Genomic DNA, 227,016 nt, shown 5'->3' with positions numbered 1-227,016 from the left:
CAAAGCCTGGCCGATACCGGAGTTACCGGCACCTATATTGTAGATGCCCGCCAGGTCCGGGTGACGCTTCAACAGTGCAGCGGCTTCCTCGAAGGCGCGCTCGCGGTCATCCCGGATCTCGCGCAACTCGACGATTTCGAGGGCGGGGAACTCGTCAGCGATGATGTGACGAAAGCCCATCTCCCGTTCCTCGTGGCCTCGGTAGGAGAGAGAGCCGGCGAACAGCGCGATCTTACCCTTCGTCTCTCGGCCGAGAAAACGTCCGAGCAGGTATCCTGCGAGCCTTCCGGCCGCGCGATTGTCGATGCCGATATAGCCCGTGCGCGGTACGTGCAGGATGTCGGATACGAGCGTTACGATCGGCACTCCGGACGAGGCGAGTGAACGCATTGCCTCTCTGACCGTCGGATGGTCCAAGGCAATTACGCCCACCCCCATGGTCTCGCCCCTCAATTCCTGAAGGGTGCCGGCGAGCGTATCGGGATTGAACCCTTCGATGGAGTGGACGCGCACGTCGAGATCAGGTCTGGCCGTGCCCTGGCTTTGCAATTGACGGAGAAGGTTGGCGATGAAGGTATTGGTGCCTGCCGGCAGCACGAAGTCGAGGCGCACGCGCCCTTCCGCGGAGGCGTTGTGCGCGGCGGGGCTGAGGTAGCCCAGACGCCGGGCGGCATCCATGACGATTTCGCGCGTCCTGTGCTTGACGCCGCTGCGATTGTTAAGGACGCGATCGACGGTCGCGCTCGAAACGCCAGCCTCCCGGGCGATATCAGTCAGTGTGGATCGCAAAGCCGCCTCTTCGCTAAAAATGATGTATTTTGATGTAATCCTTCCTGGCGAAGAAACAAGAGGGAGTGGGGTCGTCGCGACAATGAGGCAGGAGAAACGCCCGGTTTTCCACTGAAATATCGATCATCCCGCAGGCCGGCAAAATGGAGGGTTGGGGAGGCACATCATAAAGCCTAAAAAAATGATGTAAAAAGATTGATAATGATGTTGACTTTGATGCGTATCGGAATGAGTATCCCGCTCGACTTGGTGCCGGGGAAGAGTGGAACCGGACAAGTCGCCGGCCGCAAGTTTGCCGCTACGAGGGAGTGCGGCGCCGCCGGCGAGGTGAATGGGAGGAGTTTCGTGAGCGCTGCCAATGGCTTCGTGCCTGACCCGCCGGTGCGGGTGAAAGAATACAAGATCGGCTGCATCGGAGCCGGCATGATCATGGCCGAATGTCATCTGGCCGCTTATCGGCAGGCGGGCTTCCCCGTCGCTGCGATCGCCTCACGCACGCAGCAACGGGCAGAGGCCGTCGCCGCCCGTTGGGAAATTCCGGCCGTTCATGCGACGCCTTCCGCTTTGATAGCCGATGCGAACGTCGAGATTCTCGACATTGCCTTTCCGCCCGACCAGCAGCCGGCGCTGATCCGCGAAGCACTTGCGCAGCCGCATATCAAGGCAATCCTCGCGCAGAAGCCATTGGCGCTCACGCTGGACGAAGCGAAGGCCTTGCGGGACGAGGCGGCAAGCGCCGGCAAGATACTCTCGGTCAACCAGAATATGCGCTATGACCAGTCTATGCGGGTTCTGAAGCAGATCCTCGACAGAGGCGAGCTCGGGACGGTCGTCATAGCGACCATCGAGATGCGGGCGATTCCGCACTGGCAAGGTTTCCTCGAGGAATACGACCGGCTGACCCTCGCCAATATGAGCGTGCATCACCTCGACGTGCTGCGTTTCCTGTTCGGCGAACCGGACGCGATCACGACGGTCACCCGGCCGGATCCACGCACCGAATTTGCCCATACGGACGGGATCACGGTCTCGACGCTCACCTTCCCCAACGGCGTTCTAGCCGTCTCCATGGAAGACGTCTGGTCCGGCCCGCGCGAGGAGGGGTTCGACAGCGACATCTACATCAAGTGGCGGGTTGAGGGCACGGAAGGCGTCGCGCAGGGCACGATCGGCTGGCCGGACGGCTCGCCCTCGACGCTTTCATACGCGTCGAAAAAGACGACGGACGGAAAGTGGGTCAGCCCGGAATGGGAGACCATGTGGTTCCCCCATGCCTTCATCGGGGTGATGGAACAGCTGCAATATGCGCTGAAATCCGGCGAAGCCCCGGCGCTCTCCGTGGCCGACAACGTCAAAACCGTCGCCTTGGTGGAGGCGGGCTACCGCTCCATCGCCGAGGCACGCACGGTCAAGCTTTCCGAGATCTCGGTCGACTGATTGCAAGGGAGGAATTTCAATCATGATGCAAACCGGCATTTTTACGGGCTACTTTCCCTACAGCCTGGAAGAGACGGCGAGAAAAATAAGAGCGCTCGACTTCAACACCGTTCAGCTCGACATGCATTTCAAGGATGTCGACCTGTCCGCGGGCCAGATCACGCGGGAAAAATGCATCCGGATCCGCGAGACCTTCCGCGATCATCATCTGCCGATCTCCTGCATTTCCGGCTACACCAACATCATCCATCCGGACAGGGCAGAGCGCCAGCGTCGCGTCGGTTACCTCAAGGAGATCATCCGCCACGCCCAGTATCTCGGCACGCCCTATGTCATCTCGGAAACCGGCACCTACAACACGGAGTCGGACTGGGTGCATCACCCGAGGAACAAGACCGAAGAAGGGTTCGAGGAGTGCCGCAAGGTCATCGCCGATCTTGCCCAGCACGCCTATGATCATGGTGCCGTCTTCCTCCTCGAAACCTACGTGAACAACGTCGTCGGCTCGGTCGAGGAGACCGTGAAGATGTTCGCCCAGGTGGATCACCCCGGTCTCGGTCTGCTGATGGATCCGACGAACTATTTCGAGGCGCACAACATCGGCCGCATGGACGAGATACTGAACCAGGTCTTCGACACCCTGCAGGACAGGATCAAGATCGCCCATGCCAAGGACGTCAAGCGTTCGGGCGACGACAAAACGGAGAAGCATGCCGATATCGGTGATGAGGATGCGCTCGAAAGCCATACCTTCCGCGGCGTGGGCGAGATCGAGCTTCCGGCACCGGGCCTCGGCTCGCTGAACTACGATCTCTATCTCCAGCGGCTTTCGAAGAAGCATCCGAACATACCCGTCATCATCGAGCATCTCGACGAAAGCGATGTGCCGCGCGCCAAGAGGTTCCTCGACGGGAAGCTTCGGGCGCTCGGCCTCTGATCACCGGACCGGCCGGGCACGGGTCCGGCCGCGTTTACCCAAGGCATGAAAGGGCTGCCCGAGCCGGGCATACGACAGGAACATCCACATGGTCGAACTCTACGGGAAGGCGATGTCGCGCCGCGACATCGCCGCCAGGGCCGGGTCTTTTTCGCAATTTGCCGGCGTGCGCCTGATGACGCTCGAAGACGGCGTCGAGCGCGGCATCCGCATGCTGGAATTCCGCAGCGGAACGGGATTGCGCTTCACCGTGCTCGTCGACCGCGCCCTCGATATCGCCGACTGCGAATTTCGCGGCATGGCGATCGGATGGAACTCCCCGGCCGGCTTCAAGCATCCCGGCCTGCATGAATATGAAGGCGAGGGCGGTCTTTCCTGGCTGCGCTCCTTCTCGGGACTCATGGTGACCTGCGGTCTCGACCATATCCTGTTCATGGCGGACGAGCCGGGCGACACCTATGTCTACGGCCCTCGCAAGACCGTCAGCCATTCGCTGCATGGCCGGATCGGAACGATTCCTGCAAGGCTCACGGGCTATGGCGAGGAATGGAGGGGCGACGACTGCATCCTCTGGTGCGAGGGTGTCGTCACCCAGGGTACGGTGTTCGGAGAGCATCTCGACCTCGTGCGCCGCATCGAAATCAAGGCGGGCACCAACGAGATCAGGCTCACCGACCGGGTGGTCAATCGCGGCTTCTACCGCACCCCGCATATGTATTGTTACCACATCAATGTCGGTCATCCGGTCCTGGCGGAAAATTCCCGCTACCTGGCGCCCATCAAGGAGGTCGTCTGGGCCGCTCATGCCGGCGCCGACTACGAGAAGCAGGATGTCGGCTACCATACGCTGCCGGCTCCGCAGCTCAATTTCCACGAGCAGGTCTGGCAGCACGAAATGGCCGCGGACGGCGAAGGCCGGGTTCCGGTTGCCCTCGTCAACGATGCGCTCGGCATCGGCTTCGAAGTCGTCACCCGCAAGGACCAGTTTCCCTGCATGTACGAATGGCAGAACCTGCAAGCCGGGCAGTATGCGCTCGGCATAGAGCCGTCGACCAATCACGTCCTCGGCCATGGTGCTGCGCGCGAGCGCGGCGAACTGATCTGGCTCGAGCATGGTGACGAACGGAGATATGACACCACCTTCCGGATCCTTCCCGATGCGGATGCGATAGCAGCCAGCGAAAGGCGGATCCGCAGCCTCGCCGAACAACCCGTCGACGCGTTTCCCCGGCCGACCGGCAATCACTTGCCCATCGGAGGACGGCGATGATTGCCGGACCTTTGACCACCGGGGAGGTTGTCCCCGGAATGTCGATCGCCGGCAAGGTCATCCTTTATACGGGTGCGGCCGGCGGCCTGGGAGCGGAGACTACACTGAGTTTTCTCCGTGCCGGCGCACGCGTCGTGGCCATCGACAACGACGAGGCAAAGACGCGCGCGCTCGTGGATGCTTCGGAAAGGGAAGGGCTGGGTGGTCTCACGGTGCGGGCGATCGACCTCGCCGACCTGAGCGGCCTGCGCGCCGCGCTCGACCAGGCTGCTGCCAAGGCGGGCGGTTTCGATGTGGTGATCAACAATGCCGCGATCTATCCGTCGAGGCCGTTCGAAGAGTATTCGATCGAGGATTTCCAGCGCGTGCAGCGGATCAATGTCGATGCCGGCATCGTCTGCGTCCAGGCGGCCTTGCCGCACATGCGCGAGCGGGGCTGGGGCCGGATCGTCAATATCGCCAGCGTCACCCTGTCCGGCGGGTGGGCGAATCTTGCCCCTTATGTGCAGTCCAAGGGCGCCCTCGTCGGGCTGACGCGCGCCTGGGCGCGCGAATTCGGTGGCTACGGCATCACCGTCAATGCCATCTCGCCGGGCGCTTTCCCGACGGATGCCGAAAAGATCCATCCGGATCCGGAAGGCTATACGCGTTTCGTGCTCGACCACCAGGCGGTCAAACGCCGTGGTCGCCCAGCCGACATCGCTGCCGCTCTTACCTTCCTGATCTCCGACTCTGCGGGCTTCATCACCGGCCAGACCCTGAACGTCGACGGCGGCTGGGTGATGCATTGACCGCTTGAATACATAAGGAACTGAACGAATGGGAATTCTCAGCGGATTTCGCGTCCTCGATTGCTCGATCGCCATGGCGGGTCCGTTTGCGGCACAGCGTCTCGGCGACCTCGGCGCCGACGTGATCAAGGTCGAGCCCGTGTCGGGCGAGTGGCAGCGCCACGTCGCCGCGGGGGGAGCCGGAGGCAACAGGGTCAACGTCTCCTTCCTGTCGCTCAATCGCAACAAGCGCTCGCTCGCCGTCGACCTGAAGTCGCCGGAGGGCAAGGAGGTTCTTCTCGACCTGGTGAAGACGGCCGACATCTTCCTGCAGAACTACCGTCCGGGCGTCGCGAAACGTCTCGGCGTCGATTACGACACGCTCTCCCGCATCAATCCGCGCCTCGTGTATGTGTCGATGTCGGGATATGGCGAAGATGGACCCTATATTGATCGGCCCGGACAGGATCTCGTTCTCCAGGGCATGTCGGGCGCAATGCTTTCGGCGGGACGCGCAGGCGAGGCGCCGATGGCGGCGGGGCAATATCTGGTCGACGCCATCACCGCCTACAACGCATTCGAAGGCGCCCTTGCAGCTCTCTTTCACCGGGAGCGGACCGGCGAGGGACAGCTCGTGCAGGTCAATATGCTGGATGCGATCACCACGATCCAGATGCAGGAGCTCTCCGTCTTCACGATCGGCCAGAAACCGCAGAAGCGCTCGGCCGAGCCGCACGCCCATGTCTACATCCGCGCACCCTACGGCGCTTTCGCCACCAGCGATGGTTTCATCATCGTCGCGTTTCCCAAGCTCAAGACCTTGGGAGAGGTGATCGGCGAGGAAAGCTTCCTGACAATGGACGACGAAGTCGACACCTGGACCAGGCGGGACGAGATCTTCGCCAAGACACGCGAGAAGCTGAAGACGAAAAGCTCCGAGGAGTGGCTCGCACGGCTTCGTGCGGCAGACATCTGGTGCGGCCCGGTCTATGGCTATGCGGACCTCGTCGAGGACGCGCAGATCAGGCACAACGGTACCTTCGTCGAATATGACCATCCGACCGAAGGCCGCGTCAAGACGCCCGGGTTTCCGATCAGGTTCTCCAAGACCCCCTCGACCGTCGACCGCGGGGCGCCGGTCGTCGGTCAGCATACACGCGAGATATTGAAGGACGCGGGCTATGACGAGGCTCGCATCGCCGCACTCGAAGCCGCCGGTGCCATTGCCGCCGAGGACGTCTGACGATGCAACGGCTGCAGGCTCTGACATGGGATCATCCACGCGGCTACAACGCGCTTGCGGCTGCCGCCGCGTGCCCTGAACTCGCAGAATGGGGGCTTGCCATAGATTGGGAGAAGCAGCCGCTCGAAGGCTTCGAATCCCATCCGATCGCCGATCTTTGCGCGCGCTATGATCTCGTGGTTCTCGATCATCCTCATGTCGGGGAAGCTCTGGCCGGAAATTGCCTGCGGTCTCTCGAGGACGTGTTCGGCGATGCGACCGTCCAGGCGCTCGAGGCGGAGAGCATCGGTCCCTCCTTGCGGAGCTACCGCTTCGGCGGCGCTCATTGGGCGCTGCCGCTCGATGCGGCCACGCAGGTGATGGCGGCGCGGGCCGATCTTCTCGAGGCACCGGTGCCCGAGCTTTGGGACGAGGTCGTGGCGCTCTCCCGGAGCACCGGCAAGGTGGCGCTGTCGCTCGCCGGTCCGCACGCGGCGCTCTCGTTCCTGTCGATAGCCGCGGCCTTCGGCGACCCTCCGGCGGAGACGGATCCGGAGGTCCTCGTCTCCCGGCACGTCGGGCGCCCGGTTTACGAACTGATGCGCGATCTCGCAAACCGCAGTCCGCGGTCTGTGCGCGACCGGAACCCGATCGGGATCCTCGATCACATGGCGTCGAACGACGACGTCGTGCTCTGCCCGCTGGTCTACGGTTACGTGAACTACGCCGCGCCGCAGACGGGGCATCAGGTCGCCTTCCACGACGCGCCGCGCCGCATCCCCGGCGGGCGGCCGGGTTCGACGCTCGGCGGTACGGGAATCGGCATCTCGCGGCGCTGCGAAATCACGCCGGCTCTGAAGGAACACCTGCTCTGGCTGATGAGCCGCGAGGCCCAGGTCGATTTCATCCCCGCCCATGACGGCCAGCCGTCTCGGCGCGAGGCCTGGCATGATCCACGCGTCAACGCCCTCTGGGGCGGATTCTACGAAAACACGGCCGATACGCTGGAGCAGGCCTATGTGCGCCCGCGCCACGACGGCTACATCGCCTTCCAGGGCAAGGCATCGGCGCTTCTGCGGCAGGCCTTCGAGGATGGTGCGCCGGCCGACGGCGTGCTCGAAAGCTTGCAGGCCCTCTATGCAAGCCATCGCAAAGCCGGTGGCGAAAGGTAGGTAAATGACCGACGACGTTCTCTATGCCGCGGACGGTGCAATCGCCACGATCACCCTCAACCGGCCCCAAAAGCTCAATGCCGTGACGCCGGAAATGGCCGATGCGATCGTCGCGGCCGTGAAGGAAAGCAACGACAGCGACCGCATTCGCTGCGTCATCCTTACCGGCGCCGGTGATCGCGCCTTCTGCGCCGGCTCCGATATCCGCGAGCTCGACACCTACCGTACGCCCTGGCAGTTCCGCAATCGGCCGGACTATTGCGATGCGTTCCGCGCCCTGCTCAAGCCGACGATTTGCGCGGTGAACGGCTATGCCTTCGGTGGCGGCCTGGAGACGGCCATGTCCTGCGACATCCGGATCGCTTCGGAAAACGCGCAGTTCGCGGCACCGGAGATCAAGCTCGGATGGATCGGCGGCGGCGGCATGGCGGCACATCTGATGCATTCCATCGGCGCCTCGAATGCCGCGCTCATGCTGATGACGGGCGACCCGATACCGGCGGACAAGGCGCTGGCCTGGGGGCTGGTCAGCGAGGTCGTTGCCCAGACCGACCTGTTGGAACGTGCCCGCGCGATCGCCGAAATCATCGCCTCGCGGGCACCGATCGCGGCGGAAACGGCGAAGGCCAACCTCAAGGCGGCGGTTTCGATGCCGCTCGACAAGGCTATCGAATACGAACGCGATCTGCAGACGATCTGCTTTGCGACCGCGGACGCGGCCGAGGGCCGGGCGGCCTTCAAGGAGAAGCGCGCCCCCAATTTCGAAAGGCGGTGATGACCATGCAGTCAGCATTGACCTTCGCACGAGGACTGGGCCGGCATCGCGAAGCATCGGTGCTTGCCATGCTCGCCGTCGTGGCGCTCTATCTGACATTCGCCAGCGATTATTTCCTGGAGCCGCGCAACCTGCTGAACGTCGGCCGCCAGGCCTCGGTCGTGGCGATCGTCGCCTTGGGGCAGGCCCTGGTCATCATCGCCCGCGGCATCGATCTTTCCGTGGGTTCGGTCATCGGTCTGTCCGCTGTCATCGCAGCCGTGCTGATGCGCGACACCGGCAGCGAGACCGTCGGCCTCCTCGGCGGCCTTCTGACGGGACTCGCCTGCGGCCTTGCCAACGGACTTCTCTACACGCGGCTGAAAATCAATCCTTTTATCGCCACGCTCGGCACGCTCTCGATCGCGCGCGGGATCGCGCTCCTCATGACCGGCGGCATCCCTGTATCGTTTGGCGGCTTTGCCGAGTTCGTCGGTGCGGGGCGCATCTTCGACATACCCGTGTCCTTCCTGCTGATGATCGTGCTCGCCGCGATCGTCCATGTATTCGCGAGCCGGACCGTCACAGGCCGGGAGATCTATGCGATCGGCGACAATCCCAAGGCCTCCCGTCTTGCCGGCGTGAACCTGCGCTCGACCCGGCTGTTCGTCTTCGCGCTGTGCGGCCTGCTGGCAGGGCTCGGCGGGCTCATCCTCGCGGGCAACCTGGCAAGCGCCGACCCGAATCTCGGCATGGGATACGAGCTGGACGTCATCGCCGCCGTGATCCTCGGCGGCACCGCATTGAGCGGCGGCCGCGGCTCGATCCTCGGCGTCGTGATCGGCGCCTTGCTCATGGCGCTGCTCAACAACGCTTTTGTGCTCCTCGGCATCTCTGCCTACTGGCAGGTCGTCACCAAGGGGCTCGTCATCATCTTCGCCGTCGGGCTGGACGGGCTGCAGCGCGGCGGCGACGACGACTGATCATTTATCGGAGGAGACAAGCATGTTGCTCAAGAGACTTAAAACCATGGCCTTTGCTGCTGCGGCCGTTGCGGCGGTCACATTGCCTTCGCTGGCGGGCGAAGCACCGCAGGGCGGCACCGTCGCCGCGGTGGAAAACACCAAGGGGCCGGTGAGGATCGCTTTCCTGTCGTTTCAGAACAATCCGTTCTGGACCCCGGTCACGGAAGGGGCGAGGGCGGCGAACGACTATCTGTCGAAATACGACGCCAAGGTCGATTTCGTCGATCTCGGGGACGAGCTCTCCGCCGAGGCGGTTGTCGCCGGCATCGAGGGCGCACTCGCCAAGAAATATGACGGCATCGTCGTGGTGCCGATCTTCGACGGCACGGCGCGCATTATCAACGAAGCCACGAAAGAGGGCGTGCCGGTCTTCAACATCATTGCGGAAGGTGCGACGGAATCGCAGCGCCTTGCCTTCATCGGCCAGGATGCGACCTCGGCCGGCAAGCAGATCGGCGAATTCATCGCCAAGAAGATGAACGGAAAGGGCAAGCTCGGCGTCATCACCGGCTATTTCGGCGCCACCCAGCACACGCAGCGCATGAACGGCGCGCTGGAATATCTGAAGGAGAACTCCCCGGACATTCAGATCGTCGGTCCTTTCGAGAACAAGGACAAGGCGGAGTCGGCCTATTCGCTCGTCCAGGACATGATGACCGCCAATCCGGATCTCTCGATGGTCTACGTGACCGCCGGCGGGCCGTTCGGTGCGGCAAAGGCCGTCAAGGATCTCAACCTGACCGGCAAGGTCGGCGTCGTCGGCTTCGACCATACGCCCGACAATATCCAGTACCTGAAAACCGGTGAGATGGTCGGCCTGCTCGACCAGGCGCCCTACCAGCAGGCGCTCGATTCGAGCGTTATGCTCTACAACTATATCGTCGCCGGCCAGGAGCCGCCCGCAAAGGTCATCCCGGTGACCGGAAAGCTGCTGACGCCCGATGACGCCAAGTAACAGCCCGCGCGCGGCGGCTGCGCCTGGCGCAGAAGCAGCGCGCGTCGTCTCCGTGCCGCTCCTTCGCGCGCGCCGGATTGCCAAGAGTTTCTCGGGCAATTCCGTACTTCACTCGGTCGACCTCGACTTGAAGGCGGGTGAGATCGTGGGCCTGCTCGGTGAAAACGGCGCCGGCAAATCGACGCTGATGCATATTCTGTCCGGCGGCCTTCAGGCCGACGGCGGCACGATCGAAATGGACGGCCTGTCGGTCCGCTTCGGCTCAGTGTCGGAAGGCATCGAAGCGGGCGTCAGCTTCGTTCATCAGGAACTGTCTGTCGTCGGCGCGCTGAGCGTCGCCGAGAACCTGCATCTCGGTCGGATGCCGCGGACCGGTATGGGCCTCGTCGATATCGACTTGATGCAGCACGCCTCCCGTGCCCTGCTTCAAAGGGTCGGCGCCGGTCACATCCCGCCGGACCGGGAAGCAGGGACCCTGCGGGCGGGTGAACAACAGCTGGTCGAGATCGCCAAGGCGGCGGCAAGAAAGCCACGGCTGCTGATCCTCGACGAGCCGACGTCATCCCTGACGCCGCACGAGGTCGCCGGGTTCTTCTCCTATGTCCGCGAGGCGCGGGAGGCAGGAGCGGCCATCATCTTCATCACGCATCGCCTCGAGGAGGCGATGGCCCTTTGCGACCGTGTCGTCGTGCTGCGGAACGGGGCGATCGTCAGCGAGCGACGCCCCGGCGAAACGAGCCGCGAGCAGCTGATCAAGGACATGACCGGGAAGCCCGCCATCTACCAGTACAGGCAGCGTTCCCTTGCAAGCGGGACGCCTGCGCTGTCGGTCGCGGGATTGTCGGACGATCGTCTGCTGGACGACATCAGCCTCGACATTCGCAAAGGCGAAATCTTCGGCCTGTTCGGTCTCGTCGGTGCCGGCCGCACCGAGCTGCTGGAGCTTATACACGGGGTGCACCGGCCAAAGGCCGGCGACATCTCGCTGTTCGGAGAAAAGGTGGCCTTCGCCGACCCGAGCGAGGCGGTGAAGGCGGGGGTTGCGCTCGTGCCGGAAGGCCGCAAGACGGCAGGCATCCTGCCGCAGCATTCGGTGCGCGACAATGCCGCGATCAGCAGCCTGCGCCGTTTTTCGAAGGGCCTGTTCTCCGATCGGTCAGGAGAGGCCGGGCGTATGGCGTTCTATCGCGAAACGCTCGGCATTCGCATGGTTCGCGACACGCAACCGATCTCGACGCTCTCGGGCGGCAATCAGCAGAAGGCGATTTTCGCCCGCGCCCTCATGGCCGAACCGCGATTGTTGCTCCTGGACGAACCCACGCACGGAGTGGATGTCGGCGCGAAGTCCGAGCTCTACGACATCGTCGCCCGGGAAGCGGAAAAGGGGCTGACCGTCCTCATCGCTTCGTCGGAGGTGCCGGAGATCCTGGCGCTGTGTGATCGCGTCGCCGTTCTCTCCAAGGGACGGCTCGCCGGCGTCGTGGACCGAGCCGACATGACGGAAGACCGAATTTTGACCATGGCATTCATGGAGCACTGAACGGTGAGTATCGGCTTTTTCGTTGCCCCAGGCCGATATCCGGCTGCTCTCGCAGATAAGCCACCCTTCAAAGTTGGAACAGTTTCGAGCTCCAAGCGGCCGGCCGTCAGGTCTCGGCAGGGTGGGTTCCATTTCGGTGAGGTTGCGAATAGGTCCCAGGTGCAGCCTCAGTAATCGACGGCGCGATCGTCGTTGGGATCCGCCCATCGGGTGTTCGGGACGACGGAAAACCAGCCGGGGCGGGAGGGATCGCGGTCGTAGGGATAGCCGCCGAGCGTCTTATGGAGGTCGGCGTACTGCCCGAGCTTGTCGCGATCGAGCTCGACTCCGAGACCGGGCGCCGTCGGTACCTTGATGGCACCGTTCTCGTAGCGCATCGGACCGCCGACGATGATATCGTCGGTCAGCTGGTGATAATGCGCATCCGCGTGGAAGACGAGGTTCGGGAGAACCGCGCCGAGATGCAGCATCGTGGCGAGCTGAATGCCGAGTTCGCCCGATGAATGCACCGCGATGCCAAGCTGGAAGGTCTCGCAGACACCCGCCGCCTTCACGCAGGGGCGGATGCCGCCCCAGAAGGTGGTGTCGAGCAGGATCACGTCCACGGCGGGATTAAGGATATTGGCGGCGAGCTGCTCGAAATTCACCACGACGGTATTGGTGGCGAGCGGCATGGTCGTATTCTCGCGGACGCGCCGCATGCCGTTCAACCCCCAGGTGGGGTCCTCGTAGTAATCGTTGTTGAGATCCTCGATGCCCTTTGCGAAGCGGATAGCCTCCTCGACGCTGAACGCAGCGTTCGGGTCGTAGCGGACGCTGTCGGGACCGAGGGCCCTCGCCCATGCGCGAAAGACCTCCAGCTCGTACTCCGGCGCGAAGACGCCGCTCTTCAGCTTGTGCGAGGTGAATCCGCATTTCTTTTTCAGCGCCAGCGTCTGCTCGATGAGCTGATCGGCCGTGCGCGTCTCGCCTTCGCCGGTGTCCTTGTTGGGAAGGCGGAAAAACATGTAGCTGGCAAAAGGAACCGCATCGCGCATCTTGCCGCCGAGGAGATCGCAGACCGGCACGCCGAGAAATTTGCCCATGATGTCGAGACAGGCGAACTCGATGGCGGCATGCATCTGGGTGCGGTTGTTGTAGAGGCTGGCGGTCGGATTGCAGATCATGAAGCGGAGATTTTCCAGCTCGAAGGGATCGTGGCCGACGAGATAGGGCTTCAACGCCCGGAACGCCGCCTCGGCGCTCTCCCCGCCTCCGCCCATTTCGCCGAGACCGACGATGCCAACATCGGTTTCCACCTCGACGATCGTACGGACGAACCGCCCCCAATGTGCGCCATTGGAATGACGCAGCGGCGCCTCCAGCGGAACGGTGACGGTGGTCGCGCGGATATCGGTGATCCTGGGTCGCTTCATGGGAGGCTCCAATGCAGGCTGTCGGGTGCGGAGGTTAGGGGTGCGGGGCGCCGGCCGTGTCCGTCGGCGCTGGCCGGAAACGGTCGCCCTGCTATTGCGCCTCCCCCAGCACGCGCAGGATTTCGTAGCAGGCACCGAATGGATGGTAGTCGGTCTTGCCTGGAGGGCTCTTGATGTCGCTCTGCTTCACGCCGTCGGGCGAGAGAATGCGGAACCAGCAGCCATATTCGTGATCGATCAGGTGCCGCCAGCTGTAGCGCCAGAGCCTGTCGTAATCCTGCCAGTAGCGCTCCCGTCCGGTGCGGGCGGCGAGCGCGGCCGCGGCCGCAATCGTTTCGCAATGGACCCAATGATATTTGTCGAGGTCATGGAGCTTGCCGTCGGGGCCATAGCTGTAGTGCATGCCGCCGAATTCGAGATCGGCGCTCTTTGCCAAGGCCGTCTCGTAGAGAAGGATGGCTTTCGGCAGGATCCAGTCCTGCGGGCGATAGCGCTCGAGGATCAGGAGCAGCTTGGTCCATTCCGTCATGTGGCCCGGCTGGTAGCCGTAGGGCCGGAAGAGGTGCTTCGGATCGTCCTTGTTGTAATCCCAGTCGATCGACCAGTCCTCGCGATAGTGCTCCCAGACCACGTCCTGAGCGTTGGCGGCAAGCTCGACGCAGATGCGCCGGGCGAGGGTTTCGGCGCGGTCCAGGTAACGGACCTCGCCGGTCGCCTCATAGGCGGCCAGCATCGCCTCGGTCATGTGCATGTTGGCGTTCTGTCCCCGATAGGGCGAAGTCGCCCCCCAGTCGCGGCTGATTTCGTCCTTGTAGAGTTCGCGGTCCGGCTCCCAGAAGCGGCTTTCGAGAAGTTCCCAGGTCTGCGAAACCCGGGCGTCCATACCGGGAATTCCGGCCTTCATGGCTGTCGCATAAGCGAGCAAGACGAAGGCGTGGCCGTAGCAATGCTTCGTCGCATCCACCGCATCGCGGCCGCGCATCAGCCAGAAATAGCCGCCATGCTTCGGATCGCGGTGAACCTCGTCGAGATATCTTACGCCATGGGCGGCCGCTTCCGCGAAGTCCGGGCGTTCGAAGATCACCGCGGCGGTGGCATAGTTGAAGATGAAGCGCGTGGTGGAGACGAGATGCTGGGTCTTCCGGTCGGTGATGAAACCGTCGTCGCGGTATTCGTTGTAGTAGCCTCCGTCTTCCTCGTTGAGGCAGATCGGATGGTAGAAATCCATGATCTCGCGCATATGGGCGCGCAGGAAGTCTTTCGAGCGGAAATCGGGAAGCGGTTTCATGACGGGCCTCCGGTCAATCTGGAATGACGATGCCGAGCTTGGAAAGAACGCCGCCGTCGATCTTGATGTCGGCGCCCGTGATGAAGCGGGCCTTATCGCCGGCAAGAAAGGCAACCAGTTCGGCGATTTCGGAAGGCTTGCCGACGCGGCCCAGCGGATGTCCTCTTCCCCAAGCTTCCAGCGTCGCCTCGGCGGTGCCTTCGCCTTTCCACAGATCGGCGGCCCAGCGCAGCATCGGGGTGTCGACGGAGGCGGGGCAGACGGCATTGACGGTAATATTGTCCCCGGCATGGTCCAGCGCCATGGCGCGCACGAGTGCGTTGATCGCGCCTTTGCTCGCCGTATAGGCGGCGACGCCCGCCTGCGAAGCATAGGCCTGCACGGAAGAGATGGCGACGATCGCGCCGCCGCCGCGCTTGCGCATTTCGGGAATGGCGAATTTGGAGGCGAGGAAGATGCCCTTCAGATTGATGTCGAGAACGTCGTCCCAGACCTCATCCGGTGTGTCGACCACGGTGCCGTAGCGCTGGATGCCGGCGCAGCAGGCAAGAATATCGACGCCCCCATGGCGCGATACCGCGGCCTGAACCGCCGCTTCCATGTCGTGCTTGGAGCGGACGTCGCCGACGAACCCGGCGGCATTGTCCCCGATGGAAGCCACGGCCTCGTCGACCGAAGCCTTGTCGTTTGCCACGATCGTCACCTTGCCGCCGCCGGCAGCAAAACGATGGGCACAGGCGAGACCCATGCCGAGGCTTCCGCCGGTGACGACGATGCTCTTGCCGTTGAAATCGCTCATCACGCTGTCTCCGTAACAGAGGGGAACTTGTCGGACGCCTGCCCGAATTTTGGCTCTTCGACGCCGTGCCCCACGCCCTCGACCGCGAAGAGCCCGCCCTCCAGCGGATGCATATCGAGATGATCGTTCGTCATGGTGAAACGCGCCGAGGTCACGTAGAGGGTGGAAAGATCCGTGCCGCCGAATGTGCAGCTCGTCGGCCAGCTTGCCGGCAGCTCGATCAGTTGGATGAGACGGCCGGTTCCGTCGAAGCCCGCGACGGCTGCGCCTCCCGCCACCCGGCAGTTCCAGAGCCGGTCGTCTGCATCGAGGCAGGAGCCGTCCGGCAGGCCGCGGGCGAAGCCGGCCACGACGGTGCGCCGGTTGTCGATCCTCCCGGCGGCAAGATCGCAATCGAACACGTAGATCTCGTTCGCGAGCGTGTCGGCGAAGAAGAAACGGTTGTCCCGCGTCCAGCCCATGGTGTTGGTGATGCCGTACTCGTTGGGCGTGAGCTGCGACACGTGACCGGCGGGATCGATGCGGTAGACCGCGCCCGATTGCCGGTCCATGTCCTTCGGTGAGCCGCCTGCGTCAAGATTGCTCTGCATCGTCGCGACCCAGAAGGAGCCGTCCGGTGCGACGCGACCCTCGTTGAGGCGATTTTCCGGCAGATCCGGCTCCGGCACGGCAAACGCCTCGAAGCGCCCGCCGGGCTTCCACAGGCAGACGTTGCGGCTGAGGCCGACGATGAACCCGCCATCCGCCCGCATGCCGATCGACGTCACGAAGTCCGGGGTCGGCCATGTGTCATGACGGCCGGTTTCGGGTTCGAGCCGATGGATGCGTTTGCCGACGATATCGACCCAGTAAAGCGCCTTCTCGTCCCCGGACCAGAGAATGCTCTCGCCGACGATGTCCTTCGCATCGAGGAGCAGCGAAACCGTGGCACTCATGGCCGCGCCATGAATCCGGTATGCAACGCCGAGGGGCGTCGCCGCTTGCAGTCGGCCATTGGTGTCCTCCCAAACCCGGTTGCATTCTTGTATGCAAGATTTCAGCAAGCGTCAAGGGAGCTTCAATGGCGAGTAGCAAACGAAACGTTGTGCGGGTAATCTGCTCGCGATGAACGATTGCATGCAAAAATACATAGGGCTTTCATTTTATGACGCGTGACATAAAAATCTCGGCCGCGGAGCATTGCTACCGCACCCTTTCGCGCAAGATCATCGGGCTCGAACTGAAGCCGAACGAACCGATCGGCGAGCATGCGCTGGCAGGGCTCCTGGGGGTCAGCCGCACGCCCGTGCGCGAGGCCCTTTCGCGGTTGAGTGCGGAAGGACTTGTCGACCTCCGGTCACGGGCAGGCGTCGTGGTGGCGCCGATCCGCATGGACGCGGTCAGGACCGCCCAGTTCGTTCGCGAACAGCTGGAGCTGGCGATCGTTGCCGAAGCGGCGCAGCAATCGAACCGCCGCGTCCTGCTCGGCATACGGCAGGCCATCGAGGAGCAGGAGCTTGCTGTCCTCGAGGACAACCCCGACCTGTTTTTCGAGTGCGACGAACGCATGCACGCGCTTTACTGCAGCCTCGCGGGCCGCGACGGAGTCTGGGCCTTCATCTCGGATGCCAAGAAGCATATGGACCGGGTCCGCCGTCTGTCGATACAGGCGGGGCAACTCGACCAGCTGGTCGAGGATCACCGGCGCGTTCTCGAGGCTGTGAGCGAAGGGGACGCGACCAGGGCCCAGGAGATCATGCGGCTGCATCTGCGGCGCGCGATGGTCGATCTGGGCGAGCTTGCTCAGCGGTTTTCGGCGTATTTCGCGTCGGATACGGGAGGCGATGCCCGTTAGGCCGCTTCTGTCGAGCGGTTGCTTCCGTGCCTTCCAAACAGATTTTGCAATTCGGCGTTGACAACAGCCGAAGGCGAATCTATTCACAGGTCATCATAAACCTATCTGATAGGTAGGAGGTTAACTTGATAGAGCTCAAGGCGGAGGAAGAGTCCTCATCCGGACGTTCCGGCGCGGATGGACTGCTCGGCGGCGTCATGACTGCCGTGAAGGTTCACATTCGCGAGAACGGTCTTCAGGTCGGCGATTCGTTGCCGAGCGAGGGAGCCTTTGCCGAAAAGCTGGGCGTATCCCGCAGCGTCGTGCGCGAGGCCTATCGTTCGCTCGCCGCGCTGACGCTGATCGACATCGGTAATGGCCGGCGTCCGCGGGTGGCCGCGCCCAAGGCGGACGTGCTGGCCCTGGTGACCGACCATGCCGTGCATACCGATCAGGTGACGATCCAGCAGATTTTCGATGTCCGCCGGACTGTCGAGCGCCGCACCGTCGTGCTGGCAGCCATGCGCCGCACCGACAAGGAGGCCGCCGAAATCGTCGCGCTTGCCGAAGCGATGCAGCGGGATTTCGACCAGCCGGTCAGGGTCATGGAACACGATATCGCCTTTCACGAAGCGATCGGCACGGCGTCCCGCAACCCGATGTTCGCGCTGATCGTCGGCTCCTTCCATGTCGTCACGCGCCATACCTGGCCGATCGGCTGGGCGAGCCGCGCCAGCAATGAGACGCGGCAGGAAAGTATCGACGGCCACATGACCATCGCGCAGGCCATCGCCAACGGCGACCCGGCGAAAGGCGAGGAGGCGATGGTCGAGCATTTCGATCTGACGGTAAAGGCGCTTTTGGCGGCAGGAGTTTATTGAGCATGAAGATCACGGAATTAGAAACGGTCCGCGTCCGCGACTTTCCCAATATTCTCTGGGTCCGCATCCACACGGACGAGGGGCTTGTCGGACTTGGCGAGACCTTCTTCATGGCGCAGACCGTGGAAACCTACATTCACGAGGTGGTGGCTCCGAAGCTCGTCGGGCGCGACCCGCTGGAGATCGACCGCATCTCGAAGGATCTGACAGGCTATCTCGGCTTCCGCTCGACCGGGGCGGAGATGCGCGGCAATTCGGCGGTGGATATCGGGCTCTGGGACCTTTTCGGCAAGGCGACGAACCTGCCGATCGCCCAGCTTCTCGGCGGCTTCTCGCGTCGCGAGATCCGCACCTACAACACCTGCGCCGGCAATACCTATATGCGCGACGCAAAGGGCCAGCAGACGGCAAACTACGGCATCGGCGGCCCGCGGCGCGACTATGACGACCTGAACGGATTTCTGGAACGGGCGGACGAACTCGCCGAGGACCTCCTGTCGGAGGGCATCACTGCCATGAAGATCTGGCCGTTCGATATCGCGGCGGAGAAAAGCGGCGGCCAGTATATTTCCGGGCCGGACCTGCGCAAGGCACTGGAGCCCTTCGAGAAGATCCGCAAGCGCGTCGGCGACCGCATCGACATCATGGTCGAGTTCCACTCCATGTGGCAATTGACGCCCGCCATCCAGATCGCCCGGGCACTCGAGCCCTATGCCACCTTCTGGCATGAAGACCCGATCAAGATGGACTCGCTCTCCAGTCTGAAGCGCTACGCGGCGGCAAGCCGCGCGCCGCTCTGCGCGTCGGAAACGCTCGCGACCCGATGGGCCTTCCGCGATCTCATGGAAACGGATGCGGCCGGGGTCGTCATGCTCGACCTCTCCTGGTGCGGCGGGATTTCCGAGGCAAAGAAGATCGCCACCATGGCGGAAGCCTGGCACCTTCCGGTCGCGCCGCATGATTGCACCGGCCCTGTGGTGCTCGCAGCCTCGACGCATCTGTCGCTGAATGCTCCGAATGCGCTCGTCCAGGAAAGCGTGCGTGCCTATTACAAGACCTGGTACGCCGACCTTACGACGCAGCTGCCCACCGTGACGAACGGGATGATCACGATCCCGCCGGGGGCAGGGCACGGGGTCGACCTCGCTCCCGATCTCGACCGGAAATTCGAAGTGTCGCGGCGCAGTTCGAAGGATTGAAGTTCGACTAACTTGTATGGTAGTAGGCCAATGCTGCCGGGAGCTTGGAGGGGGGCCGGATGCAGAACATCAAACCGCAGCGCGTTCTGTCCGCGATCGAGGCTGTCGGTCCGCAGGTCTATCGCATCCTGCGCGAGCAGATCATCCAGGCGGAGCTGGTGCCCGGCGCGCGCATTTCCGAAGCCGAGATAGCAAGAAGCCTGTCGATCAGCCGCCAACCGGTTCGCGAAGCCTTCATCAAGCTGGCAGAGGAGGGGCTGGTCCAGGTGCTGCCCCAACGCGGCACCTATGTGACGCGGATTTCGACGGCATCGGTCATGGACGTGCGCTTCGTGCGCGAGGCGATCGAGGCCGACATCGTGCGCCAGGTCGCCGGCGAGCATGAGGTGGCGATCGTCGACGAACTGCGCGAACAGATCGCTCGCCAGAAGCAGGTGGCGCATGACGATCGCGCCGCGTTCCTGCGGCTGGACGAACTCTTCCACCACACGCTCGCGGCGGCCGCCGGCCGCGCCTATGCCTGGAGCGTCATCGAAAGCGTCAAGGCGCAGATGGACCGCGTCCGGTTCCTCAGCGTCGACGACCCGCAGATCGGCCGGCTGATCGAACAGCACGAGCAGATCGTCGATGCGATCGCGGCAGGTGATGTCGGCGGGGCAGAGCAGGCGCTGCGCATGCATCTGCGCGAAATTCTGAAATCTTTGCCCGAGATCGCGCGATCGCGGGCGGAGTTCTTCGACGGCACGGGGTGACCGGCCGCCGCAATATGATCGATGTTCAACGGGAGGTAACGCATCATGATCAGGAAATTGATAGCAGGAACGGCCCTGGGGCTGACGCTGATGGCTCCAGCCGCCAGCGCGGAAGGTCTCAGCATCGCCTTCGTCAGCCATTCGTCGGCCTCGAACACGTTCTGGCAGGCGGTCAAGAAGGGCTATGACGACGCCTGCGAAAAGGTCGGCGCCTCGTGCCAGTTGATCCTCACGCAGACGGAAGGCGCAGTCGAGCAGGCCGTCGCCAATCTGCAGGCGGCGATCGCCTCCAGGCCGGACGCGATCTTCGTCGCGATCGTCGACAACAATGCCTATGACAACGTGATCAAGGAAGCCGTCGACGCCGGCATCCTGGTGCTTGCCGTCAATGTCGACGACAGCGAAGGCGCCAAGGGCAACGCCCGCAAGGCCTTCATCGGCCAGGGCTTCACCGCGGCCGGCTACTCGCTCGCCAAGGCCCAGTCGGAAAACTTCCCGAAGGAGGGCCCGCTCAACCTGCTGGTCGGCGTCAACGCGCCGGGCCAGACCTGGTCCGAGCAGCGCGCGGGCGGCGTCACGAAATTTCTGGAGGAGTACAAGGCCGAGCATTCCGACCGCGAGGTGAACATCACCCGCATCGATTCGGCCACCGACCTCGCGCTGACCGCCGACCGCATCGGCGCCTATCTCAATGCCAACCCGGACACGACCGCCTATTTCGATACCGGCTACTGGCATGCCGGCGTCGCCAAGGTCCTGAAGGATCGCGGCATCGAGCCCGGCAAGGTCCTGCTCGGCGGCTTCGACCTCGTGCCCGAGGTGCTGCAGCAGATGGAGGCCGGCTATGTTCAGGTGCAGGTCGACCAGCAACCCTACATGCAGGGCTTCATCCCTGTCATGCAGGCCTATCTCTGGAAAACCGCCGGCCTGACACCCTCCGATGTCGATACGGGGCAGGGCATCGTCACGCCGAAGGACGTGCCAACGATCCTCGAACTGGCGAAGCAGGGTCTGCGCTGATCTGGCGCTCCCGATAAGCAACAGGCGTCTTGCCCGAGCCCGAAACCGGAGCGGGGGGGGAATTCATGCGGCTTTCCGCCCGCATCCGTCCCAGCTCTCGGAATCGATCGCGTCGACGATCTCAGGCACCCGACCTGAGATCGTCGGTCAGGCACGACGCCGAACCATGAGTGGCAGCCCATGAAGCGATTTCTGAAAATCTATCTCGACAAGCCCGAGCTTGCCGGCCTTGCACTGCTGATCGTCCTCGTTCTCGTCTTCCAGGCGAAGTCGAACGGCATTCTTCTTTCCTTCGAGAACATGCGCGGCGTAATGGGCCTTCTGCCGGAAATGGCGCTCGTCGCCATCGGCGTGACGCTCCTGATGATCTGCGGCGAATTCGACCTGTCGGTCGGGTCCGTCTTTGCGCTGATGCCCATGTCGATGGCGGTGATACTGAATTCCGGCGTGCCCTTCACCGTCGCGGTGCTGCTCGGTCTCATGATCTGCGGGGCGATCGGTTTCATCAACGGTTATGTCACGCTGCAATTCTCGATACCGAGCTTCATCACCACGCTGGGGATGCTCTTCATCGCGCGCTCGCTGACCATCGTCATATCAGGCGGTTTCCCCCCGCTTCTGCCGTCCGACCTGCCGACCTGGCTTTTCACGGACTATATCTGGCAGGGCTCGCCCTTCCGCATGTCCTTCCTCTGGTTCGTGGTCATTGCCGCACTCGTGGCGGCGCTGCTGTCGCTCACCAATTTCGGCAACTGGATCCGGGCGACCGGCGGCTTCAACGAGGCCGCCGCCTCCATGGGCATTCCGGTCAAGCGCGTGAAGATCGTCTGCTTTATGCTCTGCTCGGTACTGGCGGGCTTTGCGGGACTGCTTCAGGTGCTGCGTCTCGGTTCGCCGCTGCCGTCGATCGGCGAAGGGCTGGAATTGCAGGCGGTCGCCGCGGCCGTCATCGGCGGTACGGCGCTCGCAGGAGGGATCGGCACGGTCTTCGGCGCCATCATCGGCACCCTTCTGATCCGCACGATCGACAACGGCCTGGTCCTTTCCCGTGTCGATGCCAACTGGTTCAAGTTCGCGATCGGGGTTCTCACCATGTTTGCCGTCATCGCCAATGCCTGGATGGGTAAAATGTCCCGCAAGATCAAGGTGGAGGCGCACAAATGACCACGCCGATCATCGAATGCCGCAACCTTCAGAAATGGTACAGCGGCGTACATGCGCTGAAGAATGTCGACCTCACGATCCACCCCGGCGAGACCGTCGGTCTCGTCGGCGACAATGGCGCCGGCAAGTCGACGCTCATCAAGATTCTCTCGGGCGTTCACCATCAGGATTCCGGCGACGTGCTGATCGAAGGCCGCAAGGTGGCTCTTCGCAGCCCCAAGGATGCGATGCGCCACGGGCTGGAAACGATCTATCAGTACAATTCCATGGTCCCATCCATGTCGATCGCCCGCAATCTCTTCATCGGCCGCGAGCCGATTAAATGGTCGGTCTTCGGCATCGGCATCATGGACCAGAAGCGCATGCGCGCCGAAAGCATCCGTGCCATCGCCGATGTCGATCTGCATCTGCGCTCGCCGGATGCGCTGGTCGGAGAGCTTTCGGGCGGCCAGCGGCAGGGCGTAGCCATCGCACGCGCCATGCACTTCAAGTCGAAGGTGCTGATCCTGGACGAGCCGACGAACCATCTTTCGGTCAAGGAGACCGACAAGGTGATCGGCTTCGTGCGAGGATTGAAGGCGCAGGGCCTGACCGGGATCTTCATCTCGCACAACATGCAGCACGTCTTCCAATCCTGCGACCGCATCGTCGCGATGGCACGCGGCGAGATCGTGTTCGACATGCCGACCGCCGAGACGTCGATAGACGAGGTTCACGCGCTTCTGTGAGGTAACGATGACAGAGCTTTCCGGAAAGACCACCCTCATTACCGGTGCGCTCGGCACCCTCGGCCGCGCCCAGGCCGAGCGGCTGGCGCGCGCCGGCGCCGCCTTGATATTGCTCGACAGGCCCGGGGCCGAAGCCGGGGAGGGGTTCGCGGCGCGTGTCGCCGCGGCTCACGGTGTGAGCGCGATCTATGTCGGCGAGGACCTCAACGACCTGGCTTCGGCGGAAAAGCGCGCAGCTACGCTTTCCCGCGAGCATGGCGGCATCGATATTCTCATCAACAATGCGGCGCTCATCATCAATAAGCCTTTCGAGGAATTTTCGCTGGAGGAATACGAGGACCAGGTCCGCGTCAACTCGTCGGCGGCTTTCGCGCTTGCCCGAGCGGTCGCGCCCGGGATGAAGCAAAAGCGCTACGGCAAGATCGTGAACTTTTGCTCCCTGACGCTGAACGGCCGCTGGGACGGCTATGTGCCCTATGTGGCGTCCAAGGGCGCGATGCTGGGGCTGACGAAGGCGCTTGCGCGCGAACTCGGCCCGCACGGCGTGCGCGTCAACGCGGTGTCGCCGGGCGCGGTGGTTTCGGAGGCGGAAGAGCGGGTCTTTGCCGACCGCCTGCAACAATACAATGACTGGATCGTCGAAAACCAGTCGCTGAAGGCGCGCATCCAGCCCTCCGACGTCGCCGACCTGGTCCACTTCCTCGTCTCGCCGGCCTCCGACATGATTTCCGGCCAGAACATCGCGATCGACGGCGGCTGGTGATGCGGGGGATCGAGCTCTCCAACGGCGATGCACGCATCGTCCTGCGGCCCGATCTCGGCGCCGGGCTGACGGCATTCGACGTGCTGCACGATGGCTCCTGGGAACCGATCTTCCGCAGGGTCGATCCCTCTACCGCGCATCCCTTCGCGCTTTCGAACATTCTGCTCGTTCCTTTTTCCGGGCGGGTTTCCGGCGGCGGGTTCACATTTGACGGAACCTTTCATGCCCTGCCCCGGAACGTGGAGACGGAGCTATACCCGATCCACGGGAACGGCTTTTCGGCCGCGTGGGACGTTGCCTCCGTGAGCGCGGACTCGATCACGCTAACCCTTTCGGCAGAGGGACCGGGGCCTTTCCGCTACGAAGCGCGGATGTCCTACCGCCTGGAGAACGCCGGACTGGTGATGGAGCTGAGCCTCGTCAACCGCGCCAGGATCCGTCTGCCCTATGGCGCCGGTTTTCATCCCTGGTTCGTGCGCGAGCCGGATACGACGCTGCACGCGCCGGCTCGCGGCGTCTGGCTGGAGCAATCCGATCACCTGCCAAAGGCCCATGATGCGATAGCCGCACATCCGGATATGGATTTCAGCAGGCCGCAGCCATTGCCGGCACGATGGATCAACAACTGGTTCGACGGCTGGAACGGCAAGGCCTGCATCCACTGGCCGAGGCGTGGGCTCGTGGCGGACGTGGATGCGAGCGAGGCGCTGCGCCAATACGTCGTCTTCTCACCGGCTGCCGACGCCGGCTTCTTCTGCTTCGAACCGGTGACGCACCCGGTCGATGCGTTCAACCTTCCCGGCAAGGCCGAAGCCCGCGGCTTCAAGATTCTCGAGTCGGGTGAATCGCTAAGCGTCTCCACGCGTGTCGCCGCGAAATCTGGCTGAGCATGTCGTCAGCCGCGGGGTCCCGGGCGCCGCGCCGGGCGGAATCCGTTGCGCAGCTTCGCTCGATTTGCCCTAGTGTTCGCCCGTCGACTATAGTCCTCTCCACGCTTTTTTACCCGATCGGTATCAATGTCTTTCCAAGAACGAAAGAAGCCTCGCGTAACGCTTCTGGATGTCGCGCGGCATGCCAATGTTTCCCGCGCGACCGCCTCTCTCGTTCTTCGCAAGAGCCCGCTGGTCGGCAGTGAGACGCGCGCGCGAGTCGAGCAGGCGATGCGGGATTTGGGCTATGTCTACAACATCGGCGCAGCCCGCCTGCGCGTCGAACGCAGCCAGATCATCGGCGCAATCGTTCCAAATCTCACCAATCCATTCTTCGCGGAACTCCTTTCAGGTATCGAGGAGGCTATCGGGGCCACCGGCAAGGTGGTCATTCTCGCCAATAGCGGGGAGAGAGTGGAGCGGCAGTCGATGCTGCTCCAGCGCATGCGCGAACATGGGGTGGACGGGGTCGTTCTTTGCCCTGCCGCGGGCACCGAACCTGACCTGTCCGAGCAGTTGGCCGCGTGGGGTATGCCCGTCGTCCAGGTATTGCGCCACATATCCGTCGATATGGACTATGTCGGCGTGGATTATGCCGGCGGCATGCGTCAGGCGGTGGATTATCTCGCAACGCTCGGTCATGAGAAAATTGCGTTCGCCGCCCACGGCCCGGTTCATTCTGCCTATCGGGAGCGCGTGGACGGCTTTCGTGCCGCCATGCTGGCAAAGGGGTTCGATCCCGAGATTCTGATCCATTTGCCGGCACAGCTCGGAGAAATCGCCGGCTCGACCCACCTTCTGTTTGCAAAGGCTGCGCAGCCGACTGCCGTGATCTGCTTCAATCATCTTGTCGCTCTTGGCCTTGCCGCAGGACTTCACGATTGCGGACTGACGATCGGACGCGATCTCTCGCTGATCGGCTTCGACGACGTGGCTGACGCAGAGGCCATCCGGCCGAGACTGACCTCGGTCTCGACCGGCCCGACTGCGATCGGCGAAAAGGCGGCGCTGCTCCTCGTCGAGCGCATCGCCAATCCGGATTTGTCGCCGCGGCGCATGGTGAACGATACGACGCTGAACATTCGGCAGTCCTGCGGCCCGCCCGCCTGATCGCGCCCGATCCCGGACGTCATTTGCGGTTGACGCACGTCAGGAAACATTTTAGATCGATCTAACTGACGCATATCGCGGGAAGCGCGGCGTGCGGCGGCGGTAGTGTGGGAGGAGGTCCCGGCATGTACGAGTTCAACTTCGCGCCTGTGCTCGCGTCCTTCGACCAGTTGCTGATCGGCGCCTGGCTCACGGTTCGCCTGTCATGTGCAGCCATGTTGATCGGCCTCGTCGTGTCAGTCTTCTGCGCCTGGGGAAAGACAGCAGGACCGGCGATCCTGCGTACCGTGATCGATGGCTATATCGAGATTATCCGAAACACGCCTTTCCTCGTGCAGATCTTCTTCATTTTCTTCGGCATGCCTTCGCTTGGCCTGAGGCTTTCGCCGAACAGTGCGGCGCTGCTGGCGCTGGTGGTCAACTTCGGCGCCTACGGCACGGAGATCATCCGCGCCGGGATCGAATCCATTCACAGGGGACAGGTGGAGGCCGGTTGGGCGCTTGGGCTGTCGAGGGCCCAGATTTTCCGCTATATCGTCATGAAGCCGGCTTTGCGCACCGTCTATCCCGCGCTCACCAGCCAGTTCATCTATCTGATGCTGAATACCAGCGTCGTGTCGGTGATTTCGGCGGATGACCTGGCTGCGGCCGGCAACGACCTCCAGTCCGCGACCTTTGCGAGCTTCGAGGTCTATATCGCGGTCACTCTGATCTATCTTGCCCTGTCGGTCGGTTTCTCCGCGCTGTTTTACGCGGTCGAGAAAATGGCCTTCAAATATCCTCTCGGCCGTTAGGAGCACTGTTATGATCAGGGCTTTCGGCTGGAACGAGTTTCTCGTCATCGTCGCCGCGGCACAGTGGACGATCGCCCTTTCCGCGATCGCCTTTGCCGGCGGCAGCGTTGGCGGACTACTGGTGGCATTGATGCGCGTCGCCGATACGCGAGTGCTGCGTCTCTCCGCGACGGGCTTCATCCGGGTCTTTCAGGGAACCCCGCTGCTGATGCAGCTCTTTCTGGTCTTCTTCGGCATGAACATCTTCGGCTTTTCGATCAATCCTTGGATTGCCGCGACCATTGCGCTCGCGCTCCACGCCAGCGCCTTCCTGGGCGAGATCTGGCGGGGCTGCATCGAGGCCGTGCCGAAGGGACAGCGCGAGGCGGCCACAGCGCTCGGCCTGCGCTATTTTCGGTCGATGCGTCATGTGATCCTACCTCAGGCGGCCCGTATCGCCGTCGCGCCCACCGTCGGTTTCCTCGTGCAACTCATAAAGGGCACCTCGCTCGCATCGATCATCGGCTTTACCGAGCTGACCCGACAGGGGCAGATCATCAACAATGCGACGTTCAGTCCGTTTCTGGTCTTCGGCACCGTTGCCGCCGTTTATTTTCTGCTTTGCTGGCCGCTGTCGCTGATCGCACGCCGGATGGAAACCCGTTTTTCCCGGGCAACGGCACGTTGACGGGCCCCGCCGGCGGGAGGGCCGGCATATGAGAAGGGAAGGGCTAATGAATATCTCGAGACGCATGGCAATAACTGTCCTAGGAGCTGCGATTGTCGCGGGTTTGGTGGCGCCCGCCGCAGCGCAGACGGTGGAGGCGATCAAATCGGCCGGAACGGTGAAGATCGGCATGCTGGTCGATTTCCCGCCGTTCGGGATCATGGACGCGAACAACCAGCCGGATGGTTACGATGCCGACGTTGCGAAGCTGCTTGCCAAGGAGCTCGGAGTCGAAGTGACGATCGTGCCGGTGACGGGACCCAACCGCATCCCCTACCTGCAGAGCAACCAGGTGGATCTGCTGGTCGCCTCGCTGGGCATCACCGAGGAGCGCGCCAAGAACGTCGACTTCTCGCAACCTTACGCAGGCATTTCGATCGGGGTGTTCGGCGCCGCCGACCTGGACGTCACAAAGCCTGAAGATCTGGCCGGCAAGACGATCGGCGTCGCCCGTGCCAGCACGCAGGACACGGCGACTACAAAGATTGCCCCTGAGGACGCCAACATTCAACGCTTCGACGACGACGCCAGTGCGGTGCAAGCGCTCCTTTCCGGACAGGTCGAGCTGATCGGCGTATCCAATGTCGTCGCCGCCCAGATCGAAGCCGCCGCCCCCGGGCGGTTCAATCAGAAGCTTCAGCTGAGCCAGCAGGTTCAGGGTATCGCCGTTCGCAAGGGATCGAGCGAGATGTTGAACTTCGTCAACGGCTTCCTCGACAAGGTCAAGGCGGACGGACAGCTCAACGCCATCCACGAGAAGTGGCTCGGTTCTCCGCTGCCGGAATTCGTCACTGAAGCGAAATAGAATGGAGTCCTCGCGATGAACACGGAACGCGAAAACGCCTCGCCCCCGGATTCGCGCGAGGCTTCGGGCCCGGCCGTCCGCATGGAGGGCGTCAACAAGTGGTATGACGCCTTTCACGCACTCAAGAACATCGATTTGGCGGTCGGCCGCGGCGAACGGATCGTCATCTGCGGACCATCGGGTTCCGGCAAGTCGACGTTGATCAGGTGCATCAACCAGCTCGAGACCATTCATTCGGGCAGGATCGTCGTGGACGGTCACGACCTGACCGCCGGCGGGCGGAACGTCGATCTGGTCCGGCAGGAGACCGGCATGGTTTTCCAGCAGTTCAACCTTTTCCCGCACATGACGGTGCTGGAGAACTGCACGCTGGCTCCCATGAAGGTTCGGGGTCTCGCCAAGGCAGAGGCCGAAGAGACGGCGATACGATGGTGGATCTCGCCAACGAAGGCATGACCATGCTTTGCGTCACGCACGAGATGGGCTTCGCGCGAAGCGTCGCCGATCGTGTCGTCTTCATGGACCGCGGCGAGATCCTGGAGGTTGCGCCGCCCGATGCCTTCTTCGGGGCCCCGCAACACGAGCGCACGCGCTTCTTCCTCGGCCAGATCTCCTGATGGCCACACCCCGGTAATTGGAGTTTCGAAACGTGAAACCAGATTTATTGCTCGTGGAGCCGATGATGCCGTTCGTCATGGACGAACTGCAGCGGAGTTATACGGTTCACAGGCTTTACCAGGCCGCCGATCGGCCGGCGCTCGAAGCGGCGCTCCCATCGATCCGCGCTGTTGCCACGGGCGGCGGCGCGGGCCTTTCCAATGAATGGATGGAGAAGCTTCCATCACTGGGGATCATCGCAATCAACGGGGTCGGGACGGACAAGGTGGATCTCGCCCGCGCGCGCAGTCGCAACATCGATGTGACGACGACGCCGGGTGTCCTTGCGGACGACGTCGCTGACCTCGGTATCGCGCTCATGCTCGCCGTCCTGCGAAGGGTCGGCGATGGCGACAGGCTGGTGCGCGAAGGCCGCTGGGCCGCGGGCGAACAATTACCGCTCGGCCATAGCCCGAAGGGAAAGCGGATCGGCGTACTCGGCCTTGGTCAGATCGGGCGGGCATTCGCGTCGCGCGCGGAGGCCTTCGGCATGTCGGTGCGATACTGGAACCGGTCCACGCTTTCCGGCGTCGACTGGATCGCGCATCCAAGTCCAGTCGATCTCGCCCGCGACAGCGACGTTCTGGCCGTCTGCGTGGCGGCGAGTGCGGCGACGCAGAACATCGTCGACGCATCCCTTCTTCAGGCGCTCGGTCCCGAGGGTATCGTGGTAAATGTCGCGCGTGGCAACGTCGTCGACGAGGAGGCCCTGATCGAGGCGTTGAGGTCCGGTACGATCGCGGGTGCCGGGCTCGATGTCTTCGTCAACGAACCCGCAATCCGAAGCGAATTCCACACCACGCCGAATACGGTGCTCATGCCGCATCAGGGCAGCGCGACGGTCGAGACGCGCATGGCCATGGGAAAGCTCGTGCTTGCAAATCTCGCCGCCCACTTTGCCGGCGAAAAAGCGCCGAACACCGTCAACTGAAGCGGGAGAAGACATCATGATCGTTCGCCAGGCCCTGTTCGAGGGGATCATCCATCCTGGCCGGGAGCAGGCATTCCGCGACTATGTCGAGGAGAAGCTGCTGCCTCTGTGGCAGGTCTTTCCGGGCGTCAGGGAAGTTCGGGTGCTCCATGCCGTCGACCGGGACGAAGGGGCACCGGTTTTCGCGATGATCCTTTCCACCATTTATGATGATCGCGGTGCTTTGGCGCGAGCATTGGAGTCGCCGGTGCGCTACGAGAGCCGCGAACTGACCAAGGGCCTGCTGGAGATGTTCGAAGGCCACATCCACCACCATGTGTTCGAGCTCGAAGCTCGATCAACGGATTGAGTTATGCGCTGCTCACCGAGTGCCGCCAATCCGTAGCACGTGCCCTTTCAAGGTACGAATAAGGCAAACGCTTGTGTCATTGCGGCGAGTGTCCGGGCAGGTGGCAAGCGGTCGATCGACTATTCCAAGTTCGTCCTAACAATTTCGGCGGCACCCGGCGTTTCACATACGTCGCGTATATTTGAATTGACAGACGCTGCCGACGCTGGTTCCCATACGCCGCGTATGTAGAGCCGGCAACGATGTCACAATCACCCAGTGCCGGAACGTTGAAAAGGAATGAACAGATGACGCGACGCGACGCAATCTTTCCCGCCGATCGGCATGCCCTGTACGAAGCTCACGGATATTCAGCGGCGATTCGCTCCGGTGACCTCCTGTTCGTCTCCGGGCAGGTCGGCAGCCGTTCTGATGGTACTCCGGAACCGGATTTCGGGCGCCAGGTCCAACTGGCTTTCGAAAATCTGCGGGCGACACTGAATGCGGCCGGCTGCACCTTCGACGATATAGTCGATGTGACCACGTTCCACACCGACCCCGAGAACCAGTTCGAAACCATCATGGCCGTCAAGAATCAGATGTTCAGCGCTCCACCCTATCCCAACTGGACCGCGCTGGGCGTGAACTGGCTTGCCGGGTTCGATTTCGAGATCAAAGTCATCGCGCGCATTCCCGAGGCGGCATAGGATTTCGTAGACCGGAGTACCGGCACCGCCGCTCACTATCCCGAAAGCTCAAGCATTCTGAGGCATCGTCGGAACTTGAGACCGAGCCCTTGCATTTCTTCGTGAAGGACGAAGGAGGCTTAAGTGAAAACGGCGTTGGCGGTATTTGGCGGGTTCGTCCTGTCTCTCGCGTTGTTCCTGAGCGGAGCGGTCGTCGCAGTCTTGTTCCTCACCGGCAAGCCTGCGCGCCAGCCACAGCTGGACGTGAACCAGGCGGAAATATGGACCAAGCAGCCGCGAGCAGTCGACAGGGCCGCCCAGCAATTCGAGCGACTGCCCGCCCGCTCCGCCCCGACCGACCTTAACGCTTCGAGAGAGTCCGAGACGCCCGCAATGGGCAACGAGGCCGAGAAGGAAGGCGCCCCGGAGCCTTTGGACAAGACGGCCACCGCTTCAATTCAACCGCCGCCGGTGCAGGAGGAGCCGACGGCGTCTACAGGGCCCACCGCTCATGCCGAATGGTGTGCGAAACGCTATCGCAGTTACCGTCCGTTCGACAACAGCTACAGATCTTTCAGTGGCGGACGGCGGACCTGCAACTCACCCTACATGGATGCGTCGTGGGGGCCGTCGGAGGATATTTCGCCTGTAACGCGCAGTATCGAGGCGGAAGAGGCCGATGACCCCTCGACGCAGATGGAATACTCGGCCGACAATGGGGCCGACAATGGCGAGGCAATCAGACTGACGCAGGAACACGTTGCCTATTGCTTCAGCCGCTACCGCTCCTACCGCCCGGAAGACAATAGTTACCAGCCTTACAGCGGCGGCCCGCGCAAGCAGTGCCGGTAACGAGGCGCCTGGTCGATCAGGAGACCGCTCCAACCGACTGATAATCATCTCAGGCAAATTTTGCATAGGATGCTGCGCGAATTGAATTGGTCAGCCCTGGCCAGTTGCTCCTATGTTCCGTGATGACCGCATGTCTCCTTCCATCGGACCGTTGGGACGAGACATGCCGCAAGTTGACGAGTTTGCAGCGACCTTTGCGCGTCTCAAAGAGGCGCGGCGCTGCAGGGGCAGCAGGCACAGCAAGGGGAACACATGGGCAGGATCGTCTATGTCCACGGTCAATTCCTGCCGGAGGAGGAGGCCCGCATCGGGCTTTTCGATCGCGGCTTCCTGTTCGGTGACGCCGTCTACGAAGTGACGGCGGTTATCGGCGGACGGATGATCGACAACGACCTGCATCTTGGCCGTCTGGAACGTTCGCTGAGGGAACTCGCCATTCCGCTTGCCCTCTCGCGCAAGGAGATTGCCGGCGTCCAGGCAGAATTGATCGCCCGCAACGGCTTGCGGGACGGCACGGTCTATCTGCAGGTCTCGCGCGGCGAGGCGGATCGCGACTTTCTCTATTCCGACGCGCTGGTGCCGCGGTTCGTCGGCTTCACGCAGGCGAAGACGCTGACCGGCACGAAGGCTCAGCAGGACGGCATATCGGTCGATCTGGCCGAGGACCCCCGCTGGAGCCGACGCGACATCAAGACCGCCATGCTGCTCGGTCAGGTCATGGCGAAGCAGGCGGCGCGCGCCCGCGGTTTCGACGACGTCTGGCTGGTGGAGAACGGGCTGGTGACGGAGGGCGCATCCTCCACGGCCCATGTCATCACCGGTGACGGGCGCATTCTCACCCGCGCGGCGTCGCGCGCGACGCTGCCGGGCTGCACGCAGCGTGCCCTCGCACTGCTCTGTGCCACCGAGGGTCTCGCGATCGAGGAGCGCCCCTTCACGCCCCACGAGGCGCAGGGCGCCGCCGAGGCGTTCCAGACCTCCGCCTCCAGCCTCGTCATGCCCGTCGTGCGCATCGGTGACCGGGTCGTCGGCAACGGCAAGCCCGGTCCGACGACCCGAAAACTCCAGGCCCTCTATCTGGAAGCGGCCGGCGTTCCGGTCTAAAGCACTTCCAGGAAAAGTGTGTAACGGTTTTCCGTCCAGAAGTGCGTTGGATCAAATGCTCAAGATCCGTTGGCTGGTTCACTGAAACACAGAAACGTGATGCAGAGAGGGGCGATATGAAGACCGCACGCGAACTGGGGCTGATCCCGCAGGGCAGGCTGGAACCGGGGCCGGGCAATGCCATTACCGACGTCGCGGGCGTTTCGGTCGGCCACCGGACGCTGCGCGGCGAGGGCCTCTTCACCGGGATAACGGCGATCCTCCCGCATGCAGGCGACGTCTTCCGCGTGAAGCCGCGGGCGGCGGTGGAGGTCATCAACGGCTTCGGCAAATCGGCGGGGCTGATGCAGGTGGCCGAACTCGGCACGATCGAGACGCCGATCCTGCTCACCAACACCTTCGGCGTTGCCGCCTGCACCGAAGCGCTGGTCCGCCGCGCCATCGCCGCCAATCCGGAGATCGGGCGAAGGACCTCGACGGTCAATGCGCTGGTCTGCGAGTGCAATGACGGCGGCATCAGCGACATTCAGGCGCTGGCCGTAAGGCCCGCCGACGCGGAGGCGGCGCTGGACGCCGCGCGCACGGGGCCGGTTGAGCAGGGTGCGGTCGGCGCCGGCTCCGGCATGACCGCCTTCGGATTCAAGGCCGGCATTGGCACGGCCTCGCGGCGCATGCGGATCGGCAAGCGCGACTTCACGCTTGGCGCGCTGGTCCTTGCCAATTTCGGCGCGGCCGGAGACCTCGTCCTGCCAGATGGGCGTCGGCCCGATCCGCGGGCGCCGGCCGATCCCGAGCGCGGCTCCGTCATCGTCGTCATGGCGACCGATCTTCCCTTGGCAGATCGCCAATTGCAGCGGGTCGCGCGGCGTGCCGGCGCGGGCATTGCCCGGCTCGGTGCCTTCTGGGGCCATGGCAGCGGCGATGTCGCCCTCTGTTTCACCACCGCCGACCCGGTGGACCATGAACCCGCCGCGCCGTTCGTCACGCAGGAGCGGCTCGCCGACGGCCACATCGACATCGCCTTCCGCGCCGCCGCCGAGACGACGCAGGAGGCGGTCCTGAACGCGCTCTGCATGGCCTCCGCCATGCCGGCGCGCAACGGCCGCATCTGTCCCTGCCTTGCCGACTGGCTGAAGGAGAACCCGTCCCCATGATCTTCGTTAAGGTCTGATCAGGCCGGTGCGGGTTCCAGGAACCGCTGCGCCGTCGCCCATAGTTCCTCGACCTTGCGGTTGCGGCTCGCAGCGTGGCGGTAAAGGCGGATCTCGAGGTCGAGGTTCCAACCCTTGTCGGCAGAGGCAGGCACGAGGCGGCGCGCGTCGATTTCCTCGCGCGCCAGGCTCTCGGGCAGCCAGCATACGCCCGCGCCCGTCACCGCCATGTTCATCAGGCCGGCGCTGATCGTGTTTTCGTGCGTCGTACGGCGGCGGAAAGGCGGGCGGCGCAGCAGCAGGCGCGACAGGGCGACCCCGAAGAAGGAGTTAAAGCCGTAGCTGAGATAGGGGATGGCTAGCCGCGGCTGCGCGATGGCGCGGTCGAGGAGGTTTAGTCCAGGCTGCGCATCGCCGGACAGCACGATCTCCGCCGCGACCAGCGGGATCAGCCGGTCATGGGCGACGGTCAGCGCGGAAAACTGCCCGCTATCGAGATGAAACGGCACTTCCGGATGCGCATAGGTCAGGAAGAAATCCGCCTCATCTCCGACGAGTGCGTCGAGGTTCGCTTCGATTCCGCCGCGGTCCGGAATGAGCGAGGTGCTGAATGATCCACCCGCCGCTTCCAGCGTCTTCAGCCAGCGCGGAAAGAAGGTGACCGTCAGCGTATGCAGCGCGGCAAAGCGGATGAGGCCCGGCTCGTGCGGGAGACGCAGCACTTCGCGCGCCGCGTAGAAGGTGCGGATCGCGTCCTGTGCCACGGGCAGGAAATTGCGCCCCGCGGGCGTGAGTTCGGCCGGCATGGTCGCGCGGCTGATGAGCGTCGCGCCCAGCCAGCTCTCCAACTGCTTGATCCGGCGGCTGAAGGCGGGCTGCGTCACGTTGCGCAGCTCGGCCGCGCGCGAGAAGCTGGACGTGTCGGCAAGCGTCACGAAATCCTCCAGCCACTTGATCTCCATATCCGCTTCCTTCGCTGCACGCGTCCTGTGCGCGATCATAAGTCATTCAATCGAAATAGGTATGTCGATTCTGCATGGGTTGTTGCCAAAAGCGAATTGGCCAAGCCAACTGCAACCTTCCACGTTGCGTCTGGAGGAAATAGGTGCCGGCCCGTCCGGGACCGACAGGGGGAGTTGCGAATGGCGCTCGGAATAGAAGCCGATCTTATCCTCATCAATGGCCGGATCTGGCGCGGCCGGGAGGAGGGCATCAGCGAGGCTCTCGCCGTGTGGCAAGGCAAGGTTCTCGCAACCGGCAGCGATGCGGACATTTCGGGCCTGAAGGGGCCGCACACCGAAGTCATCGATCTCGAAGGCCGCTTCGCCACCCCCGGCCTCATCGACAACCACCTGCATCTCATTGCAACCGGCATGGCCATGGGCTGGGTCGACGCGACGCCCGCCAGCGCGCCGACGCTTGCCGCCCTGTTGGGCCGGATTTCCGACCGCGCAGCCACGACGCCGAAGGGCGGCTGGGTGCGCGCCCGCGGCTATGACCAGGTCAAGCTCGACACCGGGCGGCACCCGACGCGCGACGATCTCGATCGCGTGGCCCCCGATCACCCGGTCCTGCTGACACGGGCCTGCGGCCATGTCTCGGTCGCCAACTCCCGCGCTCTGGAGCTTGCCGGCATCACCGAGGCGACGGCCGTGCCGGAAGGCGGCGTAATCGGCCTCACGGAGGGCCGGCTGAACGGCTTCCTGGCGGAAAACGCCCAGAGCCTCGTCAGGGCCGCCATGCCGGCGGCAACGACCGAGGACCTGATCGACGGAATCGAGCGGGCAGGGCGATATCTGCTCTCCTTCGGCATCACCAGCTGCATGGATGCGGCCGTGGGGCAGGTCTCCGGTTTTGCCGAAATCCAGGCCTATGAGATGGCCAAGCTTTCCGGCCGGCTGCCGGTGCGCGTCTGGTTGACCCTGCTCGGCGATCCCGGCGTTTCCATCGTCGACGATTGCTGGCGCGCGGGCCTTCTTTCCGGCGCCGGTGACGACATGCTGCGCGTCGGCGGCGTCAAGGTCTTCCTCGACGGCTCGGCTGGCGGGCGCACCGCCTGGATGACGAGGCCCTACAGGGGCGAGCCGGACAATATCGGCGTGCAGATGCTGCCGGATGCGGAGGTCGAGGCGGTCGTCAAGGCGTGCCACGACCGCGGCTATCAGATGGTCTGCCACGCCATCGGCGACGGCGCGATCGAGCAGCTCATCACGGCATACGAGAAGGCGCTTGCCGCAAATCCCGATCCCGATCGCCGGCATCGCGTCGAGCATTGCGGCTTTTCCACACCGGATCAGAATGCGCGCATGAAGGCAGCCGGTATTCTGCCTGCGCCGCAGATGGCCTTCATCCACGATTTCGGCGACAGCTACATATCCGTGCTCGGGGAGGAGCGCGGCCGGTCATCCTACCCGATCGGCACCTGGATGCGCATGGGCCTGAAACCGTCGACCGGCTCGGATTCGCCGGTCTGCTCGCCGGATCCGTTCCCGAACCTGCACGCGATGCTCACGCGCCAGACGGGCAGGGGCACGGTGTTGGAGGCATCCGAACGGCTGAGCCGCGAGGAGGCATTGCAGGCCTATACGGAATACGGCGCCTATTCGCAGAAAGCCGAGGGGGTGAAAGGGCGGCTCGTGCGCGGTCAGTGGGCGGACATCGCCGTCTTCGACAACGACCTTCTGGCCGCCGCGCCCGAAACCATCCTTTCGGACACAAGCTGCGTGCTGACCCTGCTTGCGGGCCGCGTCGTGCATGATGCGCGCTGACGGTCTGCCGGACTGAACCGAAACGATGCCGAGAACGGCACGAGAGGGAGAACGAAATGCTGAAGAGATTGACACTGGCCGCAATGCTCAGCCTCGGCGTGGCTGCCGGGGCGCTTGCCGCGGGCGAGCGCCATGGCGGTACGCTCGTCTTCACGGCACCCTATGGCTCGAGCTTCGCCACGCTTGACGTGCAGTCGAGCCCCAACACGCAGGAAGAATTCATCACGCAGGCCATCCACCGTGCGCTCTACAGCTGGGATTCGAACCAGAACAAGCCCGTCCTGGAACTGGCGTCCTCGGAGGAGGTTTCCGAGGACGGCAGGGTCCACACCTACCACCTGCGTAAAAACGCCGTGTTCCACAACGGCAAGCCGCTAACGGCCGACGACATCATCTACAGCTACAAGCGCATCGCCAACCCGGAAAACGCCTTCCCCGGCGCAAGCTTCATCGCCGTCATCAAGGGCGCCGAGGACTATATCGCCGGCAAGGCCGACGAGATTTCGGGTCTGAAGAAGATCGATGACCATACGCTGGAGATCACCTATACCGGGACGATCAATCCCGGCTTCCCGCTGATGCAGAACACGACGGTCATCTATCCCTCGAATGTTGAGGACGAGTCGGCCTTCGGCAAGAATCCGGTCGGCCTCGGCGCCTTCGTCTTCAAGGAGCACGTGCCCGGTTCGCAGGTCGTCGTGGAAAAATTCGACAAGTACTACGAGGAGGGCAGGCCCTATCTGGACCGCATCAACATCGTGCTGATGGCCGAGGACGCCGCGCGCGACGTCGCTTTCCGCAACAAGGAAATCGACGTGTCGATCCTCGGCCCCACCCAGTACCAGGCCTATCAGGGCGAGGAGGGGCTGAAGGATCACCTCCTGGAAGTCGCCGAGGTGTATACCCGCAACATCGGCTTCAACCCCGCCTTCGAGCCCTTCAAGGACAAGCGCGTGCGCCAGGCGATCAACCATGCCATCAATGCACCGCTGATCATCGAGCGCCTCGTCAAGAACAAGGCCTACCCGGCCTCCGGCTGGCTGCCGATTTCCTCGCCCGCCTTCGACAAGGACAAGGCGCCCTACGCCTACGATCCGGAGAAGGCAAAGGCGCTGCTCGCCGAGGCCGGCTATGCCGACGGCTTCGAATTCGAGGTGACGGCGAGCCCGAACGAAAGCTGGGGCGTGCCGATCGTCGAAGCCATCCTGCCGATGCTGAAGAAGGTCGGCATCACCGTGAAGCCGAAGCCGGTCGAAAGCTCCACGCTTGGCGAGGCGGTGACGACCAACAACTTCCAGGCCTTCATCTGGTCGAACCTCTCGGGCCCCGACCCGCTGAACGCGCTGCGTTGCTACTATTCGAAGACGGCACAATCGGCCTGCAACTACACCAGCTATGCAAGCCCGGAATTCGACAAGCTCTACGAGGCGGCACAGCAGGAACGCGACCCGGCCAAGCAGAACGAGCTCCTGCGCCAGGCCAACAACATCGTGCAGGACGACGCTCCGGTCTGGTTCTTCAACTACAACAAGGCGGTGATGGCCTACCAGCCGTGGATCCACGGCCTCGTTCCGAACGCCACGGAACTGGCGATCCAGCCCTATGACGAAATCTGGATCGACGAGACGGCGCCGTCATCGCGCCAGTAAGACCTTGAGGGGGAGGGGGTAGCTGCGGCTGCCCCCTTATCGATTGTCGCCGCCCGTACGGGCTGCCAGAACGGGACCGCTCATGCTTCGTTTTACCCTGCGCCGCGTCCTGCAAATCATACCCACGGTCGTGGTGGTGGCGTTGCTCATCTTCGTCATCTTCAGCGTCGTACCAGGGACCTTCGCCGCAAGCCTCTTCGCCGATGGCAGGCGCGCCGCCGACCCGCAGATGATCGCCCGCCTCAACGAGGAATTCGGGCTGAACAAGCCGTTGATGGAGCGCTTCGTGACCTATGTCACGGACCTTGCGCAATTCGATCTCGGCACCAGTTTCCGCACCCGTCAGCCGGTGATCGACCTCATCAACGACCGTATGTGGGCCTCGCTGCAACTGGCGCTCGCCGCCATGGTCTTCGCCCTCGTCGTCAGTGTGCCGCTCGGCTTCGTTGCTGCGCTGAGGCCCGGCTCCGTGCTCGATACGGTGACCATGATCGGGGCGGTGTCCGGCCTCTCCATGCCGCAGTTCTGGCTGGGTCTCCTGATGATGTATCTCTTCGCTCTGCAGCTGAACTGGTTGCCGAGCTTCGGTTACGGCGACGGGTCCTTCCGGAACCTGATCCTGCCCGCCGTCACGCTCGGGGTCACGCCCCTTGCACTTCTCGCGCGCACCACGCGGGCCGGCGTCCTCGATGTCCTCAACGCCGACTTCATCCGCACCGCCCATTCCAAGGGCATGAGCGAGGCCAAGGTGGTGCGCTGGCATGTGGCGCGCAACGCGCTGGTGCTGATCGTCACGACCGTCGGCCTGCAATTCGGCTCGCTGATAGGCCAGGCTGTCGTGATCGAGAAGCTCTTCGCCTGGCCCGGCATCGGTTCGCTTCTGGTCGATAGCGTGGCGAGCCGCGACATTCCCGTGGTGCAGGGCACGATTTTCGTCATCGTGCTCTGGTTCCTGGTCATCAACACGGCCGTCGATCTGATCTATGCCGCGATCGATCCGCGCATCAAGCAGGAGTGACGGGAATGCGCCTCGGCTTCAACTTCTGGCTCGGTGCCGGACTGACGACGCTGGTGATCCTCGCCGGCATCCTCGCCCCGTGGATTGCGCCCTTCGACCCCGTGCTCGACGCGGACCTGATGAACTCCGAACTGCCGCCGGACGCCACCTTCTGGTTCGGCACGGACGGGCAGGGGCGGGACGTCTACACCCGCATCCTCTACGGCGCGCAGATCTCGCTGACGGTCGGCATCGTCTCGCAGGTGATCAACTCGATCATCGGCGTCACGCTCGGCATGACCGCCGGTTACTGGGGCGGCTGGTGGGACGATCTGGTGAATGGCTTCACGAACGTCATGCTCGCCATTCCCTCGCTGATCTTCGCGCTGGCGGTGATGGCGGTGCTGGGTCCCGGCCTGCCGTCGCTTCTCATCGCGCTCGGTCTCACCAACTGGAGCTGGACCTGCCGCATCGCCCGCTCTTCCACACTTTCCCTGAAGTCGCTGGGCTATGTGCAGGCGGCGCAGACTCTCGGCTACGGAGACCTGCGCATCATGTTCACGCAGATCCTGCCCAACATGATGGGACCGATCCTCGTCATGGCGACGCTCGGCATGGGCTCGGCGGTGCTTTCGGAAGCCGCGCTCTCCTTTCTCGGCCTCGGCATCCAGCCGCCGTTCCCGAGCTGGGGCTCGATGCTGACGGATGCGCGCCAGCTCGTCCAGCTCGCGCCCTGGGTGGCCATCTTCCCCGGTCTTGCCATCTTCCTCTCGGTGCTCGGCTTCAATCTTCTCGGCGACGGCCTGCGCGACAGCCTCGACCCGCATATGAGGACGCGCACCCCATGACCGCGCTTCTGGACATCAAGGAACTCCACTTGGGCGTCGCGGTCGGCCGCTCCGTCAATCGTCCGCTCCTCAAAGGAGTCTCCTTCCAGATCATGCCGGGAGAGGCCTATGGTCTCGTCGGCGAGTCCGGCTCGGGCAAGTCGGTGACTTCGCTCGCCGTCATGGGGCTTCTCAAGAAGCCGCTCGCCGTTTGCGGCGGCGAGATCCTGTTCAAGGGGCAGAATCTGCTGGCGCTGCCTAAGCGCGAGATGCGGCGCCTGCGCGGCAACCGCATCGCCATGATTTTTCAGGAGCCGATGACGGCATTGAACCCGCTCTCGACCATCGGCCGGCAGATCGCCGAGATGTTCGTGCTGCATCAGGGAAAGAGCTGGGACGAGGCACAGAAACTAGCGGTCGACGCGCTCGCCAGCGTGCGCGTGCCCAATCCCGACCGGCGGGCGCGCAACTATCCGCACCAGATGTCGGGGGGCTTGCGCCAGCGCGTGATGATCGCCATGGCGCTCGCCTGCAATCCGGACCTTCTGATCGCCGACGAGCCGACCACGGCGCTCGACGTCACCGTGCAGGCCGAGGTGCTGCGCCTCATCAAGGAACTCTGCGCCGAGCGCGGTACTGCGGTTCTCTTCATCAGCCACGATCTCGGCGTGATCGCCAGCATCTGCCAGCGGGTCGGCGTCATGTATGCCGGCTGCCTCGTCGAGGAGAACGAGACACGCGCGCTTTTCGCGGCACCCCGGCACGATTACACCCGTGGGCTCCTCGGCGCCCTGCCGCGCTTCGGCAGCCGCGGTCTGCACGGCCGCCAACGGCTGGTCGACATCGATAGCATCATTGCCGACCGCTCGAAGCTCACCGAGACCCGTTTCATCGCGCCGCGCAGCGCGGAAGAGGGGGGTCAGCCATGACCGACCCTCTGCTCGAGGTGGACGAGCTGCATGTCCGCTTTTCCGTTGCCGGCGGAGGGCTGCTCGGAACCGGGCGGCGCATGCTGCATGCCGTTAACGGCATCGGCTTCTCGCTCGCCAAGGGCGAATGCCTGTCGATCGTCGGCGAATCCGGTTGCGGCAAATCCACCACGGCGCTCTCGATTCTCGGTCTTCAGGAGCCGACCGAAGGCATGATCCGCTTCCGCGGTCAGCCGCTTACCGGGCCGGGTGCGCCCGGACGCATGCAGCGCGCCAAGGCGGTGCAGATGGTTTTCCAGGACCCCTATGCCTCGCTGAACCCGCGCCAGTCGGTACGCACCTCGCTCGCTGCGCCGCTCAGGCTGCACGGCATCACGGCCGCATCGGAGATCGCCGACCGGATCGAGATCATGCTCGCCAATGTGGGGCTGACGCCCGAGCAGGCGAACCGCTATCCGCACGAGTTCTCCGGCGGTCAACGCCAGCGCATCGGCATTGCCCGCGCCCTCATCCTCGAACCGGAAATCGTCGTGCTGGACGAACCGGTATCCGCCCTCGACGTGTCGATCCGCGCACAGATCATCAACCTGCTGCTGGACCTGCAGGAAAAGCTCGGCCTCGCTTACCTGATGATCAGCCACGACCTGAGCGTGGTGGAGCATATGAGCGACCGGGTGCTGGTGATGTTCTTCGGACAGGTCGTGGAGGAGGGCGGCTGGCGGGAGATCTTCGAAAGGCCCGCCCATCCCTATACGCGCCGGCTCATCGCTGCCATTCCCGATCCGGATGCGGCGCTGAACCCGCGGACGAAAGACCACTTTGCCGATGTGCCGCTTCCTGCCGGTCGCCGCTTCGCACTTGACGGCAGCACGGCACCGGACGTCTTTGCCGCGCCCCCGCCCTCCGAACTCGTCGAAATCGCGCCCGGCCATCGGATGAGATTGGTGCCAGTCGTCTAGAGAAATTCCGGGAAAGCGGAAATTCTCTAGTCCAGCGTAAAGCCCTGTCGCCCAAAATTGCGACGCGACTGCAAAAAAACTAGATTGCTATCATTGAAAGCGAATGCAAGGGTTTGACTATGGCGATCCTGACGGTTCGGAATGTGCCAGATGAAGTGCACCGCGCCCTGCGCGTGAGAGCGGCGATGCACGGCCGCAGCACCGAGGCGGAAGTGCGGGAGATTCTGGAAAGTGCAGTGAAGCCCGAGCAGCGCGTTCGCATGGGCGATGCCCTGGCTGAGCTCGGCCGGCGACTGGGCCTGACCAATGACGATTCCGCAGTGTTCGACGAGGTACGTGACAAGGCGCCGGCGCAGCCGATGAGATTTGAATGATCTCGTCTCCGAGGCGATGAAACCGGCCGCCGATCCGGCCGTGCGCTCCTGGTTAAACGAGCAGGTCGCTGAAACTCTTTATCTGGCCGGTGTGACGGGCCGAACTGCTGTTCGATATCGGTGCGCTGCGGGACGGTCGGCGCAAGAAGGTTCTGGCCGAAATGCTTGACGGCGTGCTCGAACTGTTTGGCGATCGTGCCGTTCGATACCGGAGCTGCTCGCTACTATGCCGGGCTTGCCGTGACCGCTCGAGCCGCCGCCAAGGGATTTCCGACGCCCGACGGATATATTGCCGCCATTGCCGCCTCCAGGGGATTTATCGTCGCAACGCGCGATATCAGCCTGTTCGAAGCGGCTGGACTTACCGTGGTAAATCCTTGGCACCATAGATGAATCAGAAACCTCATCCACTGGTGCTTCGGATCGTTTCAGGCGGCGGATAGAGAGCAGCAGATTGGTGAGCCGCGGGCCGTCGCTTTCAGCGGTGAGCAGAACGTCTGCAGCGCGTGGAAAGTTTGTGCGCGCCCACCGGCTCTAGCCTCCCCGTGTCGATTCCTGCTGCCCGATTGGAAGGCCCTGGAATTGCTCCACCGTTTCATCAAGCTGCACCCACTTATGTTTCGATTGCTCAAATACTGACATGGCAGGCGGGGCGAAGTTCGGGTCGGCAAATGACCCTACCGCTACCCCGATCCAGGACGGCGAAGCATCGGCTTTCCAATAGAGGGTCGAGCCGCAGCTTGGGCAAAAATGCATCCGGACCTTGCGACCGCTCTCGGCAGTACGAATGTACTCTGTAGACACGCCAGATATTTCGACACAGTCAATCGAGTAGAACGCATTCGCGCTGAAAGGTGCACCAGTTCTTCGCTGACAGGCGAAACAGTGACACAGCGCGGTCAGTTGTGGCGGTTCGTTAAGCATCAATCTTAGAGCGCCGCAGGCGCATTGGGCAGTGGCCATGGAAACTCCTCCCGCTTGCACGGTCAGATTGCGTTTATTGAGGGCTGATGCGCGGGCCAGAACCGCAATTCATCGCGGTGGGCGACGCGAAGGGCTGGACCTGATGCAATTTTAGGCTCACAGAAGCTCGACTGTAGATCTCTAAAGCGCCGCGGTCTAGATGTGAGCTTTCGATAGGTTGCCCATTCGTGTGGCGCCGCTGCGTCGAGAGGAAATGGGGACGGTCAATGGTAGTGCCTGGATCAGCCGGTCCGAGAATGTGCGAGTCAAAAATGTCTGGAACAAAACCGCGTCCGGTACGTTGATACGCGTTGTAGCAATTTTGCGCACCTGGGGTCGCGCGTCGAGCAGAGTTGTCCCTCCATGACTCCGGCTGAGATCAATCGATTCCTTGAAGAGCCGCGAGGGACTTGTTTTCATGTCGAATGTCGAAGAATTCCCGCTTACCGGTCGCGTACTGACCGAATACGAAGCGCTGATCACGTCAGCTCCAACTGCGCTCGATGCTATCCCGGGAGCCGTTTATGTCTGCGATCACGAGGGATGGCTCGTGCGATACAACGCGGAGGCAGCCGAGCTTTGGGGTAGACAGCCATCGCTCAGCTCACCGCGAGAGCGGTTTTGTGGGTCCCAGCGTCTTTTCCTTCCGGACGGCGCGCTCTTGGAGCATCAGGACTGCCCTATGGCTAAGGCGGTCAAGAACGGTGTCTCCACGCGCAACGCCGAGGTGATCATCGAAAGACCTGACGGATCTCGCATTTTTGCACTTGTGAACATTCGCCCCCTCAGAGATCATCGGGGAGAAATTCAAGGGGCGATCAATTGCTTCCAGGATATTTCGCAACAGAAGCGGATCGAGGAGGAGGTCAGCCGCAAGAGCAAGGACCTGGAGGACTTCTTCGAGAACAGCGCGATCGGGCTGCACATCGTCAGCGCCGCGGGCATCATCCTGCGGGCGAACAAGGCAGAGCTGGAGCTCCTCGGATATCCGGCGGACGAGTATGTAGGCCGGCACATCGCTGAATTTCACGCAGATCCGCCTGTCATCGGCGACATTCTTGACCGCCTGTCCTGTGGCGAAAAACTCGATCGATATCCCGCCCGCTTGCGCGCACGCGATGGCTCGATCAAGCATGTGCTGATCACATCCAACAGCCGCTTCGATGACGGAAAATTCGTCAACACCCGATGCTTCACGACCGATGTTACCAGCCTGTACGAATCGGAAGACGCACGGCGTGAGAGCGAGGAACGCCTTTCAGCCACCTACCAGGCGGCGACGATCGGGATCGCTGAATCCGATGCGAATGGCCGCCTGCTGCGGGTGAATGACGCATTCTGCACCATGCTGGGCCGCTCGCGCGAACAACTTCTGACTATGACGTTCCTCGACTATACGCATGAGGATGACCGCGGTGAGGAAGCCCGCTGCTATGCGCGGCAGGTCAACGGAGAGATTGATACCTATGCAATTCGCAAACGTGCCGTGAAGCCCGACGGTACGGTCGTTTATCTCGATGTTTACAGTTCGACCGTCCGCGATCAAGCCGGTCGTTTCCGTTATGGCGTGCGGGTTCTGCTTGATGTCACCGAAGCGAAACGCATGGACGACCGGCTTCGCGAAAGCGAACAGCATATGCGTGATTTGCTCGAGGCGCTGCCCGCCGCCGTCTACACCACAGATGCCGAAGGTCGCATCACTTTCTTCAATAAGGCGGCTGTCGAGATGGCCGGCCGCACCCCACAGATCGGAGATAAATGGTGTGTCACCTGGCGTCTCTACAGACCAGACGGCACCTACCTGCCGCACGACCAATGTCCAATGGCCGTGGCGCTGAAAGAAGACCGACCGGTCCGTGGCGAACAAGCCGTGGCGGAAAGGCCGGATGGGACCCGTGTGCCGTTCATACCCTATCCCACTCCGCTGCATGATGTCGCCGGCAAGCTCGTTGGGGCGGTCAACATGCTGGTGGACATCTCCGATCGCGAGAAGGCTGCGGAATATGCAGAACGGCTCGCGGCCATTGTCAGGTTCTCGGACGATGCGATCGTAAGCAAGGACACGCAAGGCATCATCCAGACTTGGAATAGAGGTGCCGAACGCCTGTTCGGCTATTGCGCCGAGGAAGTGATCGGAAAGCCTATAAATATTCTCATTCCGCCCGACCGCCAGGACGAGGAGCCCGGCATTCTTGAGAGGATTCGGCGAGACGAGCACATCGACCATTATGAGACGGTACGGATTCGAAAGGACGGAACCCTGATCGATGTCTCCTTGACGGTTTCCCCTTTGAAAGACGCCCGCGGTCGCGTTGTCGGCGCGTCAAAGATCGCGCGCGATATTACAGAAAGGCGACGCAGCGAAGAACACCGCAAGCTCCTGGTCAACGAACTGAACCACCGCGTGAAGAACACGCTCGCCACGGTGCAATCGCTGGCTGCGCAAACCTTCCGTGGTCTAAACGCAAGCCAGGATTTTGGCCGGTTCCAAAGCCGGCTCGTCGCATTGGCGAGGGCGCATGACGTGCTTACTCGGGAGAGCTGGCAGGGTGCGGATCTTCAAGAGGTCCTGCTCGCGACGATCAATCCAATCTGCGTGGAACCCCAGCAGCGCGTTGAGGCCTCCGGTCCGCCAATCCGGTTGCGGCCGAAAATGGCACTGGCATTGTCGATGGCTTTTCATGAGCTTTGCACGAATGCTGCGAAATACGGGGCGCTCACGAACGACGGCGGTCTCATCAAGGTCAGCTGGCATGTCAGCGATATTGAGAGTGTGTCTCACCTGCATTTACAATGGGAGGAGATTGGTGGTCCATCTGTTATAGTCCCAGCGCGGACGGGTTTTGGCACCCGCCTGCTCCAACGTGCTTTGGCTCGCGAACTCGGCGGCAAGGTCGATCTTGTGTTTGCGCCGAGCGGCGTGCGCTTTCACATCGAGGCGCCACTGGCATGACGTTCAAGCTTCTACAGGCCTGACGCATGACAGAGCGCAGACTTCGGGTACTCGTGGTCGAAGACGAAGCCATGATCGCCATGCTGATTGAAGATAGTCTATGCGAACTCGGGCATGAGGTCGTCGCTATAGCCTCTCGGATGCAGGAGGCGCTCGATATCGCGCGGAAAGGTCAGTTCGACATCGCCATCATCGACGTCAATCTGGACGGGGAGCCCAGTTATCCGGTCGCGGACGTTCTGGCGGAACGCCACGTACCCTTCATTTTTGCCACGGGCTACGGCAGCAAAGGCCTGGATACTAGGTACTCGAACATCCCCTTGCTCACGAAGCCGTTTCTGGACAGCGAACTGGAAACCGCGCTGGTGCAGATTTCAAAGGAAGTCTAGCGAGCAGAGGTCTGAAGATGTTGACGCGCAGCTTGCCGCAGCCACGCAGTCCACGTGCACGTCAAATTGGTGGAGGTGATCGGTGACTGATGATCCCTATCAGATACTCGGCGTTCCGCGTACCGCCGCACCGGATGAGATCCGCAAAGCCTACCGCAAGCGCGCAAAGGAGCTGCATCCAGGCGACAAGGAAGTGGAAGCCAAATTCAAGGCGCTTTCCGCAGCCCACCATTTGCTGAGCGATCCCGAGCAGCGGGCCCGGTTCGACCGGGGCGAGATCGATGCGTCGGGGGCAGAACGGCCGCAGCAGCACTTTTACAGGCACTACGCCGATGCAGACCACGCGCGGCGGTATGGGGCAGCGAGCGGAACCGGTGAATTCGAAGATGTGTCGGACATCTTCGCGGATGTTTTCGGGCGCGGCGGGGCAGGGGCTCGTTTCAGGGCGCGTGGGCAGGACCGTCATTATCACCTCGGAATCGAGTTCCAGGACGCGGCAAACGGCGCCCGACGCCGCATCACCTTTCCCGATGGGAACACGCTCGACTTGGCCATTCCTGCCGGCACACGTGACGGCAGCACGCTCAGGCTGAGGGGCAAGGGGGCACCGGGGATTGCTGGCGGGGAACCCGGAGATGCCTTGATCGAAATAAGCGTCCGTTCTCACGCCGTCTTCCGTCGTGAAGGCAACGACATCGAATTGGATCTGCCAATTACGCTCTATGAAGCCGTACTTGGTGCAAAAATCCAAGTGCCGACGATTTCCGGGCGCGTATCGATGACCATCCCTAAGGGTTCAAATACGGGCGACATCCTGCGTCTCAAGGGCAAAGGAGTGAAGTCTCAAAACGGCCCCGCCGGGGATCAGCGTGTTACGCTGAAGGTCGTTCTGCCGACGGCGACCGATCCCGATCTCGAGCGTTTCATGGAAACGTGGCGGCAGAGCCACGCTTATGACCCGCGCGAAGCTCTACGGAGGGCCACATGAAATTGTCGGAGAGGCAAGTCCTTGAACAGTGCGACGCCGTAACTCTCAAACAGCTGCGCCAGTGGGTGCACAGCGGCTGGATCGTGCCGGCTCAAGGCGAGAGCGGGCTCTCATTTGACGACGTCGACGTCGCTCGAATCCGCCTGGTTTGTGAGCTCCGGCGCGACATGAACGTCAACGATGACGCTGTCCCGATCATCCTTGCGCTGCTGGATCAGCTCTATGGGCTAAGGCGGGAGCTTAGAACAATTGCGACGGCGCTGTCGAAGCAGCCTGATGAGGTACGCCAGCAATTGAAGCAGTCGCTCTTTTCGCATATTGGCCAGCAGCATTAGCCTGCGGCATCGCGATTTGTTGTCGCAAAGGTGCTGCAGGGCGCTGGCCAGGAGCGCGCTCTACCGGCCGCACTTTCCGAGATGGTCGTCGACGAATGGTGCGACCTCCGTCAGGCTGAACCACATAGAGGCTCGGCGATTTCCCGATAATTCAAAATGGCTAATATATAGGGCAACTCCGTTATGATATTCAGTTTGCTTCAGCAGCGAACCTCAAGGAGGCAAGCATGTTTCGGTTGGGCATTGGGTTCGCATGTTTCGCCACCTATGCTTTTGGGCTACAGCCGCTCGGGGCCGCTGCTGCCGACGATCCCGAAATTGCGCGGGGGGAATATCTCGTCACGATGGGCGGCTGCAACGACTGCCACACACCGGGATATTTTTTTGGAAAGCCGGACAGCTCACGCTTTCTGGGCGGGTCGGATGTAGGCTTCGAAATTCCCGGAGAGGGTGTTTTCATCGGCCGCAACATCACGCCCGACCAGGAGACCGGCATCGGCAGCTGGACCAGGGAGCAGATTGTGACTGCCATTCAGACCGGGCAGCGCCCCGACGGCCGCATGCTGGCGCCGATCATGCCGTGGCACGCATTTGCGCAACTCACAAAAGAAGACGCAAGCGCAATTGCAGCATTCCTTCAAAGCCTGAAGCCGGTAAGTCATCAGGTGCCGGGCCCGTTCAAGCCAGGGGAAAAGGTATCAACCTTTATGTTCAGGATCTTGCCGCCGGGCGAAACCGCGGCCGCAGCGCCAAAATAGCCGTTGCACGCGGCTCCGAAGTCTTGCAGCGCCCCCGCCGGTCCCTTGGGCTCAGCCGTTGTGTTTACCACCCTGTGGGCTGCTCTTCTCGGCATTCTTGAGCTGATTGGTGAAGCTCGTCTCTACCTTCACCGGCGCCTTTTCCTTTTTCGGCTTCCGCGCCTCGCGGTTGCCTCTCACTTGTCCTTTAGCCATCGATGCGATCCTTTTGACGTTGAATTTGATAAAGCCGAACCGCCATACGGGCGGGCCCAATGAGAAACAGGCCGTGGCGTCCAATATGCTCTCAAATGAGCCGGTCGTCATCAGCCGCTTGAGGCGCGCGACGCCGCGCTCCCGTTGTGTCCGATTTCTTGTTCTCGTCCTTCGCGGCTTCGCTCATTTGCTTGGTACGATTGGTTTCGGCTTCTTTCAGCGAGGGCTGCGGGTCGGGCTTTCTCTCGAAACGGATCATTTGACGTTCTCCTGATCTGGCAGATTGAAGCGCTCCAAACAAACACGGGAGCGCTTTTCAGATTTTGCGCTCAGATGGCCAGAGCGGTGGCGCAACCTTGAACGCCGCGGCTGTCGGGTGAGGTCTGGCCCGGCATCGTCGCCCAACCGCCGGCCTCTACGAATTGACGCTTCTTGTAACCGTCGGTGATTGCCTTGAACTCGATCAGTTTTGCGGCCGCGTCCGGCGCGGCGTTGAACCGCTCGACGCATATGGCGGATGCCAGTTCACCGCGCGCGATGTCGGCTGCGGCCGCTGCCGCCGTGCGAGACGTGCCGCCTGTTACCCAGCCGCCCCAGTTGAAGCCGACGATCATCGTTGCGGCTGCCGTGGCGGCGCATGCCCATACGAGGATCGCCTTGGATGGCTTGTAGCTGTCGAATTGCTGGGTGATTGATGTCTTGCTGCTGTTCTCGATGGCCATTGGAAGCCTCCCCTCCGTCGTTGTTCGCGTTTTGCCGCCCGGCCATCCGGCCGAACGGTTCAGGCACTGCTCTCAGTATCCCATACTGCCCATGGCGCCGGTTCCGGTGCCTTGGGGAGACTCCCTCTCGGGAATATCGGCGATCATGGCTTCGGCGGTGATCAGAAGAGCCGCGATCGAGCCGGCGTCCCGCAAGGCGGTCCGCACGACCTTGGCGGGATCGACGATGCCCGCCTTGATCATATCGACATAGGTTTCCGTCTGTGCGTCGAAGCCCTGGTTGTGATCCTTGCTGTCGACGAGTTTTCCGACAACGATCGAACCTTCGACACCGGCATTGTCGGCGATCTGGCGGATTGGTGCTTCCAGTGCCCGGCGCACGATCGAGATGCCTGCGGCTACGTCAGCGTTCTCGTCGGCGAGACCGACAAGGGCCGATTTTGCCCGTAGCAGCGCCACTCCTCCGCCGGGAACGATGCCTTCCTCGACCGCCGCGCGCGTCGCGTTCAGGGCATCGTCGATGCGGTCCTTCTTTTCCTTCACTTCAAGCTCGGTCGCGCCGCCGACGCGGATCACCGCGACGCCGCCGGCGAGTTTCGCCAGCCGCTCCTGCAGCTTTTCCTTGTCGTAGTCGGACGCCGTCTCCTCGATCTGCGCCTTGATCTGGCTGATGCGTGCCTGGATGGAGGCTTGGTCGCCGGAGCCGTCAATGATCGTGGTCGTGTCCTTCTCGATCAGCACCCGCCTGGCGCGGCCAAGCATATCGAGTGTGACGTTCTCAAGCTTGATGCCCAGATCCTCGGAGATCGTCTGGCCGGCCGTCAGAACGGCAATGTCTTCCAGCATGGCTTTGCGGCGGTCGCCGAAGCCGGGCGCCTTGACGGCCGCAATCTTCAGGCCGCCTCGCAACCTGTTGACGACGAGCGTTGCCAGCACTTCGCCTTCGACGTCTTCGGAGATGATCAGCAACGGTTTCCCGCTCTGCACCGCGGCCTCCAGGATAGGCAGCATAGCCTGCAGGTTGCCGAGCTTCTTCTCGTGGATGAGGATATAGGGATCCTCCAGTTCCACGCGCATCTTTTCGGCATTGGTCACGAAATACGGCGAGAGATAACCGCGGTCGAACTGCATGCCCTCGACGACGTCGAGTTCGGTATCGGCCGTCCTGGCTTCTTCGACGGTAATCACCCCCTCGTTGCCAACCTTCTCCATTGCCCTTGCGATCATTTCGCCGACGCTGGCGTCGCCATTTGCGGCAATCGTGCCGACCTGCGCGATCTCGCTCGACGAGATGACCTTCGTGGCGCGTACCTTGATCTCCGCGAGGACGGCGGCAACGCCAAGGTCGATACCGCGCTTCAGGTCCATTGGGTTCATGCCCACCGAAACCAGCTTGGCACCTTCGCGAAAGATGGACGCGGCGAGCACGGTAGCCGTCGTGGTGCCGTCGCCGGCAAGGTCATTGGTCTTTGAGGCTACCTCACGCACCATCTGCGCACCCATATTCTCGAACTTGTCTTCAAGCTCGATTTCCTTGGCGACGGAAACGCCGTCCTTGGTGATGCGTGGAGCGCCATGGGACTTGTCGATGACGACATTGCGGCCCTTTGGGCCGAGCGTCACCTTGACGGCATTGTTAAGCAATTCCACGCCGCGGAGCAGGCGATCGCGGGCGTCAGTGGAGAAGATGATTTGTTTGGCGGACATTGTCTTTGGCCAGTTCGGGCTTGAGATAAGGGATCGGAATTCGACGGATTAGGCAGCATTGGCGGCGGTCGGGACGGTGTTCGCGACGATGCCCATGATGTCGGATTCCTTCATGATCAGCAGGTCTTCGCCATCGATCTTGACCTCTGTTCCGGACCATTTACCGAACAGGATCGTGTCGCCGATCTTGACGTCGAGCGGGATCAGCTTTCCGCTATCGTCGCGGGAGCCGGGACCGACGGCGATCACTTCGCCCTCTTGGGGCTTTTCCTTGGCGGTGTCGGGGATGATGATCCCGCCCTTGGATTTAATGTTACCTTCGGCGCGTCGGATGACGACGCGGTCGAGGAGCGGGCGAAATGTCATGGGATTCTTTCTGCGGCCGGCGTATAGGGCGGCTGCAACTCCTAAATAGCATCGACGGCAATGGATTAATAGGAGTGCCAAGAAATATTATTCGAAGCTGAATATGACCTGAAATCGGTGTCTGCAATTTACGCGAATTGTTGTCCGGGAGAAATGGAATTAATATTTCAACGTACCTAAATACCTTTTTCCGCGGCAAGATACTAGTCAGGATGAGTAGGAGACTGTGCGTTCGTTAGTTAAAAACACTTCGAGGCGTACCGGTGTACTCAGCTCATTTGGCCTAGCGGCGGGTGCACCGGTATGGAAAGAAACGCGACCACCTGGAGTTATCTACCAAAGGTTGTCTTCAATTTTTCTGAAAACAAAAGGTTGACGCGGCCGCCGCTCTCGTCTATGAGAGGACATCGATACTTTGTTTGCCGATATTTGTTTTGCTGCGCTGTGCGCGTCTCTTGACGAACTTCCCTCTCTCAAAAGTCGAAACCCCGCTGTGCGTCGCCCAGCGGTGATCTATGTTGCTAAGAAAGGGTTCGTTATGACCACTGGCACAGTTAAATGGTTCAATTCCACCAAGGGCTTCGGCTTCATTCAGCCCGACGACGGCAGCGCCGATGTGTTCGTTCACATCTCTGCTGTTGAACGCGCAGGCATGAATTCGATTGTTGAAGGTCAGAAGCTCGGCTTCGAGCTCGAGCGCGACAACAAGTCGGGCAAGATGTCCGCAGGCCAGCTCCGCGCTGCCTAATGCTTTTTCGCCGCTGATGACCACGGATGTACTGGCATCGCGGCAAGAGGTTCGAAGAGGCCAGGCGAATGTCTGGCCTTTTTCCGTTGAGGCGGTCTTCGCGACCAAACGATATCAAAGGAACAACGATTGAGACACCCGAACGACAACGGCTTTGCCGAACGACGCAATGCCGCGGCAGATGCAAAGCGCCAGCTTCTGACAAAATTTGCATCCGCTCCCAAGCCGACCGACCCTGAAATGCAGGAAAAACTGGCTGCGCGCGAAGCGGCCAACCGTGCCAGGGAGGCCCGTCGCGCCGAGCGCGAAGCGCTGAAGACAGCCGAGAACGAGCGAATTCTGGCAGAAGCCGCTGCGTTGGCCGCGGCTGCCGAGGCCGAGCAAAGGGCTGAAGCCGAAGCCCGCCAGGCAGAAATTGCCGATCGGGTCTCGCGTGTCGTCGCCGACGAGGCGGCCCGCAAGGCCGAACGCGACCGCCGCTATGCGGCCCGCAAAGCCCGCCGGGCGTAACACTTCAACACCTGCACCCGTTCCACGGGCGCAGCCCATTGCCCTGGCAGATGATCACGGGGCGAGCGAAAAACGGACCGGTTATAATGAGCGCACATGTCTATCCACCCGCTTCACTTGTTGAGGACAATGCTGGAGCGTGGTTGAAGACGCTGGCGAAATACCGGCAGCCCCGTCTGGGGCGTAGCGCCTTCGAACTGTTCGTCACTCTCGTTCCTTTCGCCATCTTCTGGGCAGCGGCCTGCTTTTCCCTGGCCAACGGCTTTTGGCCCGGGCTGATCGCGATCCTTCCTGCCAGCGCCTTCCTGCTCAGATTGTTCATGATCCAGCACGATTGCGGCCACGGCTCGTTTTTCGCCCGTCGGGGGCTCGATGACTGGACCGGCCGCGTGCTCGGGGTCCTGACCCTGACCCCTTACGACTATTGGCGGCGTGCACACGCCGCCCATCATGCGACTGCGGGCAATCTCGACCAACGCGGGGTTGGTGACATCACCACGCTGACCATTGCCGAGTACCGAGCCCTTTCGCCGACGAAGCGCCTCGGCTACCGGCTGTACCGGCACCCGCTCGTCATGTTCGGCATCGGGCCAGCCTGGCTCTTCCTGTTCAAGCAACGCCTGCCGTTCGGGATGATGAACTCGGGTGCTCTGCCTTGGATTTCGACCATGGGGACGAATCTTGCGATCGTTACGCTGGCCGGCTTGATGGTGTGGGCCGTCGGGTTGGGACCTTTTCTCCTGATCCATCTTCCGGTCGTGCTGCTCGCAGGTGCAGCCGGCGTTTGGCTCTTCTATGTGCAGCACCAGTTCGAGGAGACCCACTGGTCGGCGGGCGAGGATTGGCGGTTTCCTCAGGCGGCGCTGCATGGTGCCTCGCATTACGATCTTCCGCCGGTGCTGCGGTGGCTCACCGGCAATATCGGCATTCATCACGTGCACCACCTGTCCAGCCGGATCCCCTATTACCGTCTGCCGGAAGTACTGCGTGACAATCCGCAACTTGCCGACATCGGCCGGATCACCTTGTGGGACAGCCTCAAATGCGTCCGGCTCGTGCTCTGGGACGACCGGCGCCGGAGGCTGGTTTCATTCCGCGACGCCGCAGGGTCGCTGCGCCGCTCCCTTACCGAAGATGGACGAAAGACGACGACATGATTGAATTGACGCCAACGCAGATCCGGGGCCTTAAGCTTGCCAAGGACGGTGACGTCCATCCCCAGGGTGGGAAGAGGTGGACGCACCTGAATGCCCAGGTCACCTATGCAAGGAAGGACCGGTTCAAGGAACGGCCGCAGAAGATCAAGTTCCTGACGACCGCGACCCTGAACGAGCTGCGCGAGCACAACCTCGTGAAGGCGCTCGATACGGATGTTCCGCCCGAGGAGTCGGCTCACGGCATTACCATGGCCGGCAAGATGCTACTTCTGAAGATCAAGTGAGCACGCCCCAGAAGAAGCATGGGGCGCGCGTGTGCGCTGCCGATTTTGCTCGACGGCCGCGGAGATAGCTGCGAGGGCCGGCCGCCCTTGCAGCCCCCGCAGCGGCGGACGTCAGCCCTGCCGTTATGGCATCATGCCGCGGTACCGCTCACGCTCCCGTTCGACCTGATCGAGCGTGTACGGATCGGCATTTTCGTCGAAACGTGACCATCCTTCCTGGGCATAGATGCTTCTGCGGGCCGCAGGATCTACGATTTTGCGCTGTTTCAGGATCGCTTCTGCTCGGGGTGCGACACTGTCTTCGACCCTTGCCGTGACCAGAGTGCCCCCTCTGCGAACGCCTTCGGCGTAGACATGGGCGTCTTCTTCATCGACGCCGGATTCCGTCAGCGCACCGATCAGGCCACCGGCTGCGCCCCCGGCGATTGCGCCGGCGGCCGCACCGGCCGCGGTGGAGGCAAGCCAGCCGGCAGCCACCACTGGGCCAACTCCAGGAATGGCCATAAGGCCAAGCCCCGTCAGAAGGCCAACGACGCCGCCTCCGGCAGCGCCGAGGCCAGCTCCGGCACCGGCCCCTTCGGCCGCGTTCGAGCCGTCCGTCGAGTAGCGATCTCCCGTGTTGTTCGCGACGATGCTGATGTTGTCTGAAGGAACGCCTGCCGTTTCCAGATCGCTTACGGCCTCGCGAGCATCTGCATAGTCGTCAAAGAGCCCTGTTACGGTTCTCATATTCGTTCTCCCTTTTCCTTTGGAGTCTGTGGACTACTGCGCCGTTACGTTGCCCTGGTAGTCGAGAGCGACCGAAACGGATTTGCCCTCCTTCATCGCAGTTGCCTGCCACACACCCTTGTCGTCGAGCTTCAATCCGCTGACCTCGGTGTATCCGGCCTCTTCGATCCGTTCCTTCGCTTGCGCTTCAGTAAAGCTGTTCGCGCCTTCGACCGGTGCCGTCGGGTTCTCAGAATCGGGCGTTGCGACAGCAGGCGTTTCTCCTTCCGGTGAAGGTGTCGTCTGCGCGAGTGAAGTCGTGGCCACGGCGCTCATCAGTGCTGCCGCGGCAATGATCATATTTTTCATGTGGTTACCTCTTCAGAAGACCGCGATTGATCCCCCGTCGCAGAAACACGCCGGGCGCAGAATGGTTCCCGGCGCGATGCTTCGGCCGTCATGCTGGTGGGGGCTTGGTTTGGCACGGGGAAATGGCAACCGCCGCGGTTCCTTGCAACGGAGCATCTGCTGGGCGGCGCCAAACACTGCCCTACCTACTTGCGAACAAGTTTTCTTGCCTGCTGGTCGCAACCAGGTCGACCGCCGGGTGAAGTGGTGGAGGGTGTGGTGCTGAAGTTCTCGCGTGGCGTCGACCAGGATCGTGCAGCCGCCGCAGGCGGCCTGCAGCAAATCGCGTTTGCGCGCGGCGCAGCAGCCGCGGCGCAGCCGTCACGTCTCCCGACCCTCATCGCAACCGCTGCCACGGTTGCCGTCCTCTATTTCGCCCGCGACGTCTTCCTGCCGCTGGCTATCGCCATTCTGCTCACCTTTGCGCTCGCGCCGCTGGTTTCGAGGCTGCGTCGGGTCGGTTGTCCCCGTTCGGTGGCCGTCGTCGGGACGGTGACGACGGCTTTTCTGTTCCTGTCCGCATTCGGCGCGGTCATAGCGATGCAAGTGAGCGAGGTGGCTCAGAACCTGCCGACCTATCAGTACAACATCGTCGAGAAGGTCAGGACCCTGAAGGAGACCGGATCGGAAAGCCAGATCCTTGAACGGATTGGCCGTGTCATAGAGAGGATCAGCACGGAGATCAGCCGGCCCGAACCCGAGGTGCGCGCCTCACCCGAACCGGCGCCGGAGACCCAGCCGTTGCTCGTGGAGATTTTCTCTCCGCAGCGGCCGGTCGAAACACTGAAGAATATCATCAATCCTCTGCTCGGGCCCTTGGCGACGACCGGCCTCGTCATCGTCGTGGTCATCTTCATGCTGTTCGAGAGGGAGGAGCTGCGCGACCGTTTCATTCGGCTGGTCGGCTACGGCGACCTGCATCGAACGACCGAAGCACTTCAGGACGCGGGCGCTCGCGTCGGCCGGTACCTGCTCATGCAGTTGGTCGTGAACATCACCTACGGCATTCCGCTGGCCATCGGCCTCTCGCTGCTCGGTATCCCCAATGCGGTCCTCTGGGGGATGCTCGCCATCGTATTGCGCTTCGTCCCCTATATCGGGCCTGTCATCGCTGCGGCTCTGCCGTTGTTCCTGGCGTTTGCCGCGGCACCTGGATGGAGCCTGCTCGTTTGGACGGCGGCCTTGTTCATTGTCCTCGAACTCGTGAGCAACAATGTCGTCGAGCCCTGGCTTTACGGTTCCCGCACCGGTTTGTCGCCGCTTGCGATCATCGTCGCGGCGATCTTCTGGGCATGGCTCTGGGGGCCGGTCGGACTGGTGCTGTCGACGCCGCTCACCGTGTGCCTTGTCGTTCTCGGTCGCCACGTCCCGCAATTCGAGTTTCTGGAGATCCTGCTGGGCAACGAGCCCGTGCTCGATCCGAAGGAGCGCCTCTATCAGCGTCTGCTCGCCGGAGATCCGGATGAGGCGACGGACAATGCGGAAGACATGCTGGAGGAGAAGTATCTCGTCGAGTTCTACGACACGGTTGCTATTCCCGCACTGCTCCTGGCGGAGCGGGACCGCGCACGGGGCGCCCTGACAAACGCCCAGGCGGCTCAGATTGCCCAGAATGCGAATACCCTCATCGCCAATCTCGAGGAGATTGCCGGCGAAGAGGAGGGGGAGGAGGAAACGGGCGCGGAAGCGCAGGAAAATGGTGATGATGATGATGCGGACGAATATGATCTTCCCCTCGGCGACGGGAAGTCCGTCCTGTGCGTCGGAGGGCGCAGTGATCTCGATGACGTTGCCGCATCGATGCTCGCCCAGACCCTATGGATCCAGGGCGCGGAGGCGGCTCACGCCGGTCACGACGTCCTCAAGGCGGGCAATATAAAGGCTTTGAAGCTCGAGGGGCGAAACGCCGTCGTCCTGAGCGTTCTCGACCGGGATTTCATGAGACATGCCAAGTTTACCGTGCGTCGGCTGAAACGCATGGCCCCTGCGGCGCGCATCGGGATCGTTCTGTGGCAAGAGGATGGCCGGCCGGAAACAACCGAAAGAGACCAGCTCGTTGAATCGCTGCAGGCGGATTTCGTGGTATTCGGGATGGGCGACGCCGTCCGCGAAGCGCTTTCAGACGAATTGCCTCGGTCTTTGAAACTCGCCCATCCGAAGATCGCACCCGGATACGCCATGCGGAGAAGCAAGCGCGCGGATAGGGAAAGCACGGTCAAAGCGGACTAGATCGTGAGATGCCGAAGGGCACGTGCGAAGCTTACGCCGTTTTAAGACGTTCAGCTCAATGATGAGCAGCCCTATCAGGAGGAGTGCGGATGAGGTTTGTGGCTGGCAAAGTCGCGGTTTTCAGGTGGATGCTGCCCTTGGCCATCGCAATGGCTTTGATGGGAGGCATATACCTGGCCGTCCGCTGGTCGGCGCAGCAATCGGACGCTGTGGCGGTCAAGCGGCAGCAACACCTCGTCGAGCTTGTCATCTCCAAGATGCAAGGCAGCATCGCCCATGATCAGGAGAGCGTCACCGTCTGGGATGACGCCGTCAGAAAAGTTTCGCAGAAATGGGATTCGCGGTGGGTTGATTCCAACCTGGGCAGCTGGATGAACAGCTATTTCCGACACGACGGCGCATTCGTGATCAGTCCGGACCGTAAGCCGTTATACGCCTTTCTTGCCGGCCGGACTGACGAAGCTTTCAGCAACATAGAACCCGAAGCAATGCCGCTGATCGCCAAGCTGCAAGAGAGGCTCGCAGCAGGCGACGAGGAAGGAACGAGCGAGCAGGTGCTGTCCATCGGCGAGGGCGATCTCGTACGCATCGGGGGCCGCCCGGCGATTATCAGCGTGAAGCCGATCGTGTCGGACACCGGTGATATCGTTCAGGAGCCCGGCAGGGAATTTCTGCACTTGGCCGTCCGCTTTCTCGACGGCGATCTCCTGACCCATCTCGGTGAGGATTATGGTTTCGAGGACCTGCGCTTTTCTGTTTTGCCGGAACTCGGTCGGCAGCGGTCCTATGCTCCGATCGTTTCATCGTCCGGAGAAACGATAGGTTATTTCTCCTGGCTCCCGTTCAGGCCCGGTGCCGATGTGATGAAGGCCACGGCGCCGGTGCTTCTGGTCGCCGGCGCCCTCCTCTTTGCCCTCACCAGCGCGCTCAGTATCGTATTGCGGAGGCGGTCGAGACGTCTGCAGGAAAGCCAGGCGGAGCTCAACCATCTGGCGCGTCACGATCCGTTGACGGGACTCGCCAACCGTGCGTCTTTCAACGGTCTGCTGGCGCGGGTCGTCGCTACGTCGACAATCGATCAAGCCAATGCTCTCCTGTACCTCGATCTCGACCGCTTCAAGCAAGTGAACGACACACTCGGCCATCCTGTTGGCGATCGGCTGATGGTCGAGGTCGCGAAACGGCTTAAGGAAACCGCTGCTGGTGCCGCCATTTCCAGAATTGGTGGCGATGAGTTTACCATCATCGTCGAACGCACCCGCCAGGACCAGGTGGAGAAGCTCTGTGACTCGCTGATCGCTTCGATCCGCCGGCCTTTCGAGATAGACGGACAGCCGATTCTCATCGGACTCTCGATAGGTGTGGCGGTCGCGACCGGGAATGGCGCCGATCCCGTCGAGATCACGCGGAAGGCCGATATCGCGCTTTACCACGCCAAGTCGGCCGGGCGGAACCGATACGCAGTGTTTGGCCCTCACATGGACGAACTGATCAGGACGAAGCGGGATCTGGAACAGGATCTGCGAGCGGCCCTGGATGCCGGCAATCAGCTCGAGGTTTTCTACCAGCCCGTTTATTCGGCGCAGTCCCACGAGATAAGCTCGCTGGAAGCTCTTATTCGCTGGCGGCATCCGAGCAAGGGCAACATAGCACCGGATTCCTTCGTTTCGCTTGCGGAGACTGCCGGCCTCATCGATCGGCTCGGCGCTTTCGTGCTGAAGGAAGCCTGTTCTACGGCGCGCGAATTTCCAGGCCTCGACATTGCAGTGAACGTCTCCGCGGTCGAGCTTGGACAACGGCATTATGCCGCCCAGGTTCTCTCACTGCTGCGGCAGTTCGGGGTCGAGCCGTCGAGACTGGAGCTCGAGATCACCGAAACGGCTCTCCTCGACGAAGCCGGCGTCTGCGAAAAAAACATCACCGCGCTACGCGAGTTCGGCGTCAAGTTCGCACTTGACGATTTCGGTACGGGCTTCTCCTCATTTGGGCGGTTGCAGCGCCTGGAGGTCGACCGGATCAAGATCGATCGCTCTTTCGTCCACGCCTTCGACCGGCCCGGTGGCGGCGTGGCGGTCGTGCAGTCCATCGTCGGTGTCGCACATGCGAAAGGCCTGCGCATCACCGCCGAGGGCGTCGAGACCGAGGAGCAGAGCGAAATCCTGCGCAAGCTTGGCTGTGACGAATTGCAGGGCTTCCATTTGTCCAGGCCGATGCCGAAGAATTCACTTCGTCAGCTTCTTGGCACAGACAAGGCTCAAGGAATCTCCTTCTAGAGCGCTACCAGGAAAAGTGTGTAACGGTTTTCCGTCGTTCAACGTTTCCATGAAACATTGAATGCTCAGCTAACTGGCGGTCCGAGCGTCTGCACAGGGAAATGCAGACACGCTCTTGCCGTAAACCGGGCCGCAGTCCGGTGGAGCATCAACCGCGCCGCGCCGCCTCGATTGCAGCGACGTCTATTTTTTTCATGTCCATCATCGCCTCGAACGCTCGGTTCGCTTCGTCGCCGCCGGCCGCCATCGCGTCGGTCAGTACGCGCGGAGTGATCTGCCAGGAAATCCCCCATTTGTCCTTGCACCAGCCGCAGGCGCTTTCCTTGCCGCCATTGCCGACGATGGCATTCCAGTAGCGATCGGTCTCTTCCTGATCGTCGGTGGCGATCTGGAAGGAGAAAGCCTCGTTGTGCTTGAATGCGGGACCCCCGTTGAGGCCGATACAGGGAATGCCCGCAACGGTGAAGTCCACCGTCAGCACGTCGCCCTTTTTGCCCGCGGGGTAGTCACCGGGTGCGCGGTGCACGGCATGCACCGCGCTGTCAGGAAAGATCTCACAGTAGAAACGAGCGGCAGCCTCGGCGTCCTTATCGTACCATAGGCAAATCGTATTCTTCGCCATTGCGTGGTCCTTTCGCTCGGAAACATTCGGATTTGGGCCGCAAGCGGCCGACATTGGGAAATCACCTGCCCGGCCGCCAGTGAACGTAGAGCTACCTCACGGAAGAAGCTCCCATTATGCGCTTCGAAATTCGCACGGGATCACCAAGTATTCAATGCGCCCGCAAGAAAAGCCAGGCACATCGGCCTCGCAACGCTGCAGCGCCTTCACACAGCGAGGATGGCGTGGCTGTTGCGAGTGGCCGGTCGGTGGGTTTGGCCCTTCCCATGCATGTCTTGCACCGCACGACGCTGCTTAGCTCTTCGTCTTGCAAATCGCTCGCGCGTTCAACAGGCCCCAGCCAAAGACAGGATCCTTTCCCGGTTCTCCGAGATCTTCGGCGTGCCCGGTCAGCCTGTCGCGGAGCAATTCCGGAGCGAGGTCCGCTTCAGATGCTTTCATCATCGCCACCGCCGCGGTCACGAAAGGGGCGGCGAAAGAGGTTCCCGTCTTCGGACGCGCGCCGCTGACCGAAGCTGCTGTCCAGACCGCCACGCCAGGGGCGGCGAAGTCGATATGCTCCCCGCGTCCGGCGCGCCGGTAGGGCCGTTTGCGCCTGTCGGTCGCGGTGACGGCAATGACCTCTTCATAGGCAGCCGGATAGACGGGCTCGGCTCTCGGACCGTCATTGCCCGCGGCGGCGACCATGATGATGCCGCGCTCCCCCGCCTTTTTGACCGCCTGTTCGAGCAGGAGATTGGGCGGGCCGGCAAGGCTGAGATTGATCACCTGAACCTGACGCCCAGCGAGGAGGTCGAGTGCGCGCGCCAGATCGAAGGCGGCGGAGCGGTCGTCTTGCCGCCCCGCCCGGTGAAACGCGTCCACGGCGATGAGCTTGCCACCCGGTATCAGGCCCGGCGTGCGGCTCGTGGCTGAGCCCACGAGCAAGGCCGCGACAGCGGTGCCGTGCTGCCTGCCGGGCTCCGGCAGGTCTTCGTCGACGAGGCGGACGATCTCTACGTTGCGAGCCTCGAATGCGATGTGATCGGGGTTGATCGCCGTATCGACAAGGCCGATACGCACGCCTGCCGCGCAAGTGCCAGGCCAGGTTTGAGCCGAGGGCCAGCCGATCACGTCGCGTGCCAGGCAGTCGCTTGCGGCGCACGGGGCATCGGGATGCTGTTCCGGCCGGAAATAATGGTTGAAGTCGATCACCGCTTGAGGCGCCAGGGCGCGGGCCTGCTGCCGAGCGGCTTCCAGTGTCAGGCCTTGGGGAATGCGAAGCTTGATCACCTCGGCGTTGAAGGAAGCCATCGTGTTCCGTTCGAGGAGCTCGAAGCCTGCGGCCGCCAACCCGCCGAGTTCCGTCGAACTGAAACCCAGCCCGACGATCTCATCGGGCGCTCGTATCGGTGCGGCGGGCGCGGCTGCGCGCGAGCGCCGCGGGGCTGTCCAACGTGGCAGGAACTCTCGGAATGGAAACAGGCTCTTGCCGCCACTCCATCCGGCGCCGGCGCCGTAGGAGCCGGAGCGGCCGGAACCGCGCGAGCCGCGGTTGCCGTCATTCCCACCGTCATCGTCGTCGTCATCGTCGGCCAGGGCAAGCCCCGTTCCGAGCACGTCACGCACGATCATGCTCCCGGGAGCCAGGATGTCGCCGGATAAGAGTGCGATTGCAGCAATGGGCGCGAGCAGGGCCAGTTTCGACGTGGTCAGCATCTGAAAACCTCAATCGGCTAGGTCAGGCTAATAGGAAGATAGCGCATTCCTTTGGACAGTGAGACCGCTACCTGTAGACGGTGAGACCGCTACCTGTAGATTGTGTCAGAACGGCTGAGTCGTCGGTCTATTCCCTCTTCTAGCCAATTACGGAGTTTCGGGACATGAGCAGTGCGGTGAAGGATGTCGGCGAACGCCTCATGGCGTTCCTGCCCAATCTGCGCCGCTTCGCCATCTCGCTTTGCGGCTCGCGTGATGTCGCCGATGATCTTGTGCAGGCGGCCTGCGAGCGGGCACTGGCCAGTGCCGAGCGCTTCGAGCCGGGCACGCGGTTCGACGCTTGGATATTCCGCATCCTGCGCAATCTCTGGATCGACCAGGTACGCCGGCAGAAGACCGCAGGCGTGCAGGACGATATCACCGAGCGTCATGACATCGCCGGTTCATCCGGCGAGCGGGAAGCCGAAGCGCGGCTGACCCTCAAAACCGTCGCGGAGGCGATCGCCGAATTGCCGGACGAGCAGCGGGAGGTGGTTCTTCTTGTCTGCGTTGAGGAGCTATCCTATCGCGAAGCGGCCGATGTGATGGGCATTCCCATAGGCACGGTTATGAGCCGACTGGCGAGGGCACGCAAGAGTTTGGCCGAGGCTGCCGGAATAACACAGACGACCGGACGTTCTCAGTCAATAAAGGGCACAAACGAATGACAGGAACGGACTTCTCCGACGAGACACTGATGCGGTTCGCCGACGGCGAGCTCGACGCCGGGACGATCGCCGAAGTAGAACGAGCGATGGAATCGGATGACGAGCTGGTCGCGCGGGTGGCGCTCTTCATCGAAACGCGCCACGCTGCCAAGACCGCTATGGAGCCGCTGCTCGATGAGCCGGTACCTTCCGGACTCAAGCGTGCGGTCGAAAGAATGGTGACGGAGAAGACGTCGCCACCTCCTGTATCGGGCGCGGGCATCCTGCCTTTCCCACGCCGCGTTGCGAAAGGATCTAACAGAAGTCGATGGCTCGCTCCCGTCGCTGCCTCGCTGGCGGCTGTCGTTGCGGGATTCGGCGGGTATTGGCTGCGGGGAAGTGTCGAGGCACCGATCGAAGGTGGCTTGCGCGTTGCCGCCATAAGCAGTCCTGCGCTTGATGAGGCGCTCGCCACGGTCGCCGCAGGCGAGGAACGGCGGCTGCCGGGTTCCACGCAACGCTTCCGGGCGATTGCGACATTTCGTGACAAGGCGCAGGCGCTGTGCCGCGAGTTCGAGCTGGACTCGGCCGATGGCTCAACAGTGGTTTCGGTTGCCTGCCGCACCGGGGCCGAGTGGCGTGTGACCTTCGCCGTCATCGCACCCGTGGCGAGCGGCGGCTATGCTCCTGCATCTTCCACGGAAACGCTCGACGCCTATCTGACAGCGATCGATGCAGGGGCGCCGCTCGAGGCGGCGGAAGAGGCTAGAGCTCTCGGCGAACTCCGAGGTGCGCAACGGTGAGTGCATCAAAAATCGCGGTCATGGAATAGAGGCGCGCACCGCCCGTTACTCCTGCGGACCGAAGAAGCGGTCCGGTTTTCATAAGGAGTAGATGAGATGACAAAGAACTGGACGAACAAGGCAATCGCCGCCGGCTTGGCGGCACTCGTGGGCTCTGCCGCCGAAGCAAGGGAATATACCTCCTCATTTCCCGGCGTGGATCGCGCTTCGACGCAAACCGCCCAGACGACCGGCCGGACCGACGGCGAGATCATAGTCGCCGGCAACAGCTCATCCAATTCGAGTTCCAACTCCTCGAGCAATTCGAGTTCCAACTCGTCGTCCAACAGTTCCTCGAATTCGAGCTCCAATTCATCCTCGAACAGCTCGTCGAACTCATCCTCCAACCGTTCGTCCAATTCGAGCTCGAACCGGTCCGACCGGGAGTACCGTCCGGGCAAGCTCTGGCACACAGGGCGCTGAGGTTGCGGGAAAGCTGACGGTGCGACAAGAGCGGGGGCCGGATATTCCGGCCCCCGCCTTTTTTACCGGACCTTTCAAAGCGTTTTAGGATCTCGTTGAAAACGGTGAAACGCTCTAACCTTTAAAGCTGCGCACTTCCGGACGGCAAACCGTTACACACGTGTTCTGGAAGTGCCCTAGCGAGCGGCGCGCGCGGACTTGCGATACCAGCCTTCTGCGGCGATGGTGTTTCGGTGGACCGTCTCGCGCTCAACAGCTTCCGCGCGGGTTTCGGCGCGGATTTCCGCTGTGACTGCCGCATCGGCACGGCGGAAGGGTATCACCTGCACAAGCGGCGTTCCCTTTTCGACGACGTGAAGGCCATCCGGTGCCGTCGCGAAGAACGGAAAATGGATGTGAGCGCTATAGCTGTCCGTATCGACAATCCCGGCCACGCATTCAAAAGGCTGTCCCGGGCGGTTTAGCGGCGGCAGAAACAGGCAACTCCATCCGGGCGGTGTGCGGATCGACCAGTAATTGTGAAACTTGCAGGGCGGGGAGGGCTCTTTCGGATTTCCCGCCACCTGATGGGCGCCGTGGTTGCTGACCATTACCCGGTCGAACTCCCAGCCGGCCTCGACGCTGCGGCCGTCATCCTTGATGTCAAGGCGCACCGTCGCGGCGATCGGCAGGATCCAGCCGGTGGTCATGGCATCGAGAAAGGGCATGCAGCGTTTGACGGTCAGACCGTTGTTGATTGCCGACTGGTGCCCTTTGTCGACCGCCGGCAGCCGGCGGAACCAATCAGGCAGAACCGATTTGGCCGGTACCGGCCGCGCGATGACGCCGTCGTCTTCCGGATGGCAGACAAACTGAATGACCAGCGGATCTTTCTTTAGGAAACTTAACATCCCGCTTCTCCCGTTGAATGGCCCGGGAGTAACGGAACGGCGAGGCTTCTATTCCGTCGGCGAGAGAATGAGCAGAAACTCGATGTGTCGATACTGTCGGTTCCTGTCATCGCCCTATATAGTTCCGAGGAAAACAGAGTGCGATCGCTCCTAAGGAGAGAGCGCCACGTCCAAGCGGAGTCCACCGGTGAGCGTAGCCTTCATCAAGGAAGAAAGTGCCGAAACGGCCTCGGAAACACTGCTGCCTGACCGGCCTGTCTCACCCCATCCGAACCTTGTCACGGCAAAGGGATTGAAGGCTCTGGAATTGCACCTCCAACAGGCTCGCGAAGCCTCCGAGGCCGCAAGCACGATCGAGGACGTGAATGAACGGCGGCGGCAGGCGGCGGGCCCCTTGCGTGACCTGCGCTATTTCGCGGAAAGAGTTCGGACGGCTCAACTCGTCTCCGATCCGGCTTCATTCGATGTGGTCGCATTCGGAAGCACGGTCACCTTCAGCCGTGATGACGGGCGGGTACAGAAATATCGGATCGTCGGAGAGGATGAAGCCGATCCCAAGGCCGGTTCGATCTCCTACGTGTCCCCCGTGGCAAGGGTTCTTATGGGCAAATCTGTCGGGGACATCGCGAGTGTCGGCGATCAGGAGCTCGAAGTGCTCGCCATCTCGTAGAGCGGATGAGGAAAGTGTGTAACGGTTTTCCGTCCGGAAGTGCGTTGGATCAAATGGTTAGAGCATTTCAGTGTTTCTATGAAACGTTGAATGCTCTAACCGATTGGAAGCAATCTCTGGGCGTGCGCGCGATGCCTACGCGCGCGCCTCGGCTCCTGCATAAAGACGCGCATATGTTTCGCGAAGGACGTTCTTCTGAACCTTGCCCATCGTATTGCGCGGCAGGTCGTCCACGAAGATCACCCGTTTCGGTTGCTTGTAGCGCGCCAGCCGGCCTTCCAGACCATCGAGAATGGCGCGCTCGTCGATCGTCGCACCCGGCTTCCGGACGACCACGGCCGTGACGCCTTCGCCGAAGTCCGGATGCGGCACGCCGATGACTGCCGCTTCCACGACCCCCGGCATTTGGTCGATCTCGGTTTCGACTTCCTTGGGATAGATGTTGTATCCGCCGGAAATCACGAGATCCTTGCCTCGCCCGACGATATGGACATAGCCCCGCTCGTCGATCTTGCCGAGGTCACCGGTGATGAAGAAGCCGTCGGCGCGGAACTCCGCCTGCGTCTTTTCGGGCATGCGCCAATAGCCCTTGAACACGTTCGGGCCCTTCACCTCGATCATTCCCGTCTCGCCTTTCGGGAGTGGCCTGCCGCTCTCCGGATCGGCGACGCGAAGCGAAACACCCGGCAATGGGAAGCCGACGGTTCCGGCGATGCGCTCGCCGTCATAGGGGTTGGAGGTGTTCATATTGGTTTCGGTCATGCCGTAGCGCTCTAGAATGGCATGTCCGGTCATCTGGGCGAAAATCCTGTGGGTCTCGGCAAGCAGCGGAGCCGAGCCAGACACGAAAAGCCGGATCCCGGCGGTTGCCTCGGGCGTCAGCCCCGGATTCTGAACGAGACGCACATAGAAGGTCGGAACGCCCATCATTGCGGTTGCTTGCGGCATCAGACGCAGGACTTCGTTGGCGTCGAATTTCGGCAGGAAAAACATCGAGGCGCCGGCCAGAAGAACGACGTTCGATGCTACGAAGAGGCCATGCGTGTGGAAGATCGGCAGCGCGTGGATCAGCCTGTCGTCGGCCGTGAAGCGCCAATGGTCGCGAAGCGTGGCGGCGTTCGAGAGGAGGTTGTCATGCGTCAGCATCGCGCCCTTGGACCGCCCGGTCGTGCCCGACGTGTAGAGGATGGCGGCGAGGTCATCCGGACCGCGGTCAGCGTCGCGGAAATCCGGCGCATTGCCCCGGGCAAGGTCGATCAGCGAGCCGCCACCTTTCTCGTCGAGCGTCTCGACCTTGGCGCCGTGATCGGCGGCAAGCTTCGAGATCCCCTCCTTTGCAGCCGGCGCGCAGACGATGAGCCGAGGCTCGGCATCTGCGAAGAAATAGTCGAGTTCGGCAAGCGTATAGGCCGTGTTGAGGGGAAGATAGACCGCGCCCGCGCGCAGGCAGGCGAGATAAAGCATCAGCGCCTCGGGGCTCTTCTCCACCTGCACCGCCACCCGATCGCCCGGCCGCACACCGAGGCTGTCGAGCGCGGAAGCGATGCGGCCCGAATGCTCCAGCATGTCGCCATAGGTCCAGCGGCCGCCGTCGGCCGTCAGGATGAAGGCGGAATCGGGGCGCGCTGCCCGGCGTATGGCGTCGAACAGATGGTTGCTCATGAAGTGAACTCCTTGTTGCCTTTCCTTCCTGGTGCGTCGGCTGATCGGACTTCCGGGGCAAAGGCGTCCGGACCTGGAACGAGGCTGCGTGAACTCCTGTCGGCCGGCACCAGCCGGCGGATGGCGGGTGCGGCGACGACCTCGCCGCGGGTCGCAAAGACCTCGTGGTTGGTCTCGATGTCGTCGAGCTTGTAGAGATAGTTGACCATCAGCCCGTGGGCCTGGCGCATCGCCCGTTCGGACCGGTCGCCCAGGAAATTGATGCGTTCGAGCCGTGCGCCATTGCCGAGATGGAACCGGGCGACGGGATCGACGGTCTTGCCGTTGCGATTGCGAGCCCTGAGGAAATACCAGGCGGCCGCAGCCGTCAGGCTTGGCTGGATGGCCGCCGCGGTCTCCGGCTGATCGGCCCAATCAGGCTCGTCGAGCACCGCGAGCCTGCTGCGGTCGGCAGCGGAGAGGGCGTTGGACGTTTCGGCCCGGCGTTCGCGCGACAACCAATCGGCAAAGCCCGGCACCGGCGACAGCGTCACGAAGGTGTCGAGGCGAGGGAGGTCGCGCCGCAGATCCTCCACCACCTGTTTGATCAGGAAGTTGCCGAAAGAAATGCCCCTAAGACCTTCCTGGCAGTTCGAAATGGAATAGAAGACGGCTGTCGTCGCGTCGGTAGCGCGGATCGGCGCACGGTCCTCCTTCAGCAGCTCCGCGATGTTGGAAGGCATTTCGCGTGTCAGCGCCACTTCGACGAAGATCAGCGGATCGTCGACCAGCTGCGGATGGAAGAAGGCGAAGCAGCGCCGGTCCTCCGGCGCAAGCCGCCGGCGCAACTCGTCCCAGCCGCCGATATGATGGACGGCCTCGTATCGAATGATCTTCTCCAGAATGTCGGCCGGCGTCGACCAGCTGATCGGCCGCAACACGAGGAAGCCCCGATTGAACCAGGATCCGAAGAGATGCGCGAAGTCCGTATCGACCGCCTCCAGATCGGGGTTCTGGGCTTTGAGTTCGAGCAGGTCCGCCCGCATGCGGACGAGGGTCGCGATGCCGTTCGGCGCAAGATTGAGCCTGCGGATCAATTCCTGGCGGCGCGGTTCTGCCGCCATGCTCATCTCGAGCAGCGCCTTCGGCGTCGGATCGGCGCGATAGGCGTCGATCGCCAGCTCCAGCCGCTCGATATCAGGGCCGAAACGAGAGAGCAGCGCCAACATGAAATCGCGCCGTTTGTCCTGATCGAAGCCTTGCCAGCGATCCAGAATGTTCTTGGCCAGCGCCATGCCCGACGCCTCGCCTCGGCTCGACAGCAGCGTGTCGCAGAGCGCTTCCATGGTGCCGACCGGATTGACATCGCCGTTCCGGGCCGGGCCGAGGGACAAGAATCGCCGGCCGCGCTCGGCAATGCTCTGCAGCATGTCGCTGAAAAAGGACGTCGTGCTCATTGGACGGTTCCCAGCATCTGGTTCGGCAGCCACGTCGCGATGCCCGGAAAGACGCAGAGGAGAATGATCGCCAAAAACATGACGAACACGTAAGGCAGGGACCCCCAGAGAATGTCCTTCGTCGGAATCTGCGGCGCAATGGCATTGATAACGAAAAGGTTGAGCCCGATCGGAGGCGTGATCAGGCCGACCTCCATGTTGATCGTCAGCACGATCGCGAACCAGTAGGGGTCGAAACCCGCCTGGGTGACGATCGGGAAGAGCATCGGCGAGGTCATCACGATGACGGCGACGGGGGGCAGGAACATGCCGCAAATCAACAGAAAGACGTTGATGATCAGCATCAGCACCCAGCGGTTGACCTCCACGTCCGCAATCGCAGCCGCGACGGTCTGCGTGATGAACAGCGACGACAGCGCGAAGGCGAAGAGCTCGGCAGCCGCCATGATCATCATGATCATGACGCTTTCCTTCATCGCCGACCCGAAGATGCCGGCGACCGGCCGAAAGCGGAACAGGCGATAGGCGACGATCACGACGGCCAATGTCAGGAAGGCGCCCGCACCGGCTGCTTCGGAAGGCGTGGCGATACCGCCATAGAGTACGTAGAGCGTGCCGGCGATGATCAGCAGGAACGGCAGGATGCGCGGAAGGCCGGCCAGACGTTCCTTAATCGAGTAGCGAACCAGGCGTGCATCGAATTCGTAGCCCTTGCGTTTGCAATCGATGATCGCCCAGATCATGAACATGATCGTCAGCAGAATGCCGGGGACGATGCCCGCCATGAACAGCCGCCCGATGGAGGTCTCGGTCGCTATTCCGTAGACGATCAGCGTAACCGAAGGGGGAATGAGAATACCCAGCGTGCCGCCGGCAGCGATGGAGCCGCTCGCGACCGAAGTGGGATAGCCGCGCCGTATCATCTCCGGAATGCCCATCTTGCCGATCGCGGCGCAGGTCGCCGGCGACGAGCCCGTCATGCCGGAAAAGATGGCGCAAGCTCCGATATTGGACAGAATGAGGCCGCCCGGGATGCGGTTCAGCCACCGGTCGAGCGAGGTGTAGAGATCAGATCCCGCCGGCGAGGAGGCGACCGCCGCGCCCATAAGGACGAACATCGGGATCGACACATAGGCCAGATTGGCGATGCCTGAAAACATCGTATCGCCGAGCACGTAGAAAATGCCGGCGCCGCTTTGCATGTAGAGCGCTGCGAAGGCGGCAAGACCCAGGGCGAAGGCGATGGGCATTCCCGTTGCCAGCAGCACGAAAAGGCACGCAACGATCATCAGTCCAGAGACAGTCGGGCTCACTGAATGATCTCCTGTGAATGGCGGTCGGCGCCGGGGGCCGAACCCGGTTCGGCCGCGCCGTGGCCTATGGCTGCCGGGACTGCCGGGGCGGTGAGGAGCGTCAGAATCTGCGCGACATATTGGAGGCACAGCATGGCGAAGCTGACGGGCAGGGCGGCGAGCGGTACCCAAAGCGGCGGCGCCCAGACGCTGGAGTGTTTCCAGTTCCCCTCCCACGCGTCGTGGAACTGAATCCATGTCGCAATCAGCATGACGACGCAGAACAACAGTCCGAGCAGGCCCGCAAGGATTCGCAGGACGTAGCGCGTGCGGTCGCCGACCACCATTTCGACGACGTCGATGCCCACATGGCCGCCCTTGAGCAGGACGTATGGCGCGCCGAGAAACATGGCTGCGGTGGCGGAAAACACGACGAAGTCCGTCTGCCAGATCGTCGCCTGGCGAAAGACATAGCGCTGCATGATCATCTGGCAGACGACGAGCATCGCTGCAATGAGCAGGGCCGTCGCAATGGCCGCAAGGCCACGCGAAGCATTGCCGACAGCCTGTGAATAGGCCTTGAGCATCAGATCATCCCCGAGTTGCGCTGGAAGGGAACGGCGCGCCGGAGCACGCCGTTCTTCCGGTCCGCCTTATTTCACGGCGAGCGCCTTTTCGATCAGCTTGTCGCCGCCGGGAACGTTGGCGGCGAAGTTCTTGTAGGACGATGCCTTGGCGAGTTCGAGCCAGGCATCGTAATCCTCCTTCGACATCTCGACGACTTCGACGCCTGCCTTCTTGTAGGTGTCGATCATGACCTGATCGCCCTTGCGGACCTCTTCGTTGAAATAGGCTTCCGCTTTTTCCCCGGCAGCAAGGATCGCCTTCTGCTGCTCTTCCGTCAGGCCATCGAAGACGCGCTTCGACACCAGCACCGGTTCGTACATGAACCAGAGGGCGTTTTCTCCCGGCGCCGTGAGGCACTTGGCCTGTTCGAACAGACGATAGGACACGAAACTCGCCGACGAGGTGTTAGCCGCATCCAGGACGCCGGTCTGCATGCCGGTGTAGATTTCCGAAGAAGGCATGGATGAGATCGAAGCACCGGCTTCCACGAGCATCTCCTCAAAGGCCGGCCCGGCGGCGCGGATCACCTGTCCCTTGATCGTGTCGGGGGAGGTGATGCAATTCTTCTTGGAGGCGAAGGCGCCGGAGAGCCACGCATCGGCGATCACCAAGGCGCCGGCATCCTCGATGACCTTCTTGATGTCCCCCATGAACTCGGAATCGTTAAGCCGCATGGCACGATCGAAATTTCCCACGAGGCCGGGCATCAGCGTAGCGGAGAACTCCGGGTGGCGGCCCGAAGCATAGTCCAAGGGGAACGAGGTCATATCGAGCAGGCCCCGTGTGACCGCATTCCACTGATCGTTCGGCTTGTAGAGCGACGACCCCGGGAACACCTGGATTTCGAGGCCGACATTGGCGGCGGCGACCTCGCGGGCTATCAGTTGCACCATCTCGTCGCGAATGTCGCCCTTTCCCCCCGGGAACTGGTGTGACGCCTTCAACACGGTCTGGGCACCCGCTGTGGAAGCGATCAAGCTGCAGATGGCCGCGACAGCGGAAGTCGTCAACTTCCGTCGAAAACTGCTCATTTTTTCCTCCCTGACATGCCGGCCTCCCGCCGGCTTGGTAGTTAAGAGTGGATCCATCTTGCGTACCCTGTCAAGATTTTTGTATACAAGGGAAATGGTTGTTGCATACGGACCGGTCGGATAAGGAATGAGCGAGAACATTTTCTACAAGCTGCGCGACGATATCGAGAACGGCATCGTAACGGGCGAGTTCGAGCCGGGTGAACGCCTGGACGAGACGCAACTCGCCATGCGTTTCGGCGTATCCCGCACCCCGATCCGCGAAGCCTTGATGCAGCTGAGCGCGATCGGGCTCGTCGAGATCAGACCGCGGCGCGGCGCCGTCGTCGTGGATCCGGCACCGCAGCGCGTCTACGAAATGTTCGAGGTGATGGCTGAACTGGAAGGCATGGCCGGCGCTCTTGCCGCGCGACGGCATACCGAGGAAGACAGCGCGGCTCTGTTGGCCGCCCACGAGAAATGCCGGGAAGCGGTCCTCGGCGAGGAGACAGATCGCTACTATTACGAGAACGAGATTTTCCATCGCGCGATATACACGGCGAGCCATAGCGGCTTCCTGGAAGAGCAATGCACGACCCTGCATCGCCGCCTTCGCCCCTATCGCCGCCTGCAGCTCAGAGTTCGCAACCGCATGAAGGTCTCGTTCAGGGAACATGGAGAGATCGTCGAGGCCATTCTTTCCGGCAATGCGGATGGCGCGCGGGAGGGTTTGCGCAGCCATGTGGCTGTCCAAGGCGACCGCTTCGGCGACCTTGTCGCAAACCTCTCGAACCGTGACCGGCGGAGCGGCCGGCTCGGATAGGAACCGACGATGAGGGATTCCGATCCCAATACAGTACTTGAGAATACAGGCTGTGGGGGCCACTAAAAATTGCCGGTTTTATTTAAAATTCCTGGGTGTTTATTGTGGCTTGGGGGGATTCTTGGTTGACCTTGGGGCAGGTTCTCGAAACACTCCCGGCGGTTACGGCCAACACGTAGCGTCACGAAAGTGCGACATTGTGCCGAGTGTCGTGGAGGAACACAGGAACCATGACAAGGTCAAGAGGCTCCCTTTTTACGTTCTTCTGCTTCGTTGTGGCTCTGTGTACGGGCATTGGCGCCAGTCCCCCGGCCTCGGCCAACGGCGATTCCGTCGAAATCTCGTCGAATTTTTCGCGGTCGATCAAGGTTGCGAAGGGCAAGACGGTCACGATCAGGGCCGTGCAGCGATTCGATGAGATCGTCATCGGGGATCCGGAGATTGCGACCGTAACCCCTCTGACCGATCGTTCCTTCTATATTCTCGGCAATGAACTGGGGTCGACGAGCCTCACCATTTTCGACGCGGAAAAGAATCCGGTCGGCATTATCGACATAGAGGTGACGCTCGATACGAAATTGCTGTCCTCGACGATCCGGCAGTCGGTGCCGGGCTCGAGCGTAAAGGTAACCTCGGCGAACGGAAGGATCGTTCTTTCCGGCTCTGCCACGGACGCGGTCGCAGCTTCCCAGGCGGAGCAGATCGCATCGCGCTTTGCCGGCGACGAGGAGGTCATCAATTCCATTAAGATCACGTCGTCCCAACAGGTACAGCTGAATGTCAGATTCGTGGAGATCAACCGCGACGTCGGCAAGGAGCTTGGAACCCAGATCAGTGCCGCCTATGCCTGGTCGAACGGGAGTGTCGAGTTCAACTCCTCCCCGCGCGCGACATCCAATACGCCGGCCGGCTCGCTTATCGGCAGCCTCATCGGGGAGGGCTACTCGGTCGATGTGGCGATCGATGCGCTCGAAGACAGGGGTATGGCCCGGCGCCTCGCCGAGCCGAACCTGATAGCGCGTTCCGGTGAGACTTCGAGCTTTCTGGCCGGCGGCGAATTCCCCATCCCCATCTCGGAGCAGGACGGAACCATCACCGTCAGCTATAAGAAGTTCGGCGTCGGTCTGGATTTCACGCCGACCGTGCTCAGCGATGGCCTTATTTCCCTCGACATCGAGCCGGAGGTATCGGCGATCGACAACACCGCCTCCTATCGGGTGGGAAATATCGCGATCCCGGGTTTCTCCGTCCGCCGTGCCCGGACGTCCGTCGACCTCAAGAGCGGCCAGAGCTTCATGATCGCCGGCCTCCTGCAGAGCGAGAACAATCTCATCACCCAGCGCGTGCCGGGCCTTGGGCAACTTCCCATTCTCGGGGCGTTGTTTTCGTCCAAGGCTTACCAGCGCCGCGAGACCGATCTCGTGATCATCGTCACGCCTCATCTCGTCAAACCGATCGATCCCCTCAAAAAGGTCGCCAGCCCGTCGGATCGAACGAAACGACCAACTGAAGCTGAATTCTTTCTCGGCAATATCGATGAAGTGGAGGTCAACGGCAGGGGCCGGTCTGCGTCGAGGCAGGCGCATGTCGTCCGCGCACCGAGTTCCGGCCATTTTCTGGAGCTCCAATGATCCGCAGAAGCAGCAGGCCCAAAGGCTTTCACGGCTTTCTTTTTCTTGCGTCGATCCTGCTTTCCGGGTGCCAGAGCTACGAATTCGTCCGCAGCGAAACGATAGCGCTGTCCGCAGGCGATGCAATCGCGGCCAATAGCGCGATGCAGATGGTCGATCCGTGGCCGCCAAGGGTCAAGCAGACCAGCTTGGCCACGCCGGCCGACCTGGAACAATATAAGCCGCAGGACGCGGAGCAAAACGGGACGAACGGGGGAAATGGTGAGCCTTATCCGAACGACACCACGACGCAGTAGCAAGAGGGCGGCGATCAGCGAATGGAGATGACAATCGACGAGTCCGGCCGCAGTGTGCTGGGCCGTCCGGGAGGAGAACGCCGGACCACGGAACTGGCCATGGCGATCGTCGCCGCTGTGCTTCTTTCGAGCTGTCAGACGTCGGAGGTGTTGTCGGGTGCCGAATTCGACCCGACATCCGCTCTCATGTCATCCGGAGACGTGAGCAAGTCAGATCTCGATCAGGGCAAGCTTCAATTCATGAACGGCAATTATGGGCTCGCCGAGAAGCACTTTCGAAAGGCGGTAGAGCTGCGGCAGGACAACGCCGAGGCGCTGATGGGATTGGCGGCCTGCTATGACCGCCTCGGCCGGTTCGATCTGGCGGACCGCGCCTATAGTCAATTGCTCAAGGTGGCCGGGCGCCAGCCACGCATCGTGAACAACATGGGCTACTCGCACTATCTCCGAGGCGAGAAGGCAAAAGCCCGCAAATTGCTGCTCGAAGCTCGTGCGGCATTACCGGGGGACGAGACGATCGAGGCCAATCTTGCCTTGTTGGACCGCAGTTGAGGGGATAGCTTCAGGCTCCCGCCGTCGGGCGATGGTGATCGGCTTAACCTTCGCAGCTAGTTTCGACGGTCCGCAACTTGGTGACCGCCATGGCCAGTGACGTCCTTGCCCGTTCCTTCGGCAAAGAGGCATTCGGGCTCGACCCGCAGAATTACCACACGGCCCGGCCGCCCTATCCGGAGCTCGTCTGGGATACGCTACGAAAGCGCGCGGGACTCCGAAGCGGTATTTCCATCCTCGAGATTGGAGCCGGAACCGGGCTGGCCACCGAACGCCTTCTTGACGATCGGCCCCAACGGCTTCTGGCTGTAGAGCCAGACAGGCGGCTAGCAAATTTTCTTCGCGATCGATTGGACGAGGAAGAGCTCGAAGTGGTGGAAACTCCCTTCGAAAAATTGAAAGTTCCGGAAAAGAGTTTCGATCTCGTCGTCAGTGCGACGGCGTTTCACTGGATTGATGCCGTTCCTGCCCTGCGGCGCATACAGCGACTGCTGCGAGACGGCGGTACCGTCGCTCTCATTTGGAACGTGTTCGGGGACGGGGTCAGGCCCGACCCATTTCATCGAGCAACGGCACACCTGTTCTCGGGCCATCGTACGAGCCCGTCCGGTGGCGGAACGACCCAGACGCCATACGGCCTCGATGTCGGCGCGCGACTGGGCGACTTGGCGGAGGCTGGATTCACGACCGACGAGCCAGAGCTCATAGATTGGACCCTGTCGCTGGACCCGTCCGCTGTTCGACGCCTCTACGCGACCTACTCGAATGTCACGGCACTGCCGGAGGACGAGCGGGAAAGATTGCTCGGCGGACTGGAGAAAGTGGCCGAAACCGAGTTCGCAGGCGTTGTCACCAGAAACATGACCACGTCGGTTTACACGGGAAGACGACAGTAACGGGGTGCAGGGGAATCAAACTCCCGTACCAGCCCGAACAAAGAGAGTGAGTGTTATGGCGTTGGATCGTGCCGACTTTTACGACGCAGAATTGGCGCGACACAATCGCCACCTACGGGTTGCTGCCGACTTTGGCGCACATGATCGTGTGCTCGATATCGGCTGCGGTGCAGGACAGACGACGCGCGAGGCCGCCCGCGCCGCGTCGCAAGGGGAAGCGATCGGTGTGGATATTTCCGCGGAGATGCTTGAGGAGGCAAGGCGACGGAGTGCCGCCGAGGGTCTGCGTAATGTGATGTTCGAGCAGGGCGACGCGCAATTCCACGGATTCCCGACCGGCAGTTTCGACCTTTGCATCAGCCGGTTTGGCGTGATGTTCTTTGCCGATCCGGCGGCGGCATTTGCCAATATCGGCCGGGCCATGCGCCCCGGCGCACGCCTTGTGTGGATGGTATGGCAGAGCCGGGAGCGTAACGAGTGGTCACGCGCCATCCGGCAAGCCCTGGCGCCGGCAATTGCGGTTTCCGCAGGTGCTGCCAACCCGTTTTCACTTGGCGATCCTCCGGTTGCCGCGGACCTTCTGAGATCGGCAGGCTTTACTTCGATCGACTTTGCGGACGTGCGAGAGCCGGTCTTCTATGGATCGGATGTTGATGCCGCATTCGATGCACTCACCAGCCTCTATCTTGTGCAGGACGCTCTCGCGGGCGCAAATAAACCGCCGGACAAACCACTGCAGCGGCTGCGCAGCTTGCTTGAGGCGCATATGACCCCGAAGGGCGCATTTTTCGACTCTCGCGCGTGGATCATGACTGCCCGCCGGCCAGGCGGAGGCTGATTACGCCGCGAAAGTCGGCGATCAGCAAGTGGTCCGCCATCTGGCGTGCCAAGATCTCGTCCCCTGCACTACGAAAGGCCAGTGCGGAACGCTTCTTGACCTCTGCACTGTATAAGCTACAACTTGTCCTTGCGGCGTGACCACCTCTCCTCCTGAAGCGGGATGATCGTCATGTGTCAAAAATCCTCTGGATCGCAGCAGTCGACGCAATGTAAGGCTGCCGGGCATGCGGTGTCCTGTCCTGCAGCGTTGTTCCTTCTTGCGCATCCCGTTTTCACCTTGCTGCGCTCTGGCAGAGAAATGCTCGCAGCGGCTCTCGTGCTCGGGCTTTGCGCGACCGCCAGCGCCGATGACGTGCTTTTCGAAAACGTCCACATCTTCGACGGAAAAAGTGCTGCTCTTTCGGCGCCGTCGAATGTTCTGGTCGCGGGCAATGTAATCGCCAAGATTTCGATAAGCCCGATCGAAGCCGAAGGCGCTGAGCGCATTGCCGGCAACGGGCGAACGCTGATGCCGGGCCTGATCGACGCGCACTGGCATGCGATGCTGGCTGCTTCCACCCCGGCAGAGGCAATGGGCGACGTCAGCTTCGCCAGTATCCTGGCCGGCGATGAGGCGACGGATACGCTGATGCGCGGCTTCACCACCGTTCGCGACGTAGGCGGGCCGGCGTTCGGCCTCAAGCGGGCCATAGACCGGGGCATCATCCCCGGACCGCGCATCTATCCGTCCGGTGCCATGATCACGGTGACCAGCGGGCATGGCGATTTCCGCCAGCTCACCGACCTGCCAAGGAGGACGGGCGGCCTGCTCACCCCGATGGAGACGAGCGGGGGTGCTATGGTCGTGGACAGCCCCGACGAGGTGCGTCTGCGCGTCCGCGAGCAGTTTATGCAAGGTGCCGTTCTGATCAAGCTGACGGCGGGCGGCGGGGTGTCTTCACCCTTCAGCCCGCTCGACGTCACCACCTTTACCGAGCCGGAATTGCGGGCCGCCGTGGAAATCGCCGAGAATTGGGGCACCTACGTCGCCGCGCACGCCTTCACCCCTGATGCGATCCGGAAGGCTATCGCTGCTGGTGTGAAGTGCATCGAACACGGCTTCCTCATGGATGAGGCCACCGCCAAGCTGATCGCCGAAAAGGACATTTGGCTGAGCTTGCAGCCACTTCCGGAATTTATGAGGACAGGCCTTCGCGAGGGTTCGGTCGAGCGCGCCAAGGCAGATGAGGTGTGGCCGGGCATCGGCAGAACGTACGAACTGGCAAAGAAATACAAGATCAAGACCGCGTGGGGCACGGATGTTCTGTTCTCCCGTGCACTGGCGAGGCAACAAGGAGCAATTCTTGCCTCACTCGTGCGTTGGTACACGCCTTCCGAAGCGCTCGTCATGGCAACGGGGACCAATGCCGAACTGCTGGCGCTGTCGGGCCAGCGCAACCCTTATCCGGGAAAGCTCGGCGTGATCGAAGAAGGCGCGCTCGCGGACCTCCTGCTCGTCGAAGGCAATCCGCTGGAGAATATCGACCTGGTGGCCGATCCCACCAACAGCTTCAAGATCATCATGAAGGACGGCATGATCTACAAAAACACACTCGCCCAGTGAGCAACGACGGCCTGATGGCCCCACCGAAGATTGCTGTCGTCGCATGCTACTGATGGACTGAGGAGATCGTCTGAGAGGTAGGTGCATGCCCGCCGCAAGAATGAAGATAATTTACATTACCCAAATTCTGATAGCGACTCTGCTCCTCCTCGCAATGCTCTCGATGGCAAGTTCGATATTTGCCCCAGCGGCTTTTGCGCTATTTATCATCGCGCTTGTGTGGCCGACGCAGTGCCGCTTGCAGGCTATGCTCCCTCGCCACTTGGCGCTCATCATCAGCTTCCTCTTGGTCGTGCTCGCCATCGTCGCTTTAGGCTGGCTCATAGCCTGGGCATTCGGGCATGTCGGCCGGTGGTTCATCGCAGATGCAGCGCGTTTTCAGCAGCTCTACGATCAGGTTCGCCTGTGGCTCGAGGAACACGGCGTAGCGGTTGGCATGCTCTGGTCAGAAAACGTCAGCGTTGGCTGGGTCGTGCGTACTGTACAGGCCGTAAGCGGCCGGCTTAACAGCACCTTGAGTTTCTGGCTCATCGCGCTCGTCTATGTCCTGCTCGGGCTGATGGAGGTGGAGGCCTTCGGGCGCAGGCTCGAGGCCATGCGAAACCGGACGGGCAGTACATGGTTTCTTCGTGGCAGCCAACAAACCGCTATGAAAATTCGGCGTTACATGATGATCAGGACCGTGATGAGTGTCGTCACCGGGCTTCTGGTTTGGATTTTCACCCGCGCTGTCGGGCTGTCTCTCGCCGAGGAATGGGGCTTTATCGCGTTCGCTCTCAACTACATCCCCTTTCTTGGGCCGCTTGTGTCCACCCTGTTCCCGACGCTCTTTGCTCTTATCCAGTTCGGGACTGTGGAGACCGTCTTGATTGTCTTTACGGGCTTGAACCTCATTCAGTTCGTTGTGGGCAGTTATATCGAGCCACGAGCTTCAGGCAGCGCGCTGTCAATGTCCCCTGTCATGGTCCTGTTTTCCGTTTTCCTATGGGGTTACCTATGGGGGATCTTCGGCGCCTTCATCGGCGTGCCGATAACGATCGCGTTGCTGACCTTCTGCAACCAGCATCCGTCCAGCAAGTGGCTTTCGGAATTGTTCGGTCTGGAGATCGCAACCGACGCTTCGACGCCCAGCGGATAATTCGGTCGTCATCGTCGGCCATGCTATGTGGGTCAAGCGATTACGATCACGCCGTTGCGGTCCCGGCAGTCAGGTGGTCGGCGATGCCTGATTGTTTCCAGTTTTGTCCGGCCGGGGGAAAAATGCAAATCTCAGCCAAGCCACGCCATGCGCCAGAAAATCGATCCCCAGCAAGAGTGCAAGGAGCCAAAGGCCCGTCTTCGGGAACTCGGCCAGGACGACAAGTCCCGCGCCGGCCCCGAACGCTCCCGACAGCATCATAGGCCATCCTGCCTCACGCCAGTGGCTAATGCTGAGCAAGATCCTGACGGCGCCCGAGAGGATGAACAGCAGGCCGACCGTGTAGGTTTGCAGCAGGTCTTGTGTGCGCCCTGAGCGGGCCACCATGTTCGTGAGGATTTCCATCACCCCCGAGCCGGCGACGTCGGTGAGCATCAAGCCCAGGGCGATATATAAAAATCCGAGCAGCGTTTGCCATGACAGGCCACCCCATCGTTTCGCCCAGAAGGCATATACGATTTCGAACACGCCAACCAAGATGGCGGCGGTTCCGACGAAGGCCGGAGTGACGACTGGTGCAAACGCCACATCCCCCAGGACGACCAGTCCCGCCAGAAGCATTACGCCGCCAAGGACCACCCGAACCGAAGGCGGGGGGCCGCTCGGGTCGCCACCTGCATTGACCGGCATGGTGTCGTAAGATGCCATGGCTTCCTCGTGACTCCGGCTGCTCGTTGCAAACACTATGCTCCGAGAAGCGGTGCGATCGTCGGCAAACCCTCAAACGCGTCGGCGCATCGATCCGCGGGCGGACTGACCGTCTGTACGGACCTTGCGCCTGCAGGCAGTGCCGGGCGGCAGATCGCACTATCGCCGGTCATTTCGGCGAGGGACGTGGCCCGCGATGAAAGCTATTCCGATGAGTAGAAGGACTACTCCTGCAAATCCGATTCCGAACGAGCCGTATCGGTAGCCGGACGCCGCGAGGAGGAAACCAATAATGATACTCGCGAAGCCGATTAGCTTCATTTTCATCAGGCTGAAGTTTTCGCCGTATCCTGCCATGTGAGTATCCAATTTCTGCGCGTCCGGTTCAGTCGTCACCAGCGCGAACGGCGTCTAAGCGGCGCTCGCTTTCTGCAAGGCGTCCCGCAGCAGTTGCTCCTTGCTTTCATCCAGTGAGGTTTTCAGGATGGTGCCGCCAAACGGCGATATATCCTTCAGAACCTTGTCCTCAGTCATCTCCTTCACCAGCACGAACAGCGCCGCATTGCCGGGCTGAAGGCCTCTGGCAAGTTCCTTCATGAAGTCGTCGTTGATGCCCACATCGCTCAGCGCGCCCCCGATTGCTCCGGAGGCCGCACCTACGGCCACCCCGATCAGCGGGTTGAGGAACAGCACACCGACGAGCAGTCCCCAGAAGCTTCCTGAAGCGGCACCAGCCGCAGTGAGGTTCATCAGTTGATTCAACTTGACCTTGCCCGCGTCAGTCTTTGTCGCGATCACGGCGTCGCCCAATGTGAGCAAGTATTCTTTCTGCAGTCCAATCAGGCGCTGTCGGACTTCTTCGGCTTTGTCTTCACTGGGATAAATAATGGCAATCAGGCTGGACATGACTAACTCCCATTTACGTTAGTTGCGAAGCGTAGCGGCAACCTGGCGCGCACCCTGAATGCCCAATTGTGCCGGTCGCGCAGGCGCTCACGGCCTTCCGGGAAAAAGGTTGCAGGGCGCGCCAGGCGGCAGGTTTCATCGGCACCTTGCGATGATGATTGTCCCGTCGGGCTGTCTGTATCTGCAGTTGCCACGGTTGTAGGACGGAGTCGTTGCAGTTCCGACCGCGGCCCCGACCAGAGCTCCGCCAGCCGCACCGGCGACGGTGCTCGTTGTGTTCCCTCCAATCAACTGGCCCGCCACCGCGCCTGTTCCGGCGCCGATCAGAGCTCCGCCCAGGCCGCGTTGGTTCTGTTCGGTGGCGCACCCACCGGCAAGCGCGGCCACAACCGCAAGCGTGAGAGGGAGTACCGTCCTTCGGGCCATGGCATTTCTCCTTTTGCGAGAGCGCCAATCTCGGGAAAATCGGGCTTAGAGATCAGACGATTTTCAGGGCAGGGCTAGAGGCGCTCCGGGCCAGCGACCGCCGATCTTGGTCAGTAATCCACCGCATCACGGATAATTGGGCAGGTCATGCAATGGCCACCGCCGCGTCCGCGACCGAGTTCGGCGCCCGTGATGGTGATCACTTCAATGCCGGCTTTGCGTAGAAGCGTATTGGTGTAGGTGTTCCGGTCGTAGGCCAGCACCACGCCGGGCGAGAGGCAGACGAGATTTGCGCCGCTGTCCCATTGCGTCCGTTCGCGCACATAGGCGTTCCCGCCGGTCTCGACCACGCGCATTTCCTTCAGACCCAGGGCGTCCCGCACCGTTTCGACAAACGAGCCACGATCCCTGTGGAGCTCCAGGGAGCCCGGCTTCTCACCCGGTCTGTAGGAGAATGCCTCGATTTCGTTGACAATGTCGGGGTAGGTAAGCACGCAGTCGCGGTCGGCGAAGGTGAAGACCGTATCCAGGTGCATAGCCGCACGTAACTTTGGCATTGCGGCGACGATCACGCGCTGCGCAGCGCCTTTTTCGAACAGGGTTGCGGCGAGCTGGCTGATCGCCTGCCGCGACGTTCGCTCGCTCATGCCGATCAACACGTTACCTTTGCCGATCGGCATGACGTCGCCGCCTTCGAGTGTGGCAAGCCCCCAGTCCAGGGTCGGGTCGCCCCACCAGACATTGACCTTGCCGGCGAAATCCGGATGGAACTTATAGATCGCAGTGGCGAGAATAGTCTCTTCGTGACGCGCCGGCCAGTAGAGCGGGTTGAGGGTCACTCCGCCGTAGATCCAGCAGGTGGTATCACGCGTATAGAGCGTGTTGGGCAGCGGGGGCAGGAGATACTCTGCGACTCCAGCAGCGTCCCGGATCAAATCCAACATTTCACCGCCAATAGTCTCGGGGAATTCATGGGTCGACAGTCCGCCTATCAGGGTTTCCGCAAGCTCCCGGTCGGGCAGCCCTTCGAGGTAGCTGCGGATCTCGTCAACGAGCTCAAGCCCGACCTGGTTGGGCACGACCTGGTTATCGAGTATCCACTTCCTGGCTTCGGGAAGTGCCACGGTCTGGGCCAGCAGGTTGTGCATCTCGACAACCTCGACGCCACGGTCTCGCATCTTGGTCATGAAGTCGAAATGGTCGCGCCGGGCGTTGTCGACCCAGAGGACGTCGTCAAACAGGAGGGCGTCACAATTGCTCGGCGTGAGCCGTTGATGAGCACGCCCCGGCGCGCAGACCATGACCTTGCGTAACTGGCCGACCTCGGAATGCACGCCGAAAGTATGCTGGGTCGAGCTTTCAGAAGACATGGCAAATCTCCTTTTCAGATCGTCAGGTAGCCGGTGGACAATCCGATGATCGCGGCGATGCAGCCGATGACTGCAGTCGCGAAAATCAGCCAGTCGATGGATGTGTTGAAAACCCGCTTGCCCCGCTCCCGTCTTGCCCAGAAATAAAGGATCGTGCCAGGGGCATACAGAAGAGCCGACAGCAGGACGAACTTGATGCCGCCGGCGACAATCATGAAAAATGTGTAGACGGCGGCGATGCTGGCGATGATCAGGTCGCGGGTGCGTTCACGCGGCCGGACCTCGTAAGTCTCGGCGCGTTGAGCCAGCATGAACCCGAAGGCAGCCACGAACATGTAGGGGATCAGTGACATTGCGCTCGTCAAGTTCAGCATCAGCGCGAACGCATCCCGCGACCAGTAGGTGCTGATCACGAACACTTGGACGATGATGTTGGTAAGCCACAGCGCCGCTGCGGGCACCTTGTTTTGATTCTCGGTGCCGAAAAGACGGGGCATGTCGTCCGTGCGCGCGGCCACGTAGAGCACTTCCGCGCACACCAACGACCAGGCGAGATAGGCGCCAAGCACCGAGACGATCACCCCGATGCTGATGAAAACCGCACCCCAGGGGCCGACGACGGCAGCAAGCACTCCGGCCATCGAAGGCTGGCTCATGGCGGCGATCTCGGGGCGCGTCAGGGCCGCATAGGGCAGCAGCGTGACCAGTACCATCAGCGCGCTGACGCCGATGAAGCCCATAATCGTGGCCGTTCCGATATCGGAGCGCGTCTGAGCATAGCGCGAATAGTTGCTCGCCCCTTCGATGCCGATGAAGACGAAGACCGTCGCCAGCATTGTCGCCTGGATTTGTTGGAGGAGGGTTGCCTCCGGCATCCCCTCGCCACCCCAGAAGTTGAGCCGGAACAGGTCGAGCTTGAAGAAAAAGAACAGGATGATGATGAAGGCAATAATAGGAATGACCTTCGCGACGGTCACGACGGTGTTGATAAACGCCGCCTGCTGGATGCCTCTCAAGATCATGAAGTGGAAGAGCCAGATACCGATCGAAGCGACCAGAATTGCGACGACAGTATTGCCGTCACCGAAGACCGGGAAAAAATTGCCAAGCGTGGACTTGATCAGCACCCAGTACGACACGTTGCCGATGCAACTGCCGATCCAGTAGCCGAAGGCGGATAGGAAGCCGGGATAGTCGCCAAAACCTTCTTTGGCATAGGCGAAAACGCCGGCGTCAAGATCGGGCTTGCGTTCCGCCAGCGACTGGAAGACGCGCGCCAGCATGTACATGCCGCCCCCTGCAATGCACCAGGCGATGATTGCGCCGAACGGCCCTGTTGCGACGCCGAATGTTCGCGGGAGCGAGAAGATGCCTGCGCCGACCATGGAACCGACGACCATGCCAGTCAGAGCAAACAGGGAAAGCTTCTGCGCCATCGCATTACTCCCGGATTCGCCGGTGAAGAGGCGTCTGCGGAGGTGCGGACGCGCGAACAACTCTGGAGATCGCTTGTCTGACAGGTGAAATTACGGATATTGCATGCGGCGTGGATTTTTGGAGATGCTATCTGCTTCTGGCGCCGCTTTATAGCGTATTTGAATTAATCACAATGTTAACGTGTAATACTCAAAATTGCAAGAGCGAACCGCTTTGCTGATGAAATCCTTACGCAAGGACGTGAGATCTACATCGCCGCGCGTGACTTTCATACGGGTAAAGAACACTTCAACGTTTTGCATTACTTCATCTTTCTCAATCTATATAGTGATGCGGCCGGTCAGCAGACCGTAGATGCCGACAAGGCATCCGGCCACTGCAGCTATGAAGACGAGCCATTCCCGAGGGCCGAACACCGGCTTCTTCTGTTCTCGCCTTGTGTAGACGAACAGGATCGTTCCAAGCGCGTAGAGAATGGCGGAAAGCAGCAGGAACTTCAGGCCGCCGGCATAGATCATAAATGCCGTGTAGACGGTGGCGGCACCCGCGAAGATCAGATCGCGGAGCCGCTCTTTAGGTCTGATGTCATAGGTCTCGCCGCGCTTGGCGACAAGGAAGCCATAGGCTGCCACCAGCAGGTATGGAACCAGAACCATTGCGCTCGTCAGATCTACCATCAATCGAAACGCATCTTCCGAAAACAGGGTGCTAATGAGGAAGAGCTGGATCACTCCATTGCTCAGCCAAAGAGCCGCCGCCGGAACCTTGTTGCTGTTCTCCCTGGCGAGTACGCTCGGCATGTCTCCGTTTTTGGCGGCGCAGAAGAGCACTTCGACGCAGATCAGCGACCATGCGAGATACGCTCCGAGCACGGAAACGATCAAACCGGCACTGACAAAGACGGAGCCCCATGGCCCGACGACGGATTCCAGAACGGAAGCCATCGAGGGTTGGCGCATTCCCGCGATTTCGGGTCGTTCCAGGACTCCGTAGGGCAGCAGCGTTACGAGCACCATCAGTCCCAACACGACTACGAACCCAAGTGTCGTGGCCACGCCCACATCGGAGCGCTCGCGCGCGTAGCGCGAATAGACGCTGGCGCCCTCTACGCCGATGAACACAAATACGGTGACCAGCATGGTCGCACGAATCTGCTCGAAAAGGCTCGCCTCGGGCATGTCCGCGCCGCCCCAAAAGTTGGTGCGAAAGAGGTCGGTCTCGAACGCACCGAGCAGGATGACTATGAAGATCAGAATGGGCCCGATCTTTGCCACGGTGACGACAGTGTTGATGGCCGCGGCCTCTCTGATCCCTTGCAAGATCATGAAGTGGAAGCCCCACAGCGCGACAGAGGAGACAAGCACGGCCGCGATCGTGTTGCCGTCTCCGAAGATGGGGAAGAAGGCGCCGAGGGTGGCCTTGATCAACACCCAGTACGACACATCGGCGATGCAGCCGACCAGCCAATAGCCGAGAGCCGAAAGGAAGCCGGCATAGTCGCCGAAGCCGGCGCTCGCATACGCGTAGACGCCTGCGTCGAGGTCCGACTTGCGTTCCGCGAGCACCCGGAACACGTGAGCCAGAGTGAAGATGCCCGCACCTGCGATGCACCAGGCCACGATCGCTCCGAACGGACCGGTCGCACTGCCGAAGGTGCGCGGCAGTGAAAATATGCCCGCTCCCACCATGGAACCGACGACGAGCGCGGACAGCGAAGCGAGCGAAAGTTTCTGAGCAGTGCTGGTCATGCGGCCTCCGAGTGCGTCACGGTTGCCTGATTAAAAGCACGTACTGATGAGCTGCCCCTACGTGATAGGGCGAAACGTTGTACCTCTTGCTTCAAAACTTCAAGCTGTAAATTCCTAGGGGACCAGGATTTAGTTGTGATAATCTGCGTCTGTCGCCAGCACCCCAATGACCCCAGTGGACTAGCGGCTCGTCAGTTCCGGTCCCTTCGCGGCGGTGGATCGGCGTTGTCTCCTTTTGGCGCCTTCACAAAACGAATGATGTCGTCGACCATGCGGGCGTCCCACAGATCGTTATGGCCGGCGTCGTAGATGAGCATCTGCTTGGGCTCGGGAGCGATTTGATACAGAGCATCGCCCGAAGACAATGGGATGATGGTGTCATGCCGGCCGTGGATAAACAGCTTCGGTTGCCTCACCTCTGCGATTTTCAGATCTGAGCGGAAGGGATCCTTGGTGAGGAGCGCAACCGGAAAGAACGGATAGTAGGTCTGGGCGAGCGAGAGGACCGACAGGTAGGCAGACACGAGGATGACCGCGACTGCCGGCCGTTGCCCAGCCGTATTGACCGCCACACCGCTTCCCAGCGACTGGCCCAGCACGACGATCTCGTTTCCCGAACGTTCCGCAAGCCAGTCGAAGGCGGCAATGCCATCAATCAATAAGCCATGCTCGTTCGGTGTCCCGGTTGATCCCGGATAGCCGCGATAGGAAAGCGCGAGCAGGCCGATGCCGCGTGCGGCAAGAGCCTGGGCGAAGAAGCCATAATTGCTGACCCGGTCAGCATTTCCGAGGAAGAACAACACCGAAGGCTGGCCGGGCTCGCTCTGGCTATAGAGGCCATGAAGCCTTTCTCCATCGCTCGTTTGGATGTACACGTTCTGCCCCCAGCTCGCTCGCTCGGGCGCCAAAGTTGCGCTTGCACCGGGGAAAAGGAGCGCGCGCTGGGACAGATACGTCACGCCGACAAGCGAGATGTATGCGAAAGCCGCCAATAGCGGCAAGATCAGCAGGAGTTTAGTGGCATTCACAGCTCATGCCCGCTGCTCGTCCGCTCCATTGAGATCGTCGGGTTAGTATGCCCAAATGGGACCCGCCATCACAACGTTCTTGTGTCGCCGGTGAGTCTCGACCCTGCCTACGCCGGCGGCATGCGTCCTGGGGAATGTAAAATTTCCTTCACTCCGACATGGAATAAGCCATTCTTGCGATCAACTGCTGGCCTGAACTGCGGAGGCGTGACATGAGTAAGTCGAAAGACGAGGTAGAACGCATCGATTGGCTCGAAGCGGAACTTGCTGACACAATCGACGAGGATTACGAGCTCGAGCTTTCAGAGCCGGCCTTATCCGAGGAAATACGCAAGATTTACCGTAAAGCGCACCCTCCGGCGCTTCCCCGCATGGACTATTTCCGCGCGCTCCTGGCGTTGCAGGCGGAGCTAATCAAGCTGCAGGACTGGGTCGTCTACCACAAGGAGAAGGTCGTCGTGATCTTCGAGGGACGCGACGCGGCTGGAAAGGGCGGCGTCATCAAGCGCATCACCCAGCGACTCAATCCGCGCATCGTGAGAACGGTGGCGCTGCCGGCGCCGTCCGATCGCGAGAAGACTCAATGGTATTTCCAGCGTTATGTGCCACATCTGCCGGCCGGCGGGGAAATCGTCCTCTTCGACCGCTCCTGGTACAACCGCTGCGGCGTCGAACGCGTCATGGGCTTTGCGACCGAGGAGGAGGTCGAGCAGTTCTTCGACGACGTGCCGGAATTCGAACGCATGCTGGTGCGCTCCGGCGTTCGGCTGGTCAAATACTGGTTCTCGATCACCGACGAGGAACAGCAACTGCGCTTTCTGACGCGCATCCACGACCCGCTGAAACAGTGGAAGCTCTCGCCGATGGACCTGCAATCGCGCGTGCGCTGGGAAGCCTATACCAAGGCCAAGGAAGAGACCTTCGCCCGCACCAACATTCGCGAAGCGCCATGGCACATCGTCGAGGCCAACGACAAGAAGCGGGCGCGCCTCAACTGCATCGACCATCTCTTGAAGCAAATCCCTTATGAGGATGTGCCGCACGAGGATATCACCTTGCCGGAGCGCATTTTCAATCCCAACTACGAGCGGAAGGTCCTGCCTCCGGAGCTTTATGTTCCCGCGAAATACTGACATCTCGGATACAAAGGCGCGAAAACATCCGGCGAGTCGGCACGGCGGGGATGGTCGCAAACCCGGCGTGGGGAAATTCACCGCAAATTGCTCTTCGGAAACAGAACGCGATCGGGTTCTGCGTTCATTCGCGCCAGCATTTCCTTGATCAGGCGTGTTTTGGTGCGCCCCGCTTCCTTCGGCGGCACGAGATAACGCACGATGGCCTCGAGCCAGGTGTTTTCGCTGACGCGAAAATGAACGACGGGATGCTCCTTCACCTCGAGTTCGTCCACCGGCGTATTCGAGAGGATGTGCTTATAGATCTTCACCTTCTGGCTCATGATGTCGCCGACCTGCTCTTCCACGACCTCTCTCATGGTCAGCGCCACGAACTCGAGATCGCTTTCATAGGCGAGCTGGAACTTGATTTCGTTCCAGACGTAGGGAAACAGCGGCCAGGAATAGTTGAAGACCGGCGTCTCGAACACGGTGGAGTTCGGAAACTTGATGATGCGTCCGCTCGGATGATCGGTCCAGAGGTACTCGCCGCCGAATTCCCACAGCGTCGTATCGAGATAGCTGACATCGATGACATCGCCATGGGCATCGCCGATGCGAATTCGGTCGCCAACGCGATATGGCGCCCTGGCCAGGATATAAATCCAGGCGATGAAACTGGAGATCGGCATTTGCAGCGCAAAGCCGAGAATGAGTGAAATCAGGCCGAGCGAAACGACCGCGGCGTACCAGTTTACGAATAAGACCGAAATCGCCACGAAGACGATGGCGACCACGACGACCAATCGAAAAATACGTTTCAGGTTGAAACGCGAGACACGGTTGGGAATTCGGCCAATGAGAAAGACTTCAATGAGGTTCGCAACGGTCAGCATAATAAAAATGAGAAGGCCGCCCTTGACGTAGTTCATCAGGCGAAGGCGTAAGGGCGCGTCAAACCAATCCAAGCGCCAATTGATCAGGACTTGGACGCCAAAAAGCAGCAAGGCGGCGGCCGCGAAGCCAACAGTCCACCAGACGTCTTCTTTGCGAAGGCTGAAGCGAAATTTTTCCTCGGGCCTTTTCGCCTTCTGTTGCATGGTTTTTGGATCAGCGGTCTGTTGCGCGACCCGTTCGAGCCGGGAAAGGTTCTCCTGTTCCTTGTCGCGTCGTTCCATGGGTTCACCCCGGCGTCGCCATCCCCGTCCACACGGTCAAAGGCAGCGAGCAACCCATTATATCATCGTTGAACGCCGAAGTGGGCACCATCCATGTTCAGCACTGGCCGAGGTGTTGGCTGCAGTCCGCAATCACACGCAAGCTGCCATCCAAGGCGGCAAGGCTGGAGCTATTCGCAGGCCGATCCCGAACGTTGGAAATGACCCGCGTTCTCTGTGGACCGGGCGTTAACTGAGTTATCGTGACAGAGGGAGGCTGACCATGGCCATGTATCTCACGCGCTTCAGCTACACGCCCGAGACGTGGGCGCGAATGATCGAAAACCCGGAAGATCGCCGTGAGGCGGCACGTTCGTATATCGAATCCGTCGGCGGAAAGCTCCATGGGTTCTGGTACGCCTTTGGCGAGCATGACGGTTGGAATCTGTGGGAGGCGCCCGATAACGTATCGATGGCCGCCGTCGCCCTTGCCATCGGCGCAGGAGGCGCGCTCAGCTCTATCGAAACCACTGTCCTCCTCAGCGTCGAGGATACGATGGAAGCCCTTGGAAAGGCAAAGTCGATTGGTTATCGTCCCCCTGGAGCCTAGGCGTGGTGCACTCTTCCCACCCATATTGAAGGTGAGTGGCGCTTCGTGACTTCTCCGTTCGCCGTCCGAGTTCTCGTTGAAGTGCCGCCAGTTCCACGGCGTTGATGCACGGAAGTGCCTGACAGGAGATGGCATGAAAGAGGCCACGCCCAGCATTGAGAGAACGGATTTCTGAGATGCAGATGATCTTGGGACAGTCACGCCTTGCGCCGTTTGGCCTACCTTACTTGGGTTTTCGCGAACTCATGGAAGGAGAGCAAAGCGTGACTGCACCTTATGATTATCACATTGGCGTAGATTACCACAAAAGCTACAGCCACCTTGTCGTGCAAGATTCCACCGGCAAGACACTACGATCCGGGCGAGTGAAGAACGATCGTCAGTCGCTCGGGTCGTTTCTCGAGCGCTATCGGGAGAACAGCCATGCGGTGGTGGAAGCCACCCGCAACTGGATGGTGATGTACGACTGGCTCGATGACATCTGTGACGATGTCGTGCTGGCGCATCCGCTGAAAGTGAAGGCGATCGCCGATGCGAAGATCAAGACGGACAAGGTCGATGCGACGGTGCTGGCGCATCTTCTTCGGGCCGATCTCGTGCCCGAGGCATGGGCTCCTGGAGACAAGGCGCGAGAGCTTCGCGTCGCCCTTCGCGAACGGATGTTCTACGTGCGGCTACGCACGATGACAAAGAACCGGATCGTTACGGTGTTTGATCGTTATCCGGAGCAGACGGCACAGTTGAAGAAGCTGGGCGACCTGTTCGGCAAGGCCGGGCGTCAGCAACTCGCCGCGCTCAATGTGTCGGAGATCGACCGCATCCAGATCAACCGGGGGCTGGAGTTCATCGGCGACATCGACGGGCGGATCAAACAGTCGGAAGAGACGATCCGCGCGATGACGAAGACCAACAGCAATGTGAAGCTGCTGAAGACAATCCCCGGCATTGGTGAGTTCTTCGCCCGGCTTATCGACGCCGAGATCGACGACATCTCCCGCTTCCGCAACCCGAAGAAGCTGGCCGCCTATGCCGGGCTTGTGCCCTCGACCTATTCCTCCGGCGGCAAGACCTACCACGGCAAGATCATCAAGCAAGGCAACAAGTGGCTGCGCTGGGCCTTTGTCGAGGCAGTCACACCGGCCGTGGTCACGGACCCGCAGCTTCAAGCCCAGTTCGAGCATTTGAAGTTCAGAGGAGCAAACAAAGCGCGCGTTGCCATCGCGCGAAGCTTTTGACGATCGCCTTCCAGATTCTGCGCGACCAGCGCCCCTACGAGCGGCGCGGCGCAAATGGAGAGGAAGGCGCATCGTCGACAATATCCCGGCTGTCCTGATGACGGTCTAGCGAGCCCGGCAGGACTGGGCTGCGCTCTTACAGGAGAATGGGAAGCCGGGAGCCGAACGCCACTCTGTGACCGAAGCCGAAAAGCAGACCGGCGTTAGGGTCACGAATTGGAGAATGGTTCAGCACCACAGGATGGAAAAGCCCGTCCTGCGAACGGAGAAGATTTACCCGGTCGGCAGAAGTGCCGGTCAAAACGCAATCGAACCCAGGGAAAGCCGCGCAGAACAAGCGTTTTGCCCCTTGAGTTCTTTCATTGGAGATCGCCATGTGCTCCATGCTGAAAAGCATCGGCCTAGCTGTTTTGCTTTTGTTGTACACACTGACTGCCAACGCTGCTTCGCTCGTCATTTCTCCGACCTCGGTCGAGCGTGTTGCACCGGATCGAGCGGCGGTTTTGCATCTTAGAAACCAGGTGAGCCGCCCGGTCGACATCGAGGTGCGGGTACTTCGTTGGAGTAAGGAAGGCGGAGTAGAGCAACTGAAGCCGACCAACGATGTCGTTGCAAGCCCGCCATCAGCACGGCTGCCGCCGCACGGCAACCGCATCGTCAGTGTGGTACGCGTCAGCAAGGAGCCGCTACGCTTGGAGGAGAGCTACCGGGTGTTGATTGACGAGTTGCCCGATCCAAAGGGGAGTAGGTCGGGTGTCGAAAGCGTGGCCGTGCAACACGTTCTGCCAGTCCTTTTCCGCACTCCGGAAGCTTCGGCGTCGGAAGTTGATTGGAGTCTGGCACGCTCCCGCGGCTGGCTCATGCTCGTGGTTGAAAATAATGGGGCCAGGAGGCTGAGGCTGTCTGATGTGAAGCTGATGCAGGGCGGGGAAGTCATCGCCCGACGTGACGGGTTTGTCGGATATGTGCTGCCGGGCCTGACGAGGCAATGGCGAGTCGGCACGGAGGACAGTTATTCGGGCGGCCTTGTGACACTTTCAGCGAAAAGCAACGGCAGCGCGATCGATGCACAGCTTGGCGTCAGCGCTCGCTAGGAACTTGATCCGAGCTTGTTCATCTCGATCCGCGGCAGCGGTCAAGGACGAGCCGCGAGGCTCACGGTAACCGGTCTGGGCTGAGGATGAACTGCGGAAAAGCAGTTCTGAAACCACGTCCGAAGTGCTGCTATGTCATTGCGCTGTTCCAGCCCCAGGGCGCAGGCAAAATGATAGGCGTCGCCGGCAAGTGTTTGCGAGAATGGGGCTTCCAGCAAACCAGCAGCAAGTGCATCGGCGACAAGGACCCGACTGGCGATGACCACGCCCTGGCCGGCAATGGCCGCCTGGACGGCCAGCATGCTATCGGGAAATTGGGGGCCGGCACTGGTATCGAGACCGGCGATGCCGGTCTGTTCACACCAGCGATTCCAATCGGGGTTCGGCGTCGGGCGGCGTCGCCCGTCGATGTGGATCAGTGTGACGCGCCGCAGGTCCTCAAGTTGCGACAGACCGAGTCCTGGGCTGCAAACCGGCGTCATCACATCGCTGCAAAGTTGCGTGCTGGCTGCGCCGGCGAATGGACCACGCCCGTAACGTATCGCGGTTTCGATGCCCCCGGCGCGCAAGTCCTCGATCGTGTTCGACGTGTGCAGCCGCAGGTCGATCGTCGGAAGGGCTTGGCGCAGCGCATCCATTCGCGGCACCAGCCAGTGACTAAGAAATGCTGTCGTCGACGTCAGGGTGATTGTTGTCGGCGCCGTCACGGCCAGCAGTCGTGTGACGGCCCGTTCGATTTCGCCAAAACCCGAGGCCGTCGCCTCGTAAAGCGCCTTACCCTGTGGCGTCAGCGTCACGGCTCTGGGCGTCCGGTCCAGTACGCGCAGGCCCATATAAGCTTCGAGCTGTTTGACCTGATGGCTGATTGCCGTAGGCGTGACCAAAAGCTCTTCGGCTGCGGCTTTGAAGCTTGCGCGGCGCGCGGCGGCTTCAAAGGCGCGAAGTGCGGACAAGGGAGGCAGGCGCAAACGTTGCATGCTGAATCCAGTTCATCTTAGAGCTGAGGATTTCGATTTTTATCCTTCAATAAGAAAAAGCTACAGTGATGAACGCTACGTTACACTAAATTTTGCTCATTCAAGTCGGGGTACATAATGGTTGAATTGGTCGCAGGTCTCATCGACGTATTTGCGGATGTGCCGCTGTCGGGCAATCCGCTGGCCGTGGTACAGGACGCCGACGACCTGACCGATGACCAGATGCGACGGATCGCAGGCGAATTCAATCAAGCCGAGGCCACATTCCTCATGCGGAGCACACGGGCGGACTGGAAGTTGCGATCGTTCACTGCGAGCGGTGCAGAGGTGTTCGGTGCGGGTCACAATGCCCTCGGGGCGTGGCTCTGGCTCGGGGAGAATGGCGATCTCGGTTCGCTGACCGCGGCCCGAACCTTTCAGCAGGAGATCGGCAGAGATGTTCTGCCGATCGAGCTCGAGTCGGTCGGCGGTCGCATCCAGGGCCGCATGCGCCAAATGCCTTTGAGCCTGTCGGACCCGCTCGATGACGTCGCACCTCTGGCTGACGCTCTCGGCCTGGATCCCAGAGACATTTTGCCCGACCCGCCTCCACGTCCGGCCGATACCGGAGCCACGCACCTTATGGTGCGCGTCCTGAATGCGGATTCCGTAGACAGAGCGCGGCCGACCGCCGACAAATTGCTCGCCGTTCTCGAGAAGACGCCTGCGGAGGGCTGCTATATCTATGCACTCGATGCCGATGCGCCGGATACGGCTTACGCTCGGTTTTTCAACCCCTCCGTTGGTCTCTGGGAGGATGCTGCGACGGGAACCGCGGCTGGCCCCCTGGCGGCCTATCTTGCCGCGACGGGAAACCTTACGAACGACGAACTGGTCATCGAGCAGGGCACCAAAATGGGCCGCAGGAGCATTCTGCGCATCCGGCTTGCTCCCGTGCCGGAACTCTCCGGCGCTGGGGTCGTCGTGGTCAAAGGAGTGATCCGACTTTAGGGCACTTCCAGGAAAGGTGTGCAGCGGTTTCCCGCACACGGCGTAGCGTCATCGACAGAGCGCCTCCGTGTTTCAATGAAACACGGAGGCGCTCTGAACCTGCCTGAAGTCTGCCGTCAAAGCACGGATACGTTTTCCGCCTTCGACTTTCCGGTCTTGCGATCTTGACCGACCTCGTAGCTGACCTTGTCACCCTCTTTCAGCGAACCGCCGTGCTGCAAGGCAGACACGTGAACGAAGACGTCCGTTCCGCCATCCTCAGGCGTGATGAAGCCAAATCCCTTGTCGTCGTTGAAAAATTTAACAGTACCTGTAGGCATGATAGTCCCTCCTTGCTCGCGCACTTTTGGCTCGCGTGCCGAACCTACAGCGCGAATGCTTTCCGATCAACGTCAGCAGCCGTTCTGATCGTTTTCACGTGTGATTACTTCAGTGACAAAGGACGACGGCCTCGTTCAAACCGAGTTTGAATTTTTGAAAACCTGCTTTGGGATCGAAGCCGGTCGAATTTGATACTTGTCAACGGCTGCGATTCGGGGAAATCTCCGCCGGCTTTCCGGAGGACGACCATGGCCGAGACTAGTCACACGCCTGAGCCGGCAAGCCGCCGTGAGTGGATTGGCCTCTGCGTCCTGTCGATCGCATGTCTGATCTATTCGATGGACCTGTCGGTGCTGTTCCTCGCGGTGCCGGCGATCGTCGCGGACCTCGATCCTTCCGCATCGCAACTGCTCTGGATAAACGACATCTATGGCTTCATGGTCGCGGGCTTTCTCGTGACCATGGGAACGCTGGGAGATCGAATCGGGCGGCGACGGGTATTGCTGATGGGCGCTTTTGCTTTCGGCGTCGCATCGGCCTTCGCGGCTTTTGCAAACACGCCGGAGCAACTCATTCTGGCAAGGGCTCTGCTTGGCATCGCGGGTGCGACGATCGCGCCCTCCACTCTGTCGCTGATCGTCAATCTCTTCAAAAACGAGGCGGAGCGAAACAGGGCGATCAGCATCTGGGGCACGGCCTTTGCGCTGGGCGGCCTCGTTGGCCCCCTCATCGGCGGAATTCTGCTACAGTATTTCCACTGGGGATCGGTTTTTCTGATCAACATACCAGTCATGCTCTTGCTTCTGGCCGTCGCCCCGTTTCTGCTGCCGGAATACAGGAACAATGATGCCGGCCGACTGGATCTTTTGAGTGTCGTGCTTTCGCTCGCGACGGTTCTGCCGATCATCTACGGCTTCAAGCATATGGCTGCCGACGGTTTCCAGCTTGCCCAAGTCGTCTATATCGGACTGGGGCTTCTGGTCGGCATCCTGTTTGTGAGGCGTCAGCGACGCCTCAGCGACCCATTGGTCGACCTCGCGCTCTTCCGGGTGCCAGCCTTTACGGCCTCGCTGATGGTAAACCTCGCCGGTGTCTTCTTCGTTTTCGGCGTCTTCCTGTTTCAGAACCTCTTCCTGCAGCTTGTGCTCGGTCTGTCGCCGTTGAAGGCTGCGCTCTGGTCCGCGCCGTCGGCCTTCGTCTTCGCAGTCATGTCTTTTCAGGCCTACCGTTTCACCAACCGCTTCGGACCCGTCAGAACCGTGCTCGGCGGGCTTTTGATCAACGCGGCGGGAGCTGCCGCTATGGCTGTCGCCGCCTACGCCGAGAGCTTGATCGGGATCCTTGGCTCCAGCATGATCATCGGCTTCGGCTTCGTTCCTGTCGTCCTGACCACGACCGGCCTGATCGTGGGAACTGCACCGCCCGAACGGGCAGGCTCGGCTTCGGCCATATCGGAAACGAGCGCAGAATTTGGAGGCGCGTTGGGAATCGCGGTGCTCGGCAGCTTGGCGACCCTGGTCTATCGTATGGCGATGAACCGCGCCGACCTGAGCAGCCTCGATCCCGTGCAAGCCGAGGCCGTTTCTGCTACCCTTGCCGGCGCAGTCGAGACAGCTCGGTCGATGCCGGGTTCAACGTCAGCCGTCTGGCTCGAGACTGCGAAAAGCGGCTTCTCACTTGGTTTCTCCATATGTTGCGTCGTCGCAACGGTGACGCTCCTTCTTCTCGCGATCGTCGCCCGGCGGGTATATGCCAGCGCACACATCGATGAGAGCACATTGGCCTCTCATTAGGTCACGATGATTTAGGAATGGCGAGGATGCGGTCTCGCCCAAACCTTTTGGCCTCGGCGGCGTTTATCCTCCTCAATCGAAGGAGGCATCAATGAAATCCGAAACCGGGCAGAAACAGCGCGACATCCAGAAGCAGGTTGAAGAGGCCGACAAGAAGGAAAAACCGAAGGCCTCAGGAGCGATGCAGGCGGGCGCTCGCCGTTATCCGGAGCCGCCATTTCCCAAGGTGCATCAGGACAAGCCGGGCTCAGAGGCTGATCTTCCCGTTGCGCCAATGTATGATGCCCCGTTTTACAAGGGTTCAGACAAGCTGAAGGACAAGGTGGCGCTGATCACGGGGGGCGACTCCGGCATCGGTCGGTCGGTGGCGGTCCTCTTTGCCCGTGAAGGGGCGGACGTCGCCATCGTGCATCTCGACGAATCTCAGGACGCAGACGAAACAAAGGCTGCTGTGGAAAAGGAGGGACGAAAGTGCCTTGTGATCAAAGGCGACGTCAAGGATGCGAGCTTCTGCCGAAAGGCAGTGGAAAAAACGGTCATGCAGCTTGGACGCCTCGACATCCTCGTCAACAATGCCGCCTTCCAGGTCCACACGCGTGACATCGAGGACCTGACCGACGAGCACTTCGACGAAACGCTGAAGACGAACCTCTACGGCTACTTCTACATGGCGAAGGCCGCTATTCCGCATTTGAAGAACGGCTCGGCGATCATCAACACCGGGTCCGTCACGGGCCTTACCGGCTCGAAGGAGCTGCTGGACTACTCCATGACCAAGGGTGGAATTCATGCCTTCACCCGTGCTCTTTCGGGACATCTCGTGCCCAAAGGTATCCGCGTGAACGCCGTCGCCCCCGGCCCGGTCTGGACGCCTCTCAATCCATCGGACAAAGAGGCTGAAGATGTGGAGAAGTTCGGCTCCCAAACGCCGATGAAGCGTGCGGCGCAGCCAGAGGAAATTGCTCCGGCCTACGTCTTTCTCGCCTCTCCGCAAATGTCGAGCTACATCACCGGCGAGATTCTTCCGATCGTCGGCGGTTACTGATCTCGTCCTGTAGTTTCAGCGCTGCGGCGGTCACTGCCAAATCGCTTCTATACGCTGCCGTATTGACGTGGCCGCGGCGGCATAGTATACGCCACCGTATACCGAACATGGATCAGCACGATGAGAACGGATGCAGGAGTCAATCGCCCTCAAGATGGGCGCGCCGGCCGTAATGCACTTCTCATGGCATCCGCAGTTAATGCAGTTGCCGCCATTTACCACATCATTGGCGGGACGCCCGAGGTGATGTACCCCGTCTACTCGGCCAATCTGCCACCCGCCTCCGCCGGCGTGCTCGACGTCTTGTGGTACCAGATGGCGGCGCTGATAGCGGGCGGTGCCGTGGCCACATTGGTGGCGGCATTCCGTAGCGACTGGCGCTGGCCGGTAGCCTGGATAATCGGAGGCCATTTCCTGGTGGTCTCGGGTATTTGCCTGTTCTTCACCTTTGTCTGGTTCGGGAACCCATGGGGCCTTATTCAATGGGCGATCTTCGGCCCGGTAGGCCTCATCCTATTTTGGGCGGCCGCCCGGCCGGCGGAAAGCGGAGCCGGGGCTCCAACCCTTTGAAACGACGCACTTCCGGACGGAAAACCGTTACACACTTCCTGGAAGTGCCCTAGCGTCGGCAGACGGGACGAAGCGTGAGGCGCGTCGAATGGCAGATAGACGAGATGGTCCAACAAAGGCCGATTGGGTCGCAGCCGGATTATCTGCTCTGACAGCCGGAGGCATTGAGGCGGTCAGGGTGGAACGTTTGGCCGTGATTCTTGGCGTGAGCAAAGGCCCGTTCTACTGGCGCTTCAAGAATAGAGGTGAGCTTCTCCAGGCGATCATAGAGTTTTGGAAGCGTGACTTCACCGCCAATCTAATCGAACAGACAAGTCACTTCGATACACCGCGTGAACGCTTGGAGGCGTTGGCAGAACTCGCCGTCGTATCGACGTCTGGTGCTTTGGACGTCGCGAAAACAGAGTGCGCGCTTCGGGCGTGGGCGGCACGGGACCCCTTGCCGAGGGCGGCAGTGCGGGAGGTGGACGCGATGCGCACAAAACATCTCACGGAGGAGTTCAAACTTCTTGGTGCGCCGCACCCACTGGCGGAACAACTTGCAAAAGCCATCTACCTGGCACTCTTGGGGCTTTATACGGTTCGCCAATACACGCCAGAGCTCGCCGACGAGCAATCATATCTGACCGGCGTGAGGATCGCGCTCGACGCTGCACAGACACAGTCTCATTCGACCGACGTCAGCGCGGCGGAAAAACAGGCTTGAGCCAAACATCTAAACACAATTTTCCTCCTCTGACCGCCAAGTCGCCTTCTGGTCGTCGACCGAGATAGGTCAGACAGTTGCGGGCCGGCCCGACATGGTGATCCGAGATCAAAGGTCTACGGGCCACGCCCTTGTCTCTTCCAGCGGGTAGCCCGTCTCAAGAAGAGATTTGACGCTGGCGAAGAGATGAGGCCATCCGTTTGACATAGCAGCGATAGCAACGGAGTTTTCCACTTCGGATTCTTGGATGACCGTCAGCTTTACCGACGTGCCGATCTCTTCGAGGACGTAGCTAACCTTGGAATGCCCCTCCTGGCGGAGCTCCTCATGAAGTTCGTCGCGCCAGGAAATCACAAGCTTGTTCGGCCGATCCGCCTCAAGGACCTCTCCCGAATCTGCTGTCCGCCCATCCGGAGCAACCAGCCGCCAAGGAGAGCCCCGCGACCAGTCGCTTTCTTGCCAAGTGCCCGCCCAATACTGACTGGTAACCTCGCTGGCAGTAAGGGCTTGCCAAAGAACGTCGGGGCTGCAGCGGATGTAGGTGGAGTATGTGAAACGTTCCTTCATGGTCCGGTTCCTTTCGGTGGTATTCAGCGAGAGCCGGAAGTCGTCACGCCTCAGAACCGAGCGCCCTTTCCATTTCACGCTGAGCTTCGGCGTGAAGGGCCCAAAAATCAGGGATGCTTATTCCAGCGAGCCGTTTCTCAAGAACTGCAAGATGCGCGTGCCAGCCGCCACCGAAGTCGAGCGCGTCCTCAGAGCCACGAAGGCCGGTGTGGGTCAGGACTAGGCGCGTTGTTCCGCTGTCTATCTCGGTCAGCTCGAACGTGACTTCCCCCGCCTTGCCGTCCTCCCATGTGAAGGCCAGGAGACGAGGTGGTTCATAGCGAATAATGCGCTCCTGCCAACGATGGCCGACATATGGCTTGTACCGGTCCGGCGTAGGAACGACCTCGTCCGAGAGATGGTCGTGATCCATCGTCAGCCCGAAGGCGCCGCCAACCTGCAGGTCCGTTGGACCCGACATGAACCAGCGCGCGCGCAGGTCTGGATCAACGAGGTACTGCCAAACGGTAGCAGCAGGTGCCGCCAGGACTCGTTCAAAGCGAAGCATGTCGGGCGAGATCTTGTCTGCAGTCATTGATTCTTCTCCTCCTTCAGGGCCTGTTCAAGCGCGTCCAAGCGAACGTTCCAGAACCGCTCCCACTGGGCGAGCCAGTCGTTCGCCTCTTTCAGATTTCCGGCGTTTAGTCGGCACATATTCTGGCGACCAACCTTGCGCCGTTCGATGAGGCCGGCCCGCGTCAAGATCGCGACATGTTTTGCGGCGCCGGCGAGCGTCATCTGGTAGGGCCGGGCGAGTTCGCTGATAGGCTTCTCACCAGATGCCAAAGCGGCAAGCATTCCCCTCCGTGTGGGATCCGCAAGGGCAGCGAACGTCAGAGTCAGCTTTTCGTCAACCATATGGTTTAGTATTGCTGAAATGGAATAATGTCAACCGATTGGTTGAGTATCACAGATTCGTATCTTCGCGGAAAACAGTTGCTTCGACATGAAAGACCGTTCGACGGTCTGCCGCAGGCGGCACCGATAGTCGGCCGATAATCTCGAGGAAAACCGTTACCGGGTATCGTTCTAAGGCACCTGGGACCCCGTCACGGCGACGTAAAGGGAATAAAGCGAGCGGGTTGCCGCAATGAACAGGCGGTTGCGCCTTGGACCGCCGAATGTGAGATTGGCGACCGTCTGCGGAACCAGGATCTTGCCGATCAGCTTGCCGGCAGGATCGAAACAGTGCACTCCATCTCCGGCGCTCGACCATACGTTTCCGTTCGCGTCCGTCCGGATGCCGTCCGGGATTCCTTTGTCGATGGCACAGAAGACGCGTCCGTTCGCGAGCCGTCCGCCGTTGGTCACGTCGAAGGCGCGTATGTGCCGAGGGAGGCGGTCATCGTGACTTGCCGATGAATCCGCCACGTAGAGGGTCTTTTCGTCGGGCGAGAAGGCGAGGCCGTTCGGCTGGATGAAGTCCGTCACGACTGCGGAAAGCTCGCCGGTCTCCGGATCGAGCCGGTAGACGTTGCGCGTCGGCTGCTCCGGGTCTGCGCGATAGCCTTCGTAGTCGGACATGATGCCGTAGGTGGGATCGGTGAACCAGATCGTGCCGTCCGACTTCACCACCACATCGTTCGGTGAATTGAGCCGCCTGCCTTCGAAACGATCGGCGAGCACGGTAATCGAGCCGTCCACCTCGGTGCGCGTGACGCGGCGCGTGCCGTGCTCGCAGGAGATGAGCCGTCCCTGCCTGTCGCGTGTATGGCCGTTGGTAAAATTGGACGGCTCACGATAGACGGAAACGCCGCCCTCCGGCGTCCATCGCAGAATGCGCTGATTGGGAATGTCGCTCCACAGGAGTTGGTTCGCATCGTTGAACCAGACGGGACCTTCCGCCCAGCGGCAGCCGGAATAGAGCTCGTCGAGACCGGCACTGGTCACGATCATCTGACGGAAGCGCGGGTCGTGGATTTCGTAGATGGAGGCCTCGGTCATGGCAGTCTTTCCATTTATCGCATGCCCCGGCGACCGCCGGCGAGCATGATGACGCTGATGATGATGAGGCCGGTCATGATGAGGCGAATGCCTGCGCCGAGCCCATAGGTGTTGAGCATGGAGACCACGAGGAACATGAAGAGCGACGCGCCCCATATGCCGGGCACGTTGGAATCGCCGCCGGCGACCGCTGTGCCGCCGATCACGACGACGGCAATCGACATCAGAAGATACTCCGCGCCCATGTTGAGCGCCGCGCCGCCGGAGAAGCAGGCGAGCAGATAGCCGCTGATCGAAGCGAGCACGGCGCAGAACAGGTAGGTGACGAAGCGCGTTCCGTCCACCGGTATGCCTGCCATGCGGGCGGCCGGCATGCTCTGTCCGATCGCCGAGATCCAACGGCCGTAGATCGTCTTCTCAAGCAGGATCCAGGCGAGGACGGAGATCAGGAAAGCGACGATTGCCACGTTCGGCACGCCGAGCGTACTCGTGGTGGTGAATTCCGCAAGCACGCTCGGGGGCTTGATACGAAGACCGCGGTTCGTCCAGATCGCGCCGGACTGGACGATGAAGCTCATGGAGAGCGTTGCGATAATCGGCGGGATGCGCAGCGCCTTGATAAGCGTGTAGTTGCAAAGACCGACGCCAAGACCAATGAAGACGGCGAGGAGAAGGCCGGGCAGGATCATGCCGTTTTCGACATTCATCAACTTCAGTGCCACCGTGCCGGCGAGCGTCATGGTGGCGGGAACCGAGAGATCGATGTTTCCAGGGCCGAGGGTGATGACGAACATCTGCCCGATGCCGACGATCACCGAGAAGGCCGCAAAGGTGAGCGCTGCCTGCGACAGTCCGAGCGTGCCGGCGCCGCCCGTCACCATGATCGTCAGGAACCAGACGACGAAGGCAGCAAGCCACGACCAGACCCAGGGTTTGCCGAACTGGCGGACGAGCGCGTTCATCGGCGTTTCTCCCGCTTCTCGAAGCGGTTCAGCATCACGCGGAGCGCGAGAACGATGATCAGAATCGCGCCCTGGGCGCCAATCTGCCAGTCCGGGGAGATGCGTAGGAAGGAGAGGAACGAGCCGGCAAGCGTCAGCGTCAGCGCCCCGATGACGGCGCCGACGGGAGAGACGCGGCCGCCGATGAATTCGCCGCCCCCGAGAATGACGCCGGCGATCGACAGCAGCGTGTAGCGCAGCGCGATGTTGGCATCGGCCGAGGTGGTCAAGCCGACGAGGGCGATGCCTGCCAGCACCGCAAAGAGGCCAGCGAGGGCATAGGCGGTCGCGCGCGCCGCGACGATCGACCAGCCGGCGCGCTCCACCGAGCACTGGTTGCCGCCGACGCCACGGATCAGAACGCCGAGCGAGGACCGCTTGACGATGAAATGCGCAATGACGGCGATGATGATGCTGGCGACGATCGCCATCGGGGCCAGGGGCGGCTTGACGGTCATCAGCCACCGCACCCAGTCGGGCGCCTGCCCCCCCGGTGCCGGCAGCAACAGCACCGCAAGTCCGCCCCAGACGAAGCTCATGCCGAGGGTGACGACGATGGACGGCAGGTTTCGCAAATGGATGACGACGCCGATCGCCGCATAGGCTGCGACCGCGCCGGCGAGGATCAGGATGCCTATTGCCGGCGCGTCCCGCAGGAAAGTCGCGGTCACGCAGGCGACGAAGCTGACGAAGGCGCCCATCGAGAGATCGAGATCGTTCACCGCCATCACGAGCATCTGCGCGATCGTCGCGAGCGCGATCGGCACGGCCAGGTTGAACAGCAGGTTTAGGCCGATATAGCTCATGGCGCGCGGTTGAAGCCAGAACACAGCAGCCAGCAGCAGCGACAGCGATAGAGCGGGAATGACAAGGCGAATGGCCTCGGAGGACAGGCGAAACGTCATGCGGCTCCCTCGAAGGAGGCGGAGATAATATTCGTCTCGTTGACGGCATCGCCGCCGAGTTCGGCCGTGATGCGGCCCTCGCGAAACACATAGACCCGGTCGCAGAGGCAAACCTCGTCCATTTCCGTCGAATACCAGATGAAGGTGCGGCCGCGCGCCGCCTCCTCGCGGATGATGGCGTAGACTTCCTGCTTGGTACCGACGTCCACGCCGCGCATCGGATCGTCCATCAGGACAATCGATGCTCGCGTGGCGAGTGCGCGGGCGAAGAGCACCTTCTGCTGGTTGCCGCCGGAAAGCGAGAGGATGAGTTTGTCCAAATCGGGCGTACGGATTTCGATGCGTTCTTTCCAGGCCGTTCCCCTCGTCTTTTCGCCGGCTTCGAGGACGAGGCCGCGGCGGGACATGTCGGCGAGTGAGGCGATGGAGAAGTTTCGCAGGATGCTCCACAGTTCGAAAACCCCATTCAGGCGGCGGTCGCCGGCGACGAAGGTGACGAGCGGATTACGCTGCGGCAGCCAGTTGCCGGACCGGGCGGCATGCAGCGCGAGGAGGAGCTCGGTCTGCCCGTGGCCAGCCAGGCCAGCGAGGCCGATGATCTCGCCAGCGCGCGCCGTGAAGGGAATACCCGCTGCCGGATGGGACAGAACGACCGGCGCCGCGGATTGGTCGCGCACCGGACGCCGTCGGGTTTCCGCCTTCGTGACGCTCCCCATTGCCTCCACGAGGCCGTGATGGTCGAAGCGGTGCGCCGGGCGTTCGGCGACGACGCGGCCGTCCTTCATGACCACGATACGGTCGGCGGTTTCGAGGATCTCGTGCAGGATATGCGAGATGAAGATGACGGATCCACCCCCGGCGATGAAGCGGCGGACATGGTCGAGCATCTGACGGGCGAGGCTTGCATCGAGCGACGATGTCGGTTCGTCCAGGATCACCAGCCGCGCGGGGGTGCCGGCATCGGAAAAGGCCAGAGCGATTTCGACCATCTGCCGTTCGGCGATCGAAAGATCTCCCACGGTCCGGCCGCTGTCGATGCCATGGCCGGGAAAGACGGCGTCGAGGCTCTTCTCGATGATCTTCGCAGCCCGCGAACGCCAGCCGAAACCGCCGAGAGCGCGATGTACAAGACGGGTGTTCTCGACGATGGAGAGGTTGGGGCAGAGGGACAGCTCCTGAAAGACGCAACGCACGCCCCGGTCGCGGGCGGCATTGATGCCGTAGCGTTCCTGCCGCTCGCCGTCACTCGTGACGGTTCCCTGGTGTGGCGTAAGGCCGCCATTGATCACGCTGACGATCGTGGACTTGCCGGCCCCGTTATGTCCGACGAGCCCAACGCATTCGCCGGGCATGACACGAAGCGTGACGCCGTCGAGCGCCTTGACTGCGCCGAAGCTTACTTTGGCGCCGTCGACCGCAATGATCGCCTTCGCTACGTCGTCCATACTGCTTGCCATCATCTGCTCAACAAGACTGCCGCGCGGTCATCTACGGCCACGCGGCAGCCACCGGGAGATCTACTTTGCCGACTCGATGACCTTGATCGCGTCTTCCTGCGTGTACTCCACATTGGCGACGCCACCGGCCTGGGTATTGGCGAGGTTCGCTTCGAGATTGTCCTGATCTATGCGCAGGAAGGGAACGACGAGGTCCTTCTTGACCTCCTTGCCGTCGAGGATCTGCTGGGCGACCCAGAAGGCGAGGGTGGAGACGCCAGGCGCGATCGAGACCGACATGGTTTCATAGCCGTTCGCATCCTTCTGCTCCTTCCACCACTTCAGTTCATCCTCGCGATTGCCCATCACGATGATCGGCATCTTCCGGTCGGTCGCGGCGATCGCCTGCGCGGCACCGTAACCATCTCCGCCCTGCGTCACCACGCCGGCAATTTCAGGCAAGCTCGGCAGGATGCCGGCAACGGCTTTCTGCGCGACGTCCTGCGCCCAATCTCCGTGCACGGAGCCGGCGATCTTGAACTGCGGGAACTGCTTGACGCCCTCATGGATGCCGGCGGAGATCTCGTCGTCGACGAATACGCCGGCAAGGCCGCGGATCTCGAGCAGATTGCCGCCGTCCGGAAGTTTGTTCGAAAGATACTCGACCTGACTGCGGCCCATTTCCTTGAAATCGACGGCGATGCGCCAGGCGCAGGGTTCCGTCACGATGCCGTCGAAGGAGACGACGGTAATGCCGGCATCGCAGGCCTCCTTGACCGCGCCGTTCAGCGCCGTCGGTGAGGCGGCGTTCAGCACAATCGCGTCGTAGCCCTGCAGGATCATGTTCTGGATTTGCGCGGCCTGTTCCGTTGCCTGGTTCTCGGCAGTGGTGAAGGCGTCGGCCGAAGCGACGACGCCGGCCTTTACGGCTTCCCCCGTCACCTTTTCCCAGCTCGTCAGCATGGCCTGACGCCACGAATTGCCGGCATAATTGTTCGAAAGGGCGATCTTTTTGGCCGAGGTCTCGGCAAATGCGGAAGCGGGCATCGCGGCGCAAGCGATCGCGGCGGATGCCAGAAGCATCTTACGGATGGTCATGTCTCTCTCCCTCATGATCGCCTGGCAGGCGATCGCTTCACTCGCCCGGCCAATCGGGGTCGAGTGAGATTGTTCTTGCACTGAGCTTCCTCCTCTCAGTAAGGGCAGGATGCGGGAGATCGACGGGCCTGTACAGGCGCAAGGCGGCAAGATGTTTGCGGGTTTTGCGGAACAAGCTGCGGGTTTACGCAAGACGGCGGCGCTCCCGCGGGCGCTTACTGGCGAAGCGACTGCGGCGGGTTGAGGAGCCTGCCGCTTCTGGAGGAAACCACCATGCTGCATTCTGCACCCGCAGCCATGTTCGATCATTATCTCGGAATTTCCCGGTTGCTTGCGGGCCAGCTCGACTTTCGCTCGGCCATTCGCTCGGTCGCGGCGGAGGTCGCGCACATCATCCCGCACGACCATCTCGATGTCTGCGTGCTCCTCGAGGACGGCAACTATCACACCGCCTATGAGACGGGCATCGAGACCGCCTGGGGCGACCTTGCCGGCGCACCTGTCGTCAACAGTCCGATCCGCTCCCTTCTATGGGGCGACGTGGACTTCCTGCTGGCCGACGACGCAATGATCGACCCGCGCTTCCATTTCGAAGGCGCGTTCAAGCGGCCGATCGTCGAACAGTCGCTGAGGAGCCGCCTGCATGTACCGATGAAGGTGCAGGGCGCGATCATCGCGGCGCTTTCATGTTCCTCGCAGGAAGCGGGTGTCTACACGATGGAGGACGTTGAGCGGGCCCGCATTATCGCAGACCTGCTTACACCCTATTTCTTCGCGTTGCGGGCGGCCGAGCAAGCGCAACGGTCGGCGATCGTGGAAGCGGAAGCCCGCGCTCGCGAGGAGGGCCTGCGGCTGGGTGCTTTGAAACTCACCGAAGCATTGGAGCAGGAGCGCCAGCGCATCGGCATGGACCTGCACGACCAGACGCTCGCCGACCTGACGCGTCTCGCCCGCAGGATCGATCGGCTGTCGCGCAACGGCGAGGTGGCGCCGGAGGCGCTGGAGCCCGTCTCCCGCTCCCTGCAGCATTGCATGCAGGACCTGCGGCAGATCATCGAGCAGGCAAAGCCCTCCGTTCTGCAGCTCTTCGGACTTAGCCAGGCGATCGAGCACCACCTGGATCGCTCGACTCGGGACGCGGGCTCCATCATCGAATGGGGCCTTGCCGACGAGACGAATGGTGCGCTGGAACGGCTGGAGCCGACCGTCGTCGTCGCGCTGTTCCGCATCGCTCAGGAGGCGATCAACAATGCGGTGCGCCACGCCGCTCCGCTTGCCGTCAAGGTGCGGCTCGACGCCGACGACGACCGGTTGTCGATCGAGATTGTGGACGATGGAACCGGACTTGCCAAAACGCGGGGACGGATCGGCGAGGGAATCGACAACATGAAGACCCGGGCGCGACTGATTTCCGCGCGTTTCACGATCGGTCCGGGCCACAATAATCGCGGCACCGTGGTCCGCGTGGTGCTGCCGCTCACGCCGCACGACGCGGGCTCAATCGAGGAGAGGGCGGAATGAAGGTTCTGATCGTCGAGGACGACCCGCTGCATCGCTCCTACCTGCATGAGGCGGTCAATGCAGCCCTGCCGGAATGCGATACCGTGATCGAGGCGGAAAATGGAACTGTCGGCGAGAAGCTCGCTCGCGATCATAAGTCGGCGCATATCGTTATGGATCTGCAGATGGCGAGCCGCAACGGCATCGAGGCGGCGCGCACGATCTGGAAGGAGCGGCCGGAGACCCGCATCCTTTTCTGGTCGAACTATTCGGACGAGGCGTATGTACGCGGTGTCTCGCGCATCGTTCCGGATGGAGCTGCCTATGGCTACGTCCTGAAATCCGCGTCCGACGAACGGCTGAAGCTTGCACTGCGCTCGATCTTCGTCGAGAGCCAATGCGTCATCGACCGGGAGGTGCGGGGTCTTCAGCAGAAAAGCCTCGGCCAGACGAATGGCTTCACCGATTCCGAATACGAGATCCTCGTCGATATCGCACTCGGCCTTACCGACAGGGCCATTGCCAGGCGCCGCGGCCTGTCGCTGCGCAGCGTACAGAACCGTCTGCAGCAGCTTTACGACAAGCTCGACGTCTACCAGGCCGCCAGCGACGACAATGACGACGGCCGCTTCAACCTGCGTGCCCGCGCCATCACGATCGCCTTCCTGCGAAAACTCCTGAACTACAGCGCGCTGGAGCGGGCGGAAACGGAACTGCAGGAGTGGTTGGACGGAAAATAGGACTCCACAGGCAATGCGGAAGCTTCGACGATCGCAGCAGTTGAGATCGGCATCCGACATCCCGTGATTTTGTCTCCCTGGAGTCAAATCACAATTCAGAGCCTGCTGACTGGCGATCTTTCGCAGCGCGGCCTTCTAGATGATTGTGATGCTGCTGCCTCAGTGGCGCCCGAGGCCGGAGAACTTTTGGCGCTCGCGAATGTAAGCGATGGCGGCCGCTTCGAGGCTTGTGCATTCCTCTTCGGATTTGAGCAGGGCGGCGTCGTCTTTGGATGCCGCACATCGCAGAACGTCGCGGCGCAGGCAGGCGTGCTCATAAACTTCGCACAGCTTCAAGAAAGTGAGGTCGTGAATCATCCAGGCACTGTCGCGCACATCAGGTACCGCCAACAGCAGCCGAGCCATTCCAGCCTTCTGTACGTCCATTGTTGCGCCCTGTTCCATCAACGAGGTTAATGCGCAATGGCTGCTGCTGAAAAATGGTTCCATGAGTGCATCGTGGCGGCGGTTTCTCGATCATTGCGGGCAGAGCAACCAAAGCCGCATCCACTCGGCGGGGTTGACGGTCATTCCGAGGTTGCTTCAGGCCTATCGCCGGGTTCGATCAATGTTGAATTTTGCTCAATCGGCATTGCAGCCAAGGTCCTGATGTCCTCGGCCAGCGCAGCGAGCTGTGCCGCAATTTCCAAGAGGTCGGAAGCAGAGTTTTCCTCGTCATTGTGTTTCATATCGCGGTCGTCCATGTCCCAATTCCCAGGCAACGGGTGGTTGCATAGCCTCGCGAGACGGGGTGGCCGTGGAAATCACAGGACCTCAGTCTAGCAGGGCACCAAACCGAGTGCGGAATCTAGCATGTCGTCCGCTTACGACGATGGGACATTGGTCCGAGACCAACGCGCCAAAGGTCCTACGCCCAAACCGGCAGGACGGAAAGGGGAATGGCATTTGACCCCGGTTGGACCTTCACGGCATCTGCCTCTTGCTTTCGAGCAATCGGCATCAGGTGAGCACGACATATTCGGTCAGCTGGCTGATCGTCGTATCGGCCTTCTGCACGTCGAAGACCTTCGTGCCATGGCTCATGATCACGAACCTGTCGCAGACCTGATAGGCGTGGTAGAGATTGTGGGTCACCAGCACGCTCGAGACATTCTCCGCCTTGAGCTTCAGCACCTGGTTCAGCAACGCTTCCGTCTCGCGTACGGAGAGCGCCGAGGTCGGCTCGTCGAGGAGCAGCACGCGCTTCTTGAAATAGACGGCGCGGGCGATTGCGACCGCCTGTTTCTGCCCGCCGGAGAGGTTGCCGACGAGCGTATCCGGAGAATCGATGCCGGAGATGTGCACGGCGTTTTGCAAGACTTCCATGGCGATGTCGCGCATCTCGCGCTGCCTGAGAAAGCCGAAGCGGTCGGTCAGCTCACGGCCCATGAAGATATTGCGGGTAATCGAGAGCGAATCGACCAGCGCGGTGTGCTGATAGATCGTTTCGATGCCGGCATCGGCGGAATCCGAGCGGCAGGAAAAGGTCGTCTTCTTGCCGTCGACGCTGAGATAGCCGTCCGTCGGCTTGTGGATGCCGGAGATGAGATTGACGGTCGTCGACTTCCCGGCGCCGTTGTCACCCAAAAGGCCGACGACTTCCCCCTCGCCGATATGGAAGCTCAGATTGCGAAGCGCGGTCAGCGCACCGAAGCTCTTCGAAATGTTGTGCAGTTCGAGAAGATTGGGGGTCGACATCACGCAAGACCTCGCCGCTCGATGAGATGGTTGAAGATTGCAGCCAGCACGATCAGCGTGGCGATGAACATGTCGAGGTAGAAGCCCGGTGCCCGCAGGAGAAGCAGGACATCGGTAATCGTGTGGATGAGCAGCACGCCGAGAAAGATTCCGATGATCGATCCGCGCCCTCCGCGCAGCGACAGGCCGCCGATGACGCAGGCGGCGATGGCCTGGAGTTCCAGACCCGCACCCTGCCCAGGCTGCACGCTGCCGACGCGGGCCGTGGCAAGAATGCCCGCCACCGCAGCCATGCCGCCCGCAATCGCAAAGGCAATCAGTTTGACGCGGCTGGTGTTGATGCCGATCGCCTCGGCCGCAGCGCGATTGCCACCGGTCGCGAAAACGTGGTTGCCGAAGCGGTGGCGGTGTAGCAGCAGGTGAAAGCCTATGACGAAGAGGACGATCCAGATGAAGGCGGCGTTGACGCCGAACAGGGTGCCGGAAAAGAGGCTGGTGAAGACCGGCTCCGGATCGAAACGCACCTGGACGGCACCGTTGTAGAGCAGCACCGCACCGCGCCAGAAGAGGAGCCCGCCGAGTGTGACGATGAAGGACGGCAGACCAAAGCGCAGGGTGATATGGCCATTGAGGGAACCGATCAGCAGGCCAGTCAGAATACCGATAGGTGCTGCGACGAAGGCGCTCAGCCCCGCATTGACGAGCGAGGCCATCAGCACGGCCGTGAACGTGTAGACTGAGCCGATGGAAAGGTCGAATTCACCGGCGATCATCAGTACGCCGGCTCCGAGCGCGAGGCATCCAAGCACGGGGATCGCCTTCATCAGGATCGTCAGGTTCTGCGGCGAGAGGTAGCGGAACTCGTCCGGATAGAGGAGCGCGCCGGCGATGCAGACGATCTGCAGGGTCATGAAGACGAGAAAGATCGCTCCCGCCGGCATGCCCATGATCTGCTTGAGGATGGATTGTCTCTGGGTCCGCGAGCGTGACGCGGCACTTTCGGCTAGGACAGGAGTCACGGTCTGGCACCCGATCGTTGGGGAAGGGGGAACCGGCCGGCCGCGCCGGCAGGCTCCCTCGGAACGCGGTTAGCGGTAGCTGCCGATCAGCGGCTTGACCGAACCGATGCGCGACTTGTCGAGGAAGGCGCCCTGGCCCGTGTCGATGTCGGTTGGTGTCAGCCCGTATTTTTTGGCAAGCGCGATCTGGGCGATCGGGTAGTAGCCCTGCAGATAGGGCTGCTGGTCCATGGTCGCGTACATCGCGCCGGATTCCACCGCATTTACGATCTCGACCGCAAGGTCGAAACCGCCGAAGGGAATGTCTACGCCGGCGTCCTTGATGGCGCCCGCGCCGACGGTCGAGGTGACCGAGCCGGTGCCGAACAGCGCCTTCACATTCGGGTTGGCGATGAGGAATTGCGCAATGATGTTCTGCGCTTCGGCGGGGTCGAGACCGGCTCGAACCGTCTCCACCTTGATGCCGTTTTCGGTCATCGCCTTCTCGATGCCGCCGCCACGGGCGACCGCAAAGCTTGCTTCCGGAATTTCGCGCGGGTTGAAGACGACGTCGCCGGACTTGAGGCCGAATTCCTTGATCATCCGGTTGCCGAGCTCATAGCCGGAGGCAAGCTCGTTCATGCCGACATAGGCCTGGCGACAGTTGCCCTTGGCGCCGTCGAGATCATCATTGTTGAAGCCGATGACGATGATACCGGCCTTGACTGCCGCGCAGATGCTCTCGTCGAAAGCATCCGAACTGGAGATCGCGACGGCGATGCCATCGACGCCGCTGGCCGTCGCGCTTTCGATCAGGTCGTTCTGGCGCACCGGATCGTTGTTCGCATACTGCACGTCGAGATCGACGCCGAATTGGGCGGCGGCGTCTTGCGCTCCCTTCACCACCGGATTAAAGAACTGCACACTCGGATCGAGATAGATGATCATCGTTGCCTTGACGTCTGCGGCGAGCGCGCTCGACGTCAACAAGGTGGCAAGGCCCGCAGCCAGCGCCGCGGTTCTGAGCCTGGTCAGTTTCATTGCGTGTCCTCCCTTTGGATGTGCATTGCGGGTCGCAAGACCCAAGTCTCGGCTGGCGGGCTCCGACCAAAGATCACGCCAGCCGAGATATTCCTCCTCCCGACCCCGACTGCGGCCGATTATGTGAACCAGGGCGCGGGGCGCCCGAGCGTCACGTGGACGCCCTTGAACTGGGAATATTCGTCAAAGCCATAGCGGCCGAGTTCGCGGCCCAGGCCGCTCTTCTTGTAGCCGCCGATCGGCAGCTCCGGCGTGCCGTCGATCACGCTGTTGATCCAGCATCGGCCGGCGCGGATGCGGCGGATGCTCTGCAGCGCGGTTTCGAGATTGGTCGACCAGACGCTGGCCGAAAGACCGAACTCGGTGGCGTTCGCCAGCGCTACGGCTTCGTCCGCGGTCTTGAAGGTCAGCGTTGAAAGCACGGGACCAAAGATCTCCTCGCGTGCGATCGACATGTCGGGCGTGACGCCGGCAAAGACCGTCGGTGCGTAGTAAAGGCCGGCCTCCCTGCCGGTCCTTTCGCCGCCGAGCAGCAGTTCCGCGCCCGATGCGATGCCGGCCGTCACATAGGAATGCACCTTTTCGGCATGCGCCTCCGAAATCATTGCGCCGATCCTGGTGCGTTCGTTCAGCGGATCGCCGAAGGCCACCTTGCGCGAGATGTCGAGCAGGCGCTCCATCAGCGCATCGCGGATGCCCTCCTGCACCAGAAGCCGACTGCCGGAAATGCAGCACTGGCCGGCATTGTGGTAGACGCCATAGGCGACGCCGTCTGCCGCCGCGTCGAGATCCGCATCGGCGAAGACGATCTGCGGCCCCTTGCCGCCAAGCTCCAGCCCGACGCGCTTGACGCTGCGCGCCGCGATCTCGCCGAGCTTCGTGCCGACGCGGACAGAGCCGGTAAAGGCGACCATGTCGACGTTCGGGTCTTCGGCCAGCACCTGGCCGGCGGGATCGCCATAGCCGGTGACGACGTTGAACACGCCATCGGGAATGCCGGCTTCGCGCGCCAGCTCGGCCATACGGATCGACGTGCCCGAAGTGAACTCGGAGGGCTTCAGCACGACCGTGCAGCCGCTGCCGATCGCCCATGGAACGCGTTCCGACGCGATGATGAAGGGAAAGTTCCAAGGCGTGATGATGCCGACGACCCCGACCGGCTCGCGCAGGACAAGGCCCAAACGATCGTCGCCGATATTGTTGTGGGTCTGTCCTTCCAGCGCTCGGGCCTGGCCGGCGGCATAGGACCAGAGATCTGCGCAGAAAGCGATTTCGCCGCGCGCCTGCGCGATCGGCTTGCCGACCTCGAGGCTCTCGATCAGCGCCAGCTCCTCCTGTCTCTCGAGGATGAAATCGGCGACCTTGAACATCAGGCGCGACCGCTCTGCGCCCGACATGCGCGGCCACGGGCCATTATCGAAAGCCTTCCGGGCGGCCGCGACGGCCTTGCGCACGTCGTCGGCCGAGGCTTCCGGCCAGATGCCGACCGTGACGCCGGCGTGGCCGGGGCTCACCCGATCGATCGTCCTGCCTGAAGCGGCATCGACCGACTTGCCATCGACAAGCATCTGGTAGCGGGATTTAATACGCAGGCGGGGATCATTGGAATCGGGTGCGATGAAATTGGACAGCAATAGCGTTCTCAGGCCGGCCCGCGCGGTGCCAGCCCCTCCCTGTTCATCCGGTTTGCCGGATTTCTGTTGCGCCTGAATTGTATGGTACTGTATGGTGGTTCAAATTGGATGTCAACGGATGACGGCGGCGAAAGACATGAACCTCGACTCCCTGAAGATCGACACCGGCGAAACCGCCGCGGCCCAGGTCGAGCGGGACTTACGCGAATCCATCATCCGGCTGGAGCTCGCCCCCGGAATGCGGCTCTCCGAACAGGAAATCGCCACACGCATGGGCGTGTCGCGTCAGCCCGTGCGCGAGGCGCTCATCGCGCTCGGCAAATCCAAACTGGTGGATATCCGGCCCAACAGGGGCACCGTCGTCGTGCGGATTTCAGCCAGACAAATGATGGAATCCCGCTTCGTGCGCGAGGCCATCGAAGTCGCGGTGGCGCGTCGGGCCAGCGAGACATTCGATAGCTGGACGAGACGCAAGATCGACACGATCCTCGCTCGGCAAAAGGCGGCCAATGAGTCGAATGACCACAATGCTTTTCGCCGGGAGGACGAGCAGTTTCATATTGCAATCGCCGAGGGTGCAGGCTGCGGCCTCGCCTGGAACGCCATCTCCGACATCAAGGCACACATGGATCGGGTCTGCAACCTGCAGCTGCGCCATCCGGACTCGATGAAGAAGCTGATCGCCGAACACGAGGCGATCATCACCGCCATCGACGCGCGGGATGCCGACGCGGCCGCGGCCGCCATGCGCAGCCATCTTAACGGTATCCTGGCCGACCTGCCGCAGATCGAGGCGGACAATCCAGACCTGTTCGAGTGACCGTTTCCGGCGTCTTCCTTTGATCGTAGCCCACAAAAACATGCAGCAGATCAAAGCGCTACATTGGCCTTTGCCCGTCCGATAAGACGCGCGGTGCTGTTGCCGCTGCGGTCCCGCGTTCCCGGCCGGGCCTTGATATCCCAGGTGATCAACAACGACTTCTTTCGATCATCGCGACAATGGTCGCGAAAAGCTCCTCCTGCGCCTGCGCCGCCGTGATCTCCCCCGCAGAGGCAGCTTCCGACAGGGCGTTGGCAGCGCCGAGCATAGCCCAGAACCCCGCCGGTCCGATGCCTCGCCGCCCCACGAAAGCCGCCAGTGCCCTTCGGCACTTCTCGATGAAAGCCAGTTGATAGTCTCGCTTTACTGCCTCCAACTCGGGGGAGCCCGCAAGGGCTGCGAGCACGTCGGGCATTTCCCGGCCCTGCGCGAGCACACAGTCGACGTATGAGGTTGCGATGACCTTGGCTCGATCTTCGAGGGTCGGGCCGCTCCCGTCGAGTGCGGCGTCGATCATCTCCGTCTGCCGGGCGTCAAAATCCCGATAGAGCGCTATCAGCAGGCCATTGCGCGTGCCGAAATGATCATAGACCACCGGCTTGGCGACAGCAGCTCCTTGCGAAAGCCTTGGGAGCGTCAGGGCATCCGAACCTTCTTCGCGCACAAGCTGCCATGCCACGTCGAGAAGCTGGCGCCGTCGCTGCTCGCGACTGAGACGGACACGCTTGGCGGGAGGCTGCATTTTCTTCGGCCTGCTTGACATCGCTATATACCAAAAGTAACTTACCTGAAGTATATAGTAGCTGCCCTTCAATCGCAACCATCCACCGGCCTCGCGCCGGCGGCCGAATCCGCATGCCTTCGCATGCGCTTCCCAGAGGATTTGTGCCTATGACCGATACTTCACTTCCACGCTCCGCCGAACGAACCGCATGGCTGGGACTCATCGCCATTTTACCCCTGGTCCTGCTTGTGGCCATGGACGGGTCGATCCTTTATCTCGCCATGCCGCATGTCACTTCGGCCCTTCAGCCGACCGCTGATCAGGCGCTCTGGATCCTGGATATCTACGGCTTCGTGGTCGGATCGCTGCTGATCGTGTTCGGAAATATCGGCGACCGCTACGGCCGGCTGAAACTCATCATGACCGGCGCGGCGGTCTTCGGTGCAGGGTCGCTCGGCGCGGCCTATTCGCAAACGCCAGAGCTGCTGATCGCCTCGCGTGCCCTGATGGGGCTGGGTGGCGCAACATTACTGCCTTCCGGCTTGGCCATCGTCAGCGCCTTGTTCCCCGATCCGCGACTGCGCGCTCAGGCTATCGGCATCTTTGCGGCCACTTTCGCAGCCGGCTTTGCGATCGGCCCGCTCATTGGCGGCATGCTGCTGCGGCAGTTCGCGTGGGGTGCCGTGTTTCTCATCAATGTCCCCGTTGTCATCGGCTTCATGATCGGCGCACCCATCCTGTTGCGGGAGGTGCGCTCGACCGTCGGCGGCAGCATCGACCTGGCGAGCCTCGTCCTGTCCTTCGCCGGCATCTTGCTGTTCACCTATTCGCTCAAGCATGCGGCCGCCTATGGCTTCACTCCGACACAAATCCTTGCCGGAGCCGCCGGCATGATGGCGCTGGCGCTATTCGTTCACAGACAGACGAGACTTGAATACCCGCTGCTCGACCTCGGTCTCTTCCGCGACCGCATCTTCTCTACCGCTATTCTGACGGGCCTTCTGTCGCTGGTCGTGTGGTCTGCTGCCGGGTATCTGTCGGGCGTCTACCTGCAATCGGTGCTGGGCATCGATGTGTTCGCCGCCGCGCTGTTGACCCTGCCGGGCGCGATCGTGCTGACGGCGACCTGCGTGGGCACCGCCCGCATCGTCGAACGGATCGGCCGGAAGACCGCACTTGTGGCAACGCATCTGCTGATCAGCGCCGGCGCATTCCTGCTGCTGTTCACCACGACCGAGGCAGGCATTGCGGTCTTCGTCGCCTCCACCATGGTCGCCGGCGTCGGATATGGATTGTCCTTCAGCCTTGTGGCCGATATCGCGGTTTCGGCGGTTCCTGCGAGCCGGGCGGGTGCGGCGGGTTCGATTGCGGAGACCAGCAACGAACTGGGCAACGCGCTGGGTATTTCTCTGCTTGGATCTTTGGCGACACTGAACTTCCGGCTATTCGGCCCCGGTGTAGCGGGGACGCTCGATGAAACGCTCGATCAGCCCGGACTTGCATATCAAAGCCTGATTCAGGCTCAGGAAGCGTTCCTCACCGGCATGCATGTCGCGATCGGCACGGGCGGTCTCCTGACGCTCGCAGTCGGGGTCTTGGCATGGGTCTGGCTGCCGAGCAGGTTGCCGGAATGATGTTCCCGTCGCGGCGCATGACGGTCCAGTGCGCCTCGACGAAGGAAAGAGGAGATCACTTCGCCGTGAGGCTCGGGCTTCGGCTTGAAACGGGACAGCGCCGCTCCAATTCCGTTCCAGCACGATTTCGCGTGCATTCGGAGGGTGGCGATGGGCCTCTCATTCCCGAAAGCCGGTTTTGTCGCGCTCGTCTCAGCCGTGGCACTCGCCTGCGGCCTGCCCCTCGGTACGGCGCGGGCGGAACTGCTCGCGCGCGTGCCGTCCGCACGCGAGATGGCGGTGTGCGGCGACGTATTGTTCGTCGGAACCAAGGGCTCCTCGGTCTATGCCCTGTCATTGTCCGGCGGCCGCGCCCGCAGGGTCGCCTCCGGATTTTCCAATGCGAACGGCGTTGCCTGCTCACGCGGCCGGCTGTTCGTCGCTTCGAGAAACAGCATAACGGTTTTCGAGATCGGCCGCGGCGGCACTTTGAGCGGCAGACGCGTTATTCGGCGCGACCTGCCGGATTCGGGAGCCCACGGCTATCGTTATGTCGCCGTCGGCCCGGATTCCCGCCTCTATGTCTCGCTCGGATCACCCTGCAACATTTGCATTCCCCGCGGGCTGCAAGGTACGATCGTCAGCATGAACCAGGACGGGTCCGACCTTCGCAGAGTGGCCTGGGGTGTGCGCAACTCTGTCGGCTTCGACTGGCGCGGCGGCACAATGTTCTTTACCGACAATGGTGCCGACAGAATGGGAGACGATATCCCGCCCGATGAGCTGAACGCTTTGCGGCCGGGCGGCTTTTACGGCTTCCCCTATCTAGGAGGCGAGGTGCCGCTCACAGGGTTCGAGGACGCGACGCCGCCCGCGCGCCAAATTCCGCCCGTCTTCAACTTTCAGGCGCATGTCGCAGCGCTCGGGATTCACTTCTTCCGCAGCCTGGGCGGCGATGCTCTGGTGGCCCAGCACGGCAGTTGGAACAGGTCGGTACCGGTCGGGTATCAGGTCGTGCGGGTCCGCTTCCGCGGCGGCCGCCCGGTCTCGGCGACCGCTTTCCTCAGAAACGTCGGTCGTCCGGTCGACGTCAAGGAAGCGCCGGACGGGTCCATCCTCGTATCCGACGACGCCGGCGGCGCGATTCACATCTTCAGGCGATGACGCCCCCGCGCAAAAGGGATTCGCGGAGGTCTGAAGCGCCTTTCGCCTACTGTTTGGTTGAACAACCGAAAATTGCTGGTGAAGAACGGTGTTCTTGCCGTGGGTGAGGGCGCCAATGCCTTCTACGCCGGAGGCCGTTCACATTTCCCAGGAGGCGGGTGTGCTGTTCGCCCCCGGTAAGGCCGCGAACTCGGGAGGAGTTGCCACCTCCGCTCTGGAGATGCAGCAAAATGCCTCACGTGACAGCTGGACGTTCGAACAGACCGAGGCGCGTCTTGCAACCATCGTACAGGCGATCCACGATCGTTGCGCCAAGACCGCGGAGGAATATGGAGCTCCAGGAGACTATGTTCTCGGAGCCAATGTAGCTGGCTTCGCCAGGGTGGCCGAGGCGATGGATGCCCTCGGCGTGATCTGAGGCTCGAGTGGCGATAATGCCGCTCCGGGCGTGTGCCCGGGTGCACTGCTTGGGCTGGCCGTCGGCGAGAGGACCGAGATCCTCGGAGAGGACGGCTGGCCTGAAACCCTCGCGCTCGAGCGCATCGTCTTTCATCCCGAGTCGGGGGCTCGCCGGAAACAGACGAACACCGAACGCGTGCAGCTGATCGACTACGCTCCGCAAGTGGTCGATTTCCGGCCGCGGCCCAGGAAAGCGGCCATTCTAACGCGACGTATCCGGTGAGGCCGTCAGATCATTTAGAAAATCCCGGCACCAGCGCGAAACGTCGTGTTCCAGCAAGTGATCCATCATCGTCTTCCAGCGATCCTTCCGCTCTTCCAGCGGCATGCTGAGTGCCCGCGCCAGAGCGTTTGCGGTACCCTCAATGTCGTAGGGGTTGACGAGCAGGGCACCTCTCAGATCGCGGGCGGCTCCGGCGAAGCGCGAAAGCACAAGCACGCCCGGATCGTCGGGGTCCTGCGCGGCCACATATTCCTTTGCAACCAGGTTCATCCCGTCTCGAAGCGGTGTCACGAGGCCGACTTTGCCAAGCCGGTAAAGCCCTGCAAGAATATGCCGGCCTACCGAGCGGTTGATATAGCGTATGGGCACCCAGTCGACTGCGCCGAGCGCGCCGTTCACCCTGCCGGCCTGTTCGGCCACGGTGCGCTGCATGGCTTCGTATTCCGGCACTTCGGAGCGCGACTTCGGGGTGATCTGCAGATAGGTGACACGCCCCTGCTGGGCCGGATTGGCCTGGATGAAACGCTCGAACGCGTCGATGCGCTGCGTGATCCCTTTTGAATAATCGAGGCGATCGACACCGATGATCAGGCTTCGGTGTTCGATGCTTTCACGCGCTTTCCTGACGGTCTTGTTGGTCAATGCGTTTTTGGCGAATTCGGCAAAGGCGGCAGTCTCGATGCCGATTGCATAAATGCCGCCCTTGAACACGCGGCCATAGGCGCTGAAGCGGCCTCCACCGAGTTCATCGCCGATGCCCTCCCGCCGCAGGCAGCCGGCGAAGTTCTCAAGATCATGATCGGTCTGGAAACCGACCACGTCGTAGTGCGACAGGCCGCGCATGATCTCCTCGTGAACGGGCATCGTGAAGAGCACGTCGGCAGGCGGCCAGGGAATGTGGAGAAAGAAGCCGATCCGGTTCTTCAATCCCATTTGGCGCAGTTCCGCGGCGAGCGGGATCAAGTGGTAGTCGTGAACCCAGATCACGTCATCGGGCCTGACGAGGGGCGCCAGCCGATGGGCAAAGAAGCGGTTGACGCGGAAATAGCCGGCCATCTCCTTGCGACCGTATTCGGCAAGATCAAGCCGGTAGTGGCAGATCGGCCAAAGCACCCGGTTGGCGAAGCCGTGATAGTATTCTCCTACGTCGGTATCGGTCAGGTCCGTGAGTGCATAGGTGATATTGCCTTGCTGCAACTGAGCAAGCGGCTGCGGCTCGTGCTCTCCGCTCGACTGTCCCGACCAGCCCATCCAGATGCCGCCATGCTCTTCAAGGGCGACTTTCAGCGCGACCGCCAGCCCGCCGGCAGGCGCAATGCCGCCCTTTTCCGGAACGGGTACACGATTGGAAACAATGACGAGACGGCTCATGCCGAATTCCTTTCATTCAAGAGAATATATACTTGGCGTTCAAACGTTCAGGAGGGGGAACGCGTTTCCGACGCAGACGATCCCGGCGACGAGAAAATCGCCGGATGCAACTTGCGCGTGGAGCGGCGACGGCCGCTCGAGTGTCGAAGCCGTTTCAAGCGCTTATGATTCGGTGGGCATGGACGAACCGGACAAACGACGGGTTTCTCGGCGGTGCGTGATGATTTCCGCGCCGCCGCACGTTCATCCCCAGGCCGACTTCTGGCCGGGAGCCATCCGCTGAAAAGAAAGGGGCGGCCAGAGCCGCCCCTTCATCATCAGGGATCTAAAAGCCACGAATGCTTCGTGGAATTACGCTGGAGCATTTCAATGTTTCATGGAAACACTGAAATGCTCTAACCCTTTGGTCCAACGCACTTCCGGACGGAAAACCGTTCCACACTTTTCCTGGAAGTGCTCTAGTGATTGTGGCGGGGCGTATTCTTGGCGATCTGCCGGAAGTCTGCTGCACCTTCGAGCACCGCGCCGTCGGAAAGCTGGGTGACGGACTTGCGGTAGATGCGCTGCCAGGGCGTGGCATCGGCCGGCACGGCGGGAATGCCGTCCCCCTTGCGTCTTTCGATGTCCTCGTCGGAAACCAGCATGTCGCAGCGCCCCAGGTTGAAGTCGATGCGGATCACGTCACCGCTCCGCAACCAGGCGAGACCGCCGCCGGCCGCACTCTCCGGCGAGGCGTTCAGGATGGAGGGGCTGTCGGCCGTGCCGGATTGACGGCCGTCACCGATGGTGGGCAGGCTCCGGATGCCACGTTTCAAGAGGTGATCCGGCGGCTGCATGTTCACGACTTCCGCCGATCCCGGCCAGCCGAGCGGGCCGGCGCCGCGGATCACCAGGATGGTGTTCTCATCGATCTCGAGTTCAGGGTCGTTGATGCGCTTGTGGTAGTCCTCCGAGCCATTGAAGACCACGGCCTTGCCCTCGAAAACGCCCTCGCGGCCCGGCTCCTGAAGATAGCGCTTCCTGAAATCGTCGGAGACGACACTCATCTTCATAATGGCGAAGTCGAAGAGATTGCCCTTCAGGACCAGGAAGCCTGCCTTTTCCTTGAGGGGCTCGTCGAAGGGGCGAATGACTTCGCGATCGGTGGATTCGCGTCCTTCGAGGTTCTCGGCCATGGTTTTTCCCGTGACGGTGCGACAGCCGCCGTCGAGCTTCCCAGCCTTCAGGAGCTCCCACATGATGGCAGGTGTGCCGCCGGCGCGGTGATAGCGTTCGCCGAGATAAGCACCGGCCGGCTGGATATTGGCGAGCAGCGGGATATCGAAACCATGGACCTGCCAGTCATCCGGGTAAAGCTCGACGCCGGCATGCTTCGCCATGGCCGCAAGATGCGGCTGGGCATTGGTCGAACCGCCGATCGCCGAGTTGACGCGGACGGCGTTGAGAAAGGCTTCCCGGGTCAGGATGTCGGATGGCTTCAGGTCCTCGAAGACGAGTTCCACGGCGCGGCGTCCTGTACGATAGGCCATCTGCCCACGCTCGCGATAGGCAGCGGGGATAGCGCCGCAACCGGTGAGCGACATGCCGAGCGCTTCGGCCATTGCGTTCATTGTCGAAGCCGTGCCCATGGTGTTGCAATGGCCGACGGAGGGAGCCGAATCGAGCGCTGCCTGCATGAACTCCTCGCGGTCGATCTCGCCTGCCGCGAGCTTGCGGCGCATGCGCCAGATCACCGTGCCGGAACCGACGAGATCGCCTTCGTGCCAGCCGTCGAGCATGGGGCCGCCGGAGAGCACGATCGCCGGGATGTCGACCGTCGAGGCCGCCATGAGGGCGGACGGAGTGGTCTTGTCGCAGCCGGTGGTCAGCACCACGCCATCCAGCGGATAGCCGTAGAGAATTTCAACGAGGCCGAGATAAGCGAGGTTGCGATCGAGGGCGGCCGTCGGGCGCTTGCAGTTCTCGAAAATCGGATGCGTCGGGAACTCGATCGGAATCCCCCCGGCATCGCGGATGCCGTCGCGCACGCGCTTCGCCAGATCCATGTGCACCCGATTGCATGGGGTGAGATCGCTGCCGCTTTGGGCAATGCCGATGATGGGCTTGCCGCAACGCAATTCCTCCGGCGTCACGCCGTAGTTCATGAAGCGCTCCAGATAGAGCGCCGTTAGATCGATATGGTCCGGATTGTCGAACCAGTCCTGTGAGCGCAGGCGGCGCTGGGGTTTGTCAGTCATGGCGGGACCTAATTCCTTGGGTTGAGCTTTTCGAGATGCAGAAGCAGTCCGCTGTGGTCCTGTTCGCCGCCGCCGGACTCGACGAAATCGGCAAATTCCTGCCGCACTTGCCTGGTCAGGGGAAGCTCGAGGGAGAGCCCATCCGCCATGGCCATCACGGCGTTCAGGTCCTTCAGCTGGTTGTTCGAAGCGCCACCGGGCACGAAGTTGCGCTCCACCATGCGGGCGCCGTGCAGTTCGAGGATCCGGCTTTCGGCGAAGCCGCCGCGGATCGCGTCCCGAAAAGCCGCGCGCGAGGCACCGCCGGCTTCCACCAGGATCATGGCTTCGGCCACCGCGCCGATGGTGACGGCGACGATCTGTTGGTTGGCGAGCTTGCAGACCTGGCCGGCACCGCTCGGGCCAACGTGGGTTACGCGACCGAGCGCCGCAAAAACGTCCTTCAGCCTTTCGACCGCGGCGCCATCGCCGCCGGCCATGATGGCGAGCGTACCGGCGGCTGCGCCTACCACGCCGCCTGAAACCGGTGCGTCGAGGTGACGGATGCCCTTGTCCGCCAATCTGCGCGCATGTTCGCGGGCGATCTGCGGGGCTATGGAGCTGCAATCCACGACGATCGTACCTTCGGCCAGGCCATCGGCGACGCCGCGCTCGAACAGGACCTCCGATACGGCCTGGCCGTTGGTCAGCATGGTGAAGACGACAGCTGCGCCGGCGACGGCATCGGCCGGCGAGGCAGCGATTTCAGCACCGTCGGCGGCCAGCGGCTCGGCCTTGGCGGCGTCACGGTTCCACACCGTAACCGGAAAACCGGCACCGAGCAGGCGCCGCGCCATCGGTGCCCCCATCAAGCCAGTGCCGAGAAACGCAACCTTCGTCGTCCCGCTCACAGCTTCCCTCCCAGTTCGTCCTCGATGTGCACGCGGATGATCTCATCGAAACTCTTTTCGGCAGTGAAGCCAAGTTCGGTGGCGCGTTTGGCCTCGAAGCCCGGCGCCCAACCGGCGACCATCTTCATGATCATCTCGTCGGGTTCGCGGCGAATGAGCTTCACGGCCTTTTCGCCGGCAACGCGCCGCAGCGCTTCGATCTGCTCGCCCACGGTGGCACTGTGACCCGGCATGGAAAGGTTGCGCCGCGGGCCGACCTTTTCAAGGTCGATGGTCGCGCCATGGATGAGGAAGCCGACCGCCGAACGCGGTGAAGTGTGCCAGTGGCGGACATCCTCCGAAACAGGCAGCACGGCTTCCTGGCCGACCAGCGGCTCGCGCAGGATATTGGAGAAGAAGCCGGAAGCCGCCTTGTTGGGCTTGCCGGGGCGGATGCAGATCGTCGGCAGGCGGATGCCGATGCCATCGAAGAAGCCGCGGCGGCTGTAGTCGGAGAGCAGCAGCTCGCAGATCGCTTTCTGGGTGCCGTAGCTCGTGAGCGGAGTAAGATGATAATCGTCCGGTATGGGGAAAGGGAGCGGCGCTCCGACCACGGCGATCGACGAGGTGAAGACAAGGCGAGGCTTGTAGCCATCCTGATCGTGAGCAAGGCGGATCGCGTCGAAGAGATAGCGCGTGCCGTCGAGATTGATCCGGTAGCCCTTGTCGAAATCGAGCTCGGCTTCACCCGAGACGATTGCCGCCAGATGGAAAATGACATCCGGGCGCCCCTCGACAAGCTTCTCGGCTTCGCCGGAAGCGGAAAGATCGCCTTCCCGTGCAACGACCGTACCGGCAAAATCCTGCGGCCTTTCCGGTGTCACCACGTCCACGAGCGTCAGCTTCTCCACGGGACTTCCGCCGAGAGCGCCGTCCTTGACGAGGCGCTGCGTGAGCTTGCGGCCGACCATGCCGGCAGCGCCGATGATCAGGATATGCATGAATGTCTCCTCCTTGAGTGAGGCCGCATGCGATCAGGTCTTCATGCGGGTCGAAAATATATCTTGTACGGTTGTCTGATAACCTTATATGCTTCGATTGAAAACAGGAGACTGGCGGTTCGAGCGAAAGAATCTCGATCGCGTGCAGGCATATGGCGGTCGCTTTCGCAGAGACGCGCGAGGAGGGGCAAGGAGCATGACGAGCGCAGGCACGATAGAGGATGCGAAGGGCCCTGCGGAACTGCGCCTGTTGCTACGTCAGATGCTCGGCGAAGATATCGTGCTGAGCGAAACCGAGGAAATGCTCCGTTACTGCCGCGACTGGCATGGCGACGTAACCAGCGGCACCGTGGCGGTGATTCGCCCGCGCTCGACGGAGCAGGTGGTGGCGGCCGTGAAGGCCTGCCGTGAGCTTGGGCTTTCGATCGTGCCGCAGGGCGGCAATACCGGCCTCGTGCTCGGCGCGATCCCTGATGCTCCGGAGAGGCAGGTCGTGCTTTCTCTCTCTCGCATGAACCGCATCCGCAAGGTCGATGCGGCCGACTTTTCGGCGGTGGTCGAGTCCGGCTGCATCCTGTCCGAACTCAAGGATGCGATTGCGGAGATGGGCATGTTCTTTCCGCTTGCACTCGGTGCGCAGGGAAGCTGCCAGATCGGGGGAAATGTTTCGACGAATGCCGGCGGCATCAACGTGCTGCGCTACGGCATGACCCGCGAATTGGTGCTGGGACTTGAAGTGGTCCTCCCGGACGGCAGCATCCTCGAAGGTCTGTCGACGCTGAGAAAGGACAATCGCGGCATAGACTTGAAGCAGCTTTTCATCGGTGCGGAAGGAACGCTCGGCATCATCACCGCCGTCTCCATCAAGCTGACGCCCTATCCGGATCACGTGGCCACGGCGCTGCTCGGTCTTGCCTCCCTGGAAGATGCCATCAAGCTCTATCGCCGGGCGCGTCGGGACTGCTGCGACCTGATGTCGGCCTTCGAATTCATGCCGCCGCTCGCCTTCACCTTGGCGCAGGAGGCCATGCCCGATTTGCCGATCCCGATCTCGCCGGAATATCCAGCCTATGTGCTGATGGAGATTTCCGGCTCCGGCCTCGTCGATGTAGACGATCTGATGCAGCGCTTCCTCGAAGGTGTGATGGAGGAAGGGCTCGTCCTCGACGGAACGATCGCCGCCTCGCAGACGCAGGCGCGCAATCTTTGGTTGATCCGCGAGGGCATGAACGAAGGCCAGGCGAACCGCGGCGCTCATATGCGCACCGATATCTCCGTTCCGCTCTCACAGCTGGCATGCTTCGTAGAGGAGGCGGAAAGGGCGGTCTCCGACGCACTTCCCGGCGCCGTCAGCGTTTCCTATGGCCATGTCGGCGACGGCAATGTGCATCTCAACGTCCTGCCGCCGGCCGGCAGTACGCCCGACGAGCGGATTGAATTGATCTACAAGGCCAAGACGGTCGTGAACGAGGTGCTCGATCGCTATACCGGAAGCATCAGCGCCGAGCACGGTATCGGGCGCCTGAAGCGACCGGATTTCGACTCCAGGCTGCCGGAGACCCGCCGAAAGCTGTTGAAGGCGCTCAAGCATGCCGTTGACCCGGAGATGATCATGAATCCCGGTTGTCAACTGAGATTCTAAAAGGGAGAGCAATCTTGGCGGCAATGGATTTCGGCCAGATCAGCAGGAGCGAGCATTTGCCCGCGCGCATCGCGGCGAAGATCGGCAGGGAGATCACCGAAGGACGTATCGCACCCGGAGAGAAACTGCCGACGGAGCATCTACTCGCCACGACCTTCGGTGTCAGCCGCTCGGTGGTGCGGGAGGCGATAGCTCAATTGCGAAATGAGGGCCTGGTGGAAACGCGCCAGGGCGTCGGCGCCTTCGCCACGGAAATCGAGCGCCGGCAATCGCTTCGCATAGAGCAGGGTGATCTCGCCAATCGGGGAAGTTTCCGGGATCTGTTTCAGCTCCGCATTCCGCTTGAGGTGGAGGCGGCCCGGCTTGCGGCGATCCATCATACACCGCAGGAATTGGGCAGGATCGACGAGGCGTTGCAGCAGATGACCGGCGCGGAAAAATGGACGGAGCAGGGGATCGTCGCCGACCTCGCATTTCATCGGGCGATTGCGGCGGCCACCCATAACGAATATTTCCTGCTTTTCATCGGATTCATCGCCGAGCGGATCAGCCTGGCGATCAACGCGGCACGCGCCGCTGCAATACTTGAGGAGATCGTCGAAGTCACGATTGCGGAACATGTCTCTATCCGAGATGGCGTGGCGGCGCGGGATCCGGCCAGGGCCGAGGAGGCGATGCGCAACCATCTGAACGGGGCGGCGGCCCGCCTGGACCTGACGATTGAAAGCTTCTCGTCCTGAGGTTCGGGTCGGGCGGCGCAGCCCGTGAGGGGCGCATCAGACTTTACTTACCAACGGCCTAGACATGGCCAAAAAGTCATACTAGAAGCAGGTCATCTCGTTGTCAGACATCCTGACAATAGGAGACCCGTACCTTCGAGGTACGAGATGAGCGGAGGATTTCTCGTGAGTTTCGAACAGGCACTGAGCGCTGAATCAATCCAGCCCGCGGACGCATCCGGCGCGATGCTCGTCGGGCGCGTCTGGTCCAAAACCGCCGGCGGACCTTGCCCGGTCCTGATCTCGGATGGAGAGGTTTTCGACCTGACGCCACTGGCGGCAACGATTTCCGAGCTTCTCGAGATCGACGGCCTTGTCGACGCGTTGCGCGACCCGTCGCGCTTTGCCAGCCTGGGCTCTCTCGATGCATTCCTCCGTGGCGAGGCGGGCGATCTTCTGGCGCCTGCCGATCTGCAGGCCGTCAAGGCGGCTGGCGTCACCTTTGCGGACAGCATGCTGGAGCGGGTGATCGAGGAGCAGGCCAAGGGCGATCCGCTGCGCGCGCAGGAAATTCGCGGCCGGCTGGCCCCCGTCCTCGGCGACAATCTCAAAGGCCTCGTCGCCGGCTCCGACAAGGCCGCCGAGGTCAAGAAACTGCTCCAGGAGCTTGGTCTTTGGTCGCAGTACCTCGAAGTGGGTATCGGCCCCGATGCTGAAATCTTCACCAAGGCGCAGCCCATGTCTTCGGTCGGTTGTGGTGCTTATATCGGTATCCACCCCAAATCCGACTGGAACAATCCGGAGCCGGAGGTGGTGCTTGCCGTCACGTCGAAGGGCAGGATCGTCGGTGCGACGCTCGGCAACGACGTCAATCTTCGGGACTTCGAAGGCCGCTCCGCACTGCTTCTCAGCAAGGCGAAGGACAATAATGCGTCCTGCTCGATCGGCCCGTTCATCCGGCTCTTCGACGGTGCTTTCACGATCGAGGACGTGAAACAGGCGGAAGTCTCGCTCGTCGTCGACGGCAAAGAAGGTTTCAAGATGACCGGCGTCAGCCCGATGTCGGCCATCAGCCGCAGCCCGGAAGACCTCGTTTCGCAACTTCTCAACGACAACCACCAGTATCCGGATGGCGTGGTCTTCTTCCTCGGAACGATGTTTGCGCCAGTGAAGGATCGTCGGGGCGCCGGGCTCGGTTTCACCCATGAAATCGGAGACCGGGTCGAGATCTCGACGCCGCGCCTCGGACGCCTCGTGAATTGGGTCGATCATAGCGACCGCTGCCCGAAATGGAGCTTCGGCCTGGGCGCTCTGATGAAGAACCTGGCCGAACGCGGGCTCTTGCAGGCGAAACGGGAGGGCTAGATGCAAAAAGCGATCGATACGTTCTATAAACTGCTCGAGCTGCTCTTGATCGTGCTGCTCGCAGGCATGGCGGTGATGGTGTTCCTGAACGTCGTGCTGCGCTACGGCTTCAATTCGGGCATCAACGTCTCGGACGAGATGTCACGGTATTTCTTCGTGTGGCTCACCTTCATCGGTGCGGTTGTCACCTTCCGTGAAAATTCGCACGTCGGGGTCGAGACCTTGGTCTCGCTGTTCGGCCGCAAGGGCCGCATCATCTGCATGATTCTCTCCAATATCGTCGTCATCGCCGTGTCGGCGATCTTCTTCTGGGGCACCTGGAAGCAATCGCCGATCAATGCGTCGATGGCCGCACCCGTTACCGGCATCTCGATGCTGTGGGTCTATGGGATCGGATATTTCACCGGAGCGGGCGTGGTCCTGATCGCGCTCGAGCGCCTATTCCGCCTGCTGACGGGGCGCGTCACGGAAGAAGAAATCGCCGCCTTCGCCGGTGAAAACATGTCTCTCGAGCAGCTGGCGGAGCGCACTTAATGACCCTTGTCGTCTTCATCGTTTCGCTGCTCGGCGCCATGGCAATCGGCGTGCCGGTTGCCTTCTCGCTGATGTTCTGCGGCGTCATGCTCATGTGGTACATGGGCATGTTTAACACCCAGATCATCGCTCAAAACATGATCGCGGGCGCCGATACATTCACGCTCCTCGCCATCCCCTTCTTCATTCTCGCCGGTGAATTGATGAACGCCGGCGGATTGTCGCGTCGCATCATCGATTTCGCAATCGCCTGTGTCGGTCATATACGCGGCGGTCTCGGCATCGTTGCCATCATGGCGGCCGTGATCATGGCAAGTATCTCGGGTTCGGCGGCAGCCGACACCGCGGCACTTGCGGCAATCCTGATTCCGATGATGGCGAAGGCCGGCTACAACGTTCCCCGGTCTGCGGGCCTGATCGCTGCAGGTGGTGTCATTGCCCCCGTCATCCCCCCTTCCATGGCCTTCATCGTGTTCGGAGTGGCGGCGAACGTCTCGATTACGCAGCTCTTCATGGCAGGCATCGTGCCCGGTCTCATCATGGGTATCGCCCTTGTCGGCACGTGGCTGCTGGTTGTGCGGAAGGATGATATCCAGCCGCTTCCACGCACGCCGGCGAGCGAGCGGCTCCGCGCCACCGGGCGGGCCCTTTGGGCTCTTGGCATGCCGGTCATCATCCTCGGCGGCATCAAGGCCGGCGTCGTGACGCCGACCGAAGCTGCCGTGGTTGCCGCAGTCTACGCCCTCTTCGTCGGCATGTTCATTTATCGGGAACTCAAGCCCCGTGACCTGCCGGGTGTCATACTCCAGGCGGCGAAGACCACCGCTGTGATCATGTTCCTCGTTTGCGCCGCGCTCGTTTCCTCGTGGCTGATCACTGCAGCGAACATACCAGCGGAAATCACCGGCTTCATCTCTCCGCTGATCGACCGCCCGACGCTTCTGATGCTCGTCATCATGCTGGTCGTATTGGTGGTGGGCACCGCACTCGACCTTACGCCCACGATCCTGATCCTGACGCCGGTGCTCATGCCGATCATCAAGCAGGCCGGAATCGATCCTGTCTATTTCGGTGTCCTGTTCATCATGAATACCTGCATAGGGCTGCTGACCCCACCAGTCGGCGTCGTATTGAACGTCGTCAGCGGCGTCGGCCGGGTTCCGCTCGGCAAGGTAATTGTCGGCGTGACGCCATTTCTGATAGCCCAAATACTCGTGCTTCTCCTTCTGGTCCTGTTCCCGGACATCGTCATCGTGCCCGCACGCTGGCTCCATTAGAAGGGCCTTAACCCGCAACCCCTCACCAACAATCCAAGGGAGGATACCCCGTGAGAAAACTGCTTCTTGCCACGACTGCCATCGCTTTCGGTCTTTCGGCCGCGGCGCCGGCTTTCGCCGAGTTCAACGACCGCAACATCCGCGTGTCGAACGGCATCAACGAAGACCATCCGGTCGGTAACGGCATCAAGGCGATGCAGGCCTGTCTCGATCAGAAATCCGGTGGCAAGCTGAAGCTCACCGCTTTCTGGGGCGGCGCGCTCGGCGGCGACCTTCAGGCGACGCAGGCCCTGCGCTCCGGCGTGCAGGAGGCCGTCGTCACCTCGTCCTCGCCGCTCGTCGGCATCATACCGGCACTCGGCGTATTCGATCTGCCGTTCCTCTTCGGCAACGCTCAGGAAGCCTACACGGTGCTCGATGGCGATTTCGGCGACATGATGAACGAGAAGCTGGAAGCAGCCGGCCTGGTCAATCTCGCCTACTGGGAAAACGGCTTCCGTAACCTGTCGAACTCGGTTCGTCCTGTCACCAAGTGGGAAGACTTCGAAGGGATGAAGGTTCGCGTGATGCAGAACAACATCTTCCTCGACACCTTCCAGAACCTCGGTGCCAACGCCACTCCGATGGCTTTCGGCGAAGTCTTCTCGGCGCTCGAAACCAAGGCGATCGATGCGCAGGAAAACCCCTATGTGACGATCGATACGTCGAAGTTCTTCGAAGTGCAGAAGTACGTGACCGAGACGAACCACGCTTATACGCCCTTCCTCTTCCTGTTCTCGAAGCCGATCTTCGACAGCTATACGCCGGAAGAGCAGGCAGCACTGCGTGAATGCGCAGTCGTCGGCCGCGATGAGGAGCGCAAGGTCATCCAGGAGCTCAACAAGAAGTCGCTGAAGAAGATCAAGGAAGCTGGTCTCGAAGTGAATACCCTGTCTGCGGAAGAACAGGCTCGCATCCGCGAGAAGTCCATGGTCGTCTATGAAAAGCACAAGGCTGAGATCGGTGCCGACGTGGTAGACGCCATTCTCGCCAAGCTGGAAGAGATCCGCAAGTAAACAACAAAACAGGCTGCGTCACGGAGCGTGGCCTTTCTCTATGCTTCCGGGAAACCCGCGGCCGTCCGGCCGCGGGTTTTATCCGATTAGGATGATTGTCCGGTAGGGGCTGATCGATATAGCCTACGGAGCGATTCTTCGCTTCAACCTGCAGGCATATGGAAACGTCGCTTTATCTCCCCGTCAAAGGCTTTCTCGAAAAGGCAGGTTACGTCGTCAAGGGCGAGATTGACGGCTGCGATCTCGTCGGCCTGAGCGACGACGATCCGCGCGTGGTCGTGATCTGCGAACTGAAGCTGCGCTTCAATCTGGAGCTCATACTGCAGGCCGTCGATCGCGCCGCTGTCGCGGACGAGGTCTGGATCGCGGCGCGGGTCTCGGCCAAGGGAAAAGGTCGCGAGGCCGATAAACGCTACCGCGATCTCTGTCGCAGGCTCGGGATTGGCATGCTCGGCATTTCCGATGCCGGCGACGTCAGCGTGATCGTTGGCTCCGTATCGCCGATGCCGCGCACCAATCCGAAACGGCGTTCGAAGCTCATGCGCGAACACCAGAGGCGGCGCGGCGATCCAGCAATAGGCGGGAGCACGCGCGCGCCTGTCATGACCGCGTACCGCCAGCAGGCGCTCGGCTGTGCGCTGGCGCTGGCATCAGGCCCGCTGCGCGTGCGTGAAGTCAGATCCGGCGTGCCGGATGCCGGGAAGATACTGCTTTCGAATGTCTATGGCTGGTTTGAACGGCTCGACAGAGGCGTCTATGGCCTGACGGAGGCCGGACGGGAAGCATTGCAGCGGTGGCCGCAGCAGGACACGCAGGAAAAAACGGCCGTCCCGGCATGATTTTTTGCCGACGCGCTGAGCGCATGTGAGGTGCTCCATCGCATTATCGGTGGGTATGAGCATGGGGGAGGTGTTCACAGGGCAACCGGCGCTTTAGAGTTGGAGCACCTTAACGATGGGGACCGGATGACCTCTCAGCTCGACATGTTTGCCCGAGATGTGCGACCAGCAGCCGCGAGAACCGAGCGAAGCCGGGCCCGCTGGCAGGCATCGACCTCCCTTTCCGAAACCGAGATGCTTGCCGCGTTGAAGGCAACGGGTCGCTACAGGATATTGCGAAAGCTTGAAGCCCGCACGGTCGTGTCCGATGTGAGACCCGGCTTTCCCCTGAGGGGCGTCATCCTCGACACCGAGACAACCGGCCTCGATGCCCGCAGATGCGAGGTCATCGAGATCGGGCTGGTCGCATTCACCTACAACGCAGAGGGTGAGATCGGCGATGTGGTCGCTGTTTATGGCGGTTTGCAGCAGCCGACCATCGCCATTCCGCCCGACATCACCCGGCTGACGGGTATTACCGATGCCATGGTCGCCGGCCAGTCGATCGATATTGCTGCAGTCCAAGCGATCGTTGGGCCTGCGGATCTCATCATCGCCCACAATGCCGGCTTCGATCGGCCGTTTTGCGAGGCGCTTTCGGATGTGTTTGTCCGCAAGGCCTGGGCATGCTCGGTCTCCGAAATCGATTGGAGCGGGCGAGGTTTCGAAGGCACGAAGCTCGGCTATCTGATCGGTCAGAGCGGACATTTCCATGACGGGCATCGGGCTGTGGATGACTGCTTCGCTCTCCTCGAGGTGCTTGAGCAGTCTGCGGACGGTGCCAAGCTGCCGCCGTTTGCCGAACTCTACAAAGCGAGCCAGCGTTCACGGGTCAGGATTTTCGCGGAGAATGCGCCGTTCGACCTGAAGGACGTGCTGAAGGCTCGCGGGTACCGCTGGTCTGACGGCAGCGACGGCCGCCCAAAATCATGGTGGACCGAGGTCGCCGAGGAGGAGCTCGAGGCTGAACTCGGCTTCCTTCGGAAGGAAATCTATCGCTGGGACGAGGCAGATCCTCCGACGCAGCGGCTGACGGCGTTCGACAGATACCGAGCGCGAAGATAATCGAGCATCGCGCATCCTACGCCGAGCGAAGACCGTAAAGCCTTGCAATGTCTTCCCGCATGAATGGCACCCGATCCTTGTCGACCTGTTCCTGATAGGTCCGGGCATATTGATGGCCGGAATAGACGGCGGCGGCGATCAGGCCTGGCGCGAGGCAGTCGCCGAGGCGGGTGACGGTCTTGATGCCGGCATCGGCCCACTCGTCTTCGCGTGCTTTGAGTTCCAGCCACAGCGTTTCGTCCGGCAGGCGGGCGGTGACCGGGACGAGAGTGGCGCAATCGACCGGACGGGTCCTGCCGCTGTAGACGCAGGATAGTTCCAGCTGGTCTTTCGTCCGACCGGCGAGGGCCATGGCCGTGACGATCTCGACGCCGAGATCGATGAGGCGCTTCTGGATACGTGCCTGCTCCAGCGTGTTCCTGCTCCAGGGCGAAACCTGGGATTCCGGCGTTATGAAGGTGACCGTGCGTCCCCTCCTGGCGAGCAGTTCGGCGAGCACGCTGCCCATGTAGAAGCAGTCGTCGTCGAAGACGATGACGGGGCCGTCGGCGGGCACCGCCTCGGCGCCCCCGGAGAGAATTGCGTCGGGAGAGACGAGGATGCCTTTCGAAAGAAAATCGAGCGGCGCCCGGTGGGTGCGGCCAACGCCGTCGGTGCGCCAACTCGCTCCGGTCGCGATCGCCACATGGGGGATGCCGTATTGCAATATGTCGGCGGCCGAAAGCGGACTGTGCAGGTAAAGCTCGGCATTGACGCGGGTGCTGAGTTGGCCGATGCGCCAGTCGCGCACGCGGCCCCAGGTCGCAAGACCGGGTAAGCGACATTCGCGCGCAACGCGACCGCCCCATTCGCCGCCGCCTTCCGCCAGCGTGACATCGACGCCGCGCTGGGCAAGCGCCCGTGCCGCTTCCAGGCCCGCCGGTCCGCCGCCGATGATGAGGGCGGGTTCGGGATTTTCGGACACGGCGATGGTCTCCGGATGCCAACCCTTGCGCCATTCCTCGCCGACCGTCGGGTTCTGCGTGCAGCGCATCGGCACGTTGGTATTGTCGCCTGAGGTGCAGATGTTGCAGCCGATGCATTCGCGGATGTCATCGATGCGCCCCTCCTCTATCTTCTTCGGGAGGAAGGGATCGGCGATCGACGGGCGCGCGGCCCCGATGAAGTCCAAAATGCCCTGCTTGATAACCCGCACCATGCTGTCCGGTGACGTATAACGGCCGACGCCGACCACCGGCTTGGTGGTGACGGATTTGACGAAGCGGATATAGGGCTCCTGGTAGCCTTCCTCGGAGAAACGCGCCGTCTGGCTATCGTTCGACCAGTCGGAGAGATTGACGTCCCAAAGGTCCGGAAGTTCGCCGAGCGCCGAAATGATGTCTTTCCCCTCTCCCTCGCAGGTGATCCCGGAAGGGCCAATCAGTTCGTCGACGGCAAGGCGCACCGCGAGCGCACAGGTGTCACCGATCGCCTCGCGCACATCATCGAGAATCTCTCGGAACAGGCGGAGCCGGTTGTCGAAGGAGCCGCCATATTCGTCGCTGCGGTCGTTATGGCGGCGGGACAGGAAGTGCTGCAACACGCTCATGTCATGGCCGGCATAGAGATAGACGATGTCGAAGCCGGCCTTTTTGGCGCGAAGCGCGGCATTGCGATACCAGCGGCGCATGTCGCGGATGTCGGCCTTATCCATTGCGCGCGCCTGGACGGGATCGAGGCTGTCGCTGACGGCGTGCGAGGGAGCGAGCGGGATCATCCGGCTGAAACGGTTGGCGACGTGAAGGCCGTTGTGCACGAGCTGGATGGCCGCGAGGCTGCCATGGGCGTGGATACGTTCCGTGACGGCGGAAAGGGCCGGCAGATCGCCGTCGTCCCAAAGACGAGCTTCGTTGGCTGGCGTCAGGTCCGATGTGGGGTGGATTTCCGCCTCCTGGGTGGAGACGACCGCCCAACCGCCTTCCGCCTTCGTGCCGCGCAACTGTGCTTCCGCATTGGGGTAGCGGTAGCCCATGCCGGAACAGTGGGGCACCTGATAGAAGCGGTTGCGCGCCGTGACTGGGCCGATCTTGACGGGTTCGAAGAGAATATCGAAGCGGGTGTCTCGGGACATTTCCTTGGATCCTGAAGGGAGCTGCGTCCACCGCGCCGGAGCGCCGCGGTTGGGGTGGCGGCAAGATATCGGGAACCTTCCGTCAGGCAAGAGATTTGTTATACGAGTGTATAATATTATGCTGCGGCGTAGTTTTGGATGTGGTCCGGTTCGCATCCCTTCAATGCGGCCGACAGGGACCAACGCACCAGCGCCGAACTTCTTCGGCGCTCGCCGCGAGCATTTCAACCCAAGGCGCTTTCCGGATTCACCGGGTTGGTCGGGCCACCAAATCGTGAAGCTGCCGGCCGAGTATGCCGTCGGTATCGGCAAGATCGAGCACGACGCTCATGTGGTTGAGATCAGGAACAGGGAGCAGTTCGGCACTTTCGTCCCGGGCACGCAGCAGCTCACATAGCCCGGCCGCCTGACTCTGGAATGGCGTCGTCTCGTCCGCGCCATAGGCGATGACGCGCGTCGGGCAGGGGAGCTGCGAGCTGGTGAGAGGGGACCATGCGGCAGCTTCCATCGGCGTCATTTCGGCTTCGTGTCGAAGGAAGCTGTCCGGTATGCCCGACAGGTCGTAGATTCCGCTCAGAAGCAGCAAGCCGTGAAGCGTCGGCAGGGAGGGCGGATAGGCTTCCTCGGGCCCGGTTGCTGCGAGGAAGGAAGCAAGATGCGCGCCTGCCGAATGACCGCTGACGGTCAGTCGCGCAGGATCCGCGCCGAAATCGCTTGCGTGGGCCTGAAGCCAGAGCACCGATCGCCGAACCTGATCCACCAGCACGTCCAAGCGGCTGCGAGGCATCAGGTCGTATTCCACCAGGGCCGCAATGCCGCCCGCCGCAAGAACCGGTGCAGCGACGAAACGATAGTTGATCTTTTCGCCGGAGCGCCAATATCCGCCGTGAACGAACACATGCAGGGGCGCGCCGGCCTGCAGGCGCTCCGGCAAGATGACATCCAGGACCTCGCGGGCGCCGGCGCCGTACGGTATGTCTGCCCGCACATCGGCGCGCGCCGATAGGGCCCGGCTGCGTTCGGCGAACTCTGCGGCGATGGTGTCGAAATCGGGCACGAAGTCGCGAATGCGGTAAAGGTCCTGTGCTGTCATCGTCTGCTCCGCCGATCAATAATCAACTGCATAATATTTCGGCTCCATGAATTCCAGAATGCCGGTCACGCCGCCTTCGCGGCCAAGGCCGCTCTGTTTAACGCCGCCGAAGGGAGCGGCGGGGTCTGACATCAGGCCCCTGTTGATGCCGAGCATGCCGGTTTCGATGCGCTTGCCGACCGTCATCGCACGTTTGAGATCGCGGCTGTAGATGTACGCGGCGAGGCCATACTCGGTATTGTTTGCGAGGCGGATCGCCTCGTCGTCGCTTTCGAACTTATAGACAGGCGCGACCGGTCCGAAGATTTCCTCACGTGCGATCGACGCGTTTGCGGGGACGTTTTCGAGTACCGTCGGCGGATAGAAGTACCCGTTTTCCATAAGCGGTTTGCCGCCGGTCGTTGCCCGCGCACCCGCGGCGAGTGCCTCTGAGACGAGCCGGTCGATCTTGCGGACGGCGTTTTGCGTGATCATCGGTCCACATTGCGTCTCGGGATCGTAGCCGGGACCGATCTTCAGTGACATCATCCGCGCCGTGAGGCCGGCGACAAACGCATCATGGATGCCCGCCTGGACATAGAAGCGATTGGCGGCAGTGCAGGCTTCTCCAGCGTTTCGCATCTTGGCGATCATCGCACCGTCGAGTGCCGCCTCGAGGTCCGCGTCGTCGAACACGATGAAGGGCGCGTTGCCGCCGAGCTCCATCGAGCAGCTGACGACCGACTTGGCGGCTTCGGCAAGCAGAACGCGGCCAACGCCGGTCGAGCCGGTGAATGAAAGCTTACGAACGCGCGAATCGGCGAGCATCGCATTCGTCATTCCGCCTGGATTGCTTGTGGTCAGCACGTTGACGACGCCAGGCGGAACGCCCGCCTCTTCGCCGAGTCGGGCCATGGCGTAGGCCGTCAACGGCGTCTCCGAGGCAGGTTTCAGGATCACAGTGCAGCCGGCGGCAAGCGCGGGCCCGATCTTGCGCGTCGCCATAGCGGCGGGGAAATTCCAGGGCGTGATCAGGACGGCAATGCCGATCGGCTCATGGTCAACGAGGATGTTGTGCGACCCGGAGGGAGTGCGCCGGAATTCGCCCGGAATCCGGGTCGCCTCTTCAGCGTACCAGCGGAAGAATTCGGCGGCATAAGCGACTTCGCCGCGTGCGTCGACCAGGGCCTTGCCGTTTTCCAGTGCGATGAGAGTTGCAAGCTCCTCGGCGTGCTGTGTCATCAGCTGATACCAGCGTCGCAGGATTTCCGAGCGCTGGCGAGCTGGAGTGGCGCGCCACCCTGCGGCAGCGGCATGCGCGGCATCGACTGCGCGCTGTGCGTCCTCGATGGAAGCGTCGGCGACCTCGGCCAGCAGATTACCGGTCGAAGGGTCGAGAACGGTTATTCCGCTGCCGCTTTGCCATTTGCCGCCGATGTAGAGGCCCGCGGCATGCAGGGCGGGATCGGCGTAGCCGGAAAACTTGGCATAGAAGGTCATGGAGGGTCCTTTCGACTCAGTTCAGGCGCGAGCGGTCGCCGCAATGGGCGGCGGCGACGAGGTTGCGCATCTCGTGCGGGTTCAGGGGGCGGGGATTGTTCTGGATGAGGCGTGCGATACCCGAGCTTTGTTCCGCCACCCAGTCGATCCGGTCTTCCTCGAGGCCGAGATCCCGCAGCGTGGCGGGAATGCCGATGCGTTCGAAGAGCGAAACGAGGGCAGGGATCACTTCATCCGGTCCGCCGAGCCCGGCCGCATGCGCGATCTGCGCGAGTTCGTCGCGGATGAGCGGCGCATTCCAGGTCATGACATAGGGCATGAGACAGGCGACCCCGAGGCCATGCGCCGTATGGGTGAGCGCGCCGACGGGGTACTGGATGGCGTGGGCCGCGGCAGTGCCCGCCACCCCGAAAGCAAGACCGGCGAGCGTTGCGCCGAGCATCACCTTTTCGCGCGCGCCGGCGTCGGCGCCGTCCTTGCAGGCTCTCTCCAGCCCCTGCCACAGGAGGGTAATGGCGCCAAGGGCAAAGTGATCGGAAAGCGCGTTTTTACCGACGAAGACGCGCTGCTGCGCGATACCGGGGACGGGCTCGCGCCGGATGGCCGTAAAGGCTTCAATCGCATGCGTCAGGGCGTCCGCGCCGGCGATTGCAGTCAGGCCGGATGGGCAGGAGAGGGTGAGTTCGGGGTCGCAGATCGATACCGCCGGGATCAGGTGCGGACTTGAAATGCCAACTTTCAGGCTACGCTCGGCATCCGAAAGCACGGCGACGGGCGTCACCTCCGAGCCGGTGCCGGCGGTGGTGGGAATGGCGATCAATGACATCACTGGGCCCGGGACGGCATGTTCGCCATAATAGTCCTGTGGCCGCCCGCCGTGGGTAAGGAGGAGGGCGACGCATTTCGCCATGTCGAGACAGGACCCGCCACCGATGCCGATGACGAGGTCCGCCGCAAAGCCCCTGGCCGCGGCAGCGCTCGCGATGGCCGATTCTACGGGGACGTCCGGCAGGGTGGAACTGTCCACCATCGCCTCAAGCCCTGCCTCCTCGAGTCGCCGCACCAGCGTAAGCAGGTCGGCATCCACTGCAAGGCGCGTGTCGGTGACGATCAGCGCGCGCCGGCCGAGCTTGGCGGCGATGCCGCCAAGGGCATGGCGCTGCCCGGCGCCGAAAAGCAGTTCGCGCGGCGCCCTTAGTGTGCCGAATAGGTTCATTCCGTATGTCCTCCGATGAATTCAGCGACCTCGAGGGCCGTAAGTTGGTCGAAAAGCGGCCGCGGCAGTTCGATGCCCGTCTTCGCTGCTGCAGCGCGGCGTGCGCGTGCCCCGTCTCCCGGAATGGCGACTGGTTGCGCAGGGTCGAGCGGGCGGGATAGGCGCAGGCGGTCGAGATAGGCGGCAAGTTCCGGTGTGCTACCCGCGCCTGCCGAGGGATCGATCAGAATGAAAAGGTCGCCTTTATTGGCGAGATGAATGTCGTCGAGCGTTCCATGCACATCAGGCGCCAGATTGGATCCGGCAAGCGCCGCGACAAGAAGCTCGATCGCAAGGCCCAGACCATATCCCTTCGCGTCGCCGAACGGTGCGATCGCCCCTGCCTGTGCCGCGTGCGGATCGGTTGTGGCGCGACCGTCTCGGTCCACTGCCCAGCCGGCGGGGATCGCTAGACCGCGCATCGCATGGTTGTTGATCTTGCCCATGGAAACGATGCTGGTTGCGAGATCCAGCACGAAAGGGCGGTCACCCGCAGGAATGCCGATTGCGACCGGATTGGTGCCGACCATGGCTTGCGTTCCGCCGAATGGGTGCACGAGCGCTTCGCTGGTCGACATGACAATGCCGATCAGGCCGTCTCTTGCGGCGGCCTCCGCATAATAGGCAAGCATTCCCATGTGATTGGCGTTGCGGATCGCGGCGATGGCGAGCCCCGTCTCCTTAAGGACGCGTTGCGTGACGAGCATGGCGTTCATCATCACGACCGGGCCCAGGCCGCGTTCGCCGTCGACGCTCAGAAAGGAGTCCCTTTGCCAGACTCCCTTTCCACGCGTCGTGGGGTTCGCAAGCCCTTTATCCAGCCGGGACAGAAGCAACGGCAGGCGTTGCAGGCCGTGGGAGGGCAGTCCGCGCAGCTCGGCCTCCACGAGGAGGTCGGCCTGGAGACGGGCGGAGTCGGCTGGAACACCCCGCTTATCGAGTAGAGCGACGGCCAAATTCCTCAACCGATCGGGCGAGAGCCTCATCCAAAAATCCTATATCAGATCATATACGATATTGTATTTGACATGCGATATGTTATTTGCAACAAAACCTGGTATGTCAATAAGCAGTCGGAGAATGGCAGTGGCAATTGCAGCGGAGCGGGCAGGCAGGAGCGGCGGTATCCGCCCGACGAGTGTGGTCGAAAGCGTCTATGACAGCATCTATCACCGGCTGATGGCGCTCGATATTGCGCCTGGTGCACGCATTCCGATCGATGTCCTCGCTCGCGAACTCGGCGTTTCCCAGACCCCGATCCGCGAGGCCCTGAGCCGCCTGGAACGCGAGGGCCTCGTTCGAAAGGAGCATCTGATCGGCTATAGTGCGGCCCCGCAATGGACGCGCAAGCAGTTCGAAGACCTCTATGCTTTTCGTCTGCTGATCGAACCCGAAGCGGCCCGGCTTGCCGCCGCCAACATGACTGCGGAGGCGCTCCAGCAGCTCGAGAATTCCGCGGCCGACATGGGCCACGGCGAGGCTCCGGTCGATCGTAACACGCGCTACTCCCGCTTTGCCCGCGCCGATGCGCAGTTCCATGACGCGATCCTGAAGATCGCCGGGAACGACGTGATCCGCAGCACGCTGTCGAACCAGCATGTCCATCTGCACATCTTCCGGCTGATGTTCCACATCCGGGTGACTCAGGAGGCGCTCGAAGAGCATGAGAGTCTGCTGGCTGCCTTCCGGGCGCGCGATCCGCAGGCCGCATACGATGCCATGCGCGTCCACATCGAACGCTCGCGCGATCGTTTGCTTTCGGCTTTCGAATGAACGCGGTCCTGCCTTCCAATGCGGTCGCGCCGCTGCCAAACCCTGCTGTTGTCGCACTCGCGGCAGAGGGCCTTGGCAAAGCCTACGGTCCGATTACCGTCCTTTCGGATGTCACGCTTGAGGTTCGCGCTGGAGAGGTTCACGCCATTATTGGTGAGAACGGCGCCGGAAAATCGACGCTGATGAAGCTCCTTTCCGGCCATGTTGCCCCGACGGCCGGCCACCTGCTCCTGGAGGGGAAGTCGATCGAGTTCCGAAACGCGGTGGAGGCGGAGAATGCCGGCATCGTACTCGTGCACCAGGAAATCCTGCTCGCTGCGGACCTCACCGTCGCGGAAAACCTGTATCTGGGTCGCGAGGTCGGCCGCGGTCTGCTGGTCGATGACAAGGCGATGAACAGTCGTGCCGCCGAACTCCTCGCGCGGGTCGGTTCAGCGGCCCGGCCGCGCGACCGTGTGGGTGAGTTGCCGCTCGCCCAGCGCCAGCTCGTGCAGATCGCGCGCGCCCTCCTGGACGAGCGAAAGGTCGTCATCTTCGACGAGCCGACTGCGGTTCTCGCAAACGACGAAGTGGTGGCGCTGCTCGACATCGTCCGCAGCTTGCGCGATCACGGGGTTGCGGTGCTCTACATCTCCCATCGTCTCGATGAGGTTCAGGCGATTGCCGACCGGGTCACCGTGCTTCGCGACGGCCGCATGATCGGGACCTGGCCGGCGCCGGGCCTCGGCCAGCGTGAAATGGCGGAGCTGATGGTCGGGCGGGAGCTGGAAATGCTCTATCCGCATAAGCGCCCAACCGCGACTGCGGCTCCGATCCTTTCGGTCACCAACCTTGCCGTCGACCACGGCTCGCAGAAGGTCTCATTTAGCGTCAGGCCCGGCGAGGTGCTGGGTATCGGCGGCATGATCGGGGCGGGTCGTACCGAACTGATCGAGGGCCTGATGGGTCTTCGTCCGTCAGAGGTTGAAAGCATTGTCCTGAACGGCCGGCAGATCGGGAGCCGTTCCGTCGGCACCCTGATGGAGGCCGGCCTGGTTTACCTCACCGAGGACCGCAAGGGCAAAGGCCTGCTCCTGGAGGAGAAGCTCGGTCCCAACCTCACCCTGCAGGCGCTGGACACGATCAATCCGGGTGTCCTTCTGGACAAGCGGGGAGAGCTTTCCCGCCTTCGAAAGGCGGTGGCCGATTACGACATCCGCGTTCGCTCGCTCCGCCTCGAAGCCAGCCAGCTTTCGGGTGGGAACCAGCAGAAGCTGCTCCTCGCCAAGGTCATGATGGCCGACCCCTCGGTGATCATCATCGACGAGCCGACGCGCGGGATCGATATCGGCAACAAGAGCCAGATCTATGAATTCATCGACGGGATGGTGCGCGCCGGCAAGGCCTGCATCGTCATTTCGTCGGAAATGCCGGAACTGGTGGGTCTTTCCGACCGCGTTCTGGTGATGCGTGCCGGGAGGATCGTCGCTGAGCTGAGCGGCAACGAAATCAATGAGGAAAATGTCGTCTACGCCGCCACGACCGGTGGGCGCGCGGACGTCGGGGAGGAGAAACATGACCGCAGCGACAGCAACACTCGCACCCACTGACGACGGAGCGCGCATCCGTTGGGCCGATCTGGCGCCCTTCATCGCCCTTGCGGTGATCGTGCTGTTCGGGGCGCTGGTGAACTCCAATTTCGTGTCGTCGGCCAACCTGATCAACGTCATTACGCGGAGCGCCTTCATCGCGATCATCGCCGTCGGTGCGACCTTCGTTATCTCGTCCGGCGGGCTCGACCTGTCCGTGGGCTCGATGATGGCCTTCGTCACCGGTATCATGATCATGGCGATGAACCATCTCGCCCCGGCATTTGGAACCTGGGCGATTCCGATGGGAGCGGGCATCGCGCTGCTGGTGGGAGCGCTGTGCGGCCTGTTCAACGGGCTTATCGTGACCGTCGGGCGAATAGAGCCCTTCATCGTGACGCTGGGCACGATGGGCATTTTCCGCGCCTTCATCACCTTCATGACCGACGGCGGCTCGCTGCCTATCGATCGCAGTCTCCGGGAAGCCTATCGTCCGGTCTATTTCGGCAGCGTCTTCGGTATTCCTTATCCGGTGCTCATCACCTTCGTCGTCGTCGTGGCCGGCGCCTTCCTGCTCTACAAGACCAAGTATGGCCGCCGCTTGAAGTCGGCGGGATCGAATGTCGAGGTCGCGCGCTTTTCAGGCGTCAACGTCGCCGGAGTGCGTACCGTCGCTTACGTGATCCAGGGCTTCTGCGTCGCCGTCGCTGCGATCTGCTATGTGCCCCGCCTCGGCGCGGCGACGCCAACGACCGGACAGCTCTGGGAGCTGCAGGTCATCACCGCGGTCGTGATCGGCGGCACGCTGCTCCGCGGCGGGCGGGGACGCATCGGCGGCACGGTGGCCGGCGCCCTCATCCTCGAGGTGATCGCCAACGTCATGGTTCTGTCGGACATGGTCTCGGAATACCTCGTCGCCGCCGTTCAGGGAGCGATCATCATCGTCGCCATGCTGGCGCACCGCTTTACTGCCAACCGCTGAAAACAGCACCGACTTCGAAGGAGGAGAAAATGAAGTCTATTATCCGCAAGGCTGGACTCTTGTTATCGACGGCTACCCTGGTCCTGGCTCTGCCGCTGGGCAGCGCTCAGGCCCAGGAGAGGAACGTGACTGTCGCCGTCTCAATTCCGGCCGCAACGCATGGATGGACGGGAGGAGTCGTCTACCATGCAGAGCAGGCTGAGAAGGAGGTCGAGGCCGCCTTTCCGAATGTAGACGTCGTACTGTCGACCGCGTCATCGGCGACCGCGCAGGTCTCCGCGCTTGAAGACCTGTCGGCGACCCGGAAGCTCGACGCGCTGGTCATTCTGCCGTTTACGTCGGAAGAACTGACCGGACCGGTCGAGCAGATCAAGGAAAAGGGCACCTTCATTTCCGTGGTCGACCGTGGCCTCACCGACCCGACGATCCAGGACCTCTATGTCGCTGGCGACAACATCGCCGTGGGTGCCAATACGGCGTACTGGCTTTCCGATAAACTTGGCGGGGAGGGCGAGATCGTCGTCTTGCGCGGCATCCCGACCGTGATCGACGACGAACGCATCAAAGGCTTCTCGGACGTCATCAACAAGACGAACATCAAGATCCTCGATATCCAGTACGCCAACTGGAACCAGGACGAAGCCTTCAAGCTCATGCAGGACTATCTTGCAAAGTACCCGAAGATCGACGCCGTCTGGGCCAACGACGACGACATGTTGCTCGGCGTCATCGAGGCCGTCGACCGTGCGGGCCGCAAGGACGTCAAGTATGCCCTCGGCGGCAACGGCATGAAGCAAGTCATCGAAATGGTGAAGGAAGGCAATGAGCGCACACCGGTCTCGACTCCCTATCCGCCGTCGATGATCAAGTCGGCCATCTATATGACCGCGGCACAATTCGCCGGTCAGGCGCCGATGCGCGGTTCGTTCCTGCTCGGTGCACCGCTTATCACTCCGGAGAACGCCGACCAGTTCTACTTCCCCGATTCCCCATTCTGAGTGCCCGGCCTGCTGGCCGGGCATCGATCAGACACGAGAGCGGGGGGAGGAAAAATGTGTGCGGTTTCCACCCGCATCCCGTGTTTCGACTTATCCAAGGCAACAGGAGATATGACATGAGCGGCAAGAAGATCCTCATGCTAACCGGCGAATTCACCGAAGAGTATGAAATCTACGTCTTTCAAAAGGGCATGGAGGCCGTCGGCCACACGGTGCACGTCGTCTGCCCGGACAAAAAGGCGGGCGACCGTATCAAGACCTCACTGCACGACTTCGAGGGCGACCAGACCTACACGGAGAAGCTCGGCCATTACGCCGACATCAACAAGACCTTTTCCGAAGTGCGGGTCGAGGAATATGACGCTGTTTATGCAGCCGGCGGACGCGGCCCCGAATATATCCGCACCGACAAGCGCGTCCAGGACATGGTGCGGCACTTCCACGACACGGGCAAGCCGATCTTCACGATCTGCCATGGGGTGCAGATCCTCATGGCTGTGCCTGGCGTGCTGAAGGGCCGCAAGGTCGCCGGTCTTGGCGCCTGCGAGCCGGAGGTGACGGCTGTCGGTGGCATCTACATCGACGTGGAGCCCACCGGAGCTTATGTCGACGGCAACATGGTCTCGGCGAAGGGGTGGACGGGCCTCGCCGCTTTCATGCGCGAGTGCCTGAACGTGCTCGGCACGAAGATCACCCACACCTAATGGATCGAGGGTGAGATCGACAACTGCGCGCCCTCGGGTGGTCGGCCCGAGGGAGGTCGCAGCTAAAGCCAAACAGTGAGGTGCGCTCTGTTGTAGCAGGAGCAGTGGCTCGACCGGACGCCGCTCGTGCTTGTCGAACACGTGCTTCATATTCTTGAAGCGCGGCTGACTACTTTCGCAGAATTTTCTCCATCGCTTTCCCCTTCGCGAGTTCATCGATCAGTTTGTCTAGGTAGCGGATTTCCCGCATAGTCCCATCCTGGATTTCTTCCACGCGGACGCCGCAGATCACCCCTGTAATCAACGATCGGGAGGGATTCATCCGAGGTGCTTGCGCAAAGAAGTTCTCAAAGTTGGTGTTCTTCGCCAGCTGATCGTCCAAGGCCTTTTGGCCATACCCCGTCAGCCAACAGATGATTTCATCGACCTCTGCCTTCGTGCGTCCTTTCTTCTCCGCCTTGGCGACATAGTAGGGATAGACGCTCGCGACGCTAACCGAATAGATGCGATGCTTCTCCATGTGTCCTCCTGAGGCTTCGCGAGACAGTGATTGATGACCAATGTCCTTTTGCTTACCTTAGTTCAACGCCTTGAGATTTCCGGTTTGCGGGGACCCCTGCCATTCAAGCCGCCATGTCGCGCCTTGCCTGAGGTTTTGACGGAGCGAGGGATGAATGGCGACGGCGCAGGTGCGCCCTTCGAACCCCGCCTATGATCGAGATCGTGAACCCGGGACACCCCTTTAGTGTTCGTGGTGTCGGTGAAACCGGAATCACGCCGCCGCTGCCGGCTATTGACTGTGGTCCGGGCTGTGCCGCCTCGCCGACGGCAACGAAGTTGTCGAGGTGGAGGCGGGCAATGTCGGAGAAGTGCTCTATGCGCTCGTCAGGGCGCATCCGGGGCTGGCGCCGGCGGTCAAAGCCGGAACCTCCGTCATGATAGATGGCCAGATCAGCGTTAGCCGTTTCACGCCCGTCTCGCCGGATAGCGCAATTCATCTTCTCCAGCAACTAAAGGGCGGATGGGCGGACCCGTGACTGGTTCAGGGTGCAGGCCGACCCCACCTAAAACCATAGCCATCTAACGTTGGATGTGGACACTCTTGGTGTACAGATAAATATCAAGGTGGGCTAACCTTCCCTTTGCGCCATATCCACTCATCTTCGCGCCATTAAAGTCCATCAATGGATCAATTTTCCTGCACCTTTGCAAAGCTCCTCTTCAGGAGCGGTTGGCTCTTCAATCCACAACGGGATGGTATGTCTAACGGCGGCCTCCATCTGCGACCGCTACGCAAAGTGTCCAGAGGACGGAGAGCACGAACACTTTCGCCCCGATCTTCACCCTTTCGTAGATGTCGGTGACGTCCTCGTTCGTCATGCCAAAGCAGCCTGACGATGAGGAACGCCCGACACTTTCCGGCTCGTTCGACCCATGAATGCGGTAGAGAGTGTTACCCAGATAGAGGACCCGCGCGCCGAGCGGATTGTCAGGCCCGCTGTCCATATGCGTCGGCAGGTTCAATCTTCGGGCGCGCATGTCCGCCGGCGGGCGCCAATCCGGCCAGGGGCTGCGACGTTGACGGTCAATGTAGGGTCATTTTCGAGGGGCGTTTCCCGGTTCGGTGTTTGCCGCGGCCAGGATTCGGCACCGCCTACAACAACAGTATCAGCAACCCTCATACCTTGGGGGCTAACGGAAGACCAAAATATCGAAGGTTCCATATCAGAGGTTCAGGCCATCCAGCCTTTCGCAAACATCAATCAGGAGACACGCTCTTTTCTCGCATCCAAACTGGCGCGCCCGCCCGATGGGGGCAGAAAGATCGTGCTCGTAACACATCACGCGCCGTCCGCTGGCTCAATCTCATTAGATTTCGGAATGACCCTCTCTCTGCCTGCTATGCCGCCGATCGTGAAACGCTGACTACCGCGACACAGCCGGCATGTAGGTTCATGGTCACGTTCATCACAGTAACGACTACTTCATCGAGAGAAGCCGGGCGACCCCGGCGACGCGCATCACTCCGGACGGGCGCTGCCTTCGTACATGAACGTCATCGGTTTCGGTCCCTGCATGTATCCGGTCTCGACCCGCTCGATCCGGAACCCGCCGCATTCGATCATTGATCGGATCGGACGATTGAGATGACAGCCACCGCTGATCCGCCGCCAGACGGGCGTGAGAGTATCCTGCCACCAGCGTACTCCCCGGTCGGGTGCAAGGCCGTGTTCAACAAACAGCAGTCTTCCGCCAGGTCTGAGTACGCGGCGCATTTCCGTCAGCGCGGCGGCGGCGTCTGGAATCGTGCATAGCGTCCAGGTCGTCACGACGGTGTCGACGCTCCTATCATCGAGCGGTATGGCCTCGGCAGACGCGTCGATGAAGCTGACGGGCAAGTCGGGACGCGGGCTTTCGCGGGCCATTGCCACAAGACGCGCGGACGGCTCCAGCGCCAGAACTTCACCTGCCGCAGGGCCGTAAAACGGGAGGTTCAAGCCAGAGCCGACGCCGATTTCCAGAACGCGCCCCTGCGCAGCGCCGATCACGCGCTCGCGGTAGGGGCGCAGACGTTCGTCGCGCATCGAGAGATCGCATAGCTTCGGCAAGATCACGTCCCGATAAACGCCCATGGTTCTTCTCAGCTAGGACTCTCCCTCAGATCGCGGCTGAATTCGGTTTCGTTTAATGTGTAGAGCTCGCGTCACCTTGGACATTCTCATTGCCGCGCTATCTGCATTGCCCGTGCGCACGGCCACAATGCAGTTTGCGGCAGCAGTAAGGAAGTCTCATGTCCATATTGAAGCGGAACAACTTGAATATTCGTGGCCGAGGAGCCCGCGTTATGGTGTTTGCCCATGGCTTCGGCTGCGACCAGAACATGTGGCGGTTTGTCACGCCCGCCTTCGAGCAGGATTTCAAAGTGGTTCTGTTCGACCATGTTGGCTGCGGTCAGTCCGATCTCAAAGCCTACGATCCCGTGAAGTACGCGAATCTTGCCGGCTATGCCGATGACCTTGTCGAAATTTGTCGCGAACTGAACATTGTTGACGGCGTCTTTGTCGGTCACTCAGTTAGTGCGATGATCGGCGCTCTTGCTTGGTTGAAGGCTCCGGAACTTTTCGAATCTCTCGTCATGATTGGGCCATCACCCCGGTATATCGATGATGGTGATTACGTCGGAGGTTTTTCGAAGGAACAGATTGAAGAATTACTGGACTTTCTGGACGACAACCACATGGGCTGGTCGGCGGCGATGGGACCTGTAATCATGGGCAACCCCGACCGTCCAGAACTGTCAGAGGAGCTAGTCAACAGCTTTTGCCGCACCGATCCTGAGATAGCAAAGGCATTCGCTCGCGTCACCTTCACCTCTGACAACAGAGCCGATCTTCCCAAGGTCAAGGCGAGAACATTGGTAATCCAATGCAAGGAAGACGTTATTGCGCAACAGCGAGTTGGAGAGTACGTAAGGGATATTCTGCCGAAAGGGGAGATTGTTGTCATAGACGCGACAGGACATTGCCCCAATCTCAGCGCACCTGACAAGGTCATTACAGCGATCAAGCAATTTGTGTGAACCCGAAGCCAGAGACAGGAAAGATGCACTCATGGAGGACTTAGAAGACCTCTATGAGAATGCTCCCTGCGGCTATCTTTCCCTGAGCGCGGACGGTTTCATCATCAAGGCGAACCAGACGCTGTGCCGCTGGTTGGACGCCAACAGCTACAATGTACTCGGAAAGCGCTTTTATGACCTGCTCAGCGTCCCCGGCAAGATATTTTACGAGACCCATTTCGCTCCTTTACTAAGGATGCAGGGTTTTTTCAACGAAGTGGCTCTTGATCTGGTCAGCCCTGGCGGGAAGCAAATCCCAGTCCTCGTGAATGCCCTGGAACGCAGGGCACCGGACGGAAGCCTCTTGTTTACCCGCGTGACACTGTTCCAAGCTTCGGAGCGGCGGCGGTATGAGCGAGAGTTGGTGGACGCTCGCAATGCGGCGGAGAGGGCTAAGCGGGAATTCCAGGGTCTTAACAGGGGTTTGGAAACACAACTCGCGGAAGGCGCTAGGGAGCGCCTACTACTCCAACGCGCTCTCTTAGCGGAGCAGGAGATTGCGCGGCTCCGAGAGCAGTTTGTAGCCATACTCGGCCACGACCTCAGAAATCCTCTCTCATCAATTGTCGCCGGCCTCAACATCCTCTCTAAGGAGCCGCACAGCGAAAAAGCGTTCCGGGTGCTTTCCCTGATGAGCAACAGCACTGATCGTATGTTCAAATTGATCCGCGACATGCTGGATCTTGCGCGGCTAAAGAGCGGCGCAGGTATCGCTGTGGAAATCCAACCTTCCAACGTTCATTCGGCCCTGGAGCAGGTCATCGAGGAACTGCGGAGCGCATACCCGGACCAAACGATTGAGAGCCGGCTCTCGCTGCCAGAGCAGGTCTACTGCGATAACGAACGGATTGCTCAAGTCGTTTCTAACCTCCTCGCAAATGCCCTGACCCACGGAGCCAAGGATGCACCCATTCGAGTCGATGCAGTTGTATCCGGAGAAGATCTTACCATTTCAGTCGTGAATAGGGGGCAACCGATCACTCAAGAGATAAAGGATCGGCTTTTCGAGCCGTTCTTCCGAGGGAAGGCCGGCACTCAAGGGCTTGGATTGGGGCTTTATATCTCCCGCGAGATCGTCCGCAGCCATGGAGGCACGTTGGACATCGCATCTGATGCCCAGGAAACGAGATTTTTTTTCAGCATTCCGATGAAGTGTTGATTCTTGTCGTTTGACGGTCAAGCGTCCTCATCAGCAATGCTCGGGGCGAGTCATTGTCACCGCCGGTTCGGTCATTTGGCGGCGAGCCACGCCGGACCGGTGTTCTCCAACATGGGCAAGCTGCTTCTTGCCACACGGAGCTACGACAAGCATCGGGTGGCACATGGTAAGCAATTGGCACCGCAGAGACGGCCAGAATGGATGCCCTTTCGGGAATCTGCTCAACTGCGGCAGGGCGAATGGCTACTGCCAGCAGCACCGATCTCGCGCCGCTTAAGGGTTACGACACCCCCTCCTTCGCCGCAACCCGGGAGCAAAATGATCGAGGCAATGTGCGACTCTCGGTAGCAGTTACATGCGGCAATACGTGATGTCGCTCTATAGCAACCTTGAGATCATTGTCTTAGTGACGCGTAGACATGTAAACTCTGCTAGCATCGTTCCCATAGTACCTCCCGTGAACCGGAACGTGGGGACTAACGCTTTCTGGCCACTGAATCGCATCAGCCGCGCGATTTTTCGCCGATCTGCGCTGCTCCATGGCGGTGCTTTTAGGAGGAATCGTTCCCATGAACATCACCCAGATTTCCCAACCCATTTTGCCAGGCGAGCCCGCTCCGGATTTTGCTTTACCCGCAGTGGACGGCAGCGGGACAGTTTCCTTGGCCGACTATCGGGGAAGGACCCCATTCTTTCTTGCATTGTTCATTGGTCTCTGGTGCCCTTTCTGCCGCCGCGCAATTGCCCAGATCGCCGCATCCGAGCCTGCGCTTAAGTCTGCAGGAGTTGAAACGCTCGGAGTTGTCGCAACACCGCCGGACAACGCCCAGCTTTATTTCCGATATCGGCCGACACGCCTTCGTCTGGCGGCTGATCCCGAACTCTCGACGCACCAAGCATACGGCGTCCCAAGACCCAACCCGACGCCAGAATTCCTGAGGGCGCTGGAAACGACCCTGATCAACCCGGACGGGTTGTTAGCAGAACCACTGCCGATCACGAAGGCGGCCGAGGCCGTTGGAAAGCTAGACGGCTACGAGGAGAACGAAACGGACCAAGTCGATATGCAGCGACAGTGGCCTCAGCTTAAGGGCCAATTTTTAATCGATAGAGACGGTTTCGTCCGCTGGGCTAATATTGAGTGTGCGGGCGATGGACTAGCCGGTCTGGGCAAGTTTCCTTCTGCTTACGAAATCATGGCCGCAGCGAGCGCGCTGGCCGCATAACCATCCATGTCTCATCGCGTCTAATACCGTCTCGAACTGGAAAGCAAGCCGATGAAACCGCACCCGCTCCTCGCCGGCTTAATGCCACGGTCAAACAATCTACTCTCGATTGTCCGCCAGACCGAATACACCGCGACAGAGGATCTGCGCGGCGGTTGACATGAGCTCTTCTATGACGCCGAGAGAAGGTCTGGCATCCGCCAATGGTGGAAATACAGGGCGCGCGCCTTGTCGGAATGTTTGGGACGGCCAGCGATTCGGCCCCTTTCCGCTCAAGGCCCGACACTTTGTGCCTGTACAGCGGTGTGACGTCTGAACAATAGCCAATGCAGACCGCGGAACATGCCGACCAAGAGCGGCTTTTGCCAACTTCAATCGTCGATGGCGATCTTCCCGTCACTGCCAATCGAGCATTTGGCGCACGGTCGAGCCGCTGCAGCGGCCTTCGGGATGACGCTCGGACAGATTCGGTTCCTCTAATCGAGAAACGGCAAGACGATCAGCCCTTCGGGATCGAGCCCGTGCTGGTTGCATACATCCTGCGCGAGGGAAAAATACCGCTCGGCCTCGGCCATATCGCCGACGTCGAGACTCAGTGTGGCAAGGCCGTCATAACACGGAAAAAGCATTTGCGGCTCGCCTGTTTCTCGCGCCACCTCCAGTGCCTCATTGTAACAGCGTGCCGCGAGCTCCGGCTTCGCATGGCACTGATGGATCTGTCCAAGAACAATGAGCGGGACAGGCAGATGCTCGCGTTGGTCGAGTGCGCGGTCCAGCTCAATCGCCTTCTCGGCGGCAGGAATGCCCTCCTCACCACAGCGGTCGGTGAAGGTGCAACTGGCGACAGCGAGATTGGCGAGAAGACGTGATTGGAAGCCGAGATCGCCGATGCGGCGCGCCACTTCGAGGCCTTGTCGACACACCTCTATTGCCCGCGCAGGATCGATCACAGTGTAGAGCACGCCAAGATTCGTGTAGCCACGGCAGGCGGCGCTAAGCAGGCCAGCCGCCTCGGCAACCTCGACGCTCCCTTCCACCTCTAACACCGCCTCGCGGCTTCGTTCGAGCCGCGCCAGCGCGACCCCCTTTGTGTTGAGCGCTTCAGCGGTTGCGTGCGCCGCCTCCAACCTAGTCTCCTCGTCGGCATCCATCGGCAGCGACACGGCGCGTTCGAGCGCTTCATCCGCCCACTTGACGGCGGCGGTATGCTCGCCGCTCCGAAACGCCAGGCGACCACGCTCCTGGAGCAGAAGCGCCTGCTCGATTCGCGCGTCCGTTCCTTCGAGCGACATAGCCGCTTCGGCATAGTGCGCCTCAGCTTGGCTTCTTTTGCCGGCTTCCCAAAACAATCGGCCGAGTTTGCGCAGTATCCGCGCCGCCCCGACGCGGTCGCCTGTGTCCCGGCGAGCCTCAAGCACCGTCCCGTAGTGTTCATGGGCTGCCTCGCGCCGACCCGTCGAACCGCAAAGGTCGGCGATGCGCTCGCGCAGAGAGAGCCTGAGCTCCACGGACTCGGGATCACTGGCAAGCGCCGTCAGCGCCTGTTGGTAGTGCCGGATCGCGTCGTCGTTTGCGTAAATCGAGCGTGCCCGGTCGCCGGCCGAACGTAAATAGTGCGCACCCTTTGGCCTGTCCGCGCTCAGGCTGAAATGATGGCCGAGGAGCAGCAGATCTTCGAGGCGCTCTGGCTCTTGCCCGCATGATTGTTCCAAGGCCGCCCCGACCTGCCCATGCATTTCGGTGCGCCGCTGCAGAAGGAGGTTTTGGTAGATCACGTCTTGGAGCAGGGCTTGGGTGAAGCGATAGGATTGCGACGCGATTGAACCGTTGTCGGCCACCTCCTCGATGATCTCCGCATCGCAGAGCAGATCGAGCCCCGCCTCGATCTGCTTCGGGTGGGCGGAAACGGCGGCAAGCAGCGTTACGTCGAAGCGCGGACCGAGGACCGCCGCTTCTTGGGCCAGCCTTCGCGCGTCGGGCGGCAGCCTGTCCATCCGGGCGAGCAGCATAGCTTGAATACTCGCCGGAATTTCAGCGGCCGTTTCACTCGCCGCAGCCCGCCAATGAAACCCGTCTCGCACCAGAACCCCGCCCTCAATGAAGCCGCGCACGATCTCTTCGACAAACAGGGGGTTTCCGCCGGCACGGTCGAGAATCCGGCTGCCCAGAGTGTTCAACGCCCGGTCCCAGCCTTCGCCGAAAAGAGAGGCGAGCAGGTTGCGCACATTACTGTCGTCAAGCGGACCTAGACGAAGCGTCGTGTGGCTGATCCGCTTCGAATCGAGTTGTTCCACGTCGAATGTCGGGCGATGGGTGAACACCAGAATGAGCCGCCGCCGTTCGAGCCGGTCCATCAGGAATTGCAGCGCCTCCAGCGACACAGCGTCGGCCCAATGCAAATCCTCCACCACGATCAGCAGCGGCCCGAGGGACAGCCGCCTTTCGAAAATGGTGCGGATTGCAAAGAAGATCTGCCTGCGGAGTTGTTCGGGTTCGACGTACCGCAGGGTGCCGTCCGGATCGCCGAGGCCGACGACATGGAACAGAAGCGGCGTCAGGCGGACCGCCTCATCCTCGTCCAGGCCGAGTTCGCCCAGCAGGTCAGAAAGCCTTGCCCTGGTTTCAGCTACGGGGCCGCCTTGCGGCATGCCGGCGGCGCTTCGAACGACGGCAGCAAGTGTACCATAGGACTGCTCTCCGAGCGGAGAGCAGGCCGCCTTCCTGATAGCGACAGCGGCAAAGCGTTCTTCGTCGTGAATGCGCGCGATGAATTCGTTGACCAGCCGCGACTTGCCGATGCCGGCTTCTCCGACCAGCCGCACCAGTTGGGCCGAACCCCGGCATGCCAGATCGAGGCTCGCCAACATCCGCTCAAGCTCGTCATCTCGGCCGATCAGTGGGGCGCTGAGGCCCAGCGCCTCCAACCCGCGCGCCGGACGCGGGGCTTCGCGCAAACCCTGCAGGCGGTAGACTGGTATGCTTCCTGTCTTGCCGCGCAGCGTGGTCTCACCGAGCGTTTCGAAGAAGAAGGCATGCCGGGCTAGGCGCTGGGTCAGTGGCCCGACCAGCACCTCGCCGGGTGACGCCATCGATTGCAGCCGTTGCGCTGTATTCACGGTGTCGCCGGTCACCGAATAAGATTTGGCGCTTCCCGCGCCGAAGCCGCCGGTGACCACCGGTCCGGTGTTGACGCCAATATGGAGGACTGGCGGCGAGCCGGCCCGCGCCTGCCAGCGCTCGCGCATGCGCGAAGCTCGCTCGACCATGTCGAGGGCGGCGCGAAGCGCTCGTTCCGGGTCTTCCTCATGCGCGACCGGCGCGCCGAACAGCGCGAGCAGGGCATCGCCGATGAACTTGTCAACGAAGCCGCCGAACCTCTGCACTGCCTCAGTAAGCTCCTCGAACAGCTCATTCTGCAGGGCCTGCATGAGTTCCGGGTCGATCTGCTCGGACAGTGCAGTGAAGCCGCTGAGATCCGCGAACAAAACCGTGACCGTGCGGCGGTCGGCGTCGACGGCGGCCAGAGCCGGTTGCCGAACCCTCCCGCTCGGCGCCGAGCTGGCATGGATGGTAGGGTCCCCCGCTGCGCCCGCACTGTTCGTGGAAGCGCCGCATTTTGGGCAGAAAGAAAAGTCGGACGGGCACGGATATCCGCAGCCAGGGCAAGGTTTTGGTTGCCTCATCCCGCATTTCGGGCAGAAGGTAAAGCCGCTCTGGATCTCGAGTCCGCAACCCTCGCAGTTCATCGATCAACCCCGTAGACCCATCGATAGCCTCGGACCCGTTTCCTAAGCATCCCAATAGGAAAATGAGAATGGACCCGTAAGGGAAAACGAGCAAGCAGGGTGAACAAAACGACGCTGGCGGGTCGCCAAAACAGGTACAAAACTCAAATCACATAGAGGAGAGTGAGCAGCCGCGCCCGTAAGCGTCTTGCCGAACCCAGAAAATGTTGATGGGGGCGCCAATGAGTCTGCCCAGCTATGCGATGAGCCATGCAAGTATTCCGAGGTGTACGAAAGGTGCTCGTCTTCGCTTTCGCCCATACCCCGAAATCACTCTCGAGGTGTAGCTATCGACGGGTGACGGTCCTCGATGTCTTGTGCCAACGGTGCCCGCGACTGAGTCGTCGGTGAAGGTGCCTCGATCCCGGGCCTCCGCGCTTGCACAATGATCGCATCATCCAACAAATTTTTGAGCCGAACCTTGCGCCATCCGCCCAACCTTTCTGCTGGTGGGCGCAACGGGAGGGTGTCTTCGTTGATCGCAATATCACACCCGACAGGCGACCGGCACTGGCAGCTGAAGGAGATCGTGGCTGCGATTCAGACCCATCAGCGGCAGGATGGTCGTGATCTGACGCGCCCATCCTACATCGCCATGTATTTGCACAGTAGGCGGACAAGACGCGATGGCGATAGCGGCATTCCTGCAGAGCTTGAAGCCGTTCAGATACGAGATAGGGTCCGGGGGACTGCTGTACCTCAAGCGCGGCTCCCAGTTGACATCGGATCCGGACAGCAGTCCGTCTCCTTTAGGCACGGAAATCATATCTATCGCCACTTGAAGCAAAACCGTGGTCGTGACGATCGTCACCAGCGCCAGCAACAGTCCGACCAAGGTGACAAGGCCGTCGCGCTCCATCAGGGAGACGGCGAGGACCACCAGTGAGAAGACAGGTAGGATGTTACCGAAGGGGATCGGCAGGGCGATCACGACAGCGAGCAGGAAGATGGGGACGCCGAGTAGAGCTTGGACCGTCGGCCCCGTAAGAACCTTCAGCCGGCCGGCGCGCACGACCTTCTCCACGCGGGCGATCATCGGCATCGAGTGACGCACGACGAGATCGAGGGCCGCAGGGGAAACTTGGCGCTTGCCGATGATTGCGGGCAACCACAACGTCCGGCTGCCCGCGATGATCTGAAGAGAGACCAGCGCGAGCGCCGTACCAAAAACCATGCCGAACGGCCCGGGAATTGGCGTCAGCGCCGGGATAGACAGAAATAGGATTGTGAAGGCGATGCCGGTCGGCCCCATTGCCTCCAGAGCCTCGCCGAGGGAGAGGCCACCTTTTGCCCGGGCGAGTTCCAGTACCTCGGTGAGCCGCGCGGAGGCCACTCCGCGCGGCGGTCTTGTGTTCCCGTCTCGATCAGTCATTTCGCCCGATCCATTTCACCCCGACGGACCGTTACGCGTCCTCGTCGGCTCCGCTCAGAACGCTCACCAGGGCCGCGCATTGCGGGTCCCGGTTATCGAGAAGCTCCGCCGGCGCGGTGCGGCCGATCGCTAAGTTGACGACCGTGGCCGCCGCCCAGCCGTAGTCGCCGGCGGCGCGCTCGACCAGTTGCGGGGCTTGGGAGGTCACGCAGGCACGGGATTGGCTAACGATCTCCACGGAAAGCCCCGCGCGTTCGACTTGTTCCTGTACCTGGGCTTGCAGCGGATCGACGACGAGAACGGCAAAGATCCAGCCGATGAAATCCGAAATCATATCTGTTTCCTTCCTTAAGCTTGACGGTGATTCTGAGCGCGGGATCCGGTCATGCAGGCTGCTGCTGCTCATTCCTGGTCTTGACGAGGCTCCAAACCACGCCGGCAGCGATGATAGCGAAGGTGACGCCGAGCGAGAGCGCGGCCGGGAACTTCTCAAGGCCCATCAGATCGGCGACGAAAATTTTCGAACCGATAAAGATCAGGACGATGGCGAGCGCCGGCTTCAGGTAGCGGAAGCGATGAATCATTGCCGCGAGCGCGAAATAGAGGGCGCGAAGACCGAGGATCGCGAAGATGTTCGAGGTGTAGACAATAAACGGATCCGTGGTGATCGCGAAAATAGCGGGGACCGAATCGACCGCAAAGACGACGTCGGCCACCTCAACCAATACGAGGGCCACGAAGAGAGGCGTGACGAACCAGGTCATCTTGCCCGTCTTGGGGTTTGCCTGCTTGACGAAGAACCGTTCTCCGTGGTGCTCATCAGTAACGTTGAAGCGGCTGCGCATGAAGCGGACGAGCGCGTTCTTCGAGACGTCGGGCTCCGCTTCCTTGATGACCAGCATCTTGATGCCGGTGACGATCAGGAACGCGGCGAAGATATAGAGAACCCAGGCGAATTGCGCGACAAGCGTTGCGCCGACGCCGATCATGATCGCGCGCAACACGATCACGCCGAGAATGCCCCAGAAGAGCACCCGGTGCTGATAGATGCGCGGTACGGCGAAGAAGGAGAAGATCAGGGCTATGACAAAGACGTTGTCGAGTGCCAGCGTTTTTTCCACGACGAACCCTGTCAGGTAGGCAAGACCAGCCTCGGAGCCGAGATACCACCACACCCAGCCGCCGAACGACACGCCGAGGGTGATGTAAAGCGCCGAAAGTCTATGCTTTCGCGGACGCCGATTTCCTTGCTCTGCTTGTGGAGAATACCGAGGTCGAACGACAGGATGGCGATGACGAGAACGAAAAAGCTCGACCACATCCAGAGCGGCGTTCCCAACCACTCGACGAATAAAAGAGAGAGGTCCATTGAAGATCCCTGGCGGCACCGGTTGTCGGAAACGGTCCGACATCGCAAGAGTGCCGAGGCTCTCGCCAGAGGGGCCCGGACCAACGGGTTGCCGCATACATTGTAATTTCATCGCCGGGCGTCAAGGGTCCACCCGCAATCTGGAGCCGGAATTTCAGAGCGCCTCTGCTATGGCGACGAGGCCATCCTAAAGGCCAAACGGGAGACTTCTTCAACAGCCTGCTAGAACCGTACGGATGCCGGTCCGTTCGGAGAAATGGTTGCTCAGTGCTGTCAGCGCAGCCGTCAGACCAAGGTCGTCCAGCGCGGGGGGCCTCAGATCGTGCGACAATCGGCGGACCTCCTTGATGGCGACGTTAAGCGCCTCCACGCCCTTATCGATGGCGCCGGATGCGTCATCGGCGTGGTTCCGGACCTTTCTTCCGGCAAGGTCGATTGCATAGCGCACGCCGACAAGGTTTTGCGATATGCCGTCGTGCAATTCGCGGGCAAGGCGTGCGCGCTCTTCCTCCTGGGTGTCGCTAATGCGCTGTGTGAGGGCCTTGAGCTTGTTATCTGCCATGCGCCGTTCACGCAGCGTAACGAGCATGCAGGTGGCAAAGACGACCATAACGGCGGGCACAGCTATCAACGCCACCACGAGGAAGGTATGGCCGATCTTTTCGCGCAGGTCCGCTTTCGCAGCCGCCGTCTGCGCGAAGACGTCATCGAGATAGACGCCGGTTCCCAGCATCCACTGCCACTTGTCCAGCCCCATGGCGAAGGAGAGCTTGTCGGCCATCGTGCCGGATGAGGGTTTCTCCCACTTGTACTGATACAGACCGCCGCCTTCCTTGGCCTTCTGGATTAGTTTGGCGATTACCTGGTTGCCGTCAGGGTCGGTCAGATCCAACCAGTTGTGGCCCGGCCGAAAGGTCTGCCGCGGGTGCACGACATTGTTGCCATCGTAGTCATAGACGAAGAATAGCCGTCTTCGCCGTAGTCGAGTGACGTCAGGATGCTGCGCACGCGATCCTTGGCCGCTTGGTCGTTCGCATCCGCCGAGGCATAGACCTCCTCGATCGCCGAGCGGGCGAGATTGGTGAGGTTGAGCAGCTCAGTCTCCTTCGCTTTCAGCATGTTGCGTTCGAACGTTTCTATGCTGCTCTGCGCGAGGTTCGTCGCCTGCCATGTGATGAAGGTGGTAACGGTAAGGATCGCGATGACGAGCGGCACGACCGCAAGAGCGACGATCTGATGGCGAAGGTTCACGGCACACCCCGATGCATTTATTCAGACGATAAAAGATAAAGCGAGCCACGGCTCCGCGCCAGACCCCTCGTCTCAAGTAGCCAGAATTGCTCCTGAGGGAGCGTGTTCGCTTAGCTAAGCTAGCGGCTCTTGAAATGGTTCGAACCAGCGGCCAGTAATTGAACTCTCACTATTTTAACACGCGTTTGGAGTGCCTTGCACTCCAAACACAGTCTGGGGTTCAACGCCGAGGGGAACGTTCACAAACGTTCGATGAGATGACGAACCTGGAGCCGACCCGAATTGGCGCGCATCAGGAACTGGAGACCGTTCGCTCGAGCCTCGATGACCTGCCTCAGCGACAAAGGATGGCACGTTTCTGCGCGCGGTTGCCGATCTGAATTTGCCGGCGATCGCAGATGTGATGGGAACGAGTATTGGATCCGTCGGGCAGCTGCTCATACGCGCGAGGCGGGTGCGAGGGGGTCGCCTCGCGCAAAGGAAGCGTATGAAACAACGCAATGAACAAGGGCGAGTTTGCGCGGTTGAAGGTGCGGTTCGGAGACGAGATCGGAATGTGGCCGCCACCCTATCATCATAAGGCGAAGCTCTTTCTGCTCGGCGAGCGACAGGAATTCGGATGAAGAGCTCGACCGCCTGGTGCCGGCGGCAGCGATTATTCAGACAATTTGACATTTAGGATGAGAATCCGAGGGCGGGATTCTCAATCTAACTGCAACTGCGAGACGCCACCGAACGGAATGTATGGGTCATGGTCGATAGCGTTGCTGAAGCGCGCTTTGTTCCCACGCATCAGTTGGCCGCGCAGCTCGGTCCGGCCCGCTCGCCAATTGCTATTCCGGCCAGCAGAGCTGGTCGCTGATGCAGCGGCAGGATCAAACTTGCGGGTGTAGGCAGGTTTCTCCGTTCCGTAGCGACGACACTATCGAGATCTGGAATGATTGCGCCGAGCACCCTAATCGGCGCGGTCGTACTCACGGCAAAGGGGGCTCGGCACGCGTCGCATCAGCAGAAGGCGCGCGATTTTCGCCGGCGAAGTCCAGGTTCGGACGCCGCGCTCGGCTTCATCGTCGAGGACCCGTTCTCCTATGAGCGCTGCCCCTTGATCGTGGTCGAAAGGAGAGGGGCGGGATCTGCAGCAACCGACGCAGCGATTTCGAGCACCGAGGGCTGACGCAACGGCGTGTTGCGCAAGATTGAGTCCCCCAGGGCTGCGAAATGAAATCGGATACCCAAACGCCTTGGAGGCAACTCTATCAACAAACTCTCATACAGGGCCAAGCGTATGATGAAATCCTCGACTTTCAGGTGACTAGGGCTTCGGGGGCGCCTGGTGGTAGTATCATTGGCAGTGGCGGAGGGAAGAGATCATCGCGCGCATTCCGGTGCATGGGCGCCCACCGGTGACACGCATGGAGGAAACAATGACGGATTGGGAACTCCACGGAGTGGAATTCGGAAATTGCAACTGTTCCTACGGATGCCCCTGCCAGTTCAATGCCTTACCGACCCATGGCCATTGCCAGGCCATCGGTTTCTTCACGATCGCTGGGGGAAATTTCGGCACGGCGAAGCTCGACGGATTGAACATGGCCATCGCCGTTGCTTGGCCAGGTGCGGTTCACGAGGGCCGCGGCGTCATGCAGCCGATCATCGACGAACGCGCGGACGCCGCTCAGCGCCGTGCACTCCTCAGTATTCTGACTGGCGAGGAGACTGATCCGATGGCAACGTTCTGGGCGGTCTACACTGCGATGTGCGGAACCGTCCGCGATCCGATCTATACCTCGATCAGCATTGATGTCGACATGAAGGCTCGTCGAGCGAAGTGCAAAGCTGAGGGCGTCGCCATTGGGCGTGGCGAGCCTATCCTGAACCCGGTAACGGGCGACGAGCATCGCGTTGGTATCCTCCTGCCGAACGGCTTCGAATACGAGCGGAACGAAGTCGGTCGCGGATGGTCATCGTCATTCGCGGGTGTGCCGTTGAACTTGGAAGACAGTTACGCTCACTGGTGCGAGCTGCATTTTAATCAGCATGGGCGTATTCAATAGCCCTAGGCAAGGAGCCGGGCTCGCCGTGCGCGGCTTCTTGCGAGGATCTCCACTTTCCGGGCTTAGAAGATGGTGTAACGGGCGGAACCCGGCCCGGCAGGTTTGAAGGGCCGGTGGTCGTCCCTTACAATGATGGTGTCGCGGAGTCAGGAGCGGCCTGCTAAATAGCAGCACGGAGAGACGACCATGAAGCAGTATGCCGGCATCGACGTATCACTGGAATACTCGAGTGTGCGTGGTGGACGCGGATGGCTGCATTGTGCGGGAAGCAAAGATCCGCAACTCCGGTCGTTGGGGCGAAAGCGCAATGATCTCTCAGTCAGCGGCGCCCGTGGAACTTAGCCGCTGATGGGCCTCATAAAACCTGGCTCATAGTGCTTCCCTCCATTCCAAGGAAAATAATGCACGATCAAATGCCGGGATCAAACACTTAGTGTGCGCTCCAATTGCTGCTTTGCATTGGCGGGCTGGAGCTACCGCGACCGGCGCAGGTGCCTCGCGCAGTATGTGCGGCGAGAGGAACAGGTTCGCCGCGGTGACGCCGCTCCCCAGCGACTCTCCGGTGGCGTGGGACGGCGTGTGATAGGCCCCGGAAAAAGGGAGATGACGCCGAAGAATGTGCTTCAGGTCCCCAGGACTGTGCCGTGCCTATTCGTCAGCTCGACGTTCCGAGTGGCAGCAGGAACAACACCCACCTTCACCGGGTTAGGAATGCTCTCCGTTCAGGCGAGCGGCGGGATTCTGTCAAGCTGGGAAAGGGCGCCGTTATTCTCATGTACGATTGTCTGATTCTTGGTGGCGGCCCGGCCGGATTGGTAGCGGGCATTTATCTGGCGCGCCTCAATCGAAGCGTCATCATCGTAGACGGCGGGCAGAGCCGCGCTTCCCTTATCCCGCGTTCCTACAATCATCCGGCATTTCCGGATGGTATCCCTGGACGAGACTTGCTTGGCCGATTGCATGACCAATGTAACAAGTTCGGCGTCGAGCACATCGTTGGTCGTGCCGACCGGATCGAACGGCTTGACGACATCTTCCAATGCGCAGTCGCCCGGCGCACGCTCAGCAGTCGCGCCGTGATCTGCGCAACCGGTCTCGTTGACATACTGCCGCCGTGGGCCGAGGCGACAGAGCTCGTGCTAAACGGCAATGTGCGGATCTGCCCGATATGCGACGGGTACGAGCTTCATGGCGCTCCCGTCGTCGTCATCGGACACACTCAGCGGGCGCTCAGGGAGGCTCGGTTCCTGTTGTCATTCACCGACGCCGTAACCTTGGCGACCTTGGGGGCTGACCTGGACGGCATGAGCTGCGCGGACGTCGAGCCGCCCGTGCGCCTTCTCACGCCCCGATTGGCGTCCCACCGCACTGCCGATGAGAACCGTCTTTCATTAGAGCTCTCAGATGGCACGAGAATGGAGGCCGTTGCGGTCTACTCAGCCCTCGGCTGCAAGCCCCGGTCCCAACTTGCCCGCAGCCTCGGAGTGAACCTTGATAACGAGGGGCGGATACCTACCGACCATCATCAACGCACCAACATCGAGCGGTTCTATGCGGCTGGCGATGTCGTAACAGGCCTGAACCAGCTGGGCGTCGCCATGGCACATGGGGAGATTGCAGCCGTCACTGCACACAACGACTTGCTGGCGGCTCATCGCGGGTGGTGAGTCTGGCCGCGACAGACGGCGCGTTGCGATGGTGTTGATTTGCGCCCGAGACGCTCCTCCGAGCGCGTCTGCATGAGCTCACACCTGGGGTGGTCAGGTTTTTCGTAGTACTTGCTGCTCGCCGCAACAGGCGAATGGCTGAGACCGATTCCGACGTGGCGGCACACATGAGCGGCTGGCCGAGAAGCAGGACCCCGAACGCGTCGTGCGTCGTGCCCATATTTTGATGTATAATCGTTTTCATCAGCGGCTATTGATAAGGGCGCCGCTGGCTGAAAGACGGCGGCTTTCGCCCCAGTACGGGAGGCGCTGCATGTTTGGTTTCGGCGACTTTCACCAGCTACCTCTCAGACCAGAGGACCTCTCTATGCTTCAGAGCATTTTCGACTCGGAGGTGGACGCGAGGCACCTCCGCGTTAATAGCGAACAAGCGGAGAATCTCGCGCGTAAGCTTATAGAGTTATTCCAATCGGGCATTAGACGAGAGGACGCCCTGCGCGAACACATGCAGGCGGCGTAGTTCGGCGATCCCCGTGATCTAGATGCTCCCTCCGTGCACCACGCCGGCCGCAAACGCCAACGTGGGACCTAGCCGCTGGCCCCTACGACGCTCTTGATTTCCTGGAATTCGAGTGGCCGTGCCATGGCAAGCGGTATCACCGTGCGGTACGCGACTGTCGTGCCGCACTGTCCGGGATATTAAGTGCCGAGGTCGCAAGAGCCTCATTCACCACCGCATGCGCCGAGGCGTCCTTGGCGTGCAGTAACCGTGCACGCCGGCTGTACGTTCGAGTTGCCGGGGCTACCTGCCACCAAACGGCGGCATTGAAAGACGCCAGGTTCGCTACTGCACTCCCCGTCAGCGGCGTCGCGGAACTTTCCACGAGTGCCTACATTGTAAAGGAAGTTAAGGAAGCATTGGAGGACCCGCGAAATGGAAGGTCTCCTGCTAATCTTGGTTATGTCGTTGCCGCTCGACGCGGCGCTGCTGCTCTTGTGGTGTGGCCCTGTATGGAAAGACTGTGCCGACCCGTCTAGATTCGCAGCGATCTGGTGTGCGGAAACCACACTCTCTGGAAGAGCATGACGGATTGAGCGCTTTTTCCAATTCTCGATGATGATTGATCGATTATCTGATTGTCTCGCGGTTCTCGTCCGTAAAGCTCACGGGGCGGGCGTGGTGTATTATAGTTGAACGCGCGCGGGTGATACTTTTTAGAGGGAGAGGACCATGACAGTCGCAGAGGAACGGGAAGAGCGCATCCGCCAGCGTGCCTATGAGGTCTGGGAGAAAGATGGAAAACGTCACGGAAACCATGAACGGCACTGGCAGCAGGCCGCTGACGAAATCGACAAGGAGACCTCGAGGGGTTCGGCGGGGGGCGAAAGCGGCTTGGCGTCGGACCTCCAACCGGGCCAGGTGCAACCGGGCGGTGGACCGGGCCACGGCGCGGCGAGCATTGGAAACGACGGCAACATGGAAGCGAGGAGCTCAGGGCGAAGCGGCAGCGCTGCCGGACGGCGTAGAAAGGGCAGCAAAGACGCCGCCGATCCGGGCACGATCGGCTAACATTGGACCTCTCGAACATCGTCGGTCTGCGTAGAATTTAATTCGATGATCTCGATGCAGGCTCCAGGACCCCGGATGTGGAGACGGCGTATCGCGGTGTCGGACTAGCCAAGTCTGGTGCCTTCTTCGCTAAGCGCCAGGCGCGAGTGACGCAGCAATGAGTGGTTACGCCGATTTTGGCGTACTCTGCTTTCTGTGGACTTTCACATCCCATGGGCACGGCCACGTTTTGATTGACGTGCGCCCTTCGGGCGATGAATGTTGTGGAACACCTCTCCGGCTTCGCGGTTAGAGCGCTTTCCGCCCTGCGTCAAAACCGGAGAAACCCGATGCGAATCATGAAAATAGCCGTTGCCGCAGCCTTCCTCGCCGGTGCGCCATATGTCTACGCGCAGCAAATCTCGTCCGAGGAGTTCGTGACCATGGCCGCGAGCTCCGACATGTTCGAAATTCAATCGAGCCAGCTCGCCATGCAAAACAGCAAACAGGACAGTGTGCGCCAGTTCGCCGAAATGATGGTGGCCGATCACACCAAGGCCAGCCAGGAACTGAAGGCGGCCGCAGGAGAAGCCAAGATCACGGTTCCCACGCAAATGGTCGAGAAGCACGCGGCCGAGTTGGAGAAGCTCAAGAATGCGCAGGGCGAACAGTTTGATGCGGCCTATGCACAGGCTCAGCTCGCGGCCCACCAGGAGGCGTTGAAGCTGCTGCAGAGTTATGCCCAGGGCGGGGATAGCGCACCTTTGAAGGCGCATGCGGCGAAGACGGCGCCAGTCGTCCAAGGGCATCTTGAGCATGCTCAGAAGCTCGGCGGGGGATAGGACTAGTTTTCCGGGTCATTATCCGTACGGGTTGCGATGCCTCGGACTATTTGGTCCTGTTGAAGAACCTCTCGTCGAGATTCCGCTGATTGACCCAGCGTGAGAAAACGAACGAACCCTTCCGGTAAGGGGGGCGTTAGATTCCCAGGAACTGTTCCGATCACCGCGCGCCGGCGTGATCGAGCAGGTGCAAAACCCATGAGGAGAAGCGCGGGTTCAAGAGACTGCGGGACATTGGTCAGTGACGGCAATCTCTCAACTGTTTAATGACAGGCGGCTAAGGACCGCCGGTCCCGAACCCTCGATCTAGCGGCCGCACGGCATTATTGGAGAAAGATAAGGAATCCACCGCGCCCCCACAAATGGAGGCGATCAGCAAGCGCTCGGGGTTTCCACCGACATGTACTTAACGGAGGGTTCAGGATGTGCCTATCGAACAGAAGAGTTCGGGGCCGCTCTCGTTTGTCAGGCGAATTGAGGAATTGACCGGCCCGGACAGTTCTTCATTTTGCCCGAAGTTCACTCCGCCTCTGGCGGAGCAACGCAGCCGGAGGCCAACGCGCTAATTGCTCCGGAAGTCAAGCATGCTTTCTGTGGGCGATCATGCGGTCTTGAGGGTAGGATCGCGGCCCCGCAACCAATTTTAGAAGTGCGTGGATGCTCCCCTTTTTGGCTCGAGCGATCGCATAATGTATCGTCCGGAACGGCGGGATTGCTGGCGGCGCAGTTCTTCTCGTCATCGCCTTCCCACGATGAGGGCATAGAGGTGCGATTAAGATTGGCCGACGGCACGGGCATCCAGCACTTCAATTCTGGCTCGGCGTACTCGATGATGCAGCCGGGCGACGAATCAGCGGCGCGCCAGCCTGATGCTTCGATGACCGCTACATGAAAGCGCCTGTCTGGTGGCATCATCCGGTGTTTTCCGGTGACCATTCCGTGACGGTGGAATGGCGTATTACGAGTTCGCCGCTTATCGGATTCCGGCTCGGCGGCAAAGAAGGCGTTTCCAACTGCTGCGTGACCAAGCTTACGGTCCTTTCCACAATAGCATCAATGGGCTGTCGGAACGTCGTGAGCGAGTAGTGCGGCCATCGCGCCAACGCCACGTCGTCAAAGCCGGCAACAGCGACATCCTCCGGTACGCGCAGTCCGGCGCTTTCCCTCAGCGCGTCCATGCCGCCCGCTGCAAGAATATCATTGGCGAAGAAGATCGCATCCGTCTGCTCCCCGCGTGCGATTTCAAGCGCCGCCCGATGACCCGCCTCGTAGCTGTATTCCCCGGCGGCGACGCAGTGGATGAGCCGCATCCCAAGTTCCGCCACCCGTGTCACGAAGGCGTTTTGCCGTTCGAGATTGGTGGAGGTATGGGGCAGACCGGCGACATAGGACACCCGGTGCCTGCCAAGCGAATGGAAGTGATCGGCAATGGCGCGAGCGCCCTCAACGTTGTCGCAGCTGACGGAGGTGAGGGGAAGATCGGGAATGGTACGGTTCACAAGGACGGCGGCCCGTCCATCGGCTGCCCATTGCACTGAGGCGCCGGACAGCACGGTAGCTGAGATGATGATAACTGCGTCGACATTGTACTGCCGCAGTGCGACGAGCTGCTCTTCGATATTGGATCCGCGAGTGATGTTGAACATCAAGCTTTGGAGCCTGACCCGCTGCAGTCCGCGCGAGAGTTTTTCGATCAGCGTCGGATAGAACGGGTTCTGCATCTCGGAAACGACGATCCCGGCGATATTGCTGCGCCGAGTCGAGAGCATGGACGCAATCGCATTCGGCTGGTAGTCGAGTTCGCCGGCGGCCTTGAGAATCCGTTGCCGAAGCTCGGGCGATATCGAGCTTCCTGGCGTGAAGGCCCGTGATACTGCAGACTGGCTCACACCCATCAGCCGGGCGAGCTCACGCGCCGTCAGCGGTTTGGCTCGAGGCGAGGCTATCTTGTCATCGGCATTGTTCATCATCACTCCCCGTCGTGTTCTTGCCGCACGACCTGCAGCAGCGTGAGCAGTATATCGCATAAACACGCATCCGGATGCAAATCGGCACTTGCATACGGATGCAATGTTCCCTAGCCTTGCTTTAGAAGGCGGGTGGAGGAGCCGGTCTTAGTCTTGCGTACGCTTGCCTTTGGGAGGAGCTATGAGGGGCGCTTTCAGCCATCTGCGGGTGGTCGACTATTCCGATACATTGGCGGGGCAGTACTGCGCCCGGTTGTTTGCGGACTATGGTGCGGCGGTGATGCTGGTGGAGGGGCCGGAGGGTTCGCCAATCCGACGTTCTGCGCCATTTTCGCGAAGTGGGGACTCGCTTCCTTTTTTCCACTTCAATTCCGGAAAGAGCTCCTATGTGCTTGATCGTGGCGATCCGGGAGCTCGCGACCAGCTCGACCTGATCCTTGCTGCGGCGGACGTGATCGTCCTTCCTCCGGAAGGAAATGCGGACGAAATAAGCCAGAGCAATCCCAATGCAATCGTTGTGCAGCCGAGCAGTTTTGGTGGCGACGGCCCGCGCGCGGAGTGGCAGGGGCCGGAAATCGTCCTCCAAGCCTTGTCGGGCATGATGCACAACAATGGCGCTGCCGATCGGGAGCCGCTGTTTGGGACCGGGAACCGCGCCGGAGTGGCGAGCGGTATCGGCGCCCATATCGGCGCCTTGGTGGCTTTGTATGCGCGTGAGGAGACCGGGCACGGTCAGGTCGTCCGCATCGACGCGGCTGAGACCGCCGCATCTATGTGTTTCCCCTATGTGATGCAGTATATCTACAATGGAACGACCAGGCAGCGGACAGAACAGGCTGTGCAGGCGGGGCAGGTCCTTTGCCGTGACGGCTGGGTTTGCATCTGGATCTATAATTTCCGGTGGCGCGCCTTGCTGGAAGCGCTTGGCCTGCCTGAACTGGAACACGACGAACGCTTTGCCGATCCCGCCAACCGCCGCGCTAATTGGGACGCACTGTTTTCTATCTTCCAGTCGAGGGTGGCTGAGATGGCAGCCGAGGATCTGGTGGAGATCCTCCAGAAGGCGCAAGTCATTGCAGCCAAGGCATATCGGCCGTCCGAGCTGATCAGGAGCCGCCACCTCGTCGAGCGAGGGTACTGGGAAACACTGGACGGTCGGACCATTCTCGGGGCGCCGTTCCGTCTGTCGGCGACGCCGCGCTGTGTGCGTAGCCTCGCTCCCCGCCTCGGCGATGCAAATGCCCGTTATGAAGACAGCGCTCATTTGCCTTCGGAGCGCTCGTCCGCTTCGGGCCCCAAGGGCCGTCCCTTGGAAGGGTTGCGCGTCATTGAGCTGACCACCGCATGGGCAGGTCCGATGGCCGGACGAGTGCTGGCCTATTTTGGCGCCGAGTCGATTCATGTGGAAGCGCCGAACAGGGTCAATTCCTGGCGCCTCAACAAGGACGAGCCCAACCCGATCAACTTCCCTGCACGACAGCCCGGTGAGCGCTGGTACGACCGGTCGTTCCTGTTTAACTCTCAAAATGTCAACAAACTCAGCTGTATTCTCAATCTGAAGACCGAAGAAGGCCGGGCAACGCTGCGTCGGTTAGTGTCGGTCGCGGATGTGTTGATCTGCAATTTTCGGCCAGACACCCTTAAGAAGCTCGGTCTCGACTATGACGCTCTGAAAGCGATAAAGCCGGACATCATCGTCGCCGAACTGCCGGCCTTTGGTACAAAGGGGCCGATGTCCGGCTATGCGGCCCTCGGCCCGACCATGGAAATGGCAGCGGGCATGTCAGCGATGATCGGCTATCCGGGCGGCCGGCCGGAGGTGACCGGTCCGTCCTATCTGGATCCAATCGGCGGGTTTAACGCTGCCGCAGCGATCCTCACGGCGCTTATCCACCGCCAGAGGAGCGGCGAGGGCCAGTATGTCGAGGTTCCGCAGGTCGAAGCGGCGATGCACCTGATCGGCCCCGAAATCCTTCTTGCCAGTGAGACGGGGCAGGACCCGGCACCAAGTGGTAATCGCGTCAGCTTTGCCAGCCCGCATGATGCTTTTCCCACTCGGGGCGAAGACCAGTGGATCGTCATCGCGGCACTTGACGAGGGCCAATGGCAGAGCCTGTGCCGGATCATGGGCCGGCCGGAGCTTTCGGCGGATCCGCGCTTTTCCGACCTGGAGCGGCGGCGCGTCAATGAAGATGAACTCAACAGGCTAATTGCTGCCTGGACGGCGGGCGAAGACAAGCATGAACTGGCTGCGCGGCTGCAGGCTGCCGGAGTGGCGGCGGCGCCGGTGCAAACGCCCCGGGATCTAGCGGAAGATCCATATCTCGCCTATCGCGGTTTCTTTACGGAACTTCAGCACCCTGACGCGGGGCGGCACAAACATCCGGGCCTGCCGATCCATCTCAGCGACACCCCGGGGGCGCAGCTGTCGTCGGCCCCGCCTTTTGGCTGGCATAACCGGCACGTTCTGGAACGCATCATCAAACTTCCGCCTGATCAGATCGCCGCCATAGAGAAAAGTGACGCCATGGCGACCGAACCGCTACAGGGAGCGTGAGCATGGGTCAGCCGACGCAATTTTTCCCGCGCTGCTTCGATGTCCGGATCCTCCTCGACGACGCGCCCCGGTACAAGGGAACGATCCATGACGATGCCGTCGCCCGGGCCCGCGGATACAAGGCCGCGCTCATTCCCGGCGCCTTTGTTTATGGTCACATCAGCCGGGTGGCGATCGACAGCTGGGGTGCCGATTGGGCCGACCGGGGCGCCATGTCGGCGCGTTTCCGCAAGCCTGTCTACAATCATGACGAGGTGACGGTTTCAGCCGGACCACTTGCTGACGACGGAGTGTTTCAGCGCAGCATGGTCAGCGTCCGTAATGGGGACGGCGAGGAGGTGGCGACCGGGTGGGTCGCGCTGGCTCACGAACCGGTTTCGCCACCGGATCCGGCTCGATTGCAGTTGCTTCCACCACCGGAAGATCCACCTGCTGTGAGCCCCGGCGAAATTCAGGCGGGCGCGCCGCTCAAAAGCCGTGAGCGGGTCCTCTCGGCCGCAGACTTCATGACCTCGTTGTCGGCCTTTGCTGAAACGCACCCGATCTACGACGACATCGGTTTCGTCCATTCCGGGATGCTGATGCGCACGGCCATGGGGGACGTCAATTCAGGCTGGAAATTCCCGGCGGCCGTCGTCCTGGTCGAAGTGGAAACGCAGCATTTCGAGAGAGTCTATCCAGGTCAGTCGATCCGCACGGCCGGCCATGTGGCCGAAACCTTCGAACGCAAGGGCAAACAGTACCTCGTCACCGAGGAGGTTCTTCTCGCCGACGGTCGACCTGCTGCGCGGTTCAGGAGGACGCAGATCTATGGCTGATCAGTTGAGCCGGACGGTGACGGGCCTGGTGGTATCCTATGCAACGACGGTGCGGCACGAGGATATCGCCCGTTTCGCGGCGCTGAGCGGCGACGACTACGAGGCGCACACGGACGCTGAAGCCATGGCCGGATCCCGTTTCGGCGGCATCATTGCCCACGGCGCGCTTCTGGTGGGTTATATGTCGGCAGCCGGTACCAAGGCGATCCGGGAGGCGCGGTTGCGGGGAAACACCACGATCCCGGTTTCGCTCGGCTATGATCGGCTGCGCTTCGTAGCGCCGGTCTATCCCGGCGATATGTTGACCATCACCTATGGCGTAACGGAGATCGATCTCGAACGGCAGAGGTCCGTTGCCGATATCGAGGTGACCAACCAGTCCGGCACCGTAGTGGCTGTCGCCGAACATCTGATGAAATGGCTGCGATCATGAAAGCGCTCTCCACAGTATTGCTTGCATACGGATGCAAAGCCTGTATCCTGACGGCCGGTTTGGAGGACGGCGTCGCGGGAGAGGCCCTGCTCCGAAGTGGGAGGTTTCGAATGAACGCATCTTTGTCGCGCATGCGTGCGCCACCGCTGTGGCTGCCATGACGGAGCGCAGACCGACAGAACGGCGGCAGACTTTCGCGTGGTTCACCGCCGTATCGCTGCGATGGAACGACATCGACATCTTCGGGCATGTCAACAACGCCCGCTATTACGAGTTCTTCGACAGCACCGTGCTTGGCTTCCTCCATCAGAGGGAACTGGGGCTGGGCAGGGATGGCGGGGCAATGGTGGTGGTCGAGAATGGCTGCCGATATCATCGCGAAATCATCTTTACGGACCGGCTCGAGATGGGCCTGCGAGTAGAGAGTATCGGGACCTCCTCGGTGCGATACAGACTTGCCGCGTTCCTCAACGGGTCGAATGAGGCGGCGGCCGACGGCCATTTCATTCACGTGTTCATCGATGCCGCCAGCAAGCGACCCGCGCCGTTTCCGGCGCCGCTTCGGGCTCATCTTGAATCGATCTTGACCCTACCAGCCTGAGGAGTAACCCATGGGTAGAGCGTCCGTGATCAAATCCGTCGAGGCATTCCAGGTCGCCTGGAACGCGGACGATCCGCCGGGGCGGCGCAGTGCCATTGTGCGGGTCACCACCGAAGAGGGGCTTGTCGGGTACGGCGAAGCGTCGCCGATGTTCGGCGGAGAGCATTCGCTTTGGGTGATACGCGATGCCGCGGCGTCGCTGATCGGCGCAGATGTTCTGGATCACGCCGTCATCTACGACCGCCTGCTGCACCGCTACGTCAAGCTCGGTCCGGAAGGCGCGGTAACCGGCGCGCTCGCGGCGCTCGACATCGCACTCTGGGACATCAAGGGCAAGCTCTCCGGTCTGCCGGTGTACAAGCTTCTGGGCGGTGCGTGGCGTCAAGAGGTGCCGTTCTATTCGTCAATCGGGGGCAATGCCAATCGCAGCGTCGACGAGACCGTCCGGGTGGTAGAACGGCGCTTCCAGGCGGAGCAGCCGGCAGCAATCAAGATTCGCTGGGACGGTGACCGCACCCGGCAGGACTATGACATCCCGGGTGACATCGCCAAGGCAAAGGCCGTGCGGCAGCTGGTGGGTGAAACGTTCCCGCTCGCGTTCGACGCCAACAACCAATATTCCGTTGGCGGAGCTATTCGGGTCGGACGAGCTCTCGAAGAACTGGGCTATGTCTGGTTCGAGGAGCCGGTGCAGCACTACGACGTGAGGGCCATGGGCGAGGTGGCGCAGCGGCTCGACATCACCGTATCGGCGGCTGAGCAGACCTATACCACACAGGCATTGGTCGACATCATCAATGCGGGCGTGCGCATGGTCCAGCCGGACATCGTCAAGATGGGAGGTATCACCGGGCTCATGCAGTGCGCGGCCATTGCTTATGCCCACGGAGTGGAACTGGTGCCTCACCAGACACAGCCGACAATCGGACACACGGCCAACCTGCATGTGCTCGCGACGATCATGCATCTCACCAAACCGGCGGAATTTGCCGACCCGGACACACGCATGCATCCGGCTTTCCGCAATCCGCCCAAGCCGGTTGACGGCAAGTTCGCGATCCCGATCGGCCCGGGCCTCGGGTTGGACGTGATAGATGAGGAACTGGAGGCGCGCCGTGTTGCCTAGGCATTTCACAGCAAGGAGGGCTGCCAGGCACGCCGGAGACTGCATCGCGCCGTAGGGCGTAACCGTGATGGCGCAGGCGAGGGGCCGGCGCCGCATACAAGCTGGGAGGAGGAACCCATGGCTTTGACAAGACGCAATTTCCTGGAACTGGCCGCGGCCACCACGGCACTCTCGGCGGTTGGCATCGGCGCTGCCCGGGCGCAGGATATCGATACCTTGCGGATGGGCATTGCAGCCAATGGTCCACGCCACTCCGATCCGAACCTGACGACCCAAGGATCGGACAACTGGGCCACAGAACAGATATACGAGCAGCTGGTGCGCCCGGAAGATGGTCGGTTCGCGCTCACTCCGGATGAATACCTGCCGACGCTGGCCACCGAATGGACGCAGTCAAATGACACCAAGGAGTGGACCTTTAAGCTTCGTCAGGGCGTGCAGTTTCATCGCGGCTACGGCGAGATGACGTCAGACGACGTTGTCTTCTCCTTTGAGCGAGCTATGAAGGAAGGAACCAATCGCACCATTCTGTCAAACATCGACAGTGTGGTCGCGAACGGTCCTTACGAGGTGACCATTCATCTCAAGCAACCGGACGTAAACCTGCTCGGTACCTCGATCTTCAATAACAACACGTCCATCGTCTCGAAGAAGGCCTATCAGGAAATCGGAGCGGAGAAGTTTGCCACTGACGCGGTGGGAACCGGACCTTATGAACTGGTGAAGTTTGATCCGGAAACCGGAACGAGCCTCAAGCGCCACGAAGGTTACTGGGGCGAAAAGGCAAAGATCGCCAGGGTGGAATGCGTTTACATCGCCGATACCACGGCGCGGACGCTGGCGCTGCTTTCGGGCAATGTCGACATCATCGAGGCGGTGCGGGCACCCGGATGGATCGATTCCATGCTGCAGCGCGACTCGACTCTCAAGATCGACATGACATCACCGGGCTCATTCAACACGCTGCATGTGAACCTGACCCGTGCACCCTTCGATAACCTCAAGGTCCGCCAGGCCTTGATGCATGCACTCGACCGGACCGCGATAGCCCAGGCGCTCGCACCCATGGGAGGCACGATGGCAGGCCTGCAGCCTGATTTCTTCCCCGCCGGCTTCAAGACTGAGGACCTGCCACCGGAGCTGCAGTATCCATACGATCCGGAAAAGGCCAAGGCGCTGCTTGCGGAAGCGGGGCATCCCAACGGCATCAGTTTCGACGCGCTTTGCAGCCAACGCGAGGATTATTCCTCGACCATGCTGATCGTTCAGGAGCAACTGCGTCTTGCCGGCTTCAACATGAACCTGAAGATCATGGACCACACTGCTTACCACGCAGCGAACCGCTCGGATCAGAACACGCTGGCAATGCATTCGTCGAGCTATCCACCCATCCCGACGCAGATCTATTTCCAGCAGCTGGCGAAGGCATCGGAGGTCAAGGCGGATGGTTCCGGGGGCGGCAACTACAGCCATTACGGGGCTGCCATGCCCGGTATCGACGACAAGCTCGCAAAGGCTTTGCAGGCGACGGACTACGATAGCTACCTTGCGCTTTGTAAGGAGATCGAGTTGCAGGTTCTGCGTGACCTTCCCTTGATCGGCCTGTCCTCTCTCGGCTTCACGGCGGTCCGCGCCGCCCGCGTCGATCTCGGCTACCCTGTCCAAAGCGGCTATGCACGGTGGCGTTTCCATCGCGCGACCAAGACGGCCTAGTGCTTCCTCAACAATCCAGGGATCTTCGCCTCGGCGAAGATCCCCAATCTGGGTGATCCGTGTGGCCCGCTACATCCTTCTTAGAATGGCCGACGCAGTTCCGACGCTTTGGTTGGTGCTGACGCTTGTCTTTATCACGATGCGAATTCTGCCCGGAGATCCAGCGCTTGCAGCACTCGGCGATGCGGCTCTGCCAGAGCAGTTGGCGGAATTCCGCGAGCGCATGGGTCTGAACGTACCGCTTTGGCAGCAGTATCTGAATTTCCTCGGTGGCGTATTGACCCTCGATTTCGGACGATCGCTCCTGTCCAATACGCTGGTGGTCACCCTGATCGCACAGAACCTTCCTTACACGATAGAACTTACCGTCGCGGCGATGTTGATGGGGATTGTCGCGGGCATTCCGCTCGGGGTGCTCGCCGGCACCAACCGAAACAAAATCCCCGATACGGGGGTGCGTGTTTTTTCGCTGATCGGCTACGCCATCCCCGACTTCTTCCTGGGTGCCGTCTTGCTGATCACTTTCTCGCTCAATCTTGGATGGTTCCCGATCAACGGTGCCGGCACGGATCTGGCAAGCCGTATCCACCACGTCTTTCTTCCGGCACTCACGCTTGCCTTCGTCAAGGCGGCCTTTCTTGGTCGGCTGACCCGCACCAGCCTGCTCGAAGTGCTCGGGCGGGATTACGTGCGCACCGCCCGGGCCAAGGGGGCGAAGGAGAGCAGGGTGATCTACCGGCACGGCCTGCGAAACGCTCTCCTGCCGATCTCGACAGGGCTCGGGCTCAGCCTCCTGTCGACACTTTCCGGATCTGTCGCCATCGAGCTGGTGTTCAACCGGCCCGGCATTGGCCGTTTGCTGATCGATGCCATTGCCCAGCGCGATTATGCCGTGATCCAGGGCGGGGTTCTGGTTTTTGCCGGCTTCGTTGTACTCATCAATCTATTGATGGACCTAGTCTATGTTGTTGTCGATCCACGCGTGAGGGTGAAGTAAGATGTCGCTCTTTACGGAAGAAGCCCTCCGCGTTCCGGCTGTTGAGCCAGGCGTCTTCACTAAGGTCAGAAAGATCCTCTTCGGCCGGGCCGAGACTGCCTTTGCTACCGCGATCATCGTGGTGTTCGTCCTGGTCGCGCTGTTGGCCCCTTGGCTGGCGCCTTACGATCCGTTGGCCCAGTCGATCATCAAGATCAATCGCCTGCCCAGCCAGGACAACTGGCTTGGGACTGATCAGTTCGGGCGCGATGTGATGAGCCGGCTCATCTATGGATCGCGCAATTCACTGCTTTTCGGCTTCATCTCTCCGGTCCTGGCGGCGTTGTTTGGTACGATACTCGGCGTAATTGCCGGATATTTCGGCGGTATCGCCGACCGCCTGATCTCCCGCCTTATCGACCTGCTGCTGGCGTTTCCGGAGTTGCTGCTTGCGATCTTGATCGCTGCGGTACTGGGTGGCGGCTTCTGGAACATCATTGCGGTGATCACGGTGGCCTTTATTCCAGGCTTTGCGCGTGTGGCCAGAGCCCAGACGCTATCGATAAAGCAGGAGCCTTATGTGGAAGCGGCAATCGCTGTGGGCGTCCGCACACCCGTCATCATCATCAGGCACGTCATCCCCAACATCATGGCGCCGATCGTCGCGCTGATGACGCTTTGGGTCGCGTCGGCAATCCGCATCGAAGCCTCGCTAAGTTTCCTCGGTATAGGTACCAGAGCCCCCAATCCGAGCTGGGGCAACATCATCCGTGACGGGCTCAACAGCCTTTTCGGCTCGCCGTGGCCAATCATCGGGGCGGGTATCGCCATCACGCTAGTGGTGCTGGCCTTCAATCTGGTCGGCGATGCCATCCGCGATGCGCTCGATCCGTCGACGGCACGATAGGAGAACGGCATGAACGCGATAAGTACGATGGGGGAACGCATTCTTCCCGTTGGCGGACCTGAACCACTGCTGTCAGTGCGTAACCTGAAGACCTCGTTCCGGACCCAGCAGGGCTGGACCGAGATCGTGAAAGGGATTGATTTCGATGTCGGGACAGAAGAGACGCTGGCAGTCGTGGGCGAGTCGGGATCGGGAAAATCGGTGACGGCGCTGTCGATCATGCGTCTGCTCGACCCCGAGATGAGCCGGATCGAGGGATCCGTTAAGCTGGCCGGCCAGGATCTGCTGAAGCTCAGCCCGGCCGCCATGCGCAAGATCCGGGGCCGGCAGATCGGAATGATCTTCCAGGAGGCGATGACAAGCCTCAATCCGCTCCAGACGGTCGGTCAGCAGATTGCCGAAGTGCTGACCATCCATGGCACGCATTCAGGGCAGGCAGCGATGAAGGAAGCCGAGCGCCTGCTTGAGCGCGTTCGCATCCCTGCCGCGTCCTCACGTCTCAAGGACTATCCCCACGCCCTGTCAGGCGGCATGCGGCAACGCGTGATGATTGCCATGGCGCTCGCCTGCAAGCCGAACCTTTTGATCGCCGACGAGCCGACCACCGCGCTCGACGTAACGATCCAGGCCCAGATTCTGCAGTTGATCAAGCAATTGCAGAAGGAGGAGGGCATGGGGGTTCTGTTCATCACCCACGACATGGGCGTGGTCGCGGAGATTGCTGATCGTACCGTGGTGATGTTGCAGGGCAGCGCGGTCGAATCCGACAGCACCGCGGTGATATTCGAAGCCGCCCAGAACCCCTACACCCGCGCGCTTATTGCCGCTGTGCCGCGACTGGGTCAGGGCAGCGATAGGGGGCCGCAGCATTTTCCGGTGCTCGACCGTGCCACCGGAACGGTAGTCGCCAGCCGCGAACGACCGGACACTGTGCGCAAGGGAGACCCGGTGCTGCGGGTCAACGAACTCGTCAAGCGGTTTGATATTGCCGGCGGATTGTTTTCCGGCCCCGCGGGCCGTGTGCATGCAGTGGAGAAGGTGAGCTTCGATCTAAGGGCCGGCGAGACGCTGTCGCTGGTGGGAGAATCCGGGTGCGGCAAGTCAACGACCGGGCGTGCCATCATGCGGCTGGTCGAGCCGGACAGCGGTGAAATCAGTATAGATGGCACCGACATCAGAGTGCTTGACAGGCATCGCATGCGTGACATGCGGCGGCATATCCAGATGATATTCCAAGACCCATATGCCAGCCTCAATCCGCGCATGCAGGTGGGTGATGCTATTGCTGAGCCCTTCCTCACTCACAGGCTTGGCACCAGGGCACAGGCTCGTGACAAAGCAATGGACCTCCTCGAAAAGGTAGGATTGGCCACCGAGATGGCCAGTCGCTATCCGTCGCAATTCTCCGGCGGGCAAAGACAGCGCATCTGCATTGCCAGGGCCCTTTCCCTGGAACCGAAAGTGATCGTCGCAGATGAAAGCGTGTCGGCGCTCGACGTCTCGATCAAGGCCCAGGTGGTCAATCTGATGATGGATTTGCAGGAGCAGTTCGGACTGTCCTACCTGTTTATCTCTCACGATATGGCGGTCGTTGAGCGCATCAGCCATCAGGTCGCGGTGATGTATCTGGGGGAGATTGTCGAGAAAGGGCCGGTCGCCGCCGTCTTCGGTAATCCGCAGCACCCCTATACCCGGCGCCTGATGGCTGCTGTTCCAGTGCCCGATCCGGCGCGCCGGAAGCAATTGCGGCCAGTTAACAACGACGAGGTTAGGAGCCCGATCCGCCCGGTCGATTATACCCCGCCGGTGAGAACATACCGGCAAGTTTCGCCTGGTCACATTGTCCAGCTTTGGGGCGATGACTGGAAGATCTAGGAGGTCCTGCTTCGGCAGTGAGGATAGAGGCGCAGCTTTGACGCTAGGCCGCAGAAGATTCGGTCAGAAAGGACTGTCACATGACGTATCAGGCTTTGGTGACCACGCGCGGAGAAGACGGAAGCATATCCTCAAGGGTCGAAACCTTGGGTGAGGATCGTCTTCCCGAGGGCGATGTGACCGTTGATGTGGAATGGGCAGGGCTCAACTACAAGGACGGACTTTGCCTCACAGGTGGCGGGGGGCTCGTGCGGACCTACCCCCATGTGGCGGGGATCGACTTCGCCGGCACGGTGCGCGACAGCCTCGACCACCGCTACAAGCGGGGCGACCGGGTGGTGCTGACGGGGTGGCGCGTGGGCGAAACCCATTGGGGTGGTTACAGTCAACGAACCCGGGTCAAGGCCGATTGGCTCGTGCCCCTGCCGAACCGGCTTTCAACGCGGGATGCGATGACCGTTGGAACGGCAGGGCTGACCGCCATGCTGGCGATCGGCCGATTGGAAACGCTCGGACTCAACACCGAGGGCGGCGAAGTGCTGGTGACCGGAGCGGCCGGCGGAGTGGGGTCCATTGCCATCGCGCTTCTCGCCCGTTTCGGTTACCAGGGGGTGGCGCTCTCCGGCCGACCGGAACATTCGGAGGCTCTGAAGAAACTTGGCGCCACGGCGGTCGTGGCGCGCGAGGAGTTTCTCGCTCAGTCGGATAAACCGCTGGAATCGGCGCGTTGGGCAGCCGTGATCGACAATGTCGGCGGCAAAATCCTCGGCAAGGTACTCAGGCAGGTGAAATACGGTGGTGCCATCGCCGCCGTTGGCAATGCGGCGGGCATCGGTCTCGAGACGAATGTCTTGCCCTTCATCCTGCGCGGGGTGACGTTGAGCGGTATCGACAGCGTCATGCAGCCGTATGCTGCGCGGATTGTCGCCTGGGATCGCATCGCCAAAAACTTTGATCTTGCTGCCTATGGCGGACTTGTAGAGGAAGTCGGCCTTGCCGGTCTGCCCGAAGCGGCAATCCGAATTCTCGCGGGACAGGTGAGGGGCCGGGTCATCGTGCCGCTCGCGTAAGGCAAAGGCGCATACCGACGGCTCATGTCTTCCTCTGCAAGTTCGTTCCCATCCAGGCCCGCATATTCGCTGGGCATAAAGGACACCCATAGCTATCACCCATCTGAAGCGCGGCAAGCCCGATACGCTGGGCGACGAAGAGAACACCCAGGTACGCTCAGTGGTCGAAGGCATCCTCAGCCATATCGAGATGCGCGGCGAGGCTGCGATACGCGAATTGTCGGCCAAATTCGACAAGAATATGCCGGTGTGGTTCCGCCTAGATGGCCGCCTACCGGCACTGCGATGGAGTGGGATAGTGTCCATCAAGTAATAAGTGGACACTATGGCGGTATCTGATGTCAGGAAGTGGCGAAGCGGCGAAGCGCGATCGACGAAACTGGTCCGCTGGAAAAGAAATGGCGAATTGTCGAAGAAGCGCAGCTTCCCGGCAGTTCGATAGCGGAGGTGACGCGCCGGCGCGGGGTCAACAGCAACCTGCTTTTCCGCTGGATACGGGCCAGCCGGGGCCGGAAAGCTCGATCACAGGCCGGCTTCCTTGTGCTTCTGCCGCAACCCACCCTGGATTCCGATCGGCGTGTTGGGACGAGGCGATGACAAAGGACCTGCGATGACAATATCGGTCGCCCCCTCTGCGGCCGTTCCCCGGGGGAGAGTTCGGCGAAGCCAAAATCGGTGTTGCCGGCCAAAGGGCCGACATTGGACGAGCGTCCCGAGCGGGCAATCCGGGCTTTGGCCCTCGGAAAAAGAACTATCTCTTTAGCGGCTCAGACACCGACGGTGAGCGTGCCGCCGTCATGTGTTCCCCTCAGTTGTTGACGCGCGCGAAAGCGGCCTCGTAGCGGCTTTCCTTCTCGGCCCAGCGTTGGAAAGAAACACGTCGCACGAGAATCTCCTCAGCATCTGGGTTGGCCTCGAGCAGAGCCATCGTTTCGGAAATGTAATCGGAGAGAGGCATGGCGTTGGGATCCGTCGCCTGGCTCGGATTTAGAAGTTCTGTCTGCAAATAGGGCGGCACGAGTTCAATAACCTGAACCGATGTGTTGCGCAGCTGTACCCGAAGGGTCTGTGAATAGGAATGGATGGCCGCTTTGGTCGCGCAGTAGGTCGGAGCAAGAGAGCGCGGGACGAAGGCCAGACCGGACGATACTGTGAGAACGGCGGCACGCGACGCCTTGAGCAAGTGAGGAAGGAGAGCGGCGGTCAACCGGATCGGCCCGAGCAGGTTGGTAGAGATCGTGGCCTCAGCCGTGTCGGTCTCTCCGGAAGTCAACTCCTCGGGCCGCATGATGCCGGCATTGTTGATGAGCACATTCAGCGATGGAAAATCGCGGGTCGCCTCCCGGGAGAAGGACTTTATGGCCGCCGAATCGGTCACGTCCAATTCTCGTGCTTCTATTCCGGGGTTCGCTTTGACCACAGCGGTGAGCTTCTTTGCATCGCGTCCGGTGATTACGACCTTGTTGTTTCTGGCGTGAAGGGCCTCGGCGAGCGCGCGACCGATCCCGCTGCCACCGCCCGTAATGAGTACGGTATTGCCTGTGAGCTTCATGATGCACTCCTGAGTTTCGGACCTACGGATACTCTCCGTCGGCTCTATGCGCCTGCCTCATCCTTCAAAACACGTGCCTAATCCTACACAATCGTCCCCTTTGCACCTTGCCGAGCCCGAGGTGTGGTCGTAAAAAGATGCCTTATTCTAGTTGGAGCCGGTCATGTTTGCTCACGCGCTGACGAGCCGCGTCCTCGCCTACGCCGATCAACAGTCGATAGGGAATGAGCCCTTTTGTACGGATATTCCTGGCCTGCTCGTCGCACGCCACTTCCGGCCGACGGACCTCACGCCCGTGCTCTACAGGCCAATCTTTTGCCTCGTGCTGCAGGGTGCCAAGCAGTCGTCACTGGGGGACGAGATGGTTACCTTCTCGCAACGGCAGTCGATCATCGTTGGCCTTGATTTGCCGACCTATGCGAGCGTCGTCGACGCATCAAGGCAGCGTCCCTACGTGGCGCTGGCTCTGCAGATTGACATCACCCTGATCAAAGAACTGGCCGCTGAGATCGACGATTTCGGAGGTGAAGATGCGCGTGCCCGTGACGGAAAAGGGCGGGTCAGTGCGATTGCGGCGGGTGAAGCTGACGAGGCCGTCGTGAACGCGATGGAACGTCTGTTCGGATTGCTCGACAAACCGGCCGCCGCGGCAATCTTGCGCCCATTGCTTATGCGCGAGATTCACTTCTGGCTTCTATCAGCGAGCCATGGCGCTCTGCTTCGTCAGCTCGCCCAGGCGAATAGTCATGCTGCTCGGATATCAGAGGCCATTATCCACATCCGACGCACTTACGCCGAACCGTTGCGGATTCCCGAACTTGCGCGCGCAGTTGGAATGAGCGAGTCGGCCTTTCACCAGCATTTCAAAGCGATCTGCGGGACCACCCCTCTTCAATTTCAGAAGCGCCTGCGTCTTATCGAGGCGGCACGTCTGATGAAATCTGAGAACCAATCCGTGTCAGCCGCTGCAGTCTCGGTTGGATACGAAAGCCCAACCCAGTTCAGTCGCGAATTCTCGCGGATGTTTGGACTGTCACCTCGCGAACATCGATCATCTATCTCAATCGTGCATGGCGCCTCCGCACGTCCAGCTGCGCCTGCCCACATGCGTGGGCAGGCAGATCTCTCGGTGTGATCGAGCGCGACACTCAGCTTTGCAGCTGACCAAACGGCATTTGTCGCGGTCGCTGTCCAGTCAGAGCAAAGATTGCATTCGCCACGGCGGCCCCAGTCATCGGCACGCCGATCTCGCCCGCGCCCGAGGGAGCTGCGCCCGATTCGATGATCTGCACCTCGATCTCCGGTATGTCGCCAATTCGCAGGGGCTCGTAGTCATAGTAGTTGCTTTGCTGAACTTCGCCGGCCGCGATTGTGATGCGCTCTTGCAAATGACCTGAAAGGCCAAAGATGATGCCGCCCTCGACCTGCGCTACAAGGTTTTTCGGGTGGATCGCAACGCCAGGATCGACCGCGGCCCAGAAGCGATGCACACGAACTCGTCCTGTCTGGCCGTCGACCGAGACTTCTGCAACGCCGGCCGCCCGGGTGTTCTTGTAGCCCGCGAACGACAGGCCATGTGCTCGCCCTTGCGGTGGCGTGCCGAACTTCGACATGGTGACGACGGCATCAAGCACTCGCATTCCTCGTTCGCTGTTCTTCAACAGGCGGCGCCGAAAGCTTACGGGATCAGCCTTCGCCGCCGCCGCTAGCTCGTCAACGAAGCATTCCCTGGCGAACATGTTCGGACCCCAGCCGATACCGCGCCACGCCGCGACGCGGGCGCGGCGATCGGCAATGACATGCTCGGCAAGGAAATCTGGTATCGCGTAATCCTTGCTTTCGGTGCCTTCCATAACCAGGAAGTCCCGGTTGTTTGCCTTCAGCCAATTGTCCGGCATGGAGAATTGCAGAATTGAAGCGCTGACAACACGATGGTACCAGGCCGTCACATTGCCATCGCCATCCAGGGCCGCTTCTAGCCGATGGGCCGTGGCAGGGCGAAACCAGCCATTCTTGACGTCGTCCTCTCTGGTCCACATCAGCTTGACGGGCCGCTTGAGCTGTTTTGAGAGCAGGAGCGCGTCGCGCAGCAGATCGCGTGCAAAGAAGGTGCGGCGGCCAAATCCGCCACCCATCTGCATGGCATGGAAGCGGATGCGGTCAGGTGTCGTTTGCAGCACGCCCGCCGCGATCCCGATCGAAACGGTTTGGCTTTGCGTGCCGAGCCACACCTCTGCGCCCTTACCGTCCTCATCGACGGAGGCAACCGCCGCGAGCGGCTCCATCTGCGCATGATAGACATATTCGGTGCTGTATTCGGCGCTGATGACGCGGTCGCTTGAACCCACTGCGCCGCGAGCATCGCCGCGGGTTTCCCATTCGAAGGCTTCGCGCGCAGGATCGGCCGCAGCGGCTGCGAGCTCTTTCAGTTCAGCGGCGCTGTCAGTCGATCGAAACGGAGAGGTTGTGCTCCATTCCACCGTCAGCAGCTCGCGGGCGGCGTGCGCCGCTTCCCAGGTTTCTGCAACCACAGCAACGGCATTGCGCAAAGGAATGATATCGATCACGCCCGGAACCACTCGCGCTTCAGTGTCTGCCGTGACGGAAGGAGTCTCGCCCTCGACCGGCGCGAGCAGTTCGGTGGCATAAACCATCCCTGGCAGGCGCACATCGATCGAATAGGTGATTGCTCCGCGTGTTTTCTCGGGGACATCGAGGCGTTCCACATCGCGGCCGATCAAGCGCCATTGCTCACGTGGTTTCAGGTCAGTGTCGGTGATCGCTGGCACGTCTGTGATGAGCTGGGGGAGGGCCACGACCTCACCGAAGCTCATCCGGCGGCGGCTTGGGCCGTGAACGACAAAGCCCGGCTCTGTGGTCACTTCGCCAACAGGAACGCGCCATTCCGCCGCTGCGGAATGGATGAGGACGCGGCGGGCGGTTGCGCCGGCACGGCGCATCGTGTCGTAGTACCCTGCAATCGAGAGACTTCCAGCCGTATAAAGAATGTTGTTAATCAGCGGATTGCCGTACATCGCGGGGGCTCCCTGATCGACTTGCTGGGCGTCAACCATCGACCAGTCGGCATCCAGTTCCTCGGCGAGCACCATCGGTAGTGAGGTCGAAACCCCTTGGCCCATTTCTCCTGAGGCGTAGCGGATCGCCACTCGGCCATTGCCGGCAATGTTCACCCACGCATTGATCTCGGAGCGGCTGAGGTCCTGAGCCTCGGCCGGATCCCGGAACACAGAGACAAGGCCACCACCGAGGACGGCGAAGCTCACAGCGCCCGAGGTAGCGAGAAAAGCTCGGCGGGAGAGTTTCGGTTCATGGTGAGTCATCGTCAGCCCTCCTGCGCCGCACGTTCGATCGCCCGCACGATGCGCGGATAGGTGCCGCATCGGCAGAGGTTTGGAGCCATGCCGTCGATGATCTCCTCGCGCGACGGCGTTGGTGTGGTCGCAAGCAGCGCTGCGGCGCGCATGATCTGCCCGGACTGACAATAGCCGCATTGCGGCGCTTGCTCCGCGATCCACGCTCTCTGCAGAGGATGCTCGCCATTGGGCGAAAGACCCTCAATGGTCGTGATTTCGTGTCCTACGGCCGCTTCCAGCGCCAACTGACACGCGAAGGTTGCCTCGCCGTCGACGTGAATGGTGCAGGCCCCGCACGAGCCTACGCCGCAGCCGAATTTTGTTCCGGTGAGGCCGAGATGTTCCCGCAGCACCCACAGGAGGGGCGTTTGCGGATTTGCATCGGTCTCGACAGTTCTTCCGTTCACCAAAAGGCTTGCCATCGGTGCATCCTCCTTGAGTTCGCATTTCGCTCCCGCACCCGGTCGACGCCGAAGCGCGATGGATCAGGGGGACCGCACTCAGCGCGCGGTCAAAAAATCGACCAGCGATCGCCGCTGCGCCTCGTTTGTCACTCTGACGGTCATCGTCGTTCCGGGAACGAGCTGGCGCGGGTTGGCGAGGAAGCGAGCCAAAGTGTCCGCATTCCACATCACCTTGGAAGAACGCAGCGCCGGCGAATACCGGACGCCCTCAACGCTGCCGGCCATTCGCCCATTGACCCCGGCAAGCGACGGCCCAGTCCGGTTCTGCCCGGCTTCAACCGAATGACAGCTTCCGCAGCGTTGGCGGAACAGGCGTGCGCCGTCGGTCTCCTGGGCTTGGCTTTCGGATGCGAGCACTATGGAGATTGAGAATGCAGCGAGTGCGGCGCGCCGTAGAATTCGCGAGCGGAGGTGGGGCTGACTGCGACGCTCAGACTTGGCGTTCGAACGGGCGAGCGGGCGCACTCCGCTGCCGCCGAGAGTATTGCGAAATATACTTCCTGTGACCTTCATAGCAACTCCCACAAACCATTCAGGAGTCATAGCTTGCCGCAATCTGGTCTGCCTGCCTCATTCTTCAGAAGATGTGCCTAATCCTCCAGGATTGGGCCCCTACCGTCTTGCCACTGCGGCGGAATCTCTCTATCGGCTTGCCTTTTCTGGTCTAAATCGGGCGCGTTCTTGCCGGAACAGCGGCCGGGCGTTGTGGCAATGCATTGCGATGGCGATCTGCAAAGCGTTCGGGCGCCGAGTATCACCCGACCGAACTCGGCTGCACGTCGGGATGAACCATCTACGAGAGGAGGCGGCGCAACGTGTCCGGCCAAGCAGTTGCAATTGTCGTTCACGAAGGGGTCCAAGCGCTGGATGTGGCGGGGCCTGTGGACGTGTTTACCGAAGCGAACAGCTACCTCGATGCCTCTGATCAATATAAGACCGTCCTTGTCGCCGCCGACCGCAATGCTCTGCGCGCCTCGAATGGGATGCGATTGCTGGGCGACGTGACTTTCGACGAGGCGAGCGGTGGCTTCGACGTCATCCTCGTCGCCGGCGGCCCGGCGCTACCGGTGGCGGCGCCTGATCCGCGTTTGGTTGATTGGGTCAGAGGTGCGCCGTGGCACTCGAGTGTTTACGGCTCGATCTGCACGGGAGCGTTCGTTCTCGGCCATGCTGGCCTGCTCGACGGGCGGCGGGTCACGACTCATTGGCAGGATGCGCAGGCCCTGGCGGCGAAGTTCCCCAAGGCGGAGGTGGAACCGGATTTGATCTACGTCCGTGATGGGCGCCTCATCACTTCCGCTGGGGTGACGGCAGGAATTGACCTGGCCCTGGCCCTGGTCGGGCAGCGGCATGGCGCGGAGGTGGCGCTCAAGGTCGCCAAGCGACTCGTCGTGGTCGCCCAACGTCAAGGGGGACAGTCGCAGTTCAGTCCCTACCTAAGTGCGCCTGCCGATCCGGCCTCTCCGATTGCGCGGGTCCAGGATCACGTGATGGCCAACATCGGAGACCGTCACGCGCTGCAGTCTCTTGCTGAAGCAGCCAGGATGAGCACTCGGAATTTTGCACGGCATTTCGTCCACGAAACGGGAATCACACCGCACGAATTCATCGAGCGTGCTCGTATCGATGCGGCGCGCATGAAGCTTGAGGGAAGCGACCTGCCGTTGAAGGCGGTGGCCTACGACTGCGGCTTCGGCTCGGCGGACCGGATGCGGATCGTATTCAACGCGCGTCTTGGCGTAACGCCGGCGCAGTATCGGGCAAGTTTTCGCAAGCCGGAATCTGTCTAGCGTCGGGTACCCGCCGACGGACCGGACACATCGTGCGCAACGCGGGCGAAGAGCGAAGATAATTGCAGAGCAGCTCGCCTCGCGAGGCTGAAAAGCTGCGGTTGGCATGAAACGTCGTGCGGCTGGCCAGATACGCAGGATCACCGTTATTGCCCAGGAGCGGTGCACTGCGCGAGATATCGCGAGGTTCAACGCAGCGAAGTCCTCGGGAGAAATGATCCGTGCGTCCGCCCTTACCCCCGTTCACCGAAACAACCGCTATCGAGAAGGTCCGGCTCGCTGAAGACGCCTGGAACGGCCGCGATCCGGCCAAGGTAGCGCTTGCATACACCCCTGACAGTCAATGGCGTAACCGCGCCGAGTTCATTAATGGTCGCGCTGAGATCGAGGCGTTTCTGACGCGCAAATGGGCGCGAGAGCTCGACTATCGGCTGGTGAAGGAGCTGTGGGCATTCACAGGCAATCGCATCGCCGTGCGCTTCGCCTATGAGTTTCGTGACGACAGCGGCACCTGGTTCCGCGCCCACGGCAATGAGAACTGGAAATTCGACAACGATGGGCTGATGCGCCGTCGCATCGCCAGCATCAACGAACACCCTATTCAGCAAAGCGAACGGAAGCTCCTGTGGCCGCCCGGCCGCCGGCCTGCTGACCATCCGGGGCTCTCCGACCTCGGCTTCTGATCGAGAGCACGCCAACCCGCCATTCACCACGAAAGGAAACAATCGATGAGCGACACGCGACCTCTCATGACACACGCGACCGGCGCGCCGGTGGCCGATAATCTGAACATCATGACTGCCGGCGCGCGCGGACCGGCGCTGCTCCAGGATATCTGGCTGATCGAGAAGTTGGCCCACTTCGACCGCGAGGTGATCCCGGAGCGGCGGATGCATGCGAAAGGGTGGGGCGCTTACGGCACCTTCACCGTCACACACGACATCACCGGCTACACCAGGGCGAAGATCTTTTCGGAGATCGGCAAGCAGACGCCGATGTTCGCGCGTTTCTCGACCGTCGCCGGCGAGCGCGGGGCCGCCGACGCGGAGCGCGATATTCGCGGGTTTGCTCTCAAGTTCTATACCGAGGAAGGCAATTGGGACCTAGTCGGCAACAATACGCCCGTGTTCTTCTTCCGGGATCCCCTGCGCTTCCCCGATCTGAACCACGCGATCAAGCGGGACCCGCGCACCGGCCTGCGGTCGGCGGACAGCAACTGGGATTTCTGGTCGCTGCTTCCCGAGGCCCTGCATCAGGTGACGATCGTGATGTCCGAGCGCGGCATTCCGAAGAGCTTCCGTCACATGCATGGCTTTGGCAGCCACACCTTCTCGATGGTCAACGCCGCCAATGAGCGGGTCTGGGTCAAGTTTCATTTCCGGACGCAGCAGGGCATCGAGAATCTCAGCGACGAGGAAGCGGCCGCGCTGGTCGCGAACGATCGCGAGACGCATGGCCGGGACCTACTCGATGCCATTGAACGTGGCGATTTCCCGCGCTGGACTCTGTTCATCCAGGTGATGACCGACGAGCAGGCGAAGGCCCACACGCATAATCCCTTCGATCTCACCAAGGTCTGGCCGAAGGCGGACTATCCGCTGATCGAGGTCGGTGTGATGGAGCTCAACCGCTGTCCCGATAATTATTTTGCCGAGGTCGAGCAGGCATCCTTCTCGCCGGCTCATGTCGTTCCGGGGATCGGCTTCTCGCCCGACCGGATGCTGCAGGCGCGGCTCTTCTCCTACGGCGACGCGGCGCGTTACAGGCTCGGAGTCAATCACCACCTCATCCCGGTCAACGCTCCGAAGTGCCCATTCCACAGCTATCATCGCGACGGCGCGATGCGCACCGACGGCAATCTCGGCGCCACGCCGAGCTACTGGCCGAACAGCAAGGGCGTGTGGATCGATCGCGATCCGCAGCTCGCCGAGCCGCCGCTCGAGTGGATGGGTGCCGCGGCGCACTGGGACCATCGCGTCGATGACGACCACTATGAGCAGCCCGGTATCCTGTTCCGCACGATGACGCCGAAGCAGCAGCAGCTTCTCTTCGAGAACACCGCTCGCGCAATGGGCGGCGCGCGCCTTGAGGTGAAGCAGCGCCACATCGGCAACTGCGCCAAGGCCGATCCCGCTTACGGCGCCGGTGTCGCGAAGGCGCTGGGGCTGACCTTCACAGCCGAGGCGGCCGAGTAATCGGCCGCTGCAACACACCACCATAATCCGCAAGACCTTCGCGTAGCCGCTCATCCGTCGCCGGAGGCTTGCCTGACAAGGAGACTATTTTCATGTCACAGATCATTGCCGGCATTCGCGTACCTGACAGCAACATCGCGCGTGCCGCTACTCAGCTCGTTCGCGACACAGAGGACGACCTGCTCTACAACCATAGCCGGCGCGTGTTCTTCTGGAGCGCGCTGACCGGTGAACGCAGAGGATTGAAGTACGATCCCGAGCTTCTGTACCTCGGCGCCATGTTCCATGACATGGGTCTCACCGAGAAGTATTCGAGCCCCGACCTGCGGTTTGAGGTCGACGGCGCCAACGCCGCGCGCGACTTCATGAAGAGCTACGGCGTCCCCGAGCGCGACATCGAGGATGTGTGGAGCGCGATCGCTCTACACACCACGCCGGGCATCCCCGAGCACATGCGGCCAACGATCGCGCTTGTGACGGCTGGCGTCGAAATGGACGTGCTCGGCATTGCTTATGATCAGTTCCCGCACGAACACCGGCATGAAGTTTGTGCGTGCCATCCGCGCGAGGAGAACTTCAAGGAAAACATCATCGATCACTTCTACGAAGGCATCAAGAAGAAGCCGGAGACGACTTTCGGCAACGTCAAGGCGGACGTCCTTGCGATCAAGGATCGGAATTATAAGCGGATGAACTTCTGCTCGATCATTCTTGGTTCCGCTTGGTTCGCCTAAGAATTGCCACGCAGGTCGTCCTATCGGCGTGCTGGCGGGACGGTCACAGTGCCGGCAACCGGCGATCCCACGTGGCCTGCATGCTCTTGACGTTATGAAGCATTTGCTCCATAACAGATATGGAGCAGTTGATCCATAATCGGAGATCGGGCATGGCGCGACCCCGCGAATTTGATGAGCAGGCTGTACTTGATGCCGCCAGCGACGTTTTCTGGGCGAAAGGTTACGAAGCCACGTCGACGCGCGACCTGAGCGCCAGAACCGGCCTGACGCCGTCCAGCATCTATGCGGCCTTTGGCGACAAGCGCCGGATGTTTCTGCGGGCGCTTGATCATTACCTTGGGCGGCTGCGAGAGAAGATGACCTCTCTCACGGCGACGCGCTCGCCGGGAGAGGCCATCACCGGCTTTTTCGAGGACACGATCAAGCGAAGTCTCGGCGACGCCTTGCAGCGCGGTTGCATGCTCGTGAATTCGGCACTGGAAGCCTCGCCCCAGGATCCGGATTTTCAAGCCGCCATCGCGTCCGAATTGAAGCTCATCGAGTACTTCTTCTTGGACCGGATTGAGGAAGGGCAGCGGCGGGGCGACATCTCGCCGGTGCATTCGGCAGAAGACGCCGCACGCCAATTGTTGGCGGTGCTGCTGGGTGTCCGCGTTCTCGCACGGGTTCGTCCGGAGGGTCCCCTTCTCAGGGGCGCTGTAAGCCAAACGCTCGCTTCGCTGGGACTGCCGCCGCTTATGGTGGCCGCCGGCACTTGATCCGCTCCCTGGTCCTAACCCTCTCTTCGGCAAGCCCGAGGAGAGCGCCGCGGCCCGCTTTTGTCACTTCGCAAACGCTGTTCGTCGACCGCGGCGGCTCGGTAGGCAGGACCGCCCACTAAGTTTAGACCCAAAGCACATGAACACAGGAGTTATCGAATGCCCCGACAGGACAGCGTAGCGATAGTCGAGAGTTTCTGGCGCGAGGTGTGGCAGCAGCCGCAGGATCCGGATGCTATCGACCGCCTGGTCCATGAGGATTTTGTGATCACGTCGGGCGGTCGTGATATCGCCGGCCGCGAGCCTTTCAAGACCTGGGTCAGGGACTTCCTGGCCAAGGTACATGACTTCCAGTTCCACATCATCGAGACCTTTCAGAACCATGACGGCAGCCGCGTCGCGTCGCGCTGGCGCGTCACAGGACGGAACAATGGCCTGATGGGCACGCAGCCGAATGGCGCCTCAATCGAGATGACGGGAACCGCGGTATGGGAGATAGGAGCGGATGGTCTTCTGCGCCACAACTGGGTCGAGCGCAACGCTTTTGAGGTGCATGGCGCAATTACCCGCGAAGATGCGCGGGTCAACATCTTCTGAGCCGAAGGGATTGTCTTAGCCGCCGACCATGAGATCCTAGTCTAATCGTCTCGGGTGGGAAACGATAGACAACTGCACTTGCGCTGGTCTGACGGGGTCGTGCAATAATAAATGCCGTTGCTAACCGGGCCGTTCCACATATGAGGAAGACCCTAATCAAATGCCAAGCGACACCAGGGGATCCAGGTGAGGGCCTGCGGCGCCCCGTTGGCCGCATAGGTGTTCACGCGACGGGCTATCAGCTTGTGCACCCGTGCGAGGTTCCGTTAAGGCTCATCTCATGCGACGAAGACCAGCCGGTTGGCTTGCCTGGCCGCAACACTTCCGGCGCGCATGGCAAAAGCGGCGTGAACGACCTGTGCGACCATGATCTTCAATTGGTCGGCAATCGCCGCGTCAGTAGGTTCGCCTTCCGGCGAGAAACGGCAAGAGGCGCTGTTAAACCGACGCCGAGCGGGGTCGGCCAGCCGCGCAAGGCATGGACGATTCGAGGGTCGTGCCGGCGGCCTGTGGACCATATGCGCATGTGATGCATCCGACTGCCCGTCCGTCAAGATAGGCAGCAGGGTCGTTGCGCATGTCCTCCGTATAGTCGAGCGCATTCTTGACTAGCCCAGAAATGCTGCCGTGATAGGCGGGCGAGGCGATGACGACTCCGTCGGCGGCGCGCAGCGCTGCAATGAATTCCCGCGCCTCGGCGGTACGGTGCGGCACTTCCGGCGCATACATCGGCATCATCAAAGCCGGGCCATTGAAAAGCAGCGTGCGAGCGCCCGCTGTCTCCGCCCCTTTGAGTGCAAAGCGCAGAGCGAGCTCTGTCGAAGATCCTTCGCGGGTGGTGCCCCCAAGGCCGACAATCAACGGGGCATTCGGGTTCTTGCCGATTGGCTCTCCCAACATCGTATTTCCTCCCATGCTTGACTGAATTCAGTCTAGGCGCTGCGTGGAGTGCTGTGCAGACTACGATAATCCGGGTGTCATAACCCGCCGTTATCACGACAGCGCCCCTCGTCTTTCAGCCATCAGCGGTTCGTCCATAGAGATTTTTTGAGGACTTATCGTGCATGACGAACGCGAGGTGATCGCTGAAGGAAACGCGCAGCAGCAGGACGCTTCGATCGTCGCGGTCCGTCGCTGTCGAGGCTTGGTCCCCCCCGAGGAACCTCGCTTGGTCTTTCTCAGAGAGTTCCGCCCAGAAGCCGTCGGTGGCGAGTACGAGTGATCCTGAAAACTCTGCGCGCTTGACGATCTCGGGAAGCTCGAACCCTCGGGCGCGGAAGCTTCTCGTTAGCAGGTGGCGGGTCGGGGATTGCGCGATGTCCTTCAAGGGCATTTCGACCAAGGCATTCGTCAGGGTATGCGGGCTGGTTTGCCAGTTGATGCCATCGTGCGTGTCGAGTTCCCCGAGGACACAATCACCGGAATGAATAACGCTGATGGAATTGCTTCCTGCTGCAAAGATGAGGAGGAGGCTGGCGGATCCTCTTGGATACCGCTTGCGCAGGTTCTCATGCAACTCCCTAAGAACCTGCACCATCAGATCATCAGTGATCACGTCGCCGACTTCGACAAACCAGTCCACCAACATCTGCACGATCGACCTGGCATACTCACCATTGGCTGCACCATTAGTGGACCCGTCCACCACGACGCCCAGGAACTCCCCCTGGCGTATGCCGATCCCGGCATGATCGCGATTGTCGGAGGTCCGGGTGCCTTGTTGGCTGAACCAGAGAGCTTCAATGATCATGTGCGACACCATCCGCACTTTGGCTTATTGCCACGCAGCGCAACCGCACCAGATCAACCCGGCCGGCCGGGCCGCGGATGTTGCCCTCAAGGAAATCATCGAAGTCGACGTGCTCCAACAATGCGCGAAACCGGCTGGCGATGAACTCCCGAACGTCGTCTTGGGTAGCGGTGATTTCGTCGAGGAGACTCTCTCTTCCATCGACGACGAGAAGGATGTCTTCCGCATCTCGGCTTGTGAAAAGATCGTCGTTTCCGCGACCGGCGAAGGCTTCAAGCTTCGTCGCAAGAAACAGCGCAGGCGTCAGCACTTGAATGGTTAGCCCTTCTGAAAGCTGGTGTCGCGTCGCCGTGTCGATGCCTCTCGCGTACCAGCGATTGCTGAAGCCGAGAATGCCTTCGTCATCGGGCATGAAATCGACTTTGAGAGCACCCAAGCGCATGCGGCATATTACTGTCTCGTCGGCAGCCTCTCTGAACCCTCTCTCGCGAAGCTGTTCGAGAAGCTGAGCCCACTGCGCCAGTCCGGCAAGGTCGACGATTAGGTCGATATCATCGGTGGCGCGAACATCCTCGAGCGTTATTGGATCGGTGATGAATAGCGCAGTTGTACAGCCGCCGACGAAGACCAGGCGTTCACGCAGGTCCTCGCCAAGCGCAGTTGCAACGGCTTTGAGCATTTCTAACAGTTGATCGCGGATCGGCGTCATTTGCTCAAAATCTTCGATTTCAGGTGATCAGTGGCAAGGCCTACTTCCCGTTGATTTCCAAGTCTAACCGCATCCACCAATGCCAGGTATTCATAAAGTCGATCGTCTTTCAAAGCCGCCTCCGGCACGCTTTTGAAGAGGGGGGCGACCGCTTGCCCCATCTCTCGTCCAGCGGCGTAGGGCCAGACATAGTTATAGGTCCCGCCGCTGACGAGAAGGTTCTGGAGCATCGGCGCGGCAAACGCCGTGGGAATACCGCGTTGCATAGGCCCAACCTGTGCCGGAAACACGAATCTCAGCCCATGGGTGATGAATTCGAACAGATTTCGCCGATGTGGCCGAGGTTCATTCGAGCGAGTATCCTTCCGCGCGATCCCGGAAGAGATGCTTCTCTTGATCGATTGCGCAATTTCGGTCTTGCTAATCCCGAGCAATGCTTCAAGATTTCGCACCGAGTAGGGGTCGCCCCCGAGGGATTCAGATCGCAGTTGATCTGCACCCTTCGCGAGTTCTTGGTCTTGCAGGCTAAGCAGCTTCAGCAGGACAACTATGTCTTGGCTCTTCATAGTGGCTGTCCTCTGTCCTGGGACTGAGGACACTAAACACAATTTTCTGATCTCTGTCAAAGCCCAGAGGCGATAGCCGGAAACTCGGGATAGTGCCAAGCACCGGTTGTGTGTGATGCACTTTGGAGTCTCGAAGCGGATAGCGCAAATTTTTGATCCGCTTCCTTGTGCGCCCCCATCTAACTGTGGAGAATCTTACAGAAATTCAACGCATTGGCAGTTTTATATCGTGGTCGCAGGTTCGTATCCCATCAAGACCAACATTGTATACGGCCGGATCGAAGACGGCCCCTACCCGTCCGCTATCCTGAAGGCGAGGGGGCCCTTCGTAGTTTAAGAACTTCAACGACTGTTTATCATGGGTGGCCGTGCCCACAATAGGCGAGTCTGATCATATCATCCCATGGTCATTCTCCGCAGAATGTTCGTCCTCCAGTAGAATTGGTGCATGAGCACGCCGGCGATGTGACCGGCGATAAGAACCCACAAGGCTCCTTTCAGGAGCCCCCCGTGCAGCGAACCAGCCAGGTCCAGGCCGAAATAATAAGCTGCCATACCGGAGATCGGCATTGCGAGGAGGAGGAGATAGAGGCAGGCATGGGCGATGCGCGCCAGGGCTCTGAACAATCGAGGTTCGGTCTCCGACTCTGGCGGTACGCCCTGAACATAGCGGAATACCAGCCGCAACGTCGCGCACAATAGTATAGCGATCCCCACGTAGGCATGAAGATTTGCAGACGAGATTTGTTGCGGTGTAGCACTGCCATCGTTCTCCATCGCTCGCACCCAGCGATTCATTCCGTCCGGAAGCAGAAGGTTGAAGAACACCAGAACCGTGACGGCCCAATGGAGAAGGCGTTGGGGAATACTGTAGGAACTGTTTTCTCTTAATTTCATTGGGCACCTTTGCTGTGATGAACGGATGGTGCAAGTCCAAGCATTGGGAGCGACGAAAGCCGTAGGGCTACAGAGAGGCAATAGACCAGGCAGAGTTCAAGCCAAGCTTCATTGAGTGGAGTACGTCGCGGAGGGAGGTAGCGTCGCTCTGGTAAAATCTCTGGACGAGCGTCCGCTGCGGGGCTGTGAGAAATTCCAGGTGGTCGCACAGGCGCGTTGCAATGACCGTATCGACCAGCCGAGTGCATCGTTCTTCCGCGCGGTCGCGATTGATAAGAGGTCCCCAATTGGAACGGCGATGGCGGCATAGGTGGCGGCAGTGCCGCCGGGGCGATGTTCATTGGTTTCCATCCCGTGAGGACATGAGGACACTGCTTGCATTCGGTTGCGGATGCGGAGATTAGGTCGCAAAATTCACCAGCAATCGTCTGCGGGCTTACGGTTCTGTAAGGTGTAGCCGGCTACGCGGGCGGCCCGACGCTTGACTTAGGATTGGGTCGGTTGCAAGTCCTGGAGGACTCGGCCGTTCCCTCCTGATGTCTGCCTGGGGGCATTGATCCGTTGGCGCCTGGCAGGCGAACTGCCGGAAGATGAAAGCCGCCGGCGGGGCGGTCAACAAGCCGTCAGCTCGGCAGTCCGAAGGCCTTCTCGAGCGCCTCCCAGTTTTCGTCCATGGCAAATGATGAGGAGAGATAGGGGATGCCGATATGGCCGTACAGAATGGAGAGCTGCCGCTCCGCCGTCTCCTCGTCGACGCCGGCGATCTGCTGGAGGAAGATCACGGAGGCGAGCCCGGACCGGTCGGCACCGGCCTTGCAATGTATGAGGATCGGCTTCGGCGCGTCGCGCAGCAGCGCGACCAGCTGACGGGTCTGATCCAGCGTCAACTGCTTCGAGGCCGACATCCTGAAATCGAGATGTTCGATGCCAGCTTCCTTTGCCGCGGCTACCTCCTGTCGATACCAGTCGCTGCTCCCTTCTCCGCGCAGGTTGACGATCGTGCGGATCCCGTATTCATGGCTGTAGCTTGCGATATCGGCGGCAGAAGGCTGGGCCGAGCGGTAGAGGACGCCAGGCAGCACTTCGTGGAAGTTACCCGTAAATTGCAGGCCCCAGACATAGCCCCCGAACAGCAGTGCGGCGGCGCCGAGGCCAAGGCCGAATAGTTTCCAGGATTTCCGTTTCATGATCTGCTGTCCTTAAACAATGATGGGAAAGCGCAGCATCACACGAAGACCCGGCTTATGGTCCTCCAGGGTGATAGTGGCTGCGTGAAGGTCGGCGACCGCCTTGACGAGGCTGAGCCCTAGGCCGTTGCCTGGTGTGGTGCGGCTCTTGTCCAGCCGGTACAGCCGCCGGAAGACGAGCTCGCGTTCCTCGACGGGAATGCCCGATCCGTTATCGGAGACGATGGCGGAAAACCCGTGGTCGCCGGCTTTGAGCTCGATCGTGATGATCGTCATCGGCGGGCAGTGATTGATGGCATTTTCGACGAGGTTGACGAAGAGCTGGGTCAGCAGTTCCCGATCGCCGTCCACCATGCAAGGGGCCGAAGGTTCGGCGGTGAACTTGAGCGATTGGCCGTTGTCTTCGGCGACATCGCGGTAGATTTCCGCAACCGAGCCCATGACGTCCGTGAGGTCCACCGGCCGAAAGCGCCTTTTCCTGGCGCCGGCCTCAATCTGCGATATGCGCAGCAGCGCTTCGAAGGTCGCATCGATCCGGTCGCCCTCCTCACGCGCGTCGAGCAGAAATTGCTGGACGTCCATGCCGCGTTCGTTTTGCAGCATGGCCTGCTCGATCGTCATCCGCAGCCGGTTCAGCGGTGTCTTGAGATCGTGGGCGATGTCGGCGCTCACTTGGCGCATGCCTTCGACCAAAGCGGAGAGGCGATCCAGGGCCTGGTTCATATGAGTGGCGACAACGTCGATGTCGTCGCCGTTTCCTCGCAGCGGAATGCGTTTTGCAAGATTGCCGCCCGAGACGTCGATCATGGTGCGCTCAATGCCATCCAGCCGGTGCTGGGCGCGACCGGCGAGAAAGGCGCCTCCGCCGATGGCGAGGATGATGATCATCCCCGATGCCCAGGCGAAACTCGTCAGGGCTATATGTTCGAGATCCTCGGTCTCCGCATAGCTGTGCCCGACGATCAACCGGTTGCCGCCAATATTGCCGGCCAGGATGCGGATGCGGTCCTCTCCCTCAAGCCCCAGTTCCTCCGCATCGATGGTAGAGAGCCCGTCGCTTACGCTGAGTGTCTGCACGTTGCCTGCCAGCCGCCGACCCTTGCCGTCGAGGAGCAGGAAAATCTGCTCCTCGGAACTGCTCAACCCCCCATAGGTATTCACGGCGGTGACCAGATCCTCGAGATCGTTGCTGGAATAGGTGGAGGCGACGACCGAATAGGTTTCCCGAACCGAGGTGTCGAGCGCCTGCGCCAGCTCGCGCTTGAGAAGCTGGTAGGTGACGAGGCCGGCCATCAGAAACGCCAGGATGAACAGAAGGCCGAAGGTCAGCGCCAGGCGGAACGGCGTGCTGCGCAGCAGCCTAGCGCGGTGCATGAATGCAATATCCGGTGTTGCGCACTGTATGCAGCAGCGGCACGTCGAAGGGTTTGTCGATCTTGGCCCTGAGCCGGCTGATATGGGTCTCGACGACACTGGTCTTCGGGTCGAAATGGAAATCCCACACCCGTTCAAGCAACATGGTGCGGGTCAGGACACGGCCTTCTGCGCGCATCAGCACCTCGAGCAGCGTAAATTCGCGCGGCTGCAGATCGATCGACAGGCCCTGTCGCGTAACCTGGCGCCGGACGATGTCGAGCTCGAGGTCGGCGACCCGCAACACCGTTTTCTGGTCCTGTACCGGCGGCCGGCGGGCCAGCGCGTTGACGCGGGCAAGCAGTTCGGAAAAGGCGAAAGGCTTGGTGAGATAATCATCGCTGCCGGCTTCCAGGCCCTCGACGCGGTCGTCGACGCCGCTGATCGAGGTCAGGAAGATCGCCGGCGTCTTCACCTTTGCGGCGCGCACCGCCTTTATCATGGAGAGGCCGTCCAGGCCGGGCAACATGCGGTCGACTACCAGCACGTCGTATTGTTCGCGGGTCGCCTGGAAAAGCGCGTCCCGGCCGTCGGCGAGGACGTCGCAGACGTGGCCCGCCTCGATCATGCCTTTCGCTATGTAATCCGCCGTCCTTGGGTCGTCTTCGACCACGAGAATACGCATGCCGATGGGGATCCTTCATTCCAGAAACCGTGTGTCTCGGCGCACAAATCGCGCAATATTGTGTCTGCCGCCTTTTCGATTTCTTACACTTTCGTAAGAAAATGGCCTGCCGCCCGGCAGGATGCGCCAAACGGCATTTCTTACAAAACGGTATCCTTCCGGCAAGAGGGCCGTATGAGCGGCCTTCTAGAAGCGGAGGCACGGTGATTCCAATCGGAGCGTCACCGCTGTTTCAACCTGACGGCGCCAGAGGCCGTTCAACCGGAGTGACCCCATGAAAACGCTCGCCATTGCCACCGTTCTCAACGCCTTTGTCCTGGTTGGCTTCATTGCCGTTGCGCTTCCGGCGCATGCCGCTACCATCCCTTGCGAGAACATGCTCAATGACATGCGGACCGCGAAAGCTGCGGTCAAGCTCAGCGCCGCCGATATGACGAAGGTCAACGATCTCGAAGCCAGGGCCGTCGAACGCTGCAACGCCGATGACGACGTGCGGTCCGACAGGTTCCTGGCCGATGCCATGAAGTTGATGGGCAAGTAAGCGAAGCCGGCGCGGAGAAGATCGATGATACCAACAACATCAGCCAAGGACGCGGGGGATTTCAACCGCGTCCCCCGTGTGACCATGGATTTCTGGCTTATCAAGCTCATGGCCGTCACCATGGGCGAAACGGGCGCCGATTACCTGGCGGTGAACATGGGGCTCGGGTTGACGGTCACGTCCCTGATCATGACCGCGATCCTGATCGGCGCCATCGTCCTGCAGTTCGCCCAGCGGCGTTACGTCCCCTGGGTCTACTGGATCACCGTGGTGCTGATCAGCGTGGTTGGCACGCTGATTACCGACAACCTGACCGACAATTTCGGCGTACCGCTCAAAACCTCAACCATAGCCTTCACGATCGCGCTGATCGTCACGTTCGTCATCTGGAAGGCAAGGGAGGGAACGCTTTCCATCCGCTCGATCTATACGGCGCGGCGGGAGACGTTCTATTGGCTTGTGGTGCTCTTCACCTTCGCGCTCGGCACGGCGGTCGGCGACTTGATCTCCGAGGTCTTCGGCTTCGGCTACGTCACCACCGGCCTTCTCTTCGCCGCGGTGATCGCCGTCATCGCTTTTGCTTATTACGTCGCGAAGGTGGACGGCATCCTGACCTTCTGGCTTGCCTATATCATCACCCGGCCGCTTGGCGCCTCGCTCGGGGACTACCTGTCGCAACCGGCGGAATATGGCGGTCTCGGCCTGGGCACGATCTATACCAGCCTGCTGTTCCTGGCGATCATCGCCCTGATCGTCATCTACATGACGCTCCGCTACCAGCCCGAAAGGGCGGAAGAGGCCGGGGAAAGATTGGCCTGACTCACCTTCTCGGCTATCCGACCCTGCGTCATGCTGGGGTCGGTTCGCCGAGGGAACGACTGGCCGCCCGATGCACCCGATGGCGCTATTACGGATTCGTAAGATTTCAGATAGTCCCCATGAGGTTTCTGGGATAGAGCCGGAGTTCTCCTGAACGCCAATCCACCCATATCCAGGATCGTCGGTCGCGGACGACTGCCAGCCACAAGGACGACAGACGTGCCGGACTACGCCATCGCGCTGATCTTGGGGTTTGTCGAGGGATTGACGGAATTCATTCCGGTCTCCTCGACCGCACATCTCATTCTTCTCGGACATTTCCTGCGCTTCCAGTCCGCCGCGACTTTCGACGTGCTGATCCAGCTCGGTGCGATCCTTGCCATCCTGATCGTCTATTTCCGCAGGCTGCTCGACATCGCGATCAAGCTCCCGCACAGCCGGAGGGCGCGGCATTTCGTGCTGGCCGTGCTTTTCGCCTTCATGCCGGCCGCGGTGATCGGCGCTGTCGCGCACGACTTCATCAAGTCGGTTCTGTTCGAGACCCCGATGCTGATCTGCATCGTGCTCATCCTTGGCGGCATCGTCCTGCTTGTGGTCGACAGGATAGCGTTCAAGCCGCGATACCACGACGTCATGGAGATTTCCTGGCCGGTGGCGATCGGCGTCGGCTTCTTTCAGTGCCTGGCGCTGATCCCCGGCATCTCGCGCTCCGGCTCGACCATCGTCGGTGCGCTGCTGCTCGGGGCCGACAAGCGGACGGCGGCCGAGTTCTCCTTCTTCGTCGCCATGCCGACCATGGTCGGCGCCTTCGCGCTTGACCTCTATAAAAGCCGCAACGATCTCAGCGCCGACCAGGGCCTGCTGATCGTCATCGGTTTCGTGATGGCCTTCGTCTCGGCGCTCATCGTTGTCCGCCAGCTCCTCGATTTCGTGTCGCGGCGTGGCTACGCGCCGTTCGGATGGTGGCGGATCATCGTCGGCGCGGCGGGCATCGTGCTCCTCCTGACGATCGGTTGAACAGCATGCTGCGCGGTCTCTACGGCTGGGTCCTGTCGCTTTCCGCCCGGAAATCCGCCGAGGTCTGGCTCGCCGTCATCGCTTTCGTCGAAAGCTCGGTCTTCCTCGTGCCGGCCGACGTGCTGTTCCTGCCGATGGCGCTTGCCAGACCCGAACGCTCATACCGTTATGCGGCGATCGCCACGATCGCATCGGTGCTCGGCGGGATCGCCGGATGGGCGCTCGGTTCTTTCGCCTATGAGAGCATCGCAAAGCCCGTCCTGTCATTCTACGGCAAGCTCGACGAATTCGAGCAGATGAAATCCCATATCGACGATTGGTGGATTCTGCTCCTGATGATCACGTCGGGGCTAGCACATCTGCCGCCGATCAAGATCGTGACGATCCTTTCGGGCGTGATCCACATGAACCTGCCGCTCTTCATCGCGTCGGCGATCGCTGCACGTGGTGCGCGGTTCTTCGCACTCGCCTTGCTGCTGCGTCGCTATGGCGGGCCGATCAGCCATTTCGTCGAAAAGCGGCTTCATCAGATCGCACTGGCTGCTGCAGCCGTGGTGATCGTGCTTTATGCGGGCAGCAGGTTGCTGGCGCATTGACTCCACGACGCCTGGCTCATCGCACTTCTGTCCTCGCGGTGTAATGATCACAACATAATTTACGACTCGTCGCAGTTGCTACGGAATATCCGCGCAACGCCACGGCGATGCAACAGCTTGCCAACTTCAGACGCTAAGCCCCAAGACGCTTCGCTCCCGAGGAGAAATAGTCATGTCCCGATACGCTTGCCTCGCGACTGCGACGGCGATGGCAGTAGGTTTTGCCGTGCCTTCTTTCGCCCAGAACGTGACCCCGGCGGTGTTTCCCGCGGAACCCATGGCGCAGCCTGCGGCGGCGGCCGCGATCAGGCCGTCTGGGACGACCGTCACGAGAGTTCCGAGCTGTGGCTGCCGACGCTCGGATTGGCTTCGACCTTTCCAAGCTTCCCGCGACTGCCGAGTGCTGGACGCCGTGCTGCGCGAGCGCGACGTTGCCGCCGACGTGGTCAAGGTCTATTACGGCCGGCTCCGACCCTGGACCTTCAGCGACAACATTCAGGTCTGCGAGGCAGCGGGCAAGAACGGCTCGAAGGTCCGCTCCTATCCCAGCGGCCACGGCACTCTGGCTTATGCCCCGGGGCATCGTTCTGGCCCATCTGATGCCGACAAGGGCCAGACCATCATGGCTCGTGCCGAGGACTCGCTGTAGGCCGGATGTAATTGCGGCGTTCATTCGCGAAGCGACATCAGAGCCAGCGCCGTTCTTGGCACGACCATCGGCACCCTGTTGCTGCACAATGCCAAGTTCAAGCCGCTCCTCGACAACGCCCGCGCCGAACTTTCCGCCGCCTTTCTCGCGCGTTAAGCTCAGCTTCTTTACGCCTTGGAAAGCACGGCGGGAAAAGACTCAGCCAGAGCCTTTCCCCGCTTTTCATTGGCAGCGTTGCGAAGCCATGCGGCAACGGACGTGACTACTCGGCGTCTTCGCCCGCATTGCTCTCTGTCGTATCCGCTAGCTTGCTGACTGCGCCGGTCCGGCCGTCGACGGCCACCGTCTGCGAACCGGTCTCGCTCATCAGCTCGACTTCAAAGGCTGCATTGGCCTGCTCGTTGTCGAGCGCGGCATTGACCGCCTTTCCGCCGAACTGCTTCTCGGCGGCGGCGATGGCATCCGCAAGACCCAGCTTGCCGCCGCTGAGTTTGGCATATTCCGACGCGTCATCCGCTCCGGCCTGCTGTTCGGCTGCCGTTGCTGCGGAAGGGCCTGCGATCGCAGCGACGCCGATCGACCCCGCCGCAATGATGGCCGCCATCGCAGCCTGCATGGTGTTGTAGCTCGTCATTCTGTTCTCCTTACGAAGGTTCATAATCGAACCCGACAACATATGCGCCCGGCTTCTTGGCCCTTCATTTCCATACATTTACCATTCCGTAAGAGCGCTGCGCGGCGCGATCGACAAGCTCTGGCTGAAGAGAGGCGTCAAGGTATGCTGAGCGCCGTCATCGCGCCGCTTGACAAGCGGGTCCGCGGTTCGATTCCTTTCAAGGCGAGGGATGCACAGTCGACCCCGAAGGCGGCGATCGCGTCGGCATCGATCGTCTCAGTTGGGTGGAGAGCGGGAGTTCCGTGCGATGGCGATGAACGTCTCAAATGCAGACTAGCGGCCTTCCACTCGACGGAGCGATTTAATCAGGAGCATCCAGTGCTCTGTATCGGTCTCCCAGCCGTCCTTTGCAGTCCGATGCTCGATGATGCCGGACGGATCCTCAAATGGTGCGGAGTGGTCACCGATGTCGAGGATTTCCGGCGAGCTGAGGAGACGTTGCGGCGACGTGAGCTCGACTTTCAGTTTATCGTCGGCAGCATCCCGGTTCCGGTCGCCGTGACGGTGCCGTCGGGGGCGGTCGAGGGCCTCAATCAGGCCACGCTCAAATATTTTGGCAAGACCCTGGAGACGCGGAAGGAATGGGAAGCCACAGACGCCGTCCATCCTGAGGACTTGGAGCGCACCATCGCCGCCCACAATGCAAACTATGAAGCAGGCCGATCCTACGACATCGAGACCCGTCTGCGACGCGCAGATGACGTCTATCGCTGGTTCAATGTGCTGGCTATGCCGTTGCGGGATGTCGACGGGCACATTCTGCGATGGTTCGAGTTGCTTATCGACATTGACGATCGCAAACGCGCCGAGGCGGCCCTCCAGGCCGCGAACAACAGGCTGGCGCGTGCATCGCAGGTCGCAAGCCTGGTGGAACTCTCCGCCTCAATATATTCGCGGGGCCTCTCGGCCCGGCCGGCGTAGTCAGGCACTGCATCGCCGCCAACGTGCGGGAGGCTGTCCCGTCTGCCGCCGGAATACTGTGATGAAATGGGTCTGCGAGCGAAAGCCAACGTCGATGGCGATTTCGTCGATGCGCATCTCATCGCTCCTCAGCTTCGTTTTTGCCCGCTCTATTCGACGGTCGCGAACATAGGCATGCGGACTAAGGCCCGTCGCCGAGCGGAATCCGGCGGCGAAGTGCATGGGGCTGAGGCCTGCCGCGCGGGCGATGTCTGCGAGGTGAAGCGGACTCGCCAGGTTTGTTTCGATGAAATTCACTGCACGCTTGATCCGCCACGGTGCAAGCACGACAGAACCGGTCTCGCGTTCCCTCATCTTTGGTCTCCTCCCTGGGTCGCAGCAACAAGTCTGGACTGGACCCTATCAAGCGTTCGTTCGAAGACCTCCGGTTCGTCGAGTGCTCTGGCGAGCACCAAGGCCCCCTGAACGGCAACTACCGTCTCTTCGGCGATCTCAAGTGCATCTTGGTGCGAGCATCCAGCCTTCTCAATTGCCTCGGTGAGCGCACTACGCCATTCGGTGAAGTAGTCCCTGACCTGATCGCTGAACTTGTTCCGGACGTTGTCCAACGCAAACGCGCCAACAAGGCACACACGGCGGCCGGAGCGAAAATACTCGGAAACCGATTGACACATGTTGGCGATAGCGGAGCGCGGATCATCCGCGCTCCGCAACGGTTCGAAAACCTTTGTCGCGAACCATTGGTCAATCTCGCCGAGCACGGCGGCCGCCATTTCCTCCTTCCCGCCGGGAAAGAAGTGATAGAGACTTCCCTTTCCGAGGCCGGTCTTTTCGGTGATGGTGGAAAGACTTGCTCCATCGAACCCAAATTCCCGAAAGATCTCGGCCAGGGATGGGATTACGTCCGAGCGCTCGGCGACGATCTTTGGCATGTTTTAAAGTCCCAATTCCGAAAGGCTGGGGTGGTCGGCAGGCCGTGGCCCAGACCGGTCCCAGAAGAATTTGCGTTCAGATTCCGCAATCGGCATGTCGTTGATGCAGGCGTAACGGTGGTGCATCAGACCATTTTCGTCGAACTCCCAGTTCTCGTTCCCGTACGCCCGGTACCAGTTTCCGGAGTCATCGCGATATTCGTACGCAAAGCGGACGCCAATCCGGTCGCCGTCATGGGCCCAAAGCTCCTTGATCAGCCGATACTCGAGTTCCTTCCGCCACTTCCTGGTGAGGAATTCGACGATCTTTTCGCGACCTTGGACAAACTCTGCGCGATTACGCCAGTAGCTGTCCACGCTGTAGGCGAGGGATACCCGATGCGGATCGCAACTGTTCCATCCATCCTCGGCGGCGCGGACTTTGGCTGCCGCGGATTCGCGGGTGAAGGGAGGCAATGGCGGGCGCTGTTCAGACATGGTCTTGATCTCCTGATGTTGTTAACTGTACCGATCGGTAAACAGTGTGTCAATCGGTACATGCGGCTGCGCGCGGCGTCAATGGCCAAAGCTCGGCGCTGGCCGTTTTGCCGTGCGAATTGAAAGGTTGCGCCTCAGGTTGATGAGTGCGCGCCAGGCCAGGAATTGAGGTCTTAGATGTCGTCTTTGGAGCTGTTTGCGAGATGTTTGTCCGCCCAGTGCATGAGCTCACGAAAGACTGACCCAAGCTCTCGCGCGGATAGAAGTAGACCGCTCGCAAGGCGTCCGCTCGCAGTTTGCTATGATGATGATGTCTCGTCGGGAAATGCGGAAGAGGCTGGCCTGCGGCGCGGGTCGACGTTTGTTTCGCGGTTATCAAGTTTGGTTGACAGCACCGCAAATACTGCTTTCGCCCAACAGCGAAATCCGAGTATGGCCGCATTGGTGAAGGTTTTGCACATCGCAGTTGGGTGGAAGTTTCCCGTTTGCTCGGGCTGCCGGGAACGAGCAAGCAACGCCTCAACTGGACGGTATTGGCGCTTTTCCAAGAGTGCGTGCGGTTCTCGATGGTAGTCCCCTCGCACGTCAAGAACGGCGGCGTCATGAAGGAAAACCTCGGAGCCGTTCCACGACAAGATACTGGTCCTGTCCTTGCTGCCTGCTCGGCGGCCGTCTCGCTCGCGGGCGACCCTATCACCAGAAGCTGAGGGTCATTGTTGACCAGCATACCTGGCTGGATGTTTGGTCGAGTAGGTTCACGCATTTTCGCAGAGATCGCCGGTATTATCCGCCGTCTATCTCCACTTCAGCCTCGCAGTTCACTGGTGCGTTCAGCGGAAACATCATTCCGATCGACGAGCACGCATGCGCGCACGCTTCTGGTCCATAGAGCTCCAGGATAAGATCGGAATAGCCATTGGTGACAAGCGGCGTCTGATTGAACCCAGGCGCGGCGTTGACCATTGCAAAGACCCGCAGCCAGGCTGTGACGCGGTCAAGGCCGCCGAGCGCACGTTTCAGGCTGGCCAAGTGAGCCAGCGCGACCAGCCGGGCCGCGCTATAGCCTTGTTCCGACGTGAGATTTGCCCCGACTTTTCCGAGCGGCTGAGCGAGGCTGCCATCCGCATTCTGCGGGACATGGCCCGAAATGAACGCCCGTTTGCCGCGGACGCGGACCCAGGCAAATTGGAGGCGCAGGACGGGTGGCACGATCAGCGGTTCAGGTAGGACCAGGTGCATCTCAGCGAGCTTTGCTTCGATCCGTGACATGGGACTCCCCTTAATTGTTTGTTCGATTGATCAAGCGGCGTGGCGGCATCGCGGGTTCAAGGCACGCGGCTGTCCATCTCCGGGCGCAGTGCCAGGCTTTCTTCTGCAGTCGGCTCATTGCGGCAGCCGATGAACACGGCGGGAACCGAACAGCGGTTTACCGCCACGTGCAGCACGTTCGGCGGAATGAACAAATAGTCGCCGGGATGGACGCGATCGCAGTGCTCAAGCTCGCCACCCGTCCACAGCTCGACCTCGTCGCCGCTCAACATGTAGAAGGCGGACTCGTGGAATTCGTGGACATGCGCCGTGGTGCGCCGGCCCGGCGGAAGCGTCACCATGCCCAGCCAGAGCATTCGCGACCCCACCGTTTGGGCGCTCACGCCTGGCGCATAGACAGGACCTTGCCGGGCCCGATACGGTTGTCCTCCCTTGACCACAAACCCCTTTTGTGTGGTCGTCGCGGCGGCGAGGTTCGGCCCGTCGACATGTTTCTTCATCGAGACCTCCCTTTACTCAGGTAGCTGTTGGAAGCAGGAGAGAATGATCCAGAACGCGGTGGGAGTATCGAAAAGGGAGCCGAAAAACTCCGAAATCCTGCAAAAATGGGCTAAACTTCTTTCATGCGCGCCCCGCCCATCGCCTTTGGTCCCTTCGTGCTCGACCTGGATCGGGGACGGCTCAGCCGCGACGGCCATAAGCTCTGCATCGGCAACAAGGGCCTTGTGCTGCTGAATGCACTGCTCAACGCACGCGAAAAAACGCTGAGCAAAGCGGACCTGATGGATGCCGCATGGCCGGGGCTTTCAGTGGAGGAAAGCAACCTCTCGGTTCAGATCGCGGCCCTTCGCAAATTGCTTGGTCCAATGCCGGGCGGCGGCGAGTGGATCGTCACCGTGCCGCGGGTCGGGTACCGAATGGTCGAAGAGTCCGACGCGGCAACCGGTACCCAGGCAAGAGCCGGTCGGGGCGCGGATGCACCATCCATCCTGGTGCTGCCATTCGAGAATAAAAGCGGCGAAAGGGAACAGGACTATCTTGCCGACGGGATCACTGAGGACATCATTATCGCGCTGAGCCGATTCCGCTGGTTCCGCGTCATCGGTCGGAATTCAAGTTTCGCCTATAAAGGCTCGGCTGTCCCGCAGATTTACCGCGACTTCGACGTCCGGTATGTTCTTGCGGGCGCCTTGCGCAAGTCCGGTCGCCGGCTGCGGATATCGACTCAGCTCCTCGAAGCTGCGTCGGGGAATCACATCTGGGCCGAGCGTTACGATCTGGAGATGACGGATTTCTTTGCAATCCAGGACGACATTGCCGAGCGAGTTGCCGGCATCGTCGAGCCTGAGCTTCTCCAGACCGAAGCGGTGCTGGCCTCGACGCGGCACACCGGCAATATGACTGCGTGGGACTTGGTGCGACGCGGCACGTGGCACTTTCACCAAGTCACCAAAGAAACGCATAGCCGGGCCCGGGAACTCTTTCGACAGAGTTGCAGGATCGATCCGCAATTGCCCGAGGCACATTTGTGGCTGGCCCGGGTGAATGCCGGCATCGTCGCCTATAGCTGGTCCATCAATTCAGTTGAAGATATCCGCGAAGGCATGGAATCTGGAATAAAAGCGGTCGGACTCGACGACAGGAATCCCTACTGCCACTACGGGCTTGCGATCGCCAGCGTCTATGGGAACGAGCTGGACCAGGCGATCCTGGCGGCGGAACGGGCAATCGAACTCAGCCCGAGCTTTGCGCTCGGCCATCTGGTCCTCGGCATGGCACGCCTCTACATCGGACGGACACCAGAAGCCATTGCTGCGCTCCGGCACGGTCTCGCGCTCAATCCCCATGACCCTCAAAACTTCGTATGGTTCAACGTCCTCGCTGTCGCGTACTTGCTGTCGGAAAGGACCGAGCTGGCGCTGGAGACCGCCCACAAAGCGCTAAAGATACGGCCGACCTGGAGACTGACTCTGGAAGTCCTGGCCTGGTGCCACGTCGCATTGGGTCAGGCCGATGCTGCACGGGCTTGTGTCCGACAGTTGCAGATGCACCGGCAACCCGCCGACGCTATCTTCATGCCGCTCGCGATGAGAAATCCTCAATGGGCTGCACAGATGGCCGAAAAGCTCCGGTCCGTGGGTTGGCGAGATTAATTCCTGCGGTTCCGGTGCCGCTGACGTCCGATCCTGGAGGAGATCCCCATTGGGAACGACCGTCCTTGGGGCAATCTTGTCCTAAGGCCCGAAGGAGTGAACCGCCGCGTTGGGTCGAACTGTCGCCTCAGCAGGCGAGCGGCCGGCGCTTCGCAGCGAAGCGCCGGCCTTGAGTGCTAAAGCTCCACTTGCTCAGAAATGGCTAAGGCGTCGTCCACCCCACCTCTATTCCGAGGTATTGCACGGTGCTCTCCAGCTTTTTGTGCCCCAGCAAGAGCTGGACGGCGCGCAGGTTGCCTGTTTTCTTATAGATGTGGGCGTCCTCCTCATCGAATGCGTGCCGTAGCGCTTCGGATCGAGCCCGATGCTCGACACCCACCGTTCGACGATCCTGCCATACTGACGCGTCGATAGGTGCGGCTTTGCGTGCACTCGGCTCGGAAACAGGGGATCCCGTTCACCGAGCCTGCGACGTCCAATCCAGGCACCTATAGCCTCCCGCGTCTGCTCGGTCAGTTCGAATTGCGGGTCGGCCTGTTTTCCGTAAGATGATGATCGCCCGGTCGCGCACGCTTCCGGAAATCGCAACATCGGCAACTGAGATCGCCACGAGATCACAAGCTCGCAATTTGCTGTCGATCGCGAGATTGAACAGCGCCAGGTCGCGTACCGCACCCGACATCTGGAGGCGGGTTCGGATGGCCCAGACCTCCTTCGGCTTTAATGGAGGCTTCTGACCGATAATGCGGCCCGAGTTCCAGCTAGACATAGCCTTGCTCCAAAGAGCCACCCTCCACTGCCGCAGCGCTCAACCTTTAAGCGGCCTAATGGTAATCCTTCTGGAAGTGACCTTTCGGGTGGTGAGCCGAAGTTCATTCGGGTATTGCTGAGCGATCGCTATGCGGCCGACAGCGGGCCGCTAACCTACGCGCATCCACCGCTTGACAGCTCCGCTCAAAGCGAGCAAAAAATCGCGCATGGGGTTGCGATCACCCCACGAGGCGACAGCCGAAGTATCGCGTCCATTCAACCGCTCACCCGGAGGACGCGCCATGTCGTCACTTCTTGAAATTTCTCCCGAGAAACTCGCCCGCTTAATCGGCACCCCGAAATGTCCTGCGCTCATCGACGTCCGCATCGACGAGGACTTCGAGGTCGATCCGCGCCTGGTGCCGGGATCGGTCCGACGCGACTATCGGAACGTACAGGACTGGGCTGCGGAGATCGATAGCGACTCCGCCGTCGTCATCTGCCATCGCGGCAAGAAGCTCAGCTATGGTGTCGCCGCTTGGCTCCGTCACCATAACATTGCCGCTGACGTGCTCGAGGGCGGCTTCGAAGCTTAGTCAGAGCGCGGCCGTCCGACCGTGCCCGTCTCTGCGATACCGGAGCGGGATGCCAGTGGACGCACTGTCTGGGTCACTCGCGCACGGCCGAAGATCGACCGTATCGCCTGTCCGTGGTTGATCCGCCGCTTTGTCGACCCGCGGGCGGTCTTTCTGTTCGTGTCGCCGTCCGAGGTCGAGATGGTCGGGGAGCGCTTCGCTGCGACCCCCTTCGACATCGACGCTCCGATCCGCTGGAGCCACAAGGGTGAGCTCTGCACCTTCGATGTCATGGTCGAGGCATTCGGTCTTTCGACGGAGCCGCTGCTGCGCCTGGCAACGATCGTGCGCGGCGCGGACACAGCCCGCCTCGACCTCGCGCCGGAAGCGCCAGGCCTGCTCGCAGCATCGCTCGGCCTGTCGCGCATGTATGCCGACGACCACGAGCAACTCGAGGCGGGGATGCTGCTCTATGACGCCTTCTATCGCTGGTGCCGCGACGCCACAGAAGAAACACACAACTCGCCTGCGCCGGAAAAAGGATGCCTGAGGTGACCGAGATCGCCGACAAGGCCGCGCCAGATGCGGCGAGGCCGCCATACAGCCACGGCATTCCGTTCAGCGAGGGCGTTCGCGTCTGGCTGAGGGTGGCGGCCTTGAGCTTCGGCGGCCCGGCCGGGCAGATCGCGGTAATGCATCGCATTCTCGTCGACGAGAAGCGCTGGATTGGCGAGCACCGCTTCCTCCATGCGCTGAACTATTGCATGCTGCTGCCCGGACCGGAAGCGCAGCAGCTCGCCGTCTACATCGGCTGGCTGCTGCACCGAACCGCCGGCGGGCTCGTCGCCGGCACGCTCTTCGTGCTGCCGGGGTTCCTCGCGATTCTTGGCTTTAGTTACATCTACGCCGCCTTCGGCAATGTCGCCGTCGTCGAAGGGCTGTTCTTCGGCTTGAAGGCGGCAGTGCTTGCCGTCGTCGTCCAGGCGGTGTTCCGCATCGGCGGCAGGGCGCTCAAGAACCGGCTGATGATCGGCATTGCCGCGGCCGCCTTCATAGCAATCTTCTTCTTCCGCGTGCCGTTTCCGCTGATCATCCTTGCGGCGGGCGTCATTGGCTATGTTGGCGGCCGTTCCGGTTCGCCGCTCTTCCGAATTGGCGGCGGCCACAAGGCCGGGACCGGGCCGATCCTAAAGGACGAGGACTCGGTCCTTGGCGAGGAGACGCCGATCCATGCCCGCCCGAACCTCGCCTGGTCGCTGCGGGTGTCGGCCGTGTTCTTTGCACTCTGGTTCGTGCCGCTGGCGCTGCTCACGGCCTTCCTTGGCGTCGACAATGTCTTTACCCAGATCGGCATGTTCTTCAGCAAAATGGCAGTCGTGACCTTCGGCGGAGCCTACGCGGTGCTTGCCTATGTCGCGCAGGAGGCGGTCGAGCATTACGGCTGGCTAAGACCCGGCGAGATGCTCGACGGTCTCGGCATGGCCGAAACGACGCCTGGCCCGCTGATCACGGTGGTTCAGTTCGTCGGCTTCATGGGAGCCTACCGCGATACCGGATCGCTGAACCCGATGACCGCGGCGACGTTGGCCGCGATCCTGACGACCTGGGTGACCTTCGTCCCGTGTTTCCTGTGGATCTTCCTCGGTGCGCCGTTCATCGAGCGACTGCGCAACAACGTAGCACTTACCGGGGCGATGTCGGCGATCACTGCCGCCGTCGTCGGCGTGATTCTCAACCTGGCAGTCTGGTTCGGACTGCACACGCTGTTTTCCGAGGTCGCGGCCTGGAGCGTCGGAAAGTTCTCGCTCGACGTGCCTGTGCTGAGCTCGCTGGTTCTGCCGTCGCTGGTGCTGACCGTGACGGCAGGGGTTGCAATCTTCCGGTTCCGCGCGTCGGTGATGGCGACGCTGCTGGCCTGCGCCGTCGCCGGGATGATCTGGACGCTCGTGATGTCGTAGACGTAGAGAAGCTCAAGCGCGGGAGGGCGCTGCGCGATGGAAAGAGTGAGATCCGTGCGAAGCCCCCGTCCGGCAACATATCTTTTCGGAGCGCGCGCGTTACGCGACTTCGGCGACGGCTTCGTCGCTGTCCTGTTGCCGGTCTATCTGCTCGCACTCGGATTTTCGCCGCTGCAGGTCGGCATCATCGCGACCGCATCGCTCTTTGGCTCCGCGCTGTTGACGATTGCCGTCGGGTTCCTCGGGGCGCGCCACGATCTTCGCTGGTTGCTTCTGGCCGCCGCTAGCTTGATGACGGCCACGGGCGTCGCCATGTCCTTGGCGCAGGATTACTGGCTGCTGCTGGTGATCGCCTTTGCCGGCACGATCAACCCCTCGGCCGGCAGCGTCAGTGTCTTTGTGCCGCTGGAGCACGCGGCGCTCACCCGCGAAGTGACCGATGCGGAGCGGACGAGGATGTTTGCGCGCTACAGCTTGATCGGAGGGCTTGCCGGTGCCGCCGGCGCGCTCGCCGCAGCCCTTCCCGAGTTCACAATCGCCGTGGGGCTAGAACGACTGACCGCAATCAAGTGGATGTTCGTGCTCTATTCGCTCATGGGCATTGCCGGCGGCCTTCTCTATGCCCGTCTGCCGAAGCGTATGATCAGCTCCGAATCTGCCAAAGCCGCCGCGCTCGGTCCCTCGCGCGCCATCGTCTTGAAGCTTGCAGCCCTGTTCAGCCTCGACGCCTTCGCCGGAGGCTTCGTCGTCCAGTCACTGCTCGCGCTCTGGCTGTTCGAGCGTTGTCGATCTGTCGCTCGCGCAAGCCGGCGTATTCTTCTTCTGGTCGGGTGTGCTGTCGGCGTTCTCGTTTCCCGTCGCCGCATGGCTGTCGCGGCATGTCGGCCTCATCAACATCATGGTGTTCACCCACATTCCGTCGAGCATTGCCCTCCTGCTGGCGGCGTTCGCATCCAACTTGCCCCTGGCGCTTGCCCTGCTGCTCATCCGGGCGGCGCTCTCGCAGATGGATGTGCCGACGCGCTCTTCCTATGTGATGGCCGTTGTCACCGAGGCGGAGCGGGCCGCGGCCGCGAGCTTCACATCCGTGCCGCGCAGCTTGGCCGCAGCGGCCAGTCCCGCCCTTGCAGGTGCTCTCCTTGCTGCAACCTATCGCTCTTCGCCCCTCGTCATCTGCGCCATGCTGAAGATCGTTTATGACCTTCTATTGTCGCTGCAGTTTCGCCAACTCAAACCACCTGAGGAACGGTAAACCATTCATGATCAGTACGCTTTGACCGGGAATAGCGTTGTTGGTGAAGTACTAAAGGCTGCAGCTTCCGAGCCGGAGGCCCATCGCCCCGCGAGTGAGTTCGACTGGATCATGGACTTCCGCTTCGGGTCGAACTTTCCGCTTCAGACCACGTCGCAATAGGTTGGAAAGCCGTCGTCCCCTCAGCACGGCGCTCGACGAGCGCGACCTGATGTACTGAAGGTCTAACAAAATTTCGTCGAGTGTCGCCTCACCGCCCCTGGTCCAACCTCGGGCACAGGCCTCATTTAGACTTTCGTTCCAGTAGCGTGGCAGGGTTTCATCTATGGCCTCGTCAAGATCCTGCAACTCGTCGTCGGTCTTGGCCCTGATCTATGGGCTGGTCAGGGGCGGCTGTCGGAGAATTCCGACAGCCAATCGGCCGCCAACGAACCTGAGCCGGCGCTTCAGTGAGGCGGCTGAGTAATGGAACGGAGGACGCCATGATGAACGACATGATGGGCGGCGACATGATGTGGGGCATGGGCGGCGTCGGCATCCTCGCGCTGCTGGTCATCGTGCTCGTGATCGCGGCACTCGTCAAATACCTGTTCTTCAGATGACAGGTCACCGCGCGTCAGATAACGCACTGTTGACGGCGCGGGCCGCTGGAGGGACGCATCCGCGCTTGTATTTGCAGAAGTTCGGCGCGATTCTTCCGTCATGAAGCACAGGTCGGTCCGACAGCTTGTCCTTGTCCTCCTCGCGGTCTTCGTCGCCGCAGGGATGGGCTTGTCGGTCGCCCAGGCGAGCGGCATGTCCGCCAGGATGGCGACGATGTCCGACATGGCGATGCCGGATCACGGCGACTGCCAGGATTGCCCTGACCAGCCCGGCGACGGCGGCATGAAGGCCATGGCCTGCGGCAACGTCTGTGCCGCTCCCGTCATCGCGCCGCTTCCAACTGCGGCGGTCATTCCCGATGGCGAGAAGCCGGCTTCCGTCGTCGCACCCGATCTGTCTCTTGATGGCAGGTCACTGTCTCCCGATCCCGACCCGCCACGAACTTCCGACATCGGCTGATTTCCGGCTGTCGCGGCCAGGCGACTAGGCCGGGAGAACGAACGCGCGCATTTTGGTCCAACAAAGCCCGCGTTCCGTTACCCACGATGATTGGAAGGGTCGAATGTGAATAGGGATTTCAACTACCCCGTGTCGCGCCGGGATTTGCTCCGCGTCGGCGGGGGACTTTTGCTGACGGCTGTGCTACCAGCACTGCCTGCGCGAGCGTCGCCCCAGGACTACCGGGTCGTAGCCGCGCCCGCACGCGCGCGACTTGCTGGCTCCGGCCAGCCAGAAACGGACGTCTGGACCTACAACGGAACGGTCCCTGGCTCCCTTGTCGAACTTCGCCAGGGCAAGCCCGTTCGCCTCGTTGTCGAAAACCGTCTCGACCAGGAAACGACCGTGCATTGGCACGGCATCAGGCTTCCCAATGCGATGGATGGCGTGCCGGGCCTGACGCAGCCTCCCATCAAGCCCGGCGAGGGCTTCGTCTACGAGTTCACCCCGCCGGATGCCGGAACCTTCTGGTATCACCCGCATGCCAACAGCCTGGAGCAGCTTGGCCGCGGTCTTGCCGGAGCGGTGATCGTCGAGGAACGCGAAACCATCGCCGTCGACCGCGATCTTCTCTGGGTCGTCGCCGACTGGCGGCTGACCGACGGGGGCCGAATTGCCGCGAGCTTCGGCAACCGGATGGAGGCGGCGATGTCCGGCCGCATCGGCAACACTGTGACGCTCAACGGCCGCGTTTCGGAGGAGGAACCGTTCCGCGCGGGTGAGCGGGTCCGATTGCGCCTCGTCAACGCTTCACTTGCGCGGATCATGGCCTTGCGCTTCGCCGGACATCGCCCCGTTATCATCGCAATCGATGGCCAGCCGTGCGATCCGCACGAAGCCGAGGACGGACGCATCCTGCTCGGCCCGGCCATGCGCATCGATCTCATGCTCGACATGCAGGGAGAGCCGGGAAGGCGCTACGACGTCGTCGACAATTTCTACGACGGCCTGTCCTACCGGCTGACGCAACTTGCCTACGACGAGCGGCCGCCGATCCGCGCGCACGCTCTCGACGCGGCGCTGGAACTGCCCCGCAACCCCCTGCCGGAGCCCGAAGTCGCGTCGGCCGAGCGCCACATGCTGACCCTCCAGGGCGGGATGATGAGCATGAGAGGCATGTCCGGCAGGGGCGGAATGAGGAGCGGCGGCATGATGGGCATGGGCGGGATGATGGGCGGCGGCGGGATGATGGGCATGGGGCACCCCGCTGTTTGGGCGATCAACGGGCTGTCGATGACGGGCGACGGCCACGCCGGGATGGAGCCGTCGCTGACATTCCAGCGCGGACGCAGCATCGTCCTGACCTTGCGCAACGAAACGGCCTGGTGGCACCCGATGCATTTCCACGGCCACAGCCTGCGGGTGCTCAGCCGCAACGGCAGAGCTGTGCCGCACCGTCAATGGCAGGACACCGTGCTGATGGCACCTAAGGATGTCGTCGAGGCCGCCTTCGTCGCCGACAATCCCGGCGACTGGATGCTGCACTGCCATGTCATGGACCACCAGATGTCCGGCATGATGACTGTGCTGCGCGTCGCCTGAAGCAAACTAGATTACCCTAGGAGAACCGAAATGAACCGCACGATCCGCTTCATGAGCCTCACGGCTCTCGTCGCCTTCGCCAACCCGGCGCTCGCCGATCCCTTACAGGCGACACTCTACAAGAATCCGCAATGCGGCTGCTGCGAGGGCTATGCCGCCTATCTCCGCGACAACGGCTTCAAGGTCGACGTGAAGCCGACCAACGACCTTCTCGAGATCAGCCACAAGGCGGGCGTGCCGGAAGGCATGGAGGGCTGCCACACGATGTTCATCGACGGCTACGTGATCGACGGCCATGTTCCGGTAAACGTCGTCCGCAAGCTTCTCAAGGAGAAGCCGCCGATCGCCGGCATCACCTTGCCGGGAATGCCGATGGGTTCGCCCGGCATGGCAGGTACGAAGACTGAGAAGTTCGTGATATACACCGTTCCCAAGGACGGCAAGGCAGCGGAGGTCTACGCGACCGAATGACCATGATGCCCCGCATCTTTGCAGCCAGCCGGTCCACCGTGTTCGACCCGCGCCTTCGGCTTCTGCTTCTGCTGGCGGTCGTGGGCTTCGCAGGAATCGCGGGCATGCTTATTTTCAGAGGTCCTGTCGCCCCTGGACTTGAGGGTGGTCCCGAGTCCCGTGCCCGACCTCCGGTTCGCCGACGGGGAGGAGTGGCCGCTCTCGCTAGCGGACTTCCACGGCAAGGTCGTGTTGCTGAACGTCTGGGCGACCTGGTGTCTGCCATGCCGCAAGGAGATGCCGACACTCGATTGGCTGCAGGCGGCACTGAGCGGCCAGAACTTCGAGGTCGTCGCCCTCTCGATCGACCGCCAGGGAACGGAGACCGTGAGGACGTTCTATTCGGAAATCGGGGTAAAGCACCTCGCCCTGTACGTCGACGCCAGCGGCCAGGCGCTGTCCGCCCTGGCGGCGTTGGGCTTGCCGACGACGATCCTGATCGACGCCGAGGGGAGGGAGCTTGGCCGGCTGGTCGGTCCCGCCGAATGGGCCGCGCCGGAGATGGTCGCGTTTCTCAAGTCGATCATCGAACCAAAAGGACAGCAGATGACGGTACCCGACAAGGAAGATTCGCAATGACCGTTCCCGAACCCAACAAACTACCGCGACCTTCGCCTCGCGAAGACGGCTGCCTGTTCTCAGAATGGCTACGCTGGCGACCGCCGCGTTGCTCGCCTCGGTCATCCCCGCCGCCGCGCACTCGCTCGAGGAGGTCGACCGGGACCTCCGCGACAAGGAACAGTACTTCCAAGCCGTCGACAGCATTGCGCCGGGCTTCACGCTGCACGACGCCAGTGGCCGGACCGTCGGCCTTGGAGACCTCGGCGGCAAGGTCGTCGTCCTAAATTTCGTCTACACCAACTGTCCCGACGTCTGCCCGCTGCACGCCGAGCGGATCGCCGAGATTCAGAAGATGGTCAACCAGTCGCCGACGAAGGACATGGTCGAATTTGTCACCATCACCACGGACCCCAAGCATGACAAAGGCTCCGTGCTCCGCGACTACGGCGAGGCGCACGGCCTCGATCCCGCCAACTGGGTGTTCCTGACGTCCGCGCCGGATGCGCCCGAGGACTCGACGCGTAAGATCGCCGAATCCTACGGGCTCAAGTTCACCGACGACGGGCATGGCATGCAGATGCACGGGATCGTCATCCACGTGATCGACCAGGACGGCCGCCTGCGTGCCCGCTTCCACGGCCTGAAGTTCGAGCCCGTCAATCTTGTCGTCTTCGTCAACGCGCTGACAAACCGGACTCAGAAGCCGCATCCGGAGCCGGGCTTCTGGGACAAGCTCAAAGGATCCCTCCCATGATAGCTGACGCACAAAAGGATTCGGCATCCAGTTCGCCAGAACCAGGCTCTGAGACAGGAAACGGGTCCGAAGCTTGCGCCATTCGGTATTCGGTTCATTCGCATTGGCCATGCTTTCCGTCGTGCCGTCAGCCGTGGCGCTGCTGTATGCGGCGAGAGTTCTTCCGCCGCTTCGCGCCAGCGACGATCTCGACCGCCAACTCCACGCCTATCTCCTCAAGAACCCCGAGGTCATCCTCGAATCCGTCAAGAGTCTGGAGGCCCGCCAGCAGGCCGCGGCCGAGAGTGAAGCGACCGCTGTGATCGCAGAGCGCCGCGATGAAATCTTCAACGATCCGGATTCACCGGTCGGTGCCAACGCCGGGGGAGATGCCATCCTCGTCGAGTTCTTTGATTACGACTGTCCGTACTGCCGTCAGGCCACGCCGCTGCTCGGCAAGCTCGAGCAGGCCGACAGGGGACTGCGCCTCGTCTACAAGGAATATCCGATCCTCGGTCCGGGCTCCGCCTTCGCCGCCCGCGCCGCGCTGGCGAGCCGCAAGCAGGGCAAGTATCTTGCCTTTCACTAGGCAATGATGACCTACGAGGGCAGAATCACCGAATCCTCCAGTCTGGAGGTCGCGGCCCGCATCGGCATCGACGTAGAGCGCCTGAAGAAGGACATGGAAGACCCGGCGATCGACGCGACCATCAAGCGCAATATCGCGCTCGCCGGAGCCTTGCGGATCGGAGGCACGCCGAGCTTCGTCGTCGGCGACGATGTCGTCCGCGGCCTGGCGGACGAGTCGACGCTGAAGCGGCTGATTGCGTCGGCGGGTGGGAGCTAGGGCAGGAATGTCTTCGAGAACGATCCTCTTCTCGGAGCTGGGGATTGCCGCGGCGGGCTTGGGCCTCACCGGGGCATGGCCCTGGCTGGCGGCCCGGATTGCGAACGGCGATGCCTCGGCCGAGACCGTCGCGCTCGGTGAGACGCTCTACGGCAAGCATTGCGCCGCCTGTCACGGAGCGAACCTCGAAGGGCAGTGCGACTGGAAAAGCCCGCTGCCCTCTGGACGCATGCCCGCGCCGCCGCACGATGCATCCGGCCACACCTGGCATCATGCCGACGGCATGCTCTTCCGCATCACCAAGCAAGGACCGGCAGCGGTTGTCGGCGGGGGTTACCAGAGTGACATGCCGGGATTCGGGAATGTCATGAACGACGGTGAAATCCGCGCCGTGATCGCCTTCATCAAATCCACCTGGCCGGAACGGGAGCGCGAGTATGAGGCAGAGATGAGCCGCGGCGAGCGGGAAACAACTCAGTAATGGAGGGCGTGCGCCCATCGTCTACGGCCGTGCGCTGCCTTCGTACATGAACGTCATCGGCTTGGCCCTCGCATGTAGCCGGTCTCCATCCGATCGAGGCGAAAGCCGCCGTGCTCAATCATCGATCGGATCGGGCGGTTGAGATGGCAGCCGCCGCTGATCTTACTCCAGATTGGAGTAAGGGTATCCTGCCACCAGCGAACACCACGGTCAGGCGAAAGCCCATGCTCGACGAACAGCAGCCTGCCGCCCGGCTTCAGCACGCGCCGCATTTCAGAAAGCGCCGCGTCGGCTCGCGGAATGGTGGACAGGGTCCAGGTCGTCACGACCGTGTCTATACTACCATCGTCGAGCGGTATGGCTTCAGTAGATGCCTCTATGAAGTTCACGGGGATTTCCGCATGCGGAACGCGACCGGCCATCGCGAGCAGATTTTCGTCAGGCTCCAGCGCGAGAACCTCCCGGACGACCGGACGATAGTGGGGCAGGTTCAGGCCGGAACCGCTGCCGATCTCCAGCACGCGCCCCTCCGCGGCGCCGATCACGCGTTCGCGATAGGGGTGCAGGCGCTCGTTGCGCATGGATAGATCGCAGAGCTTCGGGAGGATGACTTCGCTGTATATTCCCATGGGCGGCCCTTTCCGAAGTGAAGCAACTTGTGCACGCGTGTTGGCCTACGTCTCGCGGATGCGCCGCTTTCGTCCTCCACATCGAGTGCGTGCCGTAGCGCTTGGGATCAAGCCCTATGCTTGACACCCACCGTTCGACGATCCTGCCATATTGCCGCGTCGACAGATGCGGCTTTGCGTGCACGCCCCGTTCGCCCAGTCTGCGACTTCCTCAGCGACAGCCTCCCGCGTTTGATCGGTGAGTTCGAACTGCACTGGTCGGCCCGTCTTCCGCTGAACGATGATCGCTCGGTCGCGAATCCTTCCGGAAATTGCAACATCAGCAACTAAGATCGTGACGAGATCACAAGCTCGCAATTTGCTGTCGGTCGCGCGATTGAACAGCGCCAGGTCGCGCACGGCGCCTAACATCTGGAGGCGGGTTCGTATCGCCCAGACCTCCTTCGGCTTCAATGGGGGCTTTTGACCGATGATGCGGCCCGAATTCCAGCTAGACATAGCCTTCCTCCCGAAGCCACCCTCCACAGCCGCAGCGCTCAACCTTCAAGCGGATTGATCGTACCTGCGAGAAGCGACTTTCGGGTGGAAGACAGTCGTTCCGTCTTGCTCATCGGAACGAGCAGGTTGCGCCAATTGCGGACGCTTGGTGACGATACGCCGAACGTCTTCAGTGCGGGGCGCTAGCCGTCCGGCAGCTTTCAAGTAGCCGAAATCATATAGCGGACCTTCATCCAGCTAGCTGATACGCTGGAAGCCCGCCGCGCTGATCTGACGGCCCGCCCGCCTCACTCTTGGGGCGACGGTTCGGCATCGGCCTTCGGCGGCGTCGTGGCGGCCTTGGCTTCCGCGGCCCTGATGCGTTGGGCGAAGGACGAGAGGTCGATGCCGACGGGGATCATCTGAGGCGCCAGCGCATCGGCAGACGCCATGTCCAGCGCGATCGTCTCCAGATGGGTCATGACTTCAGCGAACTTCAGATAGCCGCTCCCCTTCTCCCAACCCCTGGTGCGCACGGTGTTGTGAACAACGAGGAGGATGCCGAAGCGATTATCCTTGTCGCGCAGATAACGGCCGCGCAGCTGCACGGTCAGTGCCTCCTCGAGTTGCTTGAGCGACCAGCTGCCGGCCACCTTGATCTCGATTGGCGACTTCGCCGCCGGATCTCGCAGCGAGCTCAGGCGGATGTCGGGTTCTTTTTCCTCGGCGACATGCGGTTCGCGCTCGAGCGAATAGCTGTGCCCCTGCATGGAAGCCAATTTGTCCGCAAACCAATTCTGGACATCGACTTCGTCGGGCAGGCGCGCGACGGTCAGGCCCTGGTTGAAGTCGCCGTGCAGCTGGTGTGCGATGTCGCTGAGGCGCGCGACGCCGACGCGTTGTAGGTCTTGCGATGTCGCCGGCACCAGCTCGTGGCTTCTCTCGAACGTCAAGACATCCACCGCGCGCAGAGCCTTCGGTTCGGAGTCCACCGCTGCGCGCTCGAACGCCAGCTCGCGCAGGCGACGATCCCAGACGGGAAAGTCGGGGATCCTTCGAAAGCGCTGGATCGCCGCGTAGGTCGCATAGCCCGGCGTATTCACCAGCGTGTTGAATAGCCCACTGCGCACATCTTCGGCATGGTCGCGCTCGTCGGGGGAGTAGGCCTCGAGGCTCGGTCGGTTATTGTCCTCGTCAGGCCGGATCTGCTCGAAGGCGAGCAGCACTAAGCATTCGAGGCTGGCAAAGGGAACCGGCGACAGCTTGAGCTGATCGAGCCGAAAGCGGGAGCCGAAGGCACGCGGGAGCGCGGCCTGAGCGAGGAGCACCTGATCGTTGCGGCTCATGGTCTGAAACGCCTGGATCAACAGGTCGGTCGCACCCGCCGCATCATGGGCGTAGACGAGTCCGATATTGGCGGCGCGCGTCCACCGGCTGCGCGGCTCGAGGCTGCGGCGCGATGCCAGCGGAATGGCCGCCGCGAGAGTAGCCGGGTCCCGCGCGATGAGGCGCAAAGCCATGTCGAGCGCGTCAGCAAACAAATCGGGATGCGCTTCGAGCCAATTGAGCATCAGCGGCGCCATGAGCCTCGCAACCGTATCGCCGGCGCCGACCACGTCTTGCAGGTGGGTGCGAGACTCGGCCGCGTTGGTCGGCTCCAGATCGACCGCAAGGTAGCGCCAGAGTATATCCTTCACGACGGGCGGGGTGCGCCGCGGCCAGGTCATCGATCCATTTCGGAAAACCGTTGAGCTCGCGCGTCGCGAAGCGAGTGGCAAGCTTTGCCTCCTCCTCATTGAGCGCCGCCGCCCATCCCGGATTGTCGCTCGCTTCCAGGGTAACGCCGACGATACCGAGCAGGTCATAGGCGCGGCTGATCCGGCGCTCCTCTGGCGGCACCTCAGACGGAAGCGCGGTATGCAGCAGCCGCCAATATTGAATCATCGCCTTGCGAAACGCCTCGACCACCTCATCGCCGAAGAGCGGGCGCAGCGGCGAGATATCGGCAATCGCGTAATGGGAGCTGTTCTCGCCGAGACGGCTGAGCAGGTGCCAGAGATGGTAGAGACGGCCATCAACCTTGCCATCGCCAGGCTTCAGATAGTCAAGCAACAGCTCCGGATTGCCTTGCACTTCATTGCGGAAATCGATCCAGCTCTGATCCGCGCGCGCCTGATCGACCGCGTTTTGTGCCTCGCGCTTCGCCTGCCAGGCCTCAAATCGCTCATATTCGGGGTTGCGCCTGGGGGCCGCGAACCAGCTGTCGATCGTCTGTTGGACGACGGTCGCCGGATTGGCGGCGCGGATCCGTGCCAAAAGCGCCGGATCATCGCGCCCTCGCGCCAGATCATCATCGCCCCATTCGTGGCGAACCGCAGGTCATTTTCGTCCGACCGCCATCCGATGTCCTCGATTAGCCAATCGATGTCGGCCGCCAGAATACGCGGACCAAGACCGATGAACTGCAGCTGCCAGGGGTGGTTGAGCGGCGTCTCCTTGGCCATCCGGAACCGGTCGGCGCACCGCCACAGCGCAAGCCGGCGCCATTCGGGCGTGGCGTTGATCTGCGCCTCAAGGTCGAGCGCATCCTTCTCAAGAACCCTTCGATGGCGACGGCTCATGCGCCGGCTCTCACCGACCCGGATCGCGGCGTCGATGATGCTGTCGGACAGATGGGTCGCCGGGATCAGGCTGGCATAACGTGCGGCGGCAACCTCGAGCGTCTCGAGGATCTGCTTGTCTTTTGGATCCGAGCTCTCTCGATAAAGGTCGACCTTCACCACCAACCGATCGAGCAGGCCATCGACGATGACGAGGGCAGACGCCGGGTCCGGGATGCGGGCAGCAAGCCGGGGTCCGTGATAATCTAGATCGAGCCCGCCATCGCCGCCTTTGTTGCGCACCGCACCGATCAGCGTCAGCAGATCCTTGGCGGCAATCAGCCTTGGATAAAGCTTGTCAAGCGCGTCCCAGACCAGGCTGGGATGAACCTTGTCGGCATGCTCTACCAGATCGTGGACATAGTCCTGCAGCTGGTCGGTCGATCCGGTGGACAGCAGCGCGCGTCCGGCGAAGATTGGCGTGTAGCGATCGGTGTATCCGGCCCGGACTGCCTCAACGGCGATGTCGGCGCAGGCGTCGAGTTTACCGAGGTGGATCAACAGCATCAGCAATGTCCGGGCGCCGGACGAGCCTTTCAGCGCCGTCCATCGGTCGCGCACATAGTCCGCGAGGTCCGGCTGCGCGAACCGACGCAAGGCATCATGGTCGGGGATGGCGAAATGCTCGTCCTCCACGGCGGTCTCAAGGATACAGTCGAGTGCGCGGACCCTAACCTCGAGCTTGAGGCTGGATGGGTCGCCGGCGTCCATGAGCAGGCGCGGATCGCGCGCGACGATCTCCTGCGCGGTTTCGGCGTCCCACAGCGCAAGCCAGGCAGCGGTCGCGCGCATTGAGGGAATGACGAGCTTCACGCCGTAGGTTTCGGCGAACAGGAGCTCGAAGATGCGCGACCCGTAAGGTTGCCGTCCTTGCGCAGCCGCGCCAGCCACTTCGCCGCGAGGAAGCCGCGTACCGCCCCCTGATTGTTCCGGCGTGGCTGGGTCGAAGATCGCCCGGTTGATGAGCGCGGCCTGCTCGCCGGGCGTCAGATCGGGGGCGATATCCTTAAGATCGAGAAACGCGACATCGGCCCGGGCTTCGCCATCGGTGTCAGGCACGACGATGGTGTCGAGCTTTTGGAGGACGAGCGCGGCACCGATCCGCTCGACGGCCGTGCGCGCCTTGCAGGCGTCCAGCGCATCGGTGCGCGCGCGCGACAGGTTCGTCTCTTTCAACCGTTCCGTGATCGAGACATCCAGCATCTCCTGAAGCGAGCCGAAACGGCCATGAGTTCGCCAATAGCCGGCCAGCCAGTCGAGGTCGGTCGGACGGCGGGCGAACGACCAGAGATTCTGCCGATCAAGCTCGGCGAACAGACGATCGACGTCGGTGATGCCCTTGGCCCGAGCGAAGGTTTCGACGCGCGCGCGGTCGAGCGCCGCCATCACCACGACCAGGGGCTTCTCGGCGGGCTCCGGGTCTTTTTTCCGCCGATCGTTGCGGACGGCGTCGATCAGTTCTTGGTCAGCGCTGATCGGCTCGAGCTTCTCATCGGGAGGCGGAAGCGGGATTCGCTCAAGCAGCGTCTTTAGGTCGCGCTTGAACTCCCAGTCGCTCACCCGCCCGCTCAGTACGATATGGATGCGTGTCGAGAAGCCGTCGATCGCGTCGGCGACGTCGGTCAATATATCGAGCAGCGCGAAATCCGCCCGCTTCGCCTCATCGACGGAATCCAGGAAAAGCCAGCACGGTTCGGCGGTGGACTGCCATTGCGCGAAGCGGAGCCATTCCGCCGCGCCAAGGGCGGACTGAAGGCTGCCACGCTGCCCGACCTTTTGCAGCGTGGTGATGAAGGCCGTCCGGCCTTCGGCACCCAAGCGCTTAGCCTGCTCCGCCAGCTCGGTCGATTTACCGCTGCCCGCCTCGGCGAGGATGACGACGCGCCGCCGCTCTAGCAGCGCCTCCCAATCGTAATTGCCCGAATAGCTTTCCAGATATTGCGCCAGTTCGACGTCCATCGCGACCTCCGCGTCCCAGCGAACGAACTGGCGGTCGAGGGATACAGGGTCGGTCATTGGCACATGTCTCACTGGTCGTCACAATCGAATCGCGGAGGTTACCGGACGCGTCGGGCTGAGACGGTAATGACACCCTCAAAGCAAAACAATGTTATCTCAATACGCTACGCGCAGGCTGCGCACAGTTCTTATAATTGCCGGTTGATCGAGAGCAGCAGACCGCAATCCACTAAGTGCGGAAATGTTAGCGCGCTCCCGCGCTTCCTGATGGATTTCCGCTTTTGGAATCGACGAGCGATGTCTAATCGCAGCCGTGGGGTCAAGTATCTTTATATGAGACGCGTGTGCCGGGTTACAGGGTTGTCTTCGCGGTCGGCAGAGGCCGCCGCATCATGGGCTTCGTTGGAAGAGCCTTCAATGTGGACGACGCACTCGGCTGGGTCAGCGGTGGCCGGGCCCAAGCATCGAATGGAGAACAGCCATGGAAGAATATATCGGTCTCGACGTGTCGATGAAAGAGACGGCGGTGTCGATCCGCCGCGACGGCAAACGCATCTGGCGCGGGAAGTGCGGCAATCCCATCAACGGAATGGCTCAGCCTACGTCCCGGCAGGGACGTGGGGTAATCGCGGGAGCGCGTCGCGTCGCCCTCAAAATCAATCATAGCTTTGGAGGGTGGCTGTTCCCCGATAGGATGGAAATACGGGCTCACGACTGGACCGCCGCCGATATGGGGACAGCGTCGTTCGTGAAACGTGGCGGGAACGGCTAGACCGGGCTCAATCGAGCCGTTGATCGAGTAGCGCCGGGTGGACGACGCGTGACGCAAAAATCAGGGATTTCACGGCATGCACCCGAAGCGTCCTGCAGCACCACTTCGAACCCATCTGCTATGGAGAAGTCGGCTTACGCAAGAACATTGCGATAAACGTCAGCAGGACAGCAAGTGTAAGCGCCGCACCATAGATCAACTGGAATGAACCCGCTTGATCCTTGATGATGCCGCCGAGGAAATTGCCGGTCATGGCACCGAGCCCTAGCATGACATTTCCGATGCCGAAGATCAGGGCGGTCGCTTGGCTTGGATAACTCAGGCTGACATAGGCAGGAATGAGTCCGAAAATCGCATTGAACGCCAAGCCGAACAGGGCAGCACCGAAATAAATCACGGCAAGGCTCCGATGGTCGACGAAGGCGGCGAATGAGGCGGCGAGCAGCAGATAGGCCAGTGCAAGGGCTTTCCGCGCCGTTATCCTGTCGGCAAGGATACCCATGGCGAAGCCGCCGAACATGCCACTGAAGCCAATCATCGTCCAGGCGTGCCCAGCTGCGGTCACGCCGTATCCCAGTTCATCGCGAATGAGAGCGACGAGATAATTCTGTGCCGGCATGCAGGCGACGCCGCTGAGGAACATCATGGCGGGAATGACTAGATAGCCGGGCCGCAGGTAGTTCATCGCGTTCATTCGGTCCAAAGGGTTGCTCGCCCTGCCGCCTGTCGCTATGGCCTTTCCGATGCCTGCGAGCCTGAAAGACCCCCACACGAAGAGCAAAGCGGTGAGGGCGGCGACAAAGAACCAGACCGATTGCCAGCCATATGTCGGCAGCAGCACGGGAATTGCGGAACCGTTGACGAAAACGCCGTAGGCAGTGCCCGACGACATCAGGCCAAGAGCCTTGCCTTGATGAGCCTGTGGGATGACCGCCTTGGCGACGACGACCATGGGCACCCAGACTGAGGCGGATGCCGCGCCCGACAAGAACAGTATTATCGACAGCGTCGCGAGCCCGGAGGTGAACGGGACAAGCAACAGGCACGTCGCACAACAGGCCATCGAGAGAAGGATGAGGCGGATCGCGCCGATCCTGTCTGTCAGAAAGCCGCTGATGAGTGCGGCAATCAGGAACCCGGCCTGCGACATTGCCATGATCGTCCCGGCATGCCGGTAGTCGAGCGAAAGCGCATTTAGCATGTCCGGCATCAGAGCCGGAAAGAGATAGACCCCAAAGCCGTAGGTGGCGGCGATGAAACCAGTGAACATGAGGGTAAGGCCAACTGAACCCCATCGCCGTGCCGGTGGCAGTGCCTGATCGGTTGCAGCCATGCTCCGTCTCCAAATGTCACGTATCGGTATTTGCAGCGATAGAGCCGGGCTTGAGTCCGATCGCACCCGCGGCCGCAAATCCGTCGACGGCCGCAACAGGACAGTCACCCTCGGCCAAGCCTCTACTTATTCAGATTGCAACAATGACCGGTATCGCACAGACGACAAAAGTTGCGGGTTTAGAATAGTGGTGAAGTTCACATCCTCTGCTCTCTCCTCGCCGCGCGTGAACATGAGAGGTTCGGTCAAGGCGCGACAGGCATAGCTCCAAGGCCATGGAGACAGGCCGTCACGTTCTCCGTGCTCTTGCGCGCCAGCGTCTCCTTAGTTTGGCAAGACCTGCCGGCGCGCCTGGCCTGCCGGACGACGGCAAAGGGTCGAAGGGAGCCGTTCTTCACGAGCCCCGTGCACGGCTTGTTGCGAGGACGTTCACGTTCTGGGCTAAAAAGATGGTGTAACGGGCGGAACCCGGCGCGGTAGGTTTGATGGGTCGGTGGTCGTCCCTCACAATGATGGTGTGGCGGAGTCAGGAGTGGCCTGCTCCATAGCAGCACGGAGAGACGACCATGAAGCAGTATGCCGGCATCGACGTATCACTGGAATACTCGAGTGTGTGCGTGGTGGATGTGGATGGCCGCATTGTGCGGGAAGCAAAGATCCTCAGCGAGCCCGATGCGCTGATTGCCTGGTTCGGCGCGCACGGCGTGGCGATGGAGCGAATTGGTCTGGAGGCCGGCCCCTTGTCGCAGTGGCTCCATGCCGGGATGGTGAAAGCAGGTCTTTGCGTCGAGCTGATCGAGACGCGCCACGTGCATGCAGCCTTCAAGACGATGCCGGTGAAGACCGACAAGAAGGACGCCCGGGGCATTGCGCAGTTGATGCGGCTTGGCTGGTTCAGACCGGTCCACTGCAAATCTCTTGCGGCCCAGGAGGTGCGTGCGCTGCTGACCGCCCGCAAGCTCATTCAAGGCAAGCTTCACGACATCGAGATGAGCCTCCGGGGCATCCTGCGCGGCTTCGGCCTCAAGGTCGGGGCGACGACGCGGCGCACTTACGCGGGGCGCATCCGCGAGCTGATTGCCGGCCATCCGACCCTGGAGGCGATCGCGACGGCACTACTGAAGGTGCGCGAGGCGCTTGTGCATGAATTTGCAGGTTTTGAGCGCAAGCTGCGTGCCATCGCCCGCCAGGATGACAACGCACGGCGGCTGATGACGACGCCGGGCGTTGGCGTCCTGGTGGCGCTGACGTTTGTCGCGGCCGTCGATGCGCCGGAGCGATTCCGCTCATCCCGCGCGGTGGGGCCGCACTTTGGATTGACGCCGAAGAAGTATCAGTCGGGCGAGACCGATCATAGCGGTCGCATCTCGAAGATCGGCGATGGCAGTGTGCGAACCGCGCTCTACGAGGCGGCCAACGTCATCCTGACCCGGCCGGTCAAAGGTTCGGATCTGAAGGGCTGGGCATTGGCGGTCGCAAAACGTGCCGGCCCCAAAAAGGCGCGCGTGGCGCTGGCCCGCAAGCTGGCGGTGGTGTTGCATTGCATGCTCAAGGACAGAACCAACTTCATTGCTCATAAGGGAGCGCCAGCCCTGGCGGCTTGATCGGAGGAGACGACGAGACAGGCTTTCGGACGGGCACAGCCATCAGCCCTCCGCAGCGAGGTCCCTTCGCCGGGACGATGGATGGGTTAGGCCGCTATGCGATCAGCAGCACGCGGTGACTGCGCTTCTAAGATTGGCCAACCGGTCCTCAGCAGACACCATAGAGCAGCGGCAAAGCTCCGACTGCGGACAGAAGCAAGCACTCGGCGAGGGATTAAGCTCACAAGGGATTGACGCAAAGC

The 227,016-nt window shown here is 61.5% G+C and carries 212 protein-coding genes and 15 pseudogenes (1 of these 227 only partly in view); 135 read left to right on the top strand and 92 right to left on the bottom strand.

Features of this window, described 5'->3' with window-relative positions; translation table 11 throughout:
• A protein-coding gene (locus AC6CIG_RS19440) for a LacI family DNA-binding transcriptional regulator (protein ID WP_275598632.1) crosses the window boundary here: on the bottom strand, window positions 1–789 show its 5' portion. 228 nt of this gene lie to the left of the window's left edge; only the first 789 of its 1,017 coding nucleotides appear in the window; it begins with the start codon at window positions 787–789; its stop codon lies beyond the left edge, outside the window.
• A 345-nt stretch (window positions 790–1,134) separates the two neighbouring features.
• Here AC6CIG_RS19440 and AC6CIG_RS19435 point away from each other — a divergent pair, with 345 nt between their 5' ends.
• The 10 genes from AC6CIG_RS19435 (at window position 1,135) to AC6CIG_RS19390 (ending at window position 11,871) form a co-directional block, all read left to right on the top strand.
• Complete coding sequence (locus AC6CIG_RS19435; protein WP_338280049.1) at window positions 1,135–2,226, top strand: Gfo/Idh/MocA family protein; 1,092 nt, start codon at window positions 1,135–1,137, stop codon at window positions 2,224–2,226.
• Window positions 2,227–2,248: 22 nt separating this feature from the next.
• Window positions 2,249–3,163 carry a sugar phosphate isomerase/epimerase family protein gene (locus AC6CIG_RS19430; protein ID WP_127711836.1) on the top strand — a complete coding sequence of 305 codons (915 nt, stop codon included), beginning with the start codon at window positions 2,249–2,251 and terminating at the stop codon, window positions 3,161–3,163.
• Window positions 3,164–3,251: 88 nt separating this feature from the next.
• Window positions 3,252–4,433, top strand: coding sequence for an aldose 1-epimerase family protein (locus AC6CIG_RS19425; RefSeq protein ID WP_127711834.1), 1,182 nt, complete (start codon window positions 3,252–3,254; stop codon window positions 4,431–4,433).
• Entirely contained in the window at window positions 4,430–5,224 is a 795-nt protein-coding gene (locus AC6CIG_RS19420; RefSeq protein ID WP_164867041.1) for an SDR family NAD(P)-dependent oxidoreductase, read from the top strand. Before AC6CIG_RS19425 ends, AC6CIG_RS19420 begins: the two co-directional genes overlap by 4 nt.
• Before the next feature lie 28 nt (window positions 5,225–5,252).
• The gene (locus AC6CIG_RS19415) at window positions 5,253–6,446 is read left to right on the top strand and encodes a CaiB/BaiF CoA transferase family protein (RefSeq protein WP_018096528.1); all 1,194 of its coding nucleotides are present in this window, start codon (window positions 5,253–5,255) and stop codon (window positions 6,444–6,446) included.
• A 2-nt stretch (window positions 6,447–6,448) separates the two neighbouring features.
• Window positions 6,449–7,597 carry a carbohydrate ABC transporter substrate-binding protein gene (locus AC6CIG_RS19410; protein WP_498323528.1) on the top strand — a complete coding sequence of 383 codons (1,149 nt, stop codon included), beginning with the start codon at window positions 6,449–6,451 and terminating at the stop codon, window positions 7,595–7,597.
• A gap of 4 nt (window positions 7,598–7,601) precedes the next feature.
• Window positions 7,602–8,372, top strand: coding sequence for an enoyl-CoA hydratase/isomerase family protein (locus AC6CIG_RS19405; protein ID WP_498323526.1), 771 nt, complete (start codon window positions 7,602–7,604; stop codon window positions 8,370–8,372).
• Complete coding sequence (locus tag AC6CIG_RS19400; protein ID WP_498323524.1) at window positions 8,372–9,334, top strand: ABC transporter permease; 963 nt, start codon at window positions 8,372–8,374, stop codon at window positions 9,332–9,334. Before AC6CIG_RS19405 ends, AC6CIG_RS19400 begins: the two co-directional genes overlap by 1 nt.
• Window positions 9,335–9,356: 22 nt before the next feature.
• Window positions 9,357–10,331, top strand: coding sequence for a sugar ABC transporter substrate-binding protein (locus AC6CIG_RS19395; protein WP_498323523.1), 975 nt, complete (start codon window positions 9,357–9,359; stop codon window positions 10,329–10,331).
• The gene (locus AC6CIG_RS19390) at window positions 10,318–11,871 is read left to right on the top strand and encodes a sugar ABC transporter ATP-binding protein (protein WP_498323521.1); all 1,554 of its coding nucleotides are present in this window, start codon (window positions 10,318–10,320) and stop codon (window positions 11,869–11,871) included. Before AC6CIG_RS19395 ends, AC6CIG_RS19390 begins: the two co-directional genes overlap by 14 nt.
• Window positions 11,872–12,038: 167 nt before the next feature.
• Here AC6CIG_RS19390 and AC6CIG_RS19385 read toward each other — a convergent pair whose 3' ends face one another.
• From AC6CIG_RS19385 to AC6CIG_RS19370, 4 genes are all read right to left on the bottom strand, one after another.
• Window positions 12,039–13,286, bottom strand: coding sequence for an enolase C-terminal domain-like protein (locus tag AC6CIG_RS19385; protein WP_018096522.1), 1,248 nt, complete (start codon window positions 13,284–13,286; stop codon window positions 12,039–12,041).
• Between the two features lie 91 nt (window positions 13,287–13,377).
• Window positions 13,378–14,574 carry an AGE family epimerase/isomerase gene (locus AC6CIG_RS19380; RefSeq protein WP_498323520.1) on the bottom strand — a complete coding sequence of 399 codons (1,197 nt, stop codon included), beginning with the start codon at window positions 14,572–14,574 and terminating at the stop codon, window positions 13,378–13,380.
• 13 nt (window positions 14,575–14,587) lie between these two features.
• Window positions 14,588–15,373, bottom strand: a complete 786-nt coding sequence (locus AC6CIG_RS19375) for an SDR family NAD(P)-dependent oxidoreductase (RefSeq protein WP_498323519.1) — start codon at window positions 15,371–15,373, stop codon at window positions 14,588–14,590.
• On the bottom strand, window positions 15,373–16,308 hold the full coding sequence (locus AC6CIG_RS19370) for an SMP-30/gluconolactonase/LRE family protein (RefSeq protein ID WP_498323517.1): 936 nt from the start codon (window positions 16,306–16,308) through the stop codon (window positions 15,373–15,375). Before AC6CIG_RS19370 ends, AC6CIG_RS19375 begins: the two co-directional genes overlap by 1 nt.
• 209 nt (window positions 16,309–16,517) lie before the next feature.
• Here AC6CIG_RS19370 and AC6CIG_RS19365 point away from each other — a divergent pair, with 209 nt between their 5' ends.
• The 20 genes and pseudogenes from AC6CIG_RS19365 to AC6CIG_RS19270 all read left to right on the top strand — a co-directional run bounded on the left by AC6CIG_RS19365 (window position 16,518) and on the right by AC6CIG_RS19270 (window position 33,749).
• Window positions 16,518–17,207 carry a GntR family transcriptional regulator gene (locus tag AC6CIG_RS19365; RefSeq protein ID WP_498323515.1) on the top strand — a complete coding sequence of 230 codons (690 nt, stop codon included), beginning with the start codon at window positions 16,518–16,520 and terminating at the stop codon, window positions 17,205–17,207.
• 125 nt (window positions 17,208–17,332) lie between these two features.
• A complete protein-coding gene (locus tag AC6CIG_RS19360; protein WP_018096518.1) occupies window positions 17,333–18,067 on the top strand; it encodes a FadR/GntR family transcriptional regulator in 735 nt (244 codons plus the stop codon).
• Window positions 18,068–18,069: 2 nt separating this feature from the next.
• Entirely contained in the window at window positions 18,070–19,266 is a 1,197-nt protein-coding gene (locus AC6CIG_RS19355) for a mandelate racemase/muconate lactonizing enzyme family protein (protein ID WP_102762021.1), read from the top strand.
• A 59-nt stretch (window positions 19,267–19,325) separates the two neighbouring features.
• Window positions 19,326–20,018 (top strand): GntR family transcriptional regulator, encoded by a 693-nt coding sequence (locus tag AC6CIG_RS19350; RefSeq protein WP_498323513.1) that lies wholly within the window; start codon window positions 19,326–19,328, stop codon window positions 20,016–20,018.
• A 45-nt stretch (window positions 20,019–20,063) separates the two neighbouring features.
• On the top strand, window positions 20,064–21,038 hold the full coding sequence (locus AC6CIG_RS19345; RefSeq protein WP_102762023.1) for a sugar ABC transporter substrate-binding protein: 975 nt from the start codon (window positions 20,064–20,066) through the stop codon (window positions 21,036–21,038).
• Window positions 21,039–21,218: 180 nt separating this feature from the next.
• The gene (locus tag AC6CIG_RS19340; RefSeq protein WP_102764352.1) at window positions 21,219–22,202 is read left to right on the top strand and encodes an ABC transporter permease; all 984 of its coding nucleotides are present in this window, start codon (window positions 21,219–21,221) and stop codon (window positions 22,200–22,202) included.
• On the top strand, window positions 22,199–22,930 hold the full coding sequence (locus AC6CIG_RS19335) for an ATP-binding cassette domain-containing protein (RefSeq protein ID WP_498323512.1): 732 nt from the start codon (window positions 22,199–22,201) through the stop codon (window positions 22,928–22,930). Before AC6CIG_RS19340 ends, AC6CIG_RS19335 begins: the two co-directional genes overlap by 4 nt.
• A 7-nt stretch (window positions 22,931–22,937) precedes the next feature.
• Window positions 22,938–23,693, top strand: a complete 756-nt coding sequence (locus AC6CIG_RS19330) for an SDR family oxidoreductase (RefSeq protein ID WP_102764350.1) — start codon at window positions 22,938–22,940, stop codon at window positions 23,691–23,693.
• Window positions 23,693–24,580 (top strand): aldose 1-epimerase, encoded by an 888-nt coding sequence (locus tag AC6CIG_RS19325; RefSeq protein WP_498323510.1) that lies wholly within the window; start codon window positions 23,693–23,695, stop codon window positions 24,578–24,580. Before AC6CIG_RS19330 ends, AC6CIG_RS19325 begins: the two co-directional genes overlap by 1 nt.
• 129 nt (window positions 24,581–24,709) lie before the next feature.
• Window positions 24,710–25,732 carry a LacI family DNA-binding transcriptional regulator gene (locus tag AC6CIG_RS19320; protein ID WP_437408473.1) on the top strand — a complete coding sequence of 341 codons (1,023 nt, stop codon included), beginning with the start codon at window positions 24,710–24,712 and terminating at the stop codon, window positions 25,730–25,732.
• A gap of 125 nt (window positions 25,733–25,857) precedes the next feature.
• On the top strand, window positions 25,858–26,526 hold the full coding sequence (locus AC6CIG_RS19315; RefSeq protein ID WP_100674071.1) for an amino acid ABC transporter permease: 669 nt from the start codon (window positions 25,858–25,860) through the stop codon (window positions 26,524–26,526).
• Between the two features lie 10 nt (window positions 26,527–26,536).
• Complete coding sequence (locus AC6CIG_RS19310; RefSeq protein WP_018096512.1) at window positions 26,537–27,193, top strand: amino acid ABC transporter permease; 657 nt, start codon at window positions 26,537–26,539, stop codon at window positions 27,191–27,193.
• A 46-nt stretch (window positions 27,194–27,239) separates the two neighbouring features.
• Window positions 27,240–28,037 carry a transporter substrate-binding domain-containing protein gene (locus AC6CIG_RS19305; protein ID WP_498323508.1) on the top strand — a complete coding sequence of 266 codons (798 nt, stop codon included), beginning with the start codon at window positions 27,240–27,242 and terminating at the stop codon, window positions 28,035–28,037.
• Window positions 28,038–28,052: 15 nt separating this feature from the next.
• Window positions 28,053–28,654 (top strand): annotated as a pseudogene (locus tag AC6CIG_RS19300) (amino acid ABC transporter ATP-binding protein).
• Window positions 28,655–28,716: 62 nt separating this feature from the next.
• Entirely contained in the window at window positions 28,717–29,625 is a 909-nt protein-coding gene (locus AC6CIG_RS19295; protein ID WP_498323647.1) for a 2-hydroxyacid dehydrogenase, read from the top strand.
• A 16-nt stretch (window positions 29,626–29,641) separates the two neighbouring features.
• Window positions 29,642–29,974: an EthD domain-containing protein gene (locus tag AC6CIG_RS19290; protein WP_498323506.1), complete on the top strand. Its 333-nt coding sequence runs from the start codon at window positions 29,642–29,644 to the stop codon at window positions 29,972–29,974.
• Between the two features lie 287 nt (window positions 29,975–30,261).
• On the top strand, window positions 30,262–30,660 hold the full coding sequence (locus AC6CIG_RS19285) for a RidA family protein (protein WP_498323505.1): 399 nt from the start codon (window positions 30,262–30,264) through the stop codon (window positions 30,658–30,660).
• A 123-nt stretch (window positions 30,661–30,783) separates the two neighbouring features.
• Window positions 30,784–31,491: a BA14K family protein gene (locus AC6CIG_RS19280; protein WP_498323503.1), complete on the top strand. Its 708-nt coding sequence runs from the start codon at window positions 30,784–30,786 to the stop codon at window positions 31,489–31,491.
• A gap of 252 nt (window positions 31,492–31,743) precedes the next feature.
• The gene (locus AC6CIG_RS19275; RefSeq protein WP_498323502.1) at window positions 31,744–32,595 is read left to right on the top strand and encodes a D-amino-acid transaminase; all 852 of its coding nucleotides are present in this window, start codon (window positions 31,744–31,746) and stop codon (window positions 32,593–32,595) included.
• A gap of 116 nt (window positions 32,596–32,711) precedes the next feature.
• A complete protein-coding gene (locus AC6CIG_RS19270) occupies window positions 32,712–33,749 on the top strand; it encodes a DmpA family aminopeptidase (protein ID WP_498323501.1) in 1,038 nt (345 codons plus the stop codon).
• A gap of 17 nt (window positions 33,750–33,766) precedes the next feature.
• On the opposite strand, the gene AC6CIG_RS19265 is transcribed toward AC6CIG_RS19270, so the two are convergent.
• On the bottom strand, window positions 33,767–34,708 hold the full coding sequence (locus AC6CIG_RS19265) for a LysR family transcriptional regulator (protein ID WP_498323500.1): 942 nt from the start codon (window positions 34,706–34,708) through the stop codon (window positions 33,767–33,769).
• Window positions 34,709–34,888: 180 nt separating this feature from the next.
• On the opposite strand from AC6CIG_RS19265, the gene AC6CIG_RS19260 reads away from it, so the two are divergent.
• The 8 genes and pseudogenes from AC6CIG_RS19260 to AC6CIG_RS19225 all read left to right on the top strand — a co-directional run bounded on the left by AC6CIG_RS19260 (window position 34,889) and on the right by AC6CIG_RS19225 (window position 42,642).
• Window positions 34,889–36,514 (top strand): amidohydrolase, encoded by a 1,626-nt coding sequence (locus AC6CIG_RS19260; protein WP_498323498.1) that lies wholly within the window; start codon window positions 34,889–34,891, stop codon window positions 36,512–36,514.
• A gap of 56 nt (window positions 36,515–36,570) precedes the next feature.
• The gene (locus AC6CIG_RS19255) at window positions 36,571–38,163 is read left to right on the top strand and encodes an ABC transporter substrate-binding protein (RefSeq protein ID WP_498323496.1); all 1,593 of its coding nucleotides are present in this window, start codon (window positions 36,571–36,573) and stop codon (window positions 38,161–38,163) included.
• 82 nt (window positions 38,164–38,245) lie between these two features.
• Window positions 38,246–39,181 (top strand): ABC transporter permease, encoded by a 936-nt coding sequence (locus tag AC6CIG_RS19250; RefSeq protein ID WP_498323495.1) that lies wholly within the window; start codon window positions 38,246–38,248, stop codon window positions 39,179–39,181.
• A gap of 5 nt (window positions 39,182–39,186) precedes the next feature.
• Window positions 39,187–40,008 (top strand): ABC transporter permease, encoded by an 822-nt coding sequence (locus tag AC6CIG_RS19245; protein ID WP_498323493.1) that lies wholly within the window; start codon window positions 39,187–39,189, stop codon window positions 40,006–40,008.
• Window positions 40,005–40,916, top strand: a complete 912-nt coding sequence (locus AC6CIG_RS19240) for an ABC transporter ATP-binding protein (RefSeq protein ID WP_498323491.1) — start codon at window positions 40,005–40,007, stop codon at window positions 40,914–40,916. Before AC6CIG_RS19245 ends, AC6CIG_RS19240 begins: the two co-directional genes overlap by 4 nt.
• The gene (locus AC6CIG_RS19235) at window positions 40,913–41,875 is read left to right on the top strand and encodes an ATP-binding cassette domain-containing protein (protein WP_498323490.1); all 963 of its coding nucleotides are present in this window, start codon (window positions 40,913–40,915) and stop codon (window positions 41,873–41,875) included. The genes AC6CIG_RS19240 and AC6CIG_RS19235 overlap by 4 nt, the downstream gene beginning before the upstream one ends.
• 119 nt (window positions 41,876–41,994) lie before the next feature.
• A complete protein-coding gene (locus AC6CIG_RS19230; protein ID WP_498323489.1) occupies window positions 41,995–42,249 on the top strand; it encodes a FitA-like ribbon-helix-helix domain-containing protein in 255 nt (84 codons plus the stop codon).
• Between the two features lie 16 nt (window positions 42,250–42,265).
• Window positions 42,266–42,642 (top strand): annotated as a pseudogene (locus AC6CIG_RS19225) (PIN domain-containing protein).
• 141 nt (window positions 42,643–42,783) lie between these two features.
• Here the strand turns inward: AC6CIG_RS19225 and AC6CIG_RS19220 are convergent.
• Window positions 42,784–43,212, bottom strand: coding sequence for a GFA family protein (locus tag AC6CIG_RS19220; RefSeq protein ID WP_498323487.1), 429 nt, complete (start codon window positions 43,210–43,212; stop codon window positions 42,784–42,786).
• 418 nt (window positions 43,213–43,630) lie between these two features.
• Between AC6CIG_RS19220 and AC6CIG_RS19215 the strand changes: the two genes are divergently transcribed.
• The 5 genes from AC6CIG_RS19215 to AC6CIG_RS19195 all read left to right on the top strand — a co-directional run bounded on the left by AC6CIG_RS19215 (window position 43,631) and on the right by AC6CIG_RS19195 (window position 48,635).
• Entirely contained in the window at window positions 43,631–46,165 is a 2,535-nt protein-coding gene (locus AC6CIG_RS19215) for a PAS domain-containing sensor histidine kinase (RefSeq protein ID WP_498323485.1), read from the top strand.
• A gap of 26 nt (window positions 46,166–46,191) precedes the next feature.
• On the top strand, window positions 46,192–46,554 hold the full coding sequence (locus tag AC6CIG_RS19210; RefSeq protein ID WP_498323484.1) for a response regulator: 363 nt from the start codon (window positions 46,192–46,194) through the stop codon (window positions 46,552–46,554).
• Between the two features lie 82 nt (window positions 46,555–46,636).
• On the top strand, window positions 46,637–47,542 hold the full coding sequence (locus AC6CIG_RS19205) for a DnaJ C-terminal domain-containing protein (protein WP_498323482.1): 906 nt from the start codon (window positions 46,637–46,639) through the stop codon (window positions 47,540–47,542).
• Window positions 47,539–47,877 carry a chaperone modulator CbpM gene (locus tag AC6CIG_RS19200; RefSeq protein WP_127710410.1) on the top strand — a complete coding sequence of 113 codons (339 nt, stop codon included), beginning with the start codon at window positions 47,539–47,541 and terminating at the stop codon, window positions 47,875–47,877. Before AC6CIG_RS19205 ends, AC6CIG_RS19200 begins: the two co-directional genes overlap by 4 nt.
• A 227-nt stretch (window positions 47,878–48,104) precedes the next feature.
• Window positions 48,105–48,635 (top strand): cytochrome c family protein, encoded by a 531-nt coding sequence (locus AC6CIG_RS19195; protein WP_127710408.1) that lies wholly within the window; start codon window positions 48,105–48,107, stop codon window positions 48,633–48,635.
• 51 nt (window positions 48,636–48,686) lie between these two features.
• On the opposite strand, the gene AC6CIG_RS19190 is transcribed toward AC6CIG_RS19195, so the two are convergent.
• The 5 genes from AC6CIG_RS19190 to AC6CIG_RS19170 form a co-directional block, all read right to left on the bottom strand.
• Complete coding sequence (locus tag AC6CIG_RS19190) at window positions 48,687–48,830, bottom strand: hypothetical protein (RefSeq protein WP_498323479.1); 144 nt, start codon at window positions 48,828–48,830, stop codon at window positions 48,687–48,689.
• A 91-nt stretch (window positions 48,831–48,921) separates the two neighbouring features.
• The gene (locus AC6CIG_RS19185; protein ID WP_498323478.1) at window positions 48,922–49,089 is read right to left on the bottom strand and encodes a hypothetical protein; all 168 of its coding nucleotides are present in this window, start codon (window positions 49,087–49,089) and stop codon (window positions 48,922–48,924) included.
• A 70-nt stretch (window positions 49,090–49,159) separates the two neighbouring features.
• Complete coding sequence (locus AC6CIG_RS19180; protein WP_127710404.1) at window positions 49,160–49,552, bottom strand: hypothetical protein; 393 nt, start codon at window positions 49,550–49,552, stop codon at window positions 49,160–49,162.
• Window positions 49,553–49,624: 72 nt separating this feature from the next.
• Window positions 49,625–51,259, bottom strand: a complete 1,635-nt coding sequence (groL, locus tag AC6CIG_RS19175; protein WP_127710402.1) for a chaperonin GroEL — start codon at window positions 51,257–51,259, stop codon at window positions 49,625–49,627.
• Between the two features lie 48 nt (window positions 51,260–51,307).
• Complete coding sequence (locus AC6CIG_RS19170) at window positions 51,308–51,625, bottom strand: co-chaperone GroES (RefSeq protein WP_127710400.1); 318 nt, start codon at window positions 51,623–51,625, stop codon at window positions 51,308–51,310.
• 538 nt (window positions 51,626–52,163) lie between these two features.
• On the opposite strand from AC6CIG_RS19170, the gene AC6CIG_RS19165 reads away from it, so the two are divergent.
• The 4 genes from AC6CIG_RS19165 (at window position 52,164) to AC6CIG_RS19150 (ending at window position 54,324) form a co-directional block, all read left to right on the top strand.
• Entirely contained in the window at window positions 52,164–52,373 is a 210-nt protein-coding gene (locus AC6CIG_RS19165; protein ID WP_011970048.1) for a cold-shock protein, read from the top strand.
• 129 nt (window positions 52,374–52,502) lie between these two features.
• Window positions 52,503–52,883, top strand: coding sequence for a DUF6481 family protein (locus AC6CIG_RS19160; protein WP_127710398.1), 381 nt, complete (start codon window positions 52,503–52,505; stop codon window positions 52,881–52,883).
• 86 nt (window positions 52,884–52,969) lie between these two features.
• Window positions 52,970–54,040 (top strand): fatty acid desaturase, encoded by a 1,071-nt coding sequence (locus AC6CIG_RS19155; RefSeq protein ID WP_498323475.1) that lies wholly within the window; start codon window positions 52,970–52,972, stop codon window positions 54,038–54,040.
• A complete protein-coding gene (locus tag AC6CIG_RS19150) occupies window positions 54,037–54,324 on the top strand; it encodes a hypothetical protein (protein WP_018096482.1) in 288 nt (95 codons plus the stop codon). Before AC6CIG_RS19155 ends, AC6CIG_RS19150 begins: the two co-directional genes overlap by 4 nt.
• A 123-nt stretch (window positions 54,325–54,447) precedes the next feature.
• On the opposite strand, the gene AC6CIG_RS19145 is transcribed toward AC6CIG_RS19150, so the two are convergent.
• A complete protein-coding gene (locus AC6CIG_RS19145; protein WP_102762051.1) occupies window positions 54,448–55,053 on the bottom strand; it encodes a general stress protein in 606 nt (201 codons plus the stop codon).
• 33 nt (window positions 55,054–55,086) lie between these two features.
• A complete protein-coding gene (locus AC6CIG_RS19140) occupies window positions 55,087–55,401 on the bottom strand; it encodes a PepSY domain-containing protein (protein ID WP_100673565.1) in 315 nt (104 codons plus the stop codon).
• Window positions 55,402–55,659: 258 nt separating this feature from the next.
• On the opposite strand from AC6CIG_RS19140, the gene AC6CIG_RS19135 reads away from it, so the two are divergent.
• Window positions 55,660–57,669, top strand: a complete 2,010-nt coding sequence (locus AC6CIG_RS19135; protein WP_498323473.1) for an AI-2E family transporter — start codon at window positions 55,660–55,662, stop codon at window positions 57,667–57,669.
• Window positions 57,670–57,758: 89 nt separating this feature from the next.
• The gene (locus AC6CIG_RS19130) at window positions 57,759–59,942 is read left to right on the top strand and encodes a putative bifunctional diguanylate cyclase/phosphodiesterase (protein WP_498323471.1); all 2,184 of its coding nucleotides are present in this window, start codon (window positions 57,759–57,761) and stop codon (window positions 59,940–59,942) included.
• A 148-nt stretch (window positions 59,943–60,090) separates the two neighbouring features.
• Here the strand turns inward: AC6CIG_RS19130 and AC6CIG_RS19125 are convergent, their stop codons facing one another.
• Window positions 60,091–60,564: a VOC family protein gene (locus tag AC6CIG_RS19125; protein ID WP_498323469.1), complete on the bottom strand. Its 474-nt coding sequence runs from the start codon at window positions 60,562–60,564 to the stop codon at window positions 60,091–60,093.
• Window positions 60,565–60,858: 294 nt separating this feature from the next.
• Complete coding sequence (locus tag AC6CIG_RS19120; RefSeq protein ID WP_498323467.1) at window positions 60,859–62,262, bottom strand: S8 family serine peptidase; 1,404 nt, start codon at window positions 62,260–62,262, stop codon at window positions 60,859–60,861.
• 164 nt (window positions 62,263–62,426) lie between these two features.
• Between AC6CIG_RS19120 and AC6CIG_RS19115 the strand changes: the two genes are divergently transcribed.
• Entirely contained in the window at window positions 62,427–62,969 is a 543-nt protein-coding gene (locus AC6CIG_RS19115; protein WP_498323466.1) for an RNA polymerase sigma factor, read from the top strand.
• A complete protein-coding gene (locus AC6CIG_RS19110; protein ID WP_498323464.1) occupies window positions 62,966–63,751 on the top strand; it encodes an anti-sigma factor family protein in 786 nt (261 codons plus the stop codon). The genes AC6CIG_RS19115 and AC6CIG_RS19110 overlap by 4 nt, the downstream gene beginning before the upstream one ends.
• A 5-nt stretch (window positions 63,752–63,756) precedes the next feature.
• On the opposite strand, the gene AC6CIG_RS19105 is transcribed toward AC6CIG_RS19110, so the two are convergent.
• Together AC6CIG_RS19105 and AC6CIG_RS19100 are read right to left on the bottom strand one after the other, a co-directional pair.
• Window positions 63,757–64,149, bottom strand: coding sequence for a hypothetical protein (locus AC6CIG_RS19105; protein ID WP_164866950.1), 393 nt, complete (start codon window positions 64,147–64,149; stop codon window positions 63,757–63,759).
• A 240-nt stretch (window positions 64,150–64,389) separates the two neighbouring features.
• Window positions 64,390–65,103: a DUF6065 family protein gene (locus AC6CIG_RS19100; protein WP_498323462.1), complete on the bottom strand. Its 714-nt coding sequence runs from the start codon at window positions 65,101–65,103 to the stop codon at window positions 64,390–64,392.
• A gap of 187 nt (window positions 65,104–65,290) precedes the next feature.
• Here AC6CIG_RS19100 and greA point away from each other — a divergent pair, with 187 nt between their 5' ends.
• Entirely contained in the window at window positions 65,291–65,773 is a 483-nt protein-coding gene (gene greA, locus AC6CIG_RS19095) for a transcription elongation factor GreA (RefSeq protein WP_498323460.1), read from the top strand.
• Between the two features lie 135 nt (window positions 65,774–65,908).
• Here greA and AC6CIG_RS19090 read toward each other — a convergent pair whose 3' ends face one another.
• The 5 genes from AC6CIG_RS19090 to AC6CIG_RS19070 form a co-directional block, all read right to left on the bottom strand.
• On the bottom strand, window positions 65,909–67,435 hold the full coding sequence (locus AC6CIG_RS19090) for a malonate--CoA ligase (protein WP_498323458.1): 1,527 nt from the start codon (window positions 67,433–67,435) through the stop codon (window positions 65,909–65,911).
• Window positions 67,432–68,871, bottom strand: coding sequence for a malonyl-CoA decarboxylase (locus AC6CIG_RS19085; RefSeq protein WP_498323456.1), 1,440 nt, complete (start codon window positions 68,869–68,871; stop codon window positions 67,432–67,434). Before AC6CIG_RS19085 ends, AC6CIG_RS19090 begins: the two co-directional genes overlap by 4 nt.
• Window positions 68,868–70,184 carry a TRAP transporter large permease gene (locus tag AC6CIG_RS19080; RefSeq protein ID WP_498323454.1) on the bottom strand — a complete coding sequence of 439 codons (1,317 nt, stop codon included), beginning with the start codon at window positions 70,182–70,184 and terminating at the stop codon, window positions 68,868–68,870. The genes AC6CIG_RS19085 and AC6CIG_RS19080 overlap by 4 nt, the downstream gene beginning before the upstream one ends.
• The gene (locus tag AC6CIG_RS19075) at window positions 70,181–70,750 is read right to left on the bottom strand and encodes a TRAP transporter small permease subunit (protein ID WP_498323453.1); all 570 of its coding nucleotides are present in this window, start codon (window positions 70,748–70,750) and stop codon (window positions 70,181–70,183) included. The genes AC6CIG_RS19080 and AC6CIG_RS19075 overlap by 4 nt, the downstream gene beginning before the upstream one ends.
• 66 nt (window positions 70,751–70,816) lie before the next feature.
• Complete coding sequence (locus tag AC6CIG_RS19070; protein WP_018096467.1) at window positions 70,817–71,821, bottom strand: TRAP transporter substrate-binding protein; 1,005 nt, start codon at window positions 71,819–71,821, stop codon at window positions 70,817–70,819.
• 127 nt (window positions 71,822–71,948) lie between these two features.
• Between AC6CIG_RS19070 and AC6CIG_RS19065 the strand changes: the two genes are divergently transcribed.
• From AC6CIG_RS19065 to AC6CIG_RS19030, 8 genes are all read left to right on the top strand, one after another.
• Complete coding sequence (locus AC6CIG_RS19065; protein WP_018096466.1) at window positions 71,949–72,623, top strand: GntR family transcriptional regulator; 675 nt, start codon at window positions 71,949–71,951, stop codon at window positions 72,621–72,623.
• A gap of 230 nt (window positions 72,624–72,853) precedes the next feature.
• The gene (locus AC6CIG_RS19060) at window positions 72,854–74,254 is read left to right on the top strand and encodes a type II and III secretion system protein family protein (protein ID WP_498323451.1); all 1,401 of its coding nucleotides are present in this window, start codon (window positions 72,854–72,856) and stop codon (window positions 74,252–74,254) included.
• Window positions 74,251–74,550, top strand: a complete 300-nt coding sequence (locus AC6CIG_RS19055) for a hypothetical protein (protein ID WP_018096464.1) — start codon at window positions 74,251–74,253, stop codon at window positions 74,548–74,550. The genes AC6CIG_RS19060 and AC6CIG_RS19055 overlap by 4 nt, the downstream gene beginning before the upstream one ends.
• Before the next feature lie 21 nt (window positions 74,551–74,571).
• Entirely contained in the window at window positions 74,572–75,102 is a 531-nt protein-coding gene (locus AC6CIG_RS19050; protein WP_437405351.1) for a tetratricopeptide repeat protein, read from the top strand.
• 89 nt (window positions 75,103–75,191) lie between these two features.
• Window positions 75,192–75,998: a class I SAM-dependent methyltransferase gene (locus AC6CIG_RS19045; RefSeq protein WP_498323449.1), complete on the top strand. Its 807-nt coding sequence runs from the start codon at window positions 75,192–75,194 to the stop codon at window positions 75,996–75,998.
• Window positions 75,999–76,053: 55 nt separating this feature from the next.
• Window positions 76,054–76,836 carry a class I SAM-dependent methyltransferase gene (locus AC6CIG_RS19040; protein WP_498323644.1) on the top strand — a complete coding sequence of 261 codons (783 nt, stop codon included), beginning with the start codon at window positions 76,054–76,056 and terminating at the stop codon, window positions 76,834–76,836.
• 300 nt (window positions 76,837–77,136) lie between these two features.
• The gene (locus tag AC6CIG_RS19035) at window positions 77,137–78,441 is read left to right on the top strand and encodes a metal-dependent hydrolase family protein (RefSeq protein WP_498323447.1); all 1,305 of its coding nucleotides are present in this window, start codon (window positions 77,137–77,139) and stop codon (window positions 78,439–78,441) included.
• An 85-nt stretch (window positions 78,442–78,526) separates the two neighbouring features.
• Entirely contained in the window at window positions 78,527–79,579 is a 1,053-nt protein-coding gene (locus tag AC6CIG_RS19030; protein ID WP_498323446.1) for an AI-2E family transporter, read from the top strand.
• A gap of 69 nt (window positions 79,580–79,648) precedes the next feature.
• Here the strand turns inward: AC6CIG_RS19030 and AC6CIG_RS19025 are convergent, their stop codons facing one another.
• From AC6CIG_RS19025 to AC6CIG_RS18995, 7 genes are all read right to left on the bottom strand, one after another.
• Complete coding sequence (locus AC6CIG_RS19025) at window positions 79,649–80,287, bottom strand: HdeD family acid-resistance protein (RefSeq protein ID WP_498323444.1); 639 nt, start codon at window positions 80,285–80,287, stop codon at window positions 79,649–79,651.
• A gap of 411 nt (window positions 80,288–80,698) precedes the next feature.
• Window positions 80,699–81,193 carry a DUF1269 domain-containing protein gene (locus AC6CIG_RS19020; RefSeq protein ID WP_275598172.1) on the bottom strand — a complete coding sequence of 165 codons (495 nt, stop codon included), beginning with the start codon at window positions 81,191–81,193 and terminating at the stop codon, window positions 80,699–80,701.
• Between the two features lie 135 nt (window positions 81,194–81,328).
• Window positions 81,329–81,619 carry a YMGG-like glycine zipper-containing protein gene (locus tag AC6CIG_RS19015; RefSeq protein ID WP_498323442.1) on the bottom strand — a complete coding sequence of 97 codons (291 nt, stop codon included), beginning with the start codon at window positions 81,617–81,619 and terminating at the stop codon, window positions 81,329–81,331.
• A 110-nt stretch (window positions 81,620–81,729) separates the two neighbouring features.
• A complete protein-coding gene (gene arcA / locus AC6CIG_RS19010) occupies window positions 81,730–82,989 on the bottom strand; it encodes an arginine deiminase (protein ID WP_498323440.1) in 1,260 nt (419 codons plus the stop codon).
• A 14-nt stretch (window positions 82,990–83,003) separates the two neighbouring features.
• A complete protein-coding gene (locus AC6CIG_RS19005; protein WP_498323439.1) occupies window positions 83,004–84,425 on the bottom strand; it encodes a basic amino acid/polyamine antiporter in 1,422 nt (473 codons plus the stop codon).
• Between the two features lie 321 nt (window positions 84,426–84,746).
• Entirely contained in the window at window positions 84,747–86,174 is a 1,428-nt protein-coding gene (locus tag AC6CIG_RS19000; RefSeq protein ID WP_498323438.1) for a basic amino acid/polyamine antiporter, read from the bottom strand.
• A 191-nt stretch (window positions 86,175–86,365) separates the two neighbouring features.
• Entirely contained in the window at window positions 86,366–87,202 is an 837-nt protein-coding gene (locus AC6CIG_RS18995; protein ID WP_498323437.1) for an alpha/beta hydrolase, read from the bottom strand.
• A gap of 212 nt (window positions 87,203–87,414) precedes the next feature.
• Between AC6CIG_RS18995 and ppk2 the strand changes: the two genes are divergently transcribed.
• Complete coding sequence (gene ppk2 / locus AC6CIG_RS18990) at window positions 87,415–88,335, top strand: polyphosphate kinase 2 (RefSeq protein WP_127710356.1); 921 nt, start codon at window positions 87,415–87,417, stop codon at window positions 88,333–88,335.
• 77 nt (window positions 88,336–88,412) lie between these two features.
• Here ppk2 and AC6CIG_RS18985 read toward each other — a convergent pair whose 3' ends face one another.
• On the bottom strand, window positions 88,413–89,492 hold the full coding sequence (locus AC6CIG_RS18985) for a mechanosensitive ion channel family protein (protein ID WP_498323435.1): 1,080 nt from the start codon (window positions 89,490–89,492) through the stop codon (window positions 88,413–88,415).
• 262 nt (window positions 89,493–89,754) lie between these two features.
• Here AC6CIG_RS18985 and AC6CIG_RS18980 point away from each other — a divergent pair, with 262 nt between their 5' ends.
• From AC6CIG_RS18980 to AC6CIG_RS18970, 3 genes and pseudogenes are all read left to right on the top strand, one after another.
• Window positions 89,755–90,081 carry a GYD domain-containing protein gene (locus AC6CIG_RS18980; protein ID WP_180980742.1) on the top strand — a complete coding sequence of 109 codons (327 nt, stop codon included), beginning with the start codon at window positions 89,755–89,757 and terminating at the stop codon, window positions 90,079–90,081.
• 263 nt (window positions 90,082–90,344) lie between these two features.
• A pseudogene (locus AC6CIG_RS18975) lies at window positions 90,345–91,414 on the top strand (IS110 family RNA-guided transposase).
• Between the two features lie 276 nt (window positions 91,415–91,690).
• Window positions 91,691–92,410: a fimbrial biogenesis chaperone gene (locus AC6CIG_RS18970; RefSeq protein WP_498323433.1), complete on the top strand. Its 720-nt coding sequence runs from the start codon at window positions 91,691–91,693 to the stop codon at window positions 92,408–92,410.
• Between the two features lie 41 nt (window positions 92,411–92,451).
• Here AC6CIG_RS18970 and AC6CIG_RS18965 read toward each other — a convergent pair whose 3' ends face one another.
• A complete protein-coding gene (locus tag AC6CIG_RS18965) occupies window positions 92,452–93,387 on the bottom strand; it encodes a LysR substrate-binding domain-containing protein (protein WP_498323432.1) in 936 nt (311 codons plus the stop codon).
• Window positions 93,388–93,504: 117 nt separating this feature from the next.
• On the opposite strand from AC6CIG_RS18965, the gene AC6CIG_RS18960 reads away from it, so the two are divergent.
• Complete coding sequence (locus AC6CIG_RS18960) at window positions 93,505–94,377, top strand: PhzF family phenazine biosynthesis protein (RefSeq protein ID WP_498323431.1); 873 nt, start codon at window positions 93,505–93,507, stop codon at window positions 94,375–94,377.
• A 116-nt stretch (window positions 94,378–94,493) separates the two neighbouring features.
• Here the strand turns inward: AC6CIG_RS18960 and AC6CIG_RS18955 are convergent, their stop codons facing one another.
• Complete coding sequence (locus tag AC6CIG_RS18955; RefSeq protein ID WP_018096455.1) at window positions 94,494–94,697, bottom strand: cold-shock protein; 204 nt, start codon at window positions 94,695–94,697, stop codon at window positions 94,494–94,496.
• A 249-nt stretch (window positions 94,698–94,946) separates the two neighbouring features.
• Here AC6CIG_RS18955 and AC6CIG_RS18950 point away from each other — a divergent pair, with 249 nt between their 5' ends.
• From AC6CIG_RS18950 to AC6CIG_RS18935, 4 genes are all read left to right on the top strand, one after another.
• Complete coding sequence (locus tag AC6CIG_RS18950) at window positions 94,947–96,491, top strand: MFS transporter (protein WP_498323429.1); 1,545 nt, start codon at window positions 94,947–94,949, stop codon at window positions 96,489–96,491.
• A gap of 91 nt (window positions 96,492–96,582) precedes the next feature.
• On the top strand, window positions 96,583–97,536 hold the full coding sequence (locus AC6CIG_RS18945) for an SDR family oxidoreductase (protein WP_018096452.1): 954 nt from the start codon (window positions 96,583–96,585) through the stop codon (window positions 97,534–97,536).
• 120 nt (window positions 97,537–97,656) lie between these two features.
• Window positions 97,657–98,106 carry a hypothetical protein gene (locus AC6CIG_RS18940; protein ID WP_498323428.1) on the top strand — a complete coding sequence of 150 codons (450 nt, stop codon included), beginning with the start codon at window positions 97,657–97,659 and terminating at the stop codon, window positions 98,104–98,106.
• A gap of 88 nt (window positions 98,107–98,194) precedes the next feature.
• Complete coding sequence (locus tag AC6CIG_RS18935) at window positions 98,195–98,812, top strand: TetR/AcrR family transcriptional regulator (protein ID WP_498323426.1); 618 nt, start codon at window positions 98,195–98,197, stop codon at window positions 98,810–98,812.
• A gap of 108 nt (window positions 98,813–98,920) precedes the next feature.
• On the opposite strand, the gene AC6CIG_RS18930 is transcribed toward AC6CIG_RS18935, so the two are convergent.
• The 8 genes from AC6CIG_RS18930 to AC6CIG_RS18895 all read right to left on the bottom strand — a co-directional run bounded on the left by AC6CIG_RS18930 (window position 98,921) and on the right by AC6CIG_RS18895 (window position 105,802).
• On the bottom strand, window positions 98,921–99,379 hold the full coding sequence (locus AC6CIG_RS18930; RefSeq protein ID WP_498323425.1) for an SRPBCC family protein: 459 nt from the start codon (window positions 99,377–99,379) through the stop codon (window positions 98,921–98,923).
• A 43-nt stretch (window positions 99,380–99,422) separates the two neighbouring features.
• Window positions 99,423–99,953, bottom strand: a complete 531-nt coding sequence (locus tag AC6CIG_RS18925) for an SRPBCC family protein (protein ID WP_498323424.1) — start codon at window positions 99,951–99,953, stop codon at window positions 99,423–99,425.
• Window positions 99,950–100,276 carry an ArsR/SmtB family transcription factor gene (locus tag AC6CIG_RS18920; protein WP_498323423.1) on the bottom strand — a complete coding sequence of 109 codons (327 nt, stop codon included), beginning with the start codon at window positions 100,274–100,276 and terminating at the stop codon, window positions 99,950–99,952. Before AC6CIG_RS18920 ends, AC6CIG_RS18925 begins: the two co-directional genes overlap by 4 nt.
• 171 nt (window positions 100,277–100,447) lie before the next feature.
• The gene (locus AC6CIG_RS18915; protein ID WP_498323421.1) at window positions 100,448–101,362 is read right to left on the bottom strand and encodes an SMP-30/gluconolactonase/LRE family protein; all 915 of its coding nucleotides are present in this window, start codon (window positions 101,360–101,362) and stop codon (window positions 100,448–100,450) included.
• 14 nt (window positions 101,363–101,376) lie between these two features.
• Window positions 101,377–102,324, bottom strand: a complete 948-nt coding sequence (locus AC6CIG_RS18910; protein ID WP_018096450.1) for an ABC transporter permease — start codon at window positions 102,322–102,324, stop codon at window positions 101,377–101,379.
• A complete protein-coding gene (locus AC6CIG_RS18905; protein ID WP_498323419.1) occupies window positions 102,321–103,268 on the bottom strand; it encodes an ABC transporter permease in 948 nt (315 codons plus the stop codon). Before AC6CIG_RS18905 ends, AC6CIG_RS18910 begins: the two co-directional genes overlap by 4 nt.
• Window positions 103,265–104,725 carry a sugar ABC transporter ATP-binding protein gene (locus AC6CIG_RS18900; RefSeq protein WP_498323418.1) on the bottom strand — a complete coding sequence of 487 codons (1,461 nt, stop codon included), beginning with the start codon at window positions 104,723–104,725 and terminating at the stop codon, window positions 103,265–103,267. The genes AC6CIG_RS18905 and AC6CIG_RS18900 overlap by 4 nt, the downstream gene beginning before the upstream one ends.
• Window positions 104,726–104,785: 60 nt before the next feature.
• Window positions 104,786–105,802, bottom strand: a complete 1,017-nt coding sequence (locus tag AC6CIG_RS18895; protein WP_026168754.1) for an ABC transporter substrate-binding protein — start codon at window positions 105,800–105,802, stop codon at window positions 104,786–104,788.
• Window positions 105,803–106,075: 273 nt separating this feature from the next.
• Between AC6CIG_RS18895 and AC6CIG_RS18890 the strand changes: the two genes are divergently transcribed.
• The gene (locus AC6CIG_RS18890) at window positions 106,076–107,323 is read left to right on the top strand and encodes a sensor histidine kinase (protein ID WP_437408506.1); all 1,248 of its coding nucleotides are present in this window, start codon (window positions 106,076–106,078) and stop codon (window positions 107,321–107,323) included.
• Entirely contained in the window at window positions 107,320–108,042 is a 723-nt protein-coding gene (locus tag AC6CIG_RS18885) for a response regulator (RefSeq protein WP_437408507.1), read from the top strand. The genes AC6CIG_RS18890 and AC6CIG_RS18885 overlap by 4 nt, the downstream gene beginning before the upstream one ends.
• Window positions 108,043–108,201: 159 nt before the next feature.
• Here AC6CIG_RS18885 and AC6CIG_RS18880 read toward each other — a convergent pair whose 3' ends face one another.
• From AC6CIG_RS18880 to AC6CIG_RS18855, 6 genes are all read right to left on the bottom strand, one after another.
• Complete coding sequence (locus AC6CIG_RS18880; RefSeq protein ID WP_026168753.1) at window positions 108,202–108,468, bottom strand: hypothetical protein; 267 nt, start codon at window positions 108,466–108,468, stop codon at window positions 108,202–108,204.
• A gap of 140 nt (window positions 108,469–108,608) precedes the next feature.
• Window positions 108,609–108,785 carry a hypothetical protein gene (locus AC6CIG_RS18875; protein WP_018096438.1) on the bottom strand — a complete coding sequence of 59 codons (177 nt, stop codon included), beginning with the start codon at window positions 108,783–108,785 and terminating at the stop codon, window positions 108,609–108,611.
• 256 nt (window positions 108,786–109,041) lie between these two features.
• A complete protein-coding gene (locus AC6CIG_RS18870; protein ID WP_003525223.1) occupies window positions 109,042–109,779 on the bottom strand; it encodes an ATP-binding cassette domain-containing protein in 738 nt (245 codons plus the stop codon).
• Entirely contained in the window at window positions 109,779–110,798 is a 1,020-nt protein-coding gene (locus AC6CIG_RS18865) for an ABC transporter permease (protein ID WP_498323414.1), read from the bottom strand. Before AC6CIG_RS18865 ends, AC6CIG_RS18870 begins: the two co-directional genes overlap by 1 nt.
• Window positions 110,799–110,867: 69 nt before the next feature.
• On the bottom strand, window positions 110,868–111,818 hold the full coding sequence (locus AC6CIG_RS18860) for a sugar ABC transporter substrate-binding protein (protein WP_102762095.1): 951 nt from the start codon (window positions 111,816–111,818) through the stop codon (window positions 110,868–110,870).
• A gap of 119 nt (window positions 111,819–111,937) precedes the next feature.
• Window positions 111,938–113,452: an aldehyde dehydrogenase family protein gene (locus AC6CIG_RS18855; RefSeq protein WP_498323412.1), complete on the bottom strand. Its 1,515-nt coding sequence runs from the start codon at window positions 113,450–113,452 to the stop codon at window positions 111,938–111,940.
• 118 nt (window positions 113,453–113,570) lie between these two features.
• Between AC6CIG_RS18855 and AC6CIG_RS18850 the strand changes: the two genes are divergently transcribed.
• Window positions 113,571–114,272 carry a GntR family transcriptional regulator gene (locus AC6CIG_RS18850; RefSeq protein WP_498323411.1) on the top strand — a complete coding sequence of 234 codons (702 nt, stop codon included), beginning with the start codon at window positions 113,571–113,573 and terminating at the stop codon, window positions 114,270–114,272.
• Between the two features lie 148 nt (window positions 114,273–114,420).
• Here AC6CIG_RS18850 and AC6CIG_RS18845 read toward each other — a convergent pair whose 3' ends face one another.
• On the bottom strand, window positions 114,421–115,035 hold the full coding sequence (locus AC6CIG_RS18845) for a TetR/AcrR family transcriptional regulator (RefSeq protein WP_498323409.1): 615 nt from the start codon (window positions 115,033–115,035) through the stop codon (window positions 114,421–114,423).
• Window positions 115,036–115,163: 128 nt separating this feature from the next.
• Here AC6CIG_RS18845 and AC6CIG_RS18840 point away from each other — a divergent pair, with 128 nt between their 5' ends.
• The 3 genes and pseudogenes from AC6CIG_RS18840 to AC6CIG_RS18830 all read left to right on the top strand — a co-directional run.
• Window positions 115,164–116,630, top strand: a complete 1,467-nt coding sequence (locus AC6CIG_RS18840) for an MFS transporter (protein WP_498323407.1) — start codon at window positions 115,164–115,166, stop codon at window positions 116,628–116,630.
• Window positions 116,631–116,780: 150 nt separating this feature from the next.
• Window positions 116,781–117,773 (top strand): PQQ-dependent sugar dehydrogenase, encoded by a 993-nt coding sequence (locus AC6CIG_RS18835; protein WP_498323405.1) that lies wholly within the window; start codon window positions 116,781–116,783, stop codon window positions 117,771–117,773.
• A 69-nt stretch (window positions 117,774–117,842) separates the two neighbouring features.
• Window positions 117,843–118,191, top strand: a pseudogene (locus tag AC6CIG_RS18830) (NADP-specific glutamate dehydrogenase); the annotation flags it as partial.
• Window positions 118,192–118,434: 243 nt separating this feature from the next.
• On the opposite strand, the gene otsA reads toward AC6CIG_RS18830, so the two are convergent.
• The 4 genes from otsA to denD form a co-directional block, all read right to left on the bottom strand.
• On the bottom strand, window positions 118,435–119,826 hold the full coding sequence (otsA, locus tag AC6CIG_RS18825; RefSeq protein WP_437408514.1) for an alpha,alpha-trehalose-phosphate synthase (UDP-forming): 1,392 nt from the start codon (window positions 119,824–119,826) through the stop codon (window positions 118,435–118,437).
• Window positions 119,827–120,284: 458 nt separating this feature from the next.
• A complete protein-coding gene (locus tag AC6CIG_RS18820) occupies window positions 120,285–122,063 on the bottom strand; it encodes an IlvD/Edd family dehydratase (RefSeq protein WP_437408515.1) in 1,779 nt (592 codons plus the stop codon).
• Window positions 122,064–122,071: 8 nt separating this feature from the next.
• On the bottom strand, window positions 122,072–122,953 hold the full coding sequence (locus AC6CIG_RS18815) for an NAD(P)-dependent oxidoreductase (RefSeq protein ID WP_498323403.1): 882 nt from the start codon (window positions 122,951–122,953) through the stop codon (window positions 122,072–122,074).
• A complete protein-coding gene (gene denD / locus AC6CIG_RS18810; RefSeq protein WP_498323401.1) occupies window positions 122,950–123,933 on the bottom strand; it encodes a D-erythronate dehydrogenase in 984 nt (327 codons plus the stop codon). The genes AC6CIG_RS18815 and denD overlap by 4 nt, the downstream gene beginning before the upstream one ends.
• A gap of 196 nt (window positions 123,934–124,129) precedes the next feature.
• Here denD and AC6CIG_RS18805 point away from each other — a divergent pair, with 196 nt between their 5' ends.
• From AC6CIG_RS18805 to AC6CIG_RS18770, 8 genes are all read left to right on the top strand, one after another.
• Window positions 124,130–125,575, top strand: coding sequence for an FAD-binding oxidoreductase (locus AC6CIG_RS18805; RefSeq protein WP_498323400.1), 1,446 nt, complete (start codon window positions 124,130–124,132; stop codon window positions 125,573–125,575).
• A 14-nt stretch (window positions 125,576–125,589) separates the two neighbouring features.
• On the top strand, window positions 125,590–126,315 hold the full coding sequence (locus AC6CIG_RS18800; protein WP_102762105.1) for a FadR/GntR family transcriptional regulator: 726 nt from the start codon (window positions 125,590–125,592) through the stop codon (window positions 126,313–126,315).
• Between the two features lie 147 nt (window positions 126,316–126,462).
• Window positions 126,463–127,659, top strand: a complete 1,197-nt coding sequence (locus AC6CIG_RS18795; protein ID WP_100673508.1) for a fumarylacetoacetate hydrolase family protein — start codon at window positions 126,463–126,465, stop codon at window positions 127,657–127,659.
• Window positions 127,660–128,193, top strand: coding sequence for a TRAP transporter small permease (locus AC6CIG_RS18790; RefSeq protein WP_018096421.1), 534 nt, complete (start codon window positions 127,660–127,662; stop codon window positions 128,191–128,193).
• On the top strand, window positions 128,193–129,470 hold the full coding sequence (locus tag AC6CIG_RS18785; RefSeq protein WP_102762108.1) for a TRAP transporter large permease: 1,278 nt from the start codon (window positions 128,193–128,195) through the stop codon (window positions 129,468–129,470). The genes AC6CIG_RS18790 and AC6CIG_RS18785 overlap by 1 nt, the downstream gene beginning before the upstream one ends.
• A 50-nt stretch (window positions 129,471–129,520) precedes the next feature.
• Complete coding sequence (locus AC6CIG_RS18780; RefSeq protein WP_498323397.1) at window positions 129,521–130,525, top strand: TRAP transporter substrate-binding protein; 1,005 nt, start codon at window positions 129,521–129,523, stop codon at window positions 130,523–130,525.
• A 158-nt stretch (window positions 130,526–130,683) separates the two neighbouring features.
• Window positions 130,684–131,364, top strand: a complete 681-nt coding sequence (locus tag AC6CIG_RS18775) for a DUF2161 domain-containing phosphodiesterase (protein WP_498323395.1) — start codon at window positions 130,684–130,686, stop codon at window positions 131,362–131,364.
• Between the two features lie 126 nt (window positions 131,365–131,490).
• Entirely contained in the window at window positions 131,491–132,468 is a 978-nt protein-coding gene (locus AC6CIG_RS18770) for a 3'-5' exonuclease (protein ID WP_498323393.1), read from the top strand.
• Window positions 132,469–132,484: 16 nt separating this feature from the next.
• On the opposite strand, the gene AC6CIG_RS18765 is transcribed toward AC6CIG_RS18770, so the two are convergent.
• The 5 genes from AC6CIG_RS18765 to AC6CIG_RS18745 all read right to left on the bottom strand — a co-directional run bounded on the left by AC6CIG_RS18765 (window position 132,485) and on the right by AC6CIG_RS18745 (window position 139,391).
• On the bottom strand, window positions 132,485–134,578 hold the full coding sequence (locus AC6CIG_RS18765) for an oxidoreductase (protein ID WP_018096416.1): 2,094 nt from the start codon (window positions 134,576–134,578) through the stop codon (window positions 132,485–132,487).
• 247 nt (window positions 134,579–134,825) lie between these two features.
• The gene (locus tag AC6CIG_RS18760) at window positions 134,826–135,671 is read right to left on the bottom strand and encodes an alpha/beta hydrolase (protein WP_498323392.1); all 846 of its coding nucleotides are present in this window, start codon (window positions 135,669–135,671) and stop codon (window positions 134,826–134,828) included.
• A gap of 15 nt (window positions 135,672–135,686) precedes the next feature.
• Window positions 135,687–137,150, bottom strand: coding sequence for an NAD-dependent succinate-semialdehyde dehydrogenase (locus AC6CIG_RS18755; RefSeq protein ID WP_498323390.1), 1,464 nt, complete (start codon window positions 137,148–137,150; stop codon window positions 135,687–135,689).
• A 16-nt stretch (window positions 137,151–137,166) separates the two neighbouring features.
• Window positions 137,167–138,366, bottom strand: coding sequence for an iron-containing alcohol dehydrogenase (locus tag AC6CIG_RS18750; RefSeq protein ID WP_498323388.1), 1,200 nt, complete (start codon window positions 138,364–138,366; stop codon window positions 137,167–137,169).
• Window positions 138,363–139,391, bottom strand: a complete 1,029-nt coding sequence (locus AC6CIG_RS18745) for an Ldh family oxidoreductase (protein ID WP_498323387.1) — start codon at window positions 139,389–139,391, stop codon at window positions 138,363–138,365. Before AC6CIG_RS18745 ends, AC6CIG_RS18750 begins: the two co-directional genes overlap by 4 nt.
• A gap of 94 nt (window positions 139,392–139,485) precedes the next feature.
• On the opposite strand from AC6CIG_RS18745, the gene AC6CIG_RS18740 reads away from it, so the two are divergent.
• The 5 genes from AC6CIG_RS18740 (at window position 139,486) to AC6CIG_RS18720 (ending at window position 144,430) form a co-directional block, all read left to right on the top strand.
• On the top strand, window positions 139,486–140,178 hold the full coding sequence (locus AC6CIG_RS18740) for a GntR family transcriptional regulator (RefSeq protein WP_018096411.1): 693 nt from the start codon (window positions 139,486–139,488) through the stop codon (window positions 140,176–140,178).
• Window positions 140,175–141,767, top strand: a complete 1,593-nt coding sequence (locus AC6CIG_RS18735) for a sugar ABC transporter ATP-binding protein (protein WP_498323386.1) — start codon at window positions 140,175–140,177, stop codon at window positions 141,765–141,767. The genes AC6CIG_RS18740 and AC6CIG_RS18735 overlap by 4 nt, the downstream gene beginning before the upstream one ends.
• Complete coding sequence (locus AC6CIG_RS18730; RefSeq protein ID WP_100673495.1) at window positions 141,733–142,728, top strand: ABC transporter permease; 996 nt, start codon at window positions 141,733–141,735, stop codon at window positions 142,726–142,728. The genes AC6CIG_RS18735 and AC6CIG_RS18730 overlap by 35 nt, the downstream gene beginning before the upstream one ends.
• Window positions 142,729–142,757: 29 nt before the next feature.
• Window positions 142,758–143,726 carry a substrate-binding domain-containing protein gene (locus AC6CIG_RS18725; RefSeq protein ID WP_498323385.1) on the top strand — a complete coding sequence of 323 codons (969 nt, stop codon included), beginning with the start codon at window positions 142,758–142,760 and terminating at the stop codon, window positions 143,724–143,726.
• A 116-nt stretch (window positions 143,727–143,842) separates the two neighbouring features.
• A complete protein-coding gene (locus AC6CIG_RS18720; protein ID WP_018096406.1) occupies window positions 143,843–144,430 on the top strand; it encodes a DJ-1/PfpI family protein in 588 nt (195 codons plus the stop codon).
• A 169-nt stretch (window positions 144,431–144,599) separates the two neighbouring features.
• Here the strand turns inward: AC6CIG_RS18720 and AC6CIG_RS18715 are convergent, their stop codons facing one another.
• From AC6CIG_RS18715 to AC6CIG_RS18705, 3 genes and pseudogenes are all read right to left on the bottom strand, one after another.
• Window positions 144,600–144,950: a DUF2200 domain-containing protein gene (locus AC6CIG_RS18715; protein ID WP_498323383.1), complete on the bottom strand. Its 351-nt coding sequence runs from the start codon at window positions 144,948–144,950 to the stop codon at window positions 144,600–144,602.
• 743 nt (window positions 144,951–145,693) lie between these two features.
• A pseudogene (locus AC6CIG_RS18710) lies at window positions 145,694–146,005 on the bottom strand (L,D-transpeptidase); the annotation flags it as partial.
• A gap of 446 nt (window positions 146,006–146,451) precedes the next feature.
• On the bottom strand, window positions 146,452–147,063 hold the full coding sequence (locus AC6CIG_RS18705) for a class I SAM-dependent methyltransferase (protein ID WP_498323382.1): 612 nt from the start codon (window positions 147,061–147,063) through the stop codon (window positions 146,452–146,454).
• Between the two features lie 158 nt (window positions 147,064–147,221).
• On the opposite strand from AC6CIG_RS18705, the gene AC6CIG_RS18700 reads away from it, so the two are divergent.
• The 3 genes from AC6CIG_RS18700 (at window position 147,222) to AC6CIG_RS18690 (ending at window position 150,434) form a co-directional block, all read left to right on the top strand.
• Window positions 147,222–148,010, top strand: coding sequence for an alpha/beta fold hydrolase (locus AC6CIG_RS18700; protein ID WP_498323381.1), 789 nt, complete (start codon window positions 147,222–147,224; stop codon window positions 148,008–148,010).
• 31 nt (window positions 148,011–148,041) lie between these two features.
• A complete protein-coding gene (locus AC6CIG_RS18695) occupies window positions 148,042–149,208 on the top strand; it encodes an ATP-binding protein (protein WP_498323379.1) in 1,167 nt (388 codons plus the stop codon).
• 569 nt (window positions 149,209–149,777) lie between these two features.
• The gene (locus AC6CIG_RS18690; RefSeq protein WP_498323377.1) at window positions 149,778–150,434 is read left to right on the top strand and encodes a redoxin domain-containing protein; all 657 of its coding nucleotides are present in this window, start codon (window positions 149,778–149,780) and stop codon (window positions 150,432–150,434) included.
• Between the two features lie 476 nt (window positions 150,435–150,910).
• Here the strand turns inward: AC6CIG_RS18690 and AC6CIG_RS18685 are convergent, their stop codons facing one another.
• The 5 genes and pseudogenes from AC6CIG_RS18685 to AC6CIG_RS18665 all read right to left on the bottom strand — a co-directional run.
• Window positions 150,911–154,180, bottom strand: coding sequence for an adenylate/guanylate cyclase domain-containing protein (locus AC6CIG_RS18685; RefSeq protein WP_498323375.1), 3,270 nt, complete (start codon window positions 154,178–154,180; stop codon window positions 150,911–150,913).
• Window positions 154,181–154,979: 799 nt separating this feature from the next.
• Window positions 154,980–155,591 (bottom strand): annotated as a pseudogene (locus tag AC6CIG_RS18680) (exopolysaccharide biosynthesis protein); the annotation flags it as partial.
• Window positions 155,592–155,622: 31 nt separating this feature from the next.
• A complete protein-coding gene (locus AC6CIG_RS18675) occupies window positions 155,623–155,925 on the bottom strand; it encodes a hypothetical protein (RefSeq protein WP_498323373.1) in 303 nt (100 codons plus the stop codon).
• A 49-nt stretch (window positions 155,926–155,974) separates the two neighbouring features.
• A pseudogene (locus AC6CIG_RS18670) lies at window positions 155,975–156,960 on the bottom strand (TerC family protein).
• A 229-nt stretch (window positions 156,961–157,189) separates the two neighbouring features.
• Window positions 157,190–158,211, bottom strand: a pseudogene (locus tag AC6CIG_RS18665) (cache domain-containing protein); the annotation flags it as partial.
• Between the two features lie 500 nt (window positions 158,212–158,711).
• Here AC6CIG_RS18665 and AC6CIG_RS18660 point away from each other — a divergent pair.
• The 7 genes from AC6CIG_RS18660 to AC6CIG_RS18630 all read left to right on the top strand — a co-directional run bounded on the left by AC6CIG_RS18660 (window position 158,712) and on the right by AC6CIG_RS18630 (window position 164,323).
• Entirely contained in the window at window positions 158,712–158,834 is a 123-nt protein-coding gene (locus AC6CIG_RS18660; RefSeq protein ID WP_498323372.1) for a hypothetical protein, read from the top strand.
• 314 nt (window positions 158,835–159,148) lie between these two features.
• Complete coding sequence (locus tag AC6CIG_RS18655) at window positions 159,149–159,385, top strand: hypothetical protein (RefSeq protein ID WP_498323371.1); 237 nt, start codon at window positions 159,149–159,151, stop codon at window positions 159,383–159,385.
• A 250-nt stretch (window positions 159,386–159,635) separates the two neighbouring features.
• Complete coding sequence (locus tag AC6CIG_RS18650) at window positions 159,636–160,265, top strand: DUF1326 domain-containing protein (RefSeq protein ID WP_498323369.1); 630 nt, start codon at window positions 159,636–159,638, stop codon at window positions 160,263–160,265.
• A gap of 644 nt (window positions 160,266–160,909) precedes the next feature.
• Window positions 160,910–161,932 (top strand): NAD(P)/FAD-dependent oxidoreductase, encoded by a 1,023-nt coding sequence (locus AC6CIG_RS18645; protein WP_498323368.1) that lies wholly within the window; start codon window positions 160,910–160,912, stop codon window positions 161,930–161,932.
• Between the two features lie 621 nt (window positions 161,933–162,553).
• Complete coding sequence (locus AC6CIG_RS18640) at window positions 162,554–162,970, top strand: DUF982 domain-containing protein (protein WP_498323642.1); 417 nt, start codon at window positions 162,554–162,556, stop codon at window positions 162,968–162,970.
• A 193-nt stretch (window positions 162,971–163,163) separates the two neighbouring features.
• The gene (locus tag AC6CIG_RS18635; RefSeq protein ID WP_498323366.1) at window positions 163,164–163,502 is read left to right on the top strand and encodes a DUF2934 domain-containing protein; all 339 of its coding nucleotides are present in this window, start codon (window positions 163,164–163,166) and stop codon (window positions 163,500–163,502) included.
• A 338-nt stretch (window positions 163,503–163,840) separates the two neighbouring features.
• Window positions 163,841–164,323, top strand: a complete 483-nt coding sequence (locus tag AC6CIG_RS18630) for a DUF4142 domain-containing protein (RefSeq protein WP_498323365.1) — start codon at window positions 163,841–163,843, stop codon at window positions 164,321–164,323.
• A gap of 2 nt (window positions 164,324–164,325) precedes the next feature.
• Here AC6CIG_RS18630 and AC6CIG_RS18625 read toward each other — a convergent pair.
• Together AC6CIG_RS18625 and AC6CIG_RS18620 are read right to left on the bottom strand one after the other, a co-directional pair.
• Window positions 164,326–164,447 (bottom strand): annotated as a pseudogene (locus AC6CIG_RS18625) (IS5/IS1182 family transposase); the annotation flags it as partial.
• A gap of 787 nt (window positions 164,448–165,234) precedes the next feature.
• Window positions 165,235–166,290, bottom strand: coding sequence for a LacI family DNA-binding transcriptional regulator (locus tag AC6CIG_RS18620; RefSeq protein WP_498323363.1), 1,056 nt, complete (start codon window positions 166,288–166,290; stop codon window positions 165,235–165,237).
• A 181-nt stretch (window positions 166,291–166,471) separates the two neighbouring features.
• Here AC6CIG_RS18620 and AC6CIG_RS18615 point away from each other — a divergent pair, with 181 nt between their 5' ends.
• From AC6CIG_RS18615 to AC6CIG_RS18565, 11 genes are all read left to right on the top strand, one after another.
• A complete protein-coding gene (locus AC6CIG_RS18615; RefSeq protein WP_498323362.1) occupies window positions 166,472–168,847 on the top strand; it encodes a CaiB/BaiF CoA transferase family protein in 2,376 nt (791 codons plus the stop codon).
• Between the two features lie 2 nt (window positions 168,848–168,849).
• Window positions 168,850–169,665: a hypothetical protein gene (locus tag AC6CIG_RS18610; RefSeq protein ID WP_498323360.1), complete on the top strand. Its 816-nt coding sequence runs from the start codon at window positions 168,850–168,852 to the stop codon at window positions 169,663–169,665.
• Window positions 169,658–170,098, top strand: a complete 441-nt coding sequence (locus AC6CIG_RS18605) for a MaoC family dehydratase (protein WP_498323358.1) — start codon at window positions 169,658–169,660, stop codon at window positions 170,096–170,098. Before AC6CIG_RS18610 ends, AC6CIG_RS18605 begins: the two co-directional genes overlap by 8 nt.
• A 157-nt stretch (window positions 170,099–170,255) precedes the next feature.
• The gene (locus tag AC6CIG_RS18600) at window positions 170,256–170,699 is read left to right on the top strand and encodes an acyl-CoA thioesterase (protein ID WP_498323357.1); all 444 of its coding nucleotides are present in this window, start codon (window positions 170,256–170,258) and stop codon (window positions 170,697–170,699) included.
• A 25-nt stretch (window positions 170,700–170,724) separates the two neighbouring features.
• Window positions 170,725–171,825 carry a mandelate racemase/muconate lactonizing enzyme family protein gene (locus AC6CIG_RS18595; RefSeq protein WP_498323355.1) on the top strand — a complete coding sequence of 367 codons (1,101 nt, stop codon included), beginning with the start codon at window positions 170,725–170,727 and terminating at the stop codon, window positions 171,823–171,825.
• A gap of 117 nt (window positions 171,826–171,942) precedes the next feature.
• Window positions 171,943–173,538 (top strand): ABC transporter substrate-binding protein, encoded by a 1,596-nt coding sequence (locus tag AC6CIG_RS18590; RefSeq protein ID WP_498323353.1) that lies wholly within the window; start codon window positions 171,943–171,945, stop codon window positions 173,536–173,538.
• Window positions 173,539–173,599: 61 nt separating this feature from the next.
• Window positions 173,600–174,535, top strand: coding sequence for an ABC transporter permease (locus tag AC6CIG_RS18585; RefSeq protein ID WP_498323351.1), 936 nt, complete (start codon window positions 173,600–173,602; stop codon window positions 174,533–174,535).
• Between the two features lies 1 nt (window position 174,536).
• A complete protein-coding gene (locus AC6CIG_RS18580; protein ID WP_498323350.1) occupies window positions 174,537–175,421 on the top strand; it encodes an ABC transporter permease in 885 nt (294 codons plus the stop codon).
• Window positions 175,422–175,430: 9 nt separating this feature from the next.
• Entirely contained in the window at window positions 175,431–177,296 is a 1,866-nt protein-coding gene (locus AC6CIG_RS18575; protein WP_498323348.1) for an ABC transporter ATP-binding protein, read from the top strand.
• An 80-nt stretch (window positions 177,297–177,376) separates the two neighbouring features.
• Window positions 177,377–178,366, top strand: coding sequence for an acrylyl-CoA reductase family protein (locus AC6CIG_RS18570; RefSeq protein ID WP_498323347.1), 990 nt, complete (start codon window positions 177,377–177,379; stop codon window positions 178,364–178,366).
• A 348-nt stretch (window positions 178,367–178,714) separates the two neighbouring features.
• Complete coding sequence (locus tag AC6CIG_RS18565; protein ID WP_498323345.1) at window positions 178,715–178,963, top strand: transposase; 249 nt, start codon at window positions 178,715–178,717, stop codon at window positions 178,961–178,963.
• A gap of 211 nt (window positions 178,964–179,174) precedes the next feature.
• Here AC6CIG_RS18565 and AC6CIG_RS18560 read toward each other — a convergent pair whose 3' ends face one another.
• On the bottom strand, window positions 179,175–179,918 hold the full coding sequence (locus tag AC6CIG_RS18560; RefSeq protein WP_498323343.1) for an SDR family oxidoreductase: 744 nt from the start codon (window positions 179,916–179,918) through the stop codon (window positions 179,175–179,177).
• A gap of 163 nt (window positions 179,919–180,081) precedes the next feature.
• Between AC6CIG_RS18560 and AC6CIG_RS18555 the strand changes: the two genes are divergently transcribed.
• Entirely contained in the window at window positions 180,082–181,053 is a 972-nt protein-coding gene (locus tag AC6CIG_RS18555; RefSeq protein ID WP_498323342.1) for an AraC family transcriptional regulator, read from the top strand.
• Between the two features lie 13 nt (window positions 181,054–181,066).
• Here the strand turns inward: AC6CIG_RS18555 and AC6CIG_RS18550 are convergent, their stop codons facing one another.
• The 3 genes from AC6CIG_RS18550 to AC6CIG_RS18540 form a co-directional block, all read right to left on the bottom strand.
• Window positions 181,067–183,259, bottom strand: a complete 2,193-nt coding sequence (locus tag AC6CIG_RS18550; protein ID WP_498323340.1) for a xanthine dehydrogenase family protein molybdopterin-binding subunit — start codon at window positions 183,257–183,259, stop codon at window positions 181,067–181,069.
• A gap of 2 nt (window positions 183,260–183,261) precedes the next feature.
• On the bottom strand, window positions 183,262–183,714 hold the full coding sequence (locus tag AC6CIG_RS18545) for a (2Fe-2S)-binding protein (protein WP_498323339.1): 453 nt from the start codon (window positions 183,712–183,714) through the stop codon (window positions 183,262–183,264).
• 78 nt (window positions 183,715–183,792) lie between these two features.
• Window positions 183,793–184,269, bottom strand: a complete 477-nt coding sequence (locus AC6CIG_RS18540) for a c-type cytochrome (RefSeq protein ID WP_498323337.1) — start codon at window positions 184,267–184,269, stop codon at window positions 183,793–183,795.
• Window positions 184,270–184,571: 302 nt separating this feature from the next.
• Here AC6CIG_RS18540 and AC6CIG_RS18535 point away from each other — a divergent pair, with 302 nt between their 5' ends.
• From AC6CIG_RS18535 to AC6CIG_RS18510, 6 genes are all read left to right on the top strand, one after another.
• Window positions 184,572–185,546: a GlxA family transcriptional regulator gene (locus tag AC6CIG_RS18535; protein ID WP_498323335.1), complete on the top strand. Its 975-nt coding sequence runs from the start codon at window positions 184,572–184,574 to the stop codon at window positions 185,544–185,546.
• A 221-nt stretch (window positions 185,547–185,767) separates the two neighbouring features.
• On the top strand, window positions 185,768–186,229 hold the full coding sequence (locus AC6CIG_RS18530; protein ID WP_498323333.1) for a nuclear transport factor 2 family protein: 462 nt from the start codon (window positions 185,768–185,770) through the stop codon (window positions 186,227–186,229).
• Window positions 186,230–186,274: 45 nt separating this feature from the next.
• Window positions 186,275–187,741, top strand: a complete 1,467-nt coding sequence (locus tag AC6CIG_RS18525) for a catalase (RefSeq protein ID WP_498323331.1) — start codon at window positions 186,275–186,277, stop codon at window positions 187,739–187,741.
• Window positions 187,742–187,833: 92 nt separating this feature from the next.
• A complete protein-coding gene (locus AC6CIG_RS18520) occupies window positions 187,834–188,475 on the top strand; it encodes an HD domain-containing protein (RefSeq protein WP_498323330.1) in 642 nt (213 codons plus the stop codon).
• Between the two features lie 152 nt (window positions 188,476–188,627).
• The gene (locus AC6CIG_RS18515) at window positions 188,628–189,236 is read left to right on the top strand and encodes a TetR/AcrR family transcriptional regulator (RefSeq protein ID WP_498323328.1); all 609 of its coding nucleotides are present in this window, start codon (window positions 188,628–188,630) and stop codon (window positions 189,234–189,236) included.
• Window positions 189,237–189,395: 159 nt separating this feature from the next.
• Entirely contained in the window at window positions 189,396–189,833 is a 438-nt protein-coding gene (locus tag AC6CIG_RS18510) for an ester cyclase (RefSeq protein WP_498323327.1), read from the top strand.
• Window positions 189,834–190,271: 438 nt separating this feature from the next.
• Here AC6CIG_RS18510 and AC6CIG_RS18505 read toward each other — a convergent pair whose 3' ends face one another.
• The 8 genes from AC6CIG_RS18505 to AC6CIG_RS18470 all read right to left on the bottom strand — a co-directional run bounded on the left by AC6CIG_RS18505 (window position 190,272) and on the right by AC6CIG_RS18470 (window position 196,980).
• Window positions 190,272–190,733: an NADPH-dependent FMN reductase gene (locus AC6CIG_RS18505; RefSeq protein WP_498323326.1), complete on the bottom strand. Its 462-nt coding sequence runs from the start codon at window positions 190,731–190,733 to the stop codon at window positions 190,272–190,274.
• Window positions 190,734–190,848: 115 nt separating this feature from the next.
• Window positions 190,849–191,583, bottom strand: coding sequence for a hypothetical protein (locus tag AC6CIG_RS18500; protein WP_498323324.1), 735 nt, complete (start codon window positions 191,581–191,583; stop codon window positions 190,849–190,851).
• Window positions 191,573–192,292, bottom strand: a complete 720-nt coding sequence (locus AC6CIG_RS18495; RefSeq protein WP_498323323.1) for a nucleotidyl transferase AbiEii/AbiGii toxin family protein — start codon at window positions 192,290–192,292, stop codon at window positions 191,573–191,575. The genes AC6CIG_RS18500 and AC6CIG_RS18495 overlap by 11 nt, the downstream gene beginning before the upstream one ends.
• On the bottom strand, window positions 192,289–192,858 hold the full coding sequence (locus AC6CIG_RS18490) for a hypothetical protein (RefSeq protein ID WP_498323321.1): 570 nt from the start codon (window positions 192,856–192,858) through the stop codon (window positions 192,289–192,291). Before AC6CIG_RS18490 ends, AC6CIG_RS18495 begins: the two co-directional genes overlap by 4 nt.
• A 396-nt stretch (window positions 192,859–193,254) precedes the next feature.
• On the bottom strand, window positions 193,255–193,755 hold the full coding sequence (locus AC6CIG_RS18485; RefSeq protein WP_498323320.1) for a cytochrome b: 501 nt from the start codon (window positions 193,753–193,755) through the stop codon (window positions 193,255–193,257).
• A gap of 623 nt (window positions 193,756–194,378) precedes the next feature.
• Complete coding sequence (locus AC6CIG_RS18480) at window positions 194,379–194,942, bottom strand: dual specificity protein phosphatase family protein (protein ID WP_498323318.1); 564 nt, start codon at window positions 194,940–194,942, stop codon at window positions 194,379–194,381.
• 12 nt (window positions 194,943–194,954) lie between these two features.
• Entirely contained in the window at window positions 194,955–196,316 is a 1,362-nt protein-coding gene (locus AC6CIG_RS18475) for a HAMP domain-containing sensor histidine kinase (RefSeq protein ID WP_498323317.1), read from the bottom strand.
• Entirely contained in the window at window positions 196,303–196,980 is a 678-nt protein-coding gene (locus AC6CIG_RS18470; protein ID WP_498323315.1) for a winged helix-turn-helix domain-containing protein, read from the bottom strand. Before AC6CIG_RS18470 ends, AC6CIG_RS18475 begins: the two co-directional genes overlap by 14 nt.
• Window positions 196,981–197,254: 274 nt before the next feature.
• On the opposite strand from AC6CIG_RS18470, the gene AC6CIG_RS18465 reads away from it, so the two are divergent.
• The 5 genes from AC6CIG_RS18465 (at window position 197,255) to AC6CIG_RS18445 (ending at window position 200,602) form a co-directional block, all read left to right on the top strand.
• Window positions 197,255–197,521, top strand: coding sequence for a hypothetical protein (locus AC6CIG_RS18465; protein ID WP_498323313.1), 267 nt, complete (start codon window positions 197,255–197,257; stop codon window positions 197,519–197,521).
• 24 nt (window positions 197,522–197,545) lie between these two features.
• The gene (locus AC6CIG_RS18460) at window positions 197,546–198,340 is read left to right on the top strand and encodes a COG4705 family protein (RefSeq protein WP_498323312.1); all 795 of its coding nucleotides are present in this window, start codon (window positions 197,546–197,548) and stop codon (window positions 198,338–198,340) included.
• 219 nt (window positions 198,341–198,559) lie between these two features.
• Window positions 198,560–199,357: an undecaprenyl-diphosphate phosphatase gene (locus AC6CIG_RS18455; RefSeq protein WP_498323310.1), complete on the top strand. Its 798-nt coding sequence runs from the start codon at window positions 198,560–198,562 to the stop codon at window positions 199,355–199,357.
• A gap of 5 nt (window positions 199,358–199,362) precedes the next feature.
• Complete coding sequence (locus AC6CIG_RS18450) at window positions 199,363–199,953, top strand: YqaA family protein (RefSeq protein ID WP_498323309.1); 591 nt, start codon at window positions 199,363–199,365, stop codon at window positions 199,951–199,953.
• Window positions 199,954–200,125: 172 nt separating this feature from the next.
• Window positions 200,126–200,602 carry a hypothetical protein gene (locus AC6CIG_RS18445; RefSeq protein ID WP_498323307.1) on the top strand — a complete coding sequence of 159 codons (477 nt, stop codon included), beginning with the start codon at window positions 200,126–200,128 and terminating at the stop codon, window positions 200,600–200,602.
• A 262-nt stretch (window positions 200,603–200,864) separates the two neighbouring features.
• Here the strand turns inward: AC6CIG_RS18445 and AC6CIG_RS18440 are convergent, their stop codons facing one another.
• On the bottom strand, window positions 200,865–201,236 hold the full coding sequence (locus AC6CIG_RS18440; protein ID WP_498323306.1) for a PepSY domain-containing protein: 372 nt from the start codon (window positions 201,234–201,236) through the stop codon (window positions 200,865–200,867).
• A 438-nt stretch (window positions 201,237–201,674) separates the two neighbouring features.
• Here AC6CIG_RS18440 and AC6CIG_RS18435 point away from each other — a divergent pair, with 438 nt between their 5' ends.
• Window positions 201,675–202,199 (top strand): PAS domain-containing protein, encoded by a 525-nt coding sequence (locus AC6CIG_RS18435; protein ID WP_498323305.1) that lies wholly within the window; start codon window positions 201,675–201,677, stop codon window positions 202,197–202,199.
• Here the strand turns inward: AC6CIG_RS18435 and AC6CIG_RS18430 are convergent, their stop codons facing one another.
• The 5 genes from AC6CIG_RS18430 to AC6CIG_RS18410 form a co-directional block, all read right to left on the bottom strand.
• Window positions 202,200–202,553: a helix-turn-helix domain-containing protein gene (locus AC6CIG_RS18430; protein WP_498323303.1), complete on the bottom strand. Its 354-nt coding sequence runs from the start codon at window positions 202,551–202,553 to the stop codon at window positions 202,200–202,202. It lies immediately after the preceding gene.
• Window positions 202,550–203,131, bottom strand: coding sequence for a TetR/AcrR family transcriptional regulator (locus tag AC6CIG_RS18425; protein WP_498323301.1), 582 nt, complete (start codon window positions 203,129–203,131; stop codon window positions 202,550–202,552). The genes AC6CIG_RS18430 and AC6CIG_RS18425 overlap by 4 nt, the downstream gene beginning before the upstream one ends.
• Before the next feature lie 3 nt (window positions 203,132–203,134).
• Entirely contained in the window at window positions 203,135–203,608 is a 474-nt protein-coding gene (locus AC6CIG_RS18420; RefSeq protein WP_034858941.1) for a nuclear transport factor 2 family protein, read from the bottom strand.
• A gap of 783 nt (window positions 203,609–204,391) precedes the next feature.
• Window positions 204,392–204,877 carry a RidA family protein gene (locus AC6CIG_RS18415; RefSeq protein ID WP_498323299.1) on the bottom strand — a complete coding sequence of 162 codons (486 nt, stop codon included), beginning with the start codon at window positions 204,875–204,877 and terminating at the stop codon, window positions 204,392–204,394.
• Window positions 204,878–204,933: 56 nt separating this feature from the next.
• A complete protein-coding gene (locus tag AC6CIG_RS18410; protein WP_498323298.1) occupies window positions 204,934–205,377 on the bottom strand; it encodes a cupin domain-containing protein in 444 nt (147 codons plus the stop codon).
• A 123-nt stretch (window positions 205,378–205,500) separates the two neighbouring features.
• Between AC6CIG_RS18410 and AC6CIG_RS18405 the strand changes: the two genes are divergently transcribed.
• Window positions 205,501–207,030, top strand: a complete 1,530-nt coding sequence (locus tag AC6CIG_RS18405) for a winged helix-turn-helix domain-containing tetratricopeptide repeat protein (protein WP_498323296.1) — start codon at window positions 205,501–205,503, stop codon at window positions 207,028–207,030.
• A 176-nt stretch (window positions 207,031–207,206) separates the two neighbouring features.
• Here AC6CIG_RS18405 and AC6CIG_RS18400 read toward each other — a convergent pair.
• A pseudogene (locus tag AC6CIG_RS18400) lies at window positions 207,207–207,799 on the bottom strand (tyrosine-type recombinase/integrase).
• A 283-nt stretch (window positions 207,800–208,082) separates the two neighbouring features.
• Here AC6CIG_RS18400 and AC6CIG_RS18395 point away from each other — a divergent pair.
• From AC6CIG_RS18395 to AC6CIG_RS18350, 10 genes and pseudogenes are all read left to right on the top strand, one after another.
• A pseudogene (locus tag AC6CIG_RS18395) lies at window positions 208,083–208,910 on the top strand (chromate resistance protein ChrB domain-containing protein).
• Window positions 208,898–210,313 (top strand): chromate efflux transporter, encoded by a 1,416-nt coding sequence (gene chrA, locus AC6CIG_RS18390; protein ID WP_498323294.1) that lies wholly within the window; start codon window positions 208,898–208,900, stop codon window positions 210,311–210,313. Before AC6CIG_RS18395 ends, chrA begins: the two are co-directional and overlap by 13 nt.
• Window positions 210,314–210,349: 36 nt before the next feature.
• Window positions 210,350–211,565: pseudogene (locus AC6CIG_RS18385) on the top strand (MFS transporter).
• 702 nt (window positions 211,566–212,267) lie between these two features.
• Window positions 212,268–212,627, top strand: coding sequence for a hypothetical protein (locus AC6CIG_RS18380; RefSeq protein ID WP_498323293.1), 360 nt, complete (start codon window positions 212,268–212,270; stop codon window positions 212,625–212,627).
• 105 nt (window positions 212,628–212,732) lie between these two features.
• Window positions 212,733–214,208 carry a multicopper oxidase family protein gene (locus tag AC6CIG_RS18375; RefSeq protein WP_498323292.1) on the top strand — a complete coding sequence of 492 codons (1,476 nt, stop codon included), beginning with the start codon at window positions 212,733–212,735 and terminating at the stop codon, window positions 214,206–214,208.
• Window positions 214,209–214,238: 30 nt separating this feature from the next.
• Window positions 214,239–214,679, top strand: a complete 441-nt coding sequence (locus AC6CIG_RS18370; RefSeq protein ID WP_498323290.1) for a DUF411 domain-containing protein — start codon at window positions 214,239–214,241, stop codon at window positions 214,677–214,679.
• A gap of 159 nt (window positions 214,680–214,838) precedes the next feature.
• On the top strand, window positions 214,839–215,297 hold the full coding sequence (locus AC6CIG_RS18365; RefSeq protein ID WP_498323289.1) for a TlpA family protein disulfide reductase: 459 nt from the start codon (window positions 214,839–214,841) through the stop codon (window positions 215,295–215,297).
• Between the two features lie 64 nt (window positions 215,298–215,361).
• Window positions 215,362–216,033, top strand: a complete 672-nt coding sequence (locus AC6CIG_RS18360) for an SCO family protein (protein WP_498323288.1) — start codon at window positions 215,362–215,364, stop codon at window positions 216,031–216,033.
• 109 nt (window positions 216,034–216,142) lie between these two features.
• Window positions 216,143–216,859 (top strand): annotated as a pseudogene (locus tag AC6CIG_RS18355) (DsbA family protein).
• A 7-nt stretch (window positions 216,860–216,866) separates the two neighbouring features.
• On the top strand, window positions 216,867–217,340 hold the full coding sequence (locus AC6CIG_RS18350; protein WP_498323286.1) for a c-type cytochrome: 474 nt from the start codon (window positions 216,867–216,869) through the stop codon (window positions 217,338–217,340).
• 21 nt (window positions 217,341–217,361) lie between these two features.
• On the opposite strand, the pseudogene AC6CIG_RS18345 reads toward AC6CIG_RS18350, so the two are convergent.
• The 5 genes and pseudogenes from AC6CIG_RS18345 to AC6CIG_RS18325 form a co-directional block, all read right to left on the bottom strand.
• Window positions 217,362–217,969, bottom strand: a pseudogene (locus tag AC6CIG_RS18345) (class I SAM-dependent methyltransferase).
• Window positions 217,970–218,027: 58 nt separating this feature from the next.
• Window positions 218,028–218,467, bottom strand: a pseudogene (locus AC6CIG_RS18340) (site-specific integrase); the annotation flags it as partial.
• A 287-nt stretch (window positions 218,468–218,754) separates the two neighbouring features.
• The gene (locus AC6CIG_RS18335; protein WP_498323285.1) at window positions 218,755–220,029 is read right to left on the bottom strand and encodes a hypothetical protein; all 1,275 of its coding nucleotides are present in this window, start codon (window positions 220,027–220,029) and stop codon (window positions 218,755–218,757) included.
• Window positions 219,977–220,558: a hypothetical protein gene (locus tag AC6CIG_RS18330; protein ID WP_498323283.1), complete on the bottom strand. Its 582-nt coding sequence runs from the start codon at window positions 220,556–220,558 to the stop codon at window positions 219,977–219,979. The genes AC6CIG_RS18335 and AC6CIG_RS18330 overlap by 53 nt, the downstream gene beginning before the upstream one ends.
• A complete protein-coding gene (locus AC6CIG_RS18325) occupies window positions 220,543–223,065 on the bottom strand; it encodes a hypothetical protein (protein ID WP_498323281.1) in 2,523 nt (840 codons plus the stop codon). Before AC6CIG_RS18325 ends, AC6CIG_RS18330 begins: the two co-directional genes overlap by 16 nt.
• A gap of 481 nt (window positions 223,066–223,546) precedes the next feature.
• Here AC6CIG_RS18325 and AC6CIG_RS18320 point away from each other — a divergent pair, with 481 nt between their 5' ends.
• Window positions 223,547–223,837, top strand: coding sequence for a hypothetical protein (locus tag AC6CIG_RS18320; RefSeq protein ID WP_498323654.1), 291 nt, complete (start codon window positions 223,547–223,549; stop codon window positions 223,835–223,837).
• Window positions 223,838–223,955: 118 nt separating this feature from the next.
• Here the strand turns inward: AC6CIG_RS18320 and AC6CIG_RS18315 are convergent, their stop codons facing one another.
• Window positions 223,956–225,170 (bottom strand): MFS transporter, encoded by a 1,215-nt coding sequence (locus AC6CIG_RS18315; RefSeq protein ID WP_498323279.1) that lies wholly within the window; start codon window positions 225,168–225,170, stop codon window positions 223,956–223,958.
• A 566-nt stretch (window positions 225,171–225,736) separates the two neighbouring features.
• Between AC6CIG_RS18315 and AC6CIG_RS18310 the strand changes: the two genes are divergently transcribed.
• A complete protein-coding gene (locus AC6CIG_RS18310) occupies window positions 225,737–226,774 on the top strand; it encodes an IS110 family RNA-guided transposase (protein WP_498323277.1) in 1,038 nt (345 codons plus the stop codon).
• Window positions 226,775–227,016 lie beyond the last annotated feature (242 nt).

This window comes from Sinorhizobium sp. GQ132, from assembly GCF_059758575.1.
This window is presented reverse-complemented; position numbering and strand designations above follow the sequence as displayed.

Coding starts and splice junctions, on each gene's coding strand:
- AC6CIG_RS19430 (WP_127711836.1), top strand. CDS start 2,249: ATGATGCAAACCGGCATTTTTACGGGCTACTTTCCCTACAGCCTGGAA.
- AC6CIG_RS19425 (WP_127711834.1), top strand. CDS start 3,252: ATGGTCGAACTCTACGGGAAGGCGATGTCGCGCCGCGACATCGCCGCC.
- AC6CIG_RS19420 (WP_164867041.1), top strand. CDS start 4,430: ATGATTGCCGGACCTTTGACCACCGGGGAGGTTGTCCCCGGAATGTCG.
- AC6CIG_RS19415 (WP_018096528.1), top strand. CDS start 5,253: ATGGGAATTCTCAGCGGATTTCGCGTCCTCGATTGCTCGATCGCCATG.
- AC6CIG_RS19410 (WP_498323528.1), top strand. CDS start 6,449: ATGCAACGGCTGCAGGCTCTGACATGGGATCATCCACGCGGCTACAAC.
- AC6CIG_RS19405 (WP_498323526.1), top strand. CDS start 7,602: ATGACCGACGACGTTCTCTATGCCGCGGACGGTGCAATCGCCACGATC.
- AC6CIG_RS19400 (WP_498323524.1), top strand. CDS start 8,372: ATGACCATGCAGTCAGCATTGACCTTCGCACGAGGACTGGGCCGGCAT.
- AC6CIG_RS19395 (WP_498323523.1), top strand. CDS start 9,357: ATGTTGCTCAAGAGACTTAAAACCATGGCCTTTGCTGCTGCGGCCGTT.
- AC6CIG_RS19390 (WP_498323521.1), top strand. CDS start 10,318: ATGACGCCAAGTAACAGCCCGCGCGCGGCGGCTGCGCCTGGCGCAGAA.
- AC6CIG_RS19385 (WP_018096522.1), bottom strand. CDS start 13,286: ATGAAGCGACCCAGGATCACCGATATCCGCGCGACCACCGTCACCGTT.
- AC6CIG_RS19380 (WP_498323520.1), bottom strand. CDS start 14,574: ATGAAACCGCTTCCCGATTTCCGCTCGAAAGACTTCCTGCGCGCCCAT.
- AC6CIG_RS19375 (WP_498323519.1), bottom strand. CDS start 15,373: ATGAGCGATTTCAACGGCAAGAGCATCGTCGTCACCGGCGGAAGCCTC.
- AC6CIG_RS19370 (WP_498323517.1), bottom strand. CDS start 16,308: ATGAGTGCCACGGTTTCGCTGCTCCTCGATGCGAAGGACATCGTCGGC.
- AC6CIG_RS19365 (WP_498323515.1), top strand. CDS start 16,518: ATGACGCGTGACATAAAAATCTCGGCCGCGGAGCATTGCTACCGCACC.
- AC6CIG_RS19355 (WP_102762021.1), top strand. CDS start 18,070: ATGAAGATCACGGAATTAGAAACGGTCCGCGTCCGCGACTTTCCCAAT.
- AC6CIG_RS19350 (WP_498323513.1), top strand. CDS start 19,326: ATGCAGAACATCAAACCGCAGCGCGTTCTGTCCGCGATCGAGGCTGTC.
- AC6CIG_RS19345 (WP_102762023.1), top strand. CDS start 20,064: ATGATCAGGAAATTGATAGCAGGAACGGCCCTGGGGCTGACGCTGATG.
- AC6CIG_RS19340 (WP_102764352.1), top strand. CDS start 21,219: ATGAAGCGATTTCTGAAAATCTATCTCGACAAGCCCGAGCTTGCCGGC.
- AC6CIG_RS19335 (WP_498323512.1), top strand. CDS start 22,199: ATGACCACGCCGATCATCGAATGCCGCAACCTTCAGAAATGGTACAGC.
- AC6CIG_RS19330 (WP_102764350.1), top strand. CDS start 22,938: ATGACAGAGCTTTCCGGAAAGACCACCCTCATTACCGGTGCGCTCGGC.
- AC6CIG_RS19325 (WP_498323510.1), top strand. CDS start 23,693: ATGCGGGGGATCGAGCTCTCCAACGGCGATGCACGCATCGTCCTGCGG.
- AC6CIG_RS19320 (WP_437408473.1), top strand. CDS start 24,710: ATGTCTTTCCAAGAACGAAAGAAGCCTCGCGTAACGCTTCTGGATGTC.
- AC6CIG_RS19315 (WP_100674071.1), top strand. CDS start 25,858: ATGTACGAGTTCAACTTCGCGCCTGTGCTCGCGTCCTTCGACCAGTTG.
- AC6CIG_RS19310 (WP_018096512.1), top strand. CDS start 26,537: ATGATCAGGGCTTTCGGCTGGAACGAGTTTCTCGTCATCGTCGCCGCG.
- AC6CIG_RS19305 (WP_498323508.1), top strand. CDS start 27,240: ATGAATATCTCGAGACGCATGGCAATAACTGTCCTAGGAGCTGCGATT.
- AC6CIG_RS19295 (WP_498323647.1), top strand. CDS start 28,717: ATGATGCCGTTCGTCATGGACGAACTGCAGCGGAGTTATACGGTTCAC.
- AC6CIG_RS19290 (WP_498323506.1), top strand. CDS start 29,642: ATGATCGTTCGCCAGGCCCTGTTCGAGGGGATCATCCATCCTGGCCGG.
- AC6CIG_RS19285 (WP_498323505.1), top strand. CDS start 30,262: ATGACGCGACGCGACGCAATCTTTCCCGCCGATCGGCATGCCCTGTAC.
- AC6CIG_RS19275 (WP_498323502.1), top strand. CDS start 31,744: ATGGGCAGGATCGTCTATGTCCACGGTCAATTCCTGCCGGAGGAGGAG.
- AC6CIG_RS19270 (WP_498323501.1), top strand. CDS start 32,712: ATGAAGACCGCACGCGAACTGGGGCTGATCCCGCAGGGCAGGCTGGAA.
- AC6CIG_RS19265 (WP_498323500.1), bottom strand. CDS start 34,708: ATGGAGATCAAGTGGCTGGAGGATTTCGTGACGCTTGCCGACACGTCC.
- AC6CIG_RS19260 (WP_498323498.1), top strand. CDS start 34,889: ATGGCGCTCGGAATAGAAGCCGATCTTATCCTCATCAATGGCCGGATC.
- AC6CIG_RS19255 (WP_498323496.1), top strand. CDS start 36,571: ATGCTGAAGAGATTGACACTGGCCGCAATGCTCAGCCTCGGCGTGGCT.
- AC6CIG_RS19250 (WP_498323495.1), top strand. CDS start 38,246: ATGCTTCGTTTTACCCTGCGCCGCGTCCTGCAAATCATACCCACGGTC.
- AC6CIG_RS19245 (WP_498323493.1), top strand. CDS start 39,187: ATGCGCCTCGGCTTCAACTTCTGGCTCGGTGCCGGACTGACGACGCTG.
- AC6CIG_RS19240 (WP_498323491.1), top strand. CDS start 40,005: ATGACCGCGCTTCTGGACATCAAGGAACTCCACTTGGGCGTCGCGGTC.
- AC6CIG_RS19235 (WP_498323490.1), top strand. CDS start 40,913: ATGACCGACCCTCTGCTCGAGGTGGACGAGCTGCATGTCCGCTTTTCC.
- AC6CIG_RS19230 (WP_498323489.1), top strand. CDS start 41,995: ATGGCGATCCTGACGGTTCGGAATGTGCCAGATGAAGTGCACCGCGCC.
- AC6CIG_RS19220 (WP_498323487.1), bottom strand. CDS start 43,212: ATGGCCACTGCCCAATGCGCCTGCGGCGCTCTAAGATTGATGCTTAAC.
- AC6CIG_RS19215 (WP_498323485.1), top strand. CDS start 43,631: ATGTCGAATGTCGAAGAATTCCCGCTTACCGGTCGCGTACTGACCGAA.
- AC6CIG_RS19210 (WP_498323484.1), top strand. CDS start 46,192: ATGACAGAGCGCAGACTTCGGGTACTCGTGGTCGAAGACGAAGCCATG.
- AC6CIG_RS19200 (WP_127710410.1), top strand. CDS start 47,539: ATGAAATTGTCGGAGAGGCAAGTCCTTGAACAGTGCGACGCCGTAACT.
- AC6CIG_RS19195 (WP_127710408.1), top strand. CDS start 48,105: ATGTTTCGGTTGGGCATTGGGTTCGCATGTTTCGCCACCTATGCTTTT.
- AC6CIG_RS19190 (WP_498323479.1), bottom strand. CDS start 48,830: ATGGCTAAAGGACAAGTGAGAGGCAACCGCGAGGCGCGGAAGCCGAAA.
- AC6CIG_RS19185 (WP_498323478.1), bottom strand. CDS start 49,089: ATGATCCGTTTCGAGAGAAAGCCCGACCCGCAGCCCTCGCTGAAAGAA.
- AC6CIG_RS19180 (WP_127710404.1), bottom strand. CDS start 49,552: ATGGCCATCGAGAACAGCAGCAAGACATCAATCACCCAGCAATTCGAC.
- groL (WP_127710402.1), bottom strand. CDS start 51,259: ATGTCCGCCAAACAAATCATCTTCTCCACTGACGCCCGCGATCGCCTG.
- AC6CIG_RS19170 (WP_127710400.1), bottom strand. CDS start 51,625: ATGACATTTCGCCCGCTCCTCGACCGCGTCGTCATCCGACGCGCCGAA.
- AC6CIG_RS19165 (WP_011970048.1), top strand. CDS start 52,164: ATGACCACTGGCACAGTTAAATGGTTCAATTCCACCAAGGGCTTCGGC.
- AC6CIG_RS19155 (WP_498323475.1), top strand. CDS start 52,970: ATGAGCGCACATGTCTATCCACCCGCTTCACTTGTTGAGGACAATGCT.
- AC6CIG_RS19150 (WP_018096482.1), top strand. CDS start 54,037: ATGATTGAATTGACGCCAACGCAGATCCGGGGCCTTAAGCTTGCCAAG.
- AC6CIG_RS19145 (WP_102762051.1), bottom strand. CDS start 55,053: ATGAGAACCGTAACAGGGCTCTTTGACGACTATGCAGATGCTCGCGAG.
- AC6CIG_RS19140 (WP_100673565.1), bottom strand. CDS start 55,401: ATGAAAAATATGATCATTGCCGCGGCAGCACTGATGAGCGCCGTGGCC.
- AC6CIG_RS19130 (WP_498323471.1), top strand. CDS start 57,759: ATGAGGTTTGTGGCTGGCAAAGTCGCGGTTTTCAGGTGGATGCTGCCC.
- AC6CIG_RS19125 (WP_498323469.1), bottom strand. CDS start 60,564: ATGGCGAAGAATACGATTTGCCTATGGTACGATAAGGACGCCGAGGCT.
- AC6CIG_RS19120 (WP_498323467.1), bottom strand. CDS start 62,262: ATGCTGACCACGTCGAAACTGGCCCTGCTCGCGCCCATTGCTGCAATC.
- AC6CIG_RS19115 (WP_498323466.1), top strand. CDS start 62,427: ATGAGCAGTGCGGTGAAGGATGTCGGCGAACGCCTCATGGCGTTCCTG.
- AC6CIG_RS19110 (WP_498323464.1), top strand. CDS start 62,966: ATGACAGGAACGGACTTCTCCGACGAGACACTGATGCGGTTCGCCGAC.
- AC6CIG_RS19100 (WP_498323462.1), bottom strand. CDS start 65,103: ATGTTAAGTTTCCTAAAGAAAGATCCGCTGGTCATTCAGTTTGTCTGC.
- AC6CIG_RS19090 (WP_498323458.1), bottom strand. CDS start 67,435: ATGAGCAACCATCTGTTCGACGCCATACGCCGGGCAGCGCGCCCCGAT.
- AC6CIG_RS19085 (WP_498323456.1), bottom strand. CDS start 68,871: ATGAGCACGACGTCCTTTTTCAGCGACATGCTGCAGAGCATTGCCGAG.
- AC6CIG_RS19075 (WP_498323453.1), bottom strand. CDS start 70,750: ATGCTCAAGGCCTATTCACAGGCTGTCGGCAATGCTTCGCGTGGCCTT.
- AC6CIG_RS19070 (WP_018096467.1), bottom strand. CDS start 71,821: ATGAGCAGTTTTCGACGGAAGTTGACGACTTCCGCTGTCGCGGCCATC.
- AC6CIG_RS19065 (WP_018096466.1), top strand. CDS start 71,949: ATGAGCGAGAACATTTTCTACAAGCTGCGCGACGATATCGAGAACGGC.
- AC6CIG_RS19060 (WP_498323451.1), top strand. CDS start 72,854: ATGACAAGGTCAAGAGGCTCCCTTTTTACGTTCTTCTGCTTCGTTGTG.
- AC6CIG_RS19055 (WP_018096464.1), top strand. CDS start 74,251: ATGATCCGCAGAAGCAGCAGGCCCAAAGGCTTTCACGGCTTTCTTTTT.
- AC6CIG_RS19050 (WP_437405351.1), top strand. CDS start 74,572: ATGGAGATGACAATCGACGAGTCCGGCCGCAGTGTGCTGGGCCGTCCG.
- AC6CIG_RS19045 (WP_498323449.1), top strand. CDS start 75,192: ATGGCCAGTGACGTCCTTGCCCGTTCCTTCGGCAAAGAGGCATTCGGG.
- AC6CIG_RS19040 (WP_498323644.1), top strand. CDS start 76,054: ATGGCGTTGGATCGTGCCGACTTTTACGACGCAGAATTGGCGCGACAC.
- AC6CIG_RS19035 (WP_498323447.1), top strand. CDS start 77,137: ATGCTCGCAGCGGCTCTCGTGCTCGGGCTTTGCGCGACCGCCAGCGCC.
- AC6CIG_RS19030 (WP_498323446.1), top strand. CDS start 78,527: ATGCCCGCCGCAAGAATGAAGATAATTTACATTACCCAAATTCTGATA.
- AC6CIG_RS19025 (WP_498323444.1), bottom strand. CDS start 80,287: ATGGCATCTTACGACACCATGCCGGTCAATGCAGGTGGCGACCCGAGC.
- AC6CIG_RS19020 (WP_275598172.1), bottom strand. CDS start 81,193: ATGTCCAGCCTGATTGCCATTATTTATCCCAGTGAAGACAAAGCCGAA.
- AC6CIG_RS19015 (WP_498323442.1), bottom strand. CDS start 81,619: ATGGCCCGAAGGACGGTACTCCCTCTCACGCTTGCGGTTGTGGCCGCG.
- arcA (WP_498323440.1), bottom strand. CDS start 82,989: ATGTCTTCTGAAAGCTCGACCCAGCATACTTTCGGCGTGCATTCCGAG.
- AC6CIG_RS19005 (WP_498323439.1), bottom strand. CDS start 84,425: ATGGCGCAGAAGCTTTCCCTGTTTGCTCTGACTGGCATGGTCGTCGGT.
- AC6CIG_RS19000 (WP_498323438.1), bottom strand. CDS start 86,174: ATGACCAGCACTGCTCAGAAACTTTCGCTCGCTTCGCTGTCCGCGCTC.
- ppk2 (WP_127710356.1), top strand. CDS start 87,415: ATGAGTAAGTCGAAAGACGAGGTAGAACGCATCGATTGGCTCGAAGCG.
- AC6CIG_RS18985 (WP_498323435.1), bottom strand. CDS start 89,492: ATGGAACGACGCGACAAGGAACAGGAGAACCTTTCCCGGCTCGAACGG.
- AC6CIG_RS18980 (WP_180980742.1), top strand. CDS start 89,755: ATGGCCATGTATCTCACGCGCTTCAGCTACACGCCCGAGACGTGGGCG.
- AC6CIG_RS18970 (WP_498323433.1), top strand. CDS start 91,691: ATGTGCTCCATGCTGAAAAGCATCGGCCTAGCTGTTTTGCTTTTGTTG.
- AC6CIG_RS18965 (WP_498323432.1), bottom strand. CDS start 93,387: ATGCAACGTTTGCGCCTGCCTCCCTTGTCCGCACTTCGCGCCTTTGAA.
- AC6CIG_RS18960 (WP_498323431.1), top strand. CDS start 93,505: ATGGTTGAATTGGTCGCAGGTCTCATCGACGTATTTGCGGATGTGCCG.
- AC6CIG_RS18955 (WP_018096455.1), bottom strand. CDS start 94,697: ATGCCTACAGGTACTGTTAAATTTTTCAACGACGACAAGGGATTTGGC.
- AC6CIG_RS18950 (WP_498323429.1), top strand. CDS start 94,947: ATGGCCGAGACTAGTCACACGCCTGAGCCGGCAAGCCGCCGTGAGTGG.
- AC6CIG_RS18945 (WP_018096452.1), top strand. CDS start 96,583: ATGAAATCCGAAACCGGGCAGAAACAGCGCGACATCCAGAAGCAGGTT.
- AC6CIG_RS18940 (WP_498323428.1), top strand. CDS start 97,657: ATGAGAACGGATGCAGGAGTCAATCGCCCTCAAGATGGGCGCGCCGGC.
- AC6CIG_RS18935 (WP_498323426.1), top strand. CDS start 98,195: ATGGCAGATAGACGAGATGGTCCAACAAAGGCCGATTGGGTCGCAGCC.
- AC6CIG_RS18930 (WP_498323425.1), bottom strand. CDS start 99,379: ATGAAGGAACGTTTCACATACTCCACCTACATCCGCTGCAGCCCCGAC.
- AC6CIG_RS18925 (WP_498323424.1), bottom strand. CDS start 99,953: ATGACTGCAGACAAGATCTCGCCCGACATGCTTCGCTTTGAACGAGTC.
- AC6CIG_RS18920 (WP_498323423.1), bottom strand. CDS start 100,276: ATGGTTGACGAAAAGCTGACTCTGACGTTCGCTGCCCTTGCGGATCCC.
- AC6CIG_RS18915 (WP_498323421.1), bottom strand. CDS start 101,362: ATGACCGAGGCCTCCATCTACGAAATCCACGACCCGCGCTTCCGTCAG.
- AC6CIG_RS18910 (WP_018096450.1), bottom strand. CDS start 102,324: ATGAACGCGCTCGTCCGCCAGTTCGGCAAACCCTGGGTCTGGTCGTGG.
- AC6CIG_RS18905 (WP_498323419.1), bottom strand. CDS start 103,268: ATGACGTTTCGCCTGTCCTCCGAGGCCATTCGCCTTGTCATTCCCGCT.
- AC6CIG_RS18900 (WP_498323418.1), bottom strand. CDS start 104,725: ATGGCAAGCAGTATGGACGACGTAGCGAAGGCGATCATTGCGGTCGAC.
- AC6CIG_RS18895 (WP_026168754.1), bottom strand. CDS start 105,802: ATGACCATCCGTAAGATGCTTCTGGCATCCGCCGCGATCGCTTGCGCC.
- AC6CIG_RS18890 (WP_437408506.1), top strand. CDS start 106,076: ATGCTGCATTCTGCACCCGCAGCCATGTTCGATCATTATCTCGGAATT.
- AC6CIG_RS18885 (WP_437408507.1), top strand. CDS start 107,320: ATGAAGGTTCTGATCGTCGAGGACGACCCGCTGCATCGCTCCTACCTG.
- AC6CIG_RS18880 (WP_026168753.1), bottom strand. CDS start 108,468: ATGGACGTACAGAAGGCTGGAATGGCTCGGCTGCTGTTGGCGGTACCT.
- AC6CIG_RS18875 (WP_018096438.1), bottom strand. CDS start 108,785: ATGGACGACCGCGATATGAAACACAATGACGAGGAAAACTCTGCTTCC.
- AC6CIG_RS18870 (WP_003525223.1), bottom strand. CDS start 109,779: ATGTCGACCCCCAATCTTCTCGAACTGCACAACATTTCGAAGAGCTTC.
- AC6CIG_RS18860 (WP_102762095.1), bottom strand. CDS start 111,818: ATGAAACTGACCAGGCTCAGAACCGCGGCGCTGGCTGCGGGCCTTGCC.
- AC6CIG_RS18850 (WP_498323411.1), top strand. CDS start 113,571: ATGACGGCGGCGAAAGACATGAACCTCGACTCCCTGAAGATCGACACC.
- AC6CIG_RS18845 (WP_498323409.1), bottom strand. CDS start 115,035: ATGTCAAGCAGGCCGAAGAAAATGCAGCCTCCCGCCAAGCGTGTCCGT.
- AC6CIG_RS18840 (WP_498323407.1), top strand. CDS start 115,164: ATGACCGATACTTCACTTCCACGCTCCGCCGAACGAACCGCATGGCTG.
- AC6CIG_RS18835 (WP_498323405.1), top strand. CDS start 116,781: ATGGGCCTCTCATTCCCGAAAGCCGGTTTTGTCGCGCTCGTCTCAGCC.
- otsA (WP_437408514.1), bottom strand. CDS start 119,826: ATGAGCCGTCTCGTCATTGTTTCCAATCGTGTACCCGTTCCGGAAAAG.
- AC6CIG_RS18820 (WP_437408515.1), bottom strand. CDS start 122,063: ATGACTGACAAACCCCAGCGCCGCCTGCGCTCACAGGACTGGTTCGAC.
- denD (WP_498323401.1), bottom strand. CDS start 123,933: ATGCATATCCTGATCATCGGCGCTGCCGGCATGGTCGGCCGCAAGCTC.
- AC6CIG_RS18805 (WP_498323400.1), top strand. CDS start 124,130: ATGACGAGCGCAGGCACGATAGAGGATGCGAAGGGCCCTGCGGAACTG.
- AC6CIG_RS18795 (WP_100673508.1), top strand. CDS start 126,463: ATGAGCGGAGGATTTCTCGTGAGTTTCGAACAGGCACTGAGCGCTGAA.
- AC6CIG_RS18790 (WP_018096421.1), top strand. CDS start 127,660: ATGCAAAAAGCGATCGATACGTTCTATAAACTGCTCGAGCTGCTCTTG.
- AC6CIG_RS18785 (WP_102762108.1), top strand. CDS start 128,193: ATGACCCTTGTCGTCTTCATCGTTTCGCTGCTCGGCGCCATGGCAATC.
- AC6CIG_RS18775 (WP_498323395.1), top strand. CDS start 130,684: ATGGAAACGTCGCTTTATCTCCCCGTCAAAGGCTTTCTCGAAAAGGCA.
- AC6CIG_RS18770 (WP_498323393.1), top strand. CDS start 131,491: ATGACCTCTCAGCTCGACATGTTTGCCCGAGATGTGCGACCAGCAGCC.
- AC6CIG_RS18765 (WP_018096416.1), bottom strand. CDS start 134,578: ATGTCCCGAGACACCCGCTTCGATATTCTCTTCGAACCCGTCAAGATC.
- AC6CIG_RS18760 (WP_498323392.1), bottom strand. CDS start 135,671: ATGACAGCACAGGACCTTTACCGCATTCGCGACTTCGTGCCCGATTTC.
- AC6CIG_RS18755 (WP_498323390.1), bottom strand. CDS start 137,150: ATGACCTTCTATGCCAAGTTTTCCGGCTACGCCGATCCCGCCCTGCAT.
- AC6CIG_RS18750 (WP_498323388.1), bottom strand. CDS start 138,366: ATGAACCTATTCGGCACACTAAGGGCGCCGCGCGAACTGCTTTTCGGC.
- AC6CIG_RS18745 (WP_498323387.1), bottom strand. CDS start 139,391: ATGAGGCTCTCGCCCGATCGGTTGAGGAATTTGGCCGTCGCTCTACTC.
- AC6CIG_RS18740 (WP_018096411.1), top strand. CDS start 139,486: ATGGCAGTGGCAATTGCAGCGGAGCGGGCAGGCAGGAGCGGCGGTATC.
- AC6CIG_RS18735 (WP_498323386.1), top strand. CDS start 140,175: ATGAACGCGGTCCTGCCTTCCAATGCGGTCGCGCCGCTGCCAAACCCT.
- AC6CIG_RS18730 (WP_100673495.1), top strand. CDS start 141,733: ATGACCGCAGCGACAGCAACACTCGCACCCACTGACGACGGAGCGCGC.
- AC6CIG_RS18725 (WP_498323385.1), top strand. CDS start 142,758: ATGAAGTCTATTATCCGCAAGGCTGGACTCTTGTTATCGACGGCTACC.
- AC6CIG_RS18720 (WP_018096406.1), top strand. CDS start 143,843: ATGAGCGGCAAGAAGATCCTCATGCTAACCGGCGAATTCACCGAAGAG.
- AC6CIG_RS18715 (WP_498323383.1), bottom strand. CDS start 144,950: ATGGAGAAGCATCGCATCTATTCGGTTAGCGTCGCGAGCGTCTATCCC.
- AC6CIG_RS18705 (WP_498323382.1), bottom strand. CDS start 147,063: ATGGGCGTTTATCGGGACGTGATCTTGCCGAAGCTATGCGATCTCTCG.
- AC6CIG_RS18700 (WP_498323381.1), top strand. CDS start 147,222: ATGTCCATATTGAAGCGGAACAACTTGAATATTCGTGGCCGAGGAGCC.
- AC6CIG_RS18695 (WP_498323379.1), top strand. CDS start 148,042: ATGGAGGACTTAGAAGACCTCTATGAGAATGCTCCCTGCGGCTATCTT.
- AC6CIG_RS18690 (WP_498323377.1), top strand. CDS start 149,778: ATGAACATCACCCAGATTTCCCAACCCATTTTGCCAGGCGAGCCCGCT.
- AC6CIG_RS18685 (WP_498323375.1), bottom strand. CDS start 154,180: ATGAACTGCGAGGGTTGCGGACTCGAGATCCAGAGCGGCTTTACCTTC.
- AC6CIG_RS18675 (WP_498323373.1), bottom strand. CDS start 155,925: ATGATTTCGGATTTCATCGGCTGGATCTTTGCCGTTCTCGTCGTCGAT.
- AC6CIG_RS18660 (WP_498323372.1), top strand. CDS start 158,712: ATGAACAAGGGCGAGTTTGCGCGGTTGAAGGTGCGGTTCGGAGACGAG.
- AC6CIG_RS18655 (WP_498323371.1), top strand. CDS start 159,149: ATGATTGCGCCGAGCACCCTAATCGGCGCGGTCGTACTCACGGCAAAG.
- AC6CIG_RS18650 (WP_498323369.1), top strand. CDS start 159,636: ATGACGGATTGGGAACTCCACGGAGTGGAATTCGGAAATTGCAACTGT.
- AC6CIG_RS18635 (WP_498323366.1), top strand. CDS start 163,164: ATGACAGTCGCAGAGGAACGGGAAGAGCGCATCCGCCAGCGTGCCTAT.
- AC6CIG_RS18630 (WP_498323365.1), top strand. CDS start 163,841: ATGAAAATAGCCGTTGCCGCAGCCTTCCTCGCCGGTGCGCCATATGTC.
- AC6CIG_RS18620 (WP_498323363.1), bottom strand. CDS start 166,290: ATGAACAATGCCGATGACAAGATAGCCTCGCCTCGAGCCAAACCGCTG.
- AC6CIG_RS18615 (WP_498323362.1), top strand. CDS start 166,472: ATGAGGGGCGCTTTCAGCCATCTGCGGGTGGTCGACTATTCCGATACA.
- AC6CIG_RS18610 (WP_498323360.1), top strand. CDS start 168,850: ATGGGTCAGCCGACGCAATTTTTCCCGCGCTGCTTCGATGTCCGGATC.
- AC6CIG_RS18605 (WP_498323358.1), top strand. CDS start 169,658: ATGGCTGATCAGTTGAGCCGGACGGTGACGGGCCTGGTGGTATCCTAT.
- AC6CIG_RS18600 (WP_498323357.1), top strand. CDS start 170,256: ATGACGGAGCGCAGACCGACAGAACGGCGGCAGACTTTCGCGTGGTTC.
- AC6CIG_RS18590 (WP_498323353.1), top strand. CDS start 171,943: ATGGCTTTGACAAGACGCAATTTCCTGGAACTGGCCGCGGCCACCACG.
- AC6CIG_RS18580 (WP_498323350.1), top strand. CDS start 174,537: ATGTCGCTCTTTACGGAAGAAGCCCTCCGCGTTCCGGCTGTTGAGCCA.
- AC6CIG_RS18575 (WP_498323348.1), top strand. CDS start 175,431: ATGAACGCGATAAGTACGATGGGGGAACGCATTCTTCCCGTTGGCGGA.
- AC6CIG_RS18570 (WP_498323347.1), top strand. CDS start 177,377: ATGACGTATCAGGCTTTGGTGACCACGCGCGGAGAAGACGGAAGCATA.
- AC6CIG_RS18560 (WP_498323343.1), bottom strand. CDS start 179,918: ATGAAGCTCACAGGCAATACCGTACTCATTACGGGCGGTGGCAGCGGG.
- AC6CIG_RS18555 (WP_498323342.1), top strand. CDS start 180,082: ATGTTTGCTCACGCGCTGACGAGCCGCGTCCTCGCCTACGCCGATCAA.
- AC6CIG_RS18550 (WP_498323340.1), bottom strand. CDS start 183,259: ATGACTCACCATGAACCGAAACTCTCCCGCCGAGCTTTTCTCGCTACC.
- AC6CIG_RS18545 (WP_498323339.1), bottom strand. CDS start 183,714: ATGGCAAGCCTTTTGGTGAACGGAAGAACTGTCGAGACCGATGCAAAT.
- AC6CIG_RS18540 (WP_498323337.1), bottom strand. CDS start 184,269: ATGAAGGTCACAGGAAGTATATTTCGCAATACTCTCGGCGGCAGCGGA.
- AC6CIG_RS18525 (WP_498323331.1), top strand. CDS start 186,275: ATGAGCGACACGCGACCTCTCATGACACACGCGACCGGCGCGCCGGTG.
- AC6CIG_RS18520 (WP_498323330.1), top strand. CDS start 187,834: ATGTCACAGATCATTGCCGGCATTCGCGTACCTGACAGCAACATCGCG.
- AC6CIG_RS18515 (WP_498323328.1), top strand. CDS start 188,628: ATGGCGCGACCCCGCGAATTTGATGAGCAGGCTGTACTTGATGCCGCC.
- AC6CIG_RS18510 (WP_498323327.1), top strand. CDS start 189,396: ATGCCCCGACAGGACAGCGTAGCGATAGTCGAGAGTTTCTGGCGCGAG.
- AC6CIG_RS18505 (WP_498323326.1), bottom strand. CDS start 190,733: ATGTTGGGAGAGCCAATCGGCAAGAACCCGAATGCCCCGTTGATTGTC.
- AC6CIG_RS18500 (WP_498323324.1), bottom strand. CDS start 191,583: ATGATCATTGAAGCTCTCTGGTTCAGCCAACAAGGCACCCGGACCTCC.
- AC6CIG_RS18495 (WP_498323323.1), bottom strand. CDS start 192,292: ATGACGCCGATCCGCGATCAACTGTTAGAAATGCTCAAAGCCGTTGCA.
- AC6CIG_RS18490 (WP_498323321.1), bottom strand. CDS start 192,858: ATGAAGAGCCAAGACATAGTTGTCCTGCTGAAGCTGCTTAGCCTGCAA.
- AC6CIG_RS18485 (WP_498323320.1), bottom strand. CDS start 193,755: ATGAAATTAAGAGAAAACAGTTCCTACAGTATTCCCCAACGCCTTCTC.
- AC6CIG_RS18480 (WP_498323318.1), bottom strand. CDS start 194,942: ATGAAACGGAAATCCTGGAAACTATTCGGCCTTGGCCTCGGCGCCGCC.
- AC6CIG_RS18475 (WP_498323317.1), bottom strand. CDS start 196,316: ATGCACCGCGCTAGGCTGCTGCGCAGCACGCCGTTCCGCCTGGCGCTG.
- AC6CIG_RS18470 (WP_498323315.1), bottom strand. CDS start 196,980: ATGCGTATTCTCGTGGTCGAAGACGACCCAAGGACGGCGGATTACATA.
- AC6CIG_RS18465 (WP_498323313.1), top strand. CDS start 197,255: ATGAAAACGCTCGCCATTGCCACCGTTCTCAACGCCTTTGTCCTGGTT.
- AC6CIG_RS18460 (WP_498323312.1), top strand. CDS start 197,546: ATGATACCAACAACATCAGCCAAGGACGCGGGGGATTTCAACCGCGTC.
- AC6CIG_RS18450 (WP_498323309.1), top strand. CDS start 199,363: ATGCTGCGCGGTCTCTACGGCTGGGTCCTGTCGCTTTCCGCCCGGAAA.
- AC6CIG_RS18445 (WP_498323307.1), top strand. CDS start 200,126: ATGTCCCGATACGCTTGCCTCGCGACTGCGACGGCGATGGCAGTAGGT.
- AC6CIG_RS18440 (WP_498323306.1), bottom strand. CDS start 201,236: ATGACGAGCTACAACACCATGCAGGCTGCGATGGCGGCCATCATTGCG.
- AC6CIG_RS18430 (WP_498323303.1), bottom strand. CDS start 202,553: ATGAGGGAACGCGAGACCGGTTCTGTCGTGCTTGCACCGTGGCGGATC.
- AC6CIG_RS18425 (WP_498323301.1), bottom strand. CDS start 203,131: ATGCCAAAGATCGTCGCCGAGCGCTCGGACGTAATCCCATCCCTGGCC.
- AC6CIG_RS18420 (WP_034858941.1), bottom strand. CDS start 203,608: ATGTCTGAACAGCGCCCGCCATTGCCTCCCTTCACCCGCGAATCCGCG.
- AC6CIG_RS18415 (WP_498323299.1), bottom strand. CDS start 204,877: ATGTCACGGATCGAAGCAAAGCTCGCTGAGATGCACCTGGTCCTACCT.
- AC6CIG_RS18410 (WP_498323298.1), bottom strand. CDS start 205,377: ATGAAGAAACATGTCGACGGGCCGAACCTCGCCGCCGCGACGACCACA.
- AC6CIG_RS18405 (WP_498323296.1), top strand. CDS start 205,501: ATGCGCGCCCCGCCCATCGCCTTTGGTCCCTTCGTGCTCGACCTGGAT.
- chrA (WP_498323294.1), top strand. CDS start 208,898: ATGCCTGAGGTGACCGAGATCGCCGACAAGGCCGCGCCAGATGCGGCG.
- AC6CIG_RS18380 (WP_498323293.1), top strand. CDS start 212,268: ATGAAGCACAGGTCGGTCCGACAGCTTGTCCTTGTCCTCCTCGCGGTC.
- AC6CIG_RS18370 (WP_498323290.1), top strand. CDS start 214,239: ATGAACCGCACGATCCGCTTCATGAGCCTCACGGCTCTCGTCGCCTTC.
- AC6CIG_RS18360 (WP_498323288.1), top strand. CDS start 215,362: ATGGCTACGCTGGCGACCGCCGCGTTGCTCGCCTCGGTCATCCCCGCC.
- AC6CIG_RS18350 (WP_498323286.1), top strand. CDS start 216,867: ATGTCTTCGAGAACGATCCTCTTCTCGGAGCTGGGGATTGCCGCGGCG.
- AC6CIG_RS18335 (WP_498323285.1), bottom strand. CDS start 220,029: ATGGCGCCGCTGATGCTCAATTGGCTCGAAGCGCATCCCGATTTGTTT.
- AC6CIG_RS18325 (WP_498323281.1), bottom strand. CDS start 223,065: ATGGACGTCGAACTGGCGCAATATCTGGAAAGCTATTCGGGCAATTAC.
- AC6CIG_RS18320 (WP_498323654.1), top strand. CDS start 223,547: ATGGAAGAATATATCGGTCTCGACGTGTCGATGAAAGAGACGGCGGTG.
- AC6CIG_RS18315 (WP_498323279.1), bottom strand. CDS start 225,170: ATGGCTGCAACCGATCAGGCACTGCCACCGGCACGGCGATGGGGTTCA.
- AC6CIG_RS18310 (WP_498323277.1), top strand. CDS start 225,737: ATGAAGCAGTATGCCGGCATCGACGTATCACTGGAATACTCGAGTGTG.